The sequence below is a fragment of the Achromobacter sp. ACM01 genome, from assembly GCF_014851745.1.
GTDB lineage: Bacteria > Pseudomonadota > Gammaproteobacteria > Burkholderiales > Burkholderiaceae_B > Achromobacter > Achromobacter aegrifaciens.
In genome coordinates this window covers 732,271-960,673 of record NZ_JACVAF010000001.1, presented here as the reverse complement: position 1 = coordinate 960,673, position 228,403 = coordinate 732,271, and the positions used below count along the sequence as shown (strand labels likewise).

Annotated in this window: 209 protein-coding genes and 3 tRNA genes (2 of these 212 running past the window's edge); 141 read left to right on the top strand and 71 right to left on the bottom strand. The window is 65.9% G+C overall.

The window, feature by feature from the left end:
• From IB268_RS04485 to IB268_RS04465, 5 genes are all read left to right on the top strand, one after another.
• On the top strand, nt 1-300 hold the 3' end of the coding sequence (locus IB268_RS04485) for a M15 family metallopeptidase (RefSeq protein ID WP_054452053.1). It extends 552 nt beyond the left edge of the window; the window shows 300 of its 852 coding nt (coding positions 553-852); the start codon falls outside the window, past its left edge; it ends in the stop codon at nt 298-300.
• 28 nt (nt 301-328) lie between these two features.
• The gene (locus IB268_RS04480; RefSeq protein ID WP_192353894.1) at nt 329-1,717 is read left to right on the top strand and encodes a hypothetical protein; all 1,389 of its coding nucleotides are present in this window, start codon (nt 329-331) and stop codon (nt 1,715-1,717) included.
• A 119-nt stretch (nt 1,718-1,836) separates the two neighbouring features.
• Nucleotides 1,837-5,541, top strand: coding sequence for a type VI secretion system membrane subunit TssM (tssM, locus tag IB268_RS04475; RefSeq protein ID WP_225591328.1), 3,705 nt, complete (start codon nt 1,837-1,839; stop codon nt 5,539-5,541).
• A complete protein-coding gene (gene tagF / locus IB268_RS04470; protein ID WP_054452055.1) occupies nt 5,538-6,521 on the top strand; it encodes a type VI secretion system-associated protein TagF in 984 nt (327 codons plus the stop codon). The genes tssM and tagF overlap by 4 nt, the downstream gene beginning before the upstream one ends.
• 2 nt (nt 6,522-6,523) lie before the next feature.
• On the top strand, nt 6,524-7,318 hold the full coding sequence (locus IB268_RS04465) for an OmpA family protein (RefSeq protein WP_192352794.1): 795 nt from the start codon (nt 6,524-6,526) through the stop codon (nt 7,316-7,318).
• 57 nt (nt 7,319-7,375) lie between these two features.
• Here the strand turns inward: IB268_RS04465 and tssA are convergent, their stop codons facing one another.
• On the bottom strand, nt 7,376-8,476 hold the full coding sequence (gene tssA / locus IB268_RS04460) for a type VI secretion system protein TssA (RefSeq protein WP_054452331.1): 1,101 nt from the start codon (nt 8,474-8,476) through the stop codon (nt 7,376-7,378).
• 172 nt (nt 8,477-8,648) lie between these two features.
• On the opposite strand from tssA, the gene IB268_RS04455 reads away from it, so the two are divergent.
• Both IB268_RS04455 and IB268_RS04450 read left to right on the top strand, forming a co-directional pair.
• A complete protein-coding gene (locus tag IB268_RS04455) occupies nt 8,649-8,900 on the top strand; it encodes a hypothetical protein (protein WP_054452057.1) in 252 nt (83 codons plus the stop codon).
• A gap of 36 nt (nt 8,901-8,936) precedes the next feature.
• On the top strand, nt 8,937-9,206 hold the full coding sequence (locus tag IB268_RS04450; protein ID WP_042795237.1) for a PAAR domain-containing protein: 270 nt from the start codon (nt 8,937-8,939) through the stop codon (nt 9,204-9,206).
• Here IB268_RS04450 and IB268_RS04445 read toward each other — a convergent pair.
• Entirely contained in the window at nt 9,203-9,649 is a 447-nt protein-coding gene (locus tag IB268_RS04445) for a hypothetical protein (RefSeq protein WP_225588880.1), read from the bottom strand. The two genes, IB268_RS04450 and IB268_RS04445, sit on opposite strands and share 4 nt — an antisense overlap.
• Nucleotides 9,650-9,830: 181 nt before the next feature.
• On the opposite strand from IB268_RS04445, the gene IB268_RS04440 reads away from it, so the two are divergent.
• Together IB268_RS04440 and IB268_RS04435 are read left to right on the top strand one after the other, a co-directional pair.
• Complete coding sequence (locus tag IB268_RS04440) at nt 9,831-11,222, top strand: tetratricopeptide repeat protein (RefSeq protein ID WP_225588879.1); 1,392 nt, start codon at nt 9,831-9,833, stop codon at nt 11,220-11,222.
• Nucleotides 11,223-11,278: 56 nt separating this feature from the next.
• Nucleotides 11,279-11,443 carry a hypothetical protein gene (locus IB268_RS04435; RefSeq protein WP_166738255.1) on the top strand — a complete coding sequence of 55 codons (165 nt, stop codon included), beginning with the start codon at nt 11,279-11,281 and terminating at the stop codon, nt 11,441-11,443.
• A 12-nt stretch (nt 11,444-11,455) separates the two neighbouring features.
• Here the strand turns inward: IB268_RS04435 and IB268_RS04430 are convergent, their stop codons facing one another.
• Entirely contained in the window at nt 11,456-12,208 is a 753-nt protein-coding gene (locus IB268_RS04430; RefSeq protein ID WP_192353892.1) for a 5'-methylthioadenosine/adenosylhomocysteine nucleosidase, read from the bottom strand.
• A gap of 341 nt (nt 12,209-12,549) precedes the next feature.
• On the opposite strand from IB268_RS04430, the gene IB268_RS04425 reads away from it, so the two are divergent.
• Together IB268_RS04425 and IB268_RS04420 are read left to right on the top strand one after the other, a co-directional pair.
• On the top strand, nt 12,550-13,590 hold the full coding sequence (locus IB268_RS04425; RefSeq protein ID WP_119450365.1) for a DUF2235 domain-containing protein: 1,041 nt from the start codon (nt 12,550-12,552) through the stop codon (nt 13,588-13,590).
• A 197-nt stretch (nt 13,591-13,787) separates the two neighbouring features.
• A complete protein-coding gene (locus tag IB268_RS04420; RefSeq protein ID WP_119450366.1) occupies nt 13,788-15,554 on the top strand; it encodes a diguanylate cyclase in 1,767 nt (588 codons plus the stop codon).
• Nucleotides 15,555-15,567: 13 nt separating this feature from the next.
• On the opposite strand, the gene IB268_RS04415 is transcribed toward IB268_RS04420, so the two are convergent.
• Nucleotides 15,568-19,110 carry an indolepyruvate ferredoxin oxidoreductase family protein gene (locus tag IB268_RS04415; RefSeq protein WP_192353891.1) on the bottom strand — a complete coding sequence of 1,181 codons (3,543 nt, stop codon included), beginning with the start codon at nt 19,108-19,110 and terminating at the stop codon, nt 15,568-15,570.
• 102 nt (nt 19,111-19,212) lie between these two features.
• Between IB268_RS04415 and IB268_RS04410 the strand changes: the two genes are divergently transcribed.
• A complete protein-coding gene (locus tag IB268_RS04410; RefSeq protein WP_054452074.1) occupies nt 19,213-20,118 on the top strand; it encodes a LysR substrate-binding domain-containing protein in 906 nt (301 codons plus the stop codon).
• A gap of 21 nt (nt 20,119-20,139) precedes the next feature.
• On the opposite strand, the gene IB268_RS04405 is transcribed toward IB268_RS04410, so the two are convergent.
• Entirely contained in the window at nt 20,140-21,048 is a 909-nt protein-coding gene (locus tag IB268_RS04405; RefSeq protein ID WP_175159912.1) for a LysR family transcriptional regulator, read from the bottom strand.
• A 126-nt stretch (nt 21,049-21,174) separates the two neighbouring features.
• Between IB268_RS04405 and IB268_RS04400 the strand changes: the two genes are divergently transcribed.
• From IB268_RS04400 to prpF, 8 genes are all read left to right on the top strand, one after another.
• A complete protein-coding gene (locus IB268_RS04400; RefSeq protein ID WP_054452076.1) occupies nt 21,175-21,768 on the top strand; it encodes an amino acid synthesis family protein in 594 nt (197 codons plus the stop codon).
• The gene (locus IB268_RS04395) at nt 21,765-22,553 is read left to right on the top strand and encodes an alpha/beta fold hydrolase (RefSeq protein WP_192353890.1); all 789 of its coding nucleotides are present in this window, start codon (nt 21,765-21,767) and stop codon (nt 22,551-22,553) included. Before IB268_RS04400 ends, IB268_RS04395 begins: the two co-directional genes overlap by 4 nt.
• A 31-nt stretch (nt 22,554-22,584) precedes the next feature.
• On the top strand, nt 22,585-23,556 hold the full coding sequence (locus IB268_RS04390) for a tripartite tricarboxylate transporter substrate binding protein (RefSeq protein ID WP_054452078.1): 972 nt from the start codon (nt 22,585-22,587) through the stop codon (nt 23,554-23,556).
• 107 nt (nt 23,557-23,663) lie between these two features.
• The gene (locus IB268_RS04385; RefSeq protein WP_192353889.1) at nt 23,664-25,556 is read left to right on the top strand and encodes a sigma-54-dependent Fis family transcriptional regulator; all 1,893 of its coding nucleotides are present in this window, start codon (nt 23,664-23,666) and stop codon (nt 25,554-25,556) included.
• Between the two features lie 206 nt (nt 25,557-25,762).
• Nucleotides 25,763-27,565, top strand: coding sequence for an NAD(P)/FAD-dependent oxidoreductase (locus tag IB268_RS04380; RefSeq protein WP_192353888.1), 1,803 nt, complete (start codon nt 25,763-25,765; stop codon nt 27,563-27,565).
• 130 nt (nt 27,566-27,695) lie between these two features.
• Nucleotides 27,696-28,406, top strand: coding sequence for a GntR family transcriptional regulator (locus IB268_RS04375; protein WP_054452081.1), 711 nt, complete (start codon nt 27,696-27,698; stop codon nt 28,404-28,406).
• On the top strand, nt 28,403-31,012 hold the full coding sequence (gene acnD / locus IB268_RS04370; RefSeq protein WP_054452082.1) for a Fe/S-dependent 2-methylisocitrate dehydratase AcnD: 2,610 nt from the start codon (nt 28,403-28,405) through the stop codon (nt 31,010-31,012). Before IB268_RS04375 ends, acnD begins: the two co-directional genes overlap by 4 nt.
• Before the next feature lie 62 nt (nt 31,013-31,074).
• Nucleotides 31,075-32,259 carry a 2-methylaconitate cis-trans isomerase PrpF gene (gene prpF, locus IB268_RS04365; RefSeq protein WP_192353887.1) on the top strand — a complete coding sequence of 395 codons (1,185 nt, stop codon included), beginning with the start codon at nt 31,075-31,077 and terminating at the stop codon, nt 32,257-32,259.
• 71 nt (nt 32,260-32,330) lie between these two features.
• On the opposite strand, the gene IB268_RS04360 is transcribed toward prpF, so the two are convergent.
• Entirely contained in the window at nt 32,331-33,002 is a 672-nt protein-coding gene (locus IB268_RS04360) for an ankyrin repeat domain-containing protein (protein ID WP_192353886.1), read from the bottom strand.
• 129 nt (nt 33,003-33,131) lie between these two features.
• On the opposite strand from IB268_RS04360, the gene IB268_RS04355 reads away from it, so the two are divergent.
• Complete coding sequence (locus IB268_RS04355) at nt 33,132-34,004, top strand: LysR family transcriptional regulator (RefSeq protein ID WP_054452085.1); 873 nt, start codon at nt 33,132-33,134, stop codon at nt 34,002-34,004.
• Here IB268_RS04355 and IB268_RS04350 read toward each other — a convergent pair.
• A complete protein-coding gene (locus IB268_RS04350; RefSeq protein ID WP_192353885.1) occupies nt 33,988-35,190 on the bottom strand; it encodes an amidohydrolase family protein in 1,203 nt (400 codons plus the stop codon). The two genes, IB268_RS04355 and IB268_RS04350, sit on opposite strands and share 17 nt — an antisense overlap.
• Before the next feature lie 612 nt (nt 35,191-35,802).
• Here IB268_RS04350 and IB268_RS04345 point away from each other — a divergent pair.
• Complete coding sequence (locus IB268_RS04345; protein WP_192353884.1) at nt 35,803-37,494, top strand: sodium:solute symporter family protein; 1,692 nt, start codon at nt 35,803-35,805, stop codon at nt 37,492-37,494.
• Between the two features lie 28 nt (nt 37,495-37,522).
• On the top strand, nt 37,523-37,645 hold the full coding sequence (locus tag IB268_RS31020) for a putative transporter small subunit (protein WP_225588878.1): 123 nt from the start codon (nt 37,523-37,525) through the stop codon (nt 37,643-37,645).
• Nucleotides 37,646-37,670: 25 nt separating this feature from the next.
• On the opposite strand, the gene IB268_RS04340 is transcribed toward IB268_RS31020, so the two are convergent.
• Nucleotides 37,671-38,813, bottom strand: coding sequence for a glycosyltransferase (locus tag IB268_RS04340; protein ID WP_054452088.1), 1,143 nt, complete (start codon nt 38,811-38,813; stop codon nt 37,671-37,673).
• Between the two features lie 286 nt (nt 38,814-39,099).
• Between IB268_RS04340 and IB268_RS04335 the strand changes: the two genes are divergently transcribed.
• The 16 genes from IB268_RS04335 to IB268_RS04260 all read left to right on the top strand — a co-directional run bounded on the left by IB268_RS04335 (nt 39,100) and on the right by IB268_RS04260 (nt 54,649).
• Entirely contained in the window at nt 39,100-39,774 is a 675-nt protein-coding gene (locus IB268_RS04335; RefSeq protein WP_119450383.1) for a heavy metal response regulator transcription factor, read from the top strand.
• Complete coding sequence (locus IB268_RS04330) at nt 39,771-41,153, top strand: heavy metal sensor histidine kinase (protein ID WP_192353883.1); 1,383 nt, start codon at nt 39,771-39,773, stop codon at nt 41,151-41,153. The genes IB268_RS04335 and IB268_RS04330 overlap by 4 nt, the downstream gene beginning before the upstream one ends.
• 78 nt (nt 41,154-41,231) lie before the next feature.
• Nucleotides 41,232-41,723, top strand: a complete 492-nt coding sequence (locus IB268_RS04325) for a plastocyanin/azurin family copper-binding protein (protein WP_042795260.1) — start codon at nt 41,232-41,234, stop codon at nt 41,721-41,723.
• 42 nt (nt 41,724-41,765) lie between these two features.
• Nucleotides 41,766-43,601, top strand: a complete 1,836-nt coding sequence (locus IB268_RS04320; protein ID WP_192329421.1) for a copper resistance system multicopper oxidase — start codon at nt 41,766-41,768, stop codon at nt 43,599-43,601.
• Nucleotides 43,602-43,819: 218 nt separating this feature from the next.
• Nucleotides 43,820-44,653 carry a copper resistance protein B gene (locus tag IB268_RS04315; RefSeq protein WP_225591326.1) on the top strand — a complete coding sequence of 278 codons (834 nt, stop codon included), beginning with the start codon at nt 43,820-43,822 and terminating at the stop codon, nt 44,651-44,653.
• Nucleotides 44,654-44,842: 189 nt separating this feature from the next.
• The gene (gene ccmA / locus IB268_RS04310) at nt 44,843-45,457 is read left to right on the top strand and encodes a cytochrome c biogenesis heme-transporting ATPase CcmA (protein ID WP_054452093.1); all 615 of its coding nucleotides are present in this window, start codon (nt 44,843-44,845) and stop codon (nt 45,455-45,457) included.
• Nucleotides 45,458-45,469: 12 nt separating this feature from the next.
• Nucleotides 45,470-46,138, top strand: coding sequence for a heme exporter protein CcmB (gene ccmB, locus IB268_RS04305; protein WP_175212656.1), 669 nt, complete (start codon nt 45,470-45,472; stop codon nt 46,136-46,138).
• 7 nt (nt 46,139-46,145) lie between these two features.
• Nucleotides 46,146-46,880: a heme ABC transporter permease CcmC gene (gene ccmC / locus IB268_RS04300; RefSeq protein ID WP_192353882.1), complete on the top strand. Its 735-nt coding sequence runs from the start codon at nt 46,146-46,148 to the stop codon at nt 46,878-46,880.
• Nucleotides 46,877-47,059, top strand: coding sequence for a heme exporter protein CcmD (ccmD, locus tag IB268_RS04295; RefSeq protein ID WP_370540005.1), 183 nt, complete (start codon nt 46,877-46,879; stop codon nt 47,057-47,059). The genes ccmC and ccmD overlap by 4 nt, the downstream gene beginning before the upstream one ends.
• Nucleotides 47,052-47,519, top strand: coding sequence for a cytochrome c maturation protein CcmE (gene ccmE, locus IB268_RS04290; RefSeq protein ID WP_175212657.1), 468 nt, complete (start codon nt 47,052-47,054; stop codon nt 47,517-47,519). The genes ccmD and ccmE overlap by 8 nt, the downstream gene beginning before the upstream one ends.
• Nucleotides 47,516-49,492, top strand: coding sequence for a heme lyase CcmF/NrfE family subunit (locus IB268_RS04285; RefSeq protein WP_192353881.1), 1,977 nt, complete (start codon nt 47,516-47,518; stop codon nt 49,490-49,492). Before ccmE ends, IB268_RS04285 begins: the two co-directional genes overlap by 4 nt.
• Nucleotides 49,489-50,010 (top strand): DsbE family thiol:disulfide interchange protein, encoded by a 522-nt coding sequence (locus IB268_RS04280; RefSeq protein WP_192353880.1) that lies wholly within the window; start codon nt 49,489-49,491, stop codon nt 50,008-50,010. The genes IB268_RS04285 and IB268_RS04280 overlap by 4 nt, the downstream gene beginning before the upstream one ends.
• Complete coding sequence (locus tag IB268_RS04275) at nt 50,007-50,465, top strand: cytochrome c-type biogenesis protein (protein WP_082400815.1); 459 nt, start codon at nt 50,007-50,009, stop codon at nt 50,463-50,465. Before IB268_RS04280 ends, IB268_RS04275 begins: the two co-directional genes overlap by 4 nt.
• Complete coding sequence (gene ccmI, locus IB268_RS04270; RefSeq protein ID WP_125472242.1) at nt 50,462-51,316, top strand: c-type cytochrome biogenesis protein CcmI; 855 nt, start codon at nt 50,462-50,464, stop codon at nt 51,314-51,316. Before IB268_RS04275 ends, ccmI begins: the two co-directional genes overlap by 4 nt.
• Before the next feature lie 15 nt (nt 51,317-51,331).
• A complete protein-coding gene (locus IB268_RS04265) occupies nt 51,332-52,066 on the top strand; it encodes a cytochrome c biogenesis CcdA family protein (RefSeq protein WP_054452098.1) in 735 nt (244 codons plus the stop codon).
• A 102-nt stretch (nt 52,067-52,168) separates the two neighbouring features.
• Nucleotides 52,169-54,649 carry a heavy metal translocating P-type ATPase gene (locus tag IB268_RS04260; protein WP_192353879.1) on the top strand — a complete coding sequence of 827 codons (2,481 nt, stop codon included), beginning with the start codon at nt 52,169-52,171 and terminating at the stop codon, nt 54,647-54,649.
• A gap of 45 nt (nt 54,650-54,694) precedes the next feature.
• On the opposite strand, the gene IB268_RS04255 is transcribed toward IB268_RS04260, so the two are convergent.
• Entirely contained in the window at nt 54,695-56,221 is a 1,527-nt protein-coding gene (locus IB268_RS04255) for an argininosuccinate lyase (RefSeq protein WP_054452100.1), read from the bottom strand.
• 135 nt (nt 56,222-56,356) lie between these two features.
• On the opposite strand from IB268_RS04255, the gene IB268_RS04250 reads away from it, so the two are divergent.
• A complete protein-coding gene (locus tag IB268_RS04250; RefSeq protein WP_192353878.1) occupies nt 56,357-57,265 on the top strand; it encodes a LysR family transcriptional regulator in 909 nt (302 codons plus the stop codon).
• 16 nt (nt 57,266-57,281) lie between these two features.
• On the opposite strand, the gene IB268_RS04245 is transcribed toward IB268_RS04250, so the two are convergent.
• Complete coding sequence (locus IB268_RS04245; protein ID WP_192353877.1) at nt 57,282-58,820, bottom strand: class I adenylate-forming enzyme family protein; 1,539 nt, start codon at nt 58,818-58,820, stop codon at nt 57,282-57,284.
• A gap of 297 nt (nt 58,821-59,117) precedes the next feature.
• Here IB268_RS04245 and IB268_RS04240 point away from each other — a divergent pair, with 297 nt between their 5' ends.
• The 7 genes from IB268_RS04240 to IB268_RS04210 all read left to right on the top strand — a co-directional run bounded on the left by IB268_RS04240 (nt 59,118) and on the right by IB268_RS04210 (nt 67,513).
• Nucleotides 59,118-59,876: a class II aldolase/adducin family protein gene (locus tag IB268_RS04240; protein ID WP_175212662.1), complete on the top strand. Its 759-nt coding sequence runs from the start codon at nt 59,118-59,120 to the stop codon at nt 59,874-59,876.
• 47 nt (nt 59,877-59,923) lie between these two features.
• Nucleotides 59,924-60,916 carry a ketopantoate reductase family protein gene (locus tag IB268_RS04235; RefSeq protein WP_192353876.1) on the top strand — a complete coding sequence of 331 codons (993 nt, stop codon included), beginning with the start codon at nt 59,924-59,926 and terminating at the stop codon, nt 60,914-60,916.
• Between the two features lie 34 nt (nt 60,917-60,950).
• Nucleotides 60,951-61,916, top strand: coding sequence for a tripartite tricarboxylate transporter substrate binding protein (locus tag IB268_RS04230; RefSeq protein WP_054452105.1), 966 nt, complete (start codon nt 60,951-60,953; stop codon nt 61,914-61,916).
• Between the two features lie 43 nt (nt 61,917-61,959).
• Nucleotides 61,960-63,957, top strand: coding sequence for an NAD(P)/FAD-dependent oxidoreductase (locus tag IB268_RS04225; RefSeq protein ID WP_192353875.1), 1,998 nt, complete (start codon nt 61,960-61,962; stop codon nt 63,955-63,957).
• A complete protein-coding gene (locus IB268_RS04220) occupies nt 63,958-64,818 on the top strand; it encodes a patatin-like phospholipase family protein (RefSeq protein WP_192353874.1) in 861 nt (286 codons plus the stop codon). It begins immediately after the preceding gene.
• Between the two features lie 157 nt (nt 64,819-64,975).
• Entirely contained in the window at nt 64,976-66,175 is a 1,200-nt protein-coding gene (locus IB268_RS04215; protein ID WP_192353873.1) for a benzoate/H(+) symporter BenE family transporter, read from the top strand.
• Between the two features lie 39 nt (nt 66,176-66,214).
• Nucleotides 66,215-67,513: a serine hydroxymethyltransferase gene (locus IB268_RS04210; RefSeq protein WP_175159872.1), complete on the top strand. Its 1,299-nt coding sequence runs from the start codon at nt 66,215-66,217 to the stop codon at nt 67,511-67,513.
• Nucleotides 67,514-67,519: 6 nt separating this feature from the next.
• Here IB268_RS04210 and IB268_RS04205 read toward each other — a convergent pair whose 3' ends face one another.
• Nucleotides 67,520-69,013: a PLP-dependent aminotransferase family protein gene (locus IB268_RS04205; protein WP_192353872.1), complete on the bottom strand. Its 1,494-nt coding sequence runs from the start codon at nt 69,011-69,013 to the stop codon at nt 67,520-67,522.
• A 131-nt stretch (nt 69,014-69,144) separates the two neighbouring features.
• On the opposite strand from IB268_RS04205, the gene serC reads away from it, so the two are divergent.
• Together serC and IB268_RS04195 are read left to right on the top strand one after the other, a co-directional pair.
• Complete coding sequence (gene serC, locus IB268_RS04200; protein ID WP_192353871.1) at nt 69,145-70,227, top strand: 3-phosphoserine/phosphohydroxythreonine transaminase; 1,083 nt, start codon at nt 69,145-69,147, stop codon at nt 70,225-70,227.
• 40 nt (nt 70,228-70,267) lie between these two features.
• Nucleotides 70,268-71,173 carry a LysR family transcriptional regulator gene (locus IB268_RS04195; RefSeq protein WP_175212669.1) on the top strand — a complete coding sequence of 302 codons (906 nt, stop codon included), beginning with the start codon at nt 70,268-70,270 and terminating at the stop codon, nt 71,171-71,173.
• 12 nt (nt 71,174-71,185) lie between these two features.
• Here IB268_RS04195 and IB268_RS04190 read toward each other — a convergent pair whose 3' ends face one another.
• Both IB268_RS04190 and IB268_RS04185 read right to left on the bottom strand, forming a co-directional pair.
• Nucleotides 71,186-72,151, bottom strand: coding sequence for a tripartite tricarboxylate transporter substrate binding protein (locus IB268_RS04190; RefSeq protein WP_175159866.1), 966 nt, complete (start codon nt 72,149-72,151; stop codon nt 71,186-71,188).
• Nucleotides 72,148-73,029 (bottom strand): dihydrodipicolinate synthase family protein, encoded by an 882-nt coding sequence (locus IB268_RS04185; RefSeq protein ID WP_175159864.1) that lies wholly within the window; start codon nt 73,027-73,029, stop codon nt 72,148-72,150. Before IB268_RS04185 ends, IB268_RS04190 begins: the two co-directional genes overlap by 4 nt.
• Before the next feature lie 173 nt (nt 73,030-73,202).
• On the opposite strand from IB268_RS04185, the gene IB268_RS04180 reads away from it, so the two are divergent.
• From IB268_RS04180 to IB268_RS04165, 4 genes are all read left to right on the top strand, one after another.
• Nucleotides 73,203-73,649 carry a cupin domain-containing protein gene (locus IB268_RS04180; RefSeq protein ID WP_054452115.1) on the top strand — a complete coding sequence of 149 codons (447 nt, stop codon included), beginning with the start codon at nt 73,203-73,205 and terminating at the stop codon, nt 73,647-73,649.
• Nucleotides 73,650-73,754: 105 nt separating this feature from the next.
• Entirely contained in the window at nt 73,755-74,720 is a 966-nt protein-coding gene (locus IB268_RS04175) for a tripartite tricarboxylate transporter substrate binding protein (RefSeq protein ID WP_192353870.1), read from the top strand.
• Nucleotides 74,721-74,765: 45 nt separating this feature from the next.
• Nucleotides 74,766-75,509: a GntR family transcriptional regulator gene (locus IB268_RS04170; protein WP_192353869.1), complete on the top strand. Its 744-nt coding sequence runs from the start codon at nt 74,766-74,768 to the stop codon at nt 75,507-75,509.
• 143 nt (nt 75,510-75,652) lie between these two features.
• A complete protein-coding gene (locus IB268_RS04165; protein WP_175180533.1) occupies nt 75,653-76,330 on the top strand; it encodes a GntR family transcriptional regulator in 678 nt (225 codons plus the stop codon).
• On the opposite strand, the gene IB268_RS04160 is transcribed toward IB268_RS04165, so the two are convergent.
• The 6 genes from IB268_RS04160 to IB268_RS04135 form a co-directional block, all read right to left on the bottom strand.
• Entirely contained in the window at nt 76,302-77,648 is a 1,347-nt protein-coding gene (locus IB268_RS04160; protein WP_119450403.1) for an MFS transporter, read from the bottom strand. The two genes, IB268_RS04165 and IB268_RS04160, sit on opposite strands and share 29 nt — an antisense overlap.
• 33 nt (nt 77,649-77,681) lie before the next feature.
• Entirely contained in the window at nt 77,682-78,167 is a 486-nt protein-coding gene (locus tag IB268_RS04155; RefSeq protein WP_054452119.1) for a cupin domain-containing protein, read from the bottom strand.
• A 261-nt stretch (nt 78,168-78,428) separates the two neighbouring features.
• Nucleotides 78,429-79,124 carry a glutamine amidotransferase gene (locus IB268_RS04150; protein WP_192353868.1) on the bottom strand — a complete coding sequence of 232 codons (696 nt, stop codon included), beginning with the start codon at nt 79,122-79,124 and terminating at the stop codon, nt 78,429-78,431.
• Between the two features lie 11 nt (nt 79,125-79,135).
• The gene (locus IB268_RS04145) at nt 79,136-79,408 is read right to left on the bottom strand and encodes a hypothetical protein (RefSeq protein WP_054452121.1); all 273 of its coding nucleotides are present in this window, start codon (nt 79,406-79,408) and stop codon (nt 79,136-79,138) included.
• Nucleotides 79,409-79,413: 5 nt separating this feature from the next.
• Nucleotides 79,414-80,256: a YggS family pyridoxal phosphate-dependent enzyme gene (locus tag IB268_RS04140; protein ID WP_054452122.1), complete on the bottom strand. Its 843-nt coding sequence runs from the start codon at nt 80,254-80,256 to the stop codon at nt 79,414-79,416.
• 107 nt (nt 80,257-80,363) lie between these two features.
• Nucleotides 80,364-81,230, bottom strand: a complete 867-nt coding sequence (locus IB268_RS04135) for an AraC family transcriptional regulator (RefSeq protein ID WP_054452123.1) — start codon at nt 81,228-81,230, stop codon at nt 80,364-80,366.
• 122 nt (nt 81,231-81,352) lie between these two features.
• Between IB268_RS04135 and IB268_RS04130 the strand changes: the two genes are divergently transcribed.
• Both IB268_RS04130 and IB268_RS04125 read left to right on the top strand, forming a co-directional pair.
• Entirely contained in the window at nt 81,353-81,898 is a 546-nt protein-coding gene (locus tag IB268_RS04130; RefSeq protein ID WP_054452124.1) for a carboxymuconolactone decarboxylase family protein, read from the top strand.
• A 61-nt stretch (nt 81,899-81,959) separates the two neighbouring features.
• On the top strand, nt 81,960-82,532 hold the full coding sequence (locus IB268_RS04125; RefSeq protein WP_119450406.1) for a redoxin domain-containing protein: 573 nt from the start codon (nt 81,960-81,962) through the stop codon (nt 82,530-82,532).
• Nucleotides 82,533-82,555: 23 nt separating this feature from the next.
• On the opposite strand, the gene hisC is transcribed toward IB268_RS04125, so the two are convergent.
• Complete coding sequence (hisC, locus tag IB268_RS04120) at nt 82,556-83,638, bottom strand: histidinol-phosphate transaminase (protein ID WP_054452126.1); 1,083 nt, start codon at nt 83,636-83,638, stop codon at nt 82,556-82,558.
• A gap of 119 nt (nt 83,639-83,757) precedes the next feature.
• Between hisC and asd the strand changes: the two genes are divergently transcribed.
• Nucleotides 83,758-84,603, top strand: a complete 846-nt coding sequence (gene asd, locus IB268_RS04115; protein ID WP_192353867.1) for an archaetidylserine decarboxylase — start codon at nt 83,758-83,760, stop codon at nt 84,601-84,603.
• Nucleotides 84,604-84,615: 12 nt separating this feature from the next.
• On the opposite strand, the gene ptsJ is transcribed toward asd, so the two are convergent.
• Entirely contained in the window at nt 84,616-85,911 is a 1,296-nt protein-coding gene (gene ptsJ / locus IB268_RS04110; protein ID WP_192353866.1) for a transcriptional regulator PtsJ, read from the bottom strand.
• A 95-nt stretch (nt 85,912-86,006) separates the two neighbouring features.
• Complete coding sequence (locus IB268_RS04105; RefSeq protein WP_192353865.1) at nt 86,007-88,271, bottom strand: Orn/Lys/Arg decarboxylase N-terminal domain-containing protein; 2,265 nt, start codon at nt 88,269-88,271, stop codon at nt 86,007-86,009.
• A gap of 82 nt (nt 88,272-88,353) precedes the next feature.
• Between IB268_RS04105 and IB268_RS04100 the strand changes: the two genes are divergently transcribed.
• A tRNA-Cys gene (locus IB268_RS04100) sits at nt 88,354-88,428 on the top strand.
• A 26-nt stretch (nt 88,429-88,454) separates the two neighbouring features.
• On the opposite strand, the gene IB268_RS04095 is transcribed toward IB268_RS04100, so the two are convergent.
• Complete coding sequence (locus IB268_RS04095; RefSeq protein ID WP_158598560.1) at nt 88,455-89,339, bottom strand: LysR family transcriptional regulator; 885 nt, start codon at nt 89,337-89,339, stop codon at nt 88,455-88,457.
• A gap of 110 nt (nt 89,340-89,449) precedes the next feature.
• Between IB268_RS04095 and IB268_RS04090 the strand changes: the two genes are divergently transcribed.
• The 6 genes from IB268_RS04090 to IB268_RS04065 are packed head-to-tail and all read left to right on the top strand — an operon-like array spanning nt 89,450 to nt 94,398.
• On the top strand, nt 89,450-90,610 hold the full coding sequence (locus IB268_RS04090; protein WP_192353864.1) for a Xaa-Pro peptidase family protein: 1,161 nt from the start codon (nt 89,450-89,452) through the stop codon (nt 90,608-90,610).
• A 39-nt stretch (nt 90,611-90,649) separates the two neighbouring features.
• Nucleotides 90,650-91,420, top strand: coding sequence for an ABC transporter permease (locus IB268_RS04085; RefSeq protein WP_082400822.1), 771 nt, complete (start codon nt 90,650-90,652; stop codon nt 91,418-91,420).
• Nucleotides 91,421-91,443: 23 nt separating this feature from the next.
• On the top strand, nt 91,444-92,421 hold the full coding sequence (locus tag IB268_RS04080; RefSeq protein WP_192353863.1) for an ABC transporter substrate-binding protein: 978 nt from the start codon (nt 91,444-91,446) through the stop codon (nt 92,419-92,421).
• Between the two features lie 2 nt (nt 92,422-92,423).
• Nucleotides 92,424-93,227, top strand: a complete 804-nt coding sequence (locus IB268_RS04075; protein ID WP_119450411.1) for an ABC transporter ATP-binding protein — start codon at nt 92,424-92,426, stop codon at nt 93,225-93,227.
• Nucleotides 93,224-93,964, top strand: a complete 741-nt coding sequence (locus tag IB268_RS04070) for an arylmalonate decarboxylase (RefSeq protein WP_192353862.1) — start codon at nt 93,224-93,226, stop codon at nt 93,962-93,964. The genes IB268_RS04075 and IB268_RS04070 overlap by 4 nt, the downstream gene beginning before the upstream one ends.
• A gap of 14 nt (nt 93,965-93,978) precedes the next feature.
• Nucleotides 93,979-94,398 (top strand): Lrp/AsnC family transcriptional regulator, encoded by a 420-nt coding sequence (locus IB268_RS04065; RefSeq protein ID WP_054452136.1) that lies wholly within the window; start codon nt 93,979-93,981, stop codon nt 94,396-94,398.
• Between the two features lie 10 nt (nt 94,399-94,408).
• On the opposite strand, the gene IB268_RS04060 is transcribed toward IB268_RS04065, so the two are convergent.
• On the bottom strand, nt 94,409-95,488 hold the full coding sequence (locus IB268_RS04060) for a sensor histidine kinase (RefSeq protein ID WP_054452137.1): 1,080 nt from the start codon (nt 95,486-95,488) through the stop codon (nt 94,409-94,411).
• Nucleotides 95,489-95,601: 113 nt separating this feature from the next.
• Here IB268_RS04060 and IB268_RS04055 point away from each other — a divergent pair, with 113 nt between their 5' ends.
• The gene (locus IB268_RS04055) at nt 95,602-96,288 is read left to right on the top strand and encodes a LytTR family DNA-binding domain-containing protein (RefSeq protein WP_192353861.1); all 687 of its coding nucleotides are present in this window, start codon (nt 95,602-95,604) and stop codon (nt 96,286-96,288) included.
• A 181-nt stretch (nt 96,289-96,469) separates the two neighbouring features.
• Here IB268_RS04055 and IB268_RS04050 read toward each other — a convergent pair whose 3' ends face one another.
• Nucleotides 96,470-98,128, bottom strand: coding sequence for a sigma-54-dependent Fis family transcriptional regulator (locus IB268_RS04050; RefSeq protein WP_192353860.1), 1,659 nt, complete (start codon nt 98,126-98,128; stop codon nt 96,470-96,472).
• 172 nt (nt 98,129-98,300) lie between these two features.
• Between IB268_RS04050 and IB268_RS04045 the strand changes: the two genes are divergently transcribed.
• Genes IB268_RS04045 through IB268_RS03995 form a run of 11 tightly spaced genes read left to right on the top strand, consistent with a single transcriptional unit; the run spans nt 98,301 to nt 109,698 of the window.
• Nucleotides 98,301-99,533, top strand: a complete 1,233-nt coding sequence (locus tag IB268_RS04045) for a CaiB/BaiF CoA-transferase family protein (protein WP_192353859.1) — start codon at nt 98,301-98,303, stop codon at nt 99,531-99,533.
• 42 nt (nt 99,534-99,575) lie between these two features.
• Nucleotides 99,576-100,355 (top strand): enoyl-CoA hydratase-related protein, encoded by a 780-nt coding sequence (locus IB268_RS04040; RefSeq protein WP_042797729.1) that lies wholly within the window; start codon nt 99,576-99,578, stop codon nt 100,353-100,355.
• Nucleotides 100,356-100,383: 28 nt separating this feature from the next.
• Complete coding sequence (locus tag IB268_RS04035; protein ID WP_192353858.1) at nt 100,384-102,060, top strand: class I adenylate-forming enzyme family protein; 1,677 nt, start codon at nt 100,384-100,386, stop codon at nt 102,058-102,060.
• A gap of 7 nt (nt 102,061-102,067) precedes the next feature.
• On the top strand, nt 102,068-102,838 hold the full coding sequence (locus tag IB268_RS04030; protein ID WP_104654207.1) for an enoyl-CoA hydratase/isomerase family protein: 771 nt from the start codon (nt 102,068-102,070) through the stop codon (nt 102,836-102,838).
• A gap of 2 nt (nt 102,839-102,840) precedes the next feature.
• Entirely contained in the window at nt 102,841-103,587 is a 747-nt protein-coding gene (locus IB268_RS04025; protein ID WP_192353857.1) for an SDR family NAD(P)-dependent oxidoreductase, read from the top strand.
• 28 nt (nt 103,588-103,615) lie between these two features.
• Entirely contained in the window at nt 103,616-104,785 is a 1,170-nt protein-coding gene (locus IB268_RS04020) for an acyl-CoA dehydrogenase family protein (protein WP_192353856.1), read from the top strand.
• A gap of 3 nt (nt 104,786-104,788) precedes the next feature.
• Complete coding sequence (locus tag IB268_RS04015) at nt 104,789-105,664, top strand: 3-hydroxyacyl-CoA dehydrogenase family protein (RefSeq protein ID WP_192353855.1); 876 nt, start codon at nt 104,789-104,791, stop codon at nt 105,662-105,664.
• A 5-nt stretch (nt 105,665-105,669) separates the two neighbouring features.
• The gene (locus tag IB268_RS04010) at nt 105,670-106,341 is read left to right on the top strand and encodes a 3-hydroxyacyl-CoA dehydrogenase family protein (RefSeq protein ID WP_192353854.1); all 672 of its coding nucleotides are present in this window, start codon (nt 105,670-105,672) and stop codon (nt 106,339-106,341) included.
• Entirely contained in the window at nt 106,328-107,458 is a 1,131-nt protein-coding gene (locus tag IB268_RS04005; protein WP_192353853.1) for a CaiB/BaiF CoA-transferase family protein, read from the top strand. The genes IB268_RS04010 and IB268_RS04005 overlap by 14 nt, the downstream gene beginning before the upstream one ends.
• Complete coding sequence (locus tag IB268_RS04000) at nt 107,455-108,465, top strand: NADPH:quinone oxidoreductase family protein (RefSeq protein ID WP_192353852.1); 1,011 nt, start codon at nt 107,455-107,457, stop codon at nt 108,463-108,465. Before IB268_RS04005 ends, IB268_RS04000 begins: the two co-directional genes overlap by 4 nt.
• An 18-nt stretch (nt 108,466-108,483) precedes the next feature.
• Nucleotides 108,484-109,698, top strand: coding sequence for an ABC transporter substrate-binding protein (locus tag IB268_RS03995; protein WP_192353851.1), 1,215 nt, complete (start codon nt 108,484-108,486; stop codon nt 109,696-109,698).
• 49 nt (nt 109,699-109,747) lie between these two features.
• Here IB268_RS03995 and IB268_RS03990 read toward each other — a convergent pair whose 3' ends face one another.
• A complete protein-coding gene (locus IB268_RS03990; RefSeq protein ID WP_192353850.1) occupies nt 109,748-110,527 on the bottom strand; it encodes an SDR family oxidoreductase in 780 nt (259 codons plus the stop codon).
• 40 nt (nt 110,528-110,567) lie between these two features.
• Nucleotides 110,568-111,551, bottom strand: a complete 984-nt coding sequence (locus tag IB268_RS03985; protein WP_192353849.1) for a tripartite tricarboxylate transporter substrate binding protein — start codon at nt 111,549-111,551, stop codon at nt 110,568-110,570.
• Between the two features lie 291 nt (nt 111,552-111,842).
• Here IB268_RS03985 and IB268_RS03980 point away from each other — a divergent pair, with 291 nt between their 5' ends.
• Nucleotides 111,843-113,021 carry a CaiB/BaiF CoA-transferase family protein gene (locus IB268_RS03980; RefSeq protein WP_192353848.1) on the top strand — a complete coding sequence of 393 codons (1,179 nt, stop codon included), beginning with the start codon at nt 111,843-111,845 and terminating at the stop codon, nt 113,019-113,021.
• A gap of 17 nt (nt 113,022-113,038) precedes the next feature.
• Here the strand turns inward: IB268_RS03980 and IB268_RS03975 are convergent, their stop codons facing one another.
• Nucleotides 113,039-114,619, bottom strand: a complete 1,581-nt coding sequence (locus IB268_RS03975; RefSeq protein ID WP_225591291.1) for a sigma-54-dependent Fis family transcriptional regulator — start codon at nt 114,617-114,619, stop codon at nt 113,039-113,041.
• A gap of 408 nt (nt 114,620-115,027) precedes the next feature.
• Here IB268_RS03975 and IB268_RS03970 point away from each other — a divergent pair, with 408 nt between their 5' ends.
• The 9 genes from IB268_RS03970 to IB268_RS03930 all read left to right on the top strand — a co-directional run bounded on the left by IB268_RS03970 (nt 115,028) and on the right by IB268_RS03930 (nt 123,095).
• A complete protein-coding gene (locus tag IB268_RS03970) occupies nt 115,028-116,215 on the top strand; it encodes a CaiB/BaiF CoA-transferase family protein (RefSeq protein WP_192353846.1) in 1,188 nt (395 codons plus the stop codon).
• A 73-nt stretch (nt 116,216-116,288) separates the two neighbouring features.
• On the top strand, nt 116,289-116,864 hold the full coding sequence (locus IB268_RS03965) for a DUF2889 domain-containing protein (protein WP_192353845.1): 576 nt from the start codon (nt 116,289-116,291) through the stop codon (nt 116,862-116,864).
• Between the two features lie 155 nt (nt 116,865-117,019).
• The gene (locus IB268_RS03960) at nt 117,020-117,805 is read left to right on the top strand and encodes an enoyl-CoA hydratase/isomerase family protein (RefSeq protein WP_225591290.1); all 786 of its coding nucleotides are present in this window, start codon (nt 117,020-117,022) and stop codon (nt 117,803-117,805) included.
• 189 nt (nt 117,806-117,994) lie between these two features.
• Nucleotides 117,995-118,810, top strand: coding sequence for an enoyl-CoA hydratase/isomerase family protein (locus IB268_RS03955; RefSeq protein ID WP_042797744.1), 816 nt, complete (start codon nt 117,995-117,997; stop codon nt 118,808-118,810).
• Nucleotides 118,807-119,217: a Zn-ribbon domain-containing OB-fold protein gene (locus IB268_RS03950; RefSeq protein WP_192353844.1), complete on the top strand. Its 411-nt coding sequence runs from the start codon at nt 118,807-118,809 to the stop codon at nt 119,215-119,217. Before IB268_RS03955 ends, IB268_RS03950 begins: the two co-directional genes overlap by 4 nt.
• A gap of 11 nt (nt 119,218-119,228) precedes the next feature.
• A complete protein-coding gene (locus IB268_RS03945; RefSeq protein ID WP_192353843.1) occupies nt 119,229-120,407 on the top strand; it encodes a thiolase family protein in 1,179 nt (392 codons plus the stop codon).
• A gap of 51 nt (nt 120,408-120,458) precedes the next feature.
• Nucleotides 120,459-120,926, top strand: a complete 468-nt coding sequence (locus tag IB268_RS03940; RefSeq protein WP_192353842.1) for a MaoC/PaaZ C-terminal domain-containing protein — start codon at nt 120,459-120,461, stop codon at nt 120,924-120,926.
• Complete coding sequence (locus IB268_RS03935; protein WP_192353841.1) at nt 120,923-121,882, top strand: tripartite tricarboxylate transporter substrate binding protein; 960 nt, start codon at nt 120,923-120,925, stop codon at nt 121,880-121,882. Before IB268_RS03940 ends, IB268_RS03935 begins: the two co-directional genes overlap by 4 nt.
• 232 nt (nt 121,883-122,114) lie before the next feature.
• Nucleotides 122,115-123,095, top strand: coding sequence for a tripartite tricarboxylate transporter substrate binding protein (locus tag IB268_RS03930; RefSeq protein ID WP_192353840.1), 981 nt, complete (start codon nt 122,115-122,117; stop codon nt 123,093-123,095).
• A gap of 66 nt (nt 123,096-123,161) precedes the next feature.
• Here the strand turns inward: IB268_RS03930 and IB268_RS03925 are convergent, their stop codons facing one another.
• The gene (locus IB268_RS03925; protein ID WP_192353839.1) at nt 123,162-124,304 is read right to left on the bottom strand and encodes an acyl-CoA dehydrogenase family protein; all 1,143 of its coding nucleotides are present in this window, start codon (nt 124,302-124,304) and stop codon (nt 123,162-123,164) included.
• Nucleotides 124,305-124,665: 361 nt separating this feature from the next.
• Here IB268_RS03925 and IB268_RS03920 point away from each other — a divergent pair, with 361 nt between their 5' ends.
• A complete protein-coding gene (locus IB268_RS03920; protein WP_225591289.1) occupies nt 124,666-126,237 on the top strand; it encodes a diguanylate cyclase in 1,572 nt (523 codons plus the stop codon).
• On the opposite strand, the gene IB268_RS03915 is transcribed toward IB268_RS03920, so the two are convergent.
• On the bottom strand, nt 126,234-127,019 hold the full coding sequence (locus IB268_RS03915) for an IclR family transcriptional regulator (protein ID WP_119450418.1): 786 nt from the start codon (nt 127,017-127,019) through the stop codon (nt 126,234-126,236). The two genes, IB268_RS03920 and IB268_RS03915, sit on opposite strands and share 4 nt — an antisense overlap.
• Nucleotides 127,020-127,218: 199 nt before the next feature.
• Between IB268_RS03915 and IB268_RS03910 the strand changes: the two genes are divergently transcribed.
• The 14 genes from IB268_RS03910 (at nt 127,219) to IB268_RS03845 (ending at nt 143,943) form a co-directional block, all read left to right on the top strand.
• On the top strand, nt 127,219-128,361 hold the full coding sequence (locus tag IB268_RS03910; protein ID WP_119450419.1) for an ABC transporter substrate-binding protein: 1,143 nt from the start codon (nt 127,219-127,221) through the stop codon (nt 128,359-128,361).
• A gap of 28 nt (nt 128,362-128,389) precedes the next feature.
• Entirely contained in the window at nt 128,390-129,265 is an 876-nt protein-coding gene (locus tag IB268_RS03905) for a branched-chain amino acid ABC transporter permease (protein WP_054452143.1), read from the top strand.
• Between the two features lie 2 nt (nt 129,266-129,267).
• Nucleotides 129,268-130,248, top strand: coding sequence for a branched-chain amino acid ABC transporter permease (locus IB268_RS03900; RefSeq protein WP_054452144.1), 981 nt, complete (start codon nt 129,268-129,270; stop codon nt 130,246-130,248).
• Complete coding sequence (locus tag IB268_RS03895) at nt 130,245-131,024, top strand: ABC transporter ATP-binding protein (RefSeq protein ID WP_192353837.1); 780 nt, start codon at nt 130,245-130,247, stop codon at nt 131,022-131,024. Before IB268_RS03900 ends, IB268_RS03895 begins: the two co-directional genes overlap by 4 nt.
• The gene (locus IB268_RS03890; protein ID WP_054452146.1) at nt 131,011-131,706 is read left to right on the top strand and encodes an ABC transporter ATP-binding protein; all 696 of its coding nucleotides are present in this window, start codon (nt 131,011-131,013) and stop codon (nt 131,704-131,706) included. Before IB268_RS03895 ends, IB268_RS03890 begins: the two co-directional genes overlap by 14 nt.
• A gap of 19 nt (nt 131,707-131,725) precedes the next feature.
• A complete protein-coding gene (locus tag IB268_RS03885; RefSeq protein WP_192352834.1) occupies nt 131,726-133,054 on the top strand; it encodes an aspartate aminotransferase family protein in 1,329 nt (442 codons plus the stop codon).
• Nucleotides 133,051-135,069 (top strand): hydantoinase/oxoprolinase family protein, encoded by a 2,019-nt coding sequence (locus IB268_RS03880; protein ID WP_119450421.1) that lies wholly within the window; start codon nt 133,051-133,053, stop codon nt 135,067-135,069. Before IB268_RS03885 ends, IB268_RS03880 begins: the two co-directional genes overlap by 4 nt.
• A 15-nt stretch (nt 135,070-135,084) precedes the next feature.
• Nucleotides 135,085-136,725: a hydantoinase B/oxoprolinase family protein gene (locus IB268_RS03875; protein ID WP_054452149.1), complete on the top strand. Its 1,641-nt coding sequence runs from the start codon at nt 135,085-135,087 to the stop codon at nt 136,723-136,725.
• Nucleotides 136,726-136,901: 176 nt separating this feature from the next.
• Nucleotides 136,902-137,885, top strand: a complete 984-nt coding sequence (locus IB268_RS03870) for a tripartite tricarboxylate transporter substrate binding protein (RefSeq protein ID WP_175159828.1) — start codon at nt 136,902-136,904, stop codon at nt 137,883-137,885.
• 47 nt (nt 137,886-137,932) lie between these two features.
• Nucleotides 137,933-138,844: a fumarylacetoacetate hydrolase family protein gene (locus IB268_RS03865; protein ID WP_192353836.1), complete on the top strand. Its 912-nt coding sequence runs from the start codon at nt 137,933-137,935 to the stop codon at nt 138,842-138,844.
• A 44-nt stretch (nt 138,845-138,888) separates the two neighbouring features.
• On the top strand, nt 138,889-140,091 hold the full coding sequence (locus IB268_RS03860; RefSeq protein ID WP_192353835.1) for an amino acid aminotransferase: 1,203 nt from the start codon (nt 138,889-138,891) through the stop codon (nt 140,089-140,091).
• A 54-nt stretch (nt 140,092-140,145) separates the two neighbouring features.
• Nucleotides 140,146-141,477 (top strand): M20 family metallopeptidase, encoded by a 1,332-nt coding sequence (locus IB268_RS03855; RefSeq protein ID WP_370540004.1) that lies wholly within the window; start codon nt 140,146-140,148, stop codon nt 141,475-141,477.
• Between the two features lie 421 nt (nt 141,478-141,898).
• On the top strand, nt 141,899-142,915 hold the full coding sequence (locus tag IB268_RS03850; protein WP_125471767.1) for a cyclase family protein: 1,017 nt from the start codon (nt 141,899-141,901) through the stop codon (nt 142,913-142,915).
• 53 nt (nt 142,916-142,968) lie between these two features.
• The gene (locus IB268_RS03845; RefSeq protein WP_192353834.1) at nt 142,969-143,943 is read left to right on the top strand and encodes a tripartite tricarboxylate transporter substrate binding protein; all 975 of its coding nucleotides are present in this window, start codon (nt 142,969-142,971) and stop codon (nt 143,941-143,943) included.
• Nucleotides 143,944-143,964: 21 nt separating this feature from the next.
• On the opposite strand, the gene IB268_RS03840 is transcribed toward IB268_RS03845, so the two are convergent.
• From IB268_RS03840 to IB268_RS03815, 6 genes are read right to left on the bottom strand one after another with little or no spacing between them, the layout of a single operon-like run.
• The gene (locus IB268_RS03840) at nt 143,965-145,044 is read right to left on the bottom strand and encodes an NAD-dependent epimerase/dehydratase family protein (RefSeq protein WP_192353833.1); all 1,080 of its coding nucleotides are present in this window, start codon (nt 145,042-145,044) and stop codon (nt 143,965-143,967) included.
• Complete coding sequence (locus tag IB268_RS03835) at nt 145,041-145,910, bottom strand: MaoC/PaaZ C-terminal domain-containing protein (protein ID WP_192353832.1); 870 nt, start codon at nt 145,908-145,910, stop codon at nt 145,041-145,043. Before IB268_RS03835 ends, IB268_RS03840 begins: the two co-directional genes overlap by 4 nt.
• Before the next feature lie 7 nt (nt 145,911-145,917).
• Complete coding sequence (locus IB268_RS03830; RefSeq protein WP_054452158.1) at nt 145,918-147,069, bottom strand: thiolase; 1,152 nt, start codon at nt 147,067-147,069, stop codon at nt 145,918-145,920.
• Complete coding sequence (locus IB268_RS03825; RefSeq protein ID WP_192353831.1) at nt 147,066-147,449, bottom strand: Zn-ribbon domain-containing OB-fold protein; 384 nt, start codon at nt 147,447-147,449, stop codon at nt 147,066-147,068. Before IB268_RS03825 ends, IB268_RS03830 begins: the two co-directional genes overlap by 4 nt.
• 3 nt (nt 147,450-147,452) lie before the next feature.
• Nucleotides 147,453-148,235, bottom strand: coding sequence for a crotonase/enoyl-CoA hydratase family protein (locus IB268_RS03820; protein ID WP_192353830.1), 783 nt, complete (start codon nt 148,233-148,235; stop codon nt 147,453-147,455).
• Between the two features lie 18 nt (nt 148,236-148,253).
• Nucleotides 148,254-149,015 carry an SDR family NAD(P)-dependent oxidoreductase gene (locus tag IB268_RS03815; protein ID WP_192353829.1) on the bottom strand — a complete coding sequence of 254 codons (762 nt, stop codon included), beginning with the start codon at nt 149,013-149,015 and terminating at the stop codon, nt 148,254-148,256.
• A 306-nt stretch (nt 149,016-149,321) separates the two neighbouring features.
• Between IB268_RS03815 and IB268_RS03810 the strand changes: the two genes are divergently transcribed.
• Genes IB268_RS03810 through IB268_RS03765 form a run of 10 tightly spaced genes read left to right on the top strand, consistent with a single transcriptional unit; the run spans nt 149,322 to nt 158,892 of the window.
• A complete protein-coding gene (locus tag IB268_RS03810) occupies nt 149,322-150,479 on the top strand; it encodes an ABC transporter substrate-binding protein (protein WP_054452161.1) in 1,158 nt (385 codons plus the stop codon).
• Nucleotides 150,476-151,234, top strand: coding sequence for an ABC transporter ATP-binding protein (locus tag IB268_RS03805; RefSeq protein WP_192353828.1), 759 nt, complete (start codon nt 150,476-150,478; stop codon nt 151,232-151,234). The genes IB268_RS03810 and IB268_RS03805 overlap by 4 nt, the downstream gene beginning before the upstream one ends.
• A complete protein-coding gene (locus tag IB268_RS03800) occupies nt 151,231-151,971 on the top strand; it encodes an ABC transporter ATP-binding protein (RefSeq protein ID WP_192353827.1) in 741 nt (246 codons plus the stop codon). Before IB268_RS03805 ends, IB268_RS03800 begins: the two co-directional genes overlap by 4 nt.
• Nucleotides 151,968-152,840, top strand: a complete 873-nt coding sequence (locus IB268_RS03795; protein ID WP_192353826.1) for a branched-chain amino acid ABC transporter permease — start codon at nt 151,968-151,970, stop codon at nt 152,838-152,840. Before IB268_RS03800 ends, IB268_RS03795 begins: the two co-directional genes overlap by 4 nt.
• Nucleotides 152,840-153,823: a branched-chain amino acid ABC transporter permease gene (locus tag IB268_RS03790; RefSeq protein ID WP_054452165.1), complete on the top strand. Its 984-nt coding sequence runs from the start codon at nt 152,840-152,842 to the stop codon at nt 153,821-153,823. The genes IB268_RS03795 and IB268_RS03790 overlap by 1 nt, the downstream gene beginning before the upstream one ends.
• Nucleotides 153,820-154,983 carry an acyl-CoA dehydrogenase family protein gene (locus IB268_RS03785; RefSeq protein ID WP_054452166.1) on the top strand — a complete coding sequence of 388 codons (1,164 nt, stop codon included), beginning with the start codon at nt 153,820-153,822 and terminating at the stop codon, nt 154,981-154,983. The genes IB268_RS03790 and IB268_RS03785 overlap by 4 nt, the downstream gene beginning before the upstream one ends.
• A gap of 23 nt (nt 154,984-155,006) precedes the next feature.
• On the top strand, nt 155,007-155,690 hold the full coding sequence (locus tag IB268_RS03780) for a TetR/AcrR family transcriptional regulator (protein WP_054452167.1): 684 nt from the start codon (nt 155,007-155,009) through the stop codon (nt 155,688-155,690).
• On the top strand, nt 155,644-156,978 hold the full coding sequence (locus tag IB268_RS03775) for a phenylacetate--CoA ligase family protein (RefSeq protein ID WP_054452168.1): 1,335 nt from the start codon (nt 155,644-155,646) through the stop codon (nt 156,976-156,978). The genes IB268_RS03780 and IB268_RS03775 overlap by 47 nt, the downstream gene beginning before the upstream one ends.
• Complete coding sequence (locus tag IB268_RS03770) at nt 156,971-158,056, top strand: CoA transferase (protein ID WP_119450433.1); 1,086 nt, start codon at nt 156,971-156,973, stop codon at nt 158,054-158,056. The genes IB268_RS03775 and IB268_RS03770 overlap by 8 nt, the downstream gene beginning before the upstream one ends.
• Before the next feature lie 23 nt (nt 158,057-158,079).
• Entirely contained in the window at nt 158,080-158,892 is an 813-nt protein-coding gene (locus IB268_RS03765; protein ID WP_082400839.1) for an SDR family NAD(P)-dependent oxidoreductase, read from the top strand.
• A 47-nt stretch (nt 158,893-158,939) separates the two neighbouring features.
• On the opposite strand, the gene IB268_RS03760 is transcribed toward IB268_RS03765, so the two are convergent.
• From IB268_RS03760 to IB268_RS03730, 7 genes are all read right to left on the bottom strand, one after another.
• Nucleotides 158,940-159,725 carry a crotonase/enoyl-CoA hydratase family protein gene (locus tag IB268_RS03760; RefSeq protein ID WP_192353825.1) on the bottom strand — a complete coding sequence of 262 codons (786 nt, stop codon included), beginning with the start codon at nt 159,723-159,725 and terminating at the stop codon, nt 158,940-158,942.
• A 24-nt stretch (nt 159,726-159,749) separates the two neighbouring features.
• On the bottom strand, nt 159,750-160,757 hold the full coding sequence (locus IB268_RS03755) for an acyl-CoA dehydrogenase family protein (RefSeq protein WP_175180513.1): 1,008 nt from the start codon (nt 160,755-160,757) through the stop codon (nt 159,750-159,752).
• Between the two features lie 11 nt (nt 160,758-160,768).
• Nucleotides 160,769-161,932 (bottom strand): acyl-CoA dehydrogenase family protein, encoded by a 1,164-nt coding sequence (locus tag IB268_RS03750; RefSeq protein WP_192353824.1) that lies wholly within the window; start codon nt 161,930-161,932, stop codon nt 160,769-160,771.
• Nucleotides 161,929-163,176 (bottom strand): CaiB/BaiF CoA-transferase family protein, encoded by a 1,248-nt coding sequence (locus IB268_RS03745; RefSeq protein WP_175159804.1) that lies wholly within the window; start codon nt 163,174-163,176, stop codon nt 161,929-161,931. Before IB268_RS03745 ends, IB268_RS03750 begins: the two co-directional genes overlap by 4 nt.
• Nucleotides 163,173-164,153, bottom strand: a complete 981-nt coding sequence (locus IB268_RS03740; RefSeq protein ID WP_054452179.1) for a tripartite tricarboxylate transporter substrate binding protein — start codon at nt 164,151-164,153, stop codon at nt 163,173-163,175. The genes IB268_RS03745 and IB268_RS03740 overlap by 4 nt, the downstream gene beginning before the upstream one ends.
• 176 nt (nt 164,154-164,329) lie before the next feature.
• A complete protein-coding gene (locus IB268_RS03735; protein ID WP_192353823.1) occupies nt 164,330-165,313 on the bottom strand; it encodes a tripartite tricarboxylate transporter substrate binding protein in 984 nt (327 codons plus the stop codon).
• Nucleotides 165,314-165,340: 27 nt separating this feature from the next.
• The gene (locus IB268_RS03730) at nt 165,341-166,126 is read right to left on the bottom strand and encodes an alpha/beta fold hydrolase (protein ID WP_192353822.1); all 786 of its coding nucleotides are present in this window, start codon (nt 166,124-166,126) and stop codon (nt 165,341-165,343) included.
• Nucleotides 166,127-166,250: 124 nt separating this feature from the next.
• On the opposite strand from IB268_RS03730, the gene IB268_RS03725 reads away from it, so the two are divergent.
• The 3 genes from IB268_RS03725 (at nt 166,251) to IB268_RS03715 (ending at nt 168,934) form a co-directional block, all read left to right on the top strand.
• Nucleotides 166,251-167,282 (top strand): helix-turn-helix domain-containing protein, encoded by a 1,032-nt coding sequence (locus IB268_RS03725; protein ID WP_166738319.1) that lies wholly within the window; start codon nt 166,251-166,253, stop codon nt 167,280-167,282.
• 74 nt (nt 167,283-167,356) lie between these two features.
• A complete protein-coding gene (locus IB268_RS03720) occupies nt 167,357-167,875 on the top strand; it encodes a hypothetical protein (RefSeq protein WP_192353821.1) in 519 nt (172 codons plus the stop codon).
• A 96-nt stretch (nt 167,876-167,971) separates the two neighbouring features.
• Nucleotides 167,972-168,934, top strand: coding sequence for a bifunctional GNAT family N-acetyltransferase/nucleoside diphosphate kinase regulator (locus IB268_RS03715; RefSeq protein WP_054452190.1), 963 nt, complete (start codon nt 167,972-167,974; stop codon nt 168,932-168,934).
• A 67-nt stretch (nt 168,935-169,001) separates the two neighbouring features.
• On the opposite strand, the gene IB268_RS03710 is transcribed toward IB268_RS03715, so the two are convergent.
• On the bottom strand, nt 169,002-170,258 hold the full coding sequence (locus IB268_RS03710; protein WP_192353820.1) for a D-amino acid dehydrogenase: 1,257 nt from the start codon (nt 170,256-170,258) through the stop codon (nt 169,002-169,004).
• A gap of 250 nt (nt 170,259-170,508) precedes the next feature.
• Between IB268_RS03710 and IB268_RS03705 the strand changes: the two genes are divergently transcribed.
• Complete coding sequence (locus IB268_RS03705; protein WP_192353819.1) at nt 170,509-172,827, top strand: molybdopterin-dependent oxidoreductase; 2,319 nt, start codon at nt 170,509-170,511, stop codon at nt 172,825-172,827.
• An 84-nt stretch (nt 172,828-172,911) separates the two neighbouring features.
• Here the strand turns inward: IB268_RS03705 and IB268_RS03700 are convergent, their stop codons facing one another.
• The 5 genes from IB268_RS03700 to IB268_RS03680 all read right to left on the bottom strand — a co-directional run bounded on the left by IB268_RS03700 (nt 172,912) and on the right by IB268_RS03680 (nt 178,325).
• Nucleotides 172,912-173,931 (bottom strand): tripartite tricarboxylate transporter substrate binding protein, encoded by a 1,020-nt coding sequence (locus tag IB268_RS03700; RefSeq protein WP_225588872.1) that lies wholly within the window; start codon nt 173,929-173,931, stop codon nt 172,912-172,914.
• 110 nt (nt 173,932-174,041) lie between these two features.
• Nucleotides 174,042-174,821, bottom strand: coding sequence for an SDR family NAD(P)-dependent oxidoreductase (locus IB268_RS03695; protein WP_054452198.1), 780 nt, complete (start codon nt 174,819-174,821; stop codon nt 174,042-174,044).
• A gap of 130 nt (nt 174,822-174,951) precedes the next feature.
• A complete protein-coding gene (locus IB268_RS03690; RefSeq protein WP_119450446.1) occupies nt 174,952-175,887 on the bottom strand; it encodes a 4-hydroxy-tetrahydrodipicolinate synthase in 936 nt (311 codons plus the stop codon).
• A gap of 40 nt (nt 175,888-175,927) precedes the next feature.
• Nucleotides 175,928-177,148, bottom strand: a complete 1,221-nt coding sequence (gene metC, locus IB268_RS03685; protein WP_119450447.1) for a cystathionine beta-lyase — start codon at nt 177,146-177,148, stop codon at nt 175,928-175,930.
• 217 nt (nt 177,149-177,365) lie between these two features.
• Nucleotides 177,366-178,325, bottom strand: a complete 960-nt coding sequence (locus IB268_RS03680) for a LysR family transcriptional regulator (protein WP_054459354.1) — start codon at nt 178,323-178,325, stop codon at nt 177,366-177,368.
• 179 nt (nt 178,326-178,504) lie between these two features.
• On the opposite strand from IB268_RS03680, the gene IB268_RS03675 reads away from it, so the two are divergent.
• Nucleotides 178,505-178,963, top strand: coding sequence for an Lrp/AsnC family transcriptional regulator (locus IB268_RS03675; RefSeq protein ID WP_054459352.1), 459 nt, complete (start codon nt 178,505-178,507; stop codon nt 178,961-178,963).
• A gap of 71 nt (nt 178,964-179,034) precedes the next feature.
• Here IB268_RS03675 and IB268_RS03670 read toward each other — a convergent pair.
• A tRNA-Gly gene (locus tag IB268_RS03670) sits at nt 179,035-179,108 on the bottom strand.
• A gap of 185 nt (nt 179,109-179,293) precedes the next feature.
• Here IB268_RS03670 and trmB point away from each other — a divergent pair.
• From trmB to lysM, 5 genes are all read left to right on the top strand, one after another.
• The gene (trmB, locus tag IB268_RS03665) at nt 179,294-180,118 is read left to right on the top strand and encodes a tRNA (guanosine(46)-N7)-methyltransferase TrmB (RefSeq protein WP_175212698.1); all 825 of its coding nucleotides are present in this window, start codon (nt 179,294-179,296) and stop codon (nt 180,116-180,118) included.
• Nucleotides 180,118-181,056, top strand: coding sequence for a prolyl aminopeptidase (gene pip, locus IB268_RS03660; RefSeq protein WP_054459347.1), 939 nt, complete (start codon nt 180,118-180,120; stop codon nt 181,054-181,056). The genes trmB and pip overlap by 1 nt, the downstream gene beginning before the upstream one ends.
• A 14-nt stretch (nt 181,057-181,070) precedes the next feature.
• On the top strand, nt 181,071-181,271 hold the full coding sequence (thiS, locus tag IB268_RS03655) for a sulfur carrier protein ThiS (protein WP_054459345.1): 201 nt from the start codon (nt 181,071-181,073) through the stop codon (nt 181,269-181,271).
• 282 nt (nt 181,272-181,553) lie between these two features.
• Complete coding sequence (locus IB268_RS03650; protein WP_054459343.1) at nt 181,554-181,871, top strand: hypothetical protein; 318 nt, start codon at nt 181,554-181,556, stop codon at nt 181,869-181,871.
• A 43-nt stretch (nt 181,872-181,914) separates the two neighbouring features.
• Nucleotides 181,915-182,361: a peptidoglycan-binding protein LysM gene (gene lysM / locus IB268_RS03645; RefSeq protein WP_054459342.1), complete on the top strand. Its 447-nt coding sequence runs from the start codon at nt 181,915-181,917 to the stop codon at nt 182,359-182,361.
• A 262-nt stretch (nt 182,362-182,623) separates the two neighbouring features.
• Here the strand turns inward: lysM and ffh are convergent, their stop codons facing one another.
• Nucleotides 182,624-184,030, bottom strand: coding sequence for a signal recognition particle protein (gene ffh, locus IB268_RS03640; protein ID WP_054459340.1), 1,407 nt, complete (start codon nt 184,028-184,030; stop codon nt 182,624-182,626).
• 106 nt (nt 184,031-184,136) lie between these two features.
• Here ffh and IB268_RS03635 point away from each other — a divergent pair, with 106 nt between their 5' ends.
• From IB268_RS03635 to IB268_RS03620, 4 genes are all read left to right on the top strand, one after another.
• Complete coding sequence (locus IB268_RS03635) at nt 184,137-184,979, top strand: inner membrane protein YpjD (protein WP_054459338.1); 843 nt, start codon at nt 184,137-184,139, stop codon at nt 184,977-184,979.
• A gap of 1 nt (nt 184,980) precedes the next feature.
• The gene (locus IB268_RS03630; RefSeq protein ID WP_054459336.1) at nt 184,981-185,244 is read left to right on the top strand and encodes a PP0621 family protein; all 264 of its coding nucleotides are present in this window, start codon (nt 184,981-184,983) and stop codon (nt 185,242-185,244) included.
• 72 nt (nt 185,245-185,316) lie between these two features.
• Nucleotides 185,317-185,895, top strand: coding sequence for a 1,6-anhydro-N-acetylmuramyl-L-alanine amidase AmpD (gene ampD, locus IB268_RS03625; protein WP_119450465.1), 579 nt, complete (start codon nt 185,317-185,319; stop codon nt 185,893-185,895).
• 16 nt (nt 185,896-185,911) lie between these two features.
• Complete coding sequence (locus IB268_RS03620; RefSeq protein WP_054459332.1) at nt 185,912-186,532, top strand: glutathione S-transferase family protein; 621 nt, start codon at nt 185,912-185,914, stop codon at nt 186,530-186,532.
• Between the two features lie 17 nt (nt 186,533-186,549).
• Here IB268_RS03620 and IB268_RS03615 read toward each other — a convergent pair whose 3' ends face one another.
• Nucleotides 186,550-187,368, bottom strand: a complete 819-nt coding sequence (locus IB268_RS03615) for an IclR family transcriptional regulator (RefSeq protein ID WP_054459330.1) — start codon at nt 187,366-187,368, stop codon at nt 186,550-186,552.
• A gap of 334 nt (nt 187,369-187,702) precedes the next feature.
• Here IB268_RS03615 and IB268_RS03610 point away from each other — a divergent pair, with 334 nt between their 5' ends.
• The 4 genes from IB268_RS03610 to IB268_RS03595 are packed head-to-tail and all read left to right on the top strand — an operon-like array spanning nt 187,703 to nt 191,865.
• Nucleotides 187,703-188,704 carry a 2-dehydro-3-deoxygalactonokinase gene (locus tag IB268_RS03610; RefSeq protein WP_054459328.1) on the top strand — a complete coding sequence of 334 codons (1,002 nt, stop codon included), beginning with the start codon at nt 187,703-187,705 and terminating at the stop codon, nt 188,702-188,704.
• Nucleotides 188,705-188,713: 9 nt separating this feature from the next.
• Complete coding sequence (locus tag IB268_RS03605; RefSeq protein ID WP_054459326.1) at nt 188,714-189,367, top strand: 2-dehydro-3-deoxy-6-phosphogalactonate aldolase; 654 nt, start codon at nt 188,714-188,716, stop codon at nt 189,365-189,367.
• Nucleotides 189,364-190,512 (top strand): galactonate dehydratase, encoded by a 1,149-nt coding sequence (dgoD, locus tag IB268_RS03600; protein WP_054459324.1) that lies wholly within the window; start codon nt 189,364-189,366, stop codon nt 190,510-190,512. The genes IB268_RS03605 and dgoD overlap by 4 nt, the downstream gene beginning before the upstream one ends.
• 42 nt (nt 190,513-190,554) lie before the next feature.
• Complete coding sequence (locus IB268_RS03595; protein ID WP_119450466.1) at nt 190,555-191,865, top strand: MFS transporter; 1,311 nt, start codon at nt 190,555-190,557, stop codon at nt 191,863-191,865.
• Nucleotides 191,866-191,944: 79 nt separating this feature from the next.
• Here the strand turns inward: IB268_RS03595 and IB268_RS03590 are convergent, their stop codons facing one another.
• The 3 genes from IB268_RS03590 to IB268_RS03580 form a co-directional block, all read right to left on the bottom strand.
• Complete coding sequence (locus IB268_RS03590; RefSeq protein ID WP_192353818.1) at nt 191,945-193,144, bottom strand: MFS transporter; 1,200 nt, start codon at nt 193,142-193,144, stop codon at nt 191,945-191,947.
• Between the two features lie 186 nt (nt 193,145-193,330).
• Entirely contained in the window at nt 193,331-194,104 is a 774-nt protein-coding gene (locus IB268_RS03585) for an IclR family transcriptional regulator (protein ID WP_175180503.1), read from the bottom strand.
• Entirely contained in the window at nt 194,094-194,891 is a 798-nt protein-coding gene (locus IB268_RS03580) for an IclR family transcriptional regulator (RefSeq protein WP_119450470.1), read from the bottom strand. The genes IB268_RS03585 and IB268_RS03580 overlap by 11 nt, the downstream gene beginning before the upstream one ends.
• 184 nt (nt 194,892-195,075) lie before the next feature.
• Between IB268_RS03580 and IB268_RS03575 the strand changes: the two genes are divergently transcribed.
• From IB268_RS03575 to IB268_RS03550, 6 genes are all read left to right on the top strand, one after another.
• Nucleotides 195,076-196,242, top strand: coding sequence for an acyl-CoA dehydrogenase family protein (locus tag IB268_RS03575; RefSeq protein WP_175180502.1), 1,167 nt, complete (start codon nt 195,076-195,078; stop codon nt 196,240-196,242).
• 63 nt (nt 196,243-196,305) lie between these two features.
• Entirely contained in the window at nt 196,306-197,289 is a 984-nt protein-coding gene (locus IB268_RS03570) for a tripartite tricarboxylate transporter substrate binding protein (RefSeq protein WP_119450472.1), read from the top strand.
• Between the two features lie 18 nt (nt 197,290-197,307).
• On the top strand, nt 197,308-198,276 hold the full coding sequence (locus IB268_RS03565; RefSeq protein WP_192353817.1) for a tripartite tricarboxylate transporter substrate binding protein: 969 nt from the start codon (nt 197,308-197,310) through the stop codon (nt 198,274-198,276).
• A 3-nt stretch (nt 198,277-198,279) separates the two neighbouring features.
• Nucleotides 198,280-199,443, top strand: a complete 1,164-nt coding sequence (locus IB268_RS03560; protein WP_192352851.1) for an acyl-CoA dehydrogenase family protein — start codon at nt 198,280-198,282, stop codon at nt 199,441-199,443.
• Nucleotides 199,444-199,461: 18 nt separating this feature from the next.
• Complete coding sequence (locus tag IB268_RS03555) at nt 199,462-200,457, top strand: acryloyl-CoA reductase (RefSeq protein WP_054459308.1); 996 nt, start codon at nt 199,462-199,464, stop codon at nt 200,455-200,457.
• A gap of 17 nt (nt 200,458-200,474) precedes the next feature.
• Nucleotides 200,475-202,592: an acetate--CoA ligase family protein gene (locus tag IB268_RS03550; protein ID WP_192353816.1), complete on the top strand. Its 2,118-nt coding sequence runs from the start codon at nt 200,475-200,477 to the stop codon at nt 202,590-202,592.
• A gap of 39 nt (nt 202,593-202,631) precedes the next feature.
• On the opposite strand, the gene IB268_RS03545 is transcribed toward IB268_RS03550, so the two are convergent.
• The 4 genes from IB268_RS03545 to IB268_RS03530 form a co-directional block, all read right to left on the bottom strand.
• Nucleotides 202,632-203,897, bottom strand: a complete 1,266-nt coding sequence (locus IB268_RS03545; protein ID WP_119450476.1) for a type II toxin-antitoxin system HipA family toxin — start codon at nt 203,895-203,897, stop codon at nt 202,632-202,634.
• Nucleotides 203,894-204,163: a helix-turn-helix domain-containing protein gene (locus IB268_RS03540; protein WP_119450477.1), complete on the bottom strand. Its 270-nt coding sequence runs from the start codon at nt 204,161-204,163 to the stop codon at nt 203,894-203,896. The genes IB268_RS03545 and IB268_RS03540 overlap by 4 nt, the downstream gene beginning before the upstream one ends.
• Before the next feature lie 262 nt (nt 204,164-204,425).
• Nucleotides 204,426-206,324: a molecular chaperone HtpG gene (htpG, locus tag IB268_RS03535; protein ID WP_192353815.1), complete on the bottom strand. Its 1,899-nt coding sequence runs from the start codon at nt 206,322-206,324 to the stop codon at nt 204,426-204,428.
• A gap of 172 nt (nt 206,325-206,496) precedes the next feature.
• Nucleotides 206,497-207,900, bottom strand: coding sequence for a DKNYY domain-containing protein (locus IB268_RS03530; protein ID WP_192353814.1), 1,404 nt, complete (start codon nt 207,898-207,900; stop codon nt 206,497-206,499).
• Nucleotides 207,901-208,072: 172 nt separating this feature from the next.
• Here IB268_RS03530 and IB268_RS03525 point away from each other — a divergent pair, with 172 nt between their 5' ends.
• Nucleotides 208,073-209,461 carry a uracil-xanthine permease family protein gene (locus IB268_RS03525; protein ID WP_054459298.1) on the top strand — a complete coding sequence of 463 codons (1,389 nt, stop codon included), beginning with the start codon at nt 208,073-208,075 and terminating at the stop codon, nt 209,459-209,461.
• A 169-nt stretch (nt 209,462-209,630) separates the two neighbouring features.
• A tRNA-Leu gene (locus IB268_RS03520) sits at nt 209,631-209,715 on the top strand.
• 338 nt (nt 209,716-210,053) lie between these two features.
• Here IB268_RS03520 and IB268_RS03515 read toward each other — a convergent pair.
• The 3 genes from IB268_RS03515 to IB268_RS03505 form a co-directional block, all read right to left on the bottom strand.
• Complete coding sequence (locus IB268_RS03515) at nt 210,054-211,217, bottom strand: DUF4268 domain-containing protein (RefSeq protein ID WP_192353813.1); 1,164 nt, start codon at nt 211,215-211,217, stop codon at nt 210,054-210,056.
• A 447-nt stretch (nt 211,218-211,664) separates the two neighbouring features.
• Nucleotides 211,665-212,654, bottom strand: coding sequence for a tripartite tricarboxylate transporter substrate binding protein (locus IB268_RS03510; protein ID WP_192353812.1), 990 nt, complete (start codon nt 212,652-212,654; stop codon nt 211,665-211,667).
• A gap of 121 nt (nt 212,655-212,775) precedes the next feature.
• Complete coding sequence (locus tag IB268_RS03505; protein WP_054458897.1) at nt 212,776-213,591, bottom strand: LysR family transcriptional regulator; 816 nt, start codon at nt 213,589-213,591, stop codon at nt 212,776-212,778.
• 112 nt (nt 213,592-213,703) lie between these two features.
• On the opposite strand from IB268_RS03505, the gene IB268_RS03500 reads away from it, so the two are divergent.
• Nucleotides 213,704-214,438, top strand: a complete 735-nt coding sequence (locus IB268_RS03500; RefSeq protein ID WP_054458895.1) for an SDR family oxidoreductase — start codon at nt 213,704-213,706, stop codon at nt 214,436-214,438.
• A gap of 28 nt (nt 214,439-214,466) precedes the next feature.
• Here IB268_RS03500 and gstA read toward each other — a convergent pair whose 3' ends face one another.
• On the bottom strand, nt 214,467-215,072 hold the full coding sequence (gene gstA / locus IB268_RS03495) for a glutathione transferase GstA (protein ID WP_175159778.1): 606 nt from the start codon (nt 215,070-215,072) through the stop codon (nt 214,467-214,469).
• A gap of 96 nt (nt 215,073-215,168) precedes the next feature.
• On the opposite strand from gstA, the gene IB268_RS03490 reads away from it, so the two are divergent.
• Nucleotides 215,169-216,077: a LysR family transcriptional regulator gene (locus IB268_RS03490; RefSeq protein WP_192353811.1), complete on the top strand. Its 909-nt coding sequence runs from the start codon at nt 215,169-215,171 to the stop codon at nt 216,075-216,077.
• A gap of 120 nt (nt 216,078-216,197) precedes the next feature.
• A complete protein-coding gene (locus tag IB268_RS03485) occupies nt 216,198-217,043 on the top strand; it encodes a DMT family transporter (RefSeq protein WP_192353810.1) in 846 nt (281 codons plus the stop codon).
• A 15-nt stretch (nt 217,044-217,058) separates the two neighbouring features.
• Here IB268_RS03485 and IB268_RS03480 read toward each other — a convergent pair whose 3' ends face one another.
• Nucleotides 217,059-217,733, bottom strand: coding sequence for a flavin reductase family protein (locus IB268_RS03480; RefSeq protein ID WP_125470276.1), 675 nt, complete (start codon nt 217,731-217,733; stop codon nt 217,059-217,061).
• A 105-nt stretch (nt 217,734-217,838) separates the two neighbouring features.
• On the opposite strand from IB268_RS03480, the gene IB268_RS03475 reads away from it, so the two are divergent.
• Nucleotides 217,839-218,474, top strand: coding sequence for a TetR/AcrR family transcriptional regulator (locus IB268_RS03475; RefSeq protein ID WP_125470277.1), 636 nt, complete (start codon nt 217,839-217,841; stop codon nt 218,472-218,474).
• Between the two features lie 6 nt (nt 218,475-218,480).
• Here IB268_RS03475 and IB268_RS03470 read toward each other — a convergent pair whose 3' ends face one another.
• The 3 genes from IB268_RS03470 to IB268_RS03460 form a co-directional block, all read right to left on the bottom strand.
• Nucleotides 218,481-219,656, bottom strand: a complete 1,176-nt coding sequence (locus IB268_RS03470) for a serine hydrolase (protein WP_125470278.1) — start codon at nt 219,654-219,656, stop codon at nt 218,481-218,483.
• A gap of 85 nt (nt 219,657-219,741) precedes the next feature.
• Nucleotides 219,742-220,317: a cupin domain-containing protein gene (locus IB268_RS03465; RefSeq protein ID WP_119451708.1), complete on the bottom strand. Its 576-nt coding sequence runs from the start codon at nt 220,315-220,317 to the stop codon at nt 219,742-219,744.
• Nucleotides 220,318-220,495: 178 nt separating this feature from the next.
• Nucleotides 220,496-221,626 (bottom strand): FUSC family protein, encoded by a 1,131-nt coding sequence (locus IB268_RS03460; RefSeq protein WP_054458887.1) that lies wholly within the window; start codon nt 221,624-221,626, stop codon nt 220,496-220,498.
• Between the two features lie 189 nt (nt 221,627-221,815).
• On the opposite strand from IB268_RS03460, the gene IB268_RS03455 reads away from it, so the two are divergent.
• Complete coding sequence (locus IB268_RS03455; RefSeq protein ID WP_054458885.1) at nt 221,816-222,283, top strand: MarR family winged helix-turn-helix transcriptional regulator; 468 nt, start codon at nt 221,816-221,818, stop codon at nt 222,281-222,283.
• A gap of 28 nt (nt 222,284-222,311) precedes the next feature.
• On the opposite strand, the gene IB268_RS03450 is transcribed toward IB268_RS03455, so the two are convergent.
• From IB268_RS03450 to IB268_RS03435, 4 genes are all read right to left on the bottom strand, one after another.
• Nucleotides 222,312-223,628, bottom strand: a complete 1,317-nt coding sequence (locus IB268_RS03450) for an MFS transporter (RefSeq protein ID WP_119451707.1) — start codon at nt 223,626-223,628, stop codon at nt 222,312-222,314.
• 60 nt (nt 223,629-223,688) lie between these two features.
• Nucleotides 223,689-226,646, bottom strand: a complete 2,958-nt coding sequence (locus IB268_RS03445) for a cytochrome c (RefSeq protein WP_192353809.1) — start codon at nt 226,644-226,646, stop codon at nt 223,689-223,691.
• Nucleotides 226,643-227,164 (bottom strand): (2Fe-2S)-binding protein, encoded by a 522-nt coding sequence (locus IB268_RS03440; RefSeq protein ID WP_119451705.1) that lies wholly within the window; start codon nt 227,162-227,164, stop codon nt 226,643-226,645. Before IB268_RS03440 ends, IB268_RS03445 begins: the two co-directional genes overlap by 4 nt.
• Nucleotides 227,165-227,256: 92 nt before the next feature.
• Nucleotides 227,257-228,403, bottom strand: partial view of an FAD-dependent monooxygenase gene (locus IB268_RS03435; RefSeq protein ID WP_192353808.1) — the 3' portion only. Its footprint extends 11 nt past the window's final position; 1,147 of the gene's 1,158 nt are visible here — the last part of the coding sequence; its start codon lies off the right edge, out of view; it ends in the stop codon at nt 227,257-227,259.

Here is a 228,403-nt window from a genome sequence, read left to right as displayed (position 1 = left end):
GGCTATCGCAGCCCCGACCGCCAGGCGGAGCTTGCCAAGATGGGCTCGCACGTGACCAATGCCGGCGCCTACCAGAGCTATCACCAGTTCGGCCTGGCCGCGGACAGCGCCTTCCTGCGCGACGGCAAGGTGGTCGTGTCCGAAAAGGATCCCTGGGCCATGCGCGGCTACGAACTGTTCGGCGAAACCGCCGAGCGCGTCGGCCTGACCTGGGGCGGCCGCTGGAAGATGATGGACTTCGGCCACACCGAGCTGCGCCGCCCCGGCGTCATGCGGCGCAATGGCGGAGCCGCGCAATGATCAACTCCGAAAGCGTCATATCGCATCCATGAGCCGCATACTCAAAACCGGGCTGTTGCTGGCCCTCGTCTTCGGCGTGGTCTGGCTCGCCGTCATCATCTGGTGGCAGGAGTCGCGCACGCTGCCTACGGGCGTGGACATCGGCCTTTATCTGTTCGCGCTGCCGCTCGCGTTGATCGCCGCCGCCTGGAGCGGCGCGCGCATCGTGCGTGCGCGCCGCGAGGCCCGCGCCGCGCCGGCGCAGCCCCCGCAGGACGACGCCGCCCAGACCGCCGAACCCGCTCCCCAGGCCGCGAGTCTGCGCGTGCTGGCCAGCGCTGCCAGCGCCGCCGTAGGCAGCGAGGCCGTCGCGATCCATGCCGCACTGGCCGCGCAGCAGCGTCCGGATCTGGACCCTTCCTTCAAGAACACGCAAGGCTTTCCTGTCTTCAGCGCGCGCGCGCCGCAGCTCGATACCGATGCGCTGCGCGCCGCGGCGCGCGAGGCCCGCGCCCCGGCCGCCGCGCTCGAAGAAGAACGCGTGCGCGCAACCGCCCTGCTGGCAGAGGTGGTGGAGGCGCTGGCGCTGGAAGCGCGCGCCATCGTGCTGAAGCAAGGCGAACCGCAACATGACGAAGCATGGCCGCTGCTGCAGCTGGAACTGCTGCTGCCCGCCGACTGGTCCGACGCCGTGCGCGACCATGCCGTGGACCAGGCACTCGCGGCGGCGGCGTGGCCTGCCAGCCGCATGGTCCAGCGCCTGCACGCCGCGCCAGACGCGCTCACCAGCGATGGACTGCTGCGCCAGCTGGCGCAGGAACCCCTGACCGCGCGCAGCGCCACGCTACGCCTGGTTGCTGTCGCCGACTCCCACATCGATGCGACGCGCGTCGAGCAATGGGACGCGGCCGGCCGGCTCATGTCGAACGCCAATCCCCAAGGCCAGGTGCCCGGCGAAGCCGCGGCTGGCCTGTTGCTGGACCTGGGCGCCCATGCGCCTGGCGGCGAGCCCGCACGCAGCGACTCCGCGCTGACCCTGACCCTGTCCGCACAAACACAGCGCGCGGTCGACGCCGACGCGCGCGGCGCGCTGCATGAGCCACGCGTGACCGAGTTGGCCACGCAATTCCTGGCCGAACAAGGCCAACCCGCCGATGGCGTGGCAGCGCTGATCAGCGATGCCGACCACCGCGGCAGCCGCCCGCTGGAGACCGCCGGCCTGGCTGCTGCGCTGTTTCCGGCGCTGGACCCCAACCAGGACTGCCTGGCAGTAGGTTCCGGCTGCGGCCATACCGGCGCGGCCGCGCATCTGCTGACCGTGGCCGTCGCGGGCGCCGCCTGCGCCCAGGCCGGCGCGCCCGTGCTCGCCCTCATGACCCAGGACCCGGCGCTGCGGACGCTGGCGCTGGTGTCGCCTTCCGAAACCCTTCCCGCCTGACCCACAAGAACATAGTTCAAACCATGCGCAGCCCCTCCGATCTCCTATCCGGCGCCTCCCGCGCCATCAGCGAAGGCCGACATTGGTCCTCGCGCGCGCTGGCCAATCCGCGCACCTTCATGGCGCTCGGGCTGCTGGCCCTGGTGGTCTTCCTGTTCCTGTTCGCCGACACGGTGGAGATCGGCCTGGTCTGGGCGGGCATCGCCCTGGGCGTATGCGTGCTGCTGTGGCTATGCGCCTATCTGTGGCGCCGGCGGCGTACCCGCAAGGCCAACAAGAACCTGGGCGACATGCTGGAGCAGCAGGTGCAGACGGGCGCCGCCGCCAACCGCAACGACGTGGAAGCGCTGCGCACGCGGCTGACCCAGGCGGTGCGCACCATCAAGACCTCGAAGATCGGCCAGACCTCGGGCAACGAGGCCCTGTACGAGCTGCCCTGGTACATCGTCATCGGCAACCCCGCGGCCGGCAAGAGCAGCGCCGTGATCAATTCCGGCCTGCAGTTCCCCTTTGCGGACAAGAACGGCGCGGCGGTCCGCGGCGTGGGCGGCACGCGCAACTGCGACTGGTTCTTCACCACCGAAGGCATCCTGCTGGACACCGCCGGACGCTACTCGGTGCATGAAGAGGACCGCAACGAATGGATGGGCTTCCTGGACCTGCTCAAGCGGCACCGTCCCAAGGCGCCCATCAACGGCATCATCGTGGCCGCCAGCATCGACGAGCTGACGGGCGCGGGTCCGGAGTTCGCGATCAACCTGGCCAAGAACCTGCGCCAGCGCGTGCAGGAGCTGACCGACCGCCTGGAAGTGTTCGCGCCGGTCTACATCATCTTCACCAAGGCCGACCTGATCTCGGGCTTCAGCGAGTTCTTCTCCGACAGCGACCAGAGCGAGCGCGACCGTGTCTGGGGCGCGACCCTGCCCTACGGCGCCGAGGAAAACCGCGACGTGCTGGCGCTGTTCGACAGCCGCTTCGACGAACTGTATGAAGGCCTCAAGGAAATGGGCACGGCGCAGATCTCCCTGCGCAACAGTCGCGACCTGCCGCCAGGCCTGCTGACGTTCCCGCTGGAATTCGCCGGCATCAAGCCGGCGCTGCGCACGTTCCTGTCCACGCTGTTCGAGACCAATCCGTTCCAGTACAAGCCGGTGTTCCGCGGCTTCTACTTCACCAGCGCGCTGCAGGAAGGCATCACGCAAAGCACTTCCACAGAGCGCCTGGCCGAACGATTCGAACTGCGTCCCGCCGCGCGCGCACAGTCGCGCAGCGTCACCTCCAACAATGGCTTCTTCCTGCGCGACCTGTTCTCCAGCGTGATCTTCGCGGACAAGAAACTGGTGCGCCAGCACGCCAGTCCCGCCAAGACGCGCATGCGCTACCTGGCCTTCTTCGGCCTGGTGCTGGCGCTGGGGCTGGTACTGGGCGGCTGGAGCTGGTCCTACCTGGGCAACCGGCAACTGGCGCAGAACGTGCAAGCCGACCTGGACAAGGTGGTGCGCCTGCAAAGCGAGCGCACCGACCTGCAAAGCAGGCTCGAAGCAATGGAAATCCTGCAGGACCGCATCGAACAGCTGGATCGCTATTCCTCCAGCCGTCCGTGGTCCCTGGGGCTGGGCCTGTACCAGGGCGATGTGCTGAAGGAGCGGTTGCTGGCCGAGTACTACAACGGCGCGCGCCAGTTCATGCTGACGCCGGTGAAGGCCAGCCTGGAAGACTTCCTGGCCAAGGTCGACACCTCCGCCGCAGCAGCCAGCGGCAACGCGCCGCAACCGGCGCCGCAGCAGGCCCGCGCCGCGCACGCGGGCAATGGCGACACGCTGTTCCAGGACGCCTCGCCCACCAACGCGGACGACGCCTACAACGCGCTCAAGACCTACCTGATGATGGCCAACCATCAGCACGTGGACCCCACGCACCTGTCAGACCAGATCACGCGCTTCTGGCGCGGCTGGCTGGAAACCAACCGCGGCGCCATGCCGCGCGACCAGTTGATCCGCAGCGCCGAGCGGCTGATTTCGTTCTATGTCGGCCGCGCGCAGGACGAAGGCTGGCCGCAGATCGACACCAATCTGGCGCTGGTCGAAAAGACCCGCGGCAGCCTGCGCGCCGTGATGCAGGGCATGCCGGCGCGCGAACGCGCCTATGCCACGCTCAAGGCGCGCGCCGCGACGCGCTTCCAGGCCATGACGGTGGCGCGCATCGTGGGCGAGAACGACGCGGGCGTGGTCGCCGGCAGCTACGCCATCCCCGGCACGTTCACGCGCGAAGCCTGGGAACAGTACATTCAGCCCGCCATTGGCGAGGCCGCCAAGAAGGAAGTGCAGACCAGCGACTGGGTGCTGGGCGTGAACGCGCGCGACGACCTGACGCTGGAAGGCAGCCCGGAGCAGATCCAGAAAAGCCTGGCGACGATGTACAAGACCGAGTACGCCGAGGAGTGGCAGAAATTCCTGCGCGGCGTGACGATCAAGCCCTTCACCAGCTTCGAGCAATCGGTGGGCGCGATGAACCGCCTGGGCGATCCGCAGACCTCGCCCATCGCCAAGCTCATCAATACCACCTATGAGCAAACCTCCTGGGACAACCCTTCGCTGATCAACGCCGGGCTGCAGCAGGCCCAGAGCGGCGTGGTCGGCTGGTTCAAGCGCGTCATCCTGCGCCAGACGCCGCCGTCCGCCGCGCCCGCCACCGCCGCCAACGGCGAGGCGATTCCAATGGGTCCGGTGGGACGCGAATTCTCCGACGTGGCGCGCCTGGTGGTCACGCGCGACAACCAGTCGCTGCTGGGCAACTACATGAGCGCGTTGTCCAAGATCCGCACCCGCTTCAACCTGCTGAACAACCAGGGCGATCCCGGCCCCGGCGCGCTGACGCTGATGCGCCAGACCCTGGAAGGCAAGGACTCGGAACTGGCCGACGCGCTGAAGCTGGTGGACGAGCAGATGCTGGCGGGCATGTCGGCGACGCAGCGCGAGACCCTGCGCCCGCTGCTGGTGCGCCCGCTGATCCAGGCCTACGCCGTGACCATGCAGCCGGCGGAATCCGAGTTGAACAAGGTCTGGAACGCGCAGGTCTACCGCCCGTTCAACCAGACCCTGGCGGAGAAGTACCCCTTTGCCAGCCGCGCCAGCGTCGAAGCCAGCAGCGATGAGATCGGCCAGGTGTTCGGCCCGCAGGGCAGCATCGCCAAGTACGTCAACGACACGCTGGGTCCGCTGACGGTGCGCCGCGGCGACATCCTCACGGCACGCACCTGGGGCGACATGGGCGTGAGCCTGCAGCCCACCTTCACGGCCAATTTCGCGCAGTGGGTGGCGCCGCTCTCGGGAGGCGCGGCCGGCAGCGGCGCGGCCAGCCAGCCGCAGACGCTGTTCCAGATCCAGCCCAAGCCCGCGGCCGGCGTGACCGAGTACACCATCGAGATCGACGGCCAGCAGCTGCGCTACCGCAATACCCCGCCGCAGTGGGTCAATTTCGTGTGGCCCAATGCCCAGGGCGCCCCCGGCGCGCGCATCACCGCCACCACCTTCGACGGCAGCGTGGTCGAGATCGTCAACGAACCCGGCCGCTTCGGCCTGGAACGCCTGATCTCCACGGCCCAGCGCACCGCCAACGCCGACGGCAGCTTCAACATGAGTTGGGGCAAATCCAACGTGACGGTGCCGGTGAAGCTGCGCATCATCAGCAACGCCCAGGCGCCCGGCGCCGGCGGCAGCGAGCCCGGCGGCAGCCAGGGCCTGCGCAACCTGCGCCTGCCCTCGTCCGTGATCGGCGCCTCTCCCGAATCCTCCGCCCAGACGCAACCCGGAGCGCCGCAATGAGCAGCCCGCAGTCCCCCTTGTTCCGCACGGCCTACTTCGGCAAGATTCCCAGCCGCGGCGATTTCGTGAAGAACACTTCACATCCGCAGCTGATGGCCACGCTGGATGCCTGGGTCGCCAGCACCATGGAGATGCTGGCGCAGGAACCGCACTGGAAGGCGCTTTACGACGAAGCCGAGCCCATGCCGTTCGCCATCCTGGGGTCGCGCGGCAAGCTGGCCATCGCCGGGCATCTGCAGCCCAGCCAGGACCTGTCGGGCCGCCGCTACCCTTTCCTTTCCGCCACCTCGGTGGAAGTGCAGAAGCCGTTGGCCTTCATTGCCCGCAGCCCCATTGCCTTCAGCCGCATGTGGAACCGCATGAGCGGCGCCGCCGCCCTGCTGATGCAGGACGGCGATCCCGCCTCGGCGCTGCAAACGCTCAACGAACTGGAAGGCGAAATCCGCACAGCGGCCGACGACGGCTTCGACGCCTTCGTCGACCTGCAGACCGTGGAGCGGCTGGAGGCGATGCTGCGCGGCAACGGCCACGCCGCGCGCGTGCACGACATCATCCTGGCGCTGGGCATCCTGCTGGAGCCGGTGATGTCCAGCGGCTCTTCGCAGCTGGACAAGGGACTGTCGCTGCCGCTGCCGGACGACCCGCTCTACATCAACCTGGTGGCCGCCTACTGGATGACGCTGATCTCGCCCTTCCTGTCGCGCGCGGACTTCGAGATCACCCTCTTCATCGGCCGCATCGCCGGCAAGCACCGGCTGGCCGTGGATTTCCGCGGCGCCTCGCCGCAGACGCTGGCCAGCCTGCTGTCCACGCCGCAGGCGTATGCCGAACAGCACATCGTGCTGGAGGACGCGCCCTGGGTCCGCAACCACGTATCGGCCAGCCACGGCCTGGCCAAGCTGTCCAGCTATCTGGACCAGCCGCGCCTGTCCTTGCGCCTGGCGCTCGACACCTTTCTTGAAGTCTTTACCGGAGCCTGACCATGCGCCTTTCCTTCCTGCTCATGGCGGCGCTGTATGCCTGCACGGCCGCAGCCCAGGACGCGGCCACGGTGGTGCCCGCCAACGTCATCCCCCAGCCCGGCCAGGTCGTGGCCAGCGGCGCCGTGCCGGACGAAGCCGCCAAGGCCGATGTGCTGGCCCGGCTGCAGCAGGTGTATGGCGTGGGCAACGTGATCGACCAGATCGATGTGGGCGGCGTGGTCGCGCCGCCGAACTGGTCGGAGCACGTCGGCAAGCTCATCGGCCAGCCATTGAAACAGATCAACCGCGGCCAGCTGGAGATCGACGGCACCCAGATCCGCCTGCGCGGCGAGGTGCAGAATGAAGCCTCGCGCCAGCAGATCGCCAGCACCTTCGCGACCTCGCTCAATCCCACCTACAAGATCGTCAACGGCCTGCGCGTATCCGCCAGCAAGGACGAACAGGGCTTGCTGGACCAGGTACTGACCAACCGTGTGGTGGAATTCGAGACCGGCAGCGCCACGCTCACCGCGCGCGGCCGCGAGCTGCTGGACAAGGTGGCGGACGTGGTGCCCAAGCTGCATAGCGACAAGGTGCAGATCATCGGCCACACCGACAGCTCCGGCAGCCGCAGCACCAACCTGGCGCTGAGCCAGGCGCGCGCCGATGCCGTCAAAACCTACCTGGTGGACAAGGGCCTGCCGCCCGCGCGCTTTGAGACGCTGGGCGCGGGGCCTGACCAGCCGGTCGCCACCAACGCCACGGCCGAAGGCCGCGCCAAGAACCGCCGCATCGAGTTCCGCGCCAGCCGCTAGGCGCCTGGCGCTTGGCCGGCCCGCGCGGGCCGGCTTGTGCAAACAGTGACTTTGCGTTCAGCCGTTGTGGTCCGGCGGCTTGGGCACGCCCAGCAGCTCTTCCAGGCCGGACAGCGCATCGCCGTTCTTGAGGACGGTGCGCAGCCACAGGTGCAGCGACATCTCGCCCCAGCTGGCGGCCTTGTCGGCCAGATAGGCCACGGGGCTGTGAGGCTCGGTGCGGCGGAAGAACTCCGCCACTTCGCGCAGCTGCGCCAGCGCCTGCTCGCGCGTTTGCAGCGGGCCGCGCGCGGCTGCGGGCGCGGCGGAAACAGGGTCGGCAGCGGACAAGGTCGGCTCCATCCGGGCAGCTGCGGGCGCAGCGGTGGGAGCGGCCGGCGCCGCGGTATCCGCGCGCACCAGCAGCCCGGCGTCGCGGGCGAAGCGGCGGGTCAGCTCGGTCACGTCGCGCAGCGCGTCGCGCACCGGCGAGAAGGCCGGGCCCTCGTCGCCCAGGCGTTGCGCCAGGGTCTGTTCCAGCGTATCCAGCGCCGCGAAGCAGCTTTGCAGATTGCCTTCCAGTTCGGAATAGAAAGCGGGCGGCGTGTCGCGCCGCGCCGCGTCGAACTGGTCCAGCGTGAGCTTGCCGCGCGTGATCTCGGCCGCGTTCTGCGGCGCGCGCTTGACCGCGTTGGCAAGTTGCGAGGCGCTGTCCCACAGCGCCGCGCCATAGCGCCCGCCCTCCGACTGGGTCAGCGGCAGCTCGCGGATCAGCTGTTGCGAGCGTGCCAGCAGCCAGGCCAGGTTGCCCACGCGCTGCTGCACGTCGCCCTCGTCCGGCACGGGGTGCAGGCCGTCCCAGTAGTGGCGGCACAGGCCGTCCACCAGCAGATAGCCGTCGCGCAGGCCGGCGAAGCCGCGCGTCTTGGCCCAGGCCTCGGCCAGCCAGGCAGCCACGCGCACGTCCTTGCTCTGTTCGCGCAGCACCGTGGTGCAAATGCGGATGACTTCCGGCCAGTCGGCCTCCTTGATGTCGATAACCCAGTCGCCCTGGTCCAGGTTCGGATCATCGTGGCGGCGGGCTTCGCGGATGGCGTCAAATTCGGCTGAAAACACCATGTCGACGCCGCAGGGCGCCTCGCCCGCAATGGGCTGCAGCAATGTGTCGATATCGCTCATATAGATCTGGTCGGATGGCAGGATCGCGGCCGCCGGGCCAGCGGCGGGCAGCGACAAGAGGACCGATCCTCCCATATCTGTAACGACGGCGCGTTTGAAGATGACACGTCCTATTACAAAACGCATCACGGACCCTGGATATCATGCGGGTTCCCCAGGACAAGGATGCGCGATGAACAAGTCATTCCACATGATGCCCGACGGCCGCTTCATCATTGGCAAGCCGCGCCGTTGCCCCGACGGCACCTACGTCGGCGACGGCGGACCCATCACCCGCGCGCCGGATGGCACTTACGTTGCCGGCAAGCCGCAGCGCGCGCCTGACGGCCGCTATCTGGGCGGCGACGGTCCGGTGCGCATGGCGCCCGACGGCAGCTTCGTCACCGGCACGCCGCGGCAGGCGCCGGACGGCACCTATCTGTAAGCACACATAACCAAACTGACAGGGCAACAGGCAGCCATGGCGCAGCTATCGGTGATACGCAAGGGCGACCGCACCTCGCATGGCGGAGTGGTCGTCACGGGCGACGAAACAGTAATGATCTTCGGCCAGCCCATGGCCCGGCTGGGCGACCGCGTCACCTGCCCCAAGTGCAGCGGCACGCATACCATCGTCGAAGGCGCGGCCGCCGTCAGTTCGGACCGACGCACCGCGCTGGAAGGCATGAAGACATCCTGCGGCGCCACGCTGATCGCAAGCCAGCAGTTCTACCGGCTGGAGCAGGGCTAGACCCCGGACCGCGCAAGCAGGCGCCTCAATCCCAGGCGCAGCGCCAGCACGGTGAACGCAATAGGCAGCACCATGCGCCACTGCGCCACGAACAATTCCATCGTGGCCTCGCCCGGCGCCCAGGTGTTGCCGAACACCTGGGCCTCGGGCGGCGCCAGATAGAGCGCAACCAGCGCGGCGGCCAGCGTCGCCGCGGCCCGCCATGCGGCCGAACGGCGCACCCGCGCCGCGCGCTCGGCCAGCGCCAGCGCCAGCAGGCCGGCCAGCCCCGCCAAGGCGGCATCGACGTAGAAGTCGAACGGCCCGTACATGAACGGCGCATCCGGAATCATCCAGCCGTAGGCATCGGTCTTCAGCACTGAAGTCAGGCAAGCGCCGAACAGCGCCGCCGCAGCAGAGAGCAGCAGGAAATCACAGAACCGCAGGAAGAATTTCGGCATCATGGAACGGGAATGCGCCGCGTGCGGCGGCGGGGTGCGGGCGCAAGAATGCCACAGGAGGAATCCCGCTGCATCCGATACGCACCGCCCGGCGCGATTGCTCGCCAGGCAGCGGCGCGCCGCGTTCTCTGAGAGAATGCCGCCTGTCTCTCAGGCTCCACCGCTCAGACCTCAAGCAGCACCCATGACGCTTCCGCAATCCAGGCTGTACCCGTTGCTGTTGTCCGGCGCGCTCGCGCTTGCCCTGGCGGCTTTGCCGGCATATGCCTCCGCCGGCTCGTCCTCCCGGAAAGCCGCCACCCGCAACACGCCCGCGACGCCGCCCCAAGGCATGCCGCAGTACGGCAAGGGTGAACATGGCCGCTACCTGATCCTGAGGCTGGACAACAGCCGCGGCGGCGGCATCGCTCCCAATACGCCATACCGCCTGTTCCTGACAGGCGAGGACAAGGCCATCGAGGGTACGCCCGACCACGACGGCATCGTGCACGGCGTCACCGACGCGCTGGGCCGCAGCGCCTGGATCTGGACCCGCGAGGCGCATTCCGCCGAAGACTTCACCTTGATCCGGCGCATAGGGAGCGGCGCCTGGGGCAGTGTTTTCCAGCTGCAGAGCGGCGGGGATAATGGTCCGCTGGGGGGGTGGCCTTACATCACCACCATGCATGTGCGCTGGGGTGAGCAATGGGTAGACCTTGGGTACAGCACCGCGCAGGGCAATACCGCCTACTTCAGCCACGCCCGGCCGGCGGCCTCCCTTTCGATCTCGGTCGAGGCCAATGCGGCAGAGAACCGCCGCTGCTTCGACGAGCTGGACGCCATCAACCGCAAGTTCAGCCAGGGCGATGCCGAGGGCGCGCTGCAACTGGTGGATACCGCCGCCTGCGGCGCAGAGCCGCAGCAACAGCTGGACATGGCCAACCTGCTGCTGATGGCCGGCCGCGCCGACCTGGCGCGCCTATGGCTGGAACGCGCCCGCTCAGGATCCGAGCCCGTGGATCATGACGTGCTGCGCGCAAGATTCAAGCTGGAACGCCTGCTGGGCCTGCCCGCCCTGGCGCTGGAAGACGCGCTGGAATTGCAGCGGCGCCAAGCCGACGTCCCCCTGCGGGACGATCCCGACTGGGCCAACAGCATCGCCTACTATCTGGCGGATTTTCCCGACTACCTGGCGCAAGCCGAGGCGCAAGCGCACAAATCGATAGCCACGGCCGGCGCCCTTCCCTACAACCTGGGAACGCTGGGCTGGATCCTCGTCCTGAGGGGCGACGTCGACGGCGGGCTGGACCTGCTGAAGCAGTCCTACCGCGAGATTCCGCGCGACGAGGAAATCGTGGCCGATTACGGCCTGGCGCTGTGGCGCCACGGCCAAAAAGACCTGGCCACTGGGCTTTGGAAACAAGCCGAGGCCCAATGCGTGTGGGGCGGGCGCATGTACGACGCGCTGCGCGAGGCCGGTCATCCGCACCCCTACTTCCAGGCCGCGAATTCCCGAGCGGTGCAGGCCTATCAGCAGCGCTGCGCGGCGCCGCAGACCAAACGCAAGATCAGGACTGGCGCTGCCGTCAAAGCGTAAAATAACGAAGACAGACCAGCAGCGCCCCGCAGCAGCGGTACGCGCAGGAGACCACCATGAAATCCGCCCTGATCCGCTTGCTTACTCTCATGGCCACGGCCCTGGTCCTGGCCGGTTGCGCGCAGGGCAATGGCGGCCCGCCCCATCCCGGCGCGGTCAATCCCTACAGCCAGGGCGGCTTCCACGACGCCGGCCCCAACTACCCCGACACCGGCCGCTGACCAGCGCCGGCCTCAGGCTTCCCGCAGCGCGCCCGACTTCAGCAGGGGCGCCAGGATGCCGGCGGTGTAGACCCGCGCCAGGTTCACCAGGAAGTCAGTGAAGTCCGCCTTCGCGGCATGATCGGCCTGATCCGAAATCACCCTCAGCACAGCGAAGGGCACGCCGAATTCGTAGCAGACCTGCGCCATCGCCCCGCCTTCCATTTCCAGGCAGAGCGCATCGGGCAGGCGCTGGCGTAGCTGGCGCGCATAGTCGTTGCTGTTGACGAAGACGTCGCCGGTGGCGATGAGCCCGTGGTGCACCCGCGGCGGCTGTCCGCCTGGCCCCACCGGCAAGCCGCCCTGGCGCACGAACTGTCCCGCGCTTTCCAGCAGCCGTTCGCTCAGGACCGGATCCGCATCGAAGCGTTCGCGCCCCAACAGGGGAATCTCATGCTGTCCAAACAGCGGACGCGCGTCCATGTCGTGCTGCATCAACGCACTGGCCACGACCACATCGCCCACCGCCACATCCTCATGCAAGCCGCCCGCCAGTCCGGTGAAGACCACCCGCGACGCCTTGAACTCCTGGATCACGATGGATGCCGTCGCAGCCGCGGCCACCTTGCCAATCCGGCTCAACGCAATCACGCAAGGCGTGCCCCACAAGGTGCCGACGTGGAAGTCGCGCATGGCAATGCGGTGAATGGCGGCGCCCGGATCCATCGCCGCCAGCAGGTCGGCGATCTCTTCGTGCAAGGCGCCCAATATGGCTAAACGTCCCATGTACATCTACTCGGTTGATACGCGGCCCGCGGCCGCCCTGCCCCGCAACATACTCCATGCCCGGCGCGGCCGCCAACGCGTGCGGGCCTCCCCGCGCTTGCCTGGAGGATTGCTACTTTTGATGTAGTGAAGTTTTCCTCCTGCGCCCGCGCCGCCGTGCGAACCCAGACAACGCGCTGGATTGCGACCAATTAGCTAGTCAAAAAAGCGGTGTACGTCCATGCAGCAGGGAAACCATGCACCCGGCGGCGTCCGAACGCCGTGCTAGCTTACCGTCGCGCACGACGCGGACCATGCCAGCAAACAGATTCATTGCAAGACTCAATCTGTGGAGAACGATCATGGTGAAGAATCTGGCCGTATTCTTCGACGGGACCTGGAACGAACCCAATGACCGCACCAACGTCTACGAACTCTACAAGGCGGCGCCCGAGACCTCCACGCAAGAGACGTTCTACATCGAAGGCGTAGGCACGCAGGGCCAGGGCCTGTGGGCGGCCATCGACAAGTTCGCCGGCGGCGCCTTTGGGGCAGGACTGTCGGCCAACATCCGCACGGGCTACCGCTGGCTTTGCCAGCGCTACCAACCGCGCGACCGCATCTTCCTGTTCGGGTTCAGCCGTGGCGCCTACTCCGCCCGCAGCCTGGCCGGCATGGTGCGCAAATGCGGCCTGCTGAACGATCCCTCCGACAACAACGTGGAGCAAGCCTATGCGCTCTACCGCGACGACTGCATCCCTTCCTCGCTGGAAGCCGCGACCTTCCGCGTGAATTTCTCGCGCGAGACCGACGTGCATTTCGTCGGCGTCTGGGACACGGTCGGCAGCCTGGGCATACCGGTAGGCGGCATCCCTTTTCCGGGTTTCTCCAGGTTCTACAACTTCCACGACACCGAACTCAGCAACCACGTCCATCACGCCTATCACGCAATCGCCACCAACGAATTTCGCGAACCGTATGCGCCTACCCTGTGGACCCGGCTGGCTGACTCCGAGCCGCGTCCAGCCGACCATCCGGTCGAGCAGCGCTGGTTCATCGGCGCCCATTCGGACGTCGGCGGCGGCTACCGGGACGGCAGCCTGCAGACGCTGCCCGCCTCGTGGCTGCAGGAGAAGGCGCGCCAGGTCGGCCTGGAGGCCGGACTGGCGCAACGCGTCGCCACGGACTACGACCAATGCGAGCCGCACGACTCCTACCGCGAGTTCACGGAGAAGGTGCTGATCCATGTAAAAAAACGCCCCAGGCTGTGGGATGGCGCAACCGTGCTCAATCTGACGGTGGACGACCAACTCCTGAAGCGGTTCGGGCGCAGCCTGGATTTCCTGAAGGAGTATCCCGACTTCAAGGACGCGCTGGAAAAGCTGCCCGTCGCGCGGCCATGATGGGCCCGCCGCGCGTCTTGGAAGAAGCCATGAAAGCGCTCGCAATAGAGTGATGCAATGCGCTGGCAAATGAGACTTTACGACTTAAAGCGATACAAACTTCGTTCAGTCGGACTGTGGCGGGAAAACCATGCATTGGGCGGCCCATTTCAAGTAACCTCCGGCCACCAGTCATTGTTCCGAGCCGATGTTTACGCATGTTCCGCAATGTCTTTGCTCTCAAATCCCTTGAAAGGTATTTCCTGACACTGGCAGCCGGCGTAGCGCTGCCGGTCTCCATGCTGACCGTGATCGTGGTGCAGCAGAACTGGCGGTCGCTGGCCGCCACCGACGACGCCATGCGGGGCTTCATCGTGGTCCGCACGACCCTGATGACGATGGAAGCGGTATCCGCCGAACGCGGCCCAATGAACTCGGCGCTGGGCTCCGACCTGCCGGTCCCCGAAAACATCCTGCGCGCGCTGGCCGAAGCCCGCCAGCGCACCAATGCGCAAGTCGCCGACCTGCTTGCGCTCTACCGCGCACCTCTCAATCCCAACGGCGCCCGCGAATTCACCAACATCCAGCGCATCCGCGAGTCCCTGTTGAACGCCCGCGCCAGCGCCGACGCGGCCATCGCCGCGCCCCGCGCCAACACGTCCGGCCACAACCTGTGGACAGTGGTCGGCGACATGGTGGCGGTGGTTCCCGAACTGCGCGCCGCGATGTCCGACGGCATCGGCCTGGTCGCCCGGAACCAGGGCGAAGACTTCGACCTGCTGTCCCTGGCGCTGCTGGCCGGCGAACTGCGCGAACAGGCGGGACTGGTCGGATCCACGTTCGCGCCGGCCCTCAGCAAGCGCCGCACGCTGACCGCCAGCGATCAGCTGAGGATAGAACGCGTGATCGGCCGCATCGACGAACTGCGCGCCCTGATCGACGCCAACATCGCCAGCATGCCGCGATACGCATCCTCCCTCGCCTACCGCGAACTGCAGCAGCAGTACTTCGGCGATGGCATGAGCTACCTCGACAGCGTGCGCGCCATTGCCGAACGGGCGCCGGAGGAGTCATTGGTGTCGATGTACGAACTCGGCGCGAACTATGTGCCGCGCATGAAGTCCATCGTCCGGTTTCGCGACCTGATGCTCAACGAAGTGGAGCGGCGCATCGGAGAAAACCGCCAGGCCGCGATCCGCGTGCTGCTGACCACCCTGGCGGCCGCGGCGATGCTCACGGCCGCGTTGATAATCGGCCTGACCATGTTCCGCAAGCGCGTCATCCGGCCTTTCGTCCGCGCCACCAACATCATCGGCGCGATCGCGAAAGGCGGCGATGTGCCACCCATTCCCGCCGATCAGTACCGGGGCGAAGTCAACGGCATGTTCAAGGCGCTGAACGTGCTCAACGACAACGCCACCGCCGTGCGTAAGCTGGAACTCGAACGCGACCGCCTGATTCAAGACCTCGCCATCATGGCCGAAACGGATTTCCTGACCGGCCTGCTGAACCGCCGCGCCTTCGAAAAGCGCCTGGAAGCTTCGCTGGACGATATCCGCAACGATCCGCAGAGCGGTCTGGGCTTCATCCTGTTCGACATCGACCACTTCAAGTCCATCAATGACACGCACGGCCACGCTACAGGCGACGAAGCGCTCAAGACCGTGGCCGATCTGTGCCGCAAGACCTTCCGCGAATCCGACGTGGTCGCGCGCGTGGGCGGCGAAGAGTTCGCGGTGCTGTGCCGCAGCCGCAACCCCGACCGCGTCCGGGACATCGCGGAACGCATGCGGCTGAGCATCGCGCAAACGCGGCTCAGTGCCGGCGCAGGCGCCAGCTTCAGCATGACCGCCAGTTTCGGCGTGGCCCACGCCCGCGGCAGCGATACGGCAGCGCTGGAAAACCTGTCGCGTCGTGCCGACGAATTGCTATATAAGGCCAAGCTGACCGGCCGCAACTGCGTGCTGCTCGAACAGATGGCTTGACGCCACGAGCCACTCAAGCCGCCAGCGTTTCCCGCGCCGGCGCGCGGTATTGCTCCCACAGCCCGGCTTCCCGCGCGCGCGCCCGTTCGACGTTCTGCTCCTTGACATGGCCATAGCCGCGGATCGTGTCAGGCAGCGCGGCCAGTTCCAGCGCCGTGGCGCGATTGGCCGCGTCCAGCGTGCGGGAGAACTCCTCGGCCAGCGCCAGGTAGTCGGCCGCCAGTTGTCGCTCCATGCGGCGTTCGGCGGTCTTGCCGAACACGTCCAGCCAGGTGCCGCGCCACCGCTTCATGGGCGCCAGCGCGCGAAACGCCAGTCCCATCCACGAACCGTAGGCGCGCTTCTGCAAGCGTCCGCGCGCGTCGCGGCGCGCCAGCGCGGGTGGCGCCAAGTGATAGCGCAGCTGGTAGTCGCGGCCGGGTTCTCCTTCGAACTGCTCGCGCAGCCGGGCCTTGAAGGCCGGATCCACGTACAGGCGCGCCACCTCGTACTCGTCCTTGTAAGTCATGAGTTTGGCGAGGTTTCGCGCGACCGCCTGCGTGACCTCGAAACGCTGCGGATCCGCCAGCGCGGCTTCGCGCGCCCGCACCGCTGCCACCGCATCCAGGAAGCGCGCGGCGTAGGCCTCGTCCTGATAGGCGCGTACGTGTTGCGCCAGCCGCTGGATCTGGCCGTCCAGGGACTCCGGCAAGGCCATCACTTGCGCCCGCGGCGCCGGCTTGAGCGCGGCGGCGCCATGATGCGCGGCTTGCCGGCCCAGTTCAAAGGCGGCCAGGTTCTTTTCGACCGAGACGCCGTTCAGTTCGATGGCGCGCCGCAGGCTGTCCAGCGCCAGCGGCAGGCCGCCCTGCTGCCAGGCATAGCCCAGCAGCAGCGGATTGGCGTAGATGGTGTCGCCGAGCAGGGCCTCGGCCAGCGGGCCGGCCTCGATGAAATCGCAGTTGCCGCCCGTGCTGCGCGCCAGCGCGGCTTCGGCTTGCGCGCCGGGGAAGCGCCAGCTCGGCTGCGACAGGAAGGCTGCCGTCGGCGCGGCGCTGCTGTTCACCACGGCGCGGCCATGGTCCGGGCGCAGGCGCGACAGCACTTCGGGCGACGCCGACACCAGCGCGTCACAGCCGATGACCAGGTCGGCCTCGCCCAGCGCCACGCGCGTGGCATGCAGGTCCGCGGGGCGATTGGCCAGCTGCACGTGGCTGAGCACGGCGCCGCCTTTCTGCGCCAGCCCGGCCATGTCCAGCACGGTCACGCCCTTGCCTTCAAGATGCGCGGCCGCGCCCAGCAGCGCGCCTATGGTCACGACGCCGGTTCCGCCCACGCCCGCGATCACCACGCGGTAGGCCCCAAGCGGACGGATCCCTGCCAGGTCGGGCTGCGGCGGTTCGGCCAACGCGGGGAGATTCCTGCCCGTGCCCGGCTTGCGCAGCGTCGCGCCTTCCGCCGTGACGAAGCTGGGACAAAAGCCCTCCACGCAGGAAAAGTCCTTGTTGCAGGACGACTGGTTGATGCGGCGTTTCGTGCCCAGCGGCGTATCCAGCGGCTCGACCGACAGGCAATTGGATTGCACCGAGCAGTCGCCGCAACCTTCGCAGACCGACTCGTTGATGAAGGCGCGGCGCCGCGGATCGGGATACTCGCCGCGCTTGCGGCGGCGGCGCTTCTCGGTGGCGCAGGTCTGGTCGTAGATCAGCACCGTCGTGCCAGCGATGTCGCGCAAGGCGCGCTGCACGTCGTCGAGCGCCTTGCGGTGGTGCACCTCCACGCCCTGCGGCAACGCGGTAGCGCCGGCGTACTTTTCCGGCTCGTCGGTCACCACCACGGTCTTGACCACGCCTTCGGCCTGCATCTGGGCGGCGATCTGCGGCACCGTGAGCACGCCATCCACCGGCTGCCCGCCCGTCATCGCGACGGCGTCGTTGTAGAGAATCTTGTAGGTGATGCTGGCGTGCGCGGCGACTGCCGCGCGTATGGCCAGCAACCCCGAATGGAAATAGGTGCCGTCGCCCAGGTTGGCGAAGATGTGACGCTCAGCGGTGAAATCCTTCTGCCCCAGCCAGGCGACGCCCTCGCCGCCCATCTGGCTGAAGGTGTCGGTCTTGCGGTCCATCCACATCGCCATGTAATGGCAACCTATGCCGGCCACGGCGCGCGAGCCTTCGGGCACGCGGGTGGAGGTGTTGTGCGGACAGCCGGAACAGAACCAGGGTTTGCGCTCTTCCACCAGCGTGGGACGGGAAGCCTCGCGCTCCTTGGCGTCGATGACAGCCAGCCGCGCCGCGATGCGCGCTCTCAGCGCATCCGACAGGTCGGCCTTTTCCAGCCGCGCGGCGATGGCGCGGGCGATCAGCGCGGGCGACAGCTCGTGACGCGCGGGCAGCAGCCAGCCGCCGCGCGGCGTGGACCATTCGCCGCCGCCGTTGTCGCGTTCGTCGAACTTGCCGTAGACGCGTGGCCGTACATCGTCGCGCCAGTTGTAGAGTTCTTCCTTCAGCGCGTATTCCAGGATCTGGCGCTTTTCCTCCACCACCAGGATCTCTTTCAGGCCGGTGGCGAACTCGCGCGCATCCTGCGCGTCCAGCGGCCAGATGCAGCCCACCTTCAGCACGCGTATGCCGGCCTCGCTACAGGCCGCCTCGTCCAGGCCCAGGTCGTTGAGCGCCTGGCGCACGTCCAGATACGCCTTGCCCGCGGTCATGATGCCGAAATGCGCTTGCGGGGAATCCAGCACCACGCGGTTCAGCTTGTTGGCGCGCACATAGGCCAGCGCCGCATACCACTTGTGGTCCAGCAGCCGCGCCTCCTGCGCCAGCGGCGTGTCGGGCCAGCGGATGTTCAGACCGCCTTCGGGCAAGACGTCTTCGGGCAGCACCACCTGCACCCGGTCCGGATCCACTTCCACCGAAGCGCTGGACTCGACCACGTCGGTCACGCATTTCATCGCCACCCACAGGCCGGTGTAGCGGCTCATGGCCCAGCCATGCAGGCCGTAGTCCAGGTACTCCTGCACGTTGGACGGATACAGCACTGGTATGCCGCTGGCGATCAGCACGTGCTCGGACTGGTGCGCCACCGACGAGGACTTGGCGGCATGGTCGTCGCCCGCCAGCATCAGCACGCCGCCATGCGCCGAACTGCCGGCGGAATTGGCATGCTTGAGTACGTCCACCGACCGGTCCACGCCCGGCCCCTTGCCGTACCACATGCCGAATACGCCGTCGCGCGCCGCCCCCGGAAACAGGTTCAGCTGCTGCGAGCCCCATACCGCCGTGGCGGCCAGGTCTTCGTTCACGCCGGGCTGGAACACCACGTCGTTGGCCTGCAGGTGGCGCTTGGCCTTCCACAGGGCCTGGTCCAGCCCGCCCAGCGGCGAGCCGCGGTAGCCAGAGATGTAGCCGCCGGTGTTCAGGCCGGCCTGCAGGTCGCGCTGCTTTTGCAACAGCGGCAGCCGCACCAGGGCCTGGGTGCCACTCAGATAGATGCGCCCGTGGCTGCGGGTGTACTTGTCGTCCAGCGTCAGGCCATGGGTATCGGCCGCGCCTGCGGAAAGGGGGGTGTCCACGCTTGTCTCCTGCGTTCCGGTTCTTGGTGTTTTGCCGCAGTGTAGGAAGCAGGCTGGTTATCGTATATTCATATATTCAGGTATCAGGTATGCGATAAACAGATGGCTAACGATGTCACCCTGCGCCAACTGCGCTACTTCGCGGCTGCCGCCCGGACCGGCCGGTTTTCCATGGCCGCCGCCGACGAGCATGTCTCCCAATCCGCGGTCACCAACGCCGTCCTGGCGCTGGAGGCGCAACTGGGCGTGCGGCTGTTCGACCGCCATCCGCATGGCGTCACCCTGACGCCCGAAGGGCATAACTTCCACCAGCGGGCGCGTGAAGTGCTCGACTCGCTGGACGACGCCCTGCGCGAGCCCGGCTTCCAGCGCTATGCGCTGCGCGGCGCAGTGAGGATCGCCGCGTCCTACACGGTGCTGGGCTACTTCCTGCCCGACCTGCTGGCGCGCTTCCGGCGGCGCTATCCCGACGTGGAGCTGGACCTTGTCGACCTCGACCGGCCCGAGATCGAAGCCGCCGTAACCCGCGGCGAGGTCGAGCTGGGCGTGGCGCTGCTGTCCAACGTGGAACGGCGCGAGCGCTTCGGCCACCAGGTGCTGGTGCGCTCGCGGCGGCAGCTATGGACCGCGTCCGGCCATCCGCTGGCGCAGGCATCGGCGCCGTCGCTGGCCGACATTGCCGGCTATCCCTACATCCTGTTGGAAATGGACGAAGGCGAACGCTCCGCGCTGGCCTACTGGCGCGCCCATGGCCTGCAGCCCGACATTGCCTTCCGCACACGCTCGATGGAGGCGCTGCGCGGGCTGGTCGCGCATGGCTTCGGCGTCACCATGCTGTCGGACATGGTTTACCGGCCCTGGTCGCTGGAGGGCCGCAAGATCGAGGCCGTGCCCATCACCGATGCGGTCCCGCCCATGGAAGCGGGTCTGCTGTGGCATCCGCAAGCGCGGCTGGCCAAGCCCGCCGAAGCCTTCCGCCAGTTCATGATCTACGCCTGCGGCGTCTAGCGCCGCAGCACGCCCGGCCCGTTACACCAGGATCGCGCCCTTGCGGCGCGTGAACTGGGCCAGGGAACGCAGGGCCAGCGCATGCATGGCCGCCACCGACGGCAGCAGCGTTTCTTCCTTGCGGGTCAGCACGCCGACGATGCGCTCGACTGTGGGTTCGGCCAGCGGCACGAAGGCCAGTCCGGTCGCGGCGGCCGGCCGCGCCAGCACCGGCAGCACCGTCACGCCCAGCCCGCTGACCACGCTGGCCAGGAGCGACGCGCGGTTCGACACCACCATGAACGGGTCCTCGATGGCGCTGCCCAGTTGCCGGTTCTTCAGCGTGTCGAAGGTGGCATTGCCTATCAGGCGCTCGCCCGCCAACGCCGACCAGGGCACGGGGCCGCGCCGCCGCGCCAGCGGATGGCTCTTGCGGCACACCAGGCCGAACGCGTCGCGCGCCACCGGCGCGAATGCCACTTCCGCCGTGCGCGGCACCTGCCCTGCCACCCCTACCTGCACCTCACCGCTCAGCACCAGCCGGTGCACGTCTTGCGAGGACTCGTCGACGGCGCGGATGCGGATCGCGGGGTGGCTGCGCGCATAGCGCTCCAGCAAACGCGGCAGCCACTCGTCGGCCAGCGACGGCATCACCGCCAGCGATACCGGTCCCTGGCTGCCCAGGCCGAACTGACGCGCCGCGTCCAGCACCCGGTCGTGGGTGGACAGCAGTTCGCGGAATAACGGAGCCACGGCGATACCCAGGGGCGTGAGCTGCGCGCGCTTGCCGGGTTCGAACAGCGGCGCGCCCAGCTGCTGCTCAAGATCCTGCATGGCCGCCGACACGGCCGCCTGCGAACGGAATGTGCCTTCGGCCGCCAGACGGAAACTGCCGTGGTCGGCCGCCAACAGAAACTGGCGCAGATGCTGGATCTTCAAGGGCGCGGACATGGCTTCAGGGCTGCAGAAAATTCGGATTTTCCGAAATTAACTTGAGTTAATTTGGATTGTCAAAACTCCGCCTTGCCTTCAACAATGGCCGCGTCTTTCATTCCTACAGGTACTGGAGCAGCGGTTATGTCTTTGCAAGTGCGCAAGGTAGTCAGCTATGTGGAAAAAACCCTGATCGAAGGCGGTCGCGCCGCCGAGCGCCCGCTGGTGATGGTCATCGCCGCGGCCGTGATCCGCAATCCCTGGGCCGGCCAGCCGTTCCAGGAAGACCTGCGCCCCAAGATCCTGGAAGCCGCGCCGCCGCTGGGCGAGCTGCTGGTCGCGGAAATCCTGCGTCAGGCCGGCTCGGCCGACCAGGTTGAAGCCTATGGCAAGGCCGCGGTCGTGGGCACGGCCGGCGAAGTCGAACACGCCTCGGCGCTGATCCACACCCTGCGCTTCGGCAACGCCTATCGCGGCGCGGTTGGCGGCACCAGCTACCTGAGCTTTACCAATATGCGCGGCGGCCCCGGCTGCGTGATCACCGTGCCGCTGATGCACAAGCTCGACGAAGGCCTGCGCTCGCACTATCTGACCGTGCAGACCACCATCAACGACGCGCCCGCCCCCGACGAAATCGTGATCGCCCTGGGCGCGGCGACCTCGGGCCGTCCGCATCACCGGATCGGCAACCGCTATTCCGACCTGCAGGAACTGGAACGCGAGGCGCAGGCCAAATGAGCGCGCATTTTCGCCGATCGGGCCGCGGCGCGCCGCTGGTGCTGCTGCATGGCGTCGGCCTGGACCACACCTTGTGGGACGATCTGACGCCGCTGCTGGAGCCGCATTTCGAGGTGCTGCGCTACGACATGCTGGGCCATGGCCGCGCCCCCGCCGTCGCCGATGGGGTGACGGTGCAGGACTACATCGCGCAGCTGGACGCGGAACTGGATCGCGCCGGCTGGCAAAGCGCCAATCTGCTGGGCTATTCCATGGGCGGCTTGGTCGCGGGCGCCTATGCCGCCGCCCGCCCGCAGCGCGTCACTCGCCTGGCCTTGTTGAGCACGGTGTTCCGCCGCAGCGCGGACGAAACGCGCGCCGTGCTGGCGCGGCTGGAAGCAGCGGCCACGCAGGATCCCGCAGCCGCGGCCCAGGTCTCGCTGCAGCGCTGGTTCACGCCCGCGTTCCAGGCCCGGCGTCCCGAGCGCGTGGCCAGCATCGGCCAGCGCCTGCTGGACAACGACCGCGCCAGCTTCCTGGCCGCTTACCGCGTGTTCGCGCAGGGCGACCCGATCCTGGCGCAGGCCGCGCCAGACATCGCCTGTCCCGCGCTGGCGCTGACCGGCGAACTGGACGTCGGCTCGACCCCGCGCATGACACGGGAACTGGCCGAAGCGCTGCCCCATGCGCAGGCGCAGGTGGTGCCAGGCCAGCGACACATGCTGCCGGTGGAGGAACCGGCCATCGTGGCGGCGGCGCTGCATGGATTTTTTCTGCCGGCTGCCGGCGCGCCAAGCGCGGCCTAGCCCGCGTAGAGTGGATACGGAGACAAACAATATGAATCGCAGAACCATCCTGAAGAACATGGCGGCCCTGGCGCTCACGCCGCTGGGCGCCGCGCTCGGCGGCGCCGCCAGCGCGCGCGAAGCCCCTTTGCGCGTCATCGTGCCCTTCCCGCCCGGCGGCGGCACCGACGTGCTGGGCCGAGTGATCGCCGCCACGCTGGAAGGCGCGCTGGACCGCCCGGTAGTGGTCGAGAACAAACCCGGCGCCAGCGGCATGCTGGGCGCCGACTACACCGCCAACGGCGCCAAGGATGGCAGCGTGCTGCTGTTTGCCGGCCTGGTGCCGTCGGTGCGCTACTACGCCAAGCCGCCCGAGGACGTGCTCAAGCAACTGGCGCCGGTCTGCCCGATTGCGCGTTCGCCCTACATGGTGGCGGTCAATGCGGACCTGCCTGCCAAGACCCTGGGCGAACTCGTCGCCCAGGCCAAGCGCGAGCCCAAGGGGCTGACCTTCGGCTCCCCCGGCAACGCCACGCCGCAACATCTGGCCACCGAATTGCTGCAGGCCGCCTGCGGCATCGACATGCTGCACGTGCCCTACCGCGGCACGGGTCCGATGATGACGGACCTGCTGGGCGGACAGATCCAGGTGGTGGTCGCCACCGTCGCAGCGGTGGAACCGTATCTGCAAGGCGGACGCCTGCGCGTGCTGGCCGTGACCAGCCCGGAACGCCTGCCCAAGTACCCCGACATTCCCACGGTGGCGGAAGGCGGTTACCCCGGCTTCTCGGCGCAGATCCAGTTCGGCACCTATTGCGCGGCCGGCACTCCGGAAGCCGCCATCGCGGCGCTGAACCAGGGCATCAACCGCGCGCTGCAGACCGAGACGGTGCGCGCCAAGCTGGGCGAACAGGGCTTCCAGCCCACCGGCGGCACGCCCGCGCAGCTGCAACAGGCGTTGCTGGCGGAAATCCGCGACGTGGCGGGGCTGGTGCAGGCCGGCAAGGTCAAGGTCGACCTGTAGCGTCCCCCATACGTCCCGATGCTGGATAACCAGCATTTACAGGCGTGTCGTCCTCTGTGCATGCTGGCCGTTGATCCGGCGCAGATCGGGCGCAACATGGAGACGACATGCCTAGTCAGGAATCCCTGCACTCCGCCCATATCCGCGAGATCGAACAAGTCGGCCAGGGCCGCCCCACCCAGCGCGACGCGCACGTGGTCAGCAGCTGGCTGCGCTGCCTGGACCAGTACCGGCTGGATCCCGCCCAAGCCTGCGAGGCCTATATCGTGCCGGATGGCCGGCTGCGCGAACACCGCCAGCAGTCCGAAGCGCTGATTTCCATTGCAAGGTCCGGCCTGGACCATCTGTTCCGCCAGGTCGCCGGCCAGAACTACGTGCTGCTGCTGGCCGATCGCCAGGGCGTCACCGTGGAATTCCTGGGCGACGCGCAGCAGACCGCCAGCCTGCGCAAGGCCGGACTGTATCTGGGGTCGGAATGGTCGGAGCGCCGCGCCGGCACCTGCGCCGTGGGCGCCTGCCTGGAAAGCGGCGAAGCCCTTACCATCCACCAGAGCGACCACTTCGACAACACCCATACGCCGCTGTCCTGCACCGCCGCGCCGATCTACAACGCCGACGGCGAACTCGCGGCCGTGCTGGACATCTCGCTGCTGAGCTCGCCCATCCTGAAAGCCAGCCAGAACCTGGCGCTGCACCTGGTCACCAGCACCACGCGGCGCATCGAGATGGCCAATCTGATGGCGCGCACCAGCAACGAATGGGTGCTGCGCTTCGCGCGCTCGCCGGAATTCCTGGACGTGGACCCGGAGGCCGCGATATCGCTGGACGGCTCCGGCCGCATCCTGGGCATGACGCATACCGGCGCCAAACTGCTGGCGCGCGCCGCCGGCCTGGACTGGCGCAATCCCGCCAGCCTGATCGGCCAGCCCGTCACCCGTTTCTTCGACGTGCAGCTCGATGACCTGCCGCGCTACACCCGCGCCCATGCGCCGCAGCAACGCCTGATCGCGGCCCGCGACGGCAACGCGCTGTTCGCGCACGCCATCGAGCCCAACCGGCACGCGCGCGGAACCTCGGTCGCCGTGCGCGGCGCGCCGTCCGCGCTGCGCGGCCTGGATGGCGGCGATGCTCGCATGGCGGCCATGCTGACGCGCGCAGCCAAACTGGCCCGGCAGGGGCTGCCCCTCCTGCTGCAAGGCGAAACCGGAGTCGGCAAGGAATACCTGGCCCGCGCCATCCACGACAGCAGCCAGCGCGCCGGGCGCTTTGTCGCCGTGAATTGCGCGGCAATTCCCGAATCGCTGATCGAAAGCGAGCTGTTCGGCTACCTGCCCGGCGCCTACACCGGCGCGGCGGCCAAGGGCCGCAAGGGCCTGATCGAGGAATCCGACGGCGGCACCCTGTTCCTGGACGAGATCGGCGACATGCCGCTGGCGCTGCAAAGCCGCCTCTTGCGCGTGCTGGCCGAATCCGAGGTCACGCCCATCGGCGCCAACGCCCCGCGCGCCGTGCGCCTGTGCCTGGTGTCGGCCTCGCACCGCGACCTGGCCGCCCTGGTGCGCGAGGGGCGCTTCCGCGAAGACCTCTATTACCGCATCAATGCCGCCACGCTGACCGTGCCGCCGCTGCGCGAACGTGCGGACCTGGAATGGCTCATCGCCCGCCTGCTGGCGCGCCACCAGGACGAGTCCGGCGCCCCCGTGCTGGCGCCCGCCGCGCTGATGGCGTTGAAGGCGCATGCCTGGCCCGGCAATATCCGTGAACTCGCCAACGCCATCGCGGTCGCCGCCGCGCTGTGCGAGAACGGCGTGATCGAACCCGCCGACCTGCCCGACGCACTGGCGCCCGCGGCGGCCGCCGCCAGCCCCGCAGAGGCGGCCTTGCGCGCCATGCTGGCCAGTTGCGGCGGCAACGTCTCCGAAGCGGCGCGGCGCCTGGGCGTGGACCGCTCCACCGTGCATCGCCAGATGCGGCGCCACGGCGTCTCCTCGCGCTCCTGAGGCCCACGGCCGGGCGCCACACCCTTGCGCCACAGGTGTGGCGCGGCGCCACGGCATCCAGTCCAGCTCTCCTGCGCGCCAGGGCTGGCATGCCGATTGCTTGATCGTTATCGACGCCCACCGGCCGGCACAGGCCGGGGCCGCCAGCGGACCATGTCCCGGTCCGCCACGACAACGATCGCCCGCCACGGGCAAGGAGACTAGACATGCAGACCGATCAAGCCGGCGCCGCCCTGGACGCCGTACTCACGCGCCTGAACACGGCGCTGGGCAACAAGGACATCGACGGCGTCGCGGCCCTGTTCCAGGATGACTGCTACTGGCGCGACCTGGTGCTGTTCACCTGGAACATCCGCACGCTCGAAGGCCATGGCCAGATCCGCGACATGCTGCAGCACCAGCTGTCGCAAGTGGAGCCGGTGCGCTTCAGCCTGGATCCGAAGGAAACCGTGTCGCAGGAGGCCGGCCTGCTGCAAGGCTGGATCGAGATCGAGACCAACCGCGCGCGCGGCTACGGCCACATCCGCGTCCAGGACGGCAAGATCTGGACGCTGCTGACCACCATGTCCGAACTCAAGGGGCACGAGGAACCCAGCGGCCTGCGCCGTCCCAAGGGCGCCGAACACGGCAGCAGCCGCACGCGCCAGACCTGGCTGGAAAAACGCGAGCAGGAAGCCGCCGAACTGGGCTACCAGACCCAGCCCTACGTGCTCATCATCGGCGGCGGCCAAGGCGGCATCGCGCTGGGCGCACGCCTGCGCCAACTGGACGTGCCGACCATCATCATCGAAAAGAACGAACGCGCCGGCGACAGCTGGAGAAAGCGCTACAAGTCCCTGTGCCTGCACGACCCGGTCTGGTACGACCATCTGCCCTACATCCCCTTTCCCGAGAACTGGCCCGTCTTCGCGCCCAAGGACAAGATCGGCGACTGGCTGGAGATGTACACCAAGATCATGGAGCTCAACTACTGGACCTCCAGCGTCTGCCAGTCGGCCCGTTACGACGAGCAGAAACAGGAATGGGAGGTCACGGTGTTGCGCGAGGGCAAGCCCGTGGTACTGCGGCCCAAGCAGCTGGTGCTGGCCACCGGCATGTCCGGCAAGCCCAATGTCCCCTCCTTCCCCGGCCAGGACGAATTCCAGGGCGAACAGCAGCATTCTTCGCAACACCCCGGCCCGGACGCCTACCGCGGCAAGAACGTGGTCGTCATCGGCGCCAACAACTCCGCGCACGACATCTGCGCGGCGCTGTGGGAGGGCGGGGCCAACGTCACCATGGTGCAGCGCTCGTCCACCCACATCGTGCGTTCCGACACGCTGATGGACATCGGCCTGGGCGGCCTGTATTCGGAGCAGGCGCTGGCCAACGGCATGACCACCCGCAAGGCCGACCTGACTTTCGCGTCCCTGCCCTACAAGATCATGGCGCAGTTCCAGATCCCGCTCTACGACCAGATGCGCGAACGCGACGCCGGGTTCTACGCCAAGCTCGAAGAGGCCGGCTTCATGCTGGACTGGGGTGATGACGGTTCGGGCCTGTTCATGAAGTACCTGCGGCGCGGCTCCGGCTACTACATCGACGTCGGCGCCTGCGATCTGATCATCGACGGCAGCGTCAAGCTGCAGTCACGCACCGACGTCAGCCACCTGACACGCGACGCCGTGGTGCTGAAGTCCGGCGTCAGCCTGCCGGCTGACCTGGTGGTCTATGCCACCGGCTACGGCTCGATGAACGGCTGGGCCGCCGACCTGATCAACCGCGAGGTCGCGGACAAGGTCGGCAAGTGCTGGGGCCTGGGCTCGGACACCACCAAGGACCCCGGCCCCTGGGAGGGCGAGCAGCGCAACATGTGGAAGCCCACGCAGCAGGAAGCGCTCTGGTTCCATGGCGGCAACCTGCACCAGTCGCGGCACTACTCGCAGTACCTGTCCTTGCAGCTGAAGGCGCGGCAGGTGGCCGTGCCGGTGCAGGTCTATGGCTTGCAGGAAGTGCACCACAAGCGCTAGGCGCCCGCCCTGCGTCCCATTGGGGCGGGCTTGCGCCCGCCCCGCCGCCGAGGTAAATTGTTGACAATCTTTCGTCACACGGCGCTTTTTTCCGAATTTTTTTTCCCATAGCGGAAAGATTGTCAACACAATGAGCAAGGTGCTGACCCTGCCCGGCGCCGCCCCCGGCGACAACGAGACGCTTGCGGAACACATATTCCGCAAGATCCAGTCCGCCATCGTCAAGGGTGAAATCGCCCCCGGCAGCAAGATTTCCGAGCCCGAGCTGGCCCGCATCCATGGCGTCAGCCGCGGCCCGCTGCGCGAGGCCCTGCACCGCCTGGAAGGCCAGAAGCTGCTGGTGCGCGTGCCCCACGCCGGCGCCCGCGTGGTGTCGCTGTCGCAGCAGGAACTGTCCGAACTCTATGAAATCCGCGAATCGCTGGAAGGCATGGCCTGCCGCCTGGCCGCCGAACGCATGCCGCCCTCGGAAATCGCCGAGCTGCGCGCCGTGCTGGAAGCGCACGAACGCGATGAAGCCTTCCAGGCCGGGCTGGGCTATTACCAGCAGGAAGGCGACTACGATTTCCACTACCGCATCGTCAAGGGCAGCGGCAACCAGATGCTGTTCCGCATGCTGTGCGACGAGCTCTACCAGCTGGCGCGCATGTACCGCATCCAGTATTCGACCACCCCCAACCGCCCCCGGCAGGCCTACGCCGAACACCACCGCATTCTGGATGCCATCGCCGACGGCGATGGCGAGTTGGCTGAAATTCTGATGCGCCGCCACATCCGCGCATCCCGTATCAACATCGAACAGCAGATCGCGCAGGGCAACCTGCAGCGCACCGAGGCATGAACCAAAACTACCGCAAGCCCCTGCCCGGCACCCGCCTGGACTACTTCGACACCCGCGCCGCCGTCGAGGCGATCTCGCCCGGGGCCTACGACCGCCTGCCCTACACCTCGCGCGTGCTGGCGGAAAACCTGGTGCGCCGTTGCGATCCGGCCATGCTGACCGACGCGTTGAAGCAGCTGATCGAGCGCCGCCGCGATCTGGACTTCCCGTGGTTCCCGGCGCGCGTGGTCTGTCACGACATTCTCGGCCAGACCGCGCTGGTCGACCTGGCCGGCCTGCGCGACGCCATTGCCGACAAGGGCGGCGACCCCGCCAAGGTCAATCCGGTGGTGCCGGTGCAGCTGATCGTCGACCACTCGCTGGCCGTGGAATACGGCGGCGACGACCCCGACGCCTTCGCCAAGAACCGCGCCGTGGAAGACCGCCGCAACGAAGACCGCTTCCATTTCATCGACTGGACCAAGCAGGCCTTCCGCAACATCGAAGTCGTGCCGCCGGGCAATGGCATCATGCACCAGATCAACCTGGAACGCATGTCGCCCGTCATCTACACGCAGGACGGCGTGGCATTCCCCGACACGCTGGTCGGCACCGACAGCCACACGCCGCACGTGGACGCGCTGGGCGTGATCGCCATCGGCGTGGGCGGCCTGGAAGCCGAGAACGTCATGCTGGGCCGCGCCTCGTGGATGCGCCTGCCCGACATCATCGGCGTGGAACTCACCGGCCGCGCGCAGCCCGGCATCACCGCCACCGACATCGTGCTGACCCTGACCGAATTCCTGCGCAAGGAGAAGGTCGTGGGCGCCTACCTGGAGTTCTACGGCGCAGGCGCCGCCAGCCTCACGCTGGGCGACCGCGCCACCATCTCGAACATGGCGCCCGAGTACGGCGCCACCGCCGCGATGTTCTCGATTGACCAGCAGACCATCGACTACCTGCGCCTGACCGGCCGCGAGGACGAGCAGATCGCCTTGGTCGAGAACTACGCCAAGACCACGGGCCTGTGGTCCGACAGCCTGAAGCAGGCCGAATACGAACGCGTGCTGCGCTTCGACCTGTCCAGCGTGGTGCGCACCCTGGCCGGTCCGTCCAATCCGCACCGCCGCCTGCCGGTCAGCGACCTGGCCGAGCGCGGCATCTCCGGCGTGGTGGAAAACAATCCCGGCCAGATGCCCGACGGCGCCGTGATCATCGCCGCCATCACCAGCTGCACCAACACCAGCAATCCGCGCAACGTCATCGCCGCCGGCCTGTTGGCGCGCAACGCCAACCGCGCGGGCCTGACCCGCAAGCCCTGGGTCAAGAGCTCGCTGGCGCCGGGATCCAAGGCCGTCTCGCTGTACCTGGACGAAGCCGGCCTGACGCCGGAACTGGAACAGCTGGGCTTCGGCGTCGTGGCCTTCGCCTGTACCACTTGCAACGGCATGTCGGGCGCGCTGGACCCGGTCATCCAGCAGGAAATCATCGATCGCGACCTCTACGCCACCGCCGTGCTGTCCGGTAACCGCAACTTCGACGGCCGCATCCATCCCTATGCCAAGCAGGCCTTCCTGGCCTCGCCGCCGCTGGTCGTGGCCTATGCCATTGCCGGCACCATCCGCTTCGACATCGAGCGCGACGTGCTCGGCACGGACGCCGCCGGCCGGGAGATCCGTCTCAAGGATATCTGGCCCAGCGACGAAGAGATCGACGCCGTGGTGAAGTCGGCGGTCAAGCCCGAGCAGTTCCGCAAGGTCTACGCCCCCATGTTCGGCATCCAGGACGACCGCAAGGCCGCCGTCAGCCCGTTGTACGACTGGCGTGCGCAGAGCACCTACATCCGCCGCCCGCCATACTGGGAAGGCGCGCTGGCAGGCGAGCGCACGCTGCGCGGCATGCTGCCGCTGGCCGTGCTGGGCGACAACATCACCACCGACCACCTGTCGCCGTCCAACGCCATCCTGATGGACAGCGCCGCGGGCGAATACCTGCACAAGATGGGCCTGCCCGAAGAGGACTTCAACTCCTACGCCACCCACCGCGGCGACCACCTCACCGCGCAACGCGCCACCTTTGCCAACCCCAAGCTCTTCAACGAAATGGTGAAGAACGCGGACGGCACGGTGAAGCAAGGCTCGCTGGCCCGCGTGGAACCTGAAGGCAAGGTCATGCGCATGTGGGAAGCCATCGAAACCTACATGGACCGCAAGCAGCCGCTGATCATCGTGGCCGGCGCCGACTACGGCCAGGGCTCGTCGCGCGACTGGGCCGCCAAGGGCGTGCGCCTGGCTGGCGTGGAAGCCATCGTCGCCGAAGGCTTCGAACGCATCCACCGCACCAACCTCATCGGCATGGGCGTACTGCCCCTGGAATTCAAGGCGGGCGTGAACCGCAAGACGCTGGCCCTGGACGGCACCGAAAGCTATGACGTCATCGGCGAGCGCAAGCCGCGCGCCGACCTGACGCTGGTGATCCACCGCCGCAACGGCGAAACCGTCGAAGTCCCCGTGACCTGCCGCCTGGACACGGCCGAAGAGGTCTCGATCTACGAAGCCGGCGGCGTGCTGCAGCGCTTTGCCCAGGACTTCCTGGAAGCTTCCGGCGCCGACAAGAAAGCCGGCTGATCCGCCATAGGCGGGACGGGCGCCGCGGCGCCCGCCCCAACACCCATCATCAGGACTGCCCCATGACCCATGCTCCCCAGACCAAGATAGCCGCCACCTACATGCGCGGCGGCACCAGCAAAGGCGTGTTCTTCAAGCTCGACGACCTGCCCGAGTCCGCGCGCGTGCCCGGCGCCGCGCGCGACGCGCTGCTCATGCGCGTGATCGGCAGCCCCGATCCCTATGGCAAGCAGATCGACGGCATGGGCGCGGCCACCTCCAGCACCAGCAAGACCGTCATCATCGGCAAAAGCACGCGCCCCGACCATGACGTGGACTACCTGTTCGGCCAGGTCTCCATCGACCAGCCCTTCGTGGACTGGAGCGGCAATTGCGGCAACCTGTCCGCCGCCGTCGGCCCGTTCGCCATCACCAACGGCCTGGTTGACCCCGCCCGCGTGCCGCAGGACGGCGTCGCCGTCGTGCGCATCTGGCAGGCCAACATCCAGAAAACCATCATCGCGCACGTCCCCATGACGGCCGGCGCGGTGCAGGAAACCGGCGACTTCGAACTGGACGGCGTGACCTTCCCGGCGGCTGAACTGCGCCTGGAATTCATGGACCCGGCCGAGGAAGGCGACGGCGGTTCCATGTTCCCCACCGGCAAGCTGGTGGACGACCTGGAAGTGCCTGGCATCGGCACGTTCAAGGCCACCATGATCAACTCCGGCATCCCCACGATCTTCCTGGACGCCGAAGCCTTGGGCTACCGCGGCACCGAACTGCAGGACGACATCAACGGCGACGCCGCCGCGCTGGCGCGCTTCGAGACCATCCGCGCCCACGGCGCGCTGCGCATGGGCCTGATCAAGACGCTGGAAGAGGCCGCCAGCCGCCAGCACACGCCCAAGGTCGCCTTCGTGGCGGCGCCCAAGGAATACGTGTCCTCCAGCGGCAAGAAGATCGGCGCGGGCGACATCGACGTGCTGGTGCGCGCGCTCTCCATGGGCAAGCTGCACCACGCCATGATGGGCACCGCGTCCGTCGCCATTGCCACAGCGGCGGCGGTGCCGGGCACGCTGGTCAACCTGGCCGCGGGCGGCGGCGAACGCGACAATGTCTGCTTCGGCCATCCGTCCGGCACCTTGCGCGTCGGCGCCGAAGCCCAGCTCGTGGACGGCGAATGGAAGGTCACCAAGGCCATCATGAGCCGCAGCGCCCGCGTGCTGATGGAAGGCCGCGTCCACGTGCCGCGCGAGGGGTTCTGATCCGGCTTGCCGTTTCCAGCATGAAGAACGGGGCTTGCAAGCCCCGCTTTTTTTTACGCAGCGCCAGCGCCTCAGCCCTTCGCTCCCGCCGCCTCCAACAGGCGCACGACTTCGGTCTGTCCGCGCTCACGCGCATGACGCAGCGGCGTCACGCCCTTGCCGTCCGCCAGGTTGACGTCGGCGCCGGCTTCGATCAGCCGCTTGACGATCGCCTGGTGACGCGCGCCGCCATCGCCCAGGATCACGGCTTCCAGCAGGCCGGTCCAACCCAGGTTGTTCACATGGTCCGCGTCCACGCCGGCGCGCAGCAACATGTCCACCACTTCAACGTGGCCGCGCTCGCATGCGGGAATGAGGGCAGTGCCGCCGTAGCGGTTGGTGCTTTTCAGGTCAGCGCCGTGCGCCAGCGTCAGCGCCAGGATCTCGCGATAGCCGCGGGCGCCGGCCAGCAGGTAGGCGCTGTCGCGGACCGAGTTCTGCGCATTGACGTTGGCGCCGGCCTCGATCAGGACGCGTGCCGCTTCGACATGATTGCCCTGCGTCGCGCGCAGCAGCGGCGTATTGCCGTCCGCGTCGCGCGTATCCACGGCAGCGCCCTGCCCCAGCAGCTGCTTGACGCGGGCCGCGTCGCCATTGCCCGCGGCGGCCAACAGCGCGGTGTCCGGGCCCGCGGCCGCGGCCACGCCCCCCATGCCCAACAGGAATGCCGCCAGCCAAAGACGGCCCGCACGAAAGATAGACATTGGTATTTCCTCCAGATCAACAGCTTGAGGCAAGCCGAATCGACTCGCGGCCTCGTGAGATTCCAAGTATGGCGGCCGGCCCAAGTATTATGAAATTAATTGGCTTGATAGATTCGAGTGGACATCCCAATGCTAGATCCCGTCCTGCTGCGCAGTTTTCTTACCGTCGTGGACACGGGCAACTTCACCCGCGCCAGCGAACACCTGCACCTGACGCAATCCACCGTCAGCCAGCACGTCATCCGGCTGGAAGAGAACCTGGGCTGCCGCCTGCTGGACCGCACGCAGCGCCATGTCCTGCCCACCGAGGAGGGCGAGCGCCTGCTGGGCTATGCGCGCAGCATCCTGCGGCTGGCTGAGGAGGCGCGCGAAAACGTGGCCGCTGCCCAGGCCAGCGCCGTGGTGCGCGTGGGCGCGCCCGAGGATTTCATGGGCGCCACGCTGATGCCTACCCTGGCCGCCGTGGAAGCGGCCTATCCGCGCCTGCGCGTGGAAGTCGAAGGCGGCCTCAGCCATCAGCTGCTGCGGCGCTACCGCGATGGCGAACTGGACCTGCTGCTGGTCAAGCAATGGGAAGTGGACGCCGATTGCGATGCGCACTGGCCCGAACCCCTGTGCTGGATCACCGCCCGCGATGCGCCGCCGCCCGCGCCCGACACCGCCGTGCCGCTGGTGGCCTTTCCGTCCGGCGCGCTGTACCGCCAGGAAATGACCGCCATGCTGGAAACCAGCGGCAAGCCCTGGCATGTGCGCTTTTCCAGCCCCAGCCTGCCCAGCCTGAGCGCTGCCGTCGCCGCGGGACTGGGGATCAGCCTGCTGCCTGCCGCCTGCGCCAGCGCCGAACACCGGCTGCTCACGCCCGAAGAAGGATTTCCGGCGCCGCGCGGTCTGCACTTGTCGCTGTATGCGCGCTCGCGGCTCAGCGACGCGGGTCACGCGCTGCGGCGCGCACTGCAGGACTTCTGCACGCAACGCGCCGCGCAGGTCACGCCGCCGGCGTGACGCCAGCGTAAGCCCGAGCCGCCTCGCCCACGGGTTCGCCCTTGCGGAATAAAGCGCGCTGGCTCGGCACCGCGGCAACCGCGGCGGCGCCGTTGGGCACGGGCAGCGCCACGAAGGTCGCTTCATTGCCCACCTGCAGGCCGTACCCGTCCAGGCCCAGCACCGCCGCGCCCGCATGCGACGCCATGTGCAAGGCCGTCAACAGATCGTCGTCCGTGTAGAAGCCCGAGCGGTAGCCGATCAGCATTGCGCGCTGCAGCATATCGCCATTGCCATAGGGCCACCAGCAATCCTGGATGTTGTCGTTGCCCGTGAATACGCGCACGCCCGCCGCGCGCAGCGCCAATACCGGCGGAAAGGCCCGGTCGCCTGGCGCGTTCGTCATGATTGCCACGCCAGCGTCGGCCAGCTTACGCGCCACATCCTCCAGCGCCCTCTGGCCGACATCGCCCAGCGCATAGGCGTGGCTGATGGCGACCCGACCCGCCAGGCCCAGCGCCTGCGCGCGCGCGGCAATGCGCGCAATCTGCGCAACGCCCTGCTCGCCCGGCTCATGCAGGTGGATATCGATCTTGGCGCCCAGCCGCTCAGCGATGCCGAACACGCAATCCAGCTGGCCTTCGGCATCGCCGTCCAGCGTGGAGGGATCGATGCCGCCCACTACCCCGGCGCCTTCGCGCACGGCCGCTTCCAGCCATTGCGGCGTGCCCGGACAGGACATCACGCCGGCCTGCGGGAACGCCACCAGTTCGATATCGACAATGCCGCGCCATTTCTCGCGCGCCGCCATGACGGCATGCAGATTCGCCAAGCCGGTCGTGGCGTCTACGTCCACGTGGCAGCGCATCGCCACCGTGCCGAACGCCGCGGCCTGCGCGATAAGGGCATCGGCGCGCCCCTCGATGGGCGGCGCGGCCGCAAGCTCTTCTTTCTCGATGGCCAGCCGTTCGCGCAGGCTGTCCGCGGGCCGGTGCGGCCGCCAGCGGTCGCCGACGAAACTCTTGTCCAGATGGATATGGCCGTCGACAAAGCCCGGCAGCACCAGGTGTCCGCGCAGGTCGGTCACCTGCGCCGCGCCCAGGACGGGCGGCTCGGCGCCCAGCGCCAGGATGCGGCCATCGCGCACGTGCATGTATAGGGGATTGCCGTCTGCTCCCACGGCATTGAGGTATACGCGGTCTGTCATGTGTCGTCTCGGTCTTGCGCGGCCATGCCATACGCATGGCCCGGGCTTGCGTACACCTTATCGGATGGCGCGCACGGCGGCCAATTAAGTGTTGCGATACCCGCCAATGCGATTCGCGATACCCGCGCATGCACGCCTGGCGGACGCAAGCTGGACTCGAGCGGGGTATGTCCCTATACTTGGCGCCTGTTGTAGTTCATTACGCATGCAGCCAGGCGATGCACATCGCTGGAAGCATCCATCACACGGCCGCGCACAGCGGCCCGGCGTGTAACGCCGAAACACCCACACCCAGCCGTAAAGGCTGCGGAACAAAACTCCTGCTTACCAGGCAGGACCATCGCTCGCCGCATCGGGCAACGTAAAAAAGCAACCAGCGTTCTGCGCTATGCGGCGGCAAGACACCTATACGGTGTGCCTTATTGCTGTCCGTCCGCGGGCGTGTCCAGTCACGTCCGCGCCGGGCAGGCATGCGATCGCGCCTACGGCCGCTCGCCTGGTGTTTCGGCTGCGTCAAAGGGGTTTGCCGCCCATCGCATCCCGCGGAAACGGCCTTCATGCAGCCATGACTGTCCGTCATGAACACGCTGTCAAGGAGAAAGGACGAAGACGATGCAAGAGACAGAATTCTTTCAGCTATCCGCCACCACCGCCATCCTGCTGCTGGTCGGGTTCTATGGCGCGACGTTCCTCATGTCGCTGCTTATCGGCCAGAAGAACGAAAACGTCGATGGCTACATGGTGTCGAACAACGCGGTCGGCTTCGGCCTGTCCACCGCCAGCATGATCGCAACCTGGATCTGGGCCGCATCGTTCTACGCCAGCGCCACCTCGGGCTACAAGTACGGCCTGTCAGGCCCCTTGCACTACGGCTTCTGGGGCGCGCTGATGATTCTCTTCATCTATCCCTTCGGCAAGCGCTTCCGCAAGCTGGCGCCCAAGGCGCACACGCTGGCCGAAGTCATACACGCGCGCCACGGCACCTCCAGCCAGATGATCATGGCGGTGTCGAACATCGTGGGCAGCTGCATCAGCCTGATGGTGAACTTCACGGCGGCGGGCGCGCTGGTCTCGATCCTGAGCCCGCTCACCTTCATCCAGGGCGTGCTCATCGCCGGCCTGGGCGTGCTGTCGTACACGCTGTGGTCGGGATTCCGCACTTCCGTAATGACGGATTTTGCGCAGCTGGCCGCCATGATCATCGCGGCGGTGGTCATCATCCCGCTCATCTTCTTCAACGCGGGCGGACCCGACGTGCTGTCGGAAAACATGTGGCGTCTGAGCGCCGACCAGGCGGACTTCTATTCCACCCGCGCCATCCTGGAACAGGGCGCGCCCTATTTCGTGGCCGTGCTGGCCTACGCCATCGGCAACCAGACCATCGCCCAGCGCCTGTTCGCGGTGCGCGAAGACCTGATCAAGCCCACGTTCCTGACAGCCACGGCGGGATATGGCGCCGTCGTGATCGGACTGGGCATGCTGGGGCTGCTGGCGCTTTTCGTCGGCCTGGAGCCCGCCAACGGCGACATGAACAACATCATCCCGCAGATGGCCTCGACCTACCTGCCGCCCTTCGGCATTGCGCTGTTCTTCCTGCTGGTGGTGGGCTCGCTGTCTTCGACCGCCGACTCCGACCTGGCCGCGCTGTCTGCCATCGTCATGACTGATGTTTACGCCAAGAACCTGGCCGGCGGCCGCCCCGATCCGCGCCGCATGCTGTGGTGGGGCCGCATCACCATGATCGTCGCCACGATGATAGGCGTGATATTCGCCAGCCTGCGCCTGGATATCCTGGTCATGCTGGTGTTCGTCGGCGCGCTGTGGGGCGCCATCGTTTTCCCCGTCATCGCCAGCTTCTACTGGGACCGCGTCGACAACCGCGCCTTCGTCAGCGCCGTGCTCAGCGCCGTGATCCTGTTCACCGTCGTGCGCTTTGAATTGCTACCCATCACCGGCGCGGTCGCCGTGTTCTTCGAGATCTGCTCGGCCATCGGCGGCGGCGTGGTGCTGGGCCTCATGACGTTCGGCTTCTTCGGCCGCCCCGCGGCGCTCGCGGTGGGCGCCCTGGGCATGCTGGTCATGCTGCCCGTGTTCGTAGGCACCTTGCGCGAGTACATCGTCCTGATGGGCTCGCTGACCGCCTACGGCGTCAGCGCCACGGTCTGCGCCGGTCTCAGCCTGCGCAACCAGCAGCGCTTCGATTTCAGCCTGTTGGCGGACCGCGTGACTTCCTTCCAGGAAGCCCAGGACGCCCTTTCCGCACCCGCCGTGCAACGCCCCGAAATCCAGCCGGCGCAAGGCTGAGCATCCATCAAGCAACAAGGAGACTGATATGTGGTTGACGTTCTACTTCCTGGTGTGGCCCGGCATTTCCGCCCTCATCCTGGCGCTGCTGTGCGTGACGCTATGGCGGGACATCCGCGCTGCCAGGCGCAGCGGCAAAGCGATGGTCTGAGGCCGTACGCTGGGGGCCGTTGCATTCACGCCAGCCGCAACGGACGCTGGGCCTGCGACTGCGCTTCAAGGTAGACCGCGTGCGTGTCCGCCACGAAGCGGGACAGGGCGAAGTCCCGCACTGCCTTTTCCCGCGCCGCGCGCCCCATGGGACCCAGTAGCTGCGGTTGCGCCAGGATCTCGCGCAGCACGCCTGCCACGGCCTCGGGCGTGCGCGCCGGGACCACCCAGCCGTCCAGCCCGGGATACACATTCTCGGCCAGCCCGCCGGCATTGCTGACGATGACCGGCACACCCATGGCCATCATCTCGCGGCACGCGAACGAGATGGTCTCCATCTCCGAGGACAGCACAAAGCCCACGTCCAGCGCGGCCACGAAGGACCGCACGTCGTCCAGCAGGCCCGAGAAGATCACCTGGTCTTCCATGCCCAGTTCACGCACCCGCCGGCGCTGAGGTTCGCCGGGAGGCTCGCCAGCGATCATGATGACGATACGCGCCCGCAGCTCGACAGGCAGCAAGGACAGGGCCTCGACCATGTCCGGCCAGCGCTTGTAGTCCGCGGTGCCTGCATTGCTGCCGACCACCAGCCGGCCCGCGTGCGCAGCCGGCAGCCAACGGCGGCGGGCTTCAGCCCTCGCCTGCGGCGCGGGGGGCATGAACCGCTCCACGTCCACGCCATTGCGCACGGTGCGCAGGCCGCAGCGCCCGAATGCGCTGCCCGCCAGCTTGCGGCGCGTGTGCTCGCACACACAGATGACGCGGTCCGTCGCCAGCCGGGCGCGCAGCGTCGCGCCCAGGCTGCTGGCGATCCGGTCGTTGTGCTGCGTATACACCACCGCAGGGCTGTCCGCCCCCAGCCCCAAGCCTGCCAGCATGCACACACGATGGTCGGCAGAACCGTTGACGTGCGCGATGTCGAAGCGTTCCTGCACCAGCAGTCGCCGCAGGCGCCGTGCATTGGGCAGCGCGGCCAGCAGACCGCCGCGGAAATCCAGCGCTTCGACCCGCACGCCCGGCATCGCCAGGGCCGTCTTGAACAGCCGGCTGTCTGGCGGCGCCGCCACGACGATATCGTGCGCGCCGCGCAGCGCGCCGGCCAGCGACAGCACATACGTGGTATGCCCGCCCCCATCGCCGCGATGGAAATTGGTGTACAGGATCTTCATCGAGCAACGCCGGTTCAGGCCCTGGACGGACCGGTCCCCGCGGCCGCCATCCGCGCATATCCCCGTGCACGTTTCGGCGCGCAAGGTGCATAATGCGCCGCAACGGCAATTTCATCGTTGGCCGTTTCAAAGCTCTTCGAGACAGATTTTCGAGCACTCACGGATCGCTCCTTGTGTTTCAGCGCCGCCAAGCGGGAACTTGGCAGACACGCTGAACTCTACGCAGTCGGCAATTACAGAAGCCGGACCGACTCATTACATTTGTGCAAGGAATGCGAGGCGCCCCATGCGTATCCTCTTGATCGAAGATGAAAGAAAGCTCGCGGACTACGTCCGCAAAGGATTGACCGAGCACAACTACGTGGTCGACATCGCCCGCGACGGTATCGACGGACGGCACGCCGCCATCGAGGGCGACTACGACGTGGTGGTGCTGGACGTTATGCTGCCCGGCGTCGACGGTTTCGGCGTGCTGGCGGACCTGCGCAAGCACAAGGAAACGCCGGTCCTGATGCTGACCGCCCGCGACAAGGTGGAAGATCGCGTGCGCGGCCTGGAAGGCGGCGCGGACGATTACCTCGTCAAGCCTTTCGCCTTTTCCGAGCTGCTGGCGCGGATCCAGGCCCTGCTGCGCCGCGGCCGCGGGCAGGAGTCGACGCTGCTCAAGCTTGCCGACCTGGAGATGGACCTGGCGCGGCGCAAGGCGCAACGCGGCGGCATGCGCCTGGACCTGACCGCCAAGGAATTCACGCTGCTGACGCTGATGCTGCGCCGCCACGGCCAGGTGCTGTCCCGGACGGTGCTGGCCGAGCAAGTCTGGGACATGAACTTCGACAGCGACACCAACGTCATCGAAGTCGCCGTGCGGCGCCTGCGGGCCAAAATAGACGACCCGTTCGAAACCAAGCTGCTGCATACCGTGCGCGGCATGGGCTACGTGCTGGAGCTGCGCGAAAAATGAAGCTGCCGCGCATCGCGTCGATGGAAATCCGCCTCACGCTGCTGCTCGGCATCATTGCGTTGGTGGTGTCCAGCATCGCCGGCTACACCTTGTTCTGGGCCTTGAAGCGCGAGGTGCAGCGCCAGGAGATCACCGAGGTGGCCGGCAAGCTGGAGCTCATCAACCACCTCATCGGCATGCAGACCACGCTGGCGCAGATGCAGGATCTGCGTGGCGCCCTGGACAACATCATGGTCGGTCACGGCAATCTCAAGACCTGGATCACGCTCGCCGACGGCAGCGTGTTCTACGGCGAGGCGCCGCCCGTGGACGTGCGGCCGCTGTCCGGGCGCGAGATCAGGCTGCACTCGCAGGACGGCTGGAACATGCGCGGGCTGCGCGTGCCGCTGGAAGGCACGCTGCTGCCGGGGGCCGAGCTCACCGTGGCCGTTAACCTGCGCCCTGGCACGCAGTTCCTGTATGCCTTCGCCACCGCGCTGGTCCTGATCTGCGCCACCTGGGTCGGCGCCACGCTGGTGCTGTCGGCATGGGCGGTGCGGCGCTCACTGTCGCCCATCCGCCGCCTGTCCCAGCAGGCCGCCCGGATCCAGCCGGACAATCTTGCCGTGCGCCTGCCGGAACAGGGCATAGACCGCGAGCTGCGCGAATTCACCCATACCTTCAACGGCATGCTGGGCCGGGTGCAAACGGCCTACCAGCAGATGGAAGGCTTCAACGCCGACGTGGCGCACGAACTGCGCACGCCCCTGGCCACGCTGATCAGCGGCGCCGAGGTCATCCTGTCGTCCCCCCGTTCCGAGCAGGAGCTGCGAGAGGTGCTGGAATCCAACCTGGAGGAGCTGGAAGGGCTGAAGGCGCTGGTCAACGACATGCTGTTCCTGGCCCGCGCCGACGGCGGCGAACCAGCGGGGGACCTGCAGGAAGTGGACGTGCGCCGCGAGGTCGCCCGCGTGGCCGAGTACTACGAAGCCGCGCTGGACGAAGCCGGCGTGTCCATGACCGCGCACGGCGCCGCCATCCTGATGGCCAACCCGCGGCTGTTGCGGCGCGCCATCGCCAACCTGCTCAGCAACGCCATCCGGGCCACGCCACGGGGACGCGGCATCGACCTCTATTGCATCACCCGGCAAGAGGAGATCGAGATCAGGGTCAGGAACCCCGGCGCGCCGATCGCAGCCGAGGCGCTGCCGCGCATCTTCGACCGCTTCTATCGCGGCGACGATGCCCGCAGCCGGCGCGCCGACGGGCACGGCCTGGGCCTGGCCATCGTCCGCGCCATTGCCCGCATGCACGGCGGCAACGCGTTCGCGCGCTGCGGCGGTCAGGGCACCGAGGTCGGCTTCACGCTGTCCCGGACGCCGAACATTACAGGAAAGTAATCCTCCCGACAGGTTGCGGTGTGGAGCGCGTCACTAAAGTGGCGCCTCCTACCCCCAATTCGAGTCTAGAGGATACGCATGAAGAAACTGGTGAAACTCGCACAAGGCGCCGTGGCCGCGGGCGTCTTTTTGCTTTCCTTCGGCGCCATGGCTGCCCCCGGCCACGGCGCGGGCCACGGCGGCGGCCATGACGCCGCCGCCCCCATCGGCAAGCCCGGCAACCCCGCCAAGGTCTCGCGCACGATCGTGGTCGACATGACGGATGCAATGCGCTTCACGCCGGACAAGATCGACGTCAAGGCGGGCGAGACCATCCGTTTCAAGGTCACCAACTCCGGCAAGATCCGCCACGAAATGGTGCTGGGCACCACGGCAGACCTGAACAGCCACTACCAGATGATGCTCAAGGACCCGGGCATGCGCCACGAGGAGCCGAACTCCGTGTCCCTGGAAGCGGGCAAGGCCGGCGACATCGTCTGGACCTTCGACAAGGCGGGAACCGTCGCCTTCGCCTGCCTGGAGCCCGGACACTATCCCGCCGGCATGAAGGGCGCGGTTTCCGTCAAGTAATCCACTGCCGGGATGCCGGTCCGGCTACCGGGGAGATAGAGCATGAGTAGAGCAGTTTCGAATCCGCGCCGCCGGTTTGTGCAGGGCCTGGCCACGGGCGGCGCGCTGGCCGGCATGGGTCTGTGGAGCCCGTCTTCTTGGGCGCAGGCCGGCGCCGCCCGGCAGAGCGTGCTGTCGGGCACCGAGTTCAACCTGGAGATCGGCGAGAGCCCCGCCAATTTCACTGGCGCTCCCCGCATCGCAACCACGGTCAACGGCATGCTGCCCGCGCCCACGCTGCGTTGGCGCGAAGGCGACCGCGTCACGCTGCGCGTCACCAACCGCCTGCGCGAAGACACCTCGATCCACTGGCACGGCATCATCCTGCCCACCGGCATGGACGGCGTTCCCGGCCTGAGCTTTCCCGGCATCGCGCCCGGCGAAACCTTCACGTACCAGTTCGACGTGGGGCAAAGCGGCACGTACTGGTATCACAGCCATTCCGGCTTCCAGGAACAAACGGGACTGTACGGCGCCATCGTCATCGACCCCAAGCGCCCGGACCCGGTGCGCGCGGACCGCGACTATGTGGTGCTGTTGTCCGACTGGACCGACGAGGATCCCATGAGCGTGTTCCGCAAGCTCAAGGTGATGCCCGACTACTACAACTACATCCAGCCCACCGTCGGCAGCCTGATCGACGACGCCGAAAAATCCGGCTGGAAGAATGCGCTGAACGAGCGGCTCATGTGGCAGAAGATGCGCATGAACCAGACCGACCTGGCCGACGTCTCGGGCGCAACCTATACCTTCCTTACCAACGGCAAATCGCCGGCCGGCAACTGGACCGGCCTGTTCCGTCCGGGCGAACGGATCCGCCTGCGCTTCATCAACGGGTCGGCCATGACCTACTTCGACGTGCGCATCCCCGGCCTGAAGATGACGGTGGTGGCCGCCGACGGCCTCGCCGTGCGGCCCGTGGAGGTGGAAGAGTTCCGCATCGCCGTGGCCGAGACCTATGACGTCATCGTCGAACCGCAGGACGAGCGCGCCTACACGATCTTTTCGCAGGCCATGGACCGCTCCGGCTATGCGCGCGGCACGCTGGCCCCGCGCGAGGGCATGCAGGCCGAGATCCCGGCGCTGGACCCGGTGCAGGTGCTGACCATGATGGACATGGGCATGGCGCACGACATGCCCGGTATGGACATGGGCGGCTCGCAAGCGGGGGGAATGGACCACGGCGCTCAGGGTGCAATGAACCATGGCGCTCAGGGCGGCATGAATCACGGCTCCATGGCCGGCATGGACCACGCCGGCATGGCAGGAATGGCAGGCATGAACCATGGCGCGGGCGGCAACGAAGGCGGCATGGTCGAGGTCAAGCATCCCTACCCCGCCGAGTACAGTCCCGCCAACTCCATGGTGCCTGACATCGTTTCGACCCGGCTGGACGATCCAGGCGTGGGCCTGCGCAACAACGGCCGCCGCGTGCTGACCTATGCGGACCTGCACTCCATGGTCGAACCCGCGGACAACCGCCCGCCGACTCGCGAGATCGAACTGCACCTGACCGGCAACATGGACCGCTACATGTGGTCGTTCAACGGGCTGAAGTTCACCGAGGCCAAGCCCATCGTGCTCAAGTATGGCGAGCGCGTGCGCTTCGTGCTGGTCAACGACACCATGATGACGCACCCCATCCACCTGCATGGCTTGTGGAGCGACCTCGAATCCGCCGACGGCAATTTCCAGGTGCGCAAGCACACGATCAGCCTGAACCCGGCGCAGCGCCTCACTTACCGCGTTAGCGCGGACGCGCGCGGCAACTGGGCCTATCACTGCCACTTGCTGTTCCACATGGAGGCCGGCATGTTCCGCGCGGTCGTCGTGGAATAGGGGGAATAATGAGAACAACGACATCCAGAATGCACTGGTCCGGGCTCGTCGCGGGCGCCGCCCTTCTTGCGGCCGCATCCGGACTGGCCCAGGCGCAGGCGCCGGCCGGAACGATGGACGGCATGGACCATGGCTCGATGCAAGGCATGGACCACAGTTCGATGCCTGGCATGAACCATGGATCGACGCAGGGTCAGAATCCGACCTCGACGAAGAGCATGGCCCCCGGTTCAATGAAAGGCATGGACCACGGCTCGATGCCGGGCATGGATCACAGTTCGATGCCGGGCATGGATCACGGCGCCATGCCCGGCATGGACGAATCCCCGCCCAAAGGCCCGCCGGTGGGATCCCTGCCCTCCAGCGACGGCAGCACGGAGCAGCGCTACGCCGCCTACCGCATCCATCCGCACATGATGGACAACGTCGTCACCAGCCATCTGCTGTTCGACAAGCTTGGCGTCGCCTACGACCGCAACGAACAGACCAGCCTGCAATGGGACGGCCAGTTCTGGATCGGCCGCGATCTGAACAAGCTGTGGATAAAAAGCGAAGGCGATCGCCTGAACGGCAGCACGGACGCCAAGATCGAAGCCTTCTGGAGCCACACGATCTCGCCGTTCTGGGACCTGCAACTCGGTGCGCGGCGCGATTTCGGCACGGGACCGAAGCGCAACTGGGCGGCGTTCGGCGTGCAAGGCGTGGCGCCCTACGGCATCGAAACCGAAATCACCGGCTACGTCGGCGGATCCGGCAGAACCGCGCTGGCGCTGAAGGCGGAATACGACCTGCTGCTCACGCAGCGCCTGATCCTGACGCCTGAAATCGAAGCCAGCCTGAACGGCAAGAATGACGAGGCGCGCGGCGTGGGTTCCGGGCTGTCGGACGCATCGTTCTCCTTGCGGCTGCGCTACGAGGTCACGCGCGAATTCGCCCCGTATGTCGGCGTGTCGTTCGGACGCAAGTTCGGCAAGACCGCCAGCTACGCCAGCGAAGCCGGAGAAAGCCGTTCCGAACGCGCGATCCTGGCCGGCGTGCGCATCTGGTTCTAAGTATCGCCGGCGCCGCAACTCGCGGCGCCGGCCAGAACTTTTTCAACTGCTACGCCCGCATCCGCGCGATCTGTGCTGAAACACGGCCGTTTCCGTCCGAACATTACAGGAATGTAAACCGCCAGCAATGTGACGGTCAGACGCGCCTCCCTATAGTGGCCCCTTTGTCCACACAGCGGCGGAGCGGCAATGCTTGAAGCGATGGATCTTGGTTGCATGCGCGCGGAGCGCCCGCTGTTCAAGCAACTGGCCTTGCAGGTGGCGCCCGGCGAATGCCTCTTCGTCCACGGACGCAACGGCAGCGGCAAGACCAGCCTGCTGCGCATTCTGGCGGGCTTGGCGCAGCCCGCTCGCGGCAAGGTGCTGTGGCAGGGACTCGGCATTTCGCAACTTGGCAGCAACTATCGCAGCCAGTTCTTCTATTTGGGGCATGCCGACGGCCTCAATGGTGAACTCAGCGCTATCCAGAATCTGCGGGCGCTACAGGCCGCAAGCGGACACGCGGAGCGTCCCGCGGCGATTGCCTCCGCGCTGCACGAGGCAGGACTCGACGACAAGCAGCATCTTCCTATCCGCACCCTGTCGGCTGGCCAGAGGCGGCGGGCGGCCCTCGCCCGCCTGCTTGCCGAATTCCGCCCCCTCTGGATTCTCGACGAACCCGTGACCGCCCTGGACGCCACCGCTCACGCGTGGCTGGCGCGCGCCATGGATCGCCATCTGCGCGATGGCGGCGCGATCGTGGCGACGAGCCATCAGGCGATCGCGCTGGACCATGCGCACAAGCAGATCCGGCTTGGCTCCTAGCGCATGAGTTCCATGCCGAAATTGCTCGCAGCCATTGCGCTGCGCGACCTGCGCATCGCCCAACGGCGCGCCAGCGACACGCTGACGCCGCTGGCCTTCTTCCTGGTGGCCGCCAGCCTGTTCCCCCTGGCTGTCGGCCCCGAGCCGGAAACGCTACGCGCCATTGCGCCAGGCGTGCTCTGGGTGACGGCCTTGCTGTCCTGCCTGATGTCGCTGGGCCGCCTGTTCGAGGCAGACCATCGCGACGGTTCACTGGAGCAGTTGATACTGTCCGCCGCGCCCTTGCCGGTGATCGTGCTGGGCAAGGTAGCGGCCCACTGGCTGCTGTCCGGTTTGCCGCTGACCTTGCTTGCGCCCGTGCTGGGCCTGCAATTCGGCCTGGATGCCGCCGCCCTTCTGATCCTGACGCTGGGCCTGGCCATCGGCACGCCCGCGCTTGGCCTGATCGGCGCCATAGGCGCGGCGCTCACCCTGACCGCGCGCGGCGGCGGCGCGCTGCTGGCCCTGCTGGTGCTGCCCCTCTTCATTCCCATTCTGGTATTCGGCGCGGGCGCTGTGCAGGCAGCGCAAAGCGGCCTGGGCGCGAATGCGCACCTGTCGCTGTTGGGCGCCGTGCTGGCCTTGTCCCTGTTCCTCGCGCCGCTGGGCGCGGCCGCCGCCCTACGCATCTCGCTTGAATGAGGAACCCATGATCCGCTGGTTTCACTATGCCTCGCCCAAGGCCTTCTATCCCCTGGCCGGAAAAGCAATCCCCTGGTTCGCCACGGCCGCGGTCCTGCTGGCCGCGGCCGGCCTCTATATCGGCTTTATCGCCGCGCCCGCCGATTTTCAGCAGGGCCAGGGCTACCGCATCATCTTCGTCCATGTCCCGGTCTCCTGGATGTCGATGTTCGTTTATCTGGTGATGGCGTTCTGGGCGTTGATCCACCTGGTTTTCAACAGCAGGCTGTCAGCCATGATGATCGCCGCGCTGGCGCCTACCGGCGCGTTGTTCACGTTTCTTTCGCTGTGGACCGGCGCGCTATGGGGCAAGCCCATGTGGGGCGCCTGGTGGGTCTGGGATGCGCGGCTGACTTCGGAATTGATCCTGCTTTTCCTGTACGCGGGCTATATCGCGTTGAGGGCCGCCATCGACGATCCGCAGCGTGCCGACCGCGCCGGATCGGTGCTGGTGCTGGCCGGCGTGGTCAACATTCCCATCATCTATTTCTCGGTGCAATGGTGGAGCACCTTGCATCAGGGCGCTTCGGTCTCGCTGACCGCCGCGCCCAGCATGGCCGGCATCATGCTCGCCGGCATGCTGCTGATGTCCCTGGCCGCGTGGATGTACAGCATCGCAACGGCGCTGGCGCGCCTGCGCTGCATCGTGCTCGAGCGCGAGCGGCACGCGGCCTGGATCCGCGAACAATGGAGTAGCGAATGATGCACTGGTCCAGTCTGGGCGAGTTCCTCGCCATGGGCGGTTATGCGGTTTACGTGTGGGGATCGCTGCTGATGACGGCGTTCCTGCTGGGCAGCGAACAGCTGCTGCTGGCGCGCCGCCGCCGCGCGATACTGGCGGGGCCGACCCCCGTTCAATGGCGGGAGGGCGGCGATGAGTAAGCGGACACGTCGCTTGTGGCTCGTCCTGGGCGGGCTGGCCTCGGTAGGCGTGGCCAGCGCGCTGGTGCTCAACGCCTTCCAGAGCAATCTGGTGTTCTTCTACACGCCCACCCAGGTCAGCAATAACGAAGCGCCGGCTGGACGCGCCTTCCGCGTGGGCGGCATGGTCGAAGGCGGCAGCGTGCAGCGCACGCCGGGCTCGCTCACCGTCCGTTTCGTCGTGACCGATACGGCCCACACCGTCCGCGTGGCCTATGAAGGCATCCTGCCGGACCTGTTCAGCGAAGGAAAGGGCGTCGTGGCGCAGGGCCGGCTGGACGGCGATGGCCTGTTCCGCGCCGACGAAGTGCTGGCCAAGCATGACGAGAACTACATGCCGCCCGAGGCGCAGCACGCGATCGATCAGGCCGTATCGCAGGCCGCACCGAAGACCGCCCCCCAGGAGGCCCGCTCCCGATGATTCCGGAACTCGCTCATTTCGCCCTGATCCTGACGCTGTTCGTGGCGCTGGTGCAAGGTGCGCTCGCGCTGCGCGGCGCGGCCCTGGACCGCGCGGACTGGATCGCCATTGCGCGGCCCGCCGCGCAGATCCAGTTCCTGCTGGTTTCGTTCAGCCTTGGGGCGCTGATCTGGTCTTTCGCGGCCAAGGACTATTCGGTGGCCTATGTGGCCTACAACTCGAACTCCCAATTGCCCTTGTTCTACCGCATCGCGGCGACCTGGGGCGGGCATGAAGGCTCGCTGCTGCTATGGATGTTCATGCAGACGGGCTGGGCCGGCGCGGTCAGCCTGTTTTCGCGGCAGTTGCCCGACGCCATGGTCGCGCGCGTGCTCGGCGTGCTGGGCCTGATCAGCGCGGGCTTCCTGCTGTTCGTGCTGCTGACGTCGAATCCGTTCGAACGCCTGGTCCCGGCCCCGGCTGACGGATTGGACCTGAACACGCTGCTGCAGGACATCGGCCTGATCTTCCACCCGCCGCTGCTGTACATGGGCTATGTCGGGTTCTCGGTGGCGTTTGCGTTCGCCATCGCCGCGCTGCTGTCGGGCAATCTGGACGCGGTCTGGGCCCGCTGGTCGCGCCCATGGACCACGGCGGCCTGGCTGTTCCTGACCCTGGGCATCGCGGTCGGCAGCTGGTGGGCCTACTACGAGCTGGGTTGGGGCGGCTGGTGGTTCTGGGACCCGGTGGAAAACGCCTCCTTCATCCCCTGGCTGGCCGGCACGGCGCTGATCCACTCGCTGGCCGTGACCGAAAAGCGCGGCAGCTTCAAGAGCTGGACCGTGCTGCTGGCGATCGGCACGTTTGCGCTGGCCTTGCTGGGCGCGTTCCTGGTGCGTTCGGGCGTGCTGACCTCGGTGCATGCGTTCGCGACGGACCCGGCGCGCGGCGTATTCATCCTGGCGCTGTTCACCGCCACGGTCGGCAGCTCTCTGTTCCTGTATGCCCTGCGCGCGCCCCGGATCGGCCACGGCGGCCAGTTCGCGTTCGTATCGCGCGAATCGCTATTGCTGGTCAACAACGTGCTGCTGGCGGTTGCCGCCGCGAGCGTGTTGCTGGGCACGCTATATCCGCTGCTCATCGACGCGCTGGGCCTGGGCAAGCTGTCGGTCGGACCACCCTACTTCAACGCGGTCTTCGTGCCGCTGATGGTGCCCGCGCTGCTGCTCATGGCGGTGGGGCCCATGGCCAACTGGAAATCGGCCGATGCTGGCAGCCTGCTCAAACGCCTGTCGATTCCCGCGGCGCTGGCCGTGCTGGCGGGCGTGGGCGTTCCCCTGCTCTTCGAGCGTTGGTCCGGGGGCACGGCGCTGGGGCTGGGACTGGCCGCGTGGTTGGCGACCGCCATCGCCGTGGACGTCGTCAAGCGCATCCGCGCGACCCGCGACCGCTGGTGGCGCCAGCCACGCAGCTGGCTGGGCATGCATCTGGCTCACCTGGGCGTGGCGGTGTTCGTCACGGGGGTTACGCTGGTGGGCAGCTACGAGACCGAACAGGATCTGCTGATGCAGCCCGGGCAAAGCGCGCCAGTGGCTTCGTATCGCGTCGAATTCAAGGGCGTGGCGCGCGTGCGCGGCCCGAACTACGAATCCGATATGGGAACCTTCGCGCTCTACCGCGGCGAAAAGCGCCTGCGCGACCTGCATCCAGAAAAGCGCACTTATGCGTCCTCGGCGCTGCCGATGACGGAGGCGGCCATCGCCGCCAACGGCCTGCGCCATGTCTACGTCGCCCTGGGCGAACCCATGGAGCAAGGCGCCTGGAGCGTGCGCCTGTACTACAAGCCGTTCGTCGACTGGATCTGGGGCGGCTGCATCCTCATGGCCCTGGGCGGGCTGCTGGCGATCAGCGATCCGCGCTACCGCCTGAAGCGCCGCGAGAAAAAACAGCCGCAACGCGCAGTACCGCAGGCGCCGGCGGAGGCCCGGCCATGAGCCGCTACATCTGGCCCCTGGCGGGCTTCGTGGTGCTGGTGTTCTTTCTAGGAATAGGCCTGACCCTAAACCCGTCCGAAGTGCCGTCGCCGCTGATCGACAAGCCCGCGCCCGCGTTTGCCCTGCCCGAACTGCATGAGCCCCAGAAGACCTTCACGCCTGAGAGCATGAAAGGCCGGGTATGGGTGCTGAACGTCTGGGCGTCCTGGTGCTATGCCTGCCTGACGGAACACCCCTACATCCAGGAGTTGTCGTCGCAGCACGGCGTGCCTGTCATAGGCTTGAACTACAAGGACATACGGGACGAAGCCATCGCCTGGCTGGTGCGCAACGGCGATTCCTACGAGGCGTCCGTGTCCGACACCGACGGCAAGGTCGGCATCGACTACGGCGTCTACGGCGTGCCGGAGACCTTCGTCATCGACCAGGCCGGGACCATCCGCTACAAGCACATCGGCCCGGTGACGCGCGAATCGCTGCGCGACACCCTGCTTCCGCTGATCCGGGGGCTGCAATGAAGATACTCCTGCGCGTATTCGCGCTATCGCTGGCGTTGGGCTACGGCGCGGGCGCCCAAGGCTCGACTGACGACCGCCGCGTCACCGAGATCGCCTCGGAACTGCGCTGCCTGGTCTGCCAGAACGAATCCATTGCCGCCTCGCGCGCCGACCTCGCCGTCGATCTGCGCCGCGAGATCCGTCAGCAGCTGGACGCCGGAAAATCCGAGGCCGACATCCTGGCCTATATGGAGGCCAGGTACGGCGACTTCATCCTCTACCGGCCGCGCCTGAAAGCCTCCACGCTGCTGCTCTGGTTCGGCCCCGCCGCGCTGCTGGCCGCCGGGCTGGCCGCGCTGGCCCTGACCTTGCGCCGGCGCAGGCTGCGCCAGCGCCGCCCCGCGCTGACGCCTGCCGAGCGCCGGACTGCCGACGCCCTGCTGGGCGTCGACGCTGAAAAAGGATCTGGAACATGACTCAGCTCTTCTATCTGTCGGCCGCGTTGATGGCCGCCGTCGTCACCCTATGGCTGATCGCCGCCCTGCGGCGTGCGCCCGCCGCCAGCGCCGCCAACAAGCGCCGGGCGGCGAACGTGGCGGTGCTGCGCGACCAGCTGCGCGAGCTGGAGCGGGACCGCGCCAACGGCATCCTCTCGCAAGACGCCTTCGCCGAAGCGCGCACCGAGCTACAGCGGCTGGCGCTGGAAGAAGCCGGCGAAACGCAAGACCGTGCCACGGCGACGAACCCCGGCCGGCTGCTGCCTGCGAGCCTGGCCCTCGCGCTGCCTCTGGCCGCCATAATTGCCTATGTGGCGCTGGGCAACCCCGCCGCCATCGCCCCGCCTCAGGCGCCTGTCGCACAACCCGAGGTCACCGCCGCCGACATCCGGGCCATGGTGGCCAAACTTGAGACCCGCCTGGCGAACAATCCCGACGACTATCAGGGGTGGCTGATGCTGGCCCGTTCCCACCGCTACTTCGGCCGGCACGCCGACGCGGTCCAGTCCTTTGCCCGGGCCGCGCCGGTGGTGGACAGCAACCCGGCAGCCCTGGCCGAGTACGCCGAATCGCTGGTGCTCAGCGCCAACCGGGGTTTCGGCGGACAGCCTGACCAGCTGTTGCGGCGCGCGTTGGACCTCAACCCCGAGGAGCCGCTGGCCCTGATGCTGGCGGGCGCAAGCCGCTTTGACCAGCGCGATTTCCCGGCGGCCATCGATTTCTGGCAACGCCTGCTGGCCAGGCTGCCTGCCGGCAGCGACATGGCGCGCACCGTCAATGAGGGCATCACGCTGGCCCGCCAGCGCCAGCGCGAAGGCGCTGCGCCATGATCGCGGCGGCCCGTCATGCTTGACCTGTCCCTCATCGGCTTGGCCACCGCTTTCATCGCGGGGACCGCATCGTTTCTGTCGCCTTGCGTGCTGCCGCTGGTGCCAGGCTATCTGTCTTACATCGCGGGCGGATCCGGCGCGTCCGCGGATGATGGCCGTGCGCTGCGCTGGCGCATGCTGGGGCTGGCGGCCTGCTTCGTCGCCGGCTTCTCTACTGTCTTTGTCATCTTCGGGGCCAGCGTCACGGCGCTGAGCCGCCTGCTGCTGTCCTACCGCTACGAACTGAACCTGGCCGCAGGCGCCATCATCGCGCTGGCGGGCTTGATGTTGCTGGGCGTCCTGCGCCTGCCCGCCTGGGCGCAGCGCTACTACCGGTTCGATCCGGCGGGCCAGGGCAGCCCCGGCAGCGCCGCGATCCTGGGCGCCGCGTTCGGATTCGGCTGGACGCCTTGCATCGGCCCGATCCTGGCCGGCATCCTGGCGCTGGGCGCGGCCTCGGCCAGTGTGGGCCAGGGCGTGGCCCTGCTGGGCGTCTACGCACTGGGACTGGGCGTCCCCTTTTTAGCGGCAGCCTGGTTCATGAGCCCCTTCCTGCGCCGCATGCAGGGCCTGCAACGCGCCGGCCGGATCCTGCGAATCCTGACCGGGCTGATCCTGATCGTGATGGGCTGGGCCATCGCCACCGGCCAATTGGCCCGTTTCGCCATCTGGATGCTGCTGACCTTCCCCGCCTTGGGCAGACTGGGCTGAGCCAGGTCAAAACTCGTCCGATCAAACGCTTGACCTTGACATCATTGGAATCTTTATAGTGACACCCATCAGCAGGAAATTCCAAGTTTTCAAGGAGCGGATATGAGTGCCATCCCAGCAGACAGCGTCGCGGTCAGCCTGCCTATCGAAGGCATGACCTGCGCCTCGTGCGTGGGCCGGGTCGAAAAGGCCTTGAAGGCCGTGCCGGGCGTCAACCAGGCCAGCGTCAACCTGGCGACCGAACGCGCCGACATCACGTTTGCAGGGGCGCCGGACGTCGCCGCCGCCGTGCAGGCGGTGCAGAAGGCGGGTTACGCCGTCGCCGAAACCACGATCGAACTGTCGGTCACCGGCATGACCTGCGCCTCCTGCGTGGGCCGCGTCGAAAAAGCCCTGAAGGCGGTGCCCGGCGTCAGCGCCGCCAGCGTCAACCTCGCCACCGAACGCGCCAGCATCACCGCGGCCGGTGGCGTGCCCGCCAGCGCCCTGATCCAGGCGGTGGCCAAGGCCGGCTACGAAGCGAAGCCCCTGGCCGCCGAAGCCAGCGACACCGACGCCGTGGCCGAACGCCAGGCCGCCGAGCTGAAGTCACTGAAGCGCGCGCTGACCGTCGCCACGATCTTCGCGCTGCCGGTGTTCATACTGGAAATGGGCGCGCACATCGTGCCGGCGTTCCACCACGTCATCGCCGAAACCATCGGCACGCAGAACAGCTGGTACCTGCAATTCGTGCTGGCCAGCATCGTGCTGTTCGGCCCCGGCCTGCGCTTCTTCAAGAAAGGTATCCCCGCGCTGCTGCGCGGCGCGCCCGACATGAACTCGCTGGTGGCGGTGGGCACGTCCGCCGCCTATGCCTATTCGGTGGTCGCCACCTTCGCGGCCGCACTGCTGCCCGCCGGCACCGTCAACGTCTATTACGAGGCCGCCGCGGTCATCGTGGCGCTGATCCTGCTGGGCCGCTACATGGAGGCACGCGCCAAGGGCAATACGTCCGAGGCCATCAAGCGCCTGCTCGGCCTGCAGGCCAAGACCGCGCGCGTCGTGCGCAACGGCGCGACGCTGGAACTCGCCATCGAGGAAGTGGTGGCGGGCGACCTGATCGAAGTCCGCCCCGGCGAACGCATCCCGGTGGATGGCGAGGTGGTGGAAGGCAACAGCTTCATCGACGAGTCCATGATCAGCGGCGAACCCGTGCCCGTCGAAAAGCAGCCCGGCTCCGAAGTGGTCGGCGGCACCGTCAACCAGAACGGCGCGCTGACGTTCCGCGCCACCAAGGTCGGCGGCGACACGCTGCTGGCGCAGATCATCCGCATGGTCGAACAGGCGCAAGGCTCCAAGCTGCCGATCCAGGCCCTGGTGGACCGCATCACCATGTGGTTCGTGCCTGCCGTCATGGCGGCGGCCGTCGTGACCTTCATCATCTGGCTGACGTTCGGCCCCGAACCCGCCCTGACCTTCGCGCTGGTCAATGCCGTGGCCGTGCTGATCATCGCCTGCCCCTGCGCCATGGGCCTGGCCACGCCGACCTCCATCATGGTGGGCACGGGCCGCGCCGCGCAGATGGGCGTGCTGTTCCGCAAGGGCGAAGCGCTGCAATCGTTGAAGGACGCGCAGGTCGTGGCCGTGGACAAGACCGGCACGCTGACCAAGGGCCGTCCCGAGCTGACCGACCTGATCGTTGCACAGGGCTTCGACCGCGCTGCGGTGCTGGGCAAGGTTGCCACCGTCGAGGCCAAGTCGGAACACCCGATCGCCCAAGCCATCGTGGATGCGGCGCGCGCCGAGAACATTGCGCTGGGCTCGATTTCGCAATTCGAATCGATCACCGGCTTTGGCGTCAGCGCCCGGGTCGACGGCGACCTGGTCGAGATCGGCGCCGACCGCTTCATGCGCGAACTGGGCCTGAGCGTCGAGTCCTTCGGTTCGGACGCCGCGCGCCTGGGCGACGAAGGCAAGACGCCGCTGTACGCCGCCATCAACGGCCAGCTGGCCGCCATGATCGCCGTGGCTGACCCCATCAAGGAAACCACGGCCGCCGCGATCCGCGCCCTGCATGACCTGGGTCTGAAGGTCGCGATGATCACCGGCGACAACCGCCGCACCGGCGAGGCCATCGCCCGCCAGCTCGGCATCGACGAAGTCGTCGCCGAAGTGCTGCCCGACGGCAAGGTCGCGGCGGTGCAGCGCCTGAAGCAGCAGTACGGTCCCATCGCCTACGTGGGCGACGGCATCAACGATGCGCCGGCCCTGGCCGAAGCGGACGTGGGCCTGGCCATCGGCACCGGCACGGACATCGCCATCGAAGCCGCCGACGTGGTGCTGATGTCGGGAGACCTGGGCGGCGTGCCCAACGCCATCGCGCTGTCCAAGGCCACCATCCGCAACATCAAGCAGAACCTGTTCTGGGCGTTTGCCTACAACGTGGCGCTGATCCCGGTAGCGGCAGGCTTGCTGTATCCGATCAACGGCAGCCTGCTGTCTCCGGTGTTCGCGGCGGGCGCGATGGCCTTGTCCAGCGTGTTCGTGCTGAGCAACGCGTTGCGGCTGCGCCGCTTCGCCGCGCCCTTCCCGGCCCGCGGCTGAGCGGGGCTTCCCGGCAGCCGCCGGGAAGCGCTCTTCCCGAAGGTTCTACTGCTTCGGCGCGCTGGCCACCAGCGCGCCGAATTTCTTGTCCAGCTCCGCCAGCGCATCGTTGATGTGGGCGCGGCGCGCCTTGATCCAGGCGTCCTGCTCAGCCAGCTGCGCGCGCGCTTCCTTCAGCATGCGCTCCATTTCCGCCGGCTGCGGACCGCCCGAAGTGGCGCGGTTCTTGACGATGGCCACGGGATCCAGCGTGGAGCGGAACTCCGCCTCGCTCATCGGCAGTTCGTTGCCGTACTTCGAGTCCTTCATGGCGTCCGCATAGATACGGCGCGCCTGCTCATACGGGAAGTCCAGCGGCTTGATGTTGTTGGCCTTGGCGTAGCTGACGACCTCGGACGCAAAGTGGTGGCCGTCGCGGAACGGCAGCTTGTACTTGCGCATCAGCACGTCGGCCAGTTCCTGCGAGGCCGTCCAGTCGCTGTTCAGTTCTTCCAGCGCGCGGTCGGGGCTGAGGACCATGGCCTTCAACACCCGGTCCCAGCGCTTGAGCGCCGAAATCCCGGCATCCACCATGGCGGAATTCTGCTTCACGTCCTTCGGATCGCTCATGCCTGGCGTGATGTTGTGCGTCTGCACCACCGGCCCCATGGCCAGCGTCACGGCCGTGGAGGCATCGCTGCGGGTATCGTTGAGCAGGCCGGGATTGCGCTTCTGCGGCATGGCGCTGGACACGTAGGTGTTGCCGCCCCCCTCTTCCAGCAGGATCCAGGGACGCGGCTGGGCGTACTGGGTCATTACGTCCTCGACGAAATTGCCCGTGCGCAGCGCAATGCTGGTGACGATGGAGGCGACTTCCACCGGCTGATCCATGGACGAGATCTGCGAGGCGTCATAGGCGTTGTCCACCAGTGCGGCGAAGCCCAGGTACTGCGCCATGCGCTTGCGGTCCAGCGGCCAGCTGGTGCCGTTGAGCACCGTCGTGCCCATCGGCGAACGGTCGATGCGCACGTAGGCCTCACGGATGCGCTGGGCGTCGCGGGCCAGGCCGGCGGCCTGCCCCAGCAGATAGTGCCCATAGCTGTTAGGCTGCGCCGCCACGCCATTGGTGTAGTTCGGCACGATGGTAGCTGCATGCTTGCCCGCCAGTTCCACCAGCGTGGTGGAGGTGGCGTTCAGCTGGGCCGCCAGGTCCAGCAGCTTGTCGCGCAGGATGGCGCTGCGGTAGGTCGCGTGCATGTCCTGGCTGGAGCGCCCCGCGTGCAGCAGCGTCACATCCTCGCCCGCCGCCTTGATCAGCAGCGGCTCGAAGGTGATGACGCTGGCCGGGCGCTTGGCGCCCGGCTGGTTGCCGTCGTTGATCACCTTGGCCACGCCGGCCGCCAGTCGCGGCGCCATGGACTTGTCCAGCAGCCCCTCGTCCGTGTTGATGACGGCAGTGGCCTTGTTGATCTCGCCCAGCCAGAAGAACGGATCGCGCGGCACGGAGGCCGCGGGCTGGGCTTGCTGGGCCGATGCCTGCGCGCCGAGCGTCAAGGCAAGCGCGGCGCTCAGGGCGGGAAGTAGATGTCTCATGGCTGTCTCGTTAGGATGGCGAGCGGCCAGTGTATCGGCGGGCCTGACGGGGGGAAATGGCGGATTTCACCGAGCCAGGCGGGATTTCCTGACGATTTCCTTTAACATACCGCGCAAAAACCACGACATTCGCCCATGCCCCGTCCGAATCTGACCAACGCCGAAACCCTGTGCCAGATCGCCAAGCTGGGCAGCTTCCGCGCCGCGGCCGAACGGCTGTACACTTCCCAACCCGCCGTCTCGGCGCGCATGAAAGAGCTGGAGCAGTCGCTGGGCTTTCCGCTCTTCGAAAAGCGCGGCCGCCGGCTGGAACTGACGGTGCCCGCGCGCCGCTTCGTCGAACGCGTGGAACCGCTGCTGCTGGCGGTGGAAGACGCCTTCACCGACGCGGAGGCCGTCAACAATGCGGCCGGCACGGTGCGCATCGGCATGGGCGAGATTTCCATGACCTGGTTTTCACGCGTGGTGCCCGAGCTGCGCCGCGCCCTGCCGCGCGTTTCCTACGAGATCGAGCTGGACCTGGCGATCAAGCTGCAGGAGCACCTGACGTCCGGCGCGCTGGACATTGCCATCATGGCCAATCATCTGCGCGACGACCAGTTCATCTGCGAATCGCTGGGCACGACCCGCATGTCGTGGATGGTCTCGTCCCGGCTGCTCAGCGACGCGGAAGGCAAGCCCCGCAGCATGCAATCGCTACTGCAAACCGAGCCGCTGTGGTGCGTATCGCGTCCGTCGGGCTTCTTTGGCCCGGCGCAGGACGAGTTGCGCGACATGGGCGCCAACCTGGACAACATCTGCAGCTGCAATCGCCTGAACAGCCTGATCGAAGTCGTCGAGGCGGGCGGCGGCATCGCGCAGCTGCCGGAAATGATGGTGGCCGAACAAGTTCGCGCCGGCACCCTGGTGCTGGTGGACCCGGCGCTGACGCCGCTGACGCTGGAGTTCACCATCGCCATCCACCGCAACCAGGGCCAGTCCGTCGTCCATCAGGTCGCCGATGCCCTTGCCCGGCTGGGCAAGGCGGCTACCGGCCACGCCTGAGAACTCGCGGCCGCGTTCAGGCGTCGAGCAGCGCGCGCTTCTGCACCTTGCCGCTGGCGTTGCGCGGCAGCTCAGCCATGAACTGCACGTGCTCGGGCACCTTGAAGTACGCCAGCCGCCCGGCGCAATAGGTCTTGATGGCATCCGCATCCGCCTGGTGCCCTGCGTGCAGCACGACGAAAGCCTTGACCGACTGGTCGCGAACCGGATCGGGTATGCCCACCACGGCCACGTCGCGCACGGCCGGATGCCCCATCAGGGCCTCTTCCACTTCCGCGGCCGAGATGTTCTCGCCGGCCCGCTTGATCACCTCCTTCTTGCGGCCGAAGAAAAAGAAGTTGCCCTTGGCGTCCTGGTAGCCGAGATCCCCCGTGTGCAGCCAGCCGCCCTCGAACACGGCCTGCGTCGCAGCCGGGTCGCGGTAGTAGCCCAGGGTCAGCGTGCGCCCAGGACGTCCGCGCACCACGATCTCGCCCACTGCGCCTGCGGCGACCGGCCGGTTGTCGTCGTCGACTACGAACACTTCGCGGTCGGGCGTGGCGCGCCCGATGGACGGATAGGCGGACGGCGATGCATGCGGCTGCAAGGTGATGTAGAGCATGGTCTCCGACTGCCCATAGCCATTGCGCAGCGGGATGCGGAAACGCTCGATGAACGCCGCGATCTCGGCTTCCGAAATATTGATGGCATAGCCCGCGTACCGCACCTGATGCGCCGTATCGAAAGGCGTGGGCGGCTGGTTCAACAAGGTTCGGCACAGCATGCCGGACAGGCTGCAGATCGTGATGCGGTGTTCGATGAGCTGGCGCAGGTAGCGCGTGGCGCTATAGCGTTCCCCGATCACCGCGGTGGCGCCCGCGGTCAGGCAGGACAGCACGGTTTCCTGGCAGTTGGCGTGGAACAGCGGCTTGTTGTTGAACACGCGGTCAGCGCGGCCGATGCCGCTGTTGGCTGCGCCCGCCTGGCCACACCAGAGCAGATTGGCGTGGGTGAGCATCACGCCCTTGGGCCGCGCCGACGTACCCGAGGTGTACAGGATCTGTGCAAGGTCGTCGCTGCACAGCTCGGGAGCCCGGTAATCCGCGGATTCCGCAGCCAGCGCACCGCTCAATCCTTCCTGCCCCAGGCTGCCGCGCGCCACCGGCACGATATCCGGCGCCTGGTCCATCCCGGCGCACACTTCGCGAACCAGCGCTTCATGCGCAGGCTCGACCAGCGCCAGCGCGGGCTGGCAATGCTCAAGCTGATAGGCCACTTCCGGCGCAGTGAGATGGATGTTGCCCGCCACGATGACGGCGCCCGCCAGCATCAGGCCCATCCACAGCGGCACGTACTCCGCCGTGTTGCCCATGAATACGAATACGCGGTCGCCCGGCTTCACGCCGCGCGCCTGCAAGCCCGCGGCAAATGCGCGGGCCGCTTCGCGTAATTGGATGAAACTCAACTGGCTGATGTCGCCGTTGTGGTACTCATGCACGATCGCCAGCTTATGCCCGTGGCACAGCGCCTGTTCATCGAGCAAATCCGTGATCCCGCGGTTTCCTGCAGCGTCCATCCAGCCTCCGGCTATTCTGATTTTTCAAGGGCGCGCCGGCTCCTTGCCGCCGCGCCCATGGGTAGGAAAATCAGTATAGGTAGCGGAATTTCGCCGCACTAGCTAAACGTTTTTATGCATATCCATCAAGGTTTTTCATGCCTGCCGGCATGGCCGAATGATTGATGGAATTTATGCGTTTCCATCAAAACGTTTGCTTAGTCGACAGCGGCTGGAAAACCTATACTCCGTTTGAAAGAGGCCACGCAGCAGAGGCGCCGGCCAGACCAAGAAGAATGCAAAACCGGAGGAGCTGCCGTGCAAGAGGCACCGATCAAGGACCAGGTTTCGGCCGAGGAATGGGCAGTGCGCGTGGATCTCGCCGCGGCCTACAACCTGGCTGTCGAAATGCGCATGACCGACCACATCTATACGCATATCTCGGCCCGGGTTCCCGGCGCCCAGCCGCACTTCCTGATCAATGCCTACGGCCTGATGTTCAACGAGATCACCGCCTCCAACCTGGTCAAGGTGGACATCGACGGCGGCATCCTGCTGGACCAGACCGGCCTGGGCATCAACCCCGCCGGCTTCGTCATCCATAGCGCCATCCATCGCGTCCGCCACGACGCGGCCTGCGTCATGCATACGCATACCGCGGCCGGCATCGCGGTGTCCGCGCAAGAGGCTGGCCTGCTCATGATTTCGCAGCATGCCATGCGCTTTCACAACCGCATCGGCTATCACGACTACGAAGGCGTCGCGCTCGACATGGACGAGCAGCAGCGCCTGATCGCCGATCTCGGCTCCCACAGCGCGATGATCCTGCGCAATCACGGCCTGCTGGTCTGCGGCGCCAGCGTGCCAGACGCCTTCGACGCCATGTTCTATCTGGAGCGCGCCTGCCAGGCGCAGGTCGCGGCGCTGGCCGGCGGCCTGCCGCTGGTTGTGCCCGGAGCCGAAGTTGCCGAGAAGGTCGGCCGCCAGTTCGACCGTCTGGACCGCCCGTCCCGCCACAAGCACTGGCCCCCCCTGCTCCGGCTGCTGCAACGCATCCGGCCCGAATACCAGGAATAGCGGCAACCGCGCCGCCATCCCGGCGGCCCTTTTTTCGCAGAGTAGAAATGAAAGATGCTCATCAATGCCGCGTCGCGGTATATGGTGCGGGCGCGATCGGCTGTCTGCTCGCCGCGCGCCTGGCCCAGGCAGGTTGCGAGGTGACCATGATCGCCCGCGGAAAGACGCTGGCCGCCCTGCGCCAGCACGGCGTCGGCTTGACGGTCGACGGCGTCACGCGCCACTACCCGGTGCGCGCCACCGACGAACCGCGCCAGGTGCGCGACGCGGACTACCTGATTCTTGCGGTCAAGCAACAGGCGCTGGACGATATCTCCGCGCACCTGGCGCCGATGCTCGCGCCGCAGGGCGCCGTGGTGCCGGCCGTAAACGGCATCCCCTGGTGGTATCTGCCCACGCTGGCCAGCCCCCTGGGCGACACGCCGCTGCAATCGGTGGATGGCCGCGGCGCCCTCAGGCGAGCGCTGCCTTTGGAGCGGGTGCTGGGCGCCGTGGTGTACATCGCGGCGAACGCCACCGCGCCTGGCATCGCGGCCCAGAACGCCCGCAACAATCTCATCCTCGGCGAACCGGACGGCTCCATGTCTGCGCGGGCCAATCGGCTCGCCGGGCTGTTGCAAGCTTCAGGCCTGCAATGCGAGGTCAGCGGCGACATCCACCAAGCCATCTGGATCAAGGCGATGGGCAACGCCACCTTCAACCCCTTGAGCGTGCTGGCCCGCGCCACCATGGAAGCCATGGTCCAGGATCCATATCTCGGAAAACTGGCGCGCGCCATGCTCGGCGAGTACCTGGCGCTGGGCCAGGCGCTCGGGCTCGAGCTGCCGGTCACCGTGGAACAACGCATGCAGGCAGCCGCCAGCGCCGGCGCCGCCCAGACCTCGATGCTGCAGGACGCGCTGCAAGGCAAGCCACTGGAAACCGACGCCCTGGTGGGCGCCATGATCGAGATCGCAGCAAAGCTGAACCTGGACATGCCCCACGCCAACACGGTCTGGGGCCTGATCCGGCACCGGAGCCTCAGCGCAGGCTCCATCTGAACGCCACACCTAGAAAACCACAGGAGACAAACCCATGAAATGGCTATCGCATTGCCTGGCCGCAACCCTGATCTGCACGGGCGCAGCCGCCCACGCCCAGGACTATCCCAACAAGCCCATCAACATCGTGGTGCCCTTCACGCCGGGCGGCGTCACCGACGTGATGACCCGACAGGTCGCGGCCAAGTTGCAGGCGGATCTGGGGCAGCCGGTGGTGGTGGTCAACAAGCCCGGCGCCGGCACCATGATCGCCTCGGCCTACGTGGCCAAGGCGCCGGCCGACGGCTACACGCTGTTGATGGCGGCATCGTCCCTGGGCATCGCTCCCAGCCTGTACAAGAACACCGCGAACTACGACCCGGTCAAGGACTTCCAGCCCGTTTCGCTCATCGCCAGCGTGCCGCACGTACTGGTGACGGGCAAGCAGGTGCAGGCGTCCAGCGTCAAGGAACTGATCGCCGCGCTCAAGAAGGACGGCAAGTCGGCGACCTTCGCCTCTTCCGGCAACGGCACGTCCAACCACCTGGAGGGCGAGCTGTTCGCCGCGCTGACCGGTCTGAAGATGACCCACATCCCCTACAAGGGCAGCGTTCCGGCGTTGACCTCCCTGGCTGGCGGCGAAGTCGACATGCTGTTCGTGGACATCGCGGCCGCCCAGCCTTTCCTCGATAGCGGCAAGGTACGGCCGCTCGCCGTCACCACCAAGACGCGGTCCTCGGTGCTGCCCGACCTGCCCACGGTCGAGGAGTCCGGCCTGCCCGGCTACGACGCCATGCCCTGGCTGGGCATTGTGGCCCCGGCCGGCACGCCGTCCGCGGTCGTCGAAAGGCTGCAGGCATCCCTGCAGAAGATGAAGACGGCGCCCGACGTGCAGGAGCAGTTCAAGAAAATGGGCCTGGACGCCCTGTTCACCAAGCCGGGCGATTTCGGCGCCTTCATCGTCAGCGACAGCGCCAAATGGGCCGAGCTGATCAAGAAGTCCGGCGCAACCGCCGAGTAGGCCGCAACCCCACCCCCCACGCCACTCCTGGAAGGACCCTTACATGCATCGCGATACCCCGGCTCCGGCAACACCGTTCGGCAACGACGTGTGGGAGGCCACGCTCAAGCGCGCGCTGGCCAGCGCCAACATCCCCACCTTGCTCATGGTGCTGGTGCACCTGACGGGCGACACGCAATGGCTGTCCGAGCGCTACCAGTGCTCGCGCATTCGCGGCCTGGAAGACAACGACCCTGGCGGGTTGCCGGACGCCGTGCAGGAAGAGATCCGCGAGGCCGCGTACTCGGCCATCCTGCTGACCCGCCGCGGCCAGCAGCCCAAGCTGCCGGCGCCTGCGCATGAACAGCTGGTCGCCATGCTGCGCACCAGCATCGGGGAAGATGTGCCCGACTCGTACGGCCCCATGATCGCCGCCTGGCTGGGCCTGGACCCGGACTTCGCGCTGGAGCAACACGATGCGTTCCAGGTGCCGCAAGGCTATCGGGTGCTGGTCATCGGCGCCGGCGTTGCAGGCCTGTGCGCCGCGATCCGCCTGCAAGGCGCGGGCATTCCGTATGTGGTGATCGAGAAGAACGCCGAAGTCGGCGGCACCTGGTACGAGAACCGCTACCCTGGCGCGGGCGTGGACACCCCTAACCACATCTACTCGTACTCGTTCGCCAAGCACGACTGGTCCCGCTACTTCGCCCTGCAAGGCGAGATCCAGGGCTATTTCGAAAGCGTCGCCGACCAGCATTGCGTGCGCCCCAACATCCGCTTCAACACGCGCGTGGAGTCCGCCCGCTACGACGAAGACGCGCTGTGCTGGAACATACGCACGGTCGGGCAGGACGGCCAGGTCCAGGACTATGTGGCGGACATCCTCATTAGCGCGGTGGGCCTGCTGAACGTGCCCAAGCTGCCCCCCATACCCGGCCTGGAGAGTTTCAAGGGCCCCTGCTTCCATACGGCCAACTGGCCGGAAGGCCTGGACCTGCGCGGCAAGAACGTGGGCATCATCGGCAACGGCGCCAGCTCCATGCAGGTCGTTCCCGCAATCGCCGACCAGGTCCGCTCCCTGACCGTGTTCCAGCGCTCCAAGCAATGGGCCGCGCCCTTCGAGAAATTCCAGAAGCCAGTGCCGGAGGACGTCCGCTTCCTGCTGCGCGAGGTGCCGTACTACCAGGAGTGGTATCGCCAACGGCTAGCCTGGATCTTCAACGACCGGGTCCACGCGACGCTGCAGATCGATCCGCAATGGCCGCACCCCGAGCGCGCCATCAATCAGATCAACGATAGGCACCGCGAACACTTCACCAGCTACATCAAGGCGGAACTCGGCGACCGCCAGGACCTGCTGCCGGACGTTCTGCCCGACTACCCGCCCTTCGGCAAACGCATGCTGATGGACAACGGCTGGTTCCGAACCATGGCCCGGGACCATGTCGAGCTGGTCACGGGCGGCATCGCCCGGGTCACGGAAAACGCGGTGGTGAGCGACAACGGCCGGGCGCACGAACTGGACGTGCTGGTGGTCGCCACCGGTTTCGACGCGATCAACCTGTTGTCCTCGTTCAAGCTCTATGGCCGCGGCGGGCGCTCGATCCGCGAAGCCTGGGACGAAAAAGGGGCCGAGGCCTTCATGGGCGTCGCGGCGCCGGGCTTCCCCAACCTGTTCATCCTGGCCGGCCCCAACACCGCCCTGGGCCACGGCGGCAGCGTCGTCGCCCTGCTGGAGACCCAGGTGCGCTATGTCATGGGCCTATTGCAGCAAGGTCTGGACAAGGCCGGCGGACGCTTCGAGATCGAAGTCCGCAAGGATCGGCACGACGCCTATAACGCCCGCGTCCAGGCCGCCCATGACCGCATGATCTGGACCCACAAGGGCATGAGCAACTGGTACCGAAATGCGCATGGCAAGGTAGTGGCGCCCACCCCCTTCCGCAACGACGACTACTGGCACATGCTGCGCAAGACGGACATGGGCGACTACCACTACCGTCCGGCGTCCGGCGCAACCGATACCGAGTCGGCCGCCGCTACCCGCGTCGAGATTGCCTGAATGCCGCACCCGCAGAAGAAGCGCTGCCTGGTACTGGGCTGCGGCGGCGTGACCGGGCTGGCCTGGGAGATCGGCGTCCTGGCGGGCCTGGCGCGCCAGGGCGTCGACCTCACCGCGGCGGACCTGTTCATCGGTTGCTCCGCAGGCTCCGTCGCCGGCGCGCAGCTGGCGCTGGGCCTCCCGCCCATGCAGCTGCTGGCGACGCAACTGGGAGGGACGGGCGCCGAACAATATCGTCCGTACTCGCAACAAGCCGCCGACGAAAAGAACCGCGAGCTGTTCGCCAAAGTGGGCGCGGACCTGCAACAGGCGCGCCGGCGCATCGGCGCCTACGCGCAGCGTTCCGCTACGCCCACACTGGCCGAACGCCGCGCCATCATCGCCGCGCGCCTGGGTGCAAGCGACTGGCCCACCCGTCCATTGCTTGTGATCGCGGTCGATACGGCCACCGGCGAAGCGCGTGGTTTCAGCGCCGCCGACCAGGTCGATTTCGTCGATGCCATCGCCGCCAGCTGCGCCGTGCCGGGCGCCTGGCCGGCCGTGCCCATCGGCGGCGCGACCTACATGGACGGCGGCATCCGCTCCATGACCAATGCCGATATGGCGGCCGGCTATCAGCAGGTCGTGGTGCTGGCGCCGCTGGGTTATCGGGAAGGGAATCCGGTCAGCGGCCATCTGCGGCGCGAACTGCAGGCCCTGCGCGACGCCGGCAACGAGGTCCATGCCGTGCTGCCGGACGCGACCAGCGAACAGGCCATCGGCGACAACGTGCTGGACCCAGCGCGCCGCGCCGACGCCGCCGAGGCCGGGCTGCGCCAGGCATCCGCGCTTGCGCAAACCCTGCGGCAAGCGTGGCGCTGAGCCTGTCCCGCACTCCGCCCAGCGCTGTTCCCGTCAGGAAAGCGGTCTGCCCACTTTCATGAATGTGGCAGGTATCGACATACCGCCAGCACCATAGACTCCCCGTTCAAGCCCGGCCGCCGCGCGGCCTGGCCCCACCACGAACGCGGAGTTGATCATGAACGCATCACCGGCTGGCCTCAGACCCGCCGACTTCTTTTCCCCCACCGTCGCCGCCCTGATCTCGGTGCTGGTGAACTACGGCGGCACCTTCGTGCTGGTGTTCCAGGCGGCGGAGCTGGCCAGGCTGACTCCTGCCCAGACCGCGTCCTGGGTATGGGCGGTTTCCATCGGCGTCGGCATCACCGGCACACTGTTGAGCTGGCGCTACAAGGCGCCCGTCATTACGGCCTGGTCCACACCCGGCGTGGCGTTTCTGGCGACCGTGATGCCCTTCACGCCCTACGGCGAGGTCATCGGCGCGTACGTCCTGTCGGCGCTGGGCTTCGTCGTGCTCGGCCTGTCCGGCGCATTCGAGAAGCTGGTGCTCATGATTCCGGGCGGCATTGCCGCCGGCCTGCTGGCCGGCATCCTGCTGCAATTCGGCGTCAATGCCTTCGGCGGGGCCAGCGCCGATCCACTGCTGGTAATCGTGCTGGTCATCTCCTATGCGCTGCTCAAGCGCTATACCTCGCGCTTTGCGGTGGTCGGCATTCTGGTCATCGGCCTTGCGCTGCTCATCGCACAAGGCCGCATCGACTTCTCGGCAGTCCACCTCAGCCTCGCAGCGCCGGTCTTCGAAATGCCGCAGTTCTCGCTGCAGGCCTTGCTGGGCGTCGCCCTGCCGCTCTTCATCATCACGCTGACGGGGCAATACATGCCCGGCATGCTGGTGCTGCGCAACGACGGCTACCAGACCAGCGCGAACCCGATCCTCACCGTGACGGGCCTGGGCTCGCTCCTCATGGCGCCCTTCGGTGCGCACGCCTTCAACGTGGCGGCGATCACCGCCGCGATCTGCACCGGCCGGGATGCGCATCCGGATCCCGCCAAACGCTACCTCGCGGGCCTGGCCTGCGGCGTGTTCTACATCCTGGTGGGCACCTTCGGCGTCACGCTGGCGACCTTGTTCATGGTGCTGCCCAAGGCATTCATCACCACGCTGGCCGGCCTTGCCTTGCTGGGCGCGATCGGCGGCAGCCTGGCCAATGCGATGGCCGACGCCCGCACCCGGGAGACCGCGCTCATCACCTTTCTGGCCACCGCCGCCAACGTCACCCTGCTGGGCGTGGGCGGCGCGTTCTGGGGGCTGGTCGCCGGCCTGACCGCGCACCTGCTCATCCATGGCGGCCAGCGGGCGCTGGCCGCCAATTCCTGACCTCTTCATCTCCATACGTCCATCGAAACAGGAACCACCGTGACGAACCCCAACCTTCCCGACAGCCTCGCACTGCCTTGCGTCAGCGCCCTGCCCTTGGCGCAGGCCGACCCCGGCATCTGGGGCGCCATCGACGCCGAACGGCGCCGGCAGAGGCACTCGATAGAGCTCATCGCTTCCGAAAACTTCGTCAGCCGCGCGGTGCTGGAAGTCCAGGGCTCCGTGCTGACGAACAAGTACGCAGAGGGCTACCCTGGCCGCCGCTACTATGGCGGCTGCGTCAACGTGGACGTGACCGAGGAGATCGCCATCGAGCGCGCCACGCGTCTGTTCGGCGCCCGCTACGCCAACGTACAGCCCCACTCGGGCAGCCAGGCCAACCAGGCGGTCTACCTGGCGCTGCTGGCCCCCGGCGACAAGATCCTGGGCCTGGACCTGAGGGCGGGCGGACACCTGACCCATGGCTCCAAGGTCAACATGTCGGGACGCTGGCTGCAGGCGCTGAGCTACAGCGTCGATCCGGCTACGCATCGGGTGGACATGGACGAGGTCGAGCGCATCGCGCGGCAGGAAAGACCCAAGCTCATCATCGCCGGCGGCTCGGCCTACTCGCGCACGTTGGACTTCGCGCGTTTTCGCGCCATTGCCGATGAGACGGGCGCGATCTTCATGGCGGACATGGCGCATTTCGCCGGCCTGGCCGCGGCCGGCGCGTATCCCTCGCCGGTGCCGCATGCGCACGTCACGACCACCACCACCCACAAGACCTTGCGCGGCCCGCGCGGGGGCATGATCCTGACCGATGACGCCGAACTCGCCCGCAAGATCGATTCGGCCGTATTCCCGGGCCTGCAGGGCGGTCCGCTGATGCACATCATCGCCGCCAAGGCCGTGGCCCTGGGCGAAGCGCTGCAGCCCGCCTTCCGCACCTACGCCCACGCCGTGGTCGAGAATGCGCGCGTCCTGTGCCGCCGGCTGGCCGAAGGCGGCCTGTCCATCGTGTCGGGCGGCACCGACTGCCATCTGGGCGTGGTCGATCTGCGACCCTGGGGACTGGCCGGTAATACGGCGGAGCAAGCGCTGGAACAGGTTGGCATCACCTTGAACAAGAACGCCGTCCCCAACGACCCCGCCAAGCCGGCCGTTACCTCCGGCATACGCGTGGGCAGCGCCGCCTGCACGTCGCGCGGCATGGGACCCGCCGAATTCCAGGAAATCGGCGACATGATCCTGGCCTTGCTGGGCGGCGTGCGCGCCGGGGCCGTCGACGCCCGCACGGAAAGCGCCATCCGCGAAGGCGTGGCCGGGCTGGCCAGGCGCTTCCCGCTGCCGTACTGAAGTCCCCTAGCGCTTCAACGCATTCGACAGCCGCAGCACCGCGGCGTCGATCTCGTAGGCCGTCAGCGAGGCATAGCCCAGCAGCCAGCCCTGCTGCTTGTGATCGCCCGCATAGAGCCGGCTCAGTCCAGGCAGCCGAAGGCCCGCGGCCTCGGCTTGGCGGATGGTCTGCTCCTCGGACCATCCGCGCTCCAGCAGGCATGGGATCTGCAACCCGCCGGGAGGCCTGTAGGCCTGAACGACGCCGTCCAGCTGCTTTCCCAGCGACTCCAGCAACACCTGCCGCCGTCCCGCGTACAGCTTGCGCATGGATCGCACGTGCGAGTTGTAATGGCCGTCGTCCATGAAGCGCGCCAGCGTCAGCTGCAGGATCTGCGGCGTATGCCCGTCCATGATGCTGCGCGCACGGGCAAAGGCATCGACCAGGCCGGGCGGCAGCGCCATATATCCCATCCTGAGACCCGGATAAAGCGTCTTGCTGAACGTACCCAGGTAGAGCGTGCGCTGGTGCATGTCCAGCCCCTGCACGCAGGCCGTAGGCAGGCCGTCGTAGTGGAATTCGCTGTCGTAGTCGTCTTCGATGATCCATTTGCCGTGCTCCGCCGCCCAGCCGATCAGATCCAGCCTGCGCTCAAGCGATAGCGTCACGCCGGTGGGGTATTGGTGCGACGGCGTCACGTACACGCAGTTGGCGCCGCTGCGGTCCGCGCGCAGCAGGTCCGTGCGTATGCCCTGCGCGTCGACGTCGATGGGCACGATCCGCGCTTCCGCGGATTCGAAGGCCTTGCGGGCGCCGAAGTAGCCGGGGTTTTCCATCAGAATGGGCTTGCCGGCGTCCGTCAGCAATTGCGCGCATAGAAACAGGGCCTGGCGGGTGCTGCTCAACACCAGCACCTGCTCAGGCAAGACCTTGGCCCCGCGCTCCAGGTTCAGGTAGGCGGCGATGGCGCGGCGCAAGGGCTCGGCGCCCTGCGGGTCGCCATGCAGCAGCACATGGCTGCGATAGTCCTTCAAGACCTGGCGCTGCAGCCGTTCCCAGACGTCGGTGGGAAAGCTGCGGGTTTCCGGCAGGCCCGTGGCGAACGCCTTGATGGCCTGCTGGTCCGCGACCCCGCCGCTGTCCAGGATCATGCGCCCGCGCCGGCTCAGGCCTGCCCCCGGCGGTAGTGCGCCCAGCTTGTTATCCAGCTTCGCGCGCCTTCGCGCGGCGCCGCGCAGTTCGGTGCTCACGGTCTGCGACACGTAGCTGCCCGAGCCCTCGCGCCGCACGATGTAGCCGTCGCGGTGCAAATGCACATAGGCATTCTCCACCGTATCTCGCGCCACCCCCAGCGACTTGGCCAGTCCGCGGGTGGCGGGCAGCCTGAGGCCAGGCCCCAGCGCACCGTCGAGGATCAGGGCGCGCAGCGCCCGCTGAATTCTCTGATGCAGCTCCAGGCGCTGGAGCTCCGCATCGTTCATGCGCATCCTCAGCGTATCCAGCTCGAAGGTCTTAGGCATGTGGTCTGCTCACAAGAAGAAAACTGGCCTGTCCGGGCCGGCCATTCTATCCGTAGACTCACCCGATCGCCACGGCAACCGCGGGCGTAACCATGCAGGAGCCCGCGCCAGGCGGGGCAGAATCGGAAAATATGGCAAGGTCATACAACTTCAGCGCTGGTCCGGCCGCGCTGCCGCTGGAAGTGCTGCAGGAGGCGCACGAAGAGTTCTTCGATTTCGCGGGCACCGGCATGTCGGTAATGGAAATCAGCCATCGCTCGCGCGTGTTCATCGATATCGCACGCCAGGCGGAATCGGACCTGCGGGCCATCCTGCAGATCCCCGACCGCTACAAGGTGCTGTTCCTGCAAGGAGGTGCTTCGTTGCAGTTCTCGCAGGTGCCGATGAACCTGCTGCGCGGCAAGGCGTCGGCGGATTACCTTCACACGGGGCTCTGGTCCGGCAAGGCCATCGATGCGGCCCGGCGCTACTGCAAGGTCCGCGTCGCGGCCAGCAGCGAGGCATCGGGCTTCGACCGCATCCCTGCGCCCGGCGAATGGCAGCTCGACGCCGATGCGGCCTATCTGCACTACACGGAGAACGAGACGGTGCATGGCGTGCAGTTCCCCGCCGCGCCGGACGCGCCCGTCCCGCTGGTGTGCGATGCCTGCTCCAGCCTGCTGTCCAAGCCCATCGACGTGTCCCGGCACGGTCTGATCTACGCCGCCGCGCAGAAAAACATGGGGCCCGCCGGCGTCACGGTCGTGGTGGTGGACGAAGCCCTGCTGGACGGCGCGCTGCCCATCACGCCCGACGTGCTGAACTATGCGCACGCGGCGCGGGCGGACTCGATGCTCAACACGCCCGCCACCTTCTCCTGGTATCTGACCGGACTGACGCTGCGTTGGATCCGCCGGACCGGCGGCGTGGAACGCATCCATCAGGCCAACCAGGCCAAGGCCGGGCTGCTGTACCACGCCATCGACGCCAGCGACGGCTTCTACTTCAACAAGGTCCGGCCGGAATTCCGGTCCATCAACAACGTGCCGTTCTTCCTGGCCGATTCCGCCCTGGAGCCCCTGTTTCTGCGCCAGGCCGAGAGCGCCGGGCTCATGGGGTTGAAAGGACACGCGCACACCGGCGGCATCCGAGCCAGTCTGTACAACGCGGTGGAGCTGCCCGCTGCGGCCGCACTGGCCGATTTCATGACAGACTTCCAGCGCACGCGGGGCTGAAGCCGGCGCGGCGGCCCCAAGAAAGCACAGGGAGACCAGCATGGATTTCAGGCAGCTCAGGCAGTTCGTGGTTCTGGCCACGGAATTGAACTATCGCAAGGCGGCCGCCCGGCTGCACATGACCCAGCCTCCGCTCAGCGTCGCAATCAAACGGCTCGAAACCGAGATTGGTGCAGACCTCTTCGAACGGGACCGCCTGGGCGTGCGCCTCACGGTCGCCGGTGGCGCCTTTCTGCGCGAAGCGAAGCGCCTGCTGGAAGGCGCCGATGCCGCGCTGCAGACTGCACGCGATGCGGCCGAAGGACGTATGGGCGCGCTGCGGGTATGCGCGGTGCCCAGCGCCGCGTTGAACCTGCTGCCGCGCATCCTGCCCGAGTTTACGCAGCGCTTTCCGCACATACGCCTGCGACTGACCAGCGGCAGCACCGTCGGCATCCTGGCAGGATTGCAGCGCGGCGAGCTGGACGCGGCATTCCTGGTGCCGCCCGCGTCCGGGGTGCCGGGCATCGCAATCACGGGCTTGCAGCGCGAACGGCTGGCGCTGGCCGTGCCTGCGGGCCATCGGGTGGCAGGCATGAAAAGCGCCAGGCTCTCGGACCTGTCGGATGAAACGCTGGTGACCCTGGCGCACTCCGACAGCCCCGGGTTCGCGGGAGAGATCGTCGCGGCCTGCCAGCGCGCGGGGTTTCATCCCCGGGTTCTGCAGGAATCGTCCCACGCCCTCATCAGCCTGCCGCTCATCGCCGCGGGCCTGGGGGTCGCCATCGTGCCGGCGGCGCTGCGCCGGATCGCCATCGACAACGTGGCATATGTGGACCTCATGGACGTGGAGGGCGCGCCCCTGACCTACGCCATGGCGTTGGCAGCGCCCGCCGAGTCCATGAATCCGGCAGTCCGCTGGTTCATCGACACGGCGCGCGAGGTGCTGGGCGCGCAAGCCGCCTGACGCCCCTGGGGCTTACGGCGCCGGACGCGAAAGAATGCCCGCCCATTTTTTCTGTTCGGCCACGACCCGCTGCTCGAACGCCGCTTGCGATCCATCCACGGGTTCGCTGCCACGCGCGTAGATCTTGTCCTGCACCGATGGGCTTTTTGCCACCGCGGCAATGGCCATGTTCAGGCGCTCAACCACATCGGCCGGCGTGCCTTTGGGAACGGCAATACCCGACAGCGACCCGCCTTCCACGTCCTTGCCCAGCACTTCCTTGACCGTGGGAATGTCAGGCAGATTGGCCAGGCGTCGCGACGACGTCACCGCGTAAGGACGAATCTGCTTGGCCTCGACGAAACCCACCGCGGTGACGGCGGAAACGGCCGTCAGATCCGTGTTGCGGCTCATCACGGCCGTCATGGACTCCGATCCGCTCTTGTAAGGCACGTGCAGCATCTTCACGCCGGTCGCCTGTTGCAGCAGCTCCAGAACTTGATAGTTGTCGGAGCCCTCGCCGGCCGTGGAGAACGCGATATTGTCAGCCTTGGCCGACGCGGCCTTGATGATTTCCGGCAACGATGCATATGGACTGTCCGCACCCACCGCCAGCACCGTCGGCGTATTGGCCAGCATCGCGACGTAGGTGAAGTCCTTGTTCGGATCATAGGGCAGCTTCTTGTAGATCAGCGGATTGACCGCGACCATGCCGTTGGTGATCACCAGCAGCGTATAGCCGTCGGCCGGCGACTTCGCCGCCGCGCCCGCCGCGATCGAGCCGCCCGCGCCGCCGCGGTTCTCCACCACCACCGGCTGGCCCAGCTCGCGCGTGAGGCCCTCGGCGAACACCCGCGCCGTGGTGTCGGTCACGCCGCCGGCGCCGAACGGCACGATCAGGCGTATGGGCTGGTCGGGATACGACCCCGCCCATGCCGCCGCAGCGGGAAGCACTACACCCAACAAAGCCGCCATGCAGCGGCGCAATCCCTTGTTCATCGCGCGATCTCCATTTTTTTGAGGATTTCAAGAAGCCGTTGTTCCAGGTCCGGGGCCAACGGCGCGAGAGGCGCGCGCAGATGGCCGCTGTCCAGGCCGCGCAAGCGCAAGCCCGCGGCCACGGTCCGCGGCAAGCCATGGTCCATGAGAAAGTTCAAGAGATCGATCTGGCGGCCGAACCATTCGTCCGCGCCGCGCGCGTCGCCGGCCATGGCGCAGCGATACAGGTTCAGGGCAAACGACGCGCTGACGTTGGCCGACGCCGTGCACCAACCCGCCGCCCCTTCCGCAAACCCGGTCCGCGCCATGCAATTCAGGCCGATGTACACCGCGGTCCGATCCGGGCAGGCCGCGCGCAGCCGCGCGATCTTCGTCGGGTCCGGACTGCTTTCCTTGATCATGGTGACGTTGGGCAGCTCGGCCAGCCGGGCCAGGAACTCGACGGGCAGGTCCATGCCCGTCGTGAACGGGTTGTTGTAGACCATCACCGGTGTGGAGACCGACTGGCAGACCTCGCGGTAGTAGGCGTGGATTTCGTCCTGGGTCAACTTCCAGTAGGTGCTAGGCAATAGCTGCAAGGCTGCGGCGCCCGCGCGTTCGGCGTAGCGCGCGTGATGCACCGTGCTGGCGGTGCTCAGGCTGGACACGCCCGCGAGCACGGGCAGCCGCCCGCTTGCCGCGCGGATGACGGTGTCGATGACGGCCTCGCGCTCGCCGTCGTCCAGGTAAGGCAGGCAGCCGACGCTGCCCAGCGGCGCCAGCGCATGCACGCCCTCGCCGATCAGCCGCTCGACGTGCGCTTCCAAGAGCGCATGGTCCACCCGCCCGCGTTCATCGCAAGGCGTCAGCAGATAGCCGATGATTCCCTTCAAGTGCATCGCTCGTTCTCCATGTTGGCTTGCAGTCTAGGGACGCCGCCCAGGCCGGTCCAATACCTATTTCCAGGGCGCCTGATACCTCCCGCCCACCCTGCAGTACAGGCAAATCTTGTATCCAGTAATTCCCGCACAAGGCCGATAGACTTTCCCGGTCTATCACCAAGGAGCAAGCCATGAGCAGCAATGACGTTCTCGACCAGGCGCAGACCCATCACATGCCCGAGTACCGCAGGCCGGAGGACATGGAATGGGAAATGGGCCGGTTCAAGAACAAGACGAAGTTCCTTTTCCATACGCGGGCGGAACGCCTCACCGAGCCCAACGCAGGATTTCTCCGCTATGAACCCGGCGCGGGCTTCCGCCTGCACAAGCACGACTTCGCCCAGGTCTGGTACGTGATCGAAGGGGAATTCAACATGGGCGGAAAGATGTACGGCCCCGGCACCGTGGTGTTCCATCCGGACCCGCACATCGAGGAAGCGCTCAGCACCGAAACGGGCGGCACCTTGTTCTTCGTCCAGTACCAAGGCCCAACGACCGGCGGCCGGCCGGTGTACGAAGGCCGCATGAACATCAAGGGCGAGCCGCCCGCGATCACCGAGCAGGACCTCGAACACTGATACGCGGTTCCCCGGGGCGGCAGCCAGGATTGGCAGCCGTCCACGGCAGGCAGTCGAAACCGACCTGCCCACCAAGAAATAGAACATTCCAAGGAGACAACCATCATGCACGCACGATTTCTGCGCGCCTGCCTCGCGTCGTTGACGTTTTCGCTTACCGCCCAGGCCCAGGCTGCAACGAACTGGCCTGAGCGCCCCATCACGCTGGTCGTGCCGTTCGGCGCCGGCGGCATCACCGACCTCACCGCCCGCACCGTGGCCAAACAGCTTCAAGCCGAGCTCGGCAAGCCGGTGGTCGTAGAGAACAAGCCGGGCGCCGGCGGCAATATCGCCGCCGACATCGTGGCCCGTGCCAAGCCCGACGGCTACACGTTGATGGTGATCACCAACGGCATGGTCGCGGTCAATCCGCTCATCCACAAGCAGCTGAACTACGACGCGCTCAAGGATTTCGCCTACGTCTCCATGATCGCCAACACGCCGCTGGCCCTGGTCGTGCCGCAAGACTCCCCGATCCAGGACCTGCCGGCGCTGGTGACGCGGGCCCGCAGCAAGCCGGATGCCGTCTCCTTCGCCAGCTCCGGACAAGGCACCTCGATACACCAGGTATTCGCCCTGATGCAGCGACAGACCGGCGCCACGCTCATGCATGTGCCCTACAAGAGCGGCGCGGAAGCCGCCACCGCCCTGCTTTCGGGCGTGGTGGACGTGACGGCGGTAGAGACCGTGGTGGTCGGACCATTCATACAGTCCGGACGGATGCGGGCGCTGGGCGTAACCTCGGCACAGCGGGTGTCAAATTTGGCTGACGTTCCCGCGGCCCGCGAAGCCCTGGGCAGCGATTTCGATGTGGGCTCGATATCCGGACTCGTAGCGCCTGCCGCCACGCCCCGGAGCATCCTCGACAAGCTGGAACATGCGATGCAGGCGGTGGCGCAGAGCGAGGGCATGGCGCAGCTCCATGCGCAAGGCAGCCAGCCCATGCCCGCGGGGTCGCAGGTCTTTCTGGAGCGCATGCGCCAGGAACAGCAGAAGTGGCGACTGGTATTCTCCGCGGAGCCGGGAAAATAGCCCGCGGAGGATCGCCGCAGCCGTCAAGAACAGGGGAGTCAGGCCATGGATCGCATTTATCCCGCCACGGAAGAGCTGGTGCAGCATCTGGTGGAGTCGATCTCCGCGAAGATCTTCAATGGCGCCTACGCGCCTGGGCAGAAGCTGCGGCAGGAGACCCTGGCCGAAGAATACGAGGTCAGCCGCACGCCGGTGCGCGAAGCCTTCCGGCAGCTGGAGACCAAGGGCCTGATCGTGCAGCAACCGCGCTACGGCGCCACGGTGGTGGCGCCGACCATCAAGGACATAGGCGCGAATTACTGGCTGCGCGGCGAGCTGGAAGGCATGGCGGCGGAACTTGCGGCGCGCTGGATCTCCGACGCCGATCTGCAACAGCTGCAAACCGTCCATGCCGAATGCGCCGAGGCCGTCGCCGCACTGTACACCGAGGTCAACGCTGGCGGCGCAGCCGCGCCGCGCCAGGCTGCCGCGCCCATGCGGCATTGGGTCGTCAAAAATCAGGAGTTCCACGCCCTGATCTTCCGCGCCGCCGGCAATCCGTCGTTGGAGCGCATCATCAAGGACCTGCACACGGACTACACCAAGAACATCCTCAACTTGACCGTGCTGGGCATGTACGAGGCCCGCATGAAGAAGAACATCGAACATCATGCGGCCATCGTCGAGGCGCTGACGGCGCGCGACACCGCGGCGTCGCGCGCCGCCATGCGCGCGCATATCCATGAGTCCGGGGAGTTCGTGGTGGACTGGCTGCAAAAGCGTCCTGAAGGCCGCAAGCCACCACGGTAGCTGCGCCCCCAATTCCGCCGAAAGCCACGTGCTACCATGCCGGCGGAAGGGCGCAACGCAGACGCCAGGGACACGGATCAGCCTGGCCACCCCAAGCCGTGGAGCGCCTGCCGACCCGCACAGGAAGCGACACGGATTCGAGCATGAGCGAAACCAGGAACACGTCTAGATCCTCGATCGAGATTTCGGAAGAAATTCTGCGGCGGATCAGAAACGGGCAATACCTGCCCGGCGATGCCTTGAGCCAGTACGAGCTGGCGACCGAGTTCGAAACCAGCCGCACCCCCATCCGCGAGGCCTTGCGGTTTCTCGAAGCACGGCGCGCCATCACGCTGACCAGTACCGGCCGCGCCGTGGTCACCGTGCCATCCATCCGCGCCATCCGCGAAGCCTTCCAGATCCGCGCCGAACTCGAAGGGCTGGCCGCGCAACTGGCGGTGGACTGGATCGACGACCACGACCTGGAACTGCTGTCGCAGCATCAGAAGCACTACGCCGACGCCCTGCGTTCGCGCGTGCGCAGCGAAAGCGGTTCCGACTGGCTGAAATTCAACGCCAAATTCCACAGTCTGATCACCCAGGCCAGCCACAACGAACGTCTGCACGAGCTGGTCGCCGAGTTGCAGGGCAGCATCGTTTCCAATGTGCTGGGATTCGCCTCCAAGATGCCACCCCGCCTGATGGAAGAAAACATCAAGCAGCACGAGGACATCATCGCGGCGCTGACCCTGCGCAATGGCCCCGCCGCTCGCGAAGCGATGGCCACGCACATATCCCGGACGACCGAACTCGTCATCGAATGGATGGAGTCGCGGCGCTAGCCAGCTTTGCGCCGCTCGCGCCTTGCGGCTTCCCATAGGGACGCATCAACACGCCGCACGCCGCCGCGATCAATCCCAGTCCCGCCAGATACAGCACGATGAACCGGGGCGATCCTCCGCCCAGGGACAGCAGGTACGTCGCCACCAGCGGCGCGGTGCCGCCGCCTATCGCCCCGCCTATCTGCACGGCCAGCGAGATGCCGGTATAGCGGACGTCCGGCGGGAACATGCTGGAAAAGAGGCTGGATTCCTGCGCATACATCGCGGCGTATACCAAGCCGAACGCCACCAGCATCGCGATGTTCGTGTGATAAGCCGTCTTCTCATCCAGCAGCGAGAAGAATGTCGCGCTGAACAGCGAGATCCCCAGCGCGCCGGCGATGAATATCGCCCGCTTGCTGATCATGTCGCCCAGCAACCCGAACAGCGGGATGGTGAACAATGCACCGACCGCTCCCCAAATGACACCCGTCAATATGGTTTCACGCGGCAGCCCCAGCGTACCCACGGCATAGGTCAATGAAAACGTCGCCAGCGTATAGAACCAGGTCTTTTCGGAGATGCAGGCCACCAGTGCGGTCAACACGGGAACCTTGTGCTCTCGGAGCACCGTCTTCAAGGGCAGCGCGTCCGGTTTCGGCTGGGCCTGCGCCTGCTTGAATTCCGGCGATTCGCTGACCTTGGCCCGGATGTACCAACCGACCAGCAGCAGGAACACGCTTGCAAGGAATGGCAGCCGCCAGCCCCAGCTCAGCATATCCGCCTCCGGCAGCCTGGAGACCGCGCCCATCGCCAGCGACGACAGGATCAGGCCGGGCGCGACCCCGACTTGCGGCAGGCTGCCGAACAGGCCCTTCTTGCCTTCGGGGGCATGCTCCACCGCCATCAACACGGCTCCGCCCCACTCGCCGCCCACCGCCAGGCCTTGCAGGAAACGGAAGAAGACCAGGGCCACTGCGCCCCAGTAGCCGATCGTCTCGTAGCTGGGCGTCAGTCCGATCAGGATGGTGGGCACGCCCATCAGCATCAGGCTGATCATCAGCATCGACTTGCGGCCGACGCGGTCGCCGAAATGGCCGAACACGATGCCGCCCAGCGGCCGCGCAATGAAACCGACCGCATAGGTGCCGAAGGCCGCCAGCGTCCCGCTGATGGGATCGATCGCGGGAAAGTAGATCTTGTTGAAAATCAGCGCTGCCGCAATGCCGTATAGAAAGAAGTCATACCACTCGATGGTGGTCCCGATCATGCTGGACAGTCCCGCGGTCACGTAATGCTTCTTCGAGCGCGAGGACGGCTGTTGTGAGATGGCGTTCATCCCGGTCTCCCTTGTTTTCTTTTTTTCGCCCGACTACACGGCGGTGGTCTCTTCCGCCAGGCTCTTGCGCTCGCTGACGTTGAAGCGGCCTTCGTAGATCGCGCCCTGGCGGGTGTGCGGGCCGACGTACTGCACATACAGAATCGTGCCGGCCTCGATGGTTTCCAGCTTGCTTTCGAAATGGGGATCCGGATGGAAGATCATCGAACCCTTGCCGTGGAGCTTGCCTTCGATGAGGAACTTGCCGTCCAGGATGTACCAGATCTGCGCGAAGTAATGGTTGTGCAGCGGGTGTCCCGAACCCTTTTCGTAGCGCACGATGCCGGCGTTCGGAATGGTCGGATCCTCCGCCGTCGGATGGAACATCATCTTTGCGAACTGGCCTTCGTAGCGCAGGTTGGTCCACTCGAGGTCGTCCTCGTGGCGGGCGCGCATGCCCTGGTGGTCCTCGGTCAGCGGACCGCCGCGGCCGCCCTCGTTGATGATCTTCTTGCCTGTGATGGTGTCGATGCTGGTCATGTGCTGTCCGTCCTGAAGAAAGAAAAGTGACAAACACAAATGGGATCCCATTTGTATAAAACGGGATCCTATTCATCGGGCATCGAAGCGGCTACTGGGTTTAACCCTTAGATTCAGCGGTAGAGATGGCGAGCGGAAGAAGCGCCGAGAGCCGCAGGCCGCGGCGAATTGGAACGGGGCGCAGCGCGCCCCTTGCGCCTATGCAAGGCTATGGTTGCGCAGCGTCCTCGTCGCCAGGACGCGCCAGGGCATAGGACAGACTCAGATCTGGTCCAGCCATTGCTCGATCGCCTGGCGCGCGACGTGTTCAAGCTGGGGACCATAACGCCGCGCGTCCTCGCGGATCACCGCGGGATCAATCTGGCGCAGGCTCAGTTCGCAGGCATGGCCGATGAGCCAACGTTCGATCTGTGCGGAATCCGCCTCCAGATGGAACTGCAGGCCCAGTATCCTGGGTCCCAGCGCAAACGCCTGGTTCGGGAAGCCCGGCGTTTCGGCCAGGCGCGCCGCGCCTTCGGGGATGGCGAACTGGTCCCCATGCCAATGCAGCACAGGCACCGACTCGACCGCGCTCAGCACGGAATCCTGCCCTTGTTGCGTAAGGGTCAACGGCGCATAGCCGATCTCGGCGCGGCCGGTGGACACCACGTCCGCGCCCAACGCTGCCGCCATTAGTTGCGCGCCCAGACATATGCCCAGGGTCGGTTTGTCCTGGCGCAGGCGTTGCGCGATGGCGCGCAGCTCCGGCTCCAGGAAGGGATAGCGGCCGGTTTCATAGACGCCGATGGGGCCGCCCAGGATCACGACGAGGTCGGCGTTAGCCACGGTGGCGGAGTCGATGGCGTCGACGCCGGCCTCCAGGTATCGCACGCTGTAGCCGCGATCGGCCAAGACCGGCGCCAATATGCCCAGGTCTTCAAAGGGAACGTGGCGGATCGCCAAAGCGCTGAGGCTCATTCCAGGAACTCCTATTGCGGGCTCGGATGGCGGTCCAGCCCGCCCAGCAAGCCTTCGGGGGTTGAGACGAACAGGTTTTCCGATGCCAGCAACCGTATGCCTTGCGGCGTGCTTTCCAGCAGGCGCCGTTCGCCCTCGGCGACCTGCAGGCTGAGCTGATAGCCGTCCTTGGCCGGCAGGCGCGCCGCGATGTCGCGGCTGTCGTCCAGCGCGGACGCCGCAGTGGATTCGAAATGACCGATCAGGCGGCCGTCGCGCTTGATGATGAGTCGGTACACCGGCATGCGCGCTACTCCTGAGAGCCGGACGCGCGCGATTCCGCGCCGTTGTCGGTCGGCCAGTAGTAGGAATCCGGCGTGTTGCGCGCGCCGAAGATGGCTTGACCGACGCGGACCACGGTGGCCCCTTCCTCGATGGCGATCTCGTAGTCGCCCGACATGCCCATGGACAAATCATCCAGGCCGATGCCCGCGGGCGCGTCCTGGCGCAATTGGTCGCGCAGCGTGCGCAACAGCACGAAGCACTCGCGCACGCGCGCGGCTTCGGCCGAAAACAGCGCCAGGGTCATCAGACCGCGCACCCGCAGTCCCGAAAACGCGGGCAATTCGCGCAGAAAGGCCGCCGTCTCGTCCGGCTGCAGCCCATACTTGCTGGCTTCGCCCGAGGTGTTGACCTGCACGAAAACGTCCAGCTGGCGCCCTTCCGCTTGCAGCCGGCGGTCCAGCGCCTCAGCGACCCGCAGGCTGTCGAGCGCCTGGAACTCGGCCGCATAGCGGGCCACGAGCTTGGCCTTGTTGGTCTGCAGGTGGCCGATGACCGACCATCGCAGATCGGTCAGGTCGGCCATGGCTTCCCATTTCCTCGAAACTTCCTGCAGCTTGTTCTCGCCCAGGTAGCGGCAGCCAGCCTCGTAGGCCAGCCGGATGCGCGCTTCCTCCACCGTCTTGCTCACGGGCAGCAGGCGCACCGTGGCCGGATCGCGCCCGGCGCGGCGCGCGGCATCGGCGATGCGTCCGTTGACCGTGGCCAGGTTGTGGCGGAAGTCTTCGACCGACTGCGCCTGCGGCCAGCGGCCATGCTGGTCATGCTGTGTCTGGGTGCCCTTGTCTTGCCCTGGGTCTTGCTCGCTCATGCCTGAACCTCGCGGAGGAACAACGGCGGGCGCTTTCCATTACGCTTATGCCGTCTAAAGTTTTGTCATAGGTCAATATTATCACGCCGGCGCGCAGGCGGCCGATGCTACGCGTTGGCCGCCAGCCACTCGCGCGGCGAAACACCCATCCGCTGCCGGAACGCTTTGGACAAGGACGAGGCGCTGGCAAATCCCAGCTCCGCCGCCACCAGCTTGACCGCGCGGCCGGACCGCATCATGGACGCCGCCAGGCTCAAGCGCCAATCGGTCAGGTAGGCCGCGGGCGTGGCGCCGGTAGCATCCTTGAAGGCCGCTGCAAAGGCGCTGCGCGACATGCCCGCCATCGCCGCCATCCGCGCAAGCGACCAGTCTTCATAGGGCGAACGGTGCAGCGCCACCAACGCCCTGGCCAGACGCGGATCGGACAGGCCCATCACCAGACCGCTGGTCACACCCACTTCCTCCGGATGGTCGAGTATCCACCTGAGCAGCTGGATCAAGACCACCTCGAACAGGCGGTCGGCCAACAGGCGTGAACCGCAGCGCACCTGATCCGCCTCGGCGAACAGCAGGTCCAGCGCCGGCCGCAAGCCTTCGACCGCGTCCAGCGGGATCCGCACCACGGACGGCAGCGACTGGACGATGGGATTGCGTTCGCCGCCATCGAAATCCAACGCCGCGCAGGTGAAATCCGAGCCGTCCCGCGGCGGGTTCACGAATTCGTGATGCACGGCGCGCGGGTAGAACAGCAGGGTCGGCTCGGCCAGGCGCAGGCGCGGCGTGGCGGTCTCGCCCGGGCGATGCCGCACTTCCATTTCGCCCCGGCGCAACACGTGCAGGAAGCCGCGCCCAGGCACGGCTTCGAAAGCCTGAGTGCCGCATAGCGCCCCCGTGTGGAACAGCGTGGCGCGCACCCGGAAACGGTCCAGCAGCGCCGACAGCCGGTCAACCTGAATGGGAAGAGGATTGCTCATATCTTGGACGAAATGACAATTTTTATGGATTAAACAACACCTTACGTCCAGACATTCTACGTACGATTCCTCCAGCCCGTTCGATATCGGCGGCCTTTTTTTCATTTCCAGGAGTTACCGACATGTCCCGAGTTCCTCTTATCGATGCCAGCAGCGCCAGCGCGGACCGCAAGGCGCTGCTCACGCAGATCCACGGCGCCTTTGGCGCAACGCCGAACATGTTCAAGGCCGTGGCCAATTCGCCGGCTGCGCTGCAGAGCATGTGGGGCGCCTTCGGCGCGCTGGGCGGCGGGGTCATTCCCGCCAAGCTGGGCGAACAGATCGCGGTGGCGGTGGCCGACCGCAACGCTTGCGAATACTGCCTTGCGGCCCACACGGCCCTGGGCCGCAAGGCAGGCGCCAGCGCCGAAGAAATGGCGGCCGCGCAAGGCGGCGACGCCGCCGATCCCAAGACCGCTGCGGCGCTGCGCTTTGCGCTCAAGCTGGTGGAAGCGCGCGGGCAAGTGGGCGAAGCCGACGTGCAGGCCGTACGCGCGGCTGGCTACAGCGACCAGGAGATCGTCGAGATCCTGGCGCACGTCGCGCTCAACCTGTTCACCAACTACGTCAACGTGGCGTTTGCCGTGCCGGTGGATTTCCCGGCCGTGAAGCTGCGCCGCGCCGCATAGCACGACCACAGCGGCCGGCGGGGCGTCATCGCCCCGCCGGCCGCATCAGAGGAGCATTCAGATGTCCCGATCAGACACCCTGGCCGACGCACTGCCCCCGCCCTTGCTGGCGGACGAATGGCTGAATGCGGACGGTCCCATCGAACTCGCCGCCCTGCGCGGCAAGGTCGTGCTGCTGCATGCGTTCCAGATGCTATGCCCCGGGTGCCTGTCGCATGGGTTGCCGCAGGCCGAACGCGTGCACAGACTGTTCCGCGGCCAGGAGGTCGCGGTCATCGGCCTGCACACCGTGTTCGAACACCACGACGTCATGGGGCCCGCCGCGCTGCGGGCCTTCAATCACGAGTACCGGTGGAGTTTTCCCATCGGCATAGACCGGCCAGCGGCGACGGGCGCCATCCCGATGACCATGCAAGCCTACGGTTTGCGCGGCACGCCCAGCCTGGTCTTGTTGGACCGCCAGGGACGCGTGCGCCTGCAGCACTTTGGCAGCATCGACGACCTGGCCCTGGGCGCAGCCATAGGGAGGCTGCTGGCGGAGAACGATGTTCCTGCGGCACACGCGGCCGCATCCGATGATCCCGCCCGCGACGAGTGCGACGCGCTAAGCTGCCCCGCGCCGCGTCCGCGCTAGACGCCGCGGGTCCTCCGATGCCGCTATGGCTGAACCAGGGCGCGCAGCGCGCGCACCAGGCAGGCCGCCTGCTCCTCGGTGCCCACGGAAATGCGCAGGTATTGCTCCACGCGTGGCCGCGCGAAATGGCGCACCAGTATTTTCGCGTCTCGCAGGCCGGCGGCGAGCAAGCGCGCGTCGAAGCGCGGATGACGGACAAACAGGAAGTTCGCCTGTGACGGTAAGACATCAAAGCCCATCAGGCGCAAATGCGCGCAGAGCAAGGTACGGGTGCCGATGATGGCCTGCCGCGTCTCCTCGAAATAGGCGCGGTCCTGAAAGGCCGCTGCAGCGCCTGCCTGGGCCAGTCGCCCGAGCGGATAGGAGTTGAAGCTGTTCTTCACCCGCTCCAGCGTGGCGATCAACGACGTCTGCCCGATTGCAAACCCCACGCGCAGGCCGGCCAACGCCCTGGACTTCGATAGCGTCTGGACCACCAGCAGGTTCGGATACTGCTCGACCAACGCAATGGCGGAGCGCCCGCCGAAGTCCACGTAGGCCTCGTCCACCAGCACCAGCCGGCGAGGCTGGATCTCCAGCAGCCGCTGCACGCGGTCCAGCGGCAGGCACTCTCCCGTGGGCGCGTTCGGGTTGGCGATCACGATGCCGGCTATGCCCGCATCCGCGGCGCCCAGCGCCGCGAATCCGTCCAGGTCCAGCCTCAAGCGCTCGTCCACGGAGATCTGCGCGCAGCGTATGCCGAACAGGCGGCAATACACCTCATAAAAGCCGTAGGTCACATCCGCCATCAGCAAGGGTTGGACGCCGTGCTGGAAGAACGCGCAGAACGCCAGCGCCAGCACTTCGTCGGAGCCGTTGCCAGCAAAGACCTGCGCTACCGGCACCCCGTGATACTGCGCGATGACCTCGCGCAAATGCCCGGCCTGCGGGTCCGGATAACGCTCCAAACCGTCAGCAGCCGCAGCGGCGATGGCTGCTATCGCGGCGGGGGACGGCGGATAGGGATTCTCGTTGGTGTTGAGCTTGATCCATCCATTGCCGGGAGCCTGCTCTCCAGGCACATAGGGCGACAGGGTTTCAACGCGCGGGCTATGTAGGGAAACCATGTTGTTGCGGCTGCGGCCTCTCGGTAAGCAATCTACGGTATGTGTATCGCAATTTTTGTCCTATGCCATACTACACTATGATTCAGGACAATAACCGCCATCACGCGAACGCGAGTGTCATGTCTACCTCTCTTTCCCTGTTTATCCACCGCATTACGCCCAGGCGCTGGTTGACACGTTGCGCCGGCTGGCTGGCCGCATGCCGCCAGCCATGGGTGGCCCAGCCGCTGATACGCGGCTATGCCAAGTGGTACGGCATCGATCTCGCCGAAGCCCTGCACGCCGACCTCAGGGCCTATGACAGTTTCAATGCCTTCTTCACGCGCGCCCTGCGCCCTGGCGCCCGCAAGCTGGCCGATGCGGACTGGACCAGTCCTGCCGACGGCATCGTCAGCCAGTTCGGCCGCATCAGCCTGGGGCAGATGATCCAGGCCAAGCAGCGTCGGTACAGCGCGGCCGCGCTGCTGGCCGATGCAGACCTGGCGCACGCATTGGAAGGCGGCTGGTTCACCACGATCTATCTCAGTCCGCGCGATTACCATCGGGTGCACATGCCCTGCGAGGGACGCCTGCTGGGCATGCGCCATGTGCCGGGGACTCTGTATTCCGTCCGGCCGGAGATCGTGCAGCACATGGATGGCCTGCTGGCGCGCAATGAGCGGCTGGTCTGCTGGTTCGAGCATCCTCTCCATGGCGTCTACGCCATGGTGCTGGTAGGCGCCGCCATCGTTGGCAGCATAGCCACGGCCTGGCATGGCCAGGTGGCGCCGCGGGGCCGGCGTATCCAGCAATGGGACTACGGCGGCCAGGCCCCCTTGCGCTTGCCGCAAGGCGCCGAAATGGGACATTTCCAGTTGGGGTCGACCGTGGTGTTGCTGATGCCGGGCAACGCCTGGCGATTCCATCCCGGCTGGAAGACAGGGCGCGCCGTCAGATTGGGACAAGCCATGGCCGACCGGCGTTGACGCCGGCCGTGGCTAGACCATGCTTTCCCGGATATCCCGCGCCAGCTTGCGGCACTGCCCGGGTTCGATCGCAGAGACGGTGATGCGCAGGCCCCTGACCGGCTCCTGGACCCCGAAGGCATCTCCATGGCGCACCAACCAGCCGCGATGGGCCAGGGCCAGCGCGACCGCCTGGTCGTCGGAATCCAGCGGTACCCACAGGTTCAGGCCGTCGCCGTCCGCGGCGTATGGCACGCCTTGCTCGGACAAGGCGCCTTCCAAGGCCTTGCGCCGCTGGGCGTAGTCCTTGCGGGCCTGGGCCATCTGCTTGGCCACCTCGGGCCGGCCCAGCGTGACCTCGACCATGTCCTGCAACAGATGGCTGACCCAGCTGGTGCCGGAAGCCAGCCGCAAACGAAGCTGGCGCGACGTCGCGGTATCGCTGGCCACCATGGCCAGGCGCACGTCGGGGCCCAGCGTCTTGGAGAACGAGCGCACCAGCGCCCACCGCTGGATGCCCGAAGGCAGCACCGAGTGGTATTCCTTTCCTGACAGCAAGGCGTAGTGATCGTCCACGATGACCATGGCATGGGGATACTTGGCCAGCACCCGCGCCAGCGCCTTCGCCCGCTTTTCGCTCAGGCTGCAGCCCGTGGGGTTGTGGGCGCGCGGCGTCAGGATCACGGCCTGCGCGCCCTTGGCCAGTGCCGCTTCCAGGGCCGCCGCCTGCATGCCTTCGGCGTCGACCGGTACGCCCAGCGCCTGCAGGCCGGCGATGCGCAGCATGTTGATGCTGCTCAGGAAGCAGGGATTCTCGACCGCCACCTTATCCCCAGCCACCAGGTGCGAACTGAGCAGCCGTTCGATGGCGTCCACAGCCCCGTGGGTGAGGTTGATCTCGAAAGGCGCCGGGCAGTCCCGCGCGAACCAGGCGCGGGCATAGCTTTCCAGCCCCGCGTTGACCGTGGGTTCGCCGTAGAGCCGCGGCTGATAGGGCCGGATCGCGAGGGCCGCGCTCAGATCCGGCAGCCAGGCCGGATTGGGATTACCGCTGGCCAGATCGGCCAATGGCGAGTCCGATAGCGCGCCTTCCTGTTCGCCCGGTCCGGACTGGTCGCGGATGATGGTGCCCAGGCGACCCTGGGTCAGCGCGATGCCGGCCGTCACCAAGCGCTTATAGGCGGCGGCGACCGTATTGCGGTTGATATCCAGTTCGACCGCCAGATCGCGCACCGGCGGCAACGCCTGGCCCGGCGGCAACTGGCCCGACTGAGCCAGCCCGCGCACGCAATCGAAGATCTCAGCGGCGGTCTTTCCTTGTATTTTCATAGCGTCCTAAGACAATTCCGTTCCTGGCATGGGCAGCGGCCGCGCCGACTCCCGGCGTAAGTTTGACATGGATTCCCAGTCCGCATAAAGCGGGCTTACCGCACGCAATCCACGTAGTAGCGCAGGTTTCCGTCCGCGTCGCGCAGCTCCACGAAGCCATGGATGTCCGTGCCGAACCCGGGACACTCGCGGTTCAGCTCGCGCGAGAACTTCAGGTAATCGACGATGGTCCGGTTGAACGCCTCGCCCGGGACCAGCAACGGTATGCCCGGGGGATAGGGCGTGATCAGGCTGGTGGTGACGCGGCCTTCCAGATGGTCGATCTCCACCCTCTCGGTGCGGCGTTGGGCGATGCAGGCATAGGCATCGCAGGGCTTCATCGCGGGGGTGACGTCAGTCAGGTACATGTCCGTGGTCAGCCGGGCGATGTCATGCCTGGCATAGGTCGCATGGACATGCTGGCACAGGTCGCGCAAGCCCATGTTCTCGTAGCGAGGATGCTTGCGGCAGAACTCCGGCAGGATCCGCCACATGGGCTGGTTGCGTTCGTAGTCGTCCTTGAACTGCTGCAACGCGGTCAAGAGCGAACTCCAGCGGCCCTTGGTGATCCCTATCGTGAACATGATGAAGAAGCTGTACAGCCCGGTCTTCTCCACGATCACGCCATGCTCCGCCAGGAACTTGGTGACGATGGAGGCCGGAATTCCGCTGTCCGCGAAGTTGCCGTCCAGATCCAGCCCTGGCGTCACGATGGTGGACTTGATCGGATCCAGCATGTTGAAACCGTCCGCCAGCGCCCCGAATCCGTGCCAGGACGACTCGCCGTCGCCGCCCCGGATGATCCAGTCCTCGGGCGAGCCTATGCCCTCCGGCGCCAGCGTCTCCGGTCCCCAGACCTTGAACCACCAGTCGCCATCGGCGAAATGCGTGCCGACCTCCTTCATCGCGCGCCGGAAGTCCAGGGCCTCGGCGATGCTCTCCTCCACCAGCACCGTGCCGCCGGGCGGCTCCATCATGGCCGCGGCCACGTCGCAGCTGGCGATGATGGCGTACTGGGGACTGGTACTGGTGTGCATCAGATAGGCTTCGTTGAAGAGATGCCGATCCAGCCGCCGCGTCATGGAGTCTTGCGCCAGCACGTGGCTGGCCTGGCTGATTCCGGCCAGCAGCTTGTGCGTCGATTGCGTGGAGAAAACCAGCGATTCCCTGGGCCGCGCGCGCTGCTTGCCCATGCAGTGGTAGGCGCCATAGAACGGGTGGAACACCGCGTGCGGCATCCAGGCCTCGTCAAAGTGCAAGGCGTCCACGTAGCCGTCCAGGGCCGTCTTGATCTCCTCGGTCTGGTAGATGATGCCGTCGTAGGTCGACTGCGTCAGCGCCATCACCCGCGGGCGGACCTCGTCAGCGTCCAGGTGCTTGAGCAGCGGATGGGCGCGGATCTTCTCCCGGATGGCCTGGATATCGAACTCGCTGCGCGGAATCGGGCCGATGATGCCGAAATGGTTGCGTGTCGGGCGTAGAAAGACGGGTATCGCTCCCGTCATGACGATGCTGTGCAGGATGGACTTGTGGCAGTTGCGGTCCACCAGCACCACATCGCCCGGCGCCACCATGTGGTGCCACACGATCTTGTTGCTGGTACTGGTCCCGTTCGTCACGAAATAGCAGTGGTCCGCATTGAAAATGCGCGCGGCGTTGCGCTCGCTCGCGCCGATGGCGCCGTTGTGATCCAGCAGCTGCCCCAGTTCCTCCACAGCGTTGCAGACGTCCGCGCGCAACATGTTCTCGCCGAAGAACTGATGGAACATCTGACCCACGGGACTCTTCAGGAACGCCACGCCGCCCGAATGGCCCGGGCAGTGCCAGGAATAGGATCCGTCCTCGGCGTAGTCCAGCAACGCCTTCAGGAACGGCGGCTTGACGCCGTCCAGATAGGCCCGGGCCTCGCGGATCAAGTGTCGCGCCACGAATTCGGGCGTGTCCTCGTACATATGGATAACACCCTGGAGTTCGCGCAGGATGTCGTTCGGAATGTGCCGCGCGGTCTTGGTTTCGCCGTACACATAGATCGGCACGTCGGCATTGCGCCGCCGAACTTCACTGATGAATTCCCGCAATGCCAGCAGCGCGGGCGCGACGCCCTCGCCGTGCGCGAGTTCCTCGTCGTCGATGGACAGGATAAAGGCGCTGGCGCGGCTTTGCTGCTGCGCGAACAGGCTGAGATCGCCGTAGCTGGTCGTTCCCAGCACATCGAAGCCTTCGGCCTTGATGGCCTCGGCCAATACCCGGATGCTCAGGCCGGACGTGTTTTCCGAGCGGAAGTCCTCGTCGATGATGACGATGGGAAACTGGAACTGCATTGCTGTCCTCTGTCTATGGGTTGCCGCTTGCGTTTTAGTTTGTACTCGAACATAATTATATCTGTCCTAGGACAAAATAAACGGCGCGGTGGCAGAGTGGCTATGCAGCAGGATTGCAAATCCGCGAAGGTTGGTTCGATTCCAGCCCGCGCCTCCAGTTTTCCTGGCCGCGGGCGCGGTGCGCTAGGTTGCGTGGTCGCGCAGATGCTCGCGCAACGCGTCAGCGAATGAAAGCGCGATGACCGACGACGGCCAATGCTCTGGCCATACCAGGCTGAGATCGAACGAGGCGCCCGGCTCCAGCGGCCGCAGCTGATCCAGCCCGCCCGGGATACGCGCGGCGGTCAGCCGGTCTACCAGCGCGATGCCCACGCCGCGCATCACCAGTTCCATCGCCACCGAGGTCCAGAACACCTGCACGCGACGCCGCGCGTAGACCTTCTGCTGCTCCAGCAGCGCTTCCAGCCAGAAGCGGGTGTGGTCCAGGTTGTCGTAGATGATGAGGTCGCGGCCGGCCAGTTGTTCCACACGGATGGTGTCGAACTTTTCCAGCGGGTCGCCGGGAGGAATGGCGCAATATAGCTGCAGGCTCACCAGTGGCTCGGCCACCACGCCCGGGTGCTGCCCCCCGTAGAAGCACACCCCCATATCCACCTGGCGCGCCGCCACCCATTCGACGATGCGCGCCGAACTGCGCGTCTGCAAAGCCACGGAGATGTTGGGCCGGTCCGCCATGAAACTGGCCAGCACGTCCGGCATGACGGTCAAGGACAGCAAGGGCAAGGACGCGACGGTCAGGTGGCCTTGCTTTTCGCTGCCCAGGTCCTTGATGAAGCTATCCAGTTGCGAAAGGCCGGAGAACAGCCGGTCGACCTGGCCATAAAGCGCCCTGCCTTCGGGCGTGGGCAACAGACGCCCGCCCTTGCGCACGAACAGAGCCACGCCCACGCGGCGCTCCAACTGGGCGATGTACTTGCTGGCGGCAGGCTGTGAAATCAGCAGCACCTGCGCCGCCCGGGATACCGAGCCTTCGCGCATCACCGCCCTGAAGATTTCTATCTCTCGCACGTTCATGCGCCGACTATAACTATTTAGCTATAGAGATGGCAATTATTGGTATTAGGCAGTTATGCAGATTGTTCCTAGGATGAACGCTCGACTTTCATCCAGGACCCATCGTGTCGGAAAACTACGCAACCATGGAATTGCCGTTCGGCCCGGAAACCTATGCCGCGAACCTCTCGCTGCTGGCACAGGACATCCAGGCTCAGGGCCTGTCAGCCGCCATCCTGTTCGACCCCGAGAATATCTACTGGCTGACCGGCTACCGTTCCATTGGCTACTTCACCTTCCAGTGCCTGGTGGTCTCGCCCGACGGCGGCATCGCCATGGTCTCGCGCCAGGTCAACCACGCCGTCGCGACCGGCAACCGCAACATCGCACGCTTTGTCGCCATCGATGACATCAGCGACCCGGTCGAGGTGCTGGCCAGCTATCTGAAGGACATCCTGCCCAGCGGCCGCATTGGCCTGGAAACGGCTTCTGGCTACCTCAGCGTGGCCGCCTACAAGCAGCTGCAAGCCCGCATGGGCCCACGGCTGGCCGACTGGCAAGGCCCGATGGAAGAGGCGCGCAAGATCAAGACCCCGGCGCAGCTGGGCTTCATGCGCCAGGCCGCGCACGCGGCGGTCGCCGGCATCGACGCCGCAGTGCGCGCGATCGCAGTCGGCGCCACCGAAAACGATCTCGCCGCCGCCATGCTGCACGGCGCCACCAAGGCCGGCAGCGAATACACCCGCGTGCCGCTGGTGGCCGTGGGGCGCGCCAGCGGCGTCTGCTTCACCACCTGGCAGCGCCGGGAGCTCAAGCGGGGCGACCTGGTGTTCCTGGAGGCCGCGGCCAACATCAACCGCTATCACGCCATGATCTCCCGCAATTGCGTGGTCGGGCGCGCCACCGAGCGGCAGCGCTTCCTGGCCGGCACCGTCATCGCCGCGCTGGACGCCGCCATCGACGCCATCCGCCCCGGCGTCACCTCCGCCCAGGTGGACCAGGCCTGCCGCGCGGTCTTCGAACGGGCCGGGCTGGGGCATTACTTCGATCACCGCACGGCCTACGGCATAGGCATCGGCTTTCCGCCCAACTGGGCCGAGGGCCGCTTCCTCGCGCTGCGTCCGGACGACCCCACGGTGCTTGAGCCCGGCATGACCTTTCACCTGGTGCCTTCCCTCTTCATGCCCGAAGGCGGCTTCATGGCCAGCGAAAGCGTGGCCGTCTCCGAGGACGGCTGCGAAGTGCTCACCCGCTATCCGCGCGAGCTGATCGAAATCGACGTCTGACAACAAGACCGGCTCCAACAGCATACAAGGGGAATTGCCGTGTTGAAGAACTGGATGTATCCAACCATCGCGGTCATGGGAGTGCTGCTTCTGTGGCATTTCGCGATACCGCTGTTCGGCCTGCCAGCCTACCTGTTGCCGCCGCCGCTAAGCGTGCTCGAACGGCTGTGGACCGACTCGGCGTTCCTGGGACATCACTCCTGGGTCACGTCCGTCGAGACGCTGGGCGGCTTCCTGCTGAGCATCGCCGTCGGCATACCGCTGGGCATCCTGCTGGTGTGGTCGCGTCCGCTGGAGCGCGCCATCATGCCGCTGCTGGTGGTGTCGCAGGCGTTTCCCAAGGTAGCGGTCGCGCCGCTCATCATCATCTGGTTCGGCCTGGGCCTGTTTCCCAAGATCCTGATCGCATTCTCGGTGGCCTTCTTCCCCATCGTGGTCAGCACGGTGGCGGGCATGCGTTCCGTGGACGCGGACCTCAACGACCTGGCCCGCTCGATGCGGGCGGGCGCCCTGCGGACCTTTCTGCGCATCCGGCTGCCGTATGCGTTGCCGCAGATCTTCTCCGGCCTGAAGGTCGCCATTGCTTTCGCCACGGTCGGCGCGGTGGTGGGGGAATGGGTGGGCGCCGAAAGCGGTCTGGGCTACGTGCTGCTGTCCGCCAACGCCAACCTAGACACGACGTTGCTGTTCGCGGTGCTGGTCGCGCTCATGCTCATCGGCCTGGTCTTCTACTACCTGGTCGAGTTTTCCGAACGATTCCTGATTCCCTGGCACATCAGCGTGCGCAGCGACGCCCTGCCCTCTGTCTGACCCCGCCCTCCGGAGACTCCATCATGAAATTCACGACTCGACTTGGCTGGACCCTGGCTTGCCTGCTGGCCGCAGGCGCGGCCGGCGCGCAGGAGAAGCTGAGCCTGCGCCTGGACTACAGCATCTACGGCACGCACGCGCCGCTGTACTACGGCATAGACAAAGGCCTCTACAAGGCCGAAGGCATAGACCTGAGCATCGGCGAAGGCAGCGGCTCCAGCAACACCGCGAAACTGGTGGCGCAGGGCATCGATCCCATCGGCTTCATGGACTACGGCACCATGCTCAAGGGCGTCGCCGCAGGCATGCCGCTGAAGGCCGTCTTCGCCGTGCACCAACGCTCTCCCATGGTCATCATCAGCCACGCGGACGCTCCGGTGCGCGCGCCCAAGGACCTGGAAGGCAAGGTGCTGGGCATGAGCGCATCCGAGTCGACGGCTCAGATGTTCCCAGTGCTGGCCGCCCTGAACGGCGTGGACCAGAAGAAGATCAATGTCATCGCGCCCGCCGTGGGCACCAAGACCGCCCTGTTCCTGCAACGCCGCGCGGACGCCATCACGGGCGTCACCTACTTCCATATCCCGCCGCTGGAAGCGCAGGGCGCAAAGGTGCATTACTTTTTCTATGCCGACTTCGGCGTCAACGCGCTGGAAGGCGGGCTGGCGGCCAATGCCAAATGGCTGGAGGCCAATCCCGAAACAGCTCGGCGCTTCCTGCGCGCCACGCGCAAGGCCTACGAGGCGGCCCTGGCCGACCCGGCCGCCTCGGTCGACGCCCTGGTGCGCCAACGTCCGGAACAGGCGCGCAATCGCGAGCAACTGGTGCGCCAGCTGCAGCTTTCGCTGCAGGCCGCCGGCACGCCCAACACCAAGGGATTGCCGTTCGGCGTCTCTGCGGAGAAGGACTGGCAGGCCATGGTCGACCAGTTCGTGCAATCGAATCAGATCGCCAGCCCGGTCCCGACCAGCACGCTCTACACCAACGACTACAACAGGGACTAGATATGGCACAACACGCAGCCTTGACGCTCGCTCCCGCAGCGGGCGCGCCCGATACCGCGATCGACATCCGCGGCATGGTCCAGCGCTTCGGTTCCTATGTCGCGGTCGACGGCATCGACCTTGCCATACCCGAAGGCCAGTTCCTCTCCGTGCTCGGCCCGTCCGGCTGCGGCAAGAGCACCTTGATGCGGGCGGTCGCCGGCCTGACGCCGCCCACCGCCGGCGAGATCCGCGTGCTTGGCGAGCGCGTGACCGAGCCGGGCGCCAACGTGGGGATCGTGTTCCAGCGTGCGGCGCTCCTGCCATGGCGCGACGTCGTCGGGAACATCTCGCTGCAGCTGGAGATGCGCAAACTGCCCGCGGCGCGTCATGAGGCCCGGCTGCGAGAACTGATCAAGCTGAGCGGACTGGAAGGTTTTGAAAAATGCCTGCCGCACCAATTGTCCGGCGGCATGCAGCAACGCGTGGCGCTGTGCCGCGCGCTGATCCACGACCCCGACATCCTGCTGATGGACGAACCCTTCGGCGCCCTGGACGCGATGACGCGCGAAGCCATGAACCTGGAGCTGCAACGGGTATGGCTGGAAAGCAAGAAGACCGTCATGTTCATTACCCACAGCATCTCCGAAGCGGTGTTCCTGTCCGACCGCGTGGTGGTGATGAGCAAGCGGCCGGGCCGCGTGGCGCTGACCGTCGACATCGATCTGCCGCGTCCGCGCAACTACGCCATGGTCGGGCACCCCAACTTCGTCAAGGCGGCCACGGTCATACGCGAGTGCTTCGACGCCGCGGGGATGACGGAATGAATCCCGTCCGCTACGACGCCGGCCCCTACCCCCGGGCCCGCCTGGCTTTCCTGTGCGTGGCCAATGCCGGCCTGACCGAGGGCGAAATGCACGCCATGGCTCCCGACGGCGTGGGCCTGAGCTTTGCCCGCGTGCCCATGGCAACGGCCTGCACCGTGCAAAGCCTGGCCGGTATGGAGGGCGGACTGCTTCAGGCCCTGGACGGCCTGGCGCCAGGGCGTCGCGATATCGACGTGGTCTGCTACAACTGCACCGCGGGCAGCTTCGTGATCGGCAACGACAAGGTACGAGCGCTGCTCGCGCAGGCCCGCCCCGGCGCGGCCGTGGCCACGCTGCTGGACGGCGTCACGCAGGCGCTGGACGCGGTCGGCGCGCGCCGCCTGGCGGTTGCCACCGCCTATGACGATGCCGTCAACGAACTGGAGCGCGCTTACTTCGAAAGCATCGGCCACGAAGTCGTCTCGCTGCAGGGCCTGGCCCTGCCCGACGACGAAACCATGAACCGGGTCTCGGCCGACTATCTGTACGAATTCGCCTGTGCCGTGGACCGGCCCGATGCCGACGCCGTCTTCATCAGCTGCGGCGCGCTGCGCTCCACCGCCATCCTCGAACGTCTGGAGGACAGGCTGGGCAAGCCCGTGATCGGCAGCAATCAGGCCAGCATGTGGCATTGCCTGCGGCTGGCGGGGGTCCACGACCGGATGGACGGCTATGGCCGGCTGTTCCGGGAATATTGAAATCCGGACCCATCATGGATGAAATCGATACCCGACTGATCGGCATTCTGCGGCGCGACGCGCGCACGCCGCTTTCCGTTTTGGCCAGCAAGGCCGGCGTGTCGCGCGGCACGGTCTCCAACCGCCTGCGCAAGCTGGAGGAGGACGGGCTCATCGCCGGGTATACGCTCAAGCTGCGCCCTGACTCCGACCAGGACGGCCTGCGCGCCTGGATGGGCATCACCGTCGACGGCAACCAGACGCGCGCCGTGCTGGCCAGCCTGCTGGGCGAGCCGAGCGTCGAGCAGCTGCACGACACCAACGGCCGTTGGGACTTGCTGGCCGAAATACGCGCAGATTCCACTGCAGATCTGTCCAAGGTGCTGGAACGCGTGCGCCTGATCAAGGGCATCGCGGCCACCGAAACCAGCATCCTGCTCGCGACGTACCGCTGAAACCGGCGCGCTAGGCCGGCAGCGGCTCGCCCCGCAGCCTTATCTGCGCGACGGTTCTTTCCCCGCGCTGCTCCAGCACGAACTGATGCCTGTCCGGATACCTCAGCGTCAACCGCCTGCACAGATTCCCTAGTCCGCCCCCGCCGCTGGCCAGATCGAAGGGCGCGTGCAGCCGGCCGGGATTGTCCACTTCGATGAGCAGTTCATCGCCCTGCAAACGCGTGCGTATGCTGATCGGGAAATGCGCGTGTTCCGAACGCATGCCGTGCTTGATCGCGTTTTCCACCAGTCCCTGCAGCGTCATGCGCGGAACACTGATCCGTAGCGTGGCCGGATCGATCTGGCTGCGCAATTCAAGCCGCTTGTCAAAGCGCAGCGCCTGGATGCGCACATAGGCTTCGGCGGCCTCGATCTCCTCCTCCAGCCTGGACAAGCCTCGTCCGCGCCGGTCCAGCGAATAGCGCAGGTACTCGGCCAGGCTGCGCGTCATTTCCTCTGCGATGGCAGGCCGATCGGCGATCTCGGCCACGATGGTGTTCAGCGAGTTGAACAGGAAGTGCGGCTCGATCTGCAGCTGCAGATGCTCAAGCTCCAGTCTCAAGGAGCGCGTCTCCGCCTTCATCTTGGACAGGCGCTCGCTGCGTGCGTTCAGCTCGGCCGAGACGCCGAAATAGATCAGTGTCCAGATCGAGAGCATGCCCATGTAGTAGAGAAAGCCCAGCCGGTACTGGTTGCCCGGCAGCACGCGGATTGCGCCAGGCAGAAACAGGCTGTGGATGCCATAGGCGATCGACGCCAGCAAGGCCGAGGCGGTCAGGCAGAACAACACCGCGCAGACCAGCACCAGCAAGGGCGGATCGCCTTTGCCCGCACGGCGGCCATGCAGCACGGCCGCCCCGCTGGTCAGGACGAATGCCAGGGGTTCCAGCGCCACGGTAAGCCAGAAGGCTGCGGTGGCATTGCCGAACACCGCCAACCGGATGAAGAAGCCCACGATCGCGAGAAAGAGCCATCCCAGCGTCTGCGCCCGCCAGAAGCCAAGCGAGGACTCCCCTGGACTCAAACCCTGGCCGATCGATGCGAACTTCATGGATGCGCCCCCCGGACGGGCAAAGGGTTCTCTGGAAACTGCATAGGCCTTATATTTACCCGCGTGCCAGACCGGACGACTATACCCGCCACACCATGGCGCCAGGGAGGAAAATGCTGCGTGTGCTTGTCATCGACGATGAAGCCCCGGCGCGGCGCTACCTGCGCCGGCTGCTCGAAGCCTCGCCCGACGTCCATGTCGCGGGCGAAGCCGACTGCCTGGAATTGGCGCGAACGCTGATCCGCGAGCATCGTCCGGATGCCCTGTTCCTGGACATCGAACTCACTACCGCCACCGGTTTCGACCTGCTGGACCAGCTGGAAGCCCCACCCGCCGTCGTCTTCGTCACCGCGCACAGCGACTACGCCGCCCGCGCCTTCGACGTCCAGGCCGTCGACTACCTGCTCAAGCCCGTGCGTCCGGGCCGGCTTGAACAGGCGCTGGCGCGGCTGCGTCCGCGCGCTGGCGGCCACCTGACGCTGCGAACGCGCAACGGCACCAAGATCATCAAGATCCATGAACTGACCATGGCGCAGGCGCAAGGCGACTACGTGATGCTTTGCAGCGCCGCGCACGCCAACGAGCTGATGCACATCACCTTCAAGCGCCTGGCGGCCCAACTGCCCAGTCCGCCCTTCTGCGCCTTGTCGCGGTCGGTCATCATGAATCTGGAACATGTCTCCCACCTGTCGCAGCTGCCCGGCGCGCAGACCGAGGTCGCGTTCAACAACGGTGTTGCGCCCGTGGTGCTGGGACGGGTCGCGTCGCAGCGCCTGCGGCGCGCGGTGGCGCAGCGCTGAAGAATGGCGGCGACAGCCAATCCCGCAATCCCGCCAGCAAAGCGCTAACGGCTCGGGTCGAAATGGATCAATTCTCCCCACCGGTGGGCGAGAGATCACTCCTTTTTCGACGAAACGTGGAATTTTCTCGACCAAATCGCGCCACTTGCGTAAGCCGCAACTGTTGCACGCACGCGGCCTGTCATTGACCAGACGATCCGTTGATCTCCGCCAGCCGCTTGTACAGATAGGACCGCGATATGCCCAGCGCTTCCGCGGCCTTCTTCTTGTTGCCGTGATAGCGCTGCAGGTAATCCACAATGAGATCTGCCTCCATGCGGTCCTTGACCTCTTTCATGGAGCCGTCGCGCGGCGCCGCCGTGGCCACGCGCACGGTATCCAGGTGATAGGCGCCGCGCGCCTCGCCGGCCATCTCGAAATCCGCCACCCGGATCGCATCGCCGTCGCAGAAAATAGCGGCGCGTTCGATGGCGTGCTGCAACTGACGCACATTTCCCGGCCAAGGCAGGGACTGCAGAAAGCGCAAGGCGGCTGGCTCGATCTCCTTGACCGGCAGGCCGTGGCGATCCGCGAACTGCTTCAGGAACGTGCCGGCCAGTACTGGAATATCCTCCAGGCGCTCGCGCAGGGAGGGCAGGCGCAAGGTAACGGCGCTGATGCGGTAGAACAGGTCCAGGCGGAAGGCGCCGCTATCCAGCATCTGATGGAAGTCGCGGTTGCTGGCCGAGATGAGGCGGAAGTTCGAGCGGTGCAGTGATTCGCCTCCAACACGCTGGAATGTGCCGTCCTGCAAGGTCCGCAACAGCTTCACCTGCACTTCCAGCGGCATGTCGCCGATCTCGTCCAGGAACAGCGAACCGCCATCGGCCTGTTCGAACTTTCCAGGCCTTCCCTTGCGGTCCGCCCCCGTGAACGCGCCGCTCTCGTAGCCGAAGAGTTCGCTTTCAACCAGGGAAACAGGCAGCGCCGCCGCGTTGATGACCACCATCGGATCGCCGGCACGCGGGCCCAGCATATGGATGGCATGCGCCACCACGTCCTTGCCCACGCCGCTCTCGCCCAACAGCAGCACGGGCACATCCAAGGGCGCGATCTTGACGATCTGTTCCTTCAGCCGCGCCACCGGTTCGCTGTTGCCGATGATCGCATCCAGACCGCGATTCGGCCGATCCATGCTGGATAGTTCACGCCTGTAGAAGTTCACCTCCTTGCGCAGCCGGGAAATCTCGGCGCTCATCTTTTGCAGCGCGTCCGGGCTCTTGAACATGACCTGGCCGATGGCGCCGACCACGCGGCGCTGGCGATCGAAGATAGGCGTGCGGCTCACGACGCGCGTGGTGCCGTGCATCTCCTGGGTCTGGCCGATCTCGGCCTTGCCGCTGCGCAGCACGGTGTCGAGCCGCGTGTTCTCGATGACCTCGCGCGCCGGACGGCCCACGCCTTCGCCGCGCGACAGCTTGAAGAACTTCTCGTGCACCGGGCTCATGTAGCGCAGGGTGCCCTGAGCATCGACCACATTGATCGCGCCGTACGGATTGGTGATGAGATGCCGCAGGATATCGCCGGCGAAGTCGACGCTGGCCACGAACTTGAACAGCGGATCCGCTTCGTCGTGACGGCTTACCAGGAAGCATGCGGCCTCGGGCGTGGCCACATGCAGCACGCTGAGCGGCTCGTCCAGGTGCTCCAGCGCGAAGCAGGCAGGGATGGGCCGCAATGCGCGCGCCGCCCAGCGCTTGGACAGGTCGCGCAGCAGTCGGGAGTCGGAACCGATCCCCGAGGCAAAGCGCAGCTCCCCGCTGGCGTCCAGCACCACGACGCCGCGCATCTCGTTTTCCATGACGCCTGTGTCTCCAAGTGATTTTGTGTTCTTGGGAAAGTGTTTGCGCCGAAGACACCCGCTGCTTCCGGACGTCTGCATAGGCATGGCCAGCCCTGCTGCGCTCCCTTTTTTATAAGATGGCACGAAACTTGCTTGATGTCATCCACGTGACTTCCACCCTGGATGACTGATGACACCGCAAGAAAACCTGCCCTACGCGGATTCGCAAAAAAACGGCCTGGAACTGCTGGCGCCGTTGCGCGTCCTGGATCTGACGACCTCGATTGCCGGTCCGTACGCGACGCAACTGCTCGCCGACCTGGGCGCGACCGTGCTCAAAGTGGAAAAGCCCGGCGCCGGAGACGACACGCGCGCCTGGGGCCCGCCCTTTCTGCAGGACGTCTCGCTCTGGTACCTCAGCGTCAACCGCAACAAGCACAGCCTCACGCTGGACGTGTCGCAACCCGAAGGGCGCGAAGTCCTCGATGGCTTACTGGCGCAAAGCGATGTGCTGGTACTGAACATGGTGCCCCGCGTGCAGCGCAAGCTGGGCCTGGACTATGACAGCCTGAAAGCCGCCTACCCGGCGCTGATCCATGCTTCGCTCACCGGCTTCGGCCTGACGGGTCCGCGCAGCGACTTTCCCTGCTACGACCTGATCGCCGAAGGCTACGCCGGGATCATGGACCTGACCGGCGAACTGGAATCCGCGCCGCAGAAAGTCGGCACGCCGGCCGCCGACCTGCTGGCCGGCCAGGATCTGGCGCTGGCGGTACTGGCGGCCTACATCGCGCGTGGCCAGCATGGCCGCGGCACGCAGATCGACATCTCGATGCAGTCGAGCATGACGCGCTTCGTCTCGCCACGGCTGCTGCCCTACCTGGGGTCCGGCGAACTTCCCAGGCGCTCGGGCGGCAAGGATTCGGTCATCGCCATCTACCAAGTCTTCGGTACGGCCGATGACCCCTTGTCGCTGGGACTGGGCAACGACAGGATCTGGCAGCGCTTCTGGCAGGCCGTGGGAGACCCGGCCTTTGGCGCGCGTGCGGAGTTTGCCAGCAATGCGCACCGCAGGACGCACCGGGAGGCCATCGTGACGCGCATCGCCGAGCTGTTGCGCGCACAGCCGCGCGCGCACTGGCTCGCGCTGTTCGCCGAGCACAGCATTCCCGCCGGCCCCATCAACCGGCTGGACCAGGTGGCGCAAGACCCGGACCTGCTGGACAAGGGCCTGATCTATCGCGCCCGCGCCTCCAACGGCGCCATCCCCCAGGTGGGGCTAGGCATAGGCTTTGACGGTTCCCAGCACGTCCACCGCAAGTCCCCGCCCGCCCTGGGCGAAGACACCGACGACGTCCTGCGCGGCTGGCTGGGATACGCCGGTCCGCGCATCGACGCGCTGCGCGAGCGCGGCGTGATTTGACCCATTCCATTCTCGATAACCCCACAGATCAAGGACAGCACCATGGAGTTCCAGGAAATCCTGTACGAGGAACAAGGCCCCGTCGGCATTCTGACGCTGAACCGTCCCGACGACGGCAATATGTTCACCGAAACGATGTGCCATGAGATCCGCGACTGCATCAACGCGGTCCGGCGCGAAACGCGCACCCGCGTGCTCATTATCACCGGGGCTGGCGACCGCTTCTTTTGCCTGGGCGGACGCAAGGACGGCATGCAGGACAGCCAGCTCTACGCAGGCGTGTTGCCGACGCTGGACATGTACGAAAGCATCGACCGCCTGCAGAAGCCTGTGATCGCCTCGGTCAACGGCTACGCCGTGGGCGGCGGCAATGTGCTGCAGATGGTTTGCGACATCACCATCGCCTCGGACAAGGCCATGTTCCGTCAGGTCGGCCCCATGGTTGGCAGCTTCGACGCCGGTTACGGCACCTGGTATCTGGAAGACCTGGTCGGCAAGAAGCGGGCCAAGGACATCTGGTACAGCAACCCCAAGATCTCGCCACAGGAAGCCGTGGAAATGGGCCTGATCAACCGGGTCGTACCGGCTGCGGAGTTGCGCCAGGCCACGATGGAACATGCCCTGAAGATCGCCGACCGCGGCGCCTTCGCGCTGGCTTCGATCAAGGGCGCCTTCAATGCGCGCCATGGCGGCGTGGGCGGCCTCTCGCGCATGGCTCATGACCTGCTGCTGCGCGGCTACCTCGACACCTCGGAACATGACGAACTGGCGGCGTCGTTCGCGGAAAAGCGCGCGCCGGACGCCGGCAAGTTCGGCCATTGAGACGCCTTGCCGCAACGAGACGCCCAATATGAACACCCTACTCACGCTGCAGACCCCGCACGCTGCCCGCCAGTACTACCTGTCCGGCATCTGGCAGCAGGACACCCTGTACACGCTGGCCCGCCATCACGCGCGCGAACGGCCCGACGCTTATGCCCTGCGCGATCCATACCGGCGCCTGACCTGGAGCCATCTGCTCCAGCACGTCGACAGCGTGGCCGAGAGCCTGCACCGGGCCGGACTGCGGCAGGGCGACAGGGTGGCGGCCTGGCTGCCGAGCCGCGCCGAGACCGTCATCCTGTTCCTGGCCTGCTCCCGCGGCGGCTATGTCTATTGCCCATCGCTGCACCAGAACTACACCGTGGCCGAAGTGGTCGAACTGGCACGGCGCATGTACTGCCGCGCCCTGTTCGCCGCCGTCGGCTATGGCGCCGATGCCGACAAGAAGGACATCTTCGCGCTGGCGGACGAGATACCCAGCCTCAAGCGCCTCTATGCCCTGCCGCGGCCGGACATGCCGCTGCCCCCGGGCGCCCATGCTTTCCCCGACGCCGCCGACCTGCCGCCCGTGCGGACCCCGCCGGTGCTCAACCCGGACAAGATCACCTACCTGGCATTCACCTCCGGCACCACCGGCGCCCCCAAGGGTGTGATGCACAGCGATAACACGCTGCTGGCCAATGGCCGGGCGCTGGTGCGCGACTGGCACCACACCCAGGATACCGTCGCCCTCAGCCTCAGCCCCATGAGCCATCACATCGGCACCGTGGCCCTGGAACAGATGCTGGTGGCCGGCATGGAGCTGGCGCTGCACGACCCGGCCGCAGGACTGGCGCCGCTGGACTGGCTGCAGGCTTGCAAGGCGACCTACGTCATGGGCGTGCCCACGCATGCCATGGATCTGCTGTCGGAAATGAAGCACCGAGGGCTGGACAGGCTGGGCGAGGTCCAGGCCTTCTACATGGCCGGTTCGCCCATCCCCCAGGAACTGGCGGAGAAATTCCTGCACATCGGCATCAAGCCGCAGAACGTCTACGGTATGACCGAGAACGGTTCGCACCAGTACACGCTGCCCGACGCCCCCACCGGCGTCATCGTGGGCACCTGCGGACAAGCCTGCAAGGGCTATGAGATCCGCATCTGGAAACAGGAGGATCCCGACGCCGAGGCCGAGCCGGGAGAAATCGGAGAGATCGGCGGACGCGGCGGCCTCCTGATGCTGGGCTACTACAGCAACCAGGAAGCCACCGAAGCCTCGTTCAACGCCTCCGGCTGGTTCATGAGCGGTGACCTGGGCGTGCAGGACGCCGAGGGCAACGTGCGTATCGTCGGGCGTAAGAAGGACCTGATCATCCGGGGCGGGCACAACATCCACCCCGCGCGCATCGAGGATCTCACCCATCGCCACCCGCAGGTGCTGCGGGCCGCCGCCTTCGCCGTTTCGGACCCAAGGCTGGGAGAGATGGTGTGCCTGGCCATCGTCCCCCAGCCCGGCAGCGCACCGCAGGCCGACGAAATCCTCCATCACCTCAACGAGGTCGGCCTGTCGAAGTACGACATGCCCGAGTACTACATCCTGCTGGACAGCTTTCCCATGACCGCCAGCGGCAAGATCCTCAAGCGCGCGCTGATGGACTGGGTCAAGGACGAAAAGATCGCGCCCATCCCCGTGCGCTGGCAAGGCGCCGCCACGAAAACCAAGTGAGACACGCATGATTCAGGAATCAACCCTGCCGGGCGGCATCGCCGTGCTGACCCTGGACCGGCAGAAGGCGCTGAACGCGCTCAGCTTCGAACAACTGCGGAACCTGGACCAGGCCATCGAACGCGTGTCGGCCTCGGCCGCGCGCGGACTGGTCATCACAGGCGCCGGCGCCAAGGCCTTCTGCGCCGGGGCGGACATACCGGAGCTGGTGGGACGCACGCTGCGCGACGAGCACGAAGGCGCCCGCCTGGGCCAGGAAGTGTTCCAACGCATCAGCCAGCTGCGCATCCCCTCGGTTGCCGTGATCCACGGCTATGCCTTCGGCGGCGGCCTGGAGCTGGCGCTGGCCTGCACATTCCGGGTCGCCACGCCCGCGGCCCGCATGGGCCTGCCCGAGGTCAAGCTGGGGCTCATCCCCGGTTACGGCGGAACGCAGCGCCTGCCCCGGCTGGTGGGCGAAGGGCGCGCGCTCGAACTTATCCTGTCCGGCCGCACGGTGAAAGCCGATGAAGCCGAGCGCATCGGCCTGGTGAACCAGATTGCGGAGGAAGGCGAGCCCGCGGCCATCGGCGCGGCCTATCTCGCGCCGATGCTCCAGCACGGCCTGCACGCGCTGGACTTCGCCCGCCAGGCGGTTCAGCGCGGCATGCAGACCTCGCTGGAGCTGGGACTGCGCATCGAGCGCGACCTTTCCACCCTGGCCTATCGCAGCGCCGACGCCGCCGAAGGCATGCAGGCCTTTCTCGAAAAACGCCCCCCCTGCTTCAAGGACGCATGACCATGCCTGAATCCACCATTGTCGTCACCGGCGCCAGCCGCGGCATCGGCGCCGAAATCGCCCTCTCCCTCGCGCGGGCCGGCTTTCAGGTCGCCTGCCTGTCACGCTCGGGCCAGGCGCCAGAACTGGCTGACGTGCCCGACGCGCTGCGCGCGCGCTGGCATGCCGTGGCCTGCGACGTCGGCGACGCCGCGCAAATCCAGCGCGCATTCGCCGAAGTCTCCGAACGCGTCGGGGGCCGCATCGCCGGCTTGGTGAATAACGCCGGCCAGCACACCGACGGCGTGGCCGCCACGCTGGCGCCCGAGGCGTTTGAATCCCTGATGCGCAGCAACGCCACGTCCGTGCTCATGGCCAGCCAGGCCGCCTATCCCCTTCTTCAGGCCAACGGCGGCGGCGTCATCGTCAACATGGGTTCGTTCTACGACAAGCTGGGCGTCAAGAAGAACCTGTCCTACTGCGCGTCCAAGGCAGCTGTGGGCGCCATTACACGCTGCCTGGCAGTGGAATGGGCGGCCGACGACATCCAGGTCGTCAATCTGGCGCCAGGCTACGTCATGACCAGCCTGAACCGCGAGTACATGACCAGCGGACCGCTGGCCCAACACCTGCAGAAGCGCATTCCGCGCCGCAGCCCAGCCGAAGCCGCCGAAGTCGCCGACGCGGTGACCATGCTGTTCTCGCTGCGCTCGCGCTTTCTGACTGGCGAGACCATTTATCTGGACGGTGGCCAGAGCCTGATGGTCTGAGCCTCGCCCAAGCAGCTAGGAGCAATCAATGAACGTACTGCAACGCCTGGATGCCTCCATGCCCTGGAGTCCCGAAGAAGCCATGCTGCTCGACTCGGTGCGGGAGCTCGCGCGCGAGCGCATCGCGCCCAGGGCCGCCGAACTGGACCGCAGCGGCGCCTTCCCCCACGACAACGTGGCCGATATCAACGCCTTGGGCTTGAACGCCATGTTCATTCCCGAAGCCTATGGCGGCTCGCCTCTGTCCTATTCCTGCTATCTGGCCTGCGTGCGCGAAATCTCCGCGGCCTGCGCCTCCACCGGCATCGTCTGGGCCACCAATTTCCATGCCATCAAGCCATTGATCGAGTTCGGCAACGAGGAACAGAAGCAACGCCTCCTGCCGCGCATCGCCGAAGGCGGGTTGGCCTCGCTGGTCATCACCGAACCCTCGGCCGGTTCCGACGCGACGGGCATGCGCACCCGCTTCGAGGCACAGGGCGACGAGATCGTCATCAACGGCCAGAAGACCTTCATCACCAACGGCGATGTGGCCGACGTATACCTGCTGTTCGGGAAGTGGACCGGCATCGACGATGCCAAGCAGGCGATCAGCGCGGTCATCGTGGAAAAGGGCGCGCCGGGCCTGACGGTGGTCGGCACCGAGGACAAGATGGGCACCCGCGCCTCCAGCACCGCCACGCTGTCTTTCGAGAACTGCCGCATCCCTCGCGCCAACCTGCTATGCGAGCCGGGCGACGGCCTGCGCATCCTGCTGACCTCGCTGAACCGCTCGCGGCCCAGCGTGGCCGCGCATGCGCTGGGCATCGCGCGCGCCGCCTTCGAGGACGCCATCGCCTACATCAACGAGCGGCGCCAGTTCAAGCGCCGCGTGCTGGAGTTCCAGGGCATCCAGTTCCTGGTCGCCGACCTGGCAGCCGAACTGGCGACCTGCGAGGCCTGGCTCTGGCGCGTCGCGGGCATGGTCGACAGCCGCGCCGACGACATAGGCATGGAGGCCTCGATCCTGAAGCTCAAGGCCACCGACCTGGCCATGCGCATGAGCACCGAGGCCGTGCAGCTGCTGGGCGGCTACGGCTACTGCAAGGACTATCGCGTCGAACGCCTGATGCGCGACGCCAAGATCACCCAGATCTGGGAAGGCACCAACCAGATCCACCGCCAACTCATCGGCCGCAGCTTTCTGACCAAGGAGTAGTCCATGAACACCATCAAGACCGTAGGCGTCGTCGGATGCGGCACCATGGGAACGGGCATCGCGATCGTCGTGGCCCGCGCCGGCTACAAGCTGCGCGCCTACGACACCCGCGCCGAGCTGGCCGAACAGGGGCGCCGGCAGGCGGCCGCCTTTCTGCGCAAATCGGTGGAGCGCGGCAAGCTGGCGGCCGGCCAGGACGAAGCCATATTGGCCAACTGGCATGCCAGCGACGACATCCAATCGCTAGCCGACTGCGACATCATCATCGAGGCGGTGTTCGAGGACATCCAGGTCAAGCACGAACTGTTCCGCAAGCTGGACCAGATCTGCGCGCCCCACACGCTGTTCACCTCCAATACCTCCACCCTGTCGATCACCGAGATCGCCGGCGGCAGCGGCCGCGACAGCCAGGTCGTGGGCATGCATTTCTGCCTGCCCGCGCAGCTGATGAAGCTGGTGGAGGTCTCCCCTGGCCTGAACACCTCGCGCGAAACGCTGGAACAGGCATGGGCATTCTGCGAGGCACTGGGCCAGCAGCCCGTGCTCACGCGCGACACGCCGGGATTCATCCTCAACTACTTCTTGGTGCCCTGGCACAACGACGTCATCAACATGGTGGACCAAGGAGTCGCGGAACCGGCCGACATAGACCTGGCGGTCAAGACGGCCCTGGGCTATCCGCTGGGACCGCTGACCTTGCTGGACATGGTCGGCATGGACACCCAGAAGCTCTTGTGCGAGGCGCTGCACGGCAGCACCAATGAGCCGCGCGCGGCCTGCCCCCCCTTGGTCAAACGCATGATTGGCGCCGGACGCCTGGGCCGCAAGAGCGGCGCCGGCTTCCATCGCTACGACAACGACAAGATCTTCGGAGCATGACAACCATGGCTTACCGCATCATCGACACCGGGGAAAGCGCGTCTTTCCCCCAAGCCCACGACTTCCTTGCGCAGGCCCACGCCAACGGCGAGGGACGGGTCTACCTGGGCGCCCAGGCCGGCCAGCGCTACCGGCAGGAACAGGCGGAAAGCCAGCAGGCTCCCTTCGTCGCCATCGAGCTGGACCTGGAATGTCTGGGCGTGCATACGGGCGACGACGACGACGGCCGCGCCCGCAACGTGGTCGGGTTCGCACGGTTCCGCCTGGGCGACGACGCGCCGACCCGGCTCATCGAACTGGTGCACAAACCCTACACGAGTCCAGATGCTCTACAGGCCGCACGTGCTGCCTTTGCGGCCGCCGGCCTGGAGGTCGCCGTCTGCAACGACTTTCCGGGCCGCATCCTGAACCGCCTGGTGCGGCCCTACTACAACGCGGCGCTGCGGCGCCTGGACGAAGGCCTGGCCAGCGCCGATGACATGGACACCACCCTGCGCCTGGGTCTGGGGTATCCAGAAGGCCCCATCGCCCTGCTCGGCCGCACCGGCCTGCACCACCACTACCGGGTAAGCCAGGCCTTGTACGAAATGCTGGGCCAGGAAGCCTACGCCCCCGCGCGGCGCGCACGCGTCGCTTGGCAGCGTCACCTCCAGGAGAACGGCAATGCAAGCGCTTAGCGACATCACAGTGCTGGACTTCAGCACCCTGTTGCCCGGCCCCCTGTGCACGCTGCTGCTGGCCGAGGCCGGCGCGCGCGTCATCAAGATCGAACGCCCGGCCGGCGGCGACGAGATGCGCGGCTACCTGCCCCGCTTTGGCGAGGACAGCGTCAACTTCACCTTGCTCAACCGCGGCAAAGCCTCGGTGGCGATAGACCTGAAGAATGAAGACGAGCGCGCGCGCCTGCGCCAACTCATCGAAGAGGCCGACGTGCTGATCGAACAGTTCCGTCCCGGCGTCATGCAACGCCTGGGCCTGGACTACGAAAGCGTGACGCGCATCAACCCGCGCCTGGTGTATTGCTCGATCACCGGCTATGGGCAGGAAGGCGCCAGGGCCGGCATGGCCGGCCACGACCTGAACTACCAGGCGCTGACCGGCATGCTGTCGCTGACGGGGGACGCGCAAGGACGGCCCCTGGTGCCGCCCACGCTCACCGCGGATCTTGCCGGCGGCGCCTACCCCGCCTTCATGAACATCCTGCTGGCCCTGCGCCAGCGCGACCGCGAGGGCAAGGGACGCCACCTGGATGTAGCCATGGCGGACAACCTTTTCACGCTCATGTATTGGGGCCTGGGCAACGGCTGGAGCCAGGGGCTATGGCCTCGGCCCGGGAGCGACAAGGTCACGGGCGGCAGTTGCCGCTACCAGGTGTACCAGACGGCGGACGGACGCCACCTGGCGGTGGCGCCGCTGGAAGACAAGTTCTGGCGCGCCTTCGTCGAGGTCATCGGCCTGCCGGAGCTGGCCGATGCGGCCGACGACGACCCCAGCGTGCGCCAGCGCGTCGCGGCCGTCCTGATCCAGCGCAGCGCCGAGGCATGGATGCAGGCTTTCGGCGACGGCGATACCTGCGTCAGCCTGGTCGCCAGCCTGCGCGAGGCCGCCGAGGACACGCACTTCATTGCGCGCGGCCTGTTCTCGCGCGAAGTCGCCGACGGCGCGGGCCAGACCATGCCCGCCTTGCCGGTTCCCATCGATCCCGGCTTGCGCGCCCCGGCGTCCCGATCCCAGGCTCCAGGCCTGGGAGAACACACGGAGCGCATCCTGGCTGCGCAGGAGGCGGCAGAATGAAAGCGCTGTTGGTCAGAAACTTCGCGCCCGCCAGCGACCACCGTGTCGAAACCGTCGCCGACCCCGTGCCTGGCGCTGATGAGGTGTTGATCCAGGTCGCCGCGGCCGGCGTGAATTATCCGGACACGCTGGTGGTCTCAGGCAAGTACCAGATCCTGCCGGCCTTGCCGTTCGTGCCGGGCAAGGACGCCAGCGGCACCGTGCTGCGCACCGGACCGAGCGTCACCGGCTTCAAGCCCGGCGATCGCGTGGTGGCGCACATGGAACACGGCGCCTACGCCAGCCAGGCCGTCGCCCGCGCCGCCCACTGCCACCTGCTGCCCGACGGCGTCAGCCACGAAGACGCCGCCGCAATGGGTTTGGTGTTCCAGACCGCCTATCTGGCGCTGCTGGAACGCGGCGGCTTCAGGGCCGGCGAAACCGTGCTGGTCAACGGCGCGGCCGGCGGCGTCGGCGGCGCCGCGGTGCAGCTGGTCAAGGCCCTGGGCGGCATCGCCCTGGCCGGCGTCAACACGCCGCAGCAGGCGCAGGCGGCCCGCGAGATGGGCGCCGACCACGTGATCGATCTGTCGGCGGAAAACCTGCGCGACAGCCTGCGCGATCAGGTCTGGGCGGCAACCGCTGGCCATGGCGCGGACATCGTGCTCGATCCCCTGGGCGATGAAGTCTTCGCGGCTTCGCTGCGCGCCCTGGCCTGGTGCGGCAGGCTGGTGGTGATCGGTTTCGCGGCGGGCCAGATACCGACGTTGAAGGCGAACTATCTGCTGCTCAAGAACATCAGCGTCATCGGACTGCAATGGAGCGACTACCGCGACCGCCAGCCCGAGAAGATCGCGCGGGCGCAGGCACTGCTGCTACGCATGCGCGAACAAGGATTGATCCGTCCCAGGCTGGCCGCCAGCCTGCCACTGGAAGAGGTGGCCATCGCCCTGCAGGCTCTGGAGCAAGGCCGCGCCACCGGCAAGTACGTCGTTCATATGGAATCCCCCGTGCATCGCCCAACCTGAGAAGGCAGGACATATCCCATGAAACAGACAACCGTAGTCATGGCCGCGCTGCTAGGCGGTTCGCTGTACGCATTCCCTGGCCACGCACAGGGAGTCGCCCCATTTCGCCTGGGCGCCATCGTCGACATGACCGGCGTGTATTCGGCGCATGGCGGCCCCGGCATGGTCACGGCAGTTAAGATGGCGGCCGAGGACTTCGGCGGCAAGGTGCTGGACCGCCCCATCGAAGTCCTGTCCGCGGACTACCAGAACAAGGTCGACATCGCAGCCACGCGCGCGCGCCAATGGTACGACCGCGACGGCGTCAGCGCCATCATCGAGTCCACCGACTCCGCATCGGCCCTGGCCCTGCAAACCCTGGGCAAGGAAAAGAAGCGCATCACGCTGTTCGCCGGCTCGGCCTCGTCCAACCTGACCAACGCGGCGTGCTCGCCCTATGGCGTGCACTATGTCTACGACACCTACGTCCTGGCCAACGGCACGGGCCGCGCCGTGACCCGCGCCGGCGGCGACAACTGGTTCTTCATCACCGCGGACTATGCCTTCGGCCATTCGCTGGAGCGCGACACCAGCAATGTCATCAAAGCGAACGGCGGCAAGATCCTGGGCAATGTGCGCGCGCCGCTGTCCAGCGCCGATTTCGCTTCCTATCTGCTGCAGGCCCAGGCCAGCAAGGCCAAGGTGATCGGCCTGGCCAACGCCGGCACGGACACCCAGAACGCGGTGCGCCAGGCCTCGGAGTTCGGCATCACGCAAAGCGGCCAGAAGCTGGCCACCCTGCTGGTCTTCCTGCATGACATCAAGGGTCTGGGCCTGCAGGCCGCGCAAGGCTTGCAGTTCACCACCGGTTTCTACTGGGATCGCAACGCGGAGACCCGCGCCTGGTCGCAGCGCTATTTCGAACGCCAGAAATCCATGCCATCCATGGTGCAGGCCGGCGCCTACTCGGCCACCCTGCATTACCTGCAGGCCGTGCAGGCTGCTGGCACCGATGACGCCGATGCCGTGGCAGCCAAGATGAAGGAGATGCCGATCAATGATTTCTACGCCAGGAACGGCCGCATCCGCGCCGATGGCCGCATGGTCTACGACATGTACTTGGCGCAGGTAAAGACGCCGGCGGAATCCAAGGGCGAGTGGGACCTGCTGAAGATCCTGGACACCATTCCAGGGGACGAGGCCTACCGCCCCTTGTCGCAAAGCGAGTGCCCGCTGGTCAAGCCAGCGGGCTGAACGGGCAGCGGGCGGCGGCACTCCGGCGCGCCGCCCGCTGCACGCCTGTTCAAGCCGCCACGTACTTGAGCCAGCGGCCGCCATCCACCACCATGTTCTCGCCGGTGATGTAGGCGCCCAGGTCCGACGCCAGATAGACGGCGGCATTGGCGATATCGGACTTGTTGCCGAACCGGCCCAGGGCTGTCTTCTTGCGCTCCAGTTCCTCGCGGCCGGTCTCCTGATACAGGCGGCGCACCCCTTCCGTGTCACCGATGGGCCCAGGCGAAATGGTGTTGACGCGGATGTTGTCGCCGCCCCACTCCACCGCCAGCGCGCGCGACAAGGAAATGATCCCGGCCTTGGCCGCGCCGGCGTGCGCGGCGCCCGGCCAGCCGCTCAGGCCGAGCATGGTGGCGATACTGATAATGCAACCGCCCTCGCGGGCGGCCTTCAAATGCTTGTAGGCGGCGTGACAACCATAGAACGTGCCATTCAGATCGATGTCTATGACCGTCTTCCAGCCATTGGGCGAAAGTTCGGCGGTCGGGCAATGGAAGTTCCCGGCGGCGTTGTTCACCAGGATGTCCAGCGCACCGTGGCGCTCGACCGCGGTTTCTATGGCGCCCTGGATCTGCTCGTAGACTCTGACGTCGGTTTGCACGGCCAGGATCTCCAGGCCCTGCGCCGCCAGCGACGCCACGGCGCTGTCCAGCCGCTCCTGGTTGCGGCTCGCCACCACCACCTTTGCGCCCAGGCGCGCATAGGCCGTGGCGATCTCCAGTCCTATGCCGCCCCCGCCTCCCGTTATCAACGCCACCTTTCCTTTCAGCACATCTGCAGCAAACATTGTTTTCTCCTGTTTCACTTGTGTTCCCGGCGCGAGCGGCCTAGTTGATCTTGATTCCCGATTCCTCGATGAGCTTCTTCCACTTGGGACGCTCCGATTCCATGAAGGCGGCGAACTGTTCCGGAGTGGTGCTTTTCGGGATGCCGCTCATCCCCTCGACCCGCGCCCGGAAGTCCGGCGACGCCACGACTTTGGCGATGGTCTGGCTCAACTTGTCGACGATGGGCTTGGGCGTACCCGCGGGGACCACCACGCCGTACCAGGCGGTCAGGTCGTAGCCGGGCAAGCCGGATTCAGCCACCGTCGGCATGTCCGGCATGGACGGGACCCGATCCAGGGACGTCACCGCCAATCCCCTGAGCATGCCGCCGTCGACGAAGCGCTTGGCGGCGAAGATGCTGCCGAACACGATGGGCACCTGTCCGCCGACGACGTCCGGCATCGAGGCGCCATCGCCCTTGTAGGGAATGTGCGTCATCTGCACGCCCGCCATGGACTTCATCAGTTCGCCGGCAAAGTGGGTACTGGTGCCGTCCCCGCCCGATGCGAAGCTGTACTTGTCGGGGTTCGCCTTCAGCAGCGCGATCAACTCCTTGATGGTCTTGACCGGCACGCTGGGATGCACGGCGACCATGTTGGGCAGATAGGCCACGAAGGAGACAGGATCCAGGTCCTTCTTCGGATCGAACCCCAGGTTCTTGAACATCAGCTGATTGGCCACCAGCGGGCCGTTGGTGACCAGCAGCACCGCATAGCCATCGGGGGCCATGCGCGCAAATTGGGCCGTGCCTACGTTCCCGCCCACGCCCGGCTTGTTTTCCACGATCACTTTCTGGCCCAGCTGTTCCGTCATCGCCTCGGCCAGGCTGCGCGCCAGCGTGTCGGTCGGTCCGCCCGCCGCGAACGGCACGATCATCCTGATCGGCTTGCTCGGGTATTCGGCGGCCCAAGCGCTGGTTGCGGTAAGCGCTGCCAACGCGATCGCGGCCACTCGGGTGGCCATCTTATTGATTGCATAGTTCATGTCTGCTCCTGACTTCCTGGTTGAAAATCCACGTCTGCATCCTTCCTGGGCAACCGCAAATTCCATGCCAGGCCCGGTCTCGCCGCGCACCGTCCGGCAACCCGGCACCGCGGCCGCCAACCGGCCGCCGGCCCTGCCGCCTGGGTGAACACATATGCGTACTATGAGGACACTCGCGGCGCGGCAGGACCAGCATCCGCGGCGCACGCCCCCGTGGTACGGGTTTTGCTTCATACCCCAACACATCCGGGAAAGCCCGGACACGCCAGACTTTCTCAGGAGCCCAACCCCATGCCCGCCTTGCCCGAAAAGCCTTACGCCGGATTGCGCGTCCTGGATCTCAGCCAGGGAGTCGCCGGACCTTACTGCGCCATGCTCCTGCTGGAACAAGGCGCCGAGGTCATCAAAGCGGAATCGCCTGCGGGAGACTGGAGCCGCGCCATAGGCCATCAGACCGAAGGCATGAGCGCGCTTGCCATTGCCTACAACCTGGGCAAGCGTTCGATCTGCGTCGACGCCCAGACCGAGGCCGGCCGCAGCCTCTTGCGTCAGCTGGCGTTGCGGGCCGACGTCGTCATAGAGAGCTTCCGCCCCGGCGTCATGGAGCGTCTGGGCCTGTCATACGCCGAACTCTCGAATGCCAGGCCCGATCAGGTCTATGTCTCGGTGTCCGCCTTCGGCCCGGACGGCCCCTATGCCGAACGGCCGGGATCGGATTCGACGCTGCAGGCCATGAGCGGCATGATGGTGGTCAACCGCGACGCGCGCGGCGCGCCGCGCAAGGTCGGCATCCTGCTGATCGACGTAACGACGGGCATCTATGCGGCGCAGGCCACGGGCGCCGCGCTGTACCGCCGCGCCGTGCGCGGCCAGGGCTCGCGGGTGCAGGTCTCCCTGCTGGAGGCCGCGGCCGCGGTGCAAAGCGGCGCCATCATCGACGAAGCCCTCAACACCGGACGCGCCGTGCAGGCGCTGAGCGTGCCGGCTGGCACCTTCGAGACCGAGGACGGGCATATCAACGTCACCTCACTGCACGACCGGATGTTCGCCTGCCTGTGCCAGGCCATAGGACAGAACGACTGGCTCGCCGACCCGCGGCTGAGCACGGCAACCGGACGTTACGCGCACGGCGAGGAGATCAATTCAACGCTGACACGGATCTTCCGCGGCAGGCCGACGGCGCATTGGGTCGAGCGCCTGAACCGGCATGGCGTGGTCTGCGGAAAAGTCTCCGACTACGCCGGCTTCCTGGCCGACGAACAGGTTGAACAACAACGGATATTCGCCTTAAGCGAGCAAGGCGGCCCATGCCGCGTGCCGATCGCCCGGCTGCCGGGCACGGCGGCGCCGGGCAGCCAGGAAAAGCGCTCACCGCGCCGCGGCGAGCACACCCGGCAAATCCTGTGTGAACTCGGTCTGGATGCCGCGCGGCAGCAGGAGCTGTTCAACGCCGGGGTCGTGCAGTCCTGACATCCCGAGGCCGGGACTCAGCTCTCCTTGCCGCCTTCCATCAGGCGCAACTGCTTGTACAGATAGGAGCGGGAGATTCCCAGCTCTTCGGCGACCCGCTTCTTGTTGCCGCCGGTGCGCTCCATGGCGTCCGCGATCAGCTCCATTTCGACGCGCTGCTTCGCTTCCCACATGTCGAAGCGGCCCGAGCCCGCGGTCGCCAGCAAGGGGCGGTACTCCTTCTCGGCCCCGATGCCGCCCGGATGCTCCAGACCGCCGAAGCTCTCCAGCGTCAGGCGGCTGCCGTCGCTGAATATCGCCGCCCGCTCCACCGCGTGCTGCAGCTGGCGCACATTGCCCGGCCAGCTGCGCGATTGCAGGTACTGGATGACATGGTCGTCGATGGACTTCCTGGCCACGCCCTGGCGCTTGGCGAAGGCGGCCAGGAAGGTATCGGCCAGCTCGGGAATATCCTCGGGCCTGTCCCGTAGCGAGGGCAGATAGAGCGTCACGGCGCTGATGCGGTAGAACAGATCCAGGCGGAACGTATTGTCCGCAACCATCTTCTGGAAGTCCCGATGGCTGGCCGAGATCAGACGGAAATCCGAGTGCAGCAGACGTTCGCCGCCCACGCGCTGGAACGTGCCATCCTGCAGCACGCGCAGCAATTTCACCTGCATTTCCATCGGCATGTCGCCGATCTCATCGAGGAACAGGCTGCTGGTATCGGAAAGCTCGAACTTACCCTTGCGGCCGCGCTTGTCGGCGCCGGTGAACGCGCCGCCTTCATAGCCAAACAGCTCGCTTTCCACCAGGCTGATGGGCATCGCGGCCGCATTGATCAGGGTCAGCGGCTTGTCGCCACGCGGGCTGAGCATGTGCAGCGCGTGCGCCACCAGCTCCTTGCCCGTCCCGCTTTCCCCCACCAGCAACACCGGCACGTCCAGCGGCGCGACCCGCAGAATGTCTTCCTTGAGCTGCCGGATGGCCTTGCTGCTGCCCACGATCTGGTCCAGCCCGTAGGAACGGTTGCGTATGCCGGAGAGTTCGCGCTTATAGAAATCGCGCTCCTGCCGCACGCGGGCGAGCTCGTTGGAGATGTCCTGGATCGCTTGCGGAATCGCCTGCGGGCCCTTGAACATGACCTGGCCGATCGCCGCCACAAGCTTCTTGTCGCGGTCGAAGATCGGGATGCGCGAAACGATGCGGGTGACGCCCTTGGCCTCATGGGCCTCGCCGATCTGCGGCTTGCCGGTAACGACCACTTCCTGCAAGCGGGTGTTCTCGATCACATCGCTGACCGGCCGGCCGATGGCGTCGCCGCGCTTCAAGCCGATCGAACGTTCGTGGATCGGGCTCATGTAAAGCAGATTGCCCGCCGCGTCGACGACGTTCATGGCCTCGTAGGGATTGGTGATGAAGTACCGGAAGATATCCGCGGCGCAATCGACGGTGGAAATGAACTCCGTCAGCTCGTCCCCGCCCGTGGAGAAGATCAGGAAACACGCGCCCTGCTCGCAAACCAGCGCAGCGACACTGTGAGCGGGCTCGATGCAAGGCAGGGCAAACAGGCGTTTGACCGGGGTGCTGGAACGATCGGCCCACAATCGGGAGAGCATCCGCGCAATCACTTCCTCCGTACCCAAACCCGAAGAAAATTTAATCTGGCCGCCCTCGTCCAGGACAAGTATCCCTTCGGTGTCTCTTACCATATCCTCTCGCTCTGCATCTGCCTTCCGTGTCTTTCGTGGCGGCATGTTGGTGGCGACGAGTGTACTCCACGGCTGCAGCGCCGCAGGCCGCGCCGGCGCTACATCTTGCCGCCGATACCCCACCGCGCAAGGCGCTCCGCCGCCCCTGTCGCGGCGTGGCCCGCGATGGCATGGAAATTGCTTGAAAGAAATGAATCGGGAACGCATTTGATGCCATGCAGCAAACCCTGTCCTTCGATCGGGGCTGCGGGCGCACCAGCCGATTTCTGTGTAACGAAAAAACCAACGAACCATCAAGAAGCGTAGAGGAGTGTCATGCCTGGTCCTTTGTCTCAAATCAAGATCGTCGACCTGACGTCAGTGGTAATGGGGCCTTATGCCACCCAGATCTTCGGCGACATGGGCGCGGACGTCATCAAGGTGGAAAGTCCCGACGGCGACATCATGCGCCACATGGGCGCAGGCCGTAGCCGGGCGATGGGGCCGATACACCTGTCGGTCAACCGGAACAAGAAAAGCCTCATGCTGGACCTGCGCATCCCCGAGGCGCGCGCAGCGCTGCTGCGCGTGGTGGCCACGGCCGATGTCTTCGTCCATGCCATGCGCCCGGCGGCCATCGAACGGCTAGGCCTGGGTTATGCGCAGATCAAGGAGATCAACCCTGGCATCGTCTACTGTGGCGCCTATGGCTTTGGCGAAGGCGGTCCCTATGCCGATGATCCTGCCTACGACGACATGATCCAGGGCGTGTCCGGCCTGTGCTCCGTCAATGCCCATCTGGCGGGAGAACCGCGTTTCACGCCCACCATCATCGGCGACAAGGTCGCCGGCCTGACCATTGCCTACAGCGTCCTGGCCGCGCTGTTCCACAAGCTGCGCACCGGCGAAGGGCAAAGCATCGAAGTGCCGATGTTCGAATCCCTGGCCTCGTTCATGCTGATAGAACATCAATGGGAACGGGCTTTCGACCCGCAGAACGGCAAGGCAGGCTATCCGCGCGTGCTCAGCCAGTTGCGCAAGCCGCACCGGACCCGGGACGGCTATCTGTGCGTGCTGCCCTACACCGACAAGAACTGGAAGGACTTCTTCCAATTGGTGGGCCGCGACGATCTGGCGCAGGATCCGCGCTACGACACGCCGAACCACCGCAGCCAGAACTACGAAACCCTGTACAAGATACTCGGGGAAATCATGACCGAGCGGACCTCCCAGGAGTGGCTGAGCCAGCTCCGGCCGCTGAGCATACCGGTCGCGCCGGTCAACAGCCTGGAGGACTTGTTCACGGACCCCCATCTGGCGGCGGTCGGCATGTTCGTGCAACAGGAACATCCCAGCGAAGGCGTGCTGACTCACGTCAGGCCGCCCGTCAAGTTCGGCAAGACGCCGAGCGAGGTCAAGCGCCTTGCGCCACGCCTGGGCGAGCACAGCCGCGAGATTCTTGCCGCGGCCGGGCTGTCCGACGGCGAGATCAGCGCACTGGCCGAAAGCGGCGCAACCCGCTAGGCCCCCTCCTTCCTTTTTGGCGGGACCGGGAGCCAGCATCCCGGTCCCGCGAACCAGACACGGAGACCACCCCATGGTGTCGCCTTCGCATTTTCTTCCCCCTCCTGCCAGCGCCAGGAAATCGTCTCATTCGCGCACCATCCAGTTGCAGGCCTACGAGCGCGAGGACGGCCTGTGGGACCTGGAGGCCTTGATCGAGGACGTCAAGCCCCAGCCCTTCACCACACAGATGCGGCATTTCGACTGCGGCGTGCCCATACATCTGATGGCGATCCGCGTAACCATCAACGAAGCCCTGGACGTGTTGGGCGCCGAGGCCGGCATGCACCGCATGCCCTTTCCCTCCGTTTGTCCCGAAGCGCAGGTGCGGCTGGAGCGGCTCGTCGGCGCGAACCTGCTCAAGGGGTTTCGCCAGGAAATCGCCAAGCGGATCTCGGCCCATGAACGCTGCTCGCACTTGTCCGAGCTGGCGACGCTGCTGCCGACCCTGGCCGTGCAGACGATCCTGCAGGGCAAGATCTCCCCGCAGGACGAGGACGATCCCGCCAAACGCCCCTTGAAGATCGGCGCTTGCCACGCGTTGCGCGAGGACGGCCCGCTGGTCAAGGAACATTACCCGCAGTGGTACAGGCCGCCGGGCCAAGCCTGAGCGCGGCCGCGATCCCGGCGCACAGCGCGTGTCTTCCGGCTGTGCGAACTGCGTGCGCCGCGGACACGGTCCGCGGCTTCGCCGCCTCCGGCCGCAGCGGCTGAACGCTGGCATCCATTTTGCTTGAAGGCTCACTCCCCCCTTCAAGGAGAAGCATGATGCCCGCGACTCACCAGGAAAGCGCCACCGCCCAGCCCACGGTCCTGCTGGAAAAGACCGGCGGTCTGGCGGTCTTGACGTTGAACCGCCCCGAAAAGCTCAATGCCCTGTCGACGGCAATGCGCGCCGAGTTCGGCGCCCACCTGCAGGACATCGCCGCCGCCCCCGACATCCATGTGGTGCTGCTGCAAGGACTGGGCCGCGCCTTCTGCGTCGGGGCCGATACCGGCGACCTGCCGACGACCCCGCTGGCCTGGCGCGACCGCATCCTGACTGCGCAGCAACACCACATGGCGCTGATCAGGATGAACAAGATCGTCATCGCCTCGGTCCAGGGCGCGGCGGCCGGCGGCGGCGCTTCGATGGCGCTTGCCGCCGACCTGCTGGTCATGGCGGATGACGCGACCCTGCGGTTCCCCTTCGTGCGCCTGGGCCTGATCCCGGACGGCGGCTGCTCCTATCTGCTGCAGTCGAAACTGGGCGTGCCGGCCGCCCTGGACCTGATGCTCACGGGAGGCGCGATGGATGCCGAGGAGGCTCGCCTGCGCGGCCTGACCCGCCGCGTGGTGCCGCGGGAAACCCTGGCCGAGGCCAGCCGCGCCTTGGCGGCCGAACTGCTGGCGCTGCCCCATGAAGCGCTGATGCTGACCAAGTCGGTCAGCCGCCAGAGCTGGAGCCTGCCCATGGACAGCGCCATGGCGCATGAGGCCGATGCGTTCGCGCTGGCCACGGCCATGCCAGGACATCAACGCGCGCTGGCGGCGGCGCAGGCGCGCAAATAGCCAGTCCGGCGGGCCCTTGCGGCTCCGCCGCCGCGAACACGCAAACACAGTCCCGCATCCGCGTGTATGCCGCGAGTACACCCCGGCAGGCGATCCGTACGCCTGCCCGGCTCCGGCCCGCGGACGGCGCATCTGGCACGAACTTTGCTTTTACACAAACACCCCCCTTTACCCATTGGAGCGTCCTACATGGCAGCACAGGAGCTGGTAGCAACACAAAGAGACGGAGACGTACTCATCATCCGCCTGGCGAACCCGGAAAGCCGGAACTCGATGACCATGGACATGCGCGAACAGCTCGGCGCGGCGATCGCCCTGGCCGAGCGCGAGCCCGGCATACGCGCGGTCTTCCTGACGGGCGACGGCCCGACTTTCTGTTCCGGCGGCGACCTGAATCATCTGCGCACGGCCTGCGATCCGTGGACGGTGCACCGACGCTTCCGCAATCTGAGCCGTTGGCTCACGCCGCTGATCACGCTGGACAAGCCGGTCGTCGTCGGCGTGAACGGCCATGCAGTGGGCGGCGGCATGGGCCTCGCACTGACCGGCGACGTGGTCATCGCCGGCGAAAGCGCGAAGTTCATGTCCGGATTCTTCAGGCTGGGCGTCGTGCCCGACATCGCGGTCATGTACCACTTGCCGCGCCTGATCGGCATGGCGCGCGCCAAGAACTTCCTGTTCAGCGGCGGCACGTTCTCCGCGCAGGAGGCCGCTGATCTGGGCCTGGTGTCCAAGGTCGTCGCGGATGCCGACCTGTATGACGCCGGCCTCACGGAGGCCAGGCGGCTGGCCGAGGGGCCCGCCGAGGTCATGGGACTGGCCAAAGCCGTCATGGCGCGCAGTTTCGAGACTTCGTTGCACGACATGCTGGCATTCGAGGGCTTCGGTCAGGTGCTGGCCATGTCCAACCCCGAATTCCGCGAAGGCTTGAACGCCGCCCTGGAACGCCGCCGCCCCGATTTTCCCGGCGCCGCAGCGGTCGTGAACCAGGGAGACAAAGCATGAGCCAGGATCTGCCGCAACCCATCGCCAATGCCGACTCCCAGCCCTACTGGGATGGAGCCCGCGAACACAAACTGCTGATCCGCAGATGCAAGGCATGCGCAGCGCTGCATTTCATGCCGCGCCATCTCTGCCCCGAATGCTGGTCGGATCAGCTCGAATGGGTGCAAAGCAAAGGCACGGGCAGCGTCTACAGCTTTTCCATCATCCGCCGCGCGCCGCTGCCCGCGTTCGCGTCCAGGACACCCTATGTCACGGCGCTGATCGAACTCGACGAAGGCCCCCGCATGGTCGCCAACATCGTGGGCGACGACGCCCTATCGGTACGGATCGGGGACAAGGTCGGCGTGGTTTTCGAAGACCGCGGCGATGGCGCCCTGATTCCCCAATTCAAAAGAACCGAGGCCTGACCGGGATGGTTATGAAAGAACGTGCATCGCTAAAGAACAAAGTCGCCATCGTCGGCGTGGGCGAATCGGACATCGGCAAGGTTCCCCATATGACTGGCCTGGGACTCAACGCCCAGGCTGCCAAGCGCGCGCTGGACGACGCAGGATTGCAGGTATCCGACATCGACGGCGTGCTGACGGCCTATTCCTTCACAGAACCGTACTTCATGCTGGGATCGGTCATCTGCGAGTACCTTGGCATCAAGCCCAGGCTCAACGCATCAATGATCGTGGGAGGCGCCAGCCCGGTCGTCATGCTCAAGCATGCGACGCAGGCCATCGTCAGCGGCCAGGCGGAGACCGTCCTGGTCTGCGCGGGCGAGAACCGGGCCACGGGCCAAAGCCGGGACGCGGCCGTGGCGGCGCTGACGGCGGTGGGACACCCCTATTTCGAACAGCCCTACGGCACCTCGATACCCGGCTTCTACGCCATGATCGCGTTGCGCCACATGCACAAATATGGCACCACGCGGGAACAGCTCGCGCATGTCGCGGTCAACACGCGCGCGCACGCCCTGCTGCATCCCAACGCGCACATGAAAGCGCCCTTGACGCTGGACCAGGTGATCTCGGCCAAACCCATCGCTGATCCGCTGGGCATGCTGGATTGCTGCCTGATATCGGATGCCGGCGGCGCCTTCATCGTGACGTCCGCCGAGCGCGCGCGCGACCTGAAATGCACGCCCGTCTACCTGCAAGGCATAGGCGAATACCACACGCATGAGCATCTAATGTGCGCCCCGAGCCTGACCGAGTTCGGCGCGGCCGAATCCGGGCGCATCGCCTACGAGATGGCGGGGCTCGCGCCCGGCGATATCGACGTGGCCGAACTCTACGACTGCTTCTCCATCGTCCCCATCCTGGAGGCCGAGGAACTCGGCTTCTGCCAGCCCGGAGAAGGCGGCGCGTTCTTCGAGCAGGGACATGCGCGCATCGGCGGCAAGCTGCCCATCAACACCCACGGCGGCATGCTCTCGCATGCGCACGCCGGCGCCGCGGGCGGTCTGTTTGGCATCGTGGAAGCGGTGCGCCAGTTGCGCGGCGGCCTGGGCGAGCGCCAGGTAGAAGGCGCCGAGGTTGCGCTCGTGCACAACGAGGGCGGCATCCTGTCCTCGCACGGCACCGCCATCCTGGCCAGCGAAAAAGGCTGAATTCAACGCGGCTGTGCCGCATCCGGCAACCATTACAAGGACAACGCAATCATGACCACGACTCCCTCCGCGCGCGGCCGGTACTTCGATGACTTCGAGATCGGCCAAGAATTCGTCAGCCCGGCCCGCACCATCACGCAGACGGACATCGTCAATTTCGCCTGCCTGTCGGGCGACTTCAACGAAGTCCACACCAATTTCGAGTACTGCAAGACCACGCCATTCGGCGAACCCATCGCGCACGGACCGCTGGTGTACGCCATCATGGGCGGCCTGCAGTACGCCAGCGGCCTGAACGACGGGACCTTGCTGGCCCTGCTACAGATCGACGGCTGGAAACTGCTGGACCCCGTCAAACATGGCGACACCATCAGGCTGCATTCACGGGTCGTCGACAAAAAGCCCAGCAGCAAGCCGGATCGTGGCGTCGTCACCTTCCAGCGGCAGTGCGTCAAGCACGACGGCACGGTAGCCCAGGAAATGACGGCCACCCTGCTGTACCGCCGGAGAACATCGTGAACCCTCGCAGAAGACACATTCTGGGCGCCATGCTGGCCGCCCCCATCCTGGCCGGGCGCGCCCGGGCGGCCGACAGGCCCTTGAGAATCGTGGTGCCCTTCCAATCGGGCTCGGCCACCGACACCGCGGCGCGCATCATCGGAGAAAACCTGAGCCGGTCCCTGTCCCGCGCGGTGCTCATCGACAACAAGCCCGGCGCCGAAGGATACATCGCGGTCAAGGAGGTCATGAAGGCAGATCCCTCGGGCGACGTGCTGCTGTTCTCGACCAACACCGCCATCACCGGCATCAATACCTTCAATGCCAAACCGATCTACGACCCGCTGACCGAGCTGTCTCCCATCGGTCGGGTCGGGGAATTCCCCTTCCTGCTGGTCGTGAACACCGGCCTGCCATTCACGACCGCCCGCGGGTTCGTGGAGTACGCCCGGGCCAACCCCAAGAAACTGACCTATGCGTCCGGCAGTTCGTCCTCCATCGTGGCAATGGCGCAGCTGATGGGCATGGCCGGCCTGGCGTTGCATCACATCCCTTACAACAGCGAACCGCCTGCCGTGGTGGATCTGGTGGGCGGCAGGATCGACGTCATGTTCGCCACGCCCACCACGACCATGGGCTTTATCAAGGAAGGGAAGGTGCGCGCGCTCATGACTACCACCCGGACACGCCTGGAGCAGTTTCCCGACGTGCCCACGATGACCGATTCCGGCTACGCCAACATGCCGCTGGTGCCGTGGGGCGGGTTCTTCGGTCCTTCCGGAATGCGGCCGGAACTGCGCCGGAAGCTGAGCGCGGAGATCAACGCGGTTCTCGCCCAGCCGGACGTGGCGCGCGCGCTTGCCGTTCACCACATTTCGATCTCGACGTCGGGCCCCGACGAATTCTCCGCCTATGTGAAGGAACAGCTTGCGCTGTCGCTGCAAGTCGTCAAGGAACACGGGCTCGGCAGGAAGTAGATGGAGCAACTGCTGTGCGCCGCCCATACACTGCTGATCGGACCATGAACACCAACGCGCATGTGGATAGCTCCCCTGCCGGGCAGGCGGGCGGCGCCAGCCCCTGGCACGGATGTTGCGAGGTTATCCCCGACGCGCCCTGCGTTCATGTTGCCAGCCCGCCCGCAGAGGCAGGCTGAACAATAACTACATATGTGTTTTCCGCCGGTGAAAGGCGGAACTGGAGATAAGAATGACCTTTTTCAGAAAACCGCTACAGGCCGCGGCGGCCTTGCTGGCCAGCCTGGCTTTGCAAGGGCAAGCGGCGGCCGGCAGCTATCCGGACAAGCCCATACGCCTGATCACCCCCTACGCCGCCGGCGGTCTTTCCGACATCCTGGCCCGCACGCTGGCCCAGGATCTTTCGGAACGCCTGGGCCAATCCGTCATCGTCGAAAACCGCACTGGCGCGGGCGGCATCATCGGTACGGACTTCGTCGCCAAGTCGCGCCCCGACGGCTACACCCTGGCGCTGGCCAGCCAAGGCCTGGCCAGCGTCAACACCACTCTGTATCCGAACCTGCCCTACAACACGCTCAAGGACTTCACGCCGATCTCCTTGATCGCAAAATTCTCGCTGGTGCTGGTGGCGAACCCCGATCAGCCGATCAAGACCGTCGCCGACCTCGTCGACCGGGCCAAGAAGAATCCCAGTGCGCTCAACTATGGATCCGCAGGGAATGCCTCGACCGCGCACCTGACAATGGAAATGCTGAAGGACCGCACCGGCATGCCCATCATGCACATCCCGTACAAAGGCGAGTCCCTAGCGTTTACCGAACTGCTGGGCGGCCGGATCGACGCGACATTCGCCACGGTGGGAGGCGCGCTGCCGCTTATCCAGTCCGGCAAGGTCCGTCCCATCGCCGTGGCCGACAACGCGCGCAGCGCCTTGATGCCCGACGTGCCCACGGTCGAGGAATCCGGCGTGAAGGACTTCAACGTGTTCGGCTGGTACGCCATCCTCGCCCCGGCCAACGTGCCGCCGGAGGTGACGGACCGCCTGAGCAAGGCGCTGATGGATATAGGCAGGAGCGAGAAGTTCCGCGAGGCCATGCGCGCGCGCGGCATGGAGGCCGTGGGCAGCTCGCCCGAAGAAACGTCCCAGGTGATCCGCGATGAAACGCAACGTTGGGGCGCCATCATCAAGAAGGTAGGCATCACCGCTGACTAGACGGCGGCGCATCGCCCCCCCAAAAAAAAGGGCGGCCCGCTAGCGGGCCGCCCTGCCGTCAAGCGCTTACAGTCCCAATTCCCGCGCGATCAGTTCGCGCTGAATCTGCGAGGTGCCACCGCCGACGGTCGCGTTGCGGGCATCGCGCCAATGCCGTTGCATCGCGTGATCCGTGGTGTAGGCGTGTCCACCCAGGATCTGCATGCCCGAGGCGGTGACCCGTTGAAGCATCTCGGAAACGTAGAGCTTGGCCATGCTGGCCTCCTTGCGGCACGACAAGCCATTGTCGTAGCGCCAGGCGGCCATCGAGGTCAGCCAGCGGCCGCACTCCACCTCGGTCGCCATGTCGGCCAGCATGTGCGCAATGGCTTGGAACTGGCCGATGGGGCGCCCGAACTGCTTTCTTTCCTGGGCGTAGATCGTGGCGTCGTTCAAGGCGCTGCTGGCGCAGCCCAGGTAGTTCGCCGCTAGCGTGATGCGCTCGCGTTCCAGATGGCGTCCGATGTAACCCCAGCCCTTGCCTTCCTCACCCAGCAGATAGCGCGAGGGCACGCGCACATCGTCGAAGTAGATTTCCGACAGGCCCAACACGCGGCGGCCGATGACGTCCAGACGCCGGATGGTGATGCCCTTGAGATCGTTGGGCACCAGGAACAGGGAAATGCCATCGTGCCGCTTTTCGCTCTTCGCGGTCCTGACGGCGAGAACGATATGGTTGTCAGGCGCGTCCGCGCCGCTGGAAAACACCTTCTGGCCGTTGATCAACCAGTCATCGCCGTCGCGCCGCGCGCTCGTAGTCAATGACGCCGCGTCCGACCCCGAGTTGGGTTCGGTCAGGCTGAACGAAAGCTTGGCCTGGCCCTGCGCCACGCGCGGCAGGATGTCGCGCTTCAACTCATCCGGCGCCACATCCGCCAGGATCGAGCAGCCCCAGGCCTGCAGCGCAATGCGCGTGGCGAAGTCCACGCTGGGCTTGGCGACCTCTTCGTAGAGAATGATGCAATCGGACATCGGACTGCCCATCCCGCCGTACTCGGCCGGGACCACCATGGAAACAAAGCCCGCGTCCACCATGGCCGCATAGACTTCTTCCGGATACGTGCCGTCGCGGTCCCATTGCCGCACCTTTTCGGGCGTGCATAAGGACTGTACGAGCCGCTCAACCGCTGAACGCAGCATGACCTGCTCTTCGGTCTGGGTAAAGTTCACTTTTTTCCTCCAGGTGGTTTGGTATCTACGTCTGCGTTCCGCCCTTCGGACTGGATCGCGCCGCATCCCAAAAGCACAAGCAAGAATCGCGCCAACCTCCTCCATCGCCGGGCGACATCCTGCCATGCCCACCGCCAGTGCCTGCGCAGCGAACACCCGTGATTGCACAACGGACAACTGGCCGTGCGCCCTGGCAACCAGGCAGCCCCGGATGCTCTTGACTTGGCGCAGGCTTGCCGCAAAACTGATCGCTCTGTGCGCGAGAGCCGCCCTTCTTCTTTGTGTTCCCTTGCGCTGCGGAAGGTGCCGATTCAATCGATCGAGCGATTACTGAAGGAGCTCCGCATTGACCACTGCCGCGATGCCCAGACTGAAACTGCGCCGCCTTGTCACCGTGCTGGCGCTCGCGAGCGGAATCATCGCCTTCGTCAACACCCTGTACGCGGCCTACCTGGTGCAGCGCGAGCAGTTGATTGCCAACACCCTCGAGGCCAACCGGGCCTATGCGGTCAAGCTGGCGGAAGTCACCGACATCTACATCGAATCCATACAGCGGCAATTGCTCCTGTCAGCCGAGCGAGCGCCTGGCCTGCTGGGTTCGAAACCCGCCATGGAAGACGAACTCGCGCGCCTCGTCCATCAGAGCGACGGCGTCATGACGGCCGCCATCGCCGACAGTAGCGGCACCATCCTCGCCACCGCTCCCGCCGACGCGGGCTTCGAAGGCAGGACGCTGGTGCGCCAACAATTGGCGACGGGCGCCCAACATCTGAAGGGCCAGATATCGACCCCCTACGTGGGTATGGAGGGCCAGCTGATACTGGCGTTTTCCGAGCCTTTCCGTGATGCCAAGGACAACTATGCCGGCACGATTCTCACGGCCATCCACCTTCGGCAAGGCAACGAGTTCGACAAACTGGTAGGCGAGCACTTCTACCGCGACGGATCCTACCTGTATGTCGTCGACGGCAACGGCACCATCATTTACCACAAGGACAAGGATCGCATCGGCACCAGCGAAAGAAGCAACGCCGTGGTCGAAGCCGTGTTGCGCGGCGAGACGGGTGCGATGCCCGTGGTCAACACCCGCGGCGCGCACCTCCTGGCCGGCTACGCCGCGCTCAAGAACGGCGGCTGGGGCGTCGTGGCGCAACGCCCGCTGGACGAAACGCTGCGCCCGCTGCGGAGCCTGACCGACAGGATCGTGCTCTACGCTTTGCCGGTGGGGCTGATCATGTTCCTGGTCATCTATCTGTTGGGCCGCTGGATCTCGCGGCCCTTGGAGGAACTGGCGCAGATCATCGAACGGGACCAGCCCGGCGCATCCGCTGGAGATCTGGACAGGGTCAAGGGCTGGTACTACGAAGCTGCCCGCCTGCGGAACGCCGTGACGATGAGCCAGAGCTCCCAAACCCGGCGGCTCGACAAGCTGAACACGGACACCATCACCGATCCGATGACGGGCCTCTTCAACCGCAGGGGCCTGGCGCTGCAGATCGCCACCCTGCGCCAGACCCAGCAGCCTTTCGCGGCGCTCGCGCTGGACCTGGACCACTTCAAGCGCGTGAACGACACCTACGGGCACGCGGCCGGCGATCAGGTGCTGATCGCGCTGGCCGCCATCCTCAAGACCTGTGTGCGAGGGGAAGACGCGCCGTGCCGGGTGGGCGGCGAAGAGTTCCTGATCCTGATGCCCAACGCCTCGCGTGACACGGCGGAGATGGTCGCCGGACGCATCCGGACTGCGACGGCAAGCCATGCCATGCCGCAAGCGGTGGGGCGTGTCACGGTGTCCATCGGCATCGCGCTGTGGCCGTCGGATGATGCCGACATCGACAAGGTCATGGCGAAGGCGGATGAGGCCTTGTACCGGGCGAAGAATGCGGGACGTGATCGGGTGGAGGTCTGGTCGGCGGCGAGTCCGCAGGCCTAGCCTTCGTCCGCAGGACGCCGCGTATACCCCGCGGCCAAAGCATGCGCGACCCTTTCTGCGTAGCGCTGCATGATGGCCGCCAACGCCTCGAGGTTCTTCGACTTCAGGCGTTGCAAAGGTCCCGTAACGCCAAGGCTGTAGATCACGCCCAGATGCGGCAGATGCACCGGCACGCCCAACGCCGCCAGGCCCTCATCGATTTCGCCGATGCAGGTCGCGTAGCCCTGCTGACGGACCTGGGCGTACTCGTCTCTGATGCGGCGGCTATCCACGCAGGTATGCGCGGTCAAGCGCGGTAGCGGTTCCGCCAGCGCGGCATCGATGACCTTGGGCGCTTGAAACGCAAGAATGGCTTTGGCCGATGCGGCCGCATGCGGCGCCATGCCCTTGCCGGGCAATACGAATCCGCGCCAGGGTGTATCGGGCGCTTCCATCAGCACGGATGACACCTGGTGACCGCTGTGCAGCTTCGCCAGGTAGCAGGTTTCATCGGTCTCGGCCGCCAGGTCGGCCAGGTGCGGGCGCACCACCGCGCCTATCCACTCCGTATCTGCGCTGGCGTATGCCAGCCGCTTCACCCGCGCACCCAGCACATAGGTGCTTGCGGCCAGATCCACCAGTTGTGAGTCCTGCATGGTGCCCAGCAGTCGATGCGCGCTGGTCTTGGGTAAAGCCAGCATGCGCGCGATTTCCGTGAGGGCCAGGCCGTCGGGAAAGGAGGCGAGCAGTTCGAGGATGCGGGTGTAGCGCTCTAGGGGGGGGAGTTTGGAATCTTGGCTCATAGGCGTTCCTTGGACGCGCATTGTAGGGCGGCCGAACGCCCATGCCGGGAAAACCCGGTCTTGCTGTCCTTGCCGGCTGTTTTTTATTATACCGAAAAAAGGAACGTTGTACCGATTTTCGGAACGACGAGAAAGCCATCAAAAACCCTGGGGAAAGCCGCCCCGCCTTCAACGTTGATCGTTACAGGAGCGCAGCATCATGTCTTTCAAGAACATCCTCACCCTTGCCCGCCGCGTTCTACCGGCCGTCGCCCTGGCAAGCCTTGCCAACGCGGCCTACGCCCAGAACGTGGTGGTAGGCGCCACCGTGCCCCTCACCGGCCCCTTGTCGCTGACCGGCAAGCAATACTTCAATTCCCTCAAGCTGGCCGAGGACGACATCAACAAGGCGGGCGGCCTGCAAGGCAAGCCGGTCAAGTTCGTGTTCGAGGACGCCCAGGCGTCCAACGGCACGGCCGTCAATGCCTACGTGAAGCTGGCGCAGGAGAACAAGCCCGCCTTCACCTTTCTCACCAGCTACAGCACCCAGAACATGGCCGTCGCGCCGGAAGTGGCGAAGGCCGGCATTCCTGCGATGTACGCCGGCGGCGCCGATGCCGTCGCGGATCTGCGCAATCCCTGGCTGTTCCGCATCCGCCCGCAGGACAGCACGGCGGCCGTCGCCATGGCGCGCTTCGTCAAGGATGAGCTCAAGCTGTCCAAGCCCGGCATCCTCTACATCCAGAATGATTTCGGCCAGGGCGGCGCCAATGCCGCGGCGGCCTTCCTGAAGGATCAGGGCATCACCCCCGTCGGCACGGAAGCCTATGGCCAGAACGACAAGGACATGTCGGCGCAGATTCTCAGCCTGAAGAACAAGGGCGCCGACGTCATCCTCGCCTTCGTCTACCCGCAGGACGGCGCGATGGTGCTGCGCCAGATCAAGATGCTGGGTCTGAAGCAGCCCGTGGTGGCCTCGTCGGCTGCCTTTGTCCCGGCCGCCATGCAACTGTTGTCGCCAGCCGATCTGGACAACGTCTGGGGCGTGATCGACACCTATCTGCCCGCGACCGACAAGGGCAAGAACTACGCGGAACGCTTCAAGCAACGCTTCTCCATGGACGCCGATCCCTATGGCGCCGCGTACTACGACGGCGCGATGCTGATGGCCCAGGCCATCAACGCCGTCGGCGCCGAACCGCAAAAGCTCCAGGCCTATCTCAAGGACCTGAAGGGTTATCAGGGCGTTTCGCACGTCTACAGCTTCGATGCCAAAGGCAACGGCGTGCACGATGTCGCGATCGTGAAGTTCGCCAAGGGAAGCAAGGACATGCAGTTCATCAGCACCATCAAGGTCGACTGAGCATGGCCGGCGCCACAAGGGGAACTCCATGCAGGAAATGATCCAACTGCTGGTCAACGGCGTCGCGCTCGGCAGCGTCTACGCCCTGGCCGCGCTGGGCTTCGTCATCGTGTATTCGGCCACCAGCGTGGTGAACTTCGCCGCCGGCCAGTTCGTCATGCTGGGCACTTTCTTCGGGGTCAGCACCATCATCCAGGCCCAGTGGCCCGCAGCCCTGGCCTATCCCGTGGCCATCGCGATGATGGCGGTCTTCGGCCTGTTGTTCTATGCCCTGGTCCACTTGCCGCTGCAGAACCGTCCCGTCGTGACGGTCATCATCGGCACGGTGGCCGCCGGCATCGCCATGCAGAACGGCGCGTTGCTGATCTGGGACGCCTGGCCCTTCCGCATGCCGTCGCCTTTCGGCGACGGCACCATCAGCCTGGCCGGCGGCGTCATCACGGTGCACGCCCTGGCCACCATCATCATCACGCTGCTGTTGATCGCCGGTCTCTACGCGCTGCTGCACCGTACTTCCATCGGCCGCTCGATGCGAGCGGTGGCGCAGGACGTCGAGACCGCGAGACTGATGGGCCTGCCGGTGCGCCTGCTGCTGGGCTTCGCCTGGCTGCTGGCGGCCGTGTTCGCGGGCTTTGCCGGCCTGCTGGTGGGGCCCATGTGGTTCGCCGACGTCAACATGGGCGATGCCGTCGCGCTGAAGGCCTTCGCCGCCACCATCATCGGCGGATTCGGCAGCGTACCCGGCGCGATCGCGGGCGGGCTGGTGGTGGGCTTGATAGAAATTCTTGGCGCGGCATACCTGTCCTCCACCTACAAGGACCTGCTGGCCTTTGGAATCATGATTCTCTTCCTGCTGCTGCGGCCGCAGGGCATCTTCGGCGAACGCATCGCCGATCGGGGCTGACCATGAAACGATCCCATCTGCTCTGCGGTCTGGCCGTCCTGGCGTTGGCCGCCGCCCTGCCCCTCTATACCCAGGGCTACGGCAACCGTCTTGCCAATACCGCCGTCATCTCGGCCATTGCCGTCATCGGCTTGAACTTCGTGTTCGGTTATGCCGGCCTCATCTCGCTTGCGCACGCCGCCTTCATGGGCGTGGCCGCGTACCTGGTGGCCGTCCTGACCACCTCCCACGGCTGGAATCCCTGGCTGGCGGCGCTGCTCGCCATTGCCGCCACCTGCCTGACCGCCTATGTCACCGGCCGTATCCTGCTGCGCCTGAAGGGGCATTACCTGGCGCTGGCAACCTTGGGGCTGAACGTCAGCTTCACCATCGTCGTTTCCAACTGGATCGACGTCACAGGGGGCACGAACGGCATCTCCGGCATTGCGCCGCTCTCGCTGGGCGCCATCAAGCTCGACGACGAACCCAGCTTCTACCTTTTCTCGCTGGCGGTGCTGACCTTGCTGGCCCTGCTGGCCGCGCGCATCCGCCATTCGCATGCGGGCCGCACGCTGATGGCGGTGCGCGACGATGAGCTGGCCTCGGCCATGACGGGACTGCCGGTCACCGAGGTCAAGGTGGCGGCCTTCACGCTGGGCGCCGCCTACGCGGCCGTGGCCGGCTGCCTGTTCGCCTTCCACATCCGCTTTGTCTCGCCCGAGGACTTCAACTTCTCCCACTCCATCATCTACCTGGCCATGCTGGTCGTGGGCGGCGAAGGCAGCATCGTCGGCGCGATCCTGGGCGCGGTAAGCGTGACCCTGCTGCCCGAACTGCTGCGCGGCGTCGGCAACGCCTATCTGCTGGTTTTCGGCGTTCTGGTGCTGGTCATCCTGATCGTGCTGCCCCGCGGCCTGATCAGCCTGGTCGACCCGGCCACCTACCGCCGGCGCGCCAAACGCAGCGGCCGGCGCGGCGTGGTCCATGGAGGCAGCCTGTCATGAGCCTCATGCAAGTACAGAACATCAGCAAGCATTACGGCGGCGTGCAGGCGCTGTCGAACGTCAGCCTGGAGATCGGCGCCAACCAGTTCTACGCCATCATCGGCCCGAACGGCGCCGGCAAAAGCACCCTGCTCAATGTGATGACCGGCCTGGTTCCCCCCACATCCGGACAGGTCAGCTTCGACGGCAAAGTGCTGACCGGACTGCCCACGCACGCGATCATCCACGCGGGCATAGGCCGGATTTTCCAAAGCGGCCGCCTGTTCACGCGCCTCAGCGTCCTGGAAAACGTCATGCTGGGCGCCGCCATGCGCGACCCGCGCTCGCTGAGCGCGCTGCTGCTGCGCCCCCGATCCACGCGGGAGCGCGAACGCGCCGCCCGTGATGCCGCCTACGACACCCTGCGCCAGTTCGACCTGCATACGCTGGCCGACCGCGGCATAGGTTCGCTGTCCTACGGCAACCGCCGCCTGGTCGAGATGGCCAGAGTCATGGTCGCGCGGCCGCGGCTGTTGCTGCTGGACGAGCCTGCGGCCGGTCTGAATTCCGGCGAGGTCGAACAACTGATGGACCTGTTGCGGCGCCTGCGCGAACAGCACCGGCTATCGGTCGTGCTGATCGAGCACAACATGGGCATGGTGATGCGGCTGGCCGAGAACGTGGCGGTGCTCAACTTCGGCGCCAAGCTGGCCGAAGGCACCCCCGCCGAGGTGCAGTCCGATCCCGCGGTGCTCGAAGCCTATCTTGGAGGAGGCTACCAGCATGTTGCAGTGTAGAAACCTGGGTGCGGCCTACGGCGACATCGTCGCATTGCGCGGCATCGATCTGGATGTGCGCGCTGGCGAGGCCGTGGCGCTGATTGGCGTCAACGGCGCCGGAAAAACCACGCTGCTGCGCGCGATCTCCGGCTTGCTTCCCACCACGGGTGAACTGAACTTCGACGGCAGTTCCCTGGACACGCTGCCGATCCAGCGCCGCGTAAAGGCGGGCATCGCCCATGTCCCGGAAGGCCGCAGAATATTTCCGGGCCTAACCGTGAAGGAGAACCTGGAAGTCGGGGGCTCGGTGCGCGGTGGCGGCAGCAGCGATGACTTCGACCGCGTCTACGACCTCTTCCCCCGGCTGAAGGAGCGCGCCAGCCAGCTGGGCTGGTCCCTGTCTGGCGGCGAACAGCAAATGCTGGCGATCGGCCGCGCCTTGATGGCGCGCCCTCGCCTGCTCCTGCTCGATGAGCCTTCGCTTGGCCTGGCGCCGCGCCTGGCCGAAGAAGTCTATGCCCGCATCGCCCGCATCAATGAGGGCGGCATGACCGTCCTGCTGGTCGAACAAAACACCGTGCTCGCACTCGGCGTGGCCGACCGCGGTTATGTCATCGAAAACGGCAGCATCGTCTTGACCGACACGGCCGAGACCTTACGTCTACACCCGCGGGTCCGGGACGCCTACCTGGGCCGCTAATTCCTGCTTGAGAGAAACCATGTATCCCGATCCTTCCTCCCGTTCACAGGCGCTGCACACGCGCGCCAAGCGCAGCCTGCCCGGCGGCAACACGCGCACGACCGTCTATCTTTCGCCCTACCCCGTCTACGCGGCGCAGGGCGCCGGCTGCCGCGTCCGCGACGTCGACGGCAACGAGCTGATCGACTGCATCAACAACTTCACGGCACTCATCCACGGCCATGCGCACCCGGCGCTGGCCGCGGCGGCGCACCGCCAGATCGACCTGGGCACCGCCTTCGGCATGCCGACCGAGAGCGAAATCGCGCTGGCCGAATTGCTGGCCGAACGCGTGCCGGGCATTGAACACATCCGCTTCACCAACTCCGGCACCGAAGCCGTGATGATGGCGCTGAAGGCCGCTCGCGCCTATACCGGTCGCCCCAAGATCGCCAAGGTCGAGGGGGCCTACCACGGCTCCTATGACCATGCCGAAACCAGCCTGGACGCCAGCCCCGCGAACTGGGGTGAGGCAACCGCGCCCGCCTCGGTGGCGCACTCGCAGGGAACGCCGGCAGGCGTGACGGCGGACGTCGTGATCCTGCCCTTCAACGACTGCCAGGCCACCGAAGCCCTGCTGCGCGCGCACGCCGCCAGCCTGGCCGGCGTGCTGATCGACCTGCTGCCCAACCGGGTTGGGTTGATTCCCGCCAGCCCCGAGTATCTGCGCATGCTGCGGCGAGTCACGACGGAGCTGGGCATCCTGCTGATCGTCGACGAAGTCATTACGCTGCGCCTGGCGCCAGGCGGTGCGCAAGCGCGGCTGGGCGTCACGCCGGACCTGACTACCGTCGGCAAGATCATGGGCGGCGGCTTTCCCGTCGGAGGCGTGGCCGGACGCGCGGACGTGATGGCGGTATTCGATCCCAGCGCCGGCCGTCCGGCGGTACCCCACGGCGGCACCTTCTCGGCCAACCCCGTCAGCATGGTGAGCGGACTGGCCGCCATGCAATTGTTGGATAACGCAGCCTATGCCCAGCTCGACCGTCACGGCGACATGCTGCGGCAGGGATTGAACCAGGCCTTTGCCGACGCCGGCATCGCAGGCCAGGCCACCGGGCTGGGATCGCTCGTCAAGCTGCATCTGAAGGCGCAGACGCTGACCAGCTACCGCGATGCCTATCCCAGTCCGGAACAGGCTCAGGCCATGGCACGCTTCAATCGCGAAATGCTGAACCGCGGCGTGCTGATGGCCAGCTATGGACTCATCGCCCTGTCCACGCCCATGCGGGATCAGGACATCGCCCAGATCGTCGAGACCGCGCATGCAGCGCTCAACGTCTTGCGCCGCGAAGAGGTGTTGGCATGACTGTCACCGTAGGCATAGACGTAGGCGGCACCTTCACCGATCTGATTCTGGTCGATGACGAATCCGGCGCCGTGCGCATCTCCAAGGTCCCCAGCACGCTGGAGAATCAGGCTTTCGGCGTGCTCGAGGCATTGCGCCGCACCGAGGTCCCCCTGGAACGGGTGGACAGCATCGTCCACGGCACTACCACCACCACCAACGCCGTACTCGAACGCAAGCTCGCCAAGGTCGGGCTGATCACCACCGACGGCTTCCGCGACGTGCTCGAACTCGGCCGGCGCACCCGGCCGCACGCCTACGGACTGACGGGCAGTTTCGTGCCGCTCATCCCCCGCGAGCTGCGGCGTGAAGTTCCCGAGCGCATGGACGCCCAAGGCAAGGTGCTGACTGCGCTGGACGAGGAGGCATTCGTAGCCCGGGTCCGGGAACTGGCACAGACCGGCGCGGAAGCCCTGGTCATACATTTCCTGCACAGCTACGCCAATCCCGCCCACGAGCTGCGCGCCCTGGAACTGGCGCGCCAACACTGGCCGAACGACTACATCACCGCCGGCCACACCATCATTTCCGAGTTCCGCGAGTTCGAGCGCGGAACCGCCGCCGCCGTCAACGCCTCAGTCCAGCCCATCCTGGACCGCTACATCGACCGCTTGCAGAGCAGCCTCACCGCGGCGGGCTTTCGCAACGACCTGCTGGTGATGCAAGGCAACGGCGGCACCGTATCGGCGCGCACCATCGCGCGCGCCGCCATCAACACCGTCATGTCCGGGCCGGCGTCGGGCGTCATGGCCGCGGCCTATTCCGGCCGGATGTCCGGGTACCCGAATCTGATCACCTATGACATGGGCGGCACGTCTTCCGACGTCGCGCTCATCGAGAACAGCGTGCCCAAGGTATCCAGCGAGCTGGAGCTGGAGTACGGCATGCCCCTGCACGTGCCGATGGTCGATGTGCATACCGTCGGCGCGGGCGGCGGCTCCATCGCCCGGGTGCAGGCCGGCGGCATGCTGCGCGTCGGCCCCGACAGCGCGGGCGCGCGCCCCGGCCCCATCTGCTACGGACGCGGCGGCGAACTGCCGACGCTGACCGACGCCAATCTGGTGCTGGGGCGGCTCGACCCCGATCGCCTGCTCTCCGTGGATCGCGCGGTCACCGTGGACGAAGTGGCCGCGCGCATCGAGGAGCACATCGGTCGCCCGCTGGGCCTGGACGCGGTGCAGGCTGCGGCGGCCATTCTGCAGATCGGCAACAACAACATGGCCGGCGCCGTGCGCTTGGTCAGCCTGGCCCGCGGCTACGATCCCCGCGATTTCGCGCTCTTCGCCTTCGGCGGCGCGGGGCCGCTGCACGCCGTCGCGCTGGCGCGCGAACTCGCCATACCGACCGTCCTCATTCCGGTGCGCCCCGGACTGACCAACGCCCTGGGTTGCCTGGTGGCGGATGTGCGGCATGACTTCGTAAAGTCTTTCAACCGGCCGCTCAAGGATCTGACGGACGCCGATCTGCAGGCCTGCCTGCATGACCAGATCGCCCTGGGGCATGCCGCCATCGAGCGCGACGGCATCGCCGTCTCCGACATCGAAATCTTCCATCACGCGCAGATGCAGTTCCAGGGCCAAAGCCATCTGTTGACAGTGGCCGTCGAAACCGGCGCCGCCACCGTCGCGCAGCTGCAGGAGGCTTTCGCCCGCGCCTATTGGCAACGGTTCCAGGTCGAACTCTCCGAGTTGCGACCGGTTCTGGTGACGCTGGACACCAGCCTCGTCGGCAAGCGCCACGCCATATCGCTGGACTCGCTGCGCAGCACAGGAACGGCCGCTGCGCCGCCACGGCGGCGTCCGGTGTGGTTCGCGGAAACGGGCTGGACCGACACGCCCATCTACCCACGCGAGCACATCCCCGCCGAAGGCCTGAACGGGCCCGCGATCATCGAACAGCTGGACGCCACCACCGTCATCGACCCCGGCGCGCACGCCCGCGGCGACGGCTACGGCAACCTCATCATCACTCTCTAGGGCAGATGCACTCCCATGACCCACATCGACCCCGTCACGCTGACCGTCATCCAGAGCGGGCTGCATCAGGTATGCAATGAAATGGACCTGGCGCATTGCCGCGCGGCGTTCTCGCCCATCATTTCGGAATCTCAGGACCGCTCCAACGGCATCTATCACCGCGACAGCGGCGAACTCATCGCCCAGGGAGAGCTGGGCCTGCCCATCTTCGTGGGCACCATGCAGTTCTCCACCCAGGCCGTGATCGAACGGGCCAAGGACATCGCCCCCGGCGATATCTTCATGGTCAACGATCCCTACCTGGGCGGTACCCACCTGATGGACGTGCGCTTCGTCAAACCCTACTTCTATCGCGGCAAGCTGTACGCCTGGCTCGCCAACACCGGCCACTGGCCCGATATGGGCGGCATGGTGCCCGGCGGATTCTCTGCCCACGCCACCGAAATCGAGCAGGAAGGACTGCGTCTTCCTCCAGTCAAGCTCTACAAGAAGGGGGAGCTGGATCCGGAAATCCTGTCCATCCTGATGTCGAACATCCGCATCTCCGAGCAACGCATCGGCGACATCAAGGCCCAGGCGGCCGCGCTGGCCATCGGCGAACGACGGCTGACCCAGCTGTTGGACCGCTACGGCCAGGACACCGTCGACACCGCCATCGAAGAACTCAAACGCCAGGCCTCCGTCCAGACCCGCGCCGTGATCGCCGCGATTCCTGACGGTGAGTATCTTGGACAAGCCTTCCTGGATTCCGACGGCGTGCAGGACCAGCCGCTGAAGGTGGCGGTGCGCATCCGCAAGGAAGGCGAGCTCATGCACTTCGACCTCAGCGAATCCAGCCCGCCCTGCGCCGGCCCGATGAACAGCGTCATCGCCACGACGCGCTCATCCATCTACCTGGCGATCAAGCATGTTTTCCCCGAACTGCCCATCAATGCGGGCCTGTTCGAACCGCTGCGCATCGAGGATCCCGACGGCACCTTCCTTTATGCGAAGTATCCCCGGCCGGTATCGGGCTGCGCCGCGGAGGTCAGCCAGCGCATCGCCGAAGCCGTATTCGACGCCTTGCAGAAAGCAATCCCCCAGCGCCTGTTCGCGGCGCCCGCCGGCACCACCGCCAATCTTGCCATCGGCGGCGATGACCCCATGCATGGGCGCTCCTATGTCATGTACGTCATCTCGGGCGGCGGCTACGGCGGCCATCCCGCAGGCGATGGACTGACCAACGGCTGCTCCACCATCGGCATCTCCAAGGCCGCGCCGGTGGAGGTCCAGGAACAGTTGTATCCGGTGCTCTTCGAGCGCTACGCCATCCACGAAGGATCCGGCGGACTGGGCGAGTTCCGCGGCGGCATGGGCATCCATTACCGGATCCGTCTCAGGGCAGGCTCGGCGCGCGCTTCCATGGTCATGGACCACGGAAAATTCGGTCCGCCCGGCGCGGCGGGTGGGCAGGAAGGCGGCCGTACCCGCGTCACTGTCTATCGCGACGGCGCAGCCTATGTGCCAGCCCATGTATCCAAGGATCAGGGGATCGTCATGCAGGCCGGCGACGTCATCGAGGTCTACACGCCCGGCGGCGGCGGCTATGGCGATCCCGCGCGGCGCTCGACACTCGCTCGCGAGAACGATATACGGCAGGGCTACTACCCCGGCTGACGCGCCGTCCCGCACGGGACGGCCGTGGCGCCCACGGACTTCGGTCCGCGGCGCCGTTCCTATTTCTGTAATTCCTGTTGGCTTTTACCCGATGACTAATCTTCATTAGACGGTTTTCACCACGCGCCTACAATCCTCGCCAGGGTCAACTCAAATAAAAAGACCGTGGAGACAAGATGAAGACAGCCGTTCCTGGCGGGGCCTCCCTTCTCACCCGACTCAAGTACCTGGCATTGGCCGGCCTGTTCATGGCGGCCTCCGGCCACGCGCAGCAGCCGGCAAAGCTGGTCGTCGGCTTACCGGCCGGCGGATCGTTCGATACCGTGGCCAGGATCGTGGCGGAGAAGCTTCCCAATCATCTGGAGCGGCCCGTGGTGGTGGAGAACCGCCCCGGCGCGCAGACGCGCATTGCCATTCAGGCGGTCAAGGGCGCCGCGCCCGACGGAAGCAGCTTGCTGGTGGCGCCGGGCGTGGCCATCTTCCTCTACCCGCACCTGTTCCGACAGCTCAATTACGATCCCTTCGCCGACCTTAAGCCGGTGACGCAGCTGGTGAGCTGGGACATCGTGCTCGCCGTCGCGGCCGATAGCCCCGTCACCTCGTTCAACGAGTTCCAGACCTGGGCCAGGCAGAATCCGGACAAGGCGTTCTACGGTACATCCGGCACCGGCAGCCTGCAGCATTTCCTGGGCGTTTCACTGGCCAGGCGCCTAGGTACGCCGCTGGAGCACATCGCGTTCAAGGGCGGCAAGGACGCCGTGACCGCGCTCCTGGGCGGACACATCAATGCCATCGTTATGGATGCGGGCGAAGTGGTCCCGCTGGCGCAGGCTGGCAAGCTGCGCGTTCTGGCGACCTTCAGCGCACAACGCGAACCGGCGCTGCCGCAAACGCCGACCATGCGCGAACTCGGGCTGGGCGAACTCGAGACCTCGGGCTGGGCTGGGCTGTATGCACCGGCCGGCACCCCAGAGCCAGCCATCCGCAAGCTGAATTCGGCGGTAAACGACATCCTCGCCCTTCCCGACGTCGCCAAGCGTCTTTCCGAGCTGGGCATGCGACCGGCCGGCGGCACACCGCAGGCGGTCGACGCGCTGGCGCGCCAGCAGCTCGAGCAGTGGCGCGATACCGTGGCCCAGTCCGGCTTCGTGGTCGATTGAGCTGCGCCGCCCGCCACCCATTTTCTGATCTCACTGGATCAAGTCCCATGTTCGCATTGACCACCCTCGACATCGCCTCTCGTCCCGTTGCCTGCCTGGAAATCGAAGGGCGGAATTATCCGCTGGCCACCTGTGCCCAGGTGTTGGACCAGCCCGCCCTGGATACCTCCGTCCGCGATCTCTTCGAAGACTGGCCGCGCTCGCTGGCGCTGCTTGAGCAGGCAGCCGCCCGCCGCTCCGCGCTCGACGGCCATGAGGTCTCCGGACCGGTGCGCCACATGGCTCCGCTGCAGTATCCGGGCAAGGTGCTTTGCGCCGGGGCCAACTACCATGACCACCTGGCGGAAATGAACGTCCCGAACGCCGAGGACAAGTCCGCACAGCGCCTGTTCTTTTTCTTCAAGCCGCCCCGCCAGGCCGTGGTCGGCGAGGGTGCCACGGTACACATGCCCATAGGCTGCCAGCGCCTGGACTGGGAGATCGAACTGGCGCTGGTGATAGGAAAGACGGCCAGGAATGTGCTGCCGGAAAATGCGCTGGACCACGTGGCGGCGTACACCGTCGCGGTCGACATGTCGGCGCGCGACCTCAACAAGGCGCCCGACACCTTCTACAAGCTGGACTGGGTGGCCGGCAAAGCGCATGACACCAGCTGCCCGCTCGGACCCAGGCTGGTACCGGCGGCGTTCATCCGCGACCCCATGGACCTGGGTCTGAAGCTCAGCGTCAACGGCCAGATCAAGCAAAACGCCCGTACCAGCGCCATGGTCTTCGACATCCGTGAGCAGCTGGCAATCCTGAGTCGCATCATGACGCTGGAACCCGGAGATCTAGTACTGACGGGCACGCCCGCCGGCGTGGGCGCGCCACAAGGCACGTTCCTCAAGATCGGTGACGAAATCAGCGCAACGATCGAGGACATCGGCACGCTGGCGGTACAGATCCAGGCATCGCGCTGACATCCTGGCCGGCCACGGCCGCACCTTTCCAATGAGGCAGTTCCATGCAGTCTCTTTTCTCTCCCCTGCCCGCTACAGCCGGCGACACCATCTTCGCGCTGGTTGAAGCCTTTCAGAACGACCCTGCGCCCCACAAAGTCAGTCTCAGCATCGGCACCTACTTTGCCGAAGACGGCAGCATCCCTGTGATGCGCGCCGTGCGCCAGGCCCGCGACATGCTTGTGCAGGCGGGAAAGCCGCATCCCTACTTGCCCATCCCCGGCTCGGCCTCATACCGCAACGCAGCCAGATCGCTGATCTTCGGAGCCAATGGCCCCGAGCCTGAGCGCGTGGTGACGACCCAAAGTGTCGGCGGCACCGGCGCCTTGAAGCTGGGCGCGGACTTGCTGCGCCATATCTGCCCCAAAGCGACGGTCTGGGTCAGCGATCCGACATGGGAGAACCATGCTCAGATCTTCCGCCAGGCGGGCTTCGCGGTGCATGAGTATCCCTACTACGACGCCCAAACTGCCACCGTGCGCTTTGCGCAGATGCATGACGCGTTGCAGGCTCTGCCGGCAGGGTCCATCGTCGTGCTGCACGCCAGCTGCCACAACCCAACTGGCGTGGACCTGTCTGCAGATCAGTGGGAGGCACTGACCGAACTGTTTGCGCGCCAGGGCCTGATTCCCTTTTTTGACCTGGCGTACCAGGGGTTCGGACTAGGTCTGGATGCGGACGCCGAACCAATCCGGGCAATGGCGCGGGCGGGCGTGGAATGCCTGGTCGCCAGTTCCTTCTCGAAGAACTTCTCCCTGTACGGCGAACGCTGCGGCGCCCTGAATATCGTGTGCCGCGACGAAACCGCCGCCGACCGCGCGCTGGGCCAGCTCAAGCTGCTGATACGTGGAAACTACTCCACGCCTCCCACGTTTGGCGCCGCCCTGGTTGCCGCCATTCTGAGCGATGACGCGTTGCGGCAAGTCTGGACCGATGAACTGGAGCAGATGCGGACACGGCTCGTCAGCCTGCGCGCCCGCCTGTCCAACGCGCTGACGCAATTGACCGGCACGCGCGAAGCCTGGGACTATATCGAGCGACAGCAAGGACTGTTCTCCTACATGCGGTTGAGCCCCCAACAGGTCGAATCGCTGCGCCGCGAACATGCCGTGTATCTGCTGAAGTCCGGCAGACTCTGCGTTGCCGGCCTGACCGACGGCAACATCGATTATGTCGCACGCGCCATCGCCGCTTGCGCGCAGCGCTGAACATTTCTCCCTGCGCCCGCAAGTCCGAGGCGCCCCACTGACAGGAGCAAGGCAATGGCCCTACCCAACCGGCTTATGGCCGCGAGTTCCGGATTGATGCTGGCCCTGGGACTGACACTGCCGGTGGCCAAGGCCGCCTCCGATGCCGGCCTGCTGCAGGAGGCCCTGCAACGGGCGGACCAGACCGAGTCTGAAGTGATCGCATGGAGACGCCACATACACCAGCATCCTGAGCTGTCGTACCAGGAGACCGAAACCGCGAAGTACATCGCCGACGCCTTGCGCGCCATGCCCGGCATCACCGTCGAGACCGGGATAGCGCGCACAGGCGTCAAGGCCGTGCTCAAGGGCGGCAAGCCAGGACCGGTGGTGGCGTTGCGCGCCGACATGGACGCCCTGCCCGTCGAGGAACGCAATGACCTGCCATTCCGCTCGCAGGCCAAGGCCGTATGGCGCGGAGAGCAGGTATCGGTTTCCCACGCCTGCGGCCACGACACTCATGTCGCAATGCTGCTGGGCGCGGCCAAGGCCTTGTCGGCGATGCAGGACGAACTGCCCGGCACGATAGTCTTCCTATTCCAGCCCGCCGAAGAATGGGGACCCGACAAAGAGCCCAGCGGCGCCAGGGCCATGATCGCGCAGGGAGTGCTGGAGAATCCCAAAGTGGACGTGGTCTTCGGCCAGCACATCAGCGCCGGCGCCCCCTCCGGCACCATCGCCTATCGCGCCGGCCCTACCATGGCCAGCGGCGACCGCTTCGAGATCTCACTGCACGGCAAGGGCGGACACGGCGGACGCCCATGGACCGCGAATCCCGCGCTCGTACCCGCGGCAGAACTGACATTGGCGTTGCAGGGCATCACCAGCAGCAAGGTGGATCAATCCGACGGCGTCACCGTACTGTCCATCGGCATGTTGCAGAGCGGACGGCGCGCAAACATCCTGCCCGAAAGCGCCGAACTGGCGGGCACGGTACGCTCGCTTTCGTCGCACAACCAACGCATCGTCCACGAGGCCATCCGCGCACGCGCCGAGCATATTGCGCAGGCCTACGGCCTGAGCTCCAAGGTGAACATCTACACCGGCTACGAGGTCGTCGACAACGATAAATCCCTGACCGGCAGCTTGATACCTGCATGGCAGGAAGCGGCCGGCGCCGGCAAGACAGTTGAAATGCCCGCGCCATCCACCGGCAGCGAGGACTTCGGCGCATATGGCGTCAGCGGCAAGGTGCCCTCGGTCTTCTGGTTCATTAATGCCTCGCCATTGGGCGACAAAAGCGGCGCGCCCAACCATTCGCCGGAGTTCGCCATCGACGAAAGCGCGCTGCGCGTGGGTGTACGCGCGCTGGTGGCTTCCGCGCTGACGTACATGGACAAGCAGTAGGCCGCCCCCCCCCACATCCCGATCCCGCCCGGCGCCGCTACGCGCACCGGGCGTTCCTTCCAATGCCCCCGATACGGGGAGCTGATCGTGCCCTGTTCGTTCTGTTCCCGAACGGACCATGTCTTCCATCCCAGCCTTCCGACCGTCCCCTAGCACGCTCGTGCTCGCACGAGCGTGGCGCGGCAGGGTCTTTCCTTGCTCCCAATCCCCATAAAGATACCGATTGGTATTTTTAATTGCTCATAAAAAACAAAAAATCTCAGCATTAAAAACCGGGATTTTTTATATGGGAAAACGCGATTGACATAAAAACATACCGAATGGTATGTTTGCCCAAAGAATGCAGCCCGCCGCTGAAGGAGACAATCGGCGGACGGTCTGCACGCAGGCTCACCAACCCATGGCAAGGATGTCTAAGAATATGGATACCCCACGTTGGAAGCAGCGCCCGGAAGGATCGAATTGGGGAGACTTCGGCCCTGACGATCAGATCGGACGCATGAATCTGCTAACCCCGCAAACGCGCTTGCGCGCGTTCCGCGAGGTGCAGGAAGGCCGGGCGTTCTGCCTCAGCCTGCCGCTGGACTACCCAGGCGGGAACACTTTGTTCCAGCATCGCCGGGAACCGCAGTTCTCCTACGACAAGCGCGGCGACGGCCACAACTACAACTATCGGCTGTCGCAGGTCTGCCCCTGCTTCAACGACGTCGTTTCGGACGACGCCGTCCTCATGTTCCTGCAGTACTCGACTCAATGGGACGGGCTGGGGCATGTTGGACAGATGTTCGATGCGAACGGCGACGGGCTGCCCGAAAAGGTCTACTACAACGGCTATCGCGGCGGCCTGGACGTGATCGGGCCCGATGACGCAAAGAGCGGCCTGGGCGCCAAGGCCATCGGTATCGAACGCATGGCCACCGCCGGCGTCCAGGGGCGTGGCGTGCTGGTCGACCTGGAACGCCGCTACGGGCGCGAACGCGCGCTGATCGGCTATGACGAGCTGATGGCAGCCCTGGACGGCGTCGCGGTACTGCCCGGCGATTTTCTCTGCCTCTATACGGGCTTTGCCGACCTGATCCTGGAAATGAACAAGCAGCCGGACGGCGACGTCCTGGCGCGCTCGTGCGCCGTGCTGGACGGCCGCGACGAACGCCTGCTGCAATGGATCACCGACTCCGGCATCGTGGCAATCTGCGCCGACAACTTCGCGGTGGAAGCCTATCCGGCCACGCCAGGCAAGGGTGAGCACTATCCCGGCCTGCCCCTGCACGCGCATTGCCTCTTCAAGCTTGGGCTGCATCTCGGCGAACTCTGGTACTTCGCAGAGTTGGCGCAATGGCTGCGCGAGCATGGCCGCAGCACCTTCCTGCTGACGGCGCCGCCGCTGCGCCTGCCCGGCGCGGTAGGTTCGCCCGTCACTCCCGTCGCCACCGTCTGAAGCCGGCCGCGGGCGCTACGCCCGCGGCTCTCACCTCTTTGCCGGAGACCGCAATGCTGAATCGCATTCCGGCCTGGGCCGCCTTGGCCCTGGCCAGCCTCGCCCCACTTGCGCAGGCCGCCTCACCCAACTACCCAGACAAGCCCGTCACGCTTGTCATTCCCTTTCCCCCCGGCGGCACCAGCGATGTGGTGGGCCGGCAACTCGCCATGCAGTTGGGCGAGGAGCTGGGAGGGACCTTTGTCGTCAACAACAAGGCCGGCGCATCCAGCATGATAGGCGCCACCTTCGTGGCGCGCGCACCCAAGGACGGATACACCCTGCTACTTTCCTCCGGCAGCACCTTCACCGTCACGCCTCATTTGATGACCCAGATGTCGTACACGCTGGACGACTTCGCGCCGGTTTCCGCTGTCGCCACCGTGCCGTTCGCCTTTGTGGTGAAGAAGGACTTTCCCGCAAAAAACGTGGCCGAATACGCCGCCTATGCCAAAGCTCATCCCAGCAAGGTCAACAACGCCACCAACGGTCTCGGCAGCATGGTCCATTTGCTGGGCGAGCTGGCTGCAGCTGGCATGGGCGTGGACGTGACGCAGGTGCATTACAAGGGCGCGGCTCCCGCCACCGTGGACATGATAGGCGGCGTGGTCGACTCCAACGTGGAGGCGCTTACCAGCGCCGTTCCCAGTGTGCGCGCCGGGCAGTACCGCGCGCTGGCCGTGCTGAGTCCGCAGCGTCAGCCGCTGTTGCCCGACGTGCCCACATTCGCCGAGCTGGGCTATCCGGACGTGGTCGGCGAAACCTGGTACGCCGTGTTCGCTCCGGCCGGAACCCCGGCGCCAGTGGTCGACAAGCTCAACGCCGCACTGCGCAAGATCACGGCTTCGCCGCAGTTCGTGCGCACCATGCAGCAGATCGGCAATGAACCGCGCAGCAGCAGTCCGGCGGAACTGCGCGATATCACGTTGCGGGAGAGTCAGCGCTGGGGCGCGCTGATCGAGAAGTTGAAGATCCCGCCCGTGCAATAGGCGGGATCGCGGGCGCCCGGCTCAGCGCGGCAAGTAGCCGAGCGCCTGCATCCTGCGCAGATGTTCCAGCACCGACAGCTCGCTGTCGATGCAGTCGCCGAAGCCGGCCTGGCGCAGCTTGATGGTGGATACCAGCGGCGGGAACGGCAAGGGGTGTTGCGCCGACCAGGTCGCGTCCGCGTACTGCCATGACAGCCCGATCAGGTCCGACAGCTCGTTCACATACAAGCCCTCCCGCCGCGCCATCTCGCGCCAGACCTGGGCTTCGGCGGGCATGGCCTGCCGCATACGGGTCTGCACCAACTCCCCTGCAGGCATGCCGAAGAATTCGGCCAGGCGCTCAAACAGATGGCGCCAGGCCATCACATCGCCATTGGCGATATTGAAGACCTCACCCCAGGCTTGCGGCGCATCCCAGGCCCACTCGACCGCGCGAGCGATCAGACGCGCATCCGTGCATTCCGTCAACAGCTCCGGATGTCCGGGATAGGCCAACGGCTGACCCGATTCCCGCAACAGCGCGGCGTAGGCGCCCAGCGTTGCCACCGGGTTCATGGCGCTACCCAGGGCAACGCCAAGCACGATCTGCGGGCGGAATATGGTCCATCCGAACCCTTGCCGCCGCGCCTGTTGTTCCAACATGTCTTGCTGGTCGAAATAGAAATTGGCATGGTCGCGCACGGCGTCCTGCTCGCGCGCGGGGATGCGCATGGCCCGTCCCGTATGCACGCCGTAGGCCTTGGTGCCTTGCATCAGGGTCACATGCGCCAGCGGCGCGCCGTCCAATGCCGCCAACGTATTGGCCAGCATCCGCGTATTGATGGCGACGTTCTCCGGATCCCGCCACCCCTTGAGCAAATCCGGCTGCTCGTTCAAGGCGGCATAGACCAGATGCGTCACATCGCCGTGCTTGGCCAAGGCCTGCCGCGTTGCCTGCGCATCGCGCAGGTCGGCCGCAATCCATATCGCATCCCTGGCAAAGTCGGCCGACCGTCGCGACAAGCCTGCGCATAGCACGTCCGGCCGGCCATGCAGATGCTCCATCACCGCCCGCCCCACCACGCCCAACGCGCCCACCACCAGCACCTTTTTTGTTGTCATTGCGACTCTCCGAACTCGAATGCGCCGTTGTCGATGGCGATCTCGCCGCGCTCCACAACCACGGCGCGAAAGCGCGCCAGTCCCGGCTGCTCCCGCCAGACATCGACCCGCAGCCTCTCGCCCGGATAGACCGGCGCGCGAAAACGCCCGCTCATGGCGCGCACCCGCTCGGGCTCTCCCGGACAGCAAAGGCGCGCCAGGCCCAGACCGGCCACGCCAAAACTGGCCATGCCATGCAGGATCGGCCGCTTGAAGCCCGCCAGCCGCGCGGCCGCGGGATCGATATGCAGCGGGTTCAGGTCTGCCGACAAACGGTAGACCAGGGCGGCCTGCGGCGAAGTAGGGCAATCGACAGCCGCATCGGGTTCGCGCGCCGGCATCGCCGGCGGCGCCGGCCGCGCCGACTCCCGCCCGCCGAAACCCCCATCGCCACGGCAGAACACAGTCTGCTGCAGGGTGGCCAGCAAGGCGCCGTCCGCGGCATCGAACAGTTCACGCTCGACGTACAGCAAGGCGCCCTTGCCGGCGCCCTTGTCCGCCAGGTCGACGATGCGAGTCACGCCTCTTACCCGCCCCTTGGGGGCAAGGGGCCGGTGCAGGCGCATGGACTGTTCGCCATGCACCGTGCGGCGCCAATCCAGCCCCAGCGGCAGATCGCGCAGCCAGAAGCCCGGGTCCGCCAACACGTTGACCAGGGTCGGGTGAACCTTCAGCCGGGTTTCATCGACGTAGGACAGCTCCTCCTCGTCGACGGGATTCATGCCCGCGCCGAGCGCGAGGGCGTAGAGCGCGCAGTCGCGCCAGTCGTATTCCTGGATGCGCTCAGGGATGCGCGCAGCCAACAGGGTTGCCGGATCGATGGGCATGCGAACCTCACAAAACGTCGGCGGTGCCGAGTATGGCCGTGGCCTGGCTGGACAGCACGCCGCCATTGGCATGGGCGAGCGACACCTGCACGTCGGGCACCTGCCGCTCGCCCGCCTCGCCGCGCAACTGCTGCACCGACTCCAGCAAGGTGTACAGGCCGTACATGCCAGGATGGTTGCAGGACAGCCCGCCGCCGTTGGTATTGACCGGCAGGGAGCCTCCAGGCGCGATGGCGCCGCTGGCGACGAAGGCGCCCCCTTCCCCCTTGGCGCAGAAGCCCAGGTCCTCCAGGAACAGGATCGTGTTGATGGTGAACGCGTCATAGACCATGAGATGGCCGATGTCGCGCGGCGACAGCCCGGCCATGGCGTAGGCGCGTTGCCCTGACTCGACCGCGCAGGTGGTAGCCAGATCCGGCATGCAGGATATCTGCCTGTGGCTCGTCGCCACGCCGGTGCCCAGCACATAGACCGGCGGCCTGCGCAGGTCGCGCGCGCGATCCGCGCTGACCAGCACCACGGCGGCGCCGCCGTCGGTCACCAGGCAGCAATCCGCCTTGCTGAGCGGGTCGCTGACCATGCGCGAGGCCAGCACATCCGCGCGCGTCAACTCGCCGCGCACATAGGCATCCGGATTGCGCTGCGCCCACAGGCGCGCCGCCACCGCCACGTCCGCCAGCTGCTCGCGCGTGGTCCCATACCGATGCATGTGCCGCGCCGCGGCCAACGCATAGCTCGAGATCGGATAACGCGGCGCGAACGGCGTCTCGTAGGGCTGCGGGTCAGGCATGGATGCCAGCTTGCCGCCTGCGGTCAACTGGTTCGACCCGTAGCAGATCAGCGCGACATCGCAAAGCCCGGTTTCCAGCGCAGCCATCGCCGATTGCAGATGGAACAGGAACGACGCACCGCCGACCATCGTGCCATCGGCCTGGCGCGGCTGTATGCCCAGCCGTTCCGCCACGTTCAGCACCGGCAGGCCGGATGTGGACATGGCGCAGTACAGACCATCTACATCCTTCATCCCCAGGCCGCAATCTTCCAGCGCAAGGATCGCCGCCTCCTGCAGCTGATCGAAGGGAGAACGGCCGGGCGCATTCCAGCGCCGCGTATTGCCTATGCCGGCAATGGCGCAACGGCCTCGCAAGCGGGCGCTCATGAGCGTTCTCCCGGGGCGTCGAATACGACGTAGGCCCCGTCATCGCCCGCGACGATGCGCGCGCGCACTTTTAAACCGATGGCAGGCGCGTCCACGCCCTCGACGCGGGTCATCATCCGCGCCCCGCCTTCCACTTCGACCAGCGAGACGTTGTAGTCTCCGGCGCGGTCGCGCACCGTCGTGGTTGAATAGACCACGCCCGCGCCCGGCGACTCGCGCCAGGTCAGCCGTGGGCTACCGCAGGCCCGGCAGACCAGCGCCGGAGGAAAGCGCACGCTGGCGCAGTCGTCGCAGTGCTGCAACAGGATACGGCCCTCCCGCAAACCCGCCTGATGGCGGACGTCGGGTCCGGGCCCGTCAAAACGCGCATCGCCAGCCATACCTCACCTCCCCTGCCAGACGGGCGCGCGCTTCTCGGCAAACGCCGCGGAACCTTCGCGGGCATCGGCCGACGTGAAGACATGCTCGGTCAGTTCGGCCTGGCGGCTCCAGATCTCGTCGGCCGGCCAGCCTTGCGACTCGGCGATGACGCGTTTGCTGGCTGCCACGGCCAGGGGCCCGTTGGCGACGATGCGGCGCGCCAGCTCCCGCGCGCCCTGCAGGGCCTCTCCGGGCGCAGTCACCTGGTTGATCAGGCCGTAGCTCAAGGCACGCGTTGCGGGAAACATGTCGCCGGTCAACGCCAGCTCCATCGCCACCCGGCACGGCAACTGCCGCGGCAGGCGGACCAGGCCGCCGGCAGTGGCCGCGAGCCCGCGCTTGACCTCCGGAACGCCGAACTGCGCATTCTCGGCCGCCACCACCAGATCGCAAGCCAGCACCAGCTCGAAGCCGCCCGCCAGCGCATATCCCTCGACCGCCGCGATAAGCGGCTTTTTCGGCAGGCGCATGGTCAGCCCGCCGAATCCTCGCCCTTCTATGCTGGGCCGTTCGCCGCGTAGAAAGCCTTTCAGGTCCATGCCGGCGCAGAACGAACCGCCGGCGCCGGTCAGGATGCCTATGCGCAGGTCCTCGCGGTCATCCAGTTCATCCACGGCTGCGGCGATGGCGCGCGCCACGGCAAGGGTCACCGCATTGCGCGCTTGCGGCCGGTTGATGGTGATCGTCAGGATTCCGTCGCTGCTCTCCAGCAATACCTCGTCGCTTTCCATCTTGTTCTCGGTCATCGTTATCTCCTCTACACGTCAGCGTGGGGCCATGCGCAAGGCGCCATCCAGACGGATGGTTTCGCCGTTGAGCATGGGGTTGGCAATGATGTGATCCGCCAGCAGGGCGTATTCCGCGGGCATGCCCAGGCGCGCCGGGTGCGGCACCGAGGCTGACAAGGTCTTGCGGGCATCGTCAGAAACGCGAGCCAGCATGGGCGTATCGAAAATTCCAGGCGCGATGGTGCAGACGCGTATCGCCTTGCTGGCCAGGTCGCGCGCGGCCACGATGGTCATGCCCACCACGCCGGCCTTGGAAGAGGCATAGCCGATCTGGCCGATCTGGCCTTCGTACGCCGCCACCGAAGCGGTCAGGATGCAGACGCCCCGTTCGCCTTCGTCGTCCACCGGGTTGCGCGCCATATGGGCCGCCGCCACGCGCAGGGTGTTGAAAGTGCCGATCAGATTGATGCGGACGATGTCCGTATAGGTTTCCAGCGAGCCGGGATTTCCTTCTTTGTCGATGAGACGCACCGGCCCGCCGCGGCCCGCGCAATGCACCAGCACCCGCAAGGGGCCGAGCGTGGCCGCCAGTTCGCACGCGGCCTGCACGTCGGCCTCCCGGGTGACATCCGTGGGAGCGAACAGCGCCCCGATATCGCGGGCGGCTGCCTCCCCCGCTGAACCAGGCAGATCCGCGATCACCACCTTCATGCCCTGCGCGACCAGGCGTTGCGCCGTCGCCAGGCCCAGCCCGGATGCGCCGCCTGTCACCAGCGCGCTGTTGCCTTCTGTCTTCATGCCAAAGCCCTCAGTGACGAAAAAGGAAATTTCATAGTACATACCAATGAGTATCTGATCAATAAAAACCAATAAATCGAATTTTTACCTAGGGAAAATGCCTAGAATCAAATTTTCCGTACGCCGTTGACCTATCAAAATACCGAATGGTATGTTTACTCCGACAGCCGATTCAGAGTGCCGGAGACCTACCGGCCCGCGGCCTCCGTCAACCGTTGCACCACGCAGTCCCCATTTATGCAGCACGGCGGCCATGGCCGCCGCAGCGCCGGCGCAGACCGGTGTCACAAAAATCAGGAGACAGGCATGAAGCGGATACAACAGTTGTTGCGCATGGCATCGCCCCTGGCGCTGGCGGCCTCGATGGCCTTGTGCGCACCCGTCGGGGCGGCCCCCGCGCCCATCAAGGTAGGCGTCATCTTCCCGTTGTCGGGCGGCGCGGGTCCGCAAGGCCAGCACGTCACGCAAGCGATTCAGGCCATGGCGGCGGTGATCAATGAAGACGGCGGCGTACTCGGCCGTCCGATCGAGATCGTGTCGCGCGACGACGAATCCACGCCGGCGGTCGGCGTGTCACGCGCCACCGAACTCATCAGCGCCGGCGTGTCGGTCATCATCGAAGGCTGGAACAGCCCGGTGACGTTGGCGATGCAGCCCGTGATCGCCCGCGCCGGCGTGCTGGACATCACCGCAATCTCCAAGGCAGACCCCATTCTTTCCGGCGAAGGCAATCCGCTGGCGATCCGGCTGAACAGCTCGAACGCACAGGACGGCACGGTCATCGCCGAATACATCGCCAAGACCGCCGGCGCCAAGCGCGTCGCCTTTCTTACCGAGAACGACGCCTACGGCAACGGTGCGCAGGAATCCATCGAGAAGGCGCTGAAGGCCCTCGGGCACACCTATGAAAAAGTGGCCGAGGAGAAATTCCCCTTCACCCAAGCCGACTTCCGCGTCGCCATGACCAACGTGCGCGCCGCCAAGCCAGACATCACCGTCGCCATTAACGCCAACGAAGGCCTGGGCATGCCCGCCATCATCCGCCAGGCCCGCCAATCACGCCTGCCGGGCCAACTGGTGAGCGCGGTCGGCACCGTTGCCCCCAGCGTCATCAACGTAGCGGGCGATGCCTCGGACGGCCTGATAGGCGCGGACATCTACTTCCCCGACGTCGAGCCCTTCGCCTCGAACAGCGCCAACAAGCGTTTCGTCGCCAAGACGCAGGAGATGTTCAAGTACACGCCGGACAAGTTCATGGCGCTGGGCGCGACCTCGCTGCAGGTTTGGGCCCAGGCGGTCAACGAGCTCAAGACGCTCGATCGCGAACCTGTGGCCAAGCGCATACGCGGCGGCAGTTTCAAGGGCACGCTCATGGGCGACGTCACGTTCGAGCCCAACGGCCAGCTGCAGTCGCACTATTACCTGTTCACGGTCAAAGACCGAAAGATCGTGGTCAAGCCATGACTGCCGCCTTGCGCGTGGACAGCCTGGCCGTGCGCTACGGCGCGCTGGTCGCCCTGGAAGACGTCAGCTGGGAAGTCAGCGCCGGCGAATTGCTGGGCATCATCGGCCCCAACGGCGCCGGCAAGAGCTCGTGCTACGACGCCGTGTCTGCGCTGGTCCCCCGCGGCGGCAGCGTGCATCTGCGCGGGCGCAACATCAGCGCCGTGCCGGCCCACGGGCTGGCGCGGCTGGGCATCAAACGCGCGTTCCAGCAAAACGCCTTCTTTGACCAGTTGAGCGTGCGCGAGAACATGGTGGCGGCGTTGGGCGGCACGGCCGGCCTCGGCGCCTGCATCCTGCGCCCGCTGACGGCGGGCCGGCAGGCGCAGGCCCTGCGCGACCAGGCCGCCAAGCGCCTGGAGCGCTTCGGCCTGCCGCCCGATTGCCACGATCTGAAGCCGCATGAAATCTCGTACGGCATGCAGCGCATGCTGTCCATCGCGCTGGCCTACGGCTCGGGCGCCGACGTGCTGCTGCTGGACGAACCCGCCGCGGGGCTGGGCGGCGCCGACATGGCAGCCCTGACCTCGCTGTTGCGCTCGCTCAAGGCCGAGGGCGTGGCCGTGGTGGTGATCGAGCATCACATGGACCTCATCATGTCCGTCGCCGACCGCATCTGCGTCCTCAACCTCGGCAAGACTTTGGCCTGCGGCACGCCGGCAGAGATCCAGCGCGACCCGCGCGTGCTCCAGGCCTATCTCGGAGGCGATTCATGATGCCCACGCCACACGTACTCAGCGCGCGGCGTCTCGATGTCGCCTATGCCGGCAATCGCGTGCTCCAGCTTGACCAGCTGGACCTGCGGGCCGGAGAGATCGTCGGGGTGATAGGCGCCAATGGAGCAGGCAAGTCGACGCTGGTCAACGCCCTGCTGGGCTGGTCGCGCGGTCAGCCCGCGGTCAGCGGCGAGGTCCAGCTTTCGGGACGGCCCATCGACGGCCTGCCGACACATGAGCGCGTACGCGCGGGACTGTTGCTGGTGCCGGAGTCTCGCCTGGTCTTTTCACGCATGACGGTGGAAGAGAATCTCGCCCCCGCCATCACGCCCGCCGAGGACTCGTCGCGCCGCTATTACGAGCGCGACGATGTCTACGATCTATTCCCCCGTCTGCGCGAACGCCGCCTGCACCTGGGCGGTCAGCTCTCCGGCGGCGAGCGGCAGATGCTGGGCATCGGCCGCTCGCTCATGATGGGGCCGCGCGCCCTGCTGCTGGATGAACCTTCCATCGGGCTCGCGCCCATGCTGGTGACGCAAGTGCTACAAAGCCTGCGCTCGCTCGCCAGCGCCGGCCTGGCCATCCTGCTGGTGGAACAGAACGTACGCGCCGCCTTGCAGGTGGTCGATCGTCTGCTGCTGCTCGAGCGCGGCCGGCTGGTGCTGCAAGGCCCCGCAGCAGAGGTCGGCGCGGATCCACGCATCGCGCAAGCCTATCTGGGAGCACATACGACATGAGCCTGCTGCAACAGTTGATAAATGGCCTGGTGCTGGGCCATGCCTACGCGCTGATCGCCATCGGCTGGACCTTGTTGCTGGGCGTTGCCCGGCTGGTCAACTTCGGCCACGGCCAGATGTACATGCTGGGCGCCTTCGTCACCTGGTGGGCGACCACCACCGCCGGCCTGCCCTATCTGCTGGCCTTGCCGCTGGCCATGGCGGCCGGCGCGCTGATCGGCATCATCATGCAGCGCATCATGCTGCGCGCCACGTTCGAACAGAACCTGGTGTCGATCATGATCATGACGCTCGGCTTCGGCTATATCATGCACGGCGCAGCGTCGTTGGCCTTCGGCTCGACAGGACAAATTCTGGATACCGCCTGGTCGCAACGCGATATCGAGATCGGCGACCTGTGGCTGACCTGGCAGGATGCCGCCATCGTCGCCGCGGCCATCCTGCTGTTCCTGCTGCTCAAACGCGTGCTCGACGGCAGCCGCGCCGGAAGGCTGGTGCGCATGGTGGCCGAGGATCCCAAGCTGGCCCAACTGGCGGGTATCAATGTGCGGCAGGTCTACTACGGCGTGTTCGCCTTCGAAGGCGCGGCGGTCGCCCTGGCCGCCGGGCTGGTGGCCCCGCGCACGCCGATCCTGACCTCCATGGGTTTCGAAGAGGTGATCATCACTTTCGTCGTGGTCGTGCTGGGGGGCATCGGCAGCGTGACCGGCAGTTACGTCGCGGGCGTCGCACTGGGCGTCTTTACCGCGCTGTTCAGCGCCCTGGTGTCGCCCGCATACGCAACCGCCGCGGCCTTCGTCGTACTGATTGGCGTGCTGGTGCTGCGCCCTGGCGGCCTGACCGCCGGCTCGATGAAAGGAGTCCATTGATGGCCACGCTTTCCGCCTCGCGTCTCGCGCTGCTGCCGGGCGCCGTCATCGTATTCTTCCTGCCTTCCTGGCTGGGCGGCAGCCAGGCTCTCTACAGCGCCGCCGTGCTGATCGCCATCATGGCCATCATGGCCTACGGGCTGGATGTCATCGTCTCGGACCTGGGCGAGGTGAGCCTGGGACATACTGTCTTCTTCGCCGCGGGAGCTTATGTGACGGCGTTGCTGGCCACCCGCTCCGGCGCTAGCGCCTGGTTGACGCTGGCCGCGTCGATTGCGGTCGCCCTGGGATTGGCGGCAGTAATCGGATTGGCCACCCTGCGTTTGCGCGAGTTCGTCTTTTCGCTGGTGACGTACGCGGTCGCCGTGGTCGCCATGACCCTGGCAGCCAACTGGGCCTTCCTGGGCGGCTCGGATGGCATCCGCGGCCTGCCCACGCTGGACTTGTCCATCGGCGGCTGGACGCTCAGTGCCGGCAATGACCAGACGCTCTGGCCCTACGCGTTCACGCTGCTGGCGATCACGCTCTACCTGGTGGACCGCTTCCGCCACTCGCGCCTGGGCCAGGCGGCGCTGATGGTGCACCTGAATCCCCGCCTGGCCACCATGAACGGCATCGATCCGCTCAGGGTGCGCCTGCAGGTCTTCCTGTTCTCGGCGCCCATCACGGCCTGCGCGGGCTGGCTGTATGCCTATCAGCGCGCCTACGTCAGCGCCGACATCCTTGAAACCTACTTCCTCATCCTGATGCTGACCGCCGTCGTACTGGTCGGCCGCCGCCAGTTGCTCGGGCCGCTACTGGCCACCGCGTTGATCCTGATCCAGGAAAAGTTTTTCTCGTTCGGAGGCTATGTCGACAAAATCGTGCTCGGCAGCCTGCTGATCCTTGTTCTGGCTTTCTTTCCGCAAGGGCTGATGGGCCTGCTGGCGACACGTCGCAAGCGTCCCAAGGCCATGGCGACCACACTGGAGAACTCGAAGTGACTGTTATCTGGAATCCCACACTGGACGATACCGCCACCCGCTGGCAGGCCCTGGCCCATAAGCTGGGCTCCGAGCGCTTCGCGCCGCTCGCCCCCGAACTGGACCGTGAACAACGCTATCCCTGGGAGACCATCGCCGCCCTGGTGGAAAACAAGTTCACCGGCCTGTTCCTACCCACGCAATGGGGCGGCCAGGGCGCCAACCTGGTCGCCACCGTGGCGGCGGTCGAAGCCCTGGGCACGCACTGCGCTTCGACCGCCGCCATCATGTGCGCCTATCAGTTGGGCGCGTTCCCCCTGCTGCTGGCCGGCACGGACGAGCAGAAATCCTTCTATCTGCGCGAAATGGCCGAGGGCCGCGCCACCAGCTTTGCGCTTTCCGAGCGCATCGCCGGTTCAGATGCCGCGGCCATCGAGGCCACGGCCGTGCGCGAAGGCGGCGGCTGGCGCCTGCGCGGGGAGAAATACTGGATCGGCAATGGCGGCGCGTCTCGTTACTACGTGGTCTTTGCCAAGACCGACCCGGCGGCAGGAGGACGCGGCATCAGCGCCTTCATGGTCGACAAGGAGCAGCCGGGCGCGGTCATTGACGAACTCTCCGACAAGATGGGCATCCGCGGCACCCAGACCTCGAACCTGAAACTCGACCTGGTCGTGCCTGAAAGCGCCCAGGTCGGTGAACTCAACCGCGCGCTGCGCCTGGCGTTGCAGACGTTGAATGTCGGCCGCATCATGGTCGCCGCCCAGTCCCTGGGCGTGGCGCTGGCGAGCTACCGCGAGGCCGCGGCCCGCGCCGTGGCGCGCCGGACTTTCGGCCAACCCATCGGGGACAACCAGGCCATCGGCTTTCGCCTTGCCGACATGGCCACGGAAATCTCGGCTGCCCGCATGATGCTGTACCAGGCTGCCCAAGCCTATGACCGCCAGGAAGACGTCTCCAACCTGGGCGCCATGACCAAGCTGTTCGCCTCGGAGGTTTCGCACCGGGTAGTGGACAATACCGTTCAGATCTGGGGCGGGCTGGGCTACTGCAAGCCTACGGTGGCCGAGCGGCTGTACCGCGACCAGCGCATACTCGAGATCTATGAGGGCTCTTCCGAAATCCAGCGGCTGGTCTTGTCGCGCGCGGTACGCAAGGAGGCGGAAGAGCTGGCTATTTGACCCGATTCCGAAAAGAGGTAGCAATGGTGAGTGCACAACAGAACCCGGCAGAAGTGGGCGGCGGCGAGTCGCGCGAGGAAATCCTGCAGGCGGCCGCGGAACTCTTCATGGAGTTCGGCTATGCGGCCACTTCCATCGACGCGGTCGCCCAACGCCTGGGCGCCACCAAGGGCCGCATCTATCACCACTACCGGAGCAAGGCCGACCTGTTCTTCGACGTGCAGGTGGCGGCAATGACCCGGCTGACGGACGAGATCGACCCCATCGCCCGCGGCGGCGGCAAGGCGGTCGAACGCCTGTCGGCCATGGCGCTGCGCCATACCCAGATCCTGCTCAAGGAACTGCCGATGCAGAAGGTGGCGGTGCAGGGGCTGGAGCGTCACCTGCTCGAGGCGTCCGCGGCCGCCAAGCGGCTGCGGTCCGTGGTGAAGATGCGCGATGACTACGAGCAGATGTTCGTCGAGGTGATCGATGACGGCATCCGCGAACGTGACTTCGTGGACCTTCCCGCCAGGATGTTGAGCAAACCCTTCTTTGGCGCGCTGAACTGGGCCACCGTGTGGTACAGCCAGCGGCGTCTGCAGAGCGACGCGGCGATAGACGATATCGCGCACACCCTCGCGGCCTATGCGCTGCGGGGGCTACTCAAGGACTCCAACAATGAAGCAGCAAGAGCAACTCCCCTATTCCAGTACCATCTGGGATGAGGTCGAAACCTGGTCGCGCGACCGCATCGAGACCTTCCAGCTCGAAGCCTTGCGCCGGCAGTTGCGGCGCGTCGCGGATACCAGCGAGCACTACCGCAAGGTGTTCGCGGACGCGGGCTTCGTTCCAGAAGACCTCAAGACCCTGGCAGACCTGAGACGCCTGCCTTTCACCCACAAGCGCGACTATCTCGAAGGCCTGCGCGCCGCGCCGCCCTTCGGCACGCTGGCCGCGGTCCAGCCCGGCGAGGCCGTGCGGGTGCACTTTTCCTCCGGCACCACGGCGCAGCCCGCTCCCGTGCTCTGGACCCAGCATGACGTGGACCGCTGGGCCGAGCTGTACGCACGCTATCTCTACGGCCAGGGGCTGCGCCGCGGCGATGTCTTCCAATGCATGTTCAATTACGCCTGGTTCGTCGGCGGCCTGGGCGCCACCCTGGCCGCGCAGCGGGTCGGCGCGCTGGTGATTCCGGGCTCCTCCGGCGACACGCAACGCCAGGTGGAAACCATCTTCCAGTACGGCACGGACTGCGTCATCGGCACCCCGTCCTTCATGGCCCACATGGCCGAGACCGCCCAATCCATGGGACGCGACCTGCGCGAATCCCGCGTGCGCATGGTCTGCGTCGGCGGCGAGCCCGGCGCCAGCGTGGCCGGCACGCGCGAACGCATCGAGCGCCTGTGGGGCGCCAAGATGTTCGACTGCTACGGCGCCCTGGAATGCCAACCCATAGGCTGGGATACCGCCGCGCAGCTCGGCCCCACGCTGGCCGAGGATTTCATCTACGTCGAAATCCTGCACCCCGACACGCATGAGCCGGTGGCCGACGGCGAACGCGGCGTGCTGGTGCTCACCCATCTGGACAAGCAGGCCTGCCCGCTGGTGCGCTGGTGGACTGGAGACATCGTGGTGCGCGACAGCCGCCCGGGCCCCGATGGCCGCACCCATGCCCGCCTGCCTGGCGGCGTGCTCGGCCGCGCCGATGACATGCTGATCGTGCGCGGCGTGAATCTGTTCCCGTCCGCCATCGAAGACGTGGTCCGTGGCTTTGCCGGCGTCAGCAATGAATACGTGATCATCATCGACGACAGCGTCAAGGATCCGAGCACGGGCTTCCTGACCGGCGTGAAGCTGCGCGTCGAACGCGAACCCGGCGCCAGCGCCGACCTCGGCGAAAGGCTGTCGCAACTGCTGCGCGATCGCCTGCAGGTGCGCTTTCACGTGGAAGTGGTGGAAAACGGCACTCTGCCGCGCACCGTCCACAAAGCCAAGCGGGTGATCCATGCCTGAGGCCGACACTCCACGCCCCCTTGCCGGCAAGCGCGTCATCGAGCTGTCGCAGTTCATCGCCGGCCCTACCGCCGCGCAGTACCTGGCGGATTTCGGCGCCGACGTGGTCAAGGTGGAGCCGCCGCGCGGCGATGGCGTGCGTACCTTGCCGGGAAATAGCTTCGGCAGCTTCTACGCTCGCAGCTTCAACACCGGCAAGCGCAGCCAGGTGCTGGACCTGGCCGCGCCGGACGGACGAGAAGCACTGGAGACGCTGCTGGCGCAGGCCGACGCCTTCATCTGCAATCTGGCCCCGGGATCGCTCGCCCGTCTGGACCTGCAAGGCCCGGCGTTATGCGCACGCCATCCCCGCCTGACCGTCGTGCTCATCTCCGGCTATGGACAGCAGGACGACCGCATCTGCATGGACACCATTGCGCAATGCGAATCCGGCTTCGCCCTCTTGAACGGCGACGAGGACGGCTCGCCGCGCCTGACCACGAGCTGGCCCGTGGACATGTTCAGCGGCATGTACGCGGGACTGTCCTGCGCGATGGCGATGCTCGAAGGCCGCGGGCGCTTGATCGATCTCTCCATGATGGAGGTGGCGTCCGCAATGCTGCTGGGGCCGGCGGCGCTGGCGCTAAGCGAAGGCGAAACACTGGATCCGCCCATGGGCAACCGCGACCGCGCGTCGGCGCCTTCCAGCATATATCGCTGCGCAGACGGCCATGTCTACATCCTGGGCGGGCTGGACAGCTATTGGGCGCGCCTGCGCCCGCTGATCGGCGCGGACGATGCACCCATCAAGGAACGCATCCGCCGCGCGGCGCACTTCGACGCCCAGGTGGAAGCCTGGACCCTGCCGCAGACCCGCGAAGCCGTGCTCCGGCAGATGCGGGACATGCAGATCCCGGCCGGCAACGTCCGGGCGCCGGCCGAAGCGCTGACGCTCATCCGCGGCCTGCGGCCTGGGGCCGTATCGCAGGAACTCGCCAACGGCGAACACGTGCCGGCCTTTCCCGCCCTGTTCGACGGTCAACGCATCCCCCGCAGCCCCACGCCGGCCATCGGCGGCGGGCGGCGGCAGGTCTCTTGAATTCCTACTTCCAGGTGAACCTCATGAAATCTGAAACTTGCATGGAATCCACCCAGGTCATGCGGCCCGGCGTTCTGGTCGGCCGCAGCGCACTGGTCACTGGCGCCGGCTCTGGCATCGGTCGTGGCATCGCCCTGCGTTTGCTGGCGCTGGGCATGGACGTGTTCGGGGTGGGACGGCGCGAAGATCCCTTGGCGGAGACCGCCGGAATGGCCGAAAAACTGACCGGCGACTTCAGCTATGCCTGCGCCAACATCCGCGACACCGCCGCCATCGAGGCGCTGATCGCCGAAGTGGGCGAACGCCAGGGCATCGACCTGCTGGTGAATAATGCCGGCGGCCAATTCTTCGCGCCCGCCGCGCAGATCAGCCGCAAAGGTTGGGATGCGGTGATCGACACCAATCTGAACGCCGTGTTCGTCGTAACCAAGGCAGCTTACCCATTCCTCAAGGCTCGCCAGGGCACGGTGGTGAACATCTCGCTCTCGGGCGTGGACCGCGGCTCCATGGGAATTGCCCATTCCATCGCCGCACGCGCCGGCGTGCTGGGCCTGACTCGGACCCTGGCCCTGGAATGGGCTGCTGATGACATCGCGCTCAATTGCATCGGCCCCGGAGCGGTGATCACGCCAGGACTGGCCGGCGAGGCTGCGCAGGCCATGCTGGACCGCCTGGTCGCCGCCACGCCCATGGGCCGGGCCACATCGATCGAAGAAGTCGCGGAGCTGGTTGCCTTCCTGGCCACGCCGGCTGGCCACCTGATGACGGGCCAGCTGCTCCAGATCGATGGCGCTGCGCATCTGGGCAGCGGCCTGCACATGATGGACGCGCACTGACGCCATCCGGCGCTGCCGATGCGCAAATGCATCCGCAGCGCCGCCCTTCAAAACTTCGGCGCGCGCTTCTCGATGAACGCGGTGACCGCCTCGCGGTGCTCAGCAGTCTTGTGGGCCAGCGCCTGATAACTGGCCGACAGCTCCAGCAAGGACGCCAGGCTGCTGTGCTGGCCTTCGCGCAGCAGGCGCTTGGTCATGCGCATGACGCCGCCGGGATTGGCGGCGATCTTTGCGGCCAGGGTCCTGGCGGTCGGCAGCAGGTCCGCCGCCGGCACCACCCGGCTGACCAGGCCCCACGCCAGCGCGTCCTGCGCGCTGATGGCCTCGCCCGTGTAGGCCATTTCGCTGGCGCGGGCCATGCCCACGGCGCGCGGCAGCAGCCAGGCGCCGCCGTCGCCCGGCACGATGCCCACACGCACGAAGCTCTCGGCGAACGTGGCCGTGTCGGCCGCGATGCGGATGTCGCACATGCAGGCGATGTCCAGTCCCGCCCCGATGGCCGGACCGTTGACGGCGCAGATGACGGGCACGTCCAGGCCATGCAGCGCAAGTGGAATGCGCTGGATGCCCTGCCGGTACTCCTCGCAGATGCGCTCGGGAGTCAGCGCATCGTCGAAAAAGCGGCGCATGTCCTTGACGTTGCCGCCCGAGCTGAAAATGGGCCCGGCGGCGGTCAGGATCAGCACCTTCACGCTGGCGTCCTGGCGGATGTCCGCGCATAGCTGCACGATCTCTTCGACGGCGGTGTTGCCGGTCAGCGCATTGCGTGTCTCCGGCTGGTTCATGGTGGCGACGACGATGCCGCCCTCGCGCTCTATCTGCAGAAATGCCATGCAAGTTTCTCCTGAGAGCCCGGCTTAGGCCGGGACGTCGGTAATCTTACGCACCAGGTCCAGCGTCGGCCCTGCATGCGCGAGCAGCGCCTCGCCCGCCACGTCATGCCAGTAGGCTTCGCTGCCCGCGGTCTGACGCCAGGCATGCAGGCGGCGCGTGTAGAGTTGCAAATCGTATTCTTCCGTAAAGCCGATCGCGCCATGCACGGCGTGCGCCAGCTCGGACACCACCAGCGCCGCCTCGCTGCAGCGCGCCTTGGCGACCGCCACCCGCAGCCGGTCCGGCGCCACGCCGTCGGCATGGCAGCCAAGCTGCGCCGCCATGCGGGCGGCGCAGACATGCTCGCTCATGACGGCCAGCTGATGCTGGATGGCCTGGAACTTGCCGATGGGCCGGCCGAACTGCTGGCGCTCATTGGCGTATTGCAGGGTGCGCTCCAGCACGCTGCCCAGCGCGCCCGCCATCTGCGGCGCGACCACGCAGGCCTGCATGGTGCGGACGTCGGTAGCCGCGTCCATCGGCGCCAACGGCGCAGCCGCGACCTGGGCCGGGGTCCAGCTCAGGGCGGCGTCCAATGCCAGCGCCTGCGGCTCCCTATGCGCCTGCGCGGCGTCCAGCAGGCGCCAGGCATCGCCCGTCTGCACAAGCACGCTGTCAGCCACCGCGCCGCCGCGCACCAGCGCGCAATGCCAGGCGCCATCCGCCTGTTGCACGCCGCGTGCCAATGCAATGCTGCCAGCAGGCCGCTGCGCCGCCGGCAGCAGCGCGCGCGCGATCATGGTCTCGCCCAGCAACAAGGGCAGCGCATGAGCGCCGCATTGCTCCAGCACGCCGAACACCTGCTCCAGGCTCAGCCCGGAACCGCCCTCTTCCTCGCCGACCAGCGCGTCGGCCAGCCCAGTGTCCTCCAGCTGTTGCCAGAGCCTGCCGGCGGCGTCGCCGCCCGCTTCGATATCGCGCACCGCCTGCGGCGTGCAATGGTCCGCCAGCACCTGGCGCGCGGCATCGGCGTAAAGATCGTTATCGCTCATGTCATGCTCCTTCAGCGCAGGCCCAGGCCGCGCGCGATCATGCCGCGCAGAATCTCGCGGGTGCCGCCCCTCAGGGAAAACGAGGGCGAGGCCTCCGTCACGTACTTCAAGGTCATCAGCAGTTCCACCGGAATGTCCTCGGCCTCGCGCGAGTACAGGTCTTCCGCAATCCAGGCCGGAATCATCTGTTCCAGCGTGGTGCCCAACTCCTTGACCAGCGCCGCCTCCACGATGGGGCTGGCGCCGCGCGTCAGCTTCTCCTGCACCGACACCGACATGGCCCGCAACGGCGTCAGCTGGCCGAGCACCTTGCCGGCGAGCCGCCGGGACGAGGGCGTGCGATTGGCGGGCAGGCGCGCATAGTCCAGCCATTGGTCGAACAGCACGATGCTGGAATACAGCCGTTCCGGGCCGCTGCGCTCGAACGCCAGTTCGGCCGTGACCTGCTCCCAGCCCTGCCCTTCGTCGCCCACCAGCGCATCGGCGTCCAACTGCACGTTATCGAAGAACACTTCGCAGAAGTGGCTGTCTCCCGACAGGTCCTCGATCGGCCGCACCGTCACGCCGGGCAGGGACAGGTCGACGATCACCTGCGACAGTCCCTTGTGGCGATCCTCCGGCCCGCCCGAGGTGCGCACCAGCGCAATCATGTACTGGCAGTGATGGGCATTGGTGGTCCAGATCTTCTGGCCGTTGAGCAGCCAACCGCGGTCGTTCGGCGCCGCCCGCGTGCGCACGCTGGCCAGGTCCGACCCCGAGTTGGGCTCGCTCATGCCTATGCAGAAGAAAGACTCGCCGCGGCAGATGCGGGGAACGTGGAAGCGCTTCTGCGCTTCCGTGCCGTATTTGAGGATGAGCGGCGCGCTCTGCCGGTCCGCGATCCAGTGCGACCCGACCGGCGCGCCGGCATTGAGGAATTCCTCTACCAGCACATAGCGCGCGAAGGCGCTGCGCCCGCCGCCGCCATACTCGCGCGGCAGGGTCAGGCCGATCCAGCCGCGCTCGCCCACGCGCCGGCTGAACGCGGTGTCGTAGCCGCCCCAGGAACGCGCCCGGATATGCGCCGGCATGTCGCGCACCGCTTCCTGCAGGAAGGCGCGCACGGCGGGACGCAGGGCCTCGTCCTCGGGAGGAATGCGCGTCAGCGGCAACGCCAGTGAATTCAATCTGCTCATCCCAGGACTCCATTGATTCGATGTGTATGCAGGGTCTCCGCACTCAAGCCCAGCAGGCGGGCCAGGACTGCGTCGGTATGCTGGCCCAGTTGCGGCGGTGCGTGGCGGTAGCTCACCGGCGTGTCCGACAGGCGGATGGGGCTGGCGACCAGCGGCACTTCGCCCGCCTGCGGGTGCTGCATGCTCATGCGCAGGCCGCGCGCCTGGACCTGCGGATCCTCGAATACGTCCGCGACGGTGTTGATGGGTCCGCAAGGCACGCCGTGCTGCTCCAGCAGCGCGACCCAGTCGCGCGTGCTGCGGGTGACGGTGATGGCGCGCAAGCCTTCGATCAGTTCCTCACGATGGGCAATCCGCGCCGCATTGCGCGCAAAGCGCTCGTCCTCGGCCCATTGCGGCCGTTCTATGGCGACGCACAGCCGGGCGAATTGCCCATCGTTGCCGACGGCCAGGATCATATGCCCGTCGGCGGTCGGAAAATCCTGATACGGCAGCGTATTCGGATGCGCGTTGCCCATGCGGCGCGGCGCCTGCTGGCCGTACAGATAGTTCATCGCCTGATTGCCCAGGCAGGCGACGCCCACGTCAAGCAAGGCCAGATCAATATGCTGGCCGCGCCCGGTGTGCGCACGCGCCTGCAGCGCGGCCAGGATGGCGGTGCTGGCATACAGTCCCGTCAGGATGTCGGTCAACGCCACGCCCACTTTCATGGGACCGCCGCCGGGCATGCCGTCGGGATGCCCCGTGATGCTCATCAAGCCGCCCATGCCCTGGATCAAAAAGTCGTAGCCGGCGCGATGCGCATACGGACCGTCCTGGCCGAAGCCGGTGACCGAGCAATACACCAGCCTGGGATTCAGCTCGCTCAGCGACGCATAGTCCAGCCCGTATTGCGCAAGGCCCCCGGTCTTGAAGTTCTCGATCAGCACATCGCATTGCCGCGCCAGCTGCCGCACCAGTTCCTGCCCCTCGGGCTTGGTGAAATCGATGCTGACCGACTGCTTGTTGCGGTTGGCGCACATGTAATAGGCGGACTCGCCCGTGGGCTGCCCTGCCGGATCGGTCACGTAGGGCGGCCCCCAGGCGCGCGTATCGTCGCCCGTGCCCGGCCGCTCCACCTTGATCACTTCAGCGCCCAGGTCGCCCAGTGTCTGGGCGGCCCAGGGGCCGGCCAGCACGCGCGACAGATCGAGCACCTTCACATTCTGCAGGGCTTGCGACGTCATGCTCGCCTCTTCCTTCATTGTTGGGGAACGTTCGCCTTCTTGACGATGCGCTGCCACAGCGCGATTTCCTTCTGCTGGAATTCGTGCATCTGCGCAGGACCGCCCGTCATCGGCGTGGCGCCCAGGCGTTCATAGAAGGCGCGGGTTTCGGGCATCTTGGAGATGCGCGTGAACAGCTCGGCCAGGCGCTCGGTCTGTTCGGCCGGCGTCTTGGCGCTGACCATCGCGCCCACCCAGGTATAAGCTTCGAATCCGGGCAGGCCGGCCTCGGTCGCCGTCGGCACATCGGGTGAAGTCCCGACACGCTGGTCCGACGCCACCGCCACCACCTTCACGCGGCCGTCCTTGGCCAGCTCCTGCACCGCTGTCACCTCGGCGAACGTGTAGTCCACCGTGCCGCCGGCCACAGCCATGATGGCATCGCCGGCGCCCTTGAACGGCACATGTACCGTCTTCAGACCGGCGCTGTCGTTCAGCAACTCCCCCATCAATTGGTAGCCGGCAGAGCCCGCGCCGAAATTCACCTTGCCGGGATTGGCCTGGGCGTAGGCGATCAGATCCTTCAGGGTGCCGTACGGCGCCTGCGGACTGACTGCCAGCATGGCGGGTGAGCGCATCATCATGGTCAGCGGCGCGAAATCCTTGACGGGATCGTAGGGCAGCGCCTTGAACAGCGCCGCATTGACCGCCAGCGTCGAATTGCTGCCGATGAACACCGTGTAGCCATCCGCCGGCGCCGACAACACGTTCTTCACCGCGATGAAACCATTGGCGCCCGGCTTGTTCTCCACTACTACCGGCTGACCGGTAAGTTCCTGCAGCTGGCGGGCGAAATAGCGGGCCGAGGTATCGGTGCCGCTGCCTGGGCCGAACGGCACCACGAACTTGATCGGGCGGGAGGGGAAGGTCTCGGCGTGCGCGACGGCCTGATGGCCGGCGGCGCCAAGCAAGGCCACGGCCAACATGGCCGTCAGCATCTTTCTGCGGTGTTGCATGGAAGTCTCCTTTGCGTGGATGGCCGGCCGCTCTAGGCGGCGGTCCTGGCCATATGGTCCAGCGGATGACTTTAGGCGCGCTTGATGGGGCTGTCTAATATTAAGAATTTGAGATTTGATATCGAATGAATATCAGGAACCATCGATTTCCACCCGCCATCAAATAAGCCCGCTGATCAATGCGCCGCCACGCCCAGCTCCTTGATCAGCCCCGGCACGACCGAATACTCCTCCCGATACTCCTTCAGGAACTCCTCCGGCGTATTGCCCACGGCGTCGAAGCCGATGTTCTCCAGATACTTGCCGAACTCCGGATCCCGCACCACTTGCTGAGCCGCCGCCGCAAGCTTCTGCACCACGTCCGCAGGCATGCCGGCGGGGCCGCTCAAGCCGACCCAGGCCTTGTTCTTGAATATGAAGGCGTCGTATCCCGCTTCGGCGAAGGTCTGGACCCCAGGCAGCAGCGCCGAGCGCCTGTCGCCGATAACGGCGATGGCCTTGACCTTGCCGTCCGCGATCATGGGCGCCGCAATGCTGGTTGATGTGAAGGTAAATGCCAACTGCCCGCCCAGCAGGTCGGTCATCGCCGGCGGAGATCCCTTGTAGGGGACTTCAATGAATTTCACCGAAGACTGCGTGGCCAGGCTCTCCATGATCAGCTGCGGGTACGAGCCCGGACCATACGACCCATAGGCCAGAGGAACCTGCGCCGCCCGGGCCTCCTTGACCGCCCCGGCCAGGTCGCCGGCCGGCATCGACCTGTTTGCGATGAGCACGGGACCTGACGCGGCTATCTTGCTGATCAACGTGAAGTCGCGCTGCGGGTCATAAGGCACCTTCATGGTCACGACCGAAGAGATGAGCGCGTCGCCCACGCTCAGCATCAAGGTATAGCCGTCGGGCTTGGCCCGCGCGACCTCGGTGGCGCCGATGGTGCTGCCGGCGCCGGGCTTGTTTTCTATCACGACGCGCGCGCCGAGCCGCGCGGACATGAGTTCGCCCAGCTTGCGTCCGATGGCGTCGATAGGCGCGCCCGCCGGCGAGGGAACGATCCAGCGGATGGGCCGGTTCGGATAATCGGTTTGCGCCATGGCGGCGACGCTGGCAAGCGCCATGACGCCAGCCAGCCCGAACGCCAGTGTTTTTTTGATGGCGGCCATGTTGTCTCCTTCTTGCAGGATCAGGAACTAGTTGTGCGTGTCCAGGAACTCAAGCACCACGCGGTTGAATTCGTCCGGCGTTTCGAAATAAGGAGAATGGCCCGAATCTTCAAAGGTGTACTTGAGGCTGCCCGGCAGCAGCTTCGCGACCAGATGGTGGCTTTCCGGGGTCAGGAAATCGTCGTGGCTGCCGCCGGTCATCAAGGTCGGCACGCGGTAGCCCTCGAACTCGGCGGGATGGATCTTGACGTCGTCGGCCTGCATGGTCAGCGCCAGGAAGCCCTTGGGATTGAGCGCTTTGATGCAGCCGTACAGATGCAGCATCTCGGGCCGGGCTTCGACGTTCTTGCGGTTCCAGCCGATACTCTTGCTACGCAGATCGTGGCGGCCGTCATCGAAGGTCTTGCCGGCCTTGCGCAGAATTTCCCAGGTCTCGGGCGAATAGGCCGGCGTCGGCGAGCCGCTGATGAAGAGCGTCTGGACGCGCTCCGGATGCTTCACGGCCAGCGGCAACCCTGCCCATGCGCCCAGCGACTGGCACACGAGGTTTACTTTTCCTATGCCTTCCTGTTCCAGTATGGCCAGCACATCGACGGGGTAGTGGCGCGGATGGTTGCGTTCCGGCACGCAGGGAGAGTTCTTGAAGCCCCTCAAGTCCATCACGATGACCTTGTACTTCCTGGCGAAGAAAGGCACCTGCTGATACCAGCATATGGTGTTGCCGCCGCCGCCATGGATGAACAGGACGGGCGCGCCGTCGCCATAGGTTTCGTAGTAGATGCGGGTGTCGTCGGACGCGGTTGCGTATGGCACGGATGGCTCCTTGGAGGGCGCGGTTGATCTAATATTTGCGTGTTGATTTTGTTCGATCCTCTGCGGAAAGACCGCGCTCCAAACAGACATCATGGGTGCCGCTCCAGACAACTACCCTCTGCATGTGGAACTGCTGCAGCCCGCCGGCAGGTTGAACGGCCCCATCCATGCCGCGATCGATACGTTCCGCACCGCCAACGGCATTGCCCGCAGCCGCAGCGGGCAAGCGAGCGGCCATGTGGTGACGTGGCGCTGCGTGGGCGCAGCCCTTTCGGCGGAAACGGACTCGGCGTCCGAACATCTGAGCTTCATGCCGCCGGGCGCGCCGGATTCGGCAATGGAGCGCGCCGTCTTTGTTCCGCCCCTGGAAACGGTCTCGGTGCCGCAGTTGCGCGCCAGCGTGGCAAACAACGACGCCGTGCTGCACGAAATCCGCAGCGCGGTGGCGGATGGGCGCTACGTCTGCGCGGTGGGCACCGGCGTCTGGTTGGTCGCGGCGGCAGGCGTACTGGACAAGATGCGGACGCCGGTGCAATGGGCGTACCAGTCGGGCTTCGCGCGGACCCATCCGGACCTGGCCATCGCCAACGATCCGATTGTCTGGGCCAGCGAGCGCATCCTGCTTGCCGGGACGCCTTCATTGGCCTATGACTGCGTGCTCGATCTGATGGACCGCACGGGCATCGCCGGACTGGCCGGCGCATCGCGCGACAAGCTCGTCTTCGATCCCGCGCGGCAGATCATCGCGTCGACGCTGCCCATAGAGAAGGTCAGCGGTCTCACACGCGACAGCCCGCTGTACAGGGCCGTCCAGTGGTTGCTGGCACATGCCCAGGAAGCGATAACGATAGGCGACGCCGCACAGCATGCGGCCGTCAGCGAAAGAACCTTGGCACGCCTTTTCCGGACGCACTTGGCGATCACCCCGCATGAATTCCTCACCGATATACGGATGAGAAAGAGCCAGATGTGGCTGGAAGTGACGCTGCGCTCCGTGGAGGACATAGCCAATGACTGCGGCTATCTGGACGTGGCGGCCTTCCGTCGCGCCTTCAAGCGGAAGTTCGGCGTAACGCCGGCGGATTACCGGCGCGAGTACACGCAGCGGGGGCCGCGGGCTCGGTGGAAAATGGAGCAGTATGGAAGAGAGGTTTAGAGACTGGCTGCCGAGAACGCCAGGAACATGCGTGGAATACTCAGGGAACTTCGAGCGCGATGGGAATTACTGCAATGGCTAGCCACAAGCTGCGTATGCTGTTCGGCGCAGCAGCTTCGATCATCTTTGCCTGGTATTGCTTCCACGGATTGTCGTGGCTTGCACGCGGTGTCGGAATCATTCCGATCGCGCACTACGATCCGCCGGTAGACCAGTGGATTCTGATCGGCGACCCGATACTTCAAAGCTGGCACAAGGTCCGCGTATCCGAAGACTTTACGCTTGCTGGCATCGCACTCATTTTCCTGACCCTGGTGCTGTCCTATTACGTGGCACGCGCGGCCTATCACCTCAGTTTCACGAAGGTCTTTACCCGCCACGATTGTTGGTTTGTCGCGGGATGGTTGATCGGCGCGCCATTGATGGCCGCGCTGGGGCACATGTTTGTCCTCCTGGTATTCGAGCAAGCCTGGGCTGATCGATGGCCCACGCTTGCTGGCGCGGCCGTGCTGATCGCTTTTTCCGGGTCAGCAAAACTGTTCGCGGATTTCTGGCAGTGGCTCATGCGCAGGCGCAGGGTTCATCCGATCTGACACGGCCCCGGGCCTTGCAAGCGGCGCCCGTTCCCGGCCCGCCCTGCACTCATCCGCATTCCGTCCTAAAATGCGCGGTTTGCCGAAAGAACCGTCATGGCCATCGCCATGAAGGGCTTTCATCCTTTACGAATGAGTGTGGTGAAGATGAACAAGCCTTTCATTTCGCTGTGCCCGGAAATCACCCGGACGCACGCGCTGACGCTGATGGATTGGTTGGAAGATGAGCGCGTGACCTGCTATCTGAGCGATTCGCGCAATGTCTCCCGTTTCATCGAGCAAGCCATCGATCGGACCCAGCTGCCGATCCTGACCCATCTGTTCAACCAGGGCGGCCGGTTCTTCATGGCCTATGACAGGCATGACGCCCCGGTGGGCTTCGTTCGCCTCGTCAAGACCGGCCCGGATTGCGAGATCGTCCTGGTGATCGGAGACTGCGACAACTGGGGCCGGAACCTGGGCGCCAGCACGATCCGCGAAGGCATGAAGCTGGCCTTCCTCGACATGCGGGCCGAAAAGCTCATCGCCAAGATCCACCCGGACAACGCGCGTTCGCTGAAGACCTTTCTGCGCAGCGGCTTTCTGCTTGAAAACGAAACACCGACGCTGAAGTCGTTTTCCATGACTGCGGGGCGTTATCTACGACTGTTGCGCGAAGGCGCCGTTGTCGACTCCACCGATATCTACATCACTGAAATCGACAAGGCCCGGCTCAAGAGCCTGATAGAACTCGAGCAGGGTCCGACTATTGTCGAGCTCGAGCACGAGCTGGAGCGCGCCATCGTCGTCAAGCCGCAGCAAGTGGCGCGGGACGTGGTCACGATGAACTCCCGTGCCTTGCTGCAGCTGGACGACGAAGAGATGGAAGTGGCCCTGGTCTACCCTGAAGACGCCGACAGCAGCGCAGGAAAGCTCTCTGTCTGTTCCGATGTCGGGGCCGCCATCCTGGGCTACCAGGAGGGGGATTCCATCGATTGGCGGATTTCGGACCGGACCCGCCGGATCGGGATCAGGAAAGTGCTTTACCAGCCGGAAGCCGCGGGCGATTTCCATCTCTAGATCGGCGTTCGTCTGTCTGGCGCGAACAACCTCGACAGGGATGGCGAAACTTCGCGTGCCGTCAATGCTACCTTCGAAAACGCTCGATCGTGAGTCCCTCGAGGTCGATTTCAGGCTTGCGGCCGCAGACCAGATCCGCCACGATCCGGGACGTTCCGCAAGCCTGGGTCCAGCCGTTCGAGCCATGCCCGCTGTTGAGAAACAGCCCGCCCCAACCAGAGACTCCGAGAATCGGGGGGCCGTCTGGCGTCATGGGGCGCAGACCCGCCCAGAAGGTAGCGTTGGCGTAGTCGATACCATGTGGGAACAGGCTGCGCACCGCCCGGACCAGCACATCCTTGCGGGCCGCCTTCAATGACAAGTCGTGGCCGACCAGTTCGGCCATGCCCGCCGCGCGGATTCTATTGCCCAGCCGTGAAATCATGACCTTGTTGTGTTCATCCATGACCGACATATTGGGCGCTTGATCGGCATTGGTCACCCGCGCGGTAATCGAATAGCCCTTGAGCGGATATACGGGAAGCTTGATCCCCAGCGGCGCAAGCAGTGCCGGAGCCTGGTTGCCCAAGGCGACAACCGTGGCATCGCCCTTCAGTATGCCGCCAGAGGTCTCTGCGCCCACCACCCGACCGCCCTCATGCAGCAATCGCCGCACATCGGTGTCGAATCGAAACTTCACGCCCGCACGCTGAAGCCAGGCGGTCAATGCCTGGCAGAAAATGTGGCTATCGCCCGAGGCATCGGACGGCAAATGAAGGCCGCCCGCGATCCTGGCGGTGGCGTCTCGCAAGGCCGGCTCGACCGCCAGCGCATCGCGCCCGTTCAACACACTGTGGCGAATGCCGAATTCCCTCAGTGCGCTGGCGGCAATATCGCCATACCGGCACTCCGCTACGGTCTGGAACAGCTGCAACACGCCGCCCGCATGAAAATCGAACGCGATCGGCGTCTCGGCCATGAGCTGCTTCAGGCAAGCGAGACTGTAGTGAGCCACGCGCTGCATGCGCAGTTTGTTGACGCGAAACCGCGGCGCATTGCATTCCATCAGCCATCGCCTGGTCCAACGGAGCCTTTCAAATTCGGGCCAAAGCGAAAAGCGCACCGGGGCATCGGCTTGCAACGCCATCTTCAATACCTTGATCGGCATTCCCGGCGCGGCCCATGGCGCCGCAAAGCTCGGGCACAGACCGCCCGCATTGCCGAAGCTGGTTTCCATTCCCGCCGCCGAGTGGCGTTCCACAACTTCGACGTCATGACCTTCGCGGCAGAGATAGTAGGCCGTTGTGGCGCCGACTACGCCGGATCCGAGGATGAGAACTTTCATGGGCGTGGTTGTCTTGGTCGATCGTGATGTCTGCGGCGTAGCCGGAAGGCGCTGCCCGGCGATGCCAGGCCGGACCGGATTCAAGAATAAAGGGTGCCGGAGTGAAATTTATTTCATTGTTTTGACGCCAATCCGCGCGAATGGAAAGAAAATTCACCAGCTGTATTGCTAGCATTAATGGCGTGTTGAACATTCGCAATCGGTCCGCGCCTTTGATATGCGCGGCCTTGGGCCGGAACCTCGTCAAATCATGTCTGAACAGATTCGCCGCTTCCCCTCGCTCTCTCATTGGGGCGCATTCACCGCGGTCACGCAAGGCGGCCGGCTGATCGATTGCGAACCGTTCGCCCGCGACAGCGCTCCCTCGGGCATCCTGCAATCGATGCCTGCCATGGTCCACTCGCCGCTACGGGTGAACCGGCCAGCCATCCGGAAGGGATGGCTGCGCGACCGGCACTTGTGCGACGGGAGCGAGCGCGGACGTGACGACTACGTTGAGGTCAGTTGGGACGAGGCCCTTGCGGCGGTCCATTCGGAACTCCAGCGAGTGAGGACAGAGCATGGCAGCGAGGCCATCTTTGGCGGCTCATATGGCTGGTCATCGGCGGGCCGTTTGCACCATGCGCGCACCCAGACGCACCGTTTCCTGAACGCCGGCGGCGGCTTTACGAATCAAGCGGGCAACTATAGCTGGGGCACCGCGCAGTTCCTGCTGCCCCATGTGATCGGCACCTATACGCCGGTTACCGGCCGTGTGACGGACTGGAACAGTGTCACCAGTCATACGCGGCTGCTGATCGCATTCGGCGGCATGCCGTTGCGCAACACGCAGATCACATCGGGCGGCGCAGGGGACCATCCCGTGCCCGCGCAGCTCGAACGGGCGGTAGCCGCTGGCATGGAGCTTGTGGTCATCAGCCCGACCCGGGGAGATGTCCCTGCCGGCGTGCGTGCGCGCTGGATTCCCATTCGTCCCAACACGGACGCGGCCTTGATGCTGGCAATGATCCAGGCGCTGATCGTTGATGGCGTCCACGACGAAGCGTTCCTCCAGACCCACTGCGTTGGATTTCCGGCCTTGCGCGATTATCTCGAAGGCAGTACGGACGGAATCCCGAAGACGCCGGAATGGGCCCAGGCGATCTGCGATGTGCCGGCCGAGACTATCCGCGCACTCGCGCGTCAGGCACGCAACACTCGCACGATGCTGACTTGCGCGTGGTCGTTGCAACGGGCTCATCGCGGCGAACAGCCGTATTGGGCAAGCATTGCGCTAGCCGCTGCGTTGGGGCATATCGGGCTGCCTGGCGGGGGCTTTGCGTTTGGGCATGCGTCCATGAATGGCGCGGGAAACCCGCGCATGGAGATCGCGGGACCGGCCATGGAATCGGGACGCAACCCGACCGGCTCGGTGATTCCTGTTGCCCGGGTCACCGACATGCTGCTGCATCCTGGCCAGCACTATGAATTCAATGGGCGGGAAGGTACTTATCCAGACATCAAGATGGTGTACTGGGCCGGCGGCAACCCCTTCCATCACCAGCAGGACCTGAACCGCTTCAGCCGGGCGTGGAGCCGGCCGCAAACGATAGTCGCCCATGAGATCTGGTGGACACCCATGGCGCGGCGCTCGGACATTGTGCTGCCGGCCACCACCACGCTGGAAAGAAATGACATCGGCGGATCGACGCGCGATCGTCACGTGTTCGCCATGCATCAGGCCCTGGCGCCGATCGGCTCCAGCCGCAATGACTTCGACATATACCGGGAACTGGCCGCGCTGGGCGGCTACGAGCATGGTTTTACCGAAGGCCGAGGCGAGATGGAGTGGGTACGGCATATCTACGAATCAATGGCCAAGGAATGGCGCGACTGCGGCCATATGGCCCCTGATTTCGATGCATTCTGGAGCCGCGGGTTCGTGGAAATTCCCGAGCCTGAAAAGCCATTCGTGCTGTTCGAAGAGTTCCGTCGCGACCCCGAGGAACATCCACTGCGTACACCGTCCGGACGCATCGAGCTGTATTCGGAAAAAATCGCCGGATTCGGTTACGCCGATTGCCCGCCCCACCCCAGCTGGCTGACGCCGGACGAATGGCTTGGATCACCCAAGGCTGCAAGGTGGCCGCTGCATCTGCTCACACCGCAGCCCGCGGGCAAGCTCCATTCCCAAATGGATGGCGGCAAGGCATCGGTGGACCTCAAGGTCAATGGCCGGGAGGCCCTGCGCATTTCGCCGTTGGATGCGCAAGCGCGCCGCATCGGCCAGCATGATCTCGTCAAGATTTACAACGACCGTGGCGCGTGCCTTGCCACCGCGCTTATCGACGCCGACCTCAAGCCTGGCGTGGTGGCGCTGCCTACGGGAGCATGGTTTGACGCTGCCGACGAGGAGCTGGAGATACACGGCAACCCCAACGTATTGACGATAGACGTGGGCACTTCCCGCTTGACTCAGGGAAGCAGTGCCCAGTCCGCGCTGGTGGAGGTAATGCGCTGGGAAGAAGCCGCGCCTTCGGTCCGGGCCCTGGAGGCGCCGGCAATTGCCAAATTGGATCGTGCCGCATAGCCGTCTGGCCCGGGTCCGGACACGGCTTTTCCCAAGTGCCCGGAGCGCCCCTCGATGGGGCGCTCTGGTTCTTGGGAAAACGCCTTATTCCGCGGTGATATTGGCCTGCTTGATGATGGCGCTGTATTTGTCCGTCTCGGCCTGGATGTACTGCGCGAAGTCCGCGCTGTTCCGGTAGGAGCTTTCAAAGCCGAGGTTGTCGAGTTGCTCCTTCATGCTGGCGGACGTCATGACTTTCTGCGTGGCGACTTCCAGCTTCTTGAGTATCGGCTCCGGCAACTTGGCTGGCGCCCACAAGCCATACCAGGAATAAAACTCGAAATTCTTCAGCCCGGCTTCGCGCATCGTGGGAACGTCCGGAAGCAAGGGGCTGCGCTTGTCGCCGGTTACCGCCAACGCGCGTATCTTGCCTGACTTGACCATCGGCAGCGAGGAGAGCATTGGATCGGCCAGCGCGTGAACCTGTCCGCCGATCAGATCGGTCAAGGCGGGACCGCCGCCTTTGTAGAGGACGATCGGGATCTTCAGATCGGAAAGACCGCCTTCATATGCAAACTGCGCGATGGCGAGGTGCCCCGCCGAGCCAAAGCCCGTGGTTGCAAAATTGTATTTGTTGGGAGCTGCCTTCACCACACCGACGAACTCCTGCACGGTCTTCGCGGGGACATCGTTGTTCACGCTGAATATCAATGCGCCTTGCGCCAGACCGCTGATGGGGGTGAAATCCTTCACCGCATCGAAGGTCATCTTCTTCCCATAGAGCAGCGGGTTGATGTTGTGGATCGAGGCATTCAGGTACAACGTATAGCCATCTGCCGCCGAACGGGCGACCACGCCTGCGCCCACCATCCCGGACGCGCCTGCCCTGTTGTCGATGATGACCGATTGCTTCAGCTCCTCGCCCAGCTTCACGGCAAATATGCGGGCGAGGCCGTCGACGGAGCCGCCAGGAGGATGAGGCACCACGATGGTAATCGGGCGGCTGGGATAGGAGGCATCCGCCTTCGACTGCGCCTGTACCGAACCCAGCACGGCCAATCCACCGACAACTGCCGCAATGCCTTTCATGCAAAGGCGGCGAGAACGAATAGGGGTATTACGCATGACGAACGATCTCATTGAAAATGGTTGGGCAACGAATACCGCCCCCCCTCTTCGGCCCCGCAATACATGAAAAAAGGCCGGCGTGGAAAGCGGGGATGATCGTAGGCGAATCAGTAGGTGCCTGGATAGGCTGCGCCGTCTATTAAGATATTCTGGCCGCATATATAGCCGGATTGGGCCGCGCAGACATATGCGCAAAGCGCGCCCAATTCCTCGGGCTCGCCGTAGCGGCCGGCAGGATTGTTGGATCCGCGCTCCGTCCACAGCTGTTCAAAACTCTTGCCGCCTGGCTCCAGCATTCCTTCTATGTGATGCCGCTGCGCATCGGTGGCGAAGACGCCCGGAAGCAGGTTGTTGATGGTGACGTTGTGCCGCACCGTCTGGCGGGCCAGGCCCGCAACAAAGCCCACCAGGCAGGAGCGCGCACCATTGGAAAGGCCGAGTTCAAGCTGCGGGGTTTTGACGCTGCGTGAAACGATGTTCACGATGCGGCCGAAGCGGCGTTCCATCATGCCGTCGACGACCCGCCGGATCATGTCGATCGGCCCGAGGGCCATGGCATCAAGGGCCGCATGCCAGTCGGACTGGGTCCACTGGCGGAAGTCGCCGGGCGGCGCGCCGTCTGCGTTATTGACCAGAATATCGGGCGCGGGACACGCTGCAAGCGCCGCCTCCCGCCCTTCATCCGTGGTGATATTGGCAACTGCGTATCGGACCCGGGTTCCCGTGGCCGCCGTGATTTCCTCAGCGGCCTGGGCCAGCGTGCTTTCCGTGCGCGCCGCGATGGTCACGTTGACGCCTTCGCTTGCCAACTGATGGGCGCAGGCGCGGCCCATTCCCTTGCTGCCGCCGAAAACCAGCGCGTGGCGGCCTCGAATTCCCAAATCCATAGCGTTTCCTATTGCAAAGGCGCAGCCCGATCCATGACATGAAATGGCCGGAAAGGAATTCAGTCAGCAGGAAGCCGCAAGGCGGACAATCTCCCAACGCGCGTTCTTTCCGGCCCCATCCTGCAAGGGATCAGGCGGCCTTCAGTTGCAGCGAATTCCAGCCGTACTTCTTGTCCAGCCCCAGCGCCTTGACCGCGCGCAGGCCCTTGAGCAGAGGCTCTCCTTCCAGTGCGCGCAGCGGCTTGCGCAGTTCGCCTGCCGGCAGGCCCACGGCCTTCATCAGCGATTTGATGGCCACGGGGTTGATGGCCGAGTACGAGTAGTGCAGCAATTGCAGATTGCGCAAATAGGATTCGCGGAAGCTGAAGCTGACCTCGGGCGAGGTCCAGGGCTGGGAAATTTCCGTCAACTCTGCCGGCGCGATATTGCCGGTCATGTTGGCCGTGCCATGGCCACCCAGGCTCATGGTCGGCACGACCAGGCCCAGATTGGGCGAATCGCAGCACATTACGGATACGTCGGGCGCGCCGTATAGCACCTGCGCCACCTGGCCCACGCGCGTGGTGGATTCCTTGTGGACCACGTAGTTCGGGTGCTTGAAGATGCGCAGCAGCTGATCCCAGTGCAGATCGCTCTTGACCCGCGGCGGATTGTTGTAGATGCCCAGCGGCAGATCGGTGGCGTCGGCTATCTCGAGGAAATAGCTTTCGATGTCCGCTTCGGAGGCGCAGATGTAGGCAGGCGCTGCCAGAATGGCGCCATCGGCGCCGTTGGCCCGCGCAAAGCGCAGGTAATCCATGGTGGCCTCGGTGTTGTTGCCGGTGCAGCCATAGAAGAGCTTCATCTTGCCGGTCTTCATCTTCGCGGTTTCCACGATGATGTCCTGGCGCTCTTTTTGCGACAGCATGGAAACCTCGCCCGTGGATCCCATGATGAGCACGGCGCTGGTGCCGTTGTCTTCCTGGAACTTCAGCAGTTCGCGGAAGGCTTCGTAATCGGGACTGCCATCCTTGTTGAAGGGCGTAATCAGGGCCACGAAGGACCCGGTGATCTTCATCTTGCTCATGTGTATCTCCAGTAATGGACGAGTCAAAAATGGTGGAGGCTCAAACCGAGCGGGCGACTTCTTTCTGAGTATCTTGCTGCTGCGCATCCTGGCAGGCAACCATCGCAGCCAAACCTTGCTTCAAGTCGGCGATCAGGTCTTCCGGGTCTTCCAGCCCCACATGCATGCGTACTGCCTTGCCCTTGTGAGGCCAGCGATCACCATGGTGCTTTCCCGGAGTGAACGGTATGGCCAGGCTTTCATATCCGCCCCAGGACACGCCGATTCCGAAATGATGCAAGGCATCGACAAAGGCGGCGACTGATTCGTCGTCGCTGGCGCGCAGGACTACCGTGAACAGGCCGCTTGCCCCCTTGAAATCACGCTTCCAGATGGCATGGCCCGGATGCGACGGCAGCGCGGGATGCACCACGGCCTCGACCTCGGCTTGTTGTTCCAGCCACTGGGCCACGCGGATTCCCGACGCCATATGCTTCTGCAGCCGCACGTCCATGGTGCGCAGCCCGCGCAATGCCAGGAAGATATCGTCGGGACTGGCCGTCTGGCCCATTTCCTGCGTCGTCTCCCTGACCTTGGGCCAGGTGGCTTGGTTGCAGGTCACCACGCCCAGCATGGCATCCGAATGACCCACGATGTACTTGGTCGCGGCGTGAATGGACACATCGACGCCATGGTCGAAAGCCTTGAAGAACAACGGCGTGGCCCAGGTGTTGTCCATGACGACAAAGGCGCCGTGCGCGTGTGCGGCCGCCGCGATGGCGGGAATATCCTGGATTTCGAGCGTTTCGGAACCCGGCGATTCGACAAATACGACGCGCGTATTGGGCTGCATGAGCGATTCGATGCGCTTGCCGCAAGCAGGGTCGTAGACCTGTACCTCAACCCCGAAGCGGCTGAGCACGCGATCGAGGAAGGAGCGGGTCGGGGAATAGGCGCTATACGAAACCAGGATATGGTCGCCGGCCTTGAGCAATGCGGTGAGCGTCGTGGCGATGGCCGCCAGGCCCGAGGGAAAGACCAGGGAGCGGTGTCCGCCTTCCAGGGTGGCCATGGCCTCCTCGAACGCGTGGGTGGTGGCGGTTCCATAGCGGCCATAGGTGGTGGCGCCCGGCTCTTGCGCGGCGCGGGCGCGCTTCATGCCTTCCCATTCCGCCATGCTGCCCGCGAGTATCGTCGATGCCCTGCAGATGGGGGTATTCACCAGGCCGCCAAAACGTTCCGGATGCCGGCCTGCGCTGACGAGTTGAGTGCTTTGCCTCATGAACTTCAATCTCCGTGGATGCACGGCCAGCGCTTCCAGGGGAAGTCGATGACCACTGATGACGTGATCAAGTCTATGAGGAGAGTGGGTGAAAACTCTTCGATTTTTTACCCCTTCCGGAGGCAAAAAGAGAAAAATAATCACCGCCGAATCCTGACAATCTGGCGAAGGCGGACTGGCTAAGCCGGGTCAGCTCAGACCCGGGGGAGGAAAGGCCTCAGCTTCGGGCAGCGGCGCGCGCGCGTCTCGGCCTGCTTGCGTCAAGGGAATTCCACCGGCCCGCGCGTTCTTCGATGGTGGAGGGAAAAATCTCCAGGCAAAGCTTGTGAAGCGAACGCACGAATGGATTCGATTTCAGGAACATGGCTTCGCCGAAATAGATGGGAATCCTCGGCGCGTTGGGAAGCGCGATGCAGCTCAGGCGCCGATCCGACTCGTCGATGCACCACGTGGGAAGCAATGCGAAACCCAGGCCTTCATCGACGCAACGCTTGACGCTCATGCTGGTCGAGGTAGACACCGCGACCTTGGGCTGCTCGTTGCCGACCGACAAATAGTCCAATGCGATATTGCGGAGCATCTGGCCCGGTTCATATGTCACCAGCGGCCGCCCAAGCGCCCATTCCGGAACAGCCGTCTCATCGGCTGGCGCCGGCCAGCTCGACGGGAACGCCAGCGCCGGCTGGTAGTGGCAGATAACGCGCTGCGGAATCACGGTGTCGCCGAAATAGCGCTCGCTCAAACAGACATCCAGCGAGCCGTTTCGGATCAGCTCCGGCAGCGAGACGTCCTTTTCGTAGCCGACGATCTCGACGTTGGGATACATGCGCCGAAACTTCGTCAGCACCGGCGGCAGCAGGTAGTAGAAGATCGCGTGCGGCATCCCGATACGGATGACTGGCCGTTCCTTGTCGATCAGGTTGCCCAGGCGCGTCAGCATGACGTCGAATTCCGGCGCCAGCAGCCGGTAAAGGCTGGTGCCGCGCGGAGTGAGCTTGATCGACTTGGCGCCGCGCCCAGCCACCACCAGCTTCTCGCCGACGCGCTGCTCGAGGCGCCGGATGTGATTGGCCACCGACTGGTAGGTGATGTTCAGCCGGCGCGCCGCGGCGGAATACGTGCCCTCCTGTGCGACAAGGAAAAAAGTCTGCGTGAGAGTAAGGTCCACCTCTTGCATCGCGCCTCCGGCTCGCCGGCTCAAATATAAAATTTCTTGTAGGTTTGGCTCGATGAATTGTATCGCCCCCGGGGGTAGCGGCCTATAACATCGACCTCAGGTTTGGCCTCCGAACCGCGCGGCGGCAACGGCATACAGGTATGTACGCTGCGCAAAAGGGAGGGTAAGTTGAGTGAGCCATGGACAAGAAAGATCGCTGCATCCTCGCGTTGCTTCAGACTGATGCGCGCCTCTCGAACAATGAAATCGCCGAACGGGTCCACCTGTCCCCGACCGCGTGCTGGAAGCGGATTCAGCATCTGCAGGCGTCCGGCCTTATTCGCCGCCAGGTTTGCCTGTTGGACAACAACAAGGCGGGGCTGGGCGTGACTGTGTTCGTGTCGATAAAGACGAACCGCCATGACCTGAATTGGCTCGAGAAATTCTCGCTCGGCGTCAAGGATATGCCGGAGGTCATGGAGTTCTATCGGATGACCGGCGACACCGACTACCTTCTCAAGGTGGTGGTGCCCGATATCGCCGGGTTCGATTTCGTCTACAAGAAGCTCATCCAGGTCGCCGAACTGTTTGACGTCAGTTCGAGTTTTGCGATGGAGGAACTCAAGTACACCACGGCGTTGCCGCTTGACCATCTTTGATGCGCAGGCGCGGCAAGCCCCAGTCTGAGGGAATTGCATCCCAAACCGAGGAATTGGACCTGGCGCGTAATTGGAGCGGGTGATGGGAATCGAACCCACGCTTGAGGCTTGGGAAGCCGCCGTTCTACCATTGAACTACACCCGCTCGGGTGTCGTGCCCTCGGCGCAAAGCCGGAGCAGAGGCGGCGATTATAGCGCGCCTTTTTTCATCGCTGCTGGCCGCCGCCGCCCTGCTGCAACAGGCCCTCAGCCTCAAGGTTGTAAATATGTCCCCAATTTAGTGCATCTGGGCGACAGCGGCATGCCGGGCCTGCCACTACAATTCGGGCTATGAATACGAACACCCCCGAAAACAACCCCGCAGCCACCTCGGCCCCGGCTGCCGCAAGCGCCCCCGCGACGCCTGGCGGCGAGCCCTCGGCTACCGCAGTTTCCCCAGAAACGCAGGCGGCGCTGGCCAGTACCGCCCACGCTCCCAACAGCCCGGGCGCGACCCATATCCGCAGTTTCGTGCACCGCCGCGGCCACATTACGCAGGGCCAGCTGGCCGCGCTCGAGCGCCTGATGGGCCAATGGTCCATTCCCTATGCGCCGCGCCGCCTGGATCCCGCCGCCGCCTTCGGCCGGCAGGCCCCGACGGTGCTGGAAATCGGCTTCGGCATGGGCGAGACCACCGAGAAGATCGCGCTGGCGCGCCCGGACGACAATTTCCTGGGCGTGGAGGTGTTCAACGCTGGCGTGGGCTCGCTGCTGCGCCGCATTGAAGACTCCAATATCCCGAACCTGCGCATCATCCAGCACGACGCGGTGGAAGTGGTGCGCGACATGATCGCCCCCGATTCGCTGGCCGGCGTGCATATCTATTTCCCCGATCCGTGGCCGAAGAAGCGCCATCACAAGCGCCGCCTGATCCAGCCCGCGTTCATCGCGCTCCTGGCCAGCCGCATCGCGCCGGGCGGCTACATCCACTGCGCCACCGATTGGGAAGACTACGCGGTGCAGATGCTGGAAGTGCTGGGCAATGAGCCGCAGCTTGCGAATACCGCGGACGGCTACGCTCCGCGCCCCGATTACCGCCCTCTGACCAAATTCGAGAACCGCGGCCTGCGACTGGGCCACGGCGTCTGGGACCTGATCTTCAAGCGAGTCGCCTGATGCTATACCCGCCCATCGAACCCTACCGCCAAGGCACGCTGGACACCGGCGACGGCCACCAGATCTACTGGGAACTCTGCGGCAATCCGCAGGGCAAGCCCGCCGTGTTCCTGCATGGCGGCCCCGGCAGCGGCTGCTCGCCCGTGCACCGGCAGCTGTTCGATCCGCAGCGCTACAACGTGCTGCTGTTCGATCAGCGCGGTTGCGGCCGTTCGCAGCCCCACGCCAGCCTGGAGAACAACACGACCTGGCATCTGGTGTCCGACATCGAACGTCTGCGCACCGAGGTCATGGGCGCGGAAAAGTGGCTGGTGTTCGGCGGGTCCTGGGGTTCGACGCTGGCGCTGGCCTATGCGGAAACGCACGTGTCCCACGTCAGCGAACTGGTGCTGCGCGGCATTTTCGGGCTGCGGCGCGCGGAGATCCACTGGTTCTACCAGGAAGGCGCGTCGTGGCTGTTCCCCGACCGCTGGGAAGAGTACCTGGCGCCGATTCCGGAAGACGAGCGCGGCGACCTGGTCGCGGCGTATCACAAGCGCCTGACGGGCGACGACCCGGCCGAGCAGTTGCGCGCCGCCAAGGCCTGGAGCAAATGGGAAGACAGCACCATCACGCTGCTGCCCAGCCCGCGCCACCAGCAAAGCCATGCCGCCGACCGCGCCGCGCTGGCGTTCGCGCGCATCGAGAACCACTACTTCGTGAACCGCGGCTTCATGGAAGAAGGCCAGCTGATACGCGATGCGCACAAGCTGCGCGGCATTCCGGGCACCATCGTGCAGGGGCGCTACGACGTCTGCACGCCCGCGCGCACCGCCTGGGATCTGCACCGCGCCTGGCCCGAAGCCGAATTCCACCTGGTCCCGGATGCGGGCCATGCGTTTGACGAACCCGGCACGTTGGCGCGGCTGATCGCCGCCACCGACGGCTATGCGCGATAACTGAGGAGACCTGCATGCACATCACCCTGAACGGAGACGCACGGGAGTTTCCCCTGGACACGACCGTGAACGAGCTGCTGGAAGCCCTGGGCTATGCCGGCAAGCGCGTGGCCGTGGAACGCAACGGCGAAATCGTGCCCAAGAGCCAGCACGCGCAGACTGCGCTGACGGACGGCGACCAGATCGAAATCGTGGTGGCTGTGGGCGGCGGCTGACACCGGCGCCGCGCTGAAAGACAGCCAAGACAAGGGCCGCTGCGATAGCGGCCCTTGTCGCATGTAGCCGCGCGCCCGATGCGGTTTAGACCGATCGCGGCGCATTCCCTGCAAACTGACCAGCATTCTTGCGTAGTCTGCCGACAGGCTAGCAACCTGTTACACGTTAACCCCTCGTCGCCCGGGGAATGTGCGAGTCATAATCGTTCCTGCTGGTTTCGTACGTTCGTCTTGCTGTTGTTCTAGCGTTGCACATCGCCCTCGCGGGGCAGAGGAGGCATCATGAACACCGCAGTCATCATCAACCTGATCATCCAGCTTGTCGCCGGCGCTGCCGCAGGCAATGGCTTGGGAAAGATGCTCCAGCAGTTCAATCTGGGTCCGTTGGGCAATACCATCGCAGGCGCCATCGGCGGCCTGGCAGGGGGTTCCTGGCTGGCTCCGATGATCACCGCCGGAGCGAACGCGGTTGCAGCAGGCAATACGGGACTGGATCTTTCCGCGATCGCCAGCAGCGTGGTCGGCGGCGGCGTCGGTGGCGCCGTGCTGACCTTGATCGCCGGCATCGTGCGCAAAATGTTCATGGGCCAAAAGCCCTGATGGCACTTGTTTCTCTCACCGCAACATAGATAAAGGAAACACTATGGGTCTGCTCAATTTCATCAAGGACGTTGGAGAAAAGCTCTTCGGCGCCAGCGAGGCCAAGGCCGCGACGGCGGACGAATTGAAGAAAGAGCTCGATAAGCACGGCCTGAATGCCGACGGCTTGCAGATCTCGGTCGATGGCGACAAGGTCACGGTGGCGGGCGAGGCCCTCAGCACTGAAGCGGCGGAGAAAATCACTCTGGCGCTGGGCAACACCGTGGGCGTGGCCCAGGTGGACAACCAACTGAAGGTGAAGCAGGCCACCCCGGAAGCCAAGATGTACACGGTGCAAAAGGGCGACAACCTGTGGAAGATTGCCGAAGCGCAATACGGCAAGGGCCAGGGCGCGAAGAACAACCTGATCTTCGAAGCCAACAAGCCCATGCTGACCAGCCCCGACAAGATCTACCCGGGCCAGGTGCTGCGTATCCCGCCCCTGTCCTGATCATTGCCGTAAATCGGACAGGCTGGAAGGCACCCATGCGCTTTCCGGCTTGCATCGCGGCAGGCGCCCCCTGCTAGCCGCGATTACTTGGCCAGACGCAATGTCTGGCCATTTTTTTCGCCCGTCTCTCCAATGAAAAATGCCCCAACAGGGGCATTCCGGTCCGGCGCAAAAAGGGTCTTTTCCGCAGGGCTGCCTAGGGAAAAAGCGCCCCCTTTTGGGGGGCACCGCCAGCGCACGCAGTGCGCGCGCCGTGGGGGCATCACTTCATTCCGAAGCGGCCCAAGCCCTTCATCCCGCCCATGGCGCGCATCATCTTGGCCATGCCGCCCTTCTTCATCTGCTTCATCATGCCCTGCATCTGGTCGAACTGTGCCAGCAGGCGGTTGACCTCTTGCACCGGCACGCCGGAGCCGGCCGCGATGCGGCGCTTGCGCGAGGCCTTGATGAGTTCGGGCTTGGCGCGTTCGGCCGCCGTCATGGAGTTCAGGATGCCTTCGGTGCGGCGCAGCTGCTTTTCAGCCTGGCCACCCTGCAATTGGCCGGCAGCCTGTTGAAACTGGGCGGGCAGCTTTTCCAGCAGCGAGCCCATGTCGCCCAGCTTCTTCACCTGGCCCAGCTGGTCGCGAAAGTCGTTCAGGTCGAACTTGTTGCCCGACTTGATCTTCGCGGCGAGCTTCTGGGCTTCGGCGATGTCGATGTTCTTCTGGGCCTGTTCGACCAGCGAGACGATGTCGCCCATGCCCAGCACGCGCTGCGCCATGCGCTCGGGATAGAACGGCTCCAGGCCATCGAGCTTTTCCGAGACGCCGACGAACTTCAGGGGCTTGCCGGTAACGTGGCGCACCGACAGGGCCGCGCCGCCGCGGGCGTCGCCGTCCAGCTTGGTCAGCACCACGCCGGTCAGGGGCAGCGCTTCGGCAAAGGCGCGCGCGGTGTTGACTGCGTCCTGGCCCTGCATGGCGTCGACCACGAACAGCGTTTCCACCGGCTTGACCAGGTCATGCAGCGCGCGGATTTCGCGCATCATGGCTTCGTCGATGCCCAAACGGCCGGCCGTGTCCAGGATCAGCACGTCATAGTGATGGCGGCGCGCGTGGTCCACCGCGTTACGGGCGATGTCCTCGGGCTTCTGGCTGGGGTCGGACGGCAGGAAGTCCACGCCCACCTGTGCTGCCACGCTCTTCAGCTGATCGATAGCGGCCGGGCGGTAGACGTCGGCGGACACCACCAGCACTTTCTTCTTGCCAGTCTTGCGGCCGTGCTGGGTGTGCTGGCCTTCGCTGAGCCAGCGCGCCAGCTTGCCGGTGGTGGTGGTCTTGCCGGCGCCCTGCAGGCCTGCCATCAGGATGACGGCAGGCGGCTGCACCGCCAGCGACAGTTCGCCGGAGTCGGCGCCCAGATCGCCGCCCATCAGGGCGGTCAGTTCCTTGTGGACCACGCCCACCAGGGCCTGGCCCGGGCTGAGGCTGCTGGCGACTTCTTCGCCCAGCGCCTTTTCCTTCACGCGCGCGACGAACTCGCGCACGACGGGCAGTGCCACGTCGGCTTCCAGCAGCGCCATGCGCACTTCGCGCAGCATCTCCTGGGTGTTGGCCTCGGTCAGGCGGGCTTCCCCGCGCAGCGTCTTGACGACGCGCGACAGGCGTTGAGTTAGGTTATCGAGCATGAGAGGCGTTTCCGCTTAAACTAGTTGATTGAACGGTGGCCGCAGGCGCGGATTCTGCGCTTTCGGGCGGCATGCGCCCCAAGGCCCCATCCAGACAACGGTTTCTATGTCACTAGGCATTGTATTTCACACGGCGGCTGCCTTGGCGTACGCGGTGCTGGGAGGGTCGCTTTGGATCCGCCTGGCCCGTGGCGGCGGCGTGGAACAGACCGGCAAAATCGCCCGCCTGTGCCTGCTGGGTGCCCTGGTTCTCCATGGAATCGGGCTGCAACAATCGATGCTGGGGGCCCAGCATCTGTTCATCGGGTGGGCGTTGGCCCTGTCCGCGGCCATCTGGCTGGGCATGGTGGTGTTCTGGCTGGAAAGCCTGCTGGTGCGCATAGACGGCCTGCAATTGCTGCTGCTGCCGGCAGCCACCATCGCCAGCGGCCTGGCCGCAATCTTTCCCCAGGGCCAATTCGTGCCCCATGCCAACGACGCGTGGCTGCGCGTCCACCTGCTGATCGCCCTGGCGGCCTACGGCCTGATCACCATCGCCGCGCTGCACGCCATGATGATGGCGCTGCTGGACCGCCATCTGCATCGCCCGCTGGAAGCTCCCGCCGAACGCAGCATCGTCGGCCGCGTGCTGGACTCCCAGCCGCCGCTGCTGGTGCAGGAACAGCTGCTGTTCCGCATCATCTGGATCGGCTTCATCGTGCTGACGCTGGCCGTGGGCACGGGTTCGGTGGCGTCCATGAAGCTGACGGGCAAGATCCTGCCCTTCGACCACAAGACCGTGTTCACGCTGCTGTCATGGCTGACCTTCGGCGTGCTGCTGGCCGGCCGCCACGTCTGGGGCTGGCGCGGCCGCGTCGCCCTGCGCTGGACGCTGACGGGTTTCGGGTTCCTGATTCTGGCCTATACCGGCAGCCGGTTCGTGCTGGAAATGATTCTGCATCGAGGTTGAAGTGGGCAAGTTGCTGTTCTGGATTGTTCTGATCATCCTGGTGCTGTTCGTGGCCCGTCTGGCGGGCCGCATGGCCGCGGCGCGGCAAGCCGGCCAGCAGGACGCGAAAAAGCCCAAGGCCGATGCGCGCGGCCCCAAGCCGCTGGAGTCCATGGTGCGCTGCGCCCACTGTGGCATCCATCTGCCTCGGTCCGAAGCCTTGCAGCAGAACGGCCAGACCTGGTGCAGCTCGGAACACGCGCGCCTGGGCCCGGCCCGGCACTGATCCGCCTGATTAGAGGCTTGCCGCCCTGCACGGCATAATGCGTGTTGGAAACCACACGCATGCTCTCTTCCCATGGCCTTGCTTCTGGATCGTCATGGCTGGCTGGCGCCAGCCCCGGGTGTTTCGCTCATGCCCTCCCCCAACTGCGACGCGCGCCCTGCCGGCGCGCAGGCGTCGCTGCTGGTGCTGCACAACATCAGCCTGCCGCCGGGGCGATTCGGCGGCCCTGAAGTCGCGGGGCTGTTCCTGAATACGCTGGACTACGGTTCGCATCCCTGGCTGGAACGGCTGCGCGGCCTGCGCGTGTCGGCGCATTTCTTCATCCGCCGCGACGGCAGCATCATCCAGTTCGTGTCCACCGACGAACGCGCCTGGCATGCGGGCGTGTCGCGTTTTGCCGGCCGCGAACGCTGCAATGACTTTTCCATCGGCATCGAGCTCGAGGGCACGGATACCCTGCCCTATGCCGAAGAGCAATACCTGGCGCTGCGCAAGCTGACGCCGGCTCTGCGCGCGCGCCATCCGCTGGCCGCCGCCTGGGGCCATGAACACATCGCCCCGGGCCGCAAGACCGATCCCGGACCCGCTTTCAACTGGACGCGCTTCTCGCGCGACAGCGGCTTTGCACGGCGGCAACTGCCGCCCGTCTGACACTAAAGGAATGGTTATGTTGAAGATCTGGGGACGCCTGACTTCCGTCAACGTTCAGAAAGTCATGCTGGCGGTGCGCGAACTGGCCCTGCCGCACTCCTTCACACAGGCTGGCGGTCCGTTCGGCGTGGTCGATACGCCCGAATTCGCCAAGCTGAATCCCAACCGTACGGTCCCCGTCATCGACGACGGCGGCTTCGTGCTGTGGGAATCGAACGCCATCGTGCGCTATCTGTCCGCGCGCTACGGCGTGGGCAGCCTGTGGCCGGAAGACGTGTGCCTGCGCGCCGACGCCGACCGCTGGATGGACTGGCAGGCCACCGAATGGCAGGGCGTCATGGGGCCGGCGTTCCTGGGCCTGATCCGCACACCCGAGGAAAAGCGCGACCGCGCCGCCATCGAAAACTCGGTCAAGCGTTCGAATGCCCGTGCCCTGATCCTGGACCAGGCCCTGCAGGGCCGCGAGTTCATCGCCGGCCGCCAACTGACCATGGGTGATATCGCCCTGGTCTGCTCCGCCCACCGCTGGCTGGCCCTGCCGATCGAACGACCGGACACGCCAGCGCTGTCGGCCTGGTACCGCCGCGTCATGATGCGTCCGGCCCCGCAGGGCGTGCTGACGCTGCCGCTGGAATAAGACACAGGGCCGCGGCCTCAGCCGCGATCCACCTTCCATCCCAGTTCCGCTGAAATCCCCGCTGCGGCGCCCTGCACCACGGCGACCATGTCGCGCATGCGATCCAGCGACATATAGGGCACCGTGCTGGACACACTGATGGCGGCGACGATGCCGCTGGACGCGTCGCGCACGGGCGCCGCCACGCAGCGGATCGACGGTTCGTTGTCTTCCAGGTCGAACGCGTAGCCGTGGGCGGCATAGTCGCGCATACGGTCGCGGAAGGCCTCCCAGGTCTGGCTGCCGCCTCCCGCGCGCGACGACACCGGCGCGCCGACACGGTATAGCGCTTTCCACTGCGGTTCTTCGGTATCCAGCAGCAAGGCCTTGCCCACGCCCGTGGCGGCCAGCGGCATGCGGTGCCCCACGCGCGAGCGCATCTCCAGCCCCTTCTTGCCGGGGATCTTTTCCAGGTACAGGACTTCGTCGTTGTCGCGCACGGCCAGGTGGATGGTGTCGCCCGTCTGTTCCGCCAGGCTGTCCAGATAAGGACGCGCCAGCGTCGCCATCGGAAAGGCTTCGCGCGCCTGGAAACCCAGTTCGATCAGCTTCGGCCCCAGCACATAGCCCACGCCGGGCAGGGACCGCAGATAGCGTTCCTGCACCAGGCAGCTGGCCAGCCGGTGCGTGGTGCTGCGCGCCACGCCGATGCGGGCGCAGATTTCCTTCAGGTCGCGCGCGCCGCCGGACACGGCCTGCACCACCGCCAGGCCGCGCATCAGCGTCTGCGTGCCGGCGGGCGCGGCGCCATCGGGGTCCAGGGTGGGCGTACGGTCGGGAGTCTGCGTAGAGGTCATGAAAGCGGGGCCAGGCGACAAAGAGAACGATTGCAAGCATAACCGCCACCATCGCAGCGAGATGCGGGGAAAAGGCGCGCTTTCCGGGCGATATGCCCGGAGGATGCTCCAGGCGCAGGGAGCGCGCCTCATCACCGTTCGTTCCCTGTATGTGGGATTTAATTCTATATTTTGAGATTTTTCAAGCGCTGATCTAGAATTTTTCCCATCGCCCGCCGCGTGCTCACGAACATCCGGCGGGCCTGAGACAACAAGGTCCGCAGAGCCCTGCCCCCGCGCCAGCCTCACCGCGCGTCCGCAGCCCGGTTTGCGGCCGGAAACGAGACAGCTTCTGATGACTACCGGATCTCCCGCCCGCGCGGCGCTTATCGCGCTGGATTGGGGCACCTCCTCGCTGCGCGCCTACCGTCTGGATGCCGCCGGCCGCACGCTGGACACGCGCCATCTGCCCTGGGGCATCATGCGCCTGCCGCAGCCGCTGCAGGACGGCGCCGCCACCACCGCCCTGTCGGGCTTCGAGCTGGCCTTCGAACAGGCTTGCGGCGATTGGCTGCGCGCCGAACCGGCCCTGCCTGTGATCGCCTGCGGCATGGTCGGCAGCGCCCAGGGCTGGAAGGAAGCCGCCTACCTGGACGTGCCGGTCGACCTGCAGCGCATCGGCACGCTGCTGACCAAGGTCGAACGCGAGGACGGCCCTGCCCTGCACATCGTGCCCGGCCTGATCCAGCGCCATGGCCTGCCCAACGTCATACGCGGCGAAGAAACCCAGGTCGTCGGCGTGATGGCGGACCAGGCGACCCGCAGCGCCGACAGCGTCCTGATAGGCCTGCCCGGCACGCATTCGAAGTGGGTCAGCGCCCGCCGCGGCCGCGTCACCCACTTCGACACCTTCATGACCGGCGAGGTCTACGCGGCGCTGCGCGGCCACACCATCCTGGGCCGGACCATGGCCGACGCCGCCAGCGCCGACATGGCCGCCTTCGAGCGCGGCCTGAAGGTTGCCGGAGCGCCCGCCGGCCGCGCGGGCGTGCTGTCCACCATCTTCAGCACGCGCGCGCTCGGCCTGACCGGCGAACTGGCGCCCGAATCGCAGGCTGACTATCTGTCGGGCCTGCTCATCGGCCATGAAATCGCGGCGCTTGCCGACATGCTGCAGCAGCAGGGCGAACTGCCCCGCATCGTGCTTTGCGGCGACCCCGCGCTGTGCCGGCGCTACATCCAGGCCATGCAGCACTACGGCCTGGGCACGCCCGAACAGGCGCAGAACGCCACCGAGCGCGGCCTGTGGCACCTGGCCATCTGCGCCGGGCTGATCGCCTCGCCCCCCACGGAATAGGAACCAAACATGAACCATCCCGGTCTGCAAACCGCCATGGCCCACTGCGGCCTGATCGCCATCCTGCGCGGCATCAAGCCCGCCGAGGCCGAAGCCATAGGGCAGGAACTCTATGCCGCGGGCTTTCGCCTGATCGAAGTGCCGCTGAATTCGCCCGATCCGCTGGACAGCATCCGCGCCATGCGCGCGGCGCTGCCCACCGACTGCCTGATCGGCGCGGGCACCGTGCTGGATCCCGAGGACTGCGCCCGCGTGCAGCAGGCCGGCGGCGAACTGATCGTCATGCCGCACAGCGACGCCGCAGTGATCCGCGCGGCCAAGGCGCTAGGCATGGCCTCCTGCCCCGGCGTGGCCACGCCCACCGAAGCCTACGCCGCACTGGCGGCCGGCGCCGACGTGCTGAAGATGTTTCCGGCCGAACAACTCGGCCCCGTCGTGCTGAAGGCCTGGCGCGCCGTGCTGCGCCCGCCGATCGCGCTGGCGCCCGTGGGCGGCATCACGCCCGACAACATCGCGATTTACGCCCAGGCGGGCGCCAGCGGCTTCGGCCTGGGCTCCGCCTTGTACAAACCCGGCCTGTCGGCCGCCCAAGTCGGCCAGAACGCGCGCGCATTCATCGCGGCCTGGCAACGCGCCTATCCCGCCCAGGAGACCCAAGCATGAAGATCACCAAGCTCACCACCTACATCGTGCCGCCGCGGTGGTGCTTCCTGAAGATTGAAACGGACGCCGGCATCGTAGGCTGGGGCGAACCGGTCGTCGAAGGCCGCGCCCATTCGGTCGCCGCCGCCGTCGAGGAACTGTCCGACTACCTGATCGGCAAAGACCCCCGCAACATCGAAGACCACTGGACCGTGCTGTACCGCGGCGGCTTCTACCGCGGCGGCGCCATCCACATGAGCGCGCTGGCCGGCATCGACCAGGCCCTGTGGGACATCAAGGGCAAGGACCTGGGCGTACCCGTGTCGCAGCTGCTGGGCGGCAACGTGCGCGACCGCATCCGCGTGTACTCGTGGATCGGCGGCGACCGCCCGGCCGACACCGCCGCGGCCGCCAAGAGCGCCGTGGAGCGTGGCTTCACAGCCGTGAAGATGAACGGCACCGAGGAACTGCAGTACATCGATTCCTTCGACAAGGTCGAGAAGTGCCTGGAGAACGTGGCCGCCGTGCGCGACGCGGTCGGCCCCAACGTGGGCATAGGCGTGGACTTCCATGGCCGCGTGCACAAGCCCATGGCCAAGGTGCTGATGAAGGAGCTGGATCCGTTCAAGCTCATGTTCATCGAAGAACCCGTGCTGAGCGAACACTACGAAGCATTGAAGGAACTGGCCCCGCTGACCTCCACCCCGATCGCGCTGGGCGAACGCCTGTTCTCGCGCTGGGACTTCAAGCGCGTGCTGTCCGAAGGCTATGTGGACATTATCCAGCCTGACCCGTCGCACGCCGGCGGCATCACCGAGACCCGCAAGATCGCGGCCATGGCCGAAGCCTATGACGTGGCGCTGGCGCTGCACTGCCCGCTGGGCCCGATCGCGCTGGCCACCTGCCTGCAGATCGACGCCGGTTGCTACAACGCCTTCATCCAGGAACAAAGCCTGGGCATCCACTACAACGCCGCCAATGACCTGCTGGACTACGTCAGCAACCGCGAAGTCTTCGCGTACGAAGACGGCATGGTCGCGATTCCGCAAGGCCCGGGCCTGGGCATCGAGGTCAACGAGGAATACGTGAAGGAACGCGCCGCCGTGGGCCACCGCTGGCGCAACCCGATCTGGCGCCACGCCGACGGCAGCTTCGCCGAATGGTAAGCCGATAAAAATCAGCCGATAGAGAGAAAGAGGAGACATCCCTTGTCCACAGCCACCCACGCCGGCCTGCAGGGCGCCCAGCGCCCCACGCGCAGCCGGTACCTCATCATGGTGATGCTGTTCATCACCGTCGTCATCAACTACCTGGACCGCAGCAACCTGTCGATCGCAGCACCCGCGCTCAAGGACGAGTTCGGCCTGGACACCGTGCATGAAGGCCTGATCCTGTCGGCCTTCGGCTGGACTTACGCCGCCATGCAGATCCCCGGCGGCTGGCTGGTGGACCGCGTGTCGCCGCGCGTGCTGTACGCGGCCGCGCTGATCCTGTGGTCGGCAGCCACGTTCTTCATGGGCTTTGCCGGCAGCTTCGTCATCCTGTTCGTGCTGCGCCTGGCCGTGGGCGCGCTGGAAGCCCCGGCCTATCCGATCAACAACCGCGTCGTCACCACCTGGTTCCCGGAACGCGAACGCGCCACCGCCATCGGCTTCTATACCTCGGGCCAGTTCGTCGGCCTGGCGTTCCTGACGCCGGTGCTGGCCTGGCTGCAGCACCACTACGGTTGGCATATGGTGTTCGTCAGCACCGGCCTGCTGGGCATCGTGTGGGGCGTGCTGTGGTTCATGATCTACCGCGAGCCGCGGCAGTTCAAGGGCGCGAACGCGGCGGAAATCGAGCTGATCCAGCAAGGCGGCGGCGTGGTCGACCTGGACCGCAGCGTCAAGGAAAAGAAGGCCCCGTTCAACTGGAACGACCTGGGCCTGGTCATGAGCAAGCGCAAGCTGTGGGGCGTGTACCTGGGCCAGTTCTGCCTGACGTCCACGCTGTGGTTCTTCCTGACCTGGTTCCCCACTTACCTGGTCAAGTACCGCGGCATGGACTTCATCAAGTCCGGCTTCCTGGCGTCGGTGCCCTTCCTGGCGGCCTTCATCGGCGTGCTGTGCTCAGGCGTGCTGTCCGACTTCCTGATCCGCCGCGGCGCCACCGTCGGCCTGGCGCGCAAGCTGCCCATCATCCTGGGCCTGCTGATATCCACGTCCATGATCGGCGCCAACTTCACCGACTCCACGCCTTGGGTGATCTTCTTCCTGGCCGTAGCCTTCTTCGGCAACGGCCTGGCGTCGATCACCTGGTCGTTGGTGTCCACGCTGGCGCCGGTACGCCTCCTGGGCCTGACGGGCGGGGTGTTCAATTTCGTCGGCAACCTGTCGTCGATCTGCACGCCCATCGTGATCGGCTTCCTGGTGACGAAGGACAGCTTCGCGCCCGCCATCGTGTACGTGTCGTCGCTGGCCCTGCTGGGTGCGCTGTCGTACATCCTGCTGGTGGGGAAGGTGGAACGGATCGAGGCCTGAGCGACGCCGCGATTTCCCTGCATGAAGAAAGGGCGCCTGCATGCACAGGCGCCCTATTTACTTGCTGCGCGTCGCGGCCTCAGCAGCCCTGCATCGCCAGCTTGCGTTGGCGCTGGTTGCTGGCGCGCTGCCACAGCACCAGGCCCAGACCCGCTGCGGCGATGATCGCGCCGGCGACCGGCACCGCGGCATAGCCCATGCCCGCCGAGATCACGCCCCCGCCCGCTGCGGCGCCTACCGCGTTACCCAGGTTGAAGGCGCCCACGTTCACTGACGACGCCAGCCCCGGCGCATCGGTGGCGGCGCGCATGACGCGCATCTGCAGCGGCGGCACCACCGCAAACGTGCCGAAACCGAAGATCAGCAGCGCAATCGCGGCGCCGGTCTGCGTCGTAGCGAGCCACGGGAATGCCAGCAAGTCGGCGATGATCAGCACCAGGAAGGCGATCAGGCTGCCATCCAGCGAACGGTCGGCAAAACGCCCGCCCATCGTATTGCCGATAGTGAAGCCGATACCGATCAGCACCAGCATCGCCGTGACGAAGTTGGGCGATGCGCCCGTCAGTTCGGCCAGGGTCGGCGCCACGTAGGTGTAAAGCGTGAACATCGCGCCCGCGCCCAGCACCGTGGTGAGCAGGGCCACCAGCACCACCGGACTCTTCAACACGGCCAGCTCGCGGCGGATGTCGGGACGGCGTCCGGCCTCGCCGGCCGGCAGCGCGAACCACAGCGACAGCATCGCGATCAGGCCCAGCACCGAGGTCGCGGCGAATGACATGCGCCAGCCTATGACCTGACCCAGCCACGTGGCTGCGGGCACCCCGCCGACGTTGGCGATGGTCAGCCCCAGGAACATGGTGGCCACGGCGCTGGCCTGCTTGTGGCGCGGCACCACGCTGGCCGCCACCAGCGAACCCAGGCCGAAGAAGGCGCCGTGGTTCAGGCTGGTGACCAGGCGCGCCAACAGCAGCGTCGTGTAGTTGGGCGACAGCGCGGACAGCACGTTGCCCACCGTGAAGATCGCCATCAGCACCAGCAAGGCGTTGCGGCGCGACCAGCGCGACAGCGCCAGCGTCATCAGCGGCGCGCCCACCATCACGCCGATGGCGTAGGCGCTGATCAGCATGCCGGCGCTGGGTATGGACACGTCCACCCCTTCGGCGATGACGGGCAACAGGCCCATGGGAGAAAACTCGGTCACGCCGATGCCGAAGGCACCGACGGCGAGCGCCAGCAATGGCAGGCCGGCCTTCACCGGCTGGGAGTCCTGGGGATTCATCTGGTTTCCTTGGGTTCGATTGCGCCGACCGGGAGAGCGGGCCGGCGCAAAGGGGCCGGAACGCGGGAAAACCCGGATCGGAAGACAGGCGTCCAGTATGCCGCCGTCATCCTTGCGAAAAAAGGCAGGAAACAGCGAAACACTTTTGATCTGGAGTCATGAATCCGGAAAAGGGGCCGATTCGTCTCAGGCCAGTCCCAGCAACCTTTCCGTCTCTCGCGCCAGGGCGACCAGGCGCGGGCCGATGTCGGCCGCGCGCTCGCGGTAAGGCCCGTCCTGCGCCGGCACGCCGCAATTGAAGACGTACAGCAACGACTGATAGGGCCTGCCCAGCGGCGCGGCAAAGCCATAGGCGTCCGGCCGCCACTCCAGGTTATTGCCGCAATATCCCTTGCGCTCCAGATCGCGGCGCGCGGCCGCCAGGCTGGGGAAGTGGGCCTCGTAGTGCCGGGGATCCGCCACGCGCAGCTGGTTCAGGACGACCGCCCGCTCCTCATCCGAAACCCGCGCCAGCCAAGCCTTGCCGGCGGCGCTGGACAACAGCGGCAGCGCCGCGCCTATGTCGGGCCGCGTCTGCAAGGCTTCGTTGGAGCGGGCCGTCTCCACGTACACCATCTGGAGGCGGTCACGTACCACCAGCGACACGGCGCCGCGCGCGTGGTCGGCCAGCTGCTTCATCAGCGGCCGCGCCAATTGCCGGATCTGCATGCTGGCGAGCAAGGGATAGCTCAGCGCCAGCACCGAGGCGCCCAGCCGGTAGCGCGCCGGCTCGCCCTCGCGTTGCAGAAAACCCAATTCAACCAGCGTATGCGTCAAGCGCGCCACAGCGCTGCGCGACAGGCCGGTCTGCTGCGCGAAGTCCTTGTTGGCCAGCACCGGGCGGTCGGCGCGAAAGCACGCCAGGATGTCGATACCACGCGCCAGCGTGGTGGTGAATTCCCGGTCCTGGTCATGCGTCATTCTGGCGCTCCAGCATTTTTTCCACGCGCGCCACCAGCGTCAGCAGACGCGGCGCGATGCGGCCGCGCAGGTCGCCCGGCCGCAGCCGCGTCACGGGCACGCCGCAGTTGAACACCAGCGCCTGGCCGTCGACCCGCGTGCGCATGGGCACCGCCACCGCGTGCACGTCCGAGTGCCAGTCGCCCTGGCCCACGCAATAGCCATGCTCGGCGTAGTCGCGCTGAGCCTGCTCCCAGTCCGGCGCGTGACGCCGCCAGACGGCGGGATCCTGGCGCCGCAGCGCCGCCAGCAAGGGCTCAGCCTCGTCCGCCGGCGCCTGCGCGAGCCAGGCGCGCCCCATGGCCGAAGGCAGCAGCGGCAGCAAGGCGCCGATGTCCGGCCGGAACGACACGGCGTCATGGCCGCGACAGGTTTCCACGTACACCATGTTCAGGCCGTGATGCATGCCCAGCGAGGCCGAGCCGCCCGCCGCATCGGCCAGGCGCTTCATCAGCGGGCGCGCCAATTGGCGAACCTTGATGCTGGCCAGAAGCGGATAGCTCAGCGACAACACCGCCGTACCAAGCCGGTACCGCCGCAAGCCCCCGTCGTAGCGCAGCAAGCCGCGCTGCATCAGCGTGGTGGTCAAGCGTGAAATCGTGGCCTTGGACAGGCCGGTGCGGTCCGCCAGTTCGCGGTTGCTGAGCGCGGGTTCGCCATGCCGGAACGCCTGCAGCACTGACAAGCCGTGCGCCAGCGTGGTGGCGAAGGCGGGGTCGGCATGGCGCTCGCCGGGGCGGGTGGTCATGGTGGAGGTCCTGGGCGCGGCGCGCGCGGAATGCGCGGTCTGTCCCTGCCGATCATAGAGCAGCGACGGCCCGCCATGCGTTCAAGATATCAAAACACTTGTCTCAAATCCCGCGGCCTTTTGCTAGCCTGGATTCAACACGGCGCGGCACGCATCAGCGCCCATGATGAAACGGAGACTAGCCATGATCAGGGACCCTGACGGATTCCCGCAATTCCTCGAATCGCTGCGCCGCTACGTGCGAGAGCAACTGGCGCCGCGCGAAGCCGAGGTCGCCCGCCTGGACGAGGTGCCGCAGGACCTGGTCGCCAGCATGGCCGCGCAGGGACTGTTCGGCTATTCCATCCCGGAGCAATACGGCGGCGACGGCATGACGACCGAGGAGCTGATCCTGGCGGCCATGGAACTGTCGCAATGCTCGGTGGCGTTTCGCGCCCGGGTCGGCACCAACACGGGCATCGGCTCCGAGGCGCTGGTGGCGGACGGCACCGACGCGCAGAAGGCCCGCTACCTGCCGCGGCTGGCCTCCGGGGAACTGACCGGCTGCTTCGCCCTGACCGAGCCGCAGGCGGGTTCCGACGCCACTGCGCTGCGCACCACCGCCGTGCGCGACGGCGACCACTATGTGCTGAACGGCGAGAAGTGCTTCATCACCAATGCCCCGCTGGCGGGCCTGTTCACCGTCATGGCGCGCACCGATCCCGATGCGCCTGGCGCCAAGGGCATCACCGCATTCATCGTGGAGCGCGGCACGCCGGGCCTGTCCACCGGCCAGCCCTACGACAAGATGGGCCAGGCCGGATCGCCGGTTTCCGCCGTGCATTTCGAGGACTGCCGCGTGCCGGCAGACTGCATCATCGGCGGCCAGGAAGGCGTGGGCTTCAAGACGGCCATGAAGGTGCTGAACAAGCAGCGCATCCATCTGGCCGCGCTGTGCATCGGCCCGGCGATCCGCATGCTGGACGACACGCTGCGCTTCGTGGCCGAGCGCCAGCAGTTCGGCAAGCCGCTGATGGACTTCCAGTTGATCCAGGCCATGCTGGCCGACTGCCAGACCGAGATCCAGGCCGCCCGCGCGCTGGTTCTGCAAACCGCCCGAGAGCGCGATGCGGGCGAGGACGTGACGCTGAACGCCTCGATCTGCAAGTACTTCGCGTCCGAGATGTGTGGCCGCGTGGCGGACCGATGTGTGCAGATGCATGGCGGGTATGGCTACATCGCCGATCACGGCATCGAACGCTTCTACCGCGACGTGCGCCTGTTCCGCCTGTACGAGGGCACCAGCCAGATCCATCAATTGAACATCGCCCGCCATACGCTGAGCCAGGCGGGCTACACGCCCGGCCGCTAGGGCAATACAGGGACCGCAGCCGCAAGAAGCCGGCGGCCCGCCAAACCAAAGGAGACTTCCATCATGCTGCACAAGCACCTGCCGAAGTGGATCGGCGCCATGGCCGCCGCCTTCGCCTGCGCGGCGCTGCCGCCGCAAGCCGCGGCCGCCTATCCCGACAAGCCCGTGAGGCTGATCGTGCCCTTCGCCCCGGGCGGCTCGACCGACATCCTGGGCCGCCTGCTGGCCGAGGCGCTGCATCCCATCCTGGGCCAGCCGGTCATTGTGGAGAACAAGCCCGGCGCTGGCGGCAACATCGGCGGCGACTTCGTGGCCCGCGCCGCGCCCGACGGCTACACGCTGCTGCTGGCCGCTGCCGGTCCCACCGTCATCAATCCCAGCCTGTACGCCAACATGCCGTTCAACCCGGCCAAGGACCTGGCGCCCATCACCTGCCTGGAACGCGAACACAACCTGATGGTGGTGACGAAGTCCATGCCGGTGAAGACGCTAGAGGAGTTCCTGCAGTACGCGCGCAACAACCCCGGCAAACTGTCGTTCGGCTCTCCCGGCAACGGTTCGCCCGCGCAACTGGCTGGCGAACTGCTCAAGCAGCAGACCGGCATCCAGGCCGAGCACGTGCCCTACAAAGGCACCGGCCCCGCCATCACCGACCTGGTGGCCGGCCACATCGATTTCATGATCGACAACATGCCTGCGCTGCTGCCGCAGGTCAAGGCGGGTGGCCTGCGCGCGCTGGCGGTCCCCAGCGACCAGCGCGCCACCGCCGCCCCTGACATTCCCACCTTCGATGAAGCGGGCCAGAAGGGCTTTGTGGTGATGGCCTGGAAGGGTTTGATGGCGCCCGCCGGCACCGATCCGGCGGTGATCGAACGGCTGCACGCGGCGGTGGTCAAGGCGCTGCAAGACCCGCAGCTGCGCACCCGCTTCCAGGAGCTGGGCGCGGAACCGCTGGCCAGCACGCCCGCCGAGTTCGCCAAGCAGATCGCGGACGAAACCGCCTGGTGGGGCAAGCTGGTGCAGTCCACCGGCACCCGCATCCAGTAAGCCCGCCGGGAGACCGCCATGCAAGCCTTGACCCGAACGTTGCGCGCGCTGTGCGCCGTCGCCCTGCTGGGCGCGGCCGGGGCGGCGCAGGCTGCCTATCCCGACAAGCCGGTACGCCTGATCGTGCCCTACGCGGCCGGCGGCGGCACCGACACCGCGGCGCGCATGATCGCCCGCAAGCTGGCGCCCTTGCTGGGCCAGCCCGTGGTGGTCGAAAACAAGCCCGGCGGCGCCACGCAGATCGGCACCGCTTTTGTCGCCAGCGCCGCGCCCGACGGCTACACCTTGCTGATGGGCACCGCCAACCTGGCGACCAACAGCGTGCTGTACGCCAAGCTGCCCTATGACGTGAAGAAGAACCTGACGCCCGTGGTCTGGGCCACGGATGTGCCGGTCTACCTGCTGCTGCCCGCAGCCAGCCCGATACGCAGCCTGGAAGGCTTGAAGCGCGCTGCCGCGCAGCAGCAGGGGCTGACTTTCGCCACTGCGGGAACGGGCAGCATCCCCCATCTGGCAGGCGAACAGTTCGCGCACCAGACCGGCATCGCGCTGCGGCACATCCCGTACAAGGGCAGCAGCGAAGCCGCCACCGCACTGGTCGGCGGCCAGGTCCAGATGAGCTTCGACAACCTGCCGCCGGTGTATGCGCAGGTCAAGGCGGGACGTCTGCGCGCCGTCGCCATCGCCTCGCAAACACGCAATCCCGAGCTGCCCGACGTGCCCACGCTGGCTGAACTGGGCGTGCCGATGTCGGCCTCGTCCTGGTGGGGCGTGATGGCGCCCGCCGGTACGCCCAAGGAGGTGATAGCCCTGCTGAACCGGCAGATCAACGCCGTGCTGGCCGATCCGGAAGTGCGCAGCTACTTCAGCGGGCTGGGCATGCAAGCCACGGGGGGCACGGCCGAAGCGTTCGGCCGGCACATCGCCGACGAAACCGACAGATGGCGCGCCGTGGTCAAGCAGGCCGGCGTCAAGATCGAGGAATAAACCATGCAGTCCAAGCCAGAACGCAACGGCGGCGACGCCCTGCAAGACCTGTGCGCGCGCGTGCGCCGCTTCGTCGACGAGGTGGCGATACCGGCCGAGTCCCCCGCCATTGCCCGCGACGTGGCCGCGCTGGATCGCTGCGTCGCCCAATTGCGCGTACAGGCCCGCGAGGCCGGCCTGTATGCGCCCCAGTTGCCGCAGGAATGGGGCGGACTGGGCTTGGGCTGGCGCGCCCTGGCACAGGTGCTGGAAGAAGCGGGGCGCGGCTTCCTGGGCCCCGCCGCGCTGAACTGCGCCGCGCCCGACCAGCCCAACATGTTGACGTTGCTGCGCCTGGGCGACACCGCCCAGCAGGAGCGCTTCCTCGCGCCGCTGGTGCGCGGCGAACAGCGCGCCTGCTTCGCCATGACCGAGCCCGCCCCCGGCGCCGGCTCCGATCCGTCCATGCTGCGCACGCGCGCCGAAAGGCGCAACGGACGCTGGGTGCTCAACGGCCACAAGCAATTCATCAGCGGCGGCGTGGGTGCGGATTTCGCGCTGGTGCTGGCGCGCACCGATACCGGCGCCACGCTGTTCCTGGTGCCGGCGGACACGCCGGGCTACCAGGTGGTGCGCGACATCGGCATGGTGACGGGCTACCAGATCGGCGGCCACGCCGAAATCCTGCTGCAAGACTGCGAGGTCGGTGACGAGGCCGTGCTGGGCGAGCCCGGCCGCGGCCTGGAATATGCGCAGCTGCGGCTGGAACCTGCCCGGCTGTCCCATTGCATGCGCTACATCGGCCGCGCCCGGCGCGCGCTGGAGACGGCGCAGGCCTATGTGGTGCGGCGCGAATCCTTCGGCGCGCGCCTGGCTGACCTGCAACAGATCCAGGCCATGGTCGCGGACTCCCACATCGACCTGCATGCCAGCCGCCTCATGACGCTGGACTGCGCAGCCCGCATGGACGAAGGCCTGTCGGTGAAACAGCACAGCGCCATGGCCAAGGTCTTTGTGTCCGAGGCCGTGAACCGCGTGGCCGACCGCGCCGTACAGATGATGGGCGCATCGGGCCTGTCGGACGACACGCCCGTATCCATGGTCTGGCAGGAGATGCGCCCCTTCCGCATTTATGACGGCGCCAACGAATTGCACCGCGCCACGCTGGCGCGCCGGCTGCTGGCCTGAGCCCTTAAGGAGACGAACATGGAAAATCCCGAATTCCAGGCCTACCGCCTGCACGCAGGCGCGGCGGGCGAACCGCCGCAGGGCCGTTTCGACACGCTGACCGCGGACCAATTGTCCGCGGGCGACACGCTCATCAAGGTGGCCTATGCCGGCCTGAACTACAAGGACGCGCTGGCCCAGGCCGGGCGCGGTGGCATCATCCGCGAGTATCCGCGCATCGGCGGCATTGATCTTTCTGGCACCGTTGTGCATTCCGCCGACCCTGCGCTCGCGCCCGGCCAGGAGGTCGTGGTGCATGGCTTCGGCATCGGTGTGGATTGCGACGGCGGCTATGCCGAGTATGCGCGGGTGCGCCACGACTGGGTGCTGCCGCTGCCCGCCGGCATTGGACTGCGCGATGCGGCCGTGCTGGGCGCTGCGGGCTACACCGCGGCGCTCTCGCTGCACTGGATGGAGCATTGCGGACTGACGCCGGAACAAGGCGAGGTCCTGGTCACCGGCGCAACCGGCGGCGTTGCCGGCGTCGCCATCGACATCCTGAGCCAGCGCGGCTATCGCGTCTGCGCCATGTCCGGCAAGCCGGATGCGGCGGACTATCTGCGCTCGTTGGGCGCGCAAGAGGTGATTGCCCCGCCCGACCTGTCGGCCGGCATCAAGCCGCTCATGAGCGCGCGCTGGGCCGGCGTGGTCGACTCCGTGGGCGGGCCGCTGCTGGCCCACGCGTTGGCCAGCCTGAAGCCGGACGGCGTGGCCGCCGCCTTCGGCAACGCCGGCGGCGCGGAACTGCCCACCACCGTCATCCCTTTCATCTTGCGCGGCGTCAAGCTGCTGGGCATCAACGCCAACAGCCCCATGCCGCTGCGGCGCCAGGTATGGAACAAGCTCGCCGCCGAATACCGCCCCGCGCACCTGGACCTGATCGCGCGCGTCATCGAACCCCGCCAGCTGCCGCAAGCGCTGGCCGCCATGCTCGAACGCGGCAGCACGGGCCGCAGCGTCGTGCGCTACTCCTGATTTTTCATCGCCACATCATGACTGACTCTTCCCTGTCCCGCCTCTTCAATCCGCAAGGCATCGCCATCGTCGGCGCCTCGGCCACGCCCGGCAAGATCGGCGCGATGCCGGTGAAGCTGCTGCTCCAGCACGGCTACGGCGGCCGCATCATCCCCGTCAACCCGCGCGCAGACGCAATCGCCGGCCTGCCGGCCGTACCCGGCCTGGACGCGCTGGACGCGGAGGTGGACCTGGCCATTCTGGCCGTGCCGGCCGCTCATGCCGCGCAGGCGCTGGAACGCGCCCGGCCCGGGCAGGTAGGCGCCGCCGTGGTGTTCACCTCGGGTTTTTCCGAGACCGGCGCGCAAGGGGCCGCGCAACAGGAACGGCTCTGCGCCATCGCGCGCGAGCGCGGCATCCGCCTGCTGGGGCCGAATTGCCTGGGCTTCATGAACGTGCGGCGCAATGTCTACGCAACGTTCTCGCCCGCCCCCGCCAACGGCATCGTCGCCGCCGGCGGCATTGGCATGGTGTCGCAGAGCGGCGCATTCGGCGCCTACGCCTACAGCATGGCGCGCGAGCGCGCCCTGGGCCTGTCGCACTGGATCAGCACCGGCAACGAGGCCGACATCGACGTGGCCGACTGCATCGAATGGCTGGCTCGCGACACCGATACGCGCGTCATCATGGCCTACATGGAAGGCTGCCGCGACGGCGCCAAGCTGCGCCTCGCCCTGGCCGCGGCGCGCGCGGCCGGCAAACCCGTCGTCGTCACCAAGATCGGCCGTACCCAGGCCGGCGCGCAAGCCGCGGCTTCGCATACCGCTGCGCTGGCCGGCGATGATGCCGTCTACGACGCGCTGTTCCGCCAATACGGCGCCCTGCGCGCGCGCACCATCGAGGAATTCTTCAACCTGGGCTATGCGCTGGACACCTGGAAACAGCCGCCGCAGGGCCGCCGGCTGGGGATCTTCACCATCTCTGGCGGCGTGGGCGCCTTGATGGCCGACGAGGCCGACGACACTGGCCTGGCGCTGCCCGAGCCCGCCGCCGAAGCGCAAGCCCGCCTGCTGGAGCGCGTGCCCTTCGCCAGCGGCCGCAATCCCGTCGACGTCACCGGCCAGGCCGTGTCCGAACCCGGGCTGCTGCTGGCCACCGCCGACGACATGCTGGCCGATGGACGCTACGACGCGCTGGCCGTCTTCCTGGCCGCCGCAGGATCCTCCGAAGCCTTGTGGCCTACCTTCGAGGCTTTCGCAAGGCAGATGCAGGCCCGCCATCCAGACGTGCCGTTGGCCATCAGCGCGCTGTTCCCGCCCGCGCGCCGCCGGGAACTGGAGCAACTGGGCTGCCTGGTGTTCACTGATCCCAGCGCCGCCATCCGCACGATAGGCGCGGTGGCCGGGCTGGCTGCTCATACGGGTAGCGACGTGGTTGACGATGCTCCCACGATGCCCGCGGCGCACACACCGCCATTGCTGGACGCCTACAACGAAGTCCAGGCCATGGCGCTGCTGCGCCAGGCCGGCTTGCCGGCCTCGCCCTGCACGCTGGCCGCCGACGTGGACGCGGCGGTGCGCGCCGTCGCCGAGCTGGCTGCTACGGACGGCGACGCCGCTCCCGTCGTGCTCAAGGTGGTATCGCCCGACATCACGCACAAGAGCGACGTAGGCGGCGTGAAGCTCAACATCCGCGGCGAAGCCGCCGTGCGGCAGGCCTATGCCGACATCATGGGCGCCGTGCGCCAGCACCGGCCCGACGCCCGCATCGACGGCGTGCTCGTCGCGCCCATGGCAACCAAGGGCGTGGAATGCATCGCCGGCGTGCATTGCGACCCGGTGTTCGGGCCGGTCGTCATGTTCGGGTTGGGCGGCGTCTTCGTCGAAGTGCTCAAGGATGTGAGCTTCCGCCTGGCCCCCTTCGGTCGCGAGGAAGCCCTGGCGATGATCCGCGAGATCAAGGGCTACGCGCTGCTGCAAGGCGCGCGCGGCGCGCCTCCTTGCGACGTCGATGCGCTGGCTGACGCGCTGGCGGCGCTATCCCGCTACGCCCACGCGCGGCGGGAGGACTTCAGTTCAATGGAGATCAATCCCTTGCTGGCGCTGCCCGAGGGACAAGGGGTGGTGGCACTGGATGCGGTGGTGATGCGGGGCTAGGTGCCACCCGGACGGTGGCGCCGATGCGGCCGCGGGCTGCTACGCGTCCATCCCCCACCGCCTGGCATGCTTGCGGGTGTTGGTCTTGATCCAACGCCCCAAGCGCTCGATCAACGTGCGCTCCGCGCCCCCCGGCGCCTGCGCCAGCAGTCCTGCCTGCACCTCATCCAAGGCGACGGGAAGCGCATCCACCAGCGACTCCCCTGCTGCCCTGACGTAGCGCAGGGCAAAACCCAACTCCCTAGCCATGGTCGCGATATGTTCCGCGCCGATGCTGCCCGGCTTCACTTCACCGCCGATCGCAAACGCGAAATTGCGAGCAAGCCCGGAGTACATGCCCGTGCACATCAGGTCATAAAAGGGCGCCAGCCGGTATCGGCCATCTTGCGTCTGCAGCACGGACAGGTTCTTGGCATGGCTATCGTTGTTGCCGACGCACAAGTTGAAGAATATCCATTGCAGGAATCGCTTCAAATCCGCCGCGCCGATGCCCATGCTTCCCAACAGCTCCCGACATTGCTGCAGCGACGGACCGCCATCGGACTCATACTTCACGTCGGACGGTTTGCCAGCCAGCTGGCAGAGATCCAACTGATGCAGCCGCAGCAAACCACCCTTGCCGTCAGGCTTGCGGTCATACCGGGTAATCAGGCATGCGCGCGTATCGGGCTGATAGCGGACTTCCGCCACGCCCAGGCCCATTCTGGCGGCCAACTGCATGACCAGCGTTTCGTTCAGGGCCGATGACCATACGCCATCGAGGCCGCGAATATCCGGCTTCAGAATATGCGTGGACGGTGCAGCCCCCTCGGGTATCGCTGGCGAACCATCGGGCATGACCGTCAATAGAAGCTTGTCCTGCGCCCCGGCCAGAGAAATGCGGGCGCCCTCGGCGTTCTCCGCCGCCAGCGCGGGCACGGCCACGTTTTGCAGGCGCTTTGTCACGTCCTGCCATGTAGCAACCCGGTGGCGCGCCGGCGCGGGCCGCTCCCCTTGCGGCAGTATCGTCAACCCGCTGGCGGTATCCCCGCCCACGCTGCGCAGCAGACCGAAGACCGTGGTGGCATGGCGGCTGACCTGCAGAAACTTGCGTACATGCCCTTCGGGCAACAGGTTTTCAAAAAAAGCATGCACGGCATCGCCCGCATGATCGCCGCTGCGCAGAGGCACCGACGGCGAAATGGCATGCGCGCCAGACCAATTCAGCCAGGCATCTTCGTACACGAAGCGCAACGGCCTCTCGTCGAACAAGCGGCCGACCTTGCGGTCAGCGTGATAGAGGTCCAGCGCGTCAGCGACGGTCATGGCAGCCTCGGGCGCTTGGGCGCTACCTGCACTTCCAGGCCCAGCAGATCCAGCATGTCCAGCACCTTCTGCAATTGCAGCGTGGGCTTGCCGCGCTCCAGATCCACCACATAGCGGTTGCCGGTGCCAGACAGGCCAGCCAAGTCCGCTTGCAGCAAGCCCTGCGAGCGCCGCACGGCCTTCACCAATTCGCCCAGTTCGGTCGATGTGCGGATCGTTACGCCGGCCCCGCCTGCGAGCTCGGCAGGAATATCTTGCGAGGGCATGGCCGCCTCCAAAATTACCGATCGGTAATTTTAGGATAAAAATTTGATTGGCGCAGGAAAAAAATTACCGAGCGGGAAAAATTTGCCGCAGCACATTTTTCTACGGCGAAAAAATTACCGAACGGGAATATTTTTTTCTATCCAAGCGGATTTTTTGTACAAAATTACCGATCGGTAATTTTTTAATCACTGCTTGTGAAACGTCTCCCAAAAGAAAAAAGGCGCCAAGGGGCGCCTTTCTTTCTTCAAGCGGATGCGCCGCTTACTTCAGCAGCAACGCATTCAAGCGCTTCACGAACGCGGCCGGGTCGGCGATCTGCGCGCCTTCGGCCAGCAGCGCCTGATCCAGCAGCAGGCGCGCCCACTGGTCGAATTCGCCGTCTTCGGCAGCGCGGATGCGGGCCAGCAGCGGGTGCTCCGGGTTGATTTCCAGCACCGGCTTGACGTTGGGCGCTTCCTGGCCGGCGGCCTTGAGCATGCGCAGCAGGTGCGGGCTGAGTTCGTTCTGGCCCACCACCACGCACGCCGGCGAGTCCACCAGGCGCAGCGTCACGCGCACTTCCTTGACCTGGTCTTCCAACGTCTTCTGCAGGCGCTCGACCAGCGGCTTGAAGTCCTCGGCCACTTCGGCCTGGTGCTTCTTTTCTTCCTCGTCGGCCAGCTCGGCCAGGTCCAGGCCGCCCTTGGCCACCGACACCAGCGACTTGCCGTCGAATTCACGCAGATAGGACAGCATCCATTCGTCCACGCGGTCCGACAACAGCAGGACTTCGATGCCCTTCTTGCGGAAGATTTCCAGATGCGGGCTGTTGCTGGCCGCGGCGAAGGTATCCGCCGTGACGTAGTAGATCTTGTCCTGGCCTTCCTTCATGCGCGACACGTAGTCGGCGAACGACACGGTCTGGGCCTGTTCGCCCGTGTGGGTCGAGGCGAAACGCATGAGCTTGGCGATGCGTTCCAGGTTGGCCGAGTCCTCGCCCGCGCCTTCCTTCAGCACCTGGCCGAACTCCGACCAGAACGTGGCGTAGTCTTCCGGCTTGTTCTCCGCCATGTCTTCCAGCAGCGACAGGATGCGCTTGGCCGAACCTTCGCGGATGGCGCGCACGTCGCGGCTTTCCTGCAGGATTTCACGCGACACGTTCAGCGGCAGGTCGGCCGAGTCGATCACGCCGCGCACGAAGCGCAGGTACGACGGCAGCAGCTGGTCGGCGTCGTCCATGATGAAGACGCGCTTGACGTACAGCTTCACGCCGTGGCGGCCGTCGCGGTCCCACATGTCCATGGGCGCATGCTTGGGCACGTACAGCAGCTGCGTGTATTCGCTGCGGCCTTCGACGCGGTTGTGGGTCCAGGCCAGCGGGTCGTCGTAGTCGTGCGACACCGTCTTGTAGAACTCGCGATACTGCTCTTCCGTGACGTCCGACTTGCTGCGGGCCCACAGCGCATTGGCCTGGTTCACCGTTTCCAGTTCTTCGGTCTTGACCTGCTCGCCCTTTTCCTCGTCCCACTCTTCCTTGGCCATGCGGATGGGCAGGGAGATGTGGTCCGAGTAGCGGCGCAGGATCTCGCGCAGCTTCCAGCCGTTGAGCAATTCGTCTTCGTCGGCGCGCAGGTGCAGCGTCACGTCCGTGCCGCGCGTGGCCTTCTCGGCAGCGGCGATGGTGAATTCGCCCTGGCCGTCGGATTCCCACTGGATCGCGTCCGTGGCGCCGGCGCGGCGGCTGACCACCGTGACCTTGTCGGCCACGATGAACGACGAATAGAAGCCCACGCCGAACTGGCCGATCAGCTGCGCATCCTTCTGCTTGTCGCCGGTCAGCTGCGAGAAGAATTCCCGCGTGCCGGAGCGCGCGATCGTGCCCAGGTTGGCCACGGCTTCTTCACGCGACAGGCCAATGCCGTTGTCGGAAATCGTGATGGTGTGGGCGGCCTTGTCGTAGCTGACCGTGATGGCCAGTTCGCCATTGCCTTCCAGCAGTTCGGGCTGGTCGATGGCCTCGAAGCGCAGCTTGTCGCAGGCATCCGATGCGTTCGACACCAGCTCGCGCAGGAAGATTTCCTTGTTGCTGTACAGCGAATGGATCATCAGGTGCAGCAGCTGCTTCACCTCTGCCTGGAACCCCAGGGTTTCGGACGTGGAAGGCGTGGCGGTTTGGCTCATAGTTCTACGTGGCTAGGTAAAAATTAGGGACGGTTATTGGCTGCCGGGACATCTGGCCCGCGCGGCCGCCGGGAAACCCTACTGATGTGGGGGCCAATGGCGCACTTTCAAGGGCGGGCAAAAAAACCCCCGCAGGTTCTAGCCTCCCCTTTTGGGGAGTGGCGGCAGCGCCTCAGAAAATCGAGAACACCTTGCGGTAACGTGTCTTCGCTTCCAGCACCGCTTCATACTGCGGCACCGCCAGCTTGCCGACCCGGACCAGCTTGCGTATGTCGGCAGCCGTGATCTGCCGTGTTTCTTGCGAACTCAGCAGGAAATCCGCCGCGCCGCGGTCCATGATCTGATAGATCGAATGGGAAATCAGCTGCGAGGGTCCAAGCTCATCCAGGTAATAGAGCTTCTCTCCCTTCTGCCAGACCGTGCCGAAGTTGTGATAAACCACGCCGCGCTTGATCCATTCCCCAGCCGGCGCATCCGCCAGCTGGTTGACCAGCGTGGAACGGGACACCAGCCCGCCGCCCCCGCCCCGCGAGTTGCGGGCCCAAACTTCCTGCGCCTGCAGGAACAACGTCTGTTTGCCATCCGTGTACACGTATGGCGACAGCGCGGTGTATGTGCCCGAAGCCAACGGGTCGTCACCCGCCCGTTCCACCTGCCGCGTCTGCGTGTTGTAGAAAAAGATACCGTCCTTGCTGCGGAACAGCGCCTGGTACACATGCCGGCCGTGCTCGCTCAACAGCCGGTACGGCGCATGGGCCGCGTCAAAGGGCTGCGCACCCACGTACACCATGCCGTCGCGCGGGTCTTGCAGATAGGGCTGGCGGTACAGGTCGCCCACCATGAAGGTGTACAGCGCGGGATCATCCGACAGCGGCAGCAACTGCTCGTGGAAATAGACGCGGCGGCCATCGGCGAAGAAATCGTCGCTGGAACGCACGTCCCCGTCCCGGCCTGCCGGCAGGCGGCGTAGCGAGGCCGGCGCCGCCTGCGGCATTTCGCGCCCGCGGTAGTACACGCGCACATCGTCGGTGGCCAGCTCGCGGTCCAGCAGCGGCCGGTAGGGCCGGGCGCTGGCCGGCAGGGCGACGAACGGATACAGGTAGGTCTGCGGCTTGGGGCCGGCGTCCGCCTGGTACTGGATCCTCTGCCAGAACTCGTCCAGCATGCCCAGCTCCTCGTTGCGCACGCTGTGCATCGAGCAGAAAACCGTAACCGCGCCGTCGCTGAAATAGCTGTTGCCCAGGTAGCGCGCCGACGCCGGCTTCATGTCGGGCACGACCTGATTGCCGCAATACACGCGGCGCTGGTCCCTGGCCGCCTGCCTGCCGTCGAAGGCTCCGGTATCGAAGGCCGTGAAACTGGCTGGATCGGCCTCGTCCATGCGGTAGTAGCCGTTGCTGGGGACGGCGGCGTAAACGCCGCCCTGATAATTCTTATAGATGCTGTTGCCGTAAGACTGCCCACGGTCGACGGCCGCGAAGTCGTCGCCGTCCATCAACCAGAACAACAGGAACATCGGCAGCGCGGCGATGATCAGGACCAGCGTGATCACGGCCCATTTGGCGCGTTTTTGCATGGAGTGGCGGGGCTGACCTGCCGTTGATTGGCGACCAGGGATTCTAACCAGCGGCGGAGATCCCGGCCCGCGCCTGCGCCCCCTCCCGGTCCGTCCCCGGACGGCACGGGGCCTTCCCCGCTAAAATCCCGCACTTTCCTCCCCTACCCCGACCCTGGCCGGCCCATCCGCCATGCAACCCGCCTCCCTGACCCAACCCGCCCCCCACGGCTCATCCGACGCCGACCCCAGCCCTGACCTGGTCTACGGCCCCGACGACCGCCCCGCGCCTCCCGTCGCCTTCGTCGCCGCCTTGCAGCACCTGCTGGCCATCCTGGTTCCCATCGTCACCCCTGGCCTGCTGATCTGCCAGGCCCTGGGCGTGAGCACCCGCGACACCACCCTGATCGTGTCCATGTCGCTGGTCATCTCCGGCATCGCCACCTACGTCCAGTGCAAGCGCTTCGGCCCCCTGGGCGCCGGACTGCTGATCGTGCAGGGCACCAGCTTCAACTTCGTCGGCCCACTGATCGCTGGCGGCTCGGTCATGGTCAAGCAAGGCACCCCGGTCGAAGCCGTCATGGCCGCCATCTTCGGCGTGGTCATCGCCGGCTCCTTCGTCGAAATGGGCATCAGCCGCATCCTGCCCTTCGTCAAGCGCCTGATCACCCCGCTGGTCACCGGCATCGTCGTGCTGCTGATCGGCCTGACGCTGATCAAGGTCGGCCTCATCAGCATGGGCGGCGGCTACAGCGCCATGGGCAACGGCACCTTCGCCAGCGCCGAGAACCTGACCCTGTCCGGCCTGGTCCTGGGCACCATCATCCTGCTGAACCGCGTGCCGGTCGTGTGGGTGCGCAGCACCGCCCTGGTGCTGGCGCTGGCCGTCGGCTACATCGCCGCCGCCTACATGGGCCGCCTGGACTTCACCGGCGCCCGCGAAGCCGCCCTGTTCCAGATCCCCACCCCGCTGCACTTCGGCCTGGGTTTCTCGTGGGCGCTGTTCGTGCCCATGCTGATCATCTACCTGGTCACGTCCCTGGAAGCCATCGGCGACGTCACCGCCACCAGCAAGGTCTCCAAGCAGCCCGTCGAAGGCCCGCTGTGGATGCAGCGTATCAAGGGCGGCGTCCTGGTCAACGGCGCGAATTCGCTCCTGGCCGGGGTCTTCAACACCTTCCCCAGCTCGGTCTTCGCGCAGAACAACGGCGTGATCCAGCTGACCGGCATCGCCAGCCGCCACGTCGGCGTATGGATCGCCGGCATGCTGATCCTGCTGGGCCTGTTCCCGGCCGTGGCCGGCATCCTGCAGGCCGTGCCCGAACCCGTCCTGGGCGGCGCCGCCATGGTCATGTTCGGCGCGGTCGCCGCGTCCGGCATCAACATCCTGGCCGGCATCCACCTGGACCGCCGCGCCCTGCTGATCATCGCCGTGTCCCTGGCCCTGGGCCTGGGCGTGTCCCAAGTGCCGGAAATCCTGTCGCACCTGCCCCATGCCGTGAAGAACGTGCTGGAGTCGGGCGTCGCCACCGGCGGCATCTGCGCGCTGGTGATGAACTGGTTTTTGCCTGAGAAGAAGTAAGGCTGCGAATTCCTCGGAAAGCCGGTCCCGGCCTGCGCCTGTGTGCGGAGGGACTGGCCCCCGTCAGATGGCTGGATCCAGGGCCGCCTGACAATTTTTCCCAGACCGCATATAATCGCCGTCTTCGCTTCTCCCGCGACCGTCATCTGGACGTGTCCGCGACCTCCTAGCCCGGGTGGTGAAATTGGTAGACGCAGGGGACTCAAAATCCCCCGCCGCAAGGCGTGCCGGTTCGATTCCGGCCCCGGGCACCAGAATTCAAAAAGCCGTCCCTGCAAATGCAGGGACGGCTTTTTGCTTTGAAAGACGGTGAGCGTCGCCGTTAGCGAAATATCCCAACTCAGGCTACGAATATCGGCAATCCCCGTGGACCCCTATCATGCACCTTGGCTCTACAGCGAACGGAAACGCACGCCTCAGAGCGCCTACTTTGAGGCCAGACCGAGGCATCGCTGAGCATTCTGGGCTTGTCCGGGCTATCGCCAATGCTGGCATTTGTGCGCAGCCGCCTCTGCCGGTATCTTGTCGGCACCGTCAGCCGCCAAAGCTCGGCTTTGGGCGCCCCTGACTGTCCGCACCGGCTCGAGCATTTTCATGAAAGTGCCATCTCTTCGACTGTGGCCTCCTTCGAGAACTGCGTTTTCGCGAGGTGCCGAAGTGCAGGAATCTCCTTGTCGAATGCATTCTCCATTCTTCTCACATGTTCGACGAGCCACTTAATCATGCTTGGCCAGCTCTCTCGGTTGTGTCCGTCGAAGGAAGCAGCGCATTCGATCAGTGACACCTTTTTGTCGTCCATGCGCCGCCAGGACAGCGGACCTTCGAAAGCCACCTCAAGCTCCTCCCGGCGTGCGTAGAGGTAGTCGAACAGCGCTTTGTTCGCCTCCTTCGATCGTGTGCCTAGGGCGAACTCTACCCGCGCCTCGTCTCTGTTGAAGATCATCGAATAGTAGATGCCGCTGGCGCCGGAGCCCGCATTGAGCCAATGGTCTCGGCTGGGACTGACGTTGGCGTAGAGTTCCACATTCGCTGTCCGAAGCGCCTCTAGGGCCGCATGCCAGAAATCCGTGCGCAACTGATACCGTGTCGCCTGGCCGCGCTCCGAGGACTGTTCCTCGTCTTCCTTTTCGGAAATGCCAATCATGAGTTCTTCGGCTTCTGGAAGCGGAATGACCTGTTCGACAGTGAGGAACAGATCGTCTCCGTCCTTGAACGGCGTCGCTCGAAAGCACTTCACGAACACCCGATGCTTCAATAGCCACAAAACAGTGGATGTCACTTCCTTTCGGAACTGCGCCGCCACCATGATGAGACGCTGATCGTTGCCGGGGTTCAGCACGACCTCCGCAAATTCTTCCTGTCCCAAAAAGTCGCAGATGAGCGCCTTCGCATCCTGGCCCGGTCCGGACTTGTCCAGATACTTCTGAAAGACCTCGGCGATCTGTGACTTCGACAAGGTTGAGCAGTAGGAGGCGTATTTGAGAGCTTGCCAAACGACGTCTTTTCCCGAGTCGTCAAGCTTGTTCTCGATGATGACTAAGTCACCGTTCTTATCGATGGCCAGCAGGTCGAGTCGCTCCCGGGTGTCGTCGAAGCCGTCGAATTCCTTTTGGATGATGAGAAGCTCTTCGCCCAGAGCATCTGGCTGATTAGCCAGCCATTCCTGAAGATGGTGCCGTTCGGTGAATCCCAGTTCCGAAAAACTCACCTCCTTCAGCTTGATGATGCGATTCGATGCATGGTCAATTCGGAACATGTATGGTCAATCCGGTTTCCGTTGTTGGGACGCATGTGGGCAATGCGGGCACGCCCGGTAGGAGCAGTGCTAGAGGCCACTATGTTACAAAATCATACTTCATCAAGCCTTGTGGTGCAGTCGCGGCCCCCGGGGGAGGTAGGCGGCTTTACAGACAGAGGATCTTCGATGGCCAAGTTATTTTTCTCTTATTCGCATGATGACGAGCAATATCGCGATCAGCTCGAAAAACACCTCGCGCCCTTGCAACACTAGGGACTCATCGAGTCTTGGCATGACCGCCGTATTGTCGCGGGCTGCCGCTTGGAAGCGGAGATTGATCAGCAGATCAACGCGGCGGATGTGATCCTTCTGCTTGTGAGTTCAAGCTTTTTGGCGTCCGACCACTCGGCACAGACTGTTGTAGACGGATGTTGACAGTCCTGTGCCCAGTTCCCCGCAAGACGATCAATTAACCGTCACGCCCGCCTCGCGCACCACATCGCCCCACAAAGAAATCTCCTTCACGATCTGATCGCGAAAATCCTGCGGGCTACCCGGCGCAGCCTCTTCCCCGGTCGCCTTCAAACGATCGGCCATCTCGGGCTTCACGACGGCCGCATTGATCGCCGCGTTCAGCTTGACCTGCACCTGCGGCGGCACGCCCTTGGGCGCGATGATGCCGTACCACACCGTCACGTCATACGGCACGCCAGCCTCGCGCACCGTCGGGATGTCCGGCGCCGAGGACACGCGCTGCGGCAAGGTCACGGCCAGCACCTTCAGGCGCTTGTCCTCGCGGTAAGGCAGGGTCGAGCCGGCCGTGGTCAGCATCGCGTTGACCTGGCCTGAGACCGTGTCCGTCAGAGCCGGCGCGGACCCTTTGTACGGGATATGGACCATGGTGATACCGGCCGTCTTCAAGAAGGCCTCCATCGCCAGATGCGATATGCCGCCCGTACCCGACGAGGCATAGGTCAACCCGCCCGGCTTCTTCTTGGCCAAAGCCACCAGATCACCCAGGCTATCCGCCGGCACGCTGGGATTGACCGATACGAAGAACGGCGCACGCGCGATCATGCCGATCGGCGTCATGTCCTCGACCGGATCGAACGGCAGCTTGTACAGGCTGGGGTTGACGGAATAGCTGTTGGAAATCAAGGTCAGGGTGTAGCCATCGGGCGCTGCCTTCAGGCCCTGCTCCACACCCAGCTTGCCGCCCGCGCCGGGGCGGTTCTCCACCACCACGGGCTGCTTCAGGCCATCGGACAGCAACTGCCCCAGAAGACGCGCGATCCCGTCATTGCCGCCTCCGGCGGCAAAGGGCACGATCAGTTTGATCGGCTGCGAAGGGTAGTCATCCGTCTGCGCATTGGAAACCGATGCGGTAAACGCCACGGCAGCCAGCGTCATCCCCAGTACCGCCTTGCCCAGCTTGGCGCCGGATCGCGTTGTCATAGTTATCTCCTCCCTGAGCGGCCGCGGCGCGGCCATGTTTATTGGCGAAAGGCGCAAGACTACAACTTAACGAGTGAAGTTGCAGGCTGGCCCAGCCTATCGATGGCGTTGAAAGGCTTCTCTATGTTGTATGCCTGGCCCGGACCGCAGGATCCCCGAGCCGCTCCACCAGCGTTGCCACCACCGACTTGTCCAACGATTGCACCGCATAGCAAAGTCCGATGCGCCGCGACATCTCCAGTCCTTCCAGCGGCCTGATCGCCACGCCGGCCTGGCTACGGGCGAGGGATTCCGGCGCCACGCACATGCCCGCGCCGGCGGCCGTCAACGCCAAGGCCAGGCGCAGCGATCCGGCGTGCGCGGCCGGCGTATTTGCACCGGCGCCATAGAAGGGCAGCAGGCGCTGATGCGTCGGGTGGCTCGGGCACACAATCCACGGCAATGCCGCGTCGGCGCCGCTGCCCGCGGGCAGGGCCAGCACATAGGGGTCGACGGACAGCGGCAAGAACAGTTCGTCCTCGCAACGCTCGTCTTCGGTCGCCAGTCGGGCATCGCCCTGGCATCCTTCAAGCAGATTCACGAAAAGCCCCGGCACGACTTCCTGTGCCGCGCGCATGAAGGCCGCGATGTCCGGCCCAGCGATATCCGCCTCCACGCCGATCTCGATGCGCGACGCAGACGAACCATGGCGGAACTGATGCGTCATCGAGTCCGTCTGCGACAGGATGCGCCGCGCCTGTGGATACAGGATGCGGGCGTCCTCCGTCACGGCCACGCCCCGCGCCTGGCGTGCGAACAATTGCGTGCCCAGCAAGTCCTCCAGGCTCTTGATCGTGCCGGACAGAGCCGGCTGGCTCAGGTGCAGGCGACGCGCGGCGGCCGTGATGTTGCGCTCTTCGAAGACGGCAACAAAGGCCTTGAGCTGGCGGCTATCCATAAGATTTTCCGATTTCTTCCAAAGGAATAAACCATTTCTCAGGGAGAATTCCCGGGAATAGAATGATTTCCGATCACTCAAGCATACATAAAACCGATATCAGGAATCCACCATGTCTACCTTGAAAAAACCCCTTGTCATCATCACGGGCGCCAGCTCCGGCATCGGCCTGGCCACCGCCCGCCTGTTCTCGGCTCACGGCCACCCGCTACTGCTGCTGGCCCGCCGGCTGGAAAAAATGCAGGCGCTGAACCTGCCCGACACCCTGGCGCTGTCCGTGGACGTGACCGACCGCGCCGCGCTGGCCGCCGCCGTGCAGGAAGGCGAAGCGCGCTTTGGTCCCGCCGATGCGCTCATCAACAATGCGGGCGTCATGCTGTTGGGCGACATCACGCGCCAGGACCCGGACCAATGGGACCGGATGCTGGACGTGAACGTCAAAGGCGTGCTGAACGGCGTGCATGCGGTCGCGGCGGGCATGGTCCAACGCAAGCGCGGCAGCATCATCAACATCAGTTCAGTGGCCGGGCGCAAGACCTTTCCCAATCACGTGGCTTACGTGGGCACCAAGTTCGCCGTGCACGGCCTCTCGGAAAACCTGCGCGAGGAACTGTCGGCGCACAACGTGCGCGTGACCACCATCGCGCCGGGCGCCGTGGAAACCGAGCTGCTGGGCCATACCACCGATGCGGACATCAAGACGGGCTACGAGGCCTGGAAGGCCGAGATGGGCGGCAAGGTGCTGGCCGCCGAGGACGTGGCCAACGCCATCCACTACGCCTATGCGCAGCCGGACGGGGTTTGCGTGCGGGAAATCGTGCTGGCGGCCACGCGCCAACAGGCCTAATGCATCCGTTGCCGTGGCCGCATGACGTTCAGCCCTGCGCCTCTGCGCGCAGCGCGGCCCGCACCGCAGGGCGCTCTCCGATGCGGGCCGCGTATGCCGCCAGGGATGGCCAGCGATCCAGGTCGATCGCAAAGAACCTGCACCATCCCAGCACGGTAAACAGATAGGCATCGGCCACGCTGAACTGCTGGCCCATCAAGTAGGTGCTTTCGGCCAGGATGCCGTCCAGGTAGTCGAAGCGCTTGAAGAGCCGTTCGCGGAAATGCGCCTTGGCGGCTTCGGGCAAGGCCGACTGGAACAAGGGCGCCGATCCTGCGTGGATCTCGCTGGTTAGGAAGTTCAGCCATTCCTGCAGCCGCGTGCGTTCGCGCGTGCCATTGGGTGGCGCCAGCTGCATGCCAGGACGCAGGTCGGCCAGGTACTGGACGATGGCCGGCCCTTCAGTGAGCACATCGCCATCTACCAGCTCCAGCGCGGCGACATAGCCTTTGGGATTGATGGTGCGGAAATCGCGGCCGTCCGCGGTCTGCTTGGTCTGGTTGTTCACTTTAACCAGTTCGAAGGGCAATTCAAGTTCGCGCAAGACGATGTGCGGCGACAGCGAGCAGGTATGCGGGGCGTAGTAGAGCTTCATGGCATCTCCGGGAAACAACAGAGGGCAGTCTCTCGCGCCACGGTGCACCGGTAAAATTAATGCTCTAATTCCTTATCATTAGCTCAGCTACTTAATATGTTGAACCTGGGACATTGGCGCCTGCTCGTCGCGACGGCCGACACAGGCAACATCTCCCGCGCCGCCGAGCGCGTGGGCATCACCCAGTCCGGCGCCAGCCAGGCCATTGCGCAGCTGGAAGCGTCGCTGGGGCTCCAGGTCTTCACCCGTTCCCGCAAGGAAGTGGCGGTAACGGCGCTGGGCGAACAGGTCATCGATCACGCCCGCGCGATGCTGTCTCACCTGGAGTCCATCCGCGCCCTGGCCGACGACAGCCAGGGACTGAGCCAGGGCCGCATTCGGCTGGGCAGCTTTCCCTCGGTCATCTCGACGCTGCTGCCGCCCCTGCTGCACGGCTTCCGGCTGCGCCACCCCGGCATCGAGGTGGTGGCCTTGGAGGGCACGGATGAAGAGGTCGAGGAATGGCTGTCGCGCGGCGCCATCGATCTGGGCGTGGTGATGAACCCCGCAACGCAAAGGCAAACCCTGATCCTGGGCCGCGATCGCTGGATGGCGCTGATGCCCGGCATGCATGCGCTCAGCCGCCGCGCGTCGTCGCGGGGCGTCGCACTGGCCGAGCTGGCCGATGAACCGTTCATTCTCGCGACCGGCGGCTGCGCCGTGAATGGCCTGAGCCTGGCGCGCAAGGCCGGACTGGAACTCAACGACATCCGCGTCACGGTCCGCGACTGGGCCAGCGCCTGCGCGCTGGTGCGCGAGGGCATGGGGGTCGCGGTGGTTCCCGAGTCCACGCTGCCCGCGGACATGCGCCAGTTGCGCGCCTTGCCGCTGAGCCCGGCGGCGCGCCGGGAGTTCGGGCTGGTGCGCTCTGCCGCTGGACGGCAATCCGCGGCAGTGGGCGCGCTGTGGCAGCATGCCGCCCATGCCCTCAGCTCAAAAGCTTCGGCCAAAGTACGTACCCACTGAGACGAATCGCACGCGTATCCCAACCGCCAGCCGAAACTCCGCGCTACGATCTGATCATCGTTCCATCCCGCTTTTTCCGGACACGATCGCCGAAGCGCTGCCCAAGGGAAACACCGCGCCATGACACCCCGCCTGTACGCGCTCACCCTGCTCTCCATGCTTGCCTTCGCCGGCAACTCGCTGCTGTGCCGCCTTGCGCTCAAGCAGACCGCGATCGATCCAGCCACCTTCGTGGCCATCCGCATCGCTTCCGGCGCATTGGTGCTGTGGCTGGTGTTGCGCCTGCGCAAGCCGACGAAGGCGCTGGAAGGCAACTGGCATGGTGCGTTGGCGCTGCTGGCCTATGCCGTGGCCTTCGCCTATGCCTACACCCAGATCCCGGCAGGAACCGGCGCCTTGCTGCTGTTCGCGTCGATCCAGATCAGCATGATCCTGTATGGATTTTTCATCGGCGAGAGGCTGAGCATCACGCAGGGGCTGGGCATAGGCCTGGCGGTGGCCGGTCTGGTGATCCTGATGTTGCCCAGCGTCAGCGCCCCGCCGTTGTTCCACGCCTTGCTGATGATCGCGGCCGGCGTCGCCTGGGGCGCCTATTCGCTGCTGGGCCGCCGCGCCAGGGACGCGGCCTCGGCGACGGCGGGCAACTTCATCCGCGCCACGCCTGTCGCATTGTTGCTATTCCTGCTGCACGGGCTGAGCTCACGCGTGGGCTACGACGCTGCGGGCGTGGCATATGCCGTGGCTTCCGGCGCGGTGACCTCGGGCCTGGGCTATGTCGTCTGGTATGCCGCGCTCAAAGGCCTGAAAGTGACTCACGCCGCCACCGTACAGCTCAGCGTGCCAGTGTTGACGGCATTTGGCGGGACCCTGTTCCTGGACGAGCCCGTGACCGGAATCCTGGTGACGGCGTCGGTGCTGATCCTGCTCGGCATCGCGTTGGTGGTGCTGGTCAAGCGGCCGGCCTGACGGCGCGATGCCTCGCTAATCGCCTGCCTGCCGTTCCAGGTAGGCGCTGGCGTCTCCGTCGCGCTTCATCGCATCCCATTGTTCCACGCTGGGCGTGCCGACCTGAAAGGCCGACCCGATACGGCCATACCAACCAGGGTTCTGCATCCGCGCGATCAAATCCATGGGATTCGGATCGAAATGCATGCGCTCGGCATTGAGCACGGCGGCATCCATCACATGGACGGCCAGCACGTCTGCAAGCACCAGGCTGCGCACCCCATCGATGTCGAACAGCTCGCGCACCCGGCATTCGAAAGACGCGGGGCTGTCCTCGATACGAGGCGGCTGCACCAGCCGCGACGCAGCCAGACACAACTGGGCCTCGGCGGATTCGTCCACTTTTGGTTCGAATTCGATGGAGGTGGCCACCATGCGATGCACCAACGCCCCGGAAACAAGGTTCACCACAAACTCGCGGGTCGTGGCGATGTTGTGCGCCGTGTCCTTCGGACGGCCATCCTTCTTTCCGATGCAGACGCAAAGCAGCGGCGGGTTCCCGGAGATCACGTTAAAGAAGGAAAAGGGCGCGGCGTTGACGTTTCCTTCGGGGTCGGTGGATGTGATCCATGCGATCGGCCGCGGAAGCACGGTCGAATGCATGATTTTGCTGCGTTGATCGCCGCTGAGTTCGGCCATGGGAAAGTACATGTTTTCTCCTGATCGTTTAATCCCGATCCCGTCGCCCTTGCTCGCGCGATGCCGTTCCCCCTGGGGAAATCCACTACAATTTGAAGCCTCAAAGAGGAGCTTCAATTGACCAAGGAAACGCGGCGCCGGGACAGGATATTCCTAGCCGCAGAGTCGCTATTTGCCCTCCACGGATACAACGGCGTGTCCATACGAGACATCTCGAAGTCGGCTGACGTGAATTCGGCGCTAGTCCAGTACTACTTCGGTACCAAAGAATCTCTTTACAGAAGCATTTTTGAGCAACGCTACCGCTCGGTGACCGACGAGCGGCTGTCCAGAATCGAACTGATCTCCCCCGATAAAGACAAGCGGGCCTGGACTCATGCCCTGGTGCAAGTCTGGGTGGCGCCTTCGCTGCTGCTGACGAAAAAACGCGGCGGCGCGCGCTTCATCCGCCTGCTTGCCCGCGAATACTATGACCCCGAGAGCGAACAGCGCGGCATCATCAAGGAGTACTTCGATCCTTCGGCCCGCGTGTTCATCGGCAAGCTGCGCCAGGTGTTTCCACAGGCATCGAATTCGGACATCGCTTACGCCTATCAATCGATGATTACCTTGCTGCTGACGCTGGGCGTGAGCGCACGGCAAGCCATCAGATTGTCCGAAGGCGATGCGGCCAAGAACCTGGAGCAACGCGTCGCCTATATCGTGGACTTCGTTGCGGCGGGCGTGTTCGAGTCGCTGTCCCGGTCCAGCTGACGGCACTCAACCAGGCAGGTTGTCCAAAATTCCACAGATCAGTTCCTCCGCGCCCGCCAGGGTCTTCAGCGCCAGGGGATTGGCGAATGGCAACATCTGCATCATCACCTGCACGGCCACGCCTCGTTTCTGATCAATCCAGAAGAACGTATTGGCGGCGCCCGCCCATCCCACGCTGCCCGCCGAGCGCCCGGCGGCGCCGACCTGCAAATTGACCAATCCGCCTAGCGCCCATCCGCTTTCCGCGCCGGCATGCAGGTCGACGTCGGCCGCAACGCGAGGCATCGCAGTACGCAGGATGCCGATGTGCGTCCCGCTTACCTGAGGCTGCAGCAACAGGGCTACCGTTTCAGTGCGCAGTATCCGCCGCCCTGCCAGCTCGCCGCCTCGCAGCAGCGCCGTCAGCAGCTTGGAGAAATCATCTTCGGTTCCGTACAGCCCGGATCCGCCCATGAACGTCTCGGGCGTGGGGAATGATCGCTCTATTGGAGCCATCGCGCCCGTGTCATCCCTGGACATGAGATCGACCATTCGTTCACGCATGGAGGCGTTTACGAGGAAACTCGTGTCGCGCATCTCCAGCGGTTGAAAGATCGCTTCCTGAAAGTAATCCTCCAGCGTTTTCCCGGAAACGCGCTCGACGATTTGGCCAGCCCAATCCAGGCCTATCCCATACATCCAGCTGGTTCCTGGATCGAACACCAGCGGCAAGGCCAACGATTCGATCTTGCCGCTGCCCGGCATGGGTATGCCGCGCTGACTTATGTAGCGCGCAATATCGTTTTGCCAGATGGGATATGCCAGACCGGACTGGTGCGTCATCAACTGGCGTAGCGTGATCGGGCTTGCCGCGGGCCGAAGCGCCGGCTCCTGCCCGCTAAACCCTTCGAGCACGCTCGGCGACGCCAGCTCAGGCAACCATGTGGCAACCGGCGCGTCCCATTGCAACAAGTCCCGCTCCCAAAGCTGGAGAACGGCGATGGCAGTCACCAGCTTGCTCATCGATGCCAGCCAGTAAACCGCTGGCGCCTCGGACGACCGGGTTGGGGAACCGTCGGCTCCTTGTTGCCGGGATCCTCGGTAAATGAGCCCGTCGGGCCCGACCACCGCCGCCGCGAGTTGCGGCACTCCCCAGGAGACGGCATCTTCAATGTAACTATCCAGCTCAGGCCAGCGCGCCATGGTTTCCTCAGTATTGTTTGCCGGTGTTTCAAAGGCCGTCTCGATGCACGCTTTCGGGCGGCATTGAAACGGCGAGAACCCCAGCTCAGTTGATCAGCAGGTTGCCGCGGTCATCGACCGAAAGCCCGGTGTCCCGCGCCTCGACGATCACGGACGGATGCCAATCCACGCGCCCGGCATCGGGGCCGCCGACGATCGCCATCAACAGCGAATTCTGGTCGTCGTTGGCGCTGCGGAATCCGCGGAAGACGCCGGGCGGCACGGCCACGAGGTCGCCCTGGTTCAAGAGGATGGATCGCTCCTCATCTCCCTCCAACCACACCACGCGCCACGCACCGCTTATCGCCACGAATATTTCTTCCGTGGGATGGCGATGCAGGGCTGCTCCATCGCCGCGACGCACGCCGCGCACGTAGGCGATTGCGAAGCCATGCGCGCCACCGGCGAGTTTCGGCGCCAGGGCGGACTCCTTGACGTTCTCGGTCACACCCATTCCGATCACGTTGATGATTTCCCGCTGATACCGCGGAATGCGCTGATCGAGAAAACAGAGATCGGACCCTTCCTCGTTTTCCGCGCGGAATACGCAATCGCGTTCCATCGCCTCCACCGGTACGACGGGAACGGTTTCACCCAGGAACCTGCTGTCCATGTATGCCATGTTGTCTCCTCTTTTTTACACGACTGTGTAAAACGAACTATAGGGACTGGCCCAACGGGTGTCAACAGCAATGCGGCCCGGGAAAACGCGCAGGCGGGACCCCTCGCCCGGCTCGCGTAGCGCGGGGGCGGATCCGTGGATCAGGCGGAGATGAAACGGGGCGTAGCGGCTGGCGCCGTCAGTTCACGCGCTTGGGCAGCACCGCCCGCATCCAGCGCGACAGGCGCGGCCGGATGCGCTGGTTGTGCAGCAGCACGGCGCCCACGGCGCCGATGAACGCGCCGACCACCGTATCCAGGAAGCGGGCCTCGATGACGGCCGCGGGATAGCCCTGTCCCAGGTGCGGCGCCTCGGCCAGGAAGATCGTCAAGGGCGTGATCAGCACCACGGCGCTGGCGTAATGGCGCACCACCAGCGTTTCTATGCCGAACGACAGCGCCATCATCACCAGGCTCAGGGTCCATACGTTCAGCGGCAGGCTCAACAAGGCCCATGCCACGCACAAGCCCACGGCGGTGCCCAGGATGCGATGCAGCTGACGGTTCCAGGCCGCCATCAGGGTCGCGCCCTGAATGATCGCCAAACAGCTGACGGGCACCCAGTAAGGCCGGGGCAGTTGCAACAACTCGGCCACCAACAGCGACACGCCCACGAACAGGCCAATGATTACGGAGTCGTAGACCACGAAGTCGAACGTGGGCCTGGGCAACGCGGTTTCGGGCGGCGGCGGCGCGACCCGCGTCATGTGCAGGGAATACACAAACGCCACCAGGCACGCGACCAGGCTGCCCAAGGCCACCATGCCGACACGTGTGGGGATTTCTTCCACGCTCCCCGGCGTGTAGGCCGCGATCGCAGTCGCCATGATGTAGAACAGGCTGCCCGGCGGCCCCAGCCGGTAGCAGCGGCAGACCATGTTCACCACCATGGCGATGAAGGTCAACGCCACCAGCATGACAGCAGGCCAGAACTGCGTCAGCGCGCCCACCGCATAGCAGGCCACCATGCCGAAGGACGCCGCCAACAGCATCATCATGCGGTGCTGTAGCGAGGAATTGGGCAGGCTCAGGAACACCATGCCGCCCAGGCTCGACATCAGGCCGTAGTCCATGCGGCCGAAATAGGCACCCACCAGCAAGGGCAGCCCAGAGGACAGGGCCGCGGCCAGGGGCATTTCCCAGGGCCGGTCGCTGGCGTTGACCCGGATCAGTTCGCGCCACACGCCCAAAAGGCGCGCTTTTGCAAAGGCGAATGAACGCCAGGAATCGGGACGGCCGCCGCCGCCCTGCGGCTCATCGCTATTGTTCATGTACAGGCCCGATCGGAAATTCCATGCTTGCCATTGTCGCCGCCTGGCTGCAATGTGGATAGAGGCGGCAAGGACGCCCAACCGGCGGCATCACAGTAAAATCCGTGCTCAGTCCGTACGTTCAGCACGTCCAATGCGTGTGCCGTTGACAAAAATCATGATGCTCATTGCATTGCTTCGGATAGGCTTATGCGCAATATAAAAGGCAAGTCCTCGTCCAATACGGATGGCTATTTGTTTTCTGATCAAGTCGGTCACCTGCTGCGGCGCGTGTACCAGCGGCATACCGCCCTATTCCAGCAGTACATTCCCGATTCCCAACTCACCGCGGCGCAGTTCGTCGTGCTGTGTTCGGTGCGGGACAAGGGCGCGAGCTCGCTGGCCGATCTGGTCAAGGCCACGGTCATCGACCAGGCCACGGTGCGCGGCGTGGTCGACAGGCTCAAGCAGCGTGAACTGGTCCAGGTGGACCATGACCCCGTCGACCGCCGCAAAGTCGTCATCAACCTGACGCCCATCGGCCAGGAACTGGTGCAGCAGATGGAGCCGTTCGCCAAGCAGATCACGGAAAGCACGTACGGCAACCTGAATCCTGCCGAACGCCTGGCGCTGAACTATCTATTGACGAAAATGCTGAACGGCGACGAACAGGGTTGACTGTTCGCCGCCGTTCGTCAGGTGAAGGTCAGTCCAGCGCGCGGTTGCGCGATTCCACGTCGACCGACCAGATCGCGATGGCGCCTGCGACCAGCATGCTGGACAGCACGGCCAAGGACAGCGTGAAGTGGCTGGCCATGATGGGCGCGATGATGGCCGGCGCGAAAAGTCCGCCGAAGCGCGCCACGGCGCCCGCCATGCCCATGCCGCTGGCACGCAGGTCGGTCGGGTACACCTCCGGCGTGAACGCGTACAAGGCGCCCCACGTTCCCAGCAGCGAGAAGCTCATCAGCAGGGTAGATCCGATCACCACGAACGGCGACGTGCCCAGGCTGTACAGCATGCATCCCACCGCGCTCAGCAACAGGAATCCGACCAGCGTGGGCTTGCGTCCCCAGCGCTCAACGCCGTAGGCGGACAGCGCGAAGCCGGGCAGTTGCACCAGCGCCAGCACCACCAGGAACTCCTGCCCGCGCATGAATGCGAAGCCTTCAGTGCTGAGCTTCACCGGCAGATAGACAAAAACGCCGTAGTACGCGATGGAGATCAGCGCCCATGCAAGGAACAGCCCGATACTGCGGCGCCGATAGTTGCCCGAGAACAGCGCGAACATGGACTTATGCACCGGCGTCTCTGGCTGCAAGTGGGGCATGTCCACATCGCGGCGGTTGACCCGCGCCACCCTTTCCAGCACCTTGCGCGCCCGGTCCGACTTGCCGTTGCGGTTCAAGTACATGGGAGATTCGGGGATATAGAAACGCAAGGCCACCCCGACCAGCGCCGGCAGGCCGGTCACGAAGAAGATCACGCGCCATGCATCGTCGCCCCACGACGTCGCCGCCAGCGCCAGCAGCGCGAGAAGAATGGTACCCACGGCCCAGAACGATTCCAGCAGCACCAGCCAGCGGCCGCGGCGGTCGCTGGGCAGGAACTCGGCCATCATCGTGTAGTCCACCGGTAGCGTGCCGCCCACGCCGATGCCGGTCAGGAAGCGCAGGAACAGCAGCCAGGTGAATTCAGGCGCAAAGGCCGACGCCACGCCGGCGCAAGCGTCGATGATCACCGCAATCATCAGGACAGGGCGGCGGCCAATGCGGTCGGCCATGCGTCCGAAAACGAACGCGCCAATCAGCATGCCGATGAAGAAGAACGTGCCGCTTTGCAGTGCCTGCGGCACGGTAATGCCAAAGGTCTTGGCGATCGACGGCGCGCTGAAGCCGATCGACAGCACCTGCATGGCATCGGCCATCCAGACCAGGCCAAAAATCACGAATAGCCGATACTGGAACTTGCCGACGCCGGCCACCAAAATGGCCTTGTCCACTGAAACCAATGAAGCTGACATAGATGAAACCCCTTGTTGTGATCAACACAAACTGCCGCACGCGTTGTGGCCGCGCTTCCTTTAATTCAGCTCCGCGTGCTCGCGCAGCTTGCTAATCGTGTTCGTCGTGTCTGGCCAGGCGTCTTTCCCTGGCGCGTGGCGTTCCCGCAAATAGCCGACCAGGTCCGCGATCTGTCTGTCGTCAAGGCTGTCCTTGAATCCCGGCATGTAGCCCAGCTCGTCATTGGCCGGATTCTGGATGCCGTTGAGAATCACCTGGATCAGGTTGTCGGGCGTAGCGGCTTGCAGATTGGTGTTCGCGTTCAATTGGGGTTTCACGCCAAACAGCGTCGGGCCGCTGCCTGCCTCGTGGCAGACCGCGCATGCGTTCTGGTAGACGCGTTCGCCGTTTGCCCGCCGGCCCTGTAGGGATTGGATCGTGGCTGCGATCGGCGCGGGAGCCGGCGAGGCCTCAGCAGCTTTGGCCCCGGCAGAGCCCGCCGCTTGCGGCAGATCCAGCAAATACGTGGTGATGGCCCTTACGTCGCTGTCCGGCAGCTCGGCCAACCCCTGGATCACCGGCGCCATCGGACCCGCCGCCACACCGTGGCGGGGCGAGTACCCCGTGCGCAGATACTGGAACAGTTCCTCTCCCGTCCAGGCCCGCGAGCCCGCGGCCAATTGGTTCAGCGCGGGCGCGGTCCAGCCCTCGGCCTCGCCGCCAGCCAGGTAATGCACGCCCGTCTTTTCCGCCCCCAGGCGGTTGCGCGGCGAGTGGCATGCCGCGCAGTGTCCGGCCCCCTGCACCAGATAGGCTCCCCGCAGCCACTCCGCGCTGCGCGACGCATCGGGCGTGAACGGCGTGGCGTCGTGAAACAACGCATTCCAGCCTGCCAGCAAGGGACGGAAACTGAAGGGGAAGGCCAGCTGCGTCTTTGGCGGCTCGGCGCGCACGGCGGGCTGCGACATCAGATAGCCGTACAGCGCCTGCATGTCGGCGTCGCTCAGCTTGGCGTAGGCCGTGTACGGAAAGGCCGGGTACAGCTGGCGCCCGTCCTGATGCACGCCTTGGCGCATGGCGCGCTCGAACGCCGTGTATGACCACCGGCCGATGCCTGTCTCGTTGTCGGGCGTGATGTTGGTGGTGTAGATCGTGCCGAATGGCGTGTCCAGCGCCAGGCCGCCGGCATTGCCCTTGCCGCCCGGCGCGGTGTGGCAGGCAATGCAATCGCCCGCGGCCGCCACCAGGCGACCGCGCTCGATCGCGCGTGACGAATACAGCGACACGTCGGAACCGGCCGTCAACGGCAGCGCCGGTTTGACAGGCCAGAGCGCGGCGGCCATGCCGGCGACGCCCGCCATGCCTGCCGCCAGCCAGACCCAGCCGCGCCTCAGCGGATTGCGCATGCGCTCGCGGCGACGGCTGGCGAGCGCCAGCCGCAACTGCTCGGAATCGAAAGGCGCCTGCCGCAGGCGCACGCCCGTTGCGTCCTGGATCGCGTTGGCAATGGCGGCTGCGGCGGGCAGCGTAACCACGCCATCCATGCCCAATTGTCCCTGGACCAACACGCCGTCCTCGGTTGCATCACGGCGCGACAGGCCATCGTGTCCTTCGTATAGGCTCAATGCGCCGTGCTGTTCGTCTTCGGCATCCAGCGCTGGACTGCGCCAGTCATCGAAGACTGGCGGCCCCGCCAGCAGGCGACGGGCATTGGCCAGCAGCCGGGGCGACTGATGCTCGATTGCCGCACGTATCGGCGCGCCTTGGGCCTGCCGCAAGTGCTGGCTGTCATGCCCGGCGACCACCCGCGTCACATCGACCTGACCGGTAAGAGGCTGTACGGTGACCTCGGCCACCCAGGCGCTCCATACCGTCCGCGCGGCGCCCGTCTCGTCCTCGCACTGCACCTGCGCCGTGGCGAAGCCTGTGCCGCGCAACGCGCCGATGCGCGGCGCGTCGTTGTCGTCCCTGGACAGCTCCGCCCGCTCCACCACCTGGCGCGCGAGTTCGAGCCCCGGTCCTTCGGGCAAATGCCGCAGGCGCCACGCGAGCGGTTCCTCGCCGCGGGCCAAAGCCTGCTCATGCCACAGACTTTCCTGGGCAAACACTTGCGCCGCATTCAACTCGTCCACGCTGGCGCGCAGGGGGAGCGCCGCCCGAGTACCGGCCTGCACGGCGAAATCGCTGCGCACCGTCGCTTGGGCGGACGCGCGCGCGTGCGCGGGCTGGCTCAACAAGCGCGCCAGGCTCGGGCGCATGGCCCAGGATGCGTCCGCCCAAAGGATCGCGGGCTGATCGCGAGTGCTCTCGACGCCAGGCGTCGTTGCATGCAGGTTCGAGGCAGGTTCCGGCGCTACCGCTGGTTGAGGGGCTTGCAACACCAGTTCGTCCGCAGCCTCTGCGCGGCAGGCCACGCACACAGGCCGGCCCACGGCCTGCGACAGCAAGGCAGCGTCTGCAGCCGCATCCATCAGATCCAGCGGATGCGGCATGTTCTGGTGGACTGCGGTCGCACTACTGGCGTCAACAATGTTCAGCCGTATCGCCGCCTCGGGCAGCTGTAGCAAGGCCGCGAGCTCACGCCGCAGAATATGCTGCACGCCAGGCGCACACGCCGGCAGCCATACGCCGGCATACCCATCGACGCTCCACGCCGTGACGCGAACGCCGGCTTGCGGCTCGGCCGACGGCAGGCGCAAGCCGTAACGGATCTGCTCCGAGCCGGACGTGGACATGCGCGGTGTCTCGCCCGCATCAGCCGATTGCCACACGGGGGCCAACTCTGCCGCGGCTTGCCGGGCATACAGCAGGGTCACCGCAACCACGCCGATGAACTGCGCACGCTGCGTCGTCGCCACCACGCCAGCCAGGGCTCCGGCCTCTGCCAGTCTCGCGCTCAGCAGCCGGCTCCCGCGGTAGCGCAGGCCGTCCCACGCCAGTTCAGGCGGCCGCAGCGCAATGCCATGCAATACGTCGGCGGGCAAAACCGTCGGCAGGCCGCCATTTGCCGGCGGGGCCCCGAAAACGTGCGCGCTCATGGGGCGGGATCGTCCGCGACGCCAGCCGTGCGCAATTGCACGGCGCGCACGGCCGCCTGCATGATCTCTACATGGGTGCCGCAGCGGCACAGGTTGTGGTGCAACTCGCTGCGCAATGCCGCTTCAGTGGGGCAGGGATTGCGCCGCAGCAGCGCCTCCACCGTCATGATCATCCCGTTCAGGCAGTAACCGCATTGCGCCGCCTGACACTCGATGAAGGCTTGCTGGGTTGGCCCGGGCCGTTGCCGTGTACCCAGGCCCTCCAGCGTGGTGATCGCACGCCCAAGCGCGGCCTTGACCGGAATCACGCAGGACCGCGCCGCCACGCCATCTATCAACACCGTGCAGGCCCCGCACTCGCCCAGGCCACAGCCGTACTTCGGGCCATTGAGTTCGAGATCATTGCGCAGCACGTGCAGCAGCGCCGTGCCGGGCGCAGCCGGCACATCGTGCGCGCATCCATTCACCATCAGGCGGATCGGCTGCGGGGCGCTGCTTGGATAGACGGTGGATCCCATGGGCGTGGCACGTGGCTGAGTTTGAAAGGTAGGAAGGTTGCCGCTACGCAGGCCGGGGATCAAGTCCATTTTTCCCCACGCAGCGCAAACCCTTACGCCACGGCTCGCGCCTTGGGTTCGACCAACGGTTCGTTGAACACGTCATAGCCGAAGCACCACGAAGGGTCTTCATTGGTGCGCAGCCAGGTGTTGTCGTGCGAAATGCGCTGCACCTTGCTGGCGCGTTCCGCGCGGTTCGCCTCATACAGTGCAAACGCCAGTTCATGCTTATCTACGCCTACTTCCCGGAAGCAGCGCGCCAGCATTGCGCCGTCCTCGATCGCCATGGCTGCGCCCTGCGCCATGTGCGGCTTCATCGGATGGCAGGCGTCGCCCAACAGCACCATGCGCCCGCGGCTCCACAGCGGCAGCGGATCGCGTTCCAGCAACGACCATTTGGTCACTTCGACGGTGGCGTCGATCAGCGCCTGCACCGTGGGATGCCAGCCGTTGAAAGCCTCGCGCATTTCATCCTTGCTGCTGGGCAGCCAGCGGTCGTTCAAGTCCCAGTGTTCTACCGGCACGCCGGTCACGTAATAGAGCTCGTCGGCCTTTCCTGTCACGAAATAGACCATCATGTGGCGGTCGTCGCTCCACCACTTGACGCAGGAATCGAAGGGCAGCATGCCGTTCTTGACCGGCGGCGTGGGGAACACCGCGCGGTGCGCCAGATAGCCCGCGTACTTAGGCAATTCCGGCCCCAGCAACTCTTCGCGGATGCGGGAGTTCACGCCGTCGGCGCCGATCACGATATCGGCCTCTTCGGACGTACCGTCGGCAAAGTGCATCACCACCACATCGCCCCGGTCCTCGACTTTGGTCAGCGATTTGCCGTAGGCGACGGCGCTTTTCGGCAAGGCATCGATCAGCAGCGCGTGGAAGTCGCCCCGATGCACGGTGAGATAGGACGCGCCGTAGTTCTTGACGGCGTAGTCGCCCAGCGGGATCTGCGCCATGATATCGCCCGTCTCCCAATGGCGGCTATACCAGTAGTCCGGGTGGGAGCCTTGCGCGTTCAGCGCATCTTCGACGCCGATCCGCCGCAGGATCTTCATGACGTTCGGCCCCACATGGATGCCAGCCCCTAGCCGCGAAAACCCCGACGCCTGCTCGTAGACACGGACGTTCAGTCCTTCCTTGAGCAGCAGCGCAGCGGTTGCGGCGCCGCCAAGACCGGCGCCAACAATGGCGATACGAGGG

Bases quoted from the DNA above. Each gene is read 5' to 3' on its own strand.
- pip (WP_054459347.1), top strand. From the start codon at position 180,118: ATGCTATACCCGCCCATCGAACCCTACCGCCAAGGCACGCTGGACACC.
- IB268_RS04140 (WP_054452122.1), bottom strand. From the start codon at position 80,256: ATGAGCGAGCAAGACCCAGGGCAAGACAAGGGCACCCAGACACAGCAT.
- IB268_RS03455 (WP_054458885.1), top strand. From the start codon at position 221,816: ATGCGCAATATAAAAGGCAAGTCCTCGTCCAATACGGATGGCTATTTG.
- IB268_RS04205 (WP_192353872.1), bottom strand. From the start codon at position 69,013: ATGCCTAAGACCTTCGAGCTGGATACGCTGAGGATGCGCATGAACGAT.
- ccmI (WP_125472242.1), top strand. From the start codon at position 50,462: ATGACTCAGCTCTTCTATCTGTCGGCCGCGTTGATGGCCGCCGTCGTC.
- IB268_RS03590 (WP_192353818.1), bottom strand. From the start codon at position 193,144: ATGAATCCCCAGGACTCCCAGCCGGTGAAGGCCGGCCTGCCATTGCTG.
- IB268_RS03760 (WP_192353825.1), bottom strand. From the start codon at position 159,725: ATGGCATTTCTGCAGATAGAGCGCGAGGGCGGCATCGTCGTCGCCACC.
- IB268_RS03650 (WP_054459343.1), top strand. From the start codon at position 181,554: ATGAACACCGCAGTCATCATCAACCTGATCATCCAGCTTGTCGCCGGC.
- IB268_RS03815 (WP_192353829.1), bottom strand. From the start codon at position 149,015: ATGAAGACAGAAGGCAACAGCGCGCTGGTGACAGGCGGCGCATCCGGG.
- IB268_RS03905 (WP_054452143.1), top strand. From the start codon at position 128,390: ATGCAGGAAATGATCCAACTGCTGGTCAACGGCGTCGCGCTCGGCAGC.
- IB268_RS03745 (WP_175159804.1), bottom strand. From the start codon at position 163,176: ATGAAGGAAGAGGCGAGCATGACGTCGCAAGCCCTGCAGAATGTGAAG.
- IB268_RS03825 (WP_192353831.1), bottom strand. From the start codon at position 147,449: ATGGCTGGCGATGCGCGTTTTGACGGGCCCGGACCCGACGTCCGCCAT.
- ccmE (WP_175212657.1), top strand. From the start codon at position 47,052: ATGAGTAAGCGGACACGTCGCTTGTGGCTCGTCCTGGGCGGGCTGGCC.
- IB268_RS03880 (WP_119450421.1), top strand. From the start codon at position 133,051: ATGACTGTCACCGTAGGCATAGACGTAGGCGGCACCTTCACCGATCTG.
- IB268_RS03870 (WP_175159828.1), top strand. From the start codon at position 136,902: ATGAAGACAGCCGTTCCTGGCGGGGCCTCCCTTCTCACCCGACTCAAG.
- IB268_RS03710 (WP_192353820.1), bottom strand. From the start codon at position 170,258: ATGAAAGTTCTCATCCTCGGATCCGGCGTAGTCGGCGCCACAACGGCC.
- IB268_RS04215 (WP_192353873.1), top strand. From the start codon at position 64,976: ATGAACGCATCACCGGCTGGCCTCAGACCCGCCGACTTCTTTTCCCCC.
- IB268_RS03865 (WP_192353836.1), top strand. From the start codon at position 137,933: ATGTTCGCATTGACCACCCTCGACATCGCCTCTCGTCCCGTTGCCTGC.
- ccmC (WP_192353882.1), top strand. From the start codon at position 46,146: ATGATCCGCTGGTTTCACTATGCCTCGCCCAAGGCCTTCTATCCCCTG.
- IB268_RS03795 (WP_192353826.1), top strand. From the start codon at position 151,968: ATGAGCCTGCTGCAACAGTTGATAAATGGCCTGGTGCTGGGCCATGCC.
- IB268_RS03540 (WP_119450477.1), bottom strand. From the start codon at position 204,163: ATGCCCTCGCAAGATATTCCTGCCGAGCTCGCAGGCGGGGCCGGCGTA.
- IB268_RS03980 (WP_192353848.1), top strand. From the start codon at position 111,843: ATGCCCGCCTTGCCCGAAAAGCCTTACGCCGGATTGCGCGTCCTGGAT.
- IB268_RS04395 (WP_192353890.1), top strand. From the start codon at position 21,765: ATGAGCGCGCATTTTCGCCGATCGGGCCGCGGCGCGCCGCTGGTGCTG.
- IB268_RS04030 (WP_104654207.1), top strand. From the start codon at position 102,068: ATGATTCAGGAATCAACCCTGCCGGGCGGCATCGCCGTGCTGACCCTG.
- metC (WP_119450447.1), bottom strand. From the start codon at position 177,148: ATGAGGCAAAGCACTCAACTCGTCAGCGCAGGCCGGCATCCGGAACGT.
- IB268_RS03975 (WP_225591291.1), bottom strand. From the start codon at position 114,619: ATGCTCTCCCGATTGTGGGCCGATCGTTCCAGCACCCCGGTCAAACGC.
- IB268_RS04445 (WP_225588880.1), bottom strand. From the start codon at position 9,649: ATGATGCCGAAATTCTTCCTGCGGTTCTGTGATTTCCTGCTGCTCTCT.
- IB268_RS03860 (WP_192353835.1), top strand. From the start codon at position 138,889: ATGCAGTCTCTTTTCTCTCCCCTGCCCGCTACAGCCGGCGACACCATC.
- IB268_RS04015 (WP_192353855.1), top strand. From the start codon at position 104,789: ATGAACACCATCAAGACCGTAGGCGTCGTCGGATGCGGCACCATGGGA.
- IB268_RS03920 (WP_225591289.1), top strand. From the start codon at position 124,666: ATGCCCAGACTGAAACTGCGCCGCCTTGTCACCGTGCTGGCGCTCGCG.
- IB268_RS03585 (WP_175180503.1), bottom strand. From the start codon at position 194,104: ATGACGCATGACCAGGACCGGGAATTCACCACCACGCTGGCGCGTGGT.
- tagF (WP_054452055.1), top strand. From the start codon at position 5,538: ATGAGCAGCCCGCAGTCCCCCTTGTTCCGCACGGCCTACTTCGGCAAG.
- IB268_RS03695 (WP_054452198.1), bottom strand. From the start codon at position 174,821: ATGGATTTGGGAATTCGAGGCCGCCACGCGCTGGTTTTCGGCGGCAGC.
- IB268_RS04185 (WP_175159864.1), bottom strand. From the start codon at position 73,029: ATGCACTTGAAGGGAATCATCGGCTATCTGCTGACGCCTTGCGATGAA.
- IB268_RS03615 (WP_054459330.1), bottom strand. From the start codon at position 187,368: ATGACCTCTACGCAGACTCCCGACCGTACGCCCACCCTGGACCCCGAT.
- IB268_RS03770 (WP_119450433.1), top strand. From the start codon at position 156,971: ATGCCTGAGGCCGACACTCCACGCCCCCTTGCCGGCAAGCGCGTCATC.
- IB268_RS04455 (WP_054452057.1), top strand. From the start codon at position 8,649: ATGAACAAGTCATTCCACATGATGCCCGACGGCCGCTTCATCATTGGC.
- IB268_RS04440 (WP_225588879.1), top strand. From the start codon at position 9,831: ATGACGCTTCCGCAATCCAGGCTGTACCCGTTGCTGTTGTCCGGCGCG.
- IB268_RS03775 (WP_054452168.1), top strand. From the start codon at position 155,644: ATGAAGCAGCAAGAGCAACTCCCCTATTCCAGTACCATCTGGGATGAG.
- IB268_RS03940 (WP_192353842.1), top strand. From the start codon at position 120,459: ATGACCACGACTCCCTCCGCGCGCGGCCGGTACTTCGATGACTTCGAG.
- IB268_RS03890 (WP_054452146.1), top strand. From the start codon at position 131,011: ATGTTGCAGTGTAGAAACCTGGGTGCGGCCTACGGCGACATCGTCGCA.
- IB268_RS03960 (WP_225591290.1), top strand. From the start codon at position 117,020: ATGATGCCCGCGACTCACCAGGAAAGCGCCACCGCCCAGCCCACGGTC.
- IB268_RS03850 (WP_125471767.1), top strand. From the start codon at position 141,899: ATGGATACCCCACGTTGGAAGCAGCGCCCGGAAGGATCGAATTGGGGA.
- IB268_RS03500 (WP_054458895.1), top strand. From the start codon at position 213,704: ATGTCTACCTTGAAAAAACCCCTTGTCATCATCACGGGCGCCAGCTCC.
- IB268_RS03995 (WP_192353851.1), top strand. From the start codon at position 108,484: ATGAAACAGACAACCGTAGTCATGGCCGCGCTGCTAGGCGGTTCGCTG.
- IB268_RS03440 (WP_119451705.1), bottom strand. From the start codon at position 227,164: ATGGGATCCACCGTCTATCCAAGCAGCGCCCCGCAGCCGATCCGCCTG.
- IB268_RS04050 (WP_192353860.1), bottom strand. From the start codon at position 98,128: ATGGAAAACGAGATGCGCGGCGTCGTGGTGCTGGACGCCAGCGGGGAG.
- IB268_RS03780 (WP_054452167.1), top strand. From the start codon at position 155,007: ATGGTGAGTGCACAACAGAACCCGGCAGAAGTGGGCGGCGGCGAGTCG.
- IB268_RS03735 (WP_192353823.1), bottom strand. From the start codon at position 165,313: ATGGCCGCCATCAAAAAAACACTGGCGTTCGGGCTGGCTGGCGTCATG.
- IB268_RS03985 (WP_192353849.1), bottom strand. From the start codon at position 111,551: ATGAACTATGCAATCAATAAGATGGCCACCCGAGTGGCCGCGATCGCG.
- IB268_RS04230 (WP_054452105.1), top strand. From the start codon at position 60,951: ATGAAATGGCTATCGCATTGCCTGGCCGCAACCCTGATCTGCACGGGC.
- IB268_RS04390 (WP_054452078.1), top strand. From the start codon at position 22,585: ATGAATCGCAGAACCATCCTGAAGAACATGGCGGCCCTGGCGCTCACG.
- IB268_RS03490 (WP_192353811.1), top strand. From the start codon at position 215,169: ATGTTGAACCTGGGACATTGGCGCCTGCTCGTCGCGACGGCCGACACA.
- IB268_RS03635 (WP_054459338.1), top strand. From the start codon at position 184,137: ATGTCACTAGGCATTGTATTTCACACGGCGGCTGCCTTGGCGTACGCG.
- IB268_RS03755 (WP_175180513.1), bottom strand. From the start codon at position 160,757: ATGAGCGATAACGATCTTTACGCCGATGCCGCGCGCCAGGTGCTGGCG.
- IB268_RS03580 (WP_119450470.1), bottom strand. From the start codon at position 194,891: ATGACCACCCGCCCCGGCGAGCGCCATGCCGACCCCGCCTTCGCCACC.
- IB268_RS03550 (WP_192353816.1), top strand. From the start codon at position 200,475: ATGACTGACTCTTCCCTGTCCCGCCTCTTCAATCCGCAAGGCATCGCC.
- IB268_RS03570 (WP_119450472.1), top strand. From the start codon at position 196,306: ATGCTGCACAAGCACCTGCCGAAGTGGATCGGCGCCATGGCCGCCGCC.
- IB268_RS04130 (WP_054452124.1), top strand. From the start codon at position 81,353: ATGTCCCGAGTTCCTCTTATCGATGCCAGCAGCGCCAGCGCGGACCGC.
- prpF (WP_192353887.1), top strand. From the start codon at position 31,075: ATGACCCATGCTCCCCAGACCAAGATAGCCGCCACCTACATGCGCGGC.
- IB268_RS04275 (WP_082400815.1), top strand. From the start codon at position 50,007: ATGAAGATACTCCTGCGCGTATTCGCGCTATCGCTGGCGTTGGGCTAC.
- IB268_RS03530 (WP_192353814.1), bottom strand. From the start codon at position 207,900: ATGCAAAAACGCGCCAAATGGGCCGTGATCACGCTGGTCCTGATCATC.
- hisC (WP_054452126.1), bottom strand. From the start codon at position 83,638: ATGGTTTCCCTACATAGCCCGCGCGTTGAAACCCTGTCGCCCTATGTG.
- IB268_RS03885 (WP_192352834.1), top strand. From the start codon at position 131,726: ATGTATCCCGATCCTTCCTCCCGTTCACAGGCGCTGCACACGCGCGCC.
- IB268_RS03510 (WP_192353812.1), bottom strand. From the start codon at position 212,654: ATGACAACGCGATCCGGCGCCAAGCTGGGCAAGGCGGTACTGGGGATG.
- IB268_RS04145 (WP_054452121.1), bottom strand. From the start codon at position 79,408: ATGCCGGTGTACCGACTCATCATCAAGCGCGACGGCCGCCTGATCGGT.
- IB268_RS04315 (WP_225591326.1), top strand. From the start codon at position 43,820: ATGGCCCCCGGTTCAATGAAAGGCATGGACCACGGCTCGATGCCGGGC.
- IB268_RS03790 (WP_054452165.1), top strand. From the start codon at position 152,840: ATGGCCACGCTTTCCGCCTCGCGTCTCGCGCTGCTGCCGGGCGCCGTC.
- ccmB (WP_175212656.1), top strand. From the start codon at position 45,470: ATGCCGAAATTGCTCGCAGCCATTGCGCTGCGCGACCTGCGCATCGCC.
- IB268_RS03575 (WP_175180502.1), top strand. From the start codon at position 195,076: ATGATCAGGGACCCTGACGGATTCCCGCAATTCCTCGAATCGCTGCGC.
- htpG (WP_192353815.1), bottom strand. From the start codon at position 206,324: ATGAGCCAAACCGCCACGCCTTCCACGTCCGAAACCCTGGGGTTCCAG.
- IB268_RS04010 (WP_192353854.1), top strand. From the start codon at position 105,670: ATGGCTTACCGCATCATCGACACCGGGGAAAGCGCGTCTTTCCCCCAA.
- IB268_RS03560 (WP_192352851.1), top strand. From the start codon at position 198,280: ATGCAGTCCAAGCCAGAACGCAACGGCGGCGACGCCCTGCAAGACCTG.
- IB268_RS04155 (WP_054452119.1), bottom strand. From the start codon at position 78,167: ATGACCAGCATCGACACCATCACAGGCAAGAAGATCATCAACGAGGGC.
- IB268_RS04325 (WP_042795260.1), top strand. From the start codon at position 41,232: ATGAAGAAACTGGTGAAACTCGCACAAGGCGCCGTGGCCGCGGGCGTC.
- IB268_RS03910 (WP_119450419.1), top strand. From the start codon at position 127,219: ATGTCTTTCAAGAACATCCTCACCCTTGCCCGCCGCGTTCTACCGGCC.
- IB268_RS03740 (WP_054452179.1), bottom strand. From the start codon at position 164,153: ATGCAACACCGCAGAAAGATGCTGACGGCCATGTTGGCCGTGGCCTTG.
- IB268_RS03460 (WP_054458887.1), bottom strand. From the start codon at position 221,626: ATGAACAATAGCGATGAGCCGCAGGGCGGCGGCGGCCGTCCCGATTCC.
- IB268_RS03620 (WP_054459332.1), top strand. From the start codon at position 185,912: ATGTTGAAGATCTGGGGACGCCTGACTTCCGTCAACGTTCAGAAAGTC.
- IB268_RS03965 (WP_192353845.1), top strand. From the start codon at position 116,289: ATGGTGTCGCCTTCGCATTTTCTTCCCCCTCCTGCCAGCGCCAGGAAA.
- IB268_RS04065 (WP_054452136.1), top strand. From the start codon at position 93,979: ATGGATGAAATCGATACCCGACTGATCGGCATTCTGCGGCGCGACGCG.
- lysM (WP_054459342.1), top strand. From the start codon at position 181,915: ATGGGTCTGCTCAATTTCATCAAGGACGTTGGAGAAAAGCTCTTCGGC.
- IB268_RS03680 (WP_054459354.1), bottom strand. From the start codon at position 178,325: ATGCAAGAGGTGGACCTTACTCTCACGCAGACTTTTTTCCTTGTCGCA.
- IB268_RS04055 (WP_192353861.1), top strand. From the start codon at position 95,602: ATGCTGCGTGTGCTTGTCATCGACGATGAAGCCCCGGCGCGGCGCTAC.
- ccmD (WP_370540005.1), top strand. From the start codon at position 46,877: ATGATGCACTGGTCCAGTCTGGGCGAGTTCCTCGCCATGGGCGGTTAT.
- IB268_RS03945 (WP_192353843.1), top strand. From the start codon at position 119,229: ATGAAAGAACGTGCATCGCTAAAGAACAAAGTCGCCATCGTCGGCGTG.
- IB268_RS03480 (WP_125470276.1), bottom strand. From the start codon at position 217,733: ATGTACTTTCCCATGGCCGAACTCAGCGGCGATCAACGCAGCAAAATC.
- IB268_RS31020 (WP_225588878.1), top strand. From the start codon at position 37,523: ATGTGGTTGACGTTCTACTTCCTGGTGTGGCCCGGCATTTCCGCCCTC.
- IB268_RS04135 (WP_054452123.1), bottom strand. From the start codon at position 81,230: ATGAGCAATCCTCTTCCCATTCAGGTTGACCGGCTGTCGGCGCTGCTG.
- IB268_RS04190 (WP_175159866.1), bottom strand. From the start codon at position 72,151: ATGAACAAGGGATTGCGCCGCTGCATGGCGGCTTTGTTGGGTGTAGTG.
- ffh (WP_054459340.1), bottom strand. From the start codon at position 184,030: ATGCTCGATAACCTAACTCAACGCCTGTCGCGCGTCGTCAAGACGCTG.
- IB268_RS04040 (WP_042797729.1), top strand. From the start codon at position 99,576: ATGGAGTTCCAGGAAATCCTGTACGAGGAACAAGGCCCCGTCGGCATT.
- IB268_RS04430 (WP_192353892.1), bottom strand. From the start codon at position 12,208: ATGGGACGTTTAGCCATATTGGGCGCCTTGCACGAAGAGATCGCCGAC.
- IB268_RS04150 (WP_192353868.1), bottom strand. From the start codon at position 79,124: ATGAGCCTCAGCGCTTTGGCGATCCGCCACGTTCCCTTTGAAGACCTG.
- IB268_RS03675 (WP_054459352.1), top strand. From the start codon at position 178,505: ATGGACAAGAAAGATCGCTGCATCCTCGCGTTGCTTCAGACTGATGCG.
- IB268_RS04320 (WP_192329421.1), top strand. From the start codon at position 41,766: ATGAGTAGAGCAGTTTCGAATCCGCGCCGCCGGTTTGTGCAGGGCCTG.
- IB268_RS04340 (WP_054452088.1), bottom strand. From the start codon at position 38,813: ATGAAGATCCTGTACACCAATTTCCATCGCGGCGATGGGGGCGGGCAT.
- IB268_RS04060 (WP_054452137.1), bottom strand. From the start codon at position 95,488: ATGAAGTTCGCATCGATCGGCCAGGGTTTGAGTCCAGGGGAGTCCTCG.
- IB268_RS04160 (WP_119450403.1), bottom strand. From the start codon at position 77,648: ATGAACGCCATCTCACAACAGCCGTCCTCGCGCTCGAAGAAGCATTAC.
- dgoD (WP_054459324.1), top strand. From the start codon at position 189,364: ATGAAGATCACCAAGCTCACCACCTACATCGTGCCGCCGCGGTGGTGC.
- IB268_RS04360 (WP_192353886.1), bottom strand. From the start codon at position 33,002: ATGTCTATCTTTCGTGCGGGCCGTCTTTGGCTGGCGGCATTCCTGTTG.
- IB268_RS04420 (WP_119450366.1), top strand. From the start codon at position 13,788: ATGTTCCGCAATGTCTTTGCTCTCAAATCCCTTGAAAGGTATTTCCTG.
- IB268_RS04480 (WP_192353894.1), top strand. From the start codon at position 329: ATGAGCCGCATACTCAAAACCGGGCTGTTGCTGGCCCTCGTCTTCGGC.
- IB268_RS03950 (WP_192353844.1), top strand. From the start codon at position 118,807: ATGAGCCAGGATCTGCCGCAACCCATCGCCAATGCCGACTCCCAGCCC.
- IB268_RS04465 (WP_192352794.1), top strand. From the start codon at position 6,524: ATGCGCCTTTCCTTCCTGCTCATGGCGGCGCTGTATGCCTGCACGGCC.
- IB268_RS03700 (WP_225588872.1), bottom strand. From the start codon at position 173,931: ATGCGTAATACCCCTATTCGTTCTCGCCGCCTTTGCATGAAAGGCATT.
- gstA (WP_175159778.1), bottom strand. From the start codon at position 215,072: ATGAAGCTCTACTACGCCCCGCATACCTGCTCGCTGTCGCCGCACATC.
- IB268_RS03800 (WP_192353827.1), top strand. From the start codon at position 151,231: ATGATGCCCACGCCACACGTACTCAGCGCGCGGCGTCTCGATGTCGCC.
- IB268_RS03990 (WP_192353850.1), bottom strand. From the start codon at position 110,527: ATGTTTGCTGCAGATGTGCTGAAAGGAAAGGTGGCGTTGATAACGGGA.
- IB268_RS04355 (WP_054452085.1), top strand. From the start codon at position 33,132: ATGCTAGATCCCGTCCTGCTGCGCAGTTTTCTTACCGTCGTGGACACG.
- IB268_RS04175 (WP_192353870.1), top strand. From the start codon at position 73,755: ATGCACGCACGATTTCTGCGCGCCTGCCTCGCGTCGTTGACGTTTTCG.
- IB268_RS04260 (WP_192353879.1), top strand. From the start codon at position 52,169: ATGAGTGCCATCCCAGCAGACAGCGTCGCGGTCAGCCTGCCTATCGAA.
- thiS (WP_054459345.1), top strand. From the start codon at position 181,071: ATGCACATCACCCTGAACGGAGACGCACGGGAGTTTCCCCTGGACACG.
- ampD (WP_119450465.1), top strand. From the start codon at position 185,317: ATGGCCTTGCTTCTGGATCGTCATGGCTGGCTGGCGCCAGCCCCGGGT.
- IB268_RS03690 (WP_119450446.1), bottom strand. From the start codon at position 175,887: ATGAGCAAGATGAAGATCACCGGGTCCTTCGTGGCCCTGATTACGCCC.
- IB268_RS03505 (WP_054458897.1), bottom strand. From the start codon at position 213,591: ATGGATAGCCGCCAGCTCAAGGCCTTTGTTGCCGTCTTCGAAGAGCGC.
- IB268_RS04450 (WP_042795237.1), top strand. From the start codon at position 8,937: ATGGCGCAGCTATCGGTGATACGCAAGGGCGACCGCACCTCGCATGGC.
- IB268_RS03810 (WP_054452161.1), top strand. From the start codon at position 149,322: ATGAAGCGGATACAACAGTTGTTGCGCATGGCATCGCCCCTGGCGCTG.
- IB268_RS03450 (WP_119451707.1), bottom strand. From the start codon at position 223,628: ATGTCAGCTTCATTGGTTTCAGTGGACAAGGCCATTTTGGTGGCCGGC.
- IB268_RS04235 (WP_192353876.1), top strand. From the start codon at position 59,924: ATGAAAGATGCTCATCAATGCCGCGTCGCGGTATATGGTGCGGGCGCG.
- IB268_RS03840 (WP_192353833.1), bottom strand. From the start codon at position 145,044: ATGACAACAAAAAAGGTGCTGGTGGTGGGCGCGTTGGGCGTGGTGGGG.
- IB268_RS03470 (WP_125470278.1), bottom strand. From the start codon at position 219,656: ATGGCGCGCTGGCCTGAGCTGGATAGTTACATTGAAGATGCCGTCTCC.
- IB268_RS04125 (WP_119450406.1), top strand. From the start codon at position 81,960: ATGTCCCGATCAGACACCCTGGCCGACGCACTGCCCCCGCCCTTGCTG.
- IB268_RS03875 (WP_054452149.1), top strand. From the start codon at position 135,085: ATGACCCACATCGACCCCGTCACGCTGACCGTCATCCAGAGCGGGCTG.
- IB268_RS04045 (WP_192353859.1), top strand. From the start codon at position 98,301: ATGACACCGCAAGAAAACCTGCCCTACGCGGATTCGCAAAAAAACGGC.
- IB268_RS04165 (WP_175180533.1), top strand. From the start codon at position 75,653: ATGAGCGAAACCAGGAACACGTCTAGATCCTCGATCGAGATTTCGGAA.
- IB268_RS04245 (WP_192353877.1), bottom strand. From the start codon at position 58,820: ATGGACGCTGCAGGAAACCGCGGGATCACGGATTTGCTCGATGAACAG.
- IB268_RS03515 (WP_192353813.1), bottom strand. From the start codon at position 211,217: ATGTTCCGAATTGACCATGCATCGAATCGCATCATCAAGCTGAAGGAG.
- tssM (WP_225591328.1), top strand. From the start codon at position 1,837: ATGGCGCTCGGGCTGCTGGCCCTGGTGGTCTTCCTGTTCCTGTTCGCC.
- IB268_RS04250 (WP_192353878.1), top strand. From the start codon at position 56,357: ATGCCCCGTCCGAATCTGACCAACGCCGAAACCCTGTGCCAGATCGCC.
- IB268_RS04265 (WP_054452098.1), top strand. From the start codon at position 51,332: ATGCTTGACCTGTCCCTCATCGGCTTGGCCACCGCTTTCATCGCGGGG.
- IB268_RS03955 (WP_042797744.1), top strand. From the start codon at position 117,995: ATGGCAGCACAGGAGCTGGTAGCAACACAAAGAGACGGAGACGTACTC.
- IB268_RS03715 (WP_054452190.1), top strand. From the start codon at position 167,972: ATGGCCATCGCCATGAAGGGCTTTCATCCTTTACGAATGAGTGTGGTG.
- IB268_RS03465 (WP_119451708.1), bottom strand. From the start codon at position 220,317: ATGGCATACATGGACAGCAGGTTCCTGGGTGAAACCGTTCCCGTCGTA.
- IB268_RS03720 (WP_192353821.1), top strand. From the start codon at position 167,357: ATGGCTAGCCACAAGCTGCGTATGCTGTTCGGCGCAGCAGCTTCGATC.
- IB268_RS04425 (WP_119450365.1), top strand. From the start codon at position 12,550: ATGGTGAAGAATCTGGCCGTATTCTTCGACGGGACCTGGAACGAACCC.
- acnD (WP_054452082.1), top strand. From the start codon at position 28,403: ATGAACCAAAACTACCGCAAGCCCCTGCCCGGCACCCGCCTGGACTAC.
- IB268_RS04035 (WP_192353858.1), top strand. From the start codon at position 100,384: ATGAACACCCTACTCACGCTGCAGACCCCGCACGCTGCCCGCCAGTAC.
- IB268_RS04335 (WP_119450383.1), top strand. From the start codon at position 39,100: ATGCGTATCCTCTTGATCGAAGATGAAAGAAAGCTCGCGGACTACGTC.
- IB268_RS04000 (WP_192353852.1), top strand. From the start codon at position 107,455: ATGAAAGCGCTGTTGGTCAGAAACTTCGCGCCCGCCAGCGACCACCGT.
- IB268_RS04070 (WP_192353862.1), top strand. From the start codon at position 93,224: ATGAATCCCGTCCGCTACGACGCCGGCCCCTACCCCCGGGCCCGCCTG.
- serC (WP_192353871.1), top strand. From the start codon at position 69,145: ATGGCAAGGTCATACAACTTCAGCGCTGGTCCGGCCGCGCTGCCGCTG.
- IB268_RS03610 (WP_054459328.1), top strand. From the start codon at position 187,703: ATGACTACCGGATCTCCCGCCCGCGCGGCGCTTATCGCGCTGGATTGG.
- IB268_RS04330 (WP_192353883.1), top strand. From the start codon at position 39,771: ATGAAGCTGCCGCGCATCGCGTCGATGGAAATCCGCCTCACGCTGCTG.
- IB268_RS04005 (WP_192353853.1), top strand. From the start codon at position 106,328: ATGCAAGCGCTTAGCGACATCACAGTGCTGGACTTCAGCACCCTGTTG.
- IB268_RS04350 (WP_192353885.1), bottom strand. From the start codon at position 35,190: ATGACAGACCGCGTATACCTCAATGCCGTGGGAGCAGACGGCAATCCC.
- IB268_RS04345 (WP_192353884.1), top strand. From the start codon at position 35,803: ATGCAAGAGACAGAATTCTTTCAGCTATCCGCCACCACCGCCATCCTG.
- IB268_RS03895 (WP_192353837.1), top strand. From the start codon at position 130,245: ATGAGCCTCATGCAAGTACAGAACATCAGCAAGCATTACGGCGGCGTG.
- tssA (WP_054452331.1), bottom strand. From the start codon at position 8,476: ATGAGCGATATCGACACATTGCTGCAGCCCATTGCGGGCGAGGCGCCC.
- IB268_RS03930 (WP_192353840.1), top strand. From the start codon at position 122,115: ATGACCTTTTTCAGAAAACCGCTACAGGCCGCGGCGGCCTTGCTGGCC.
- IB268_RS04385 (WP_192353889.1), top strand. From the start codon at position 23,664: ATGCCTAGTCAGGAATCCCTGCACTCCGCCCATATCCGCGAGATCGAA.
- ptsJ (WP_192353866.1), bottom strand. From the start codon at position 85,911: ATGAAAATACAAGGAAAGACCGCCGCTGAGATCTTCGATTGCGTGCGC.
- IB268_RS03915 (WP_119450418.1), bottom strand. From the start codon at position 127,019: ATGAGCCAAGATTCCAAACTCCCCCCCCTAGAGCGCTACACCCGCATC.
- IB268_RS04180 (WP_054452115.1), top strand. From the start codon at position 73,203: ATGAGCAGCAATGACGTTCTCGACCAGGCGCAGACCCATCACATGCCC.
- IB268_RS03525 (WP_054459298.1), top strand. From the start codon at position 208,073: ATGCAACCCGCCTCCCTGACCCAACCCGCCCCCCACGGCTCATCCGAC.
- IB268_RS03555 (WP_054459308.1), top strand. From the start codon at position 199,462: ATGGAAAATCCCGAATTCCAGGCCTACCGCCTGCACGCAGGCGCGGCG.
- IB268_RS04225 (WP_192353875.1), top strand. From the start codon at position 61,960: ATGCATCGCGATACCCCGGCTCCGGCAACACCGTTCGGCAACGACGTG.
- IB268_RS04170 (WP_192353869.1), top strand. From the start codon at position 74,766: ATGGATCGCATTTATCCCGCCACGGAAGAGCTGGTGCAGCATCTGGTG.
- IB268_RS04195 (WP_175212669.1), top strand. From the start codon at position 70,268: ATGGATTTCAGGCAGCTCAGGCAGTTCGTGGTTCTGGCCACGGAATTG.
- ccmA (WP_054452093.1), top strand. From the start codon at position 44,843: ATGCTTGAAGCGATGGATCTTGGTTGCATGCGCGCGGAGCGCCCGCTG.
- IB268_RS04080 (WP_192353863.1), top strand. From the start codon at position 91,444: ATGAAATTCACGACTCGACTTGGCTGGACCCTGGCTTGCCTGCTGGCC.
- IB268_RS03900 (WP_054452144.1), top strand. From the start codon at position 129,268: ATGAAACGATCCCATCTGCTCTGCGGTCTGGCCGTCCTGGCGTTGGCC.
- IB268_RS03445 (WP_192353809.1), bottom strand. From the start codon at position 226,646: ATGAGCGCGCACGTTTTCGGGGCCCCGCCGGCAAATGGCGGCCTGCCG.
- IB268_RS04025 (WP_192353857.1), top strand. From the start codon at position 102,841: ATGCCTGAATCCACCATTGTCGTCACCGGCGCCAGCCGCGGCATCGGC.
- IB268_RS04285 (WP_192353881.1), top strand. From the start codon at position 47,516: ATGATTCCGGAACTCGCTCATTTCGCCCTGATCCTGACGCTGTTCGTG.
- IB268_RS03765 (WP_082400839.1), top strand. From the start codon at position 158,080: ATGAAATCTGAAACTTGCATGGAATCCACCCAGGTCATGCGGCCCGGC.
- IB268_RS03545 (WP_119450476.1), bottom strand. From the start codon at position 203,897: ATGACCGTCGCTGACGCGCTGGACCTCTATCACGCTGACCGCAAGGTC.
- IB268_RS04405 (WP_175159912.1), bottom strand. From the start codon at position 21,048: ATGTCCGCGCCCTTGAAGATCCAGCATCTGCGCCAGTTTCTGTTGGCG.
- IB268_RS04435 (WP_166738255.1), top strand. From the start codon at position 11,279: ATGAAATCCGCCCTGATCCGCTTGCTTACTCTCATGGCCACGGCCCTG.
- IB268_RS03970 (WP_192353846.1), top strand. From the start codon at position 115,028: ATGCCTGGTCCTTTGTCTCAAATCAAGATCGTCGACCTGACGTCAGTG.
- IB268_RS04375 (WP_054452081.1), top strand. From the start codon at position 27,696: ATGAGCAAGGTGCTGACCCTGCCCGGCGCCGCCCCCGGCGACAACGAG.
- IB268_RS03705 (WP_192353819.1), top strand. From the start codon at position 170,509: ATGTCTGAACAGATTCGCCGCTTCCCCTCGCTCTCTCATTGGGGCGCA.
- IB268_RS03750 (WP_192353824.1), bottom strand. From the start codon at position 161,932: ATGAGCAGATTGAATTCACTGGCGTTGCCGCTGACGCGCATTCCTCCC.
- trmB (WP_175212698.1), top strand. From the start codon at position 179,294: ATGAATACGAACACCCCCGAAAACAACCCCGCAGCCACCTCGGCCCCG.
- IB268_RS03605 (WP_054459326.1), top strand. From the start codon at position 188,714: ATGAACCATCCCGGTCTGCAAACCGCCATGGCCCACTGCGGCCTGATC.
- IB268_RS03565 (WP_192353817.1), top strand. From the start codon at position 197,308: ATGCAAGCCTTGACCCGAACGTTGCGCGCGCTGTGCGCCGTCGCCCTG.
- IB268_RS04105 (WP_192353865.1), bottom strand. From the start codon at position 88,271: ATGCAGTTCCAGTTTCCCATCGTCATCATCGACGAGGACTTCCGCTCG.
- IB268_RS04075 (WP_119450411.1), top strand. From the start codon at position 92,424: ATGGCACAACACGCAGCCTTGACGCTCGCTCCCGCAGCGGGCGCGCCC.
- IB268_RS03830 (WP_054452158.1), bottom strand. From the start codon at position 147,069: ATGAGCGCCCGCTTGCGAGGCCGTTGCGCCATTGCCGGCATAGGCAAT.
- IB268_RS03805 (WP_192353828.1), top strand. From the start codon at position 150,476: ATGACTGCCGCCTTGCGCGTGGACAGCCTGGCCGTGCGCTACGGCGCG.
- IB268_RS04400 (WP_054452076.1), top strand. From the start codon at position 21,175: ATGTCTTTGCAAGTGCGCAAGGTAGTCAGCTATGTGGAAAAAACCCTG.
- IB268_RS04380 (WP_192353888.1), top strand. From the start codon at position 25,763: ATGCAGACCGATCAAGCCGGCGCCGCCCTGGACGCCGTACTCACGCGC.
- IB268_RS04255 (WP_054452100.1), bottom strand. From the start codon at position 56,221: ATGAGACATCTACTTCCCGCCCTGAGCGCCGCGCTTGCCTTGACGCTC.
- IB268_RS04410 (WP_054452074.1), top strand. From the start codon at position 19,213: ATGGCTAACGATGTCACCCTGCGCCAACTGCGCTACTTCGCGGCTGCC.
- IB268_RS03485 (WP_192353810.1), top strand. From the start codon at position 216,198: ATGACACCCCGCCTGTACGCGCTCACCCTGCTCTCCATGCTTGCCTTC.
- IB268_RS03845 (WP_192353834.1), top strand. From the start codon at position 142,969: ATGCTGAATCGCATTCCGGCCTGGGCCGCCTTGGCCCTGGCCAGCCTC.
- IB268_RS03855 (WP_370540004.1), top strand. From the start codon at position 140,146: ATGGCCCTACCCAACCGGCTTATGGCCGCGAGTTCCGGATTGATGCTG.
- IB268_RS03820 (WP_192353830.1), bottom strand. From the start codon at position 148,235: ATGACCGAGAACAAGATGGAAAGCGACGAGGTATTGCTGGAGAGCAGC.
- IB268_RS04020 (WP_192353856.1), top strand. From the start codon at position 103,616: ATGAACGTACTGCAACGCCTGGATGCCTCCATGCCCTGGAGTCCCGAA.
- IB268_RS04280 (WP_192353880.1), top strand. From the start codon at position 49,489: ATGAGCCGCTACATCTGGCCCCTGGCGGGCTTCGTGGTGCTGGTGTTC.
- asd (WP_192353867.1), top strand. From the start codon at position 83,758: ATGTCTACCTCTCTTTCCCTGTTTATCCACCGCATTACGCCCAGGCGC.
- IB268_RS03835 (WP_192353832.1), bottom strand. From the start codon at position 145,910: ATGCCCATCGATCCGGCAACCCTGTTGGCTGCGCGCATCCCTGAGCGC.
- IB268_RS04220 (WP_192353874.1), top strand. From the start codon at position 63,958: ATGCCGCACCCGCAGAAGAAGCGCTGCCTGGTACTGGGCTGCGGCGGC.